Origin of the sequence: Rudanella lutea DSM 19387 (assembly GCF_000383955.1) — a bacterium.
Lineage (GTDB): Bacteria > Bacteroidota > Bacteroidia > Cytophagales > Spirosomataceae > Rudanella > Rudanella lutea.
In genome coordinates this window covers 239-191,465 of record NZ_KB913014.1, presented here as the reverse complement: position 1 = coordinate 191,465, position 191,227 = coordinate 239, and the positions used below count along the sequence as shown (strand labels likewise).

Annotated in this window: 151 protein-coding genes, 11 pseudogenes and 1 CRISPR repeat array; of the genes and pseudogenes, 82 read left to right on the top strand and 80 right to left on the bottom strand. The window is 49.9% G+C overall.

Annotation, left to right across the window (positions count from 1 at the left end; all coding sequences use genetic code 11):
* Positions 1–453: 453 nt before the first annotated feature.
* Positions 454–849, bottom strand: a complete 396-nt coding sequence (locus RUDLU_RS29085; protein ID WP_019991486.1) for a helix-turn-helix domain-containing protein — start codon at positions 847–849, stop codon at positions 454–456.
* 687 nt (positions 850–1,536) lie between these two features.
* On the opposite strand from RUDLU_RS29085, the gene RUDLU_RS29960 reads away from it, so the two are divergent.
* From RUDLU_RS29960 to RUDLU_RS28520, 3 genes and pseudogenes are all read left to right on the top strand, one after another.
* Entirely contained in the window at positions 1,537–1,689 is a 153-nt protein-coding gene (locus RUDLU_RS29960; protein WP_157580852.1) for a hypothetical protein, read from the top strand.
* A 462-nt stretch (positions 1,690–2,151) separates the two neighbouring features.
* Positions 2,152–2,352, top strand: coding sequence for an IS3 family transposase (locus RUDLU_RS30725; RefSeq protein ID WP_157580850.1), 201 nt, complete (start codon positions 2,152–2,154; stop codon positions 2,350–2,352).
* A pseudogene (locus RUDLU_RS28520) lies at positions 2,336–3,416 on the top strand (IS481 family transposase). Before RUDLU_RS30725 ends, RUDLU_RS28520 begins: the two are co-directional and overlap by 17 nt.
* A gap of 298 nt (positions 3,417–3,714) precedes the next feature.
* On the opposite strand, the gene RUDLU_RS29080 reads toward RUDLU_RS28520, so the two are convergent.
* Positions 3,715–4,689: a helix-turn-helix domain-containing protein gene (locus RUDLU_RS29080; protein WP_019991484.1), complete on the bottom strand. Its 975-nt coding sequence runs from the start codon at positions 4,687–4,689 to the stop codon at positions 3,715–3,717.
* Positions 4,690–4,841: 152 nt separating this feature from the next.
* Between RUDLU_RS29080 and RUDLU_RS0126525 the strand changes: the two genes are divergently transcribed.
* From RUDLU_RS0126525 to RUDLU_RS0126495, 7 genes are all read left to right on the top strand, one after another.
* Positions 4,842–5,723 carry a heme/hemin ABC transporter substrate-binding protein gene (locus tag RUDLU_RS0126525; RefSeq protein ID WP_019991483.1) on the top strand — a complete coding sequence of 294 codons (882 nt, stop codon included), beginning with the start codon at positions 4,842–4,844 and terminating at the stop codon, positions 5,721–5,723.
* A 12-nt stretch (positions 5,724–5,735) separates the two neighbouring features.
* Positions 5,736–6,836: a FecCD family ABC transporter permease gene (locus RUDLU_RS0126520; RefSeq protein ID WP_019991482.1), complete on the top strand. Its 1,101-nt coding sequence runs from the start codon at positions 5,736–5,738 to the stop codon at positions 6,834–6,836.
* Between the two features lie 3 nt (positions 6,837–6,839).
* The gene (locus RUDLU_RS30225; RefSeq protein ID WP_019991481.1) at positions 6,840–7,673 is read left to right on the top strand and encodes a heme ABC transporter ATP-binding protein; all 834 of its coding nucleotides are present in this window, start codon (positions 6,840–6,842) and stop codon (positions 7,671–7,673) included.
* Between the two features lie 12 nt (positions 7,674–7,685).
* Positions 7,686–8,711 (top strand): hemin-degrading factor, encoded by a 1,026-nt coding sequence (locus tag RUDLU_RS30220; protein WP_027303403.1) that lies wholly within the window; start codon positions 7,686–7,688, stop codon positions 8,709–8,711.
* Between the two features lie 2 nt (positions 8,712–8,713).
* Positions 8,714–10,813, top strand: coding sequence for a TonB-dependent receptor plug domain-containing protein (locus RUDLU_RS0126505; RefSeq protein WP_019991479.1), 2,100 nt, complete (start codon positions 8,714–8,716; stop codon positions 10,811–10,813).
* Positions 10,814–10,975: 162 nt separating this feature from the next.
* A complete protein-coding gene (locus RUDLU_RS0126500; RefSeq protein ID WP_157580848.1) occupies positions 10,976–11,200 on the top strand; it encodes a hypothetical protein in 225 nt (74 codons plus the stop codon).
* Positions 11,201–11,219: 19 nt separating this feature from the next.
* The gene (locus RUDLU_RS0126495; RefSeq protein ID WP_019991477.1) at positions 11,220–11,843 is read left to right on the top strand and encodes an HmuY family protein; all 624 of its coding nucleotides are present in this window, start codon (positions 11,220–11,222) and stop codon (positions 11,841–11,843) included.
* Between the two features lie 246 nt (positions 11,844–12,089).
* Here the strand turns inward: RUDLU_RS0126495 and RUDLU_RS0126490 are convergent, their stop codons facing one another.
* From RUDLU_RS0126490 to RUDLU_RS0126460, 7 genes and pseudogenes are all read right to left on the bottom strand, one after another.
* Positions 12,090–12,791: an ABC transporter ATP-binding protein gene (locus RUDLU_RS0126490; RefSeq protein WP_019991476.1), complete on the bottom strand. Its 702-nt coding sequence runs from the start codon at positions 12,789–12,791 to the stop codon at positions 12,090–12,092.
* Positions 12,792–12,806: 15 nt separating this feature from the next.
* Positions 12,807–14,159, bottom strand: coding sequence for a DUF3526 domain-containing protein (locus tag RUDLU_RS0126485; RefSeq protein WP_019991475.1), 1,353 nt, complete (start codon positions 14,157–14,159; stop codon positions 12,807–12,809).
* Position 14,160: 1 nt separating this feature from the next.
* Positions 14,161–15,609, bottom strand: a complete 1,449-nt coding sequence (locus RUDLU_RS0126480) for an ABC transporter permease (protein ID WP_019991474.1) — start codon at positions 15,607–15,609, stop codon at positions 14,161–14,163.
* A 3-nt stretch (positions 15,610–15,612) separates the two neighbouring features.
* A complete protein-coding gene (locus tag RUDLU_RS0126475; protein ID WP_019991473.1) occupies positions 15,613–18,081 on the bottom strand; it encodes a TonB-dependent receptor in 2,469 nt (822 codons plus the stop codon).
* A 26-nt stretch (positions 18,082–18,107) separates the two neighbouring features.
* Positions 18,108–18,560, bottom strand: coding sequence for a hypothetical protein (locus tag RUDLU_RS0126470; protein WP_083940695.1), 453 nt, complete (start codon positions 18,558–18,560; stop codon positions 18,108–18,110).
* Between the two features lie 143 nt (positions 18,561–18,703).
* A pseudogene (locus RUDLU_RS29500) lies at positions 18,704–19,218 on the bottom strand (CobW family GTP-binding protein); the annotation flags it as partial.
* Positions 19,194–19,571, bottom strand: a complete 378-nt coding sequence (locus RUDLU_RS0126460) for a MerC domain-containing protein (protein WP_019991470.1) — start codon at positions 19,569–19,571, stop codon at positions 19,194–19,196. The gene RUDLU_RS0126460 and the pseudogene RUDLU_RS29500, both read right to left, overlap by 25 nt.
* A gap of 314 nt (positions 19,572–19,885) precedes the next feature.
* On the opposite strand from RUDLU_RS0126460, the gene RUDLU_RS30215 reads away from it, so the two are divergent.
* Complete coding sequence (locus RUDLU_RS30215) at positions 19,886–20,044, top strand: hypothetical protein (RefSeq protein WP_019991469.1); 159 nt, start codon at positions 19,886–19,888, stop codon at positions 20,042–20,044.
* 294 nt (positions 20,045–20,338) lie between these two features.
* Here RUDLU_RS30215 and RUDLU_RS0126450 read toward each other — a convergent pair whose 3' ends face one another.
* The 19 genes and pseudogenes from RUDLU_RS0126450 to parS form a co-directional block, all read right to left on the bottom strand.
* Entirely contained in the window at positions 20,339–23,296 is a 2,958-nt protein-coding gene (locus tag RUDLU_RS0126450; RefSeq protein ID WP_019991468.1) for a choice-of-anchor Q domain-containing protein, read from the bottom strand.
* 238 nt (positions 23,297–23,534) lie between these two features.
* Positions 23,535–23,744, bottom strand: coding sequence for a hypothetical protein (locus RUDLU_RS29955; RefSeq protein ID WP_157580846.1), 210 nt, complete (start codon positions 23,742–23,744; stop codon positions 23,535–23,537).
* Between the two features lie 8 nt (positions 23,745–23,752).
* A pseudogene (locus RUDLU_RS29490) lies at positions 23,753–24,037 on the bottom strand (transposase); the annotation flags it as partial.
* Positions 24,038–24,254: 217 nt separating this feature from the next.
* Positions 24,255–25,784: a sulfatase family protein gene (locus tag RUDLU_RS0126440; RefSeq protein ID WP_019991466.1), complete on the bottom strand. Its 1,530-nt coding sequence runs from the start codon at positions 25,782–25,784 to the stop codon at positions 24,255–24,257.
* 90 nt (positions 25,785–25,874) lie between these two features.
* The gene (locus RUDLU_RS0126435; protein ID WP_019991465.1) at positions 25,875–28,487 is read right to left on the bottom strand and encodes an alkaline phosphatase D family protein; all 2,613 of its coding nucleotides are present in this window, start codon (positions 28,485–28,487) and stop codon (positions 25,875–25,877) included.
* A 22-nt stretch (positions 28,488–28,509) separates the two neighbouring features.
* Entirely contained in the window at positions 28,510–30,111 is a 1,602-nt protein-coding gene (locus RUDLU_RS0126430) for a sulfatase family protein (RefSeq protein ID WP_019991464.1), read from the bottom strand.
* Positions 30,112–30,462: 351 nt separating this feature from the next.
* Positions 30,463–31,902 (bottom strand): glycoside hydrolase family 27 protein, encoded by a 1,440-nt coding sequence (locus tag RUDLU_RS0126420; protein ID WP_019991462.1) that lies wholly within the window; start codon positions 31,900–31,902, stop codon positions 30,463–30,465.
* A 201-nt stretch (positions 31,903–32,103) separates the two neighbouring features.
* A pseudogene (locus tag RUDLU_RS28505) lies at positions 32,104–33,812 on the bottom strand (GMC oxidoreductase).
* A gap of 23 nt (positions 33,813–33,835) precedes the next feature.
* Positions 33,836–34,366 (bottom strand): gluconate 2-dehydrogenase subunit 3 family protein, encoded by a 531-nt coding sequence (locus RUDLU_RS0126410; protein WP_027303401.1) that lies wholly within the window; start codon positions 34,364–34,366, stop codon positions 33,836–33,838.
* Positions 34,367–34,373: 7 nt separating this feature from the next.
* The gene (locus RUDLU_RS0126405) at positions 34,374–35,384 is read right to left on the bottom strand and encodes a sugar phosphate isomerase/epimerase family protein (RefSeq protein ID WP_027303400.1); all 1,011 of its coding nucleotides are present in this window, start codon (positions 35,382–35,384) and stop codon (positions 34,374–34,376) included.
* 140 nt (positions 35,385–35,524) lie between these two features.
* On the bottom strand, positions 35,525–36,988 hold the full coding sequence (locus RUDLU_RS0126400) for an arylsulfatase (protein ID WP_019991458.1): 1,464 nt from the start codon (positions 36,986–36,988) through the stop codon (positions 35,525–35,527).
* A 5-nt stretch (positions 36,989–36,993) separates the two neighbouring features.
* Complete coding sequence (locus RUDLU_RS0126395; RefSeq protein ID WP_019991457.1) at positions 36,994–38,664, bottom strand: sulfatase family protein; 1,671 nt, start codon at positions 38,662–38,664, stop codon at positions 36,994–36,996.
* Entirely contained in the window at positions 38,661–39,635 is a 975-nt protein-coding gene (locus tag RUDLU_RS0126390) for a formylglycine-generating enzyme family protein (RefSeq protein WP_019991456.1), read from the bottom strand. The genes RUDLU_RS0126395 and RUDLU_RS0126390 overlap by 4 nt, the downstream gene beginning before the upstream one ends.
* Before the next feature lie 2 nt (positions 39,636–39,637).
* Complete coding sequence (locus RUDLU_RS0126385; protein ID WP_019991455.1) at positions 39,638–41,098, bottom strand: RagB/SusD family nutrient uptake outer membrane protein; 1,461 nt, start codon at positions 41,096–41,098, stop codon at positions 39,638–39,640.
* A gap of 11 nt (positions 41,099–41,109) precedes the next feature.
* Positions 41,110–44,580: a SusC/RagA family TonB-linked outer membrane protein gene (locus RUDLU_RS0126380; protein ID WP_157580842.1), complete on the bottom strand. Its 3,471-nt coding sequence runs from the start codon at positions 44,578–44,580 to the stop codon at positions 41,110–41,112.
* A 60-nt stretch (positions 44,581–44,640) separates the two neighbouring features.
* Positions 44,641–45,639, bottom strand: coding sequence for a FecR family protein (locus RUDLU_RS0126375; RefSeq protein ID WP_019991453.1), 999 nt, complete (start codon positions 45,637–45,639; stop codon positions 44,641–44,643).
* Positions 45,640–45,661: 22 nt separating this feature from the next.
* Complete coding sequence (locus tag RUDLU_RS0126370; RefSeq protein ID WP_019991452.1) at positions 45,662–46,318, bottom strand: RNA polymerase sigma-70 factor; 657 nt, start codon at positions 46,316–46,318, stop codon at positions 45,662–45,664.
* Between the two features lie 991 nt (positions 46,319–47,309).
* Positions 47,310–47,474, bottom strand: a complete 165-nt coding sequence (locus RUDLU_RS29485; protein WP_245581757.1) for an RES family NAD+ phosphorylase — start codon at positions 47,472–47,474, stop codon at positions 47,310–47,312.
* Entirely contained in the window at positions 47,474–47,887 is a 414-nt protein-coding gene (gene parS / locus RUDLU_RS0126365) for a type II RES/Xre toxin-antitoxin system antitoxin (protein WP_044131337.1), read from the bottom strand. Before parS ends, RUDLU_RS29485 begins: the two co-directional genes overlap by 1 nt.
* A gap of 348 nt (positions 47,888–48,235) precedes the next feature.
* Between parS and RUDLU_RS0126360 the strand changes: the two genes are divergently transcribed.
* From RUDLU_RS0126360 to RUDLU_RS0126325, 8 genes are all read left to right on the top strand, one after another.
* On the top strand, positions 48,236–48,835 hold the full coding sequence (locus tag RUDLU_RS0126360; protein ID WP_019991450.1) for an RNA polymerase sigma factor: 600 nt from the start codon (positions 48,236–48,238) through the stop codon (positions 48,833–48,835).
* A 42-nt stretch (positions 48,836–48,877) separates the two neighbouring features.
* Positions 48,878–50,011, top strand: coding sequence for a FecR family protein (locus RUDLU_RS0126355; protein ID WP_019991449.1), 1,134 nt, complete (start codon positions 48,878–48,880; stop codon positions 50,009–50,011).
* Positions 50,012–50,236: 225 nt separating this feature from the next.
* Entirely contained in the window at positions 50,237–53,599 is a 3,363-nt protein-coding gene (locus RUDLU_RS0126350; RefSeq protein WP_245581755.1) for a SusC/RagA family TonB-linked outer membrane protein, read from the top strand.
* Between the two features lie 16 nt (positions 53,600–53,615).
* Positions 53,616–55,115, top strand: a complete 1,500-nt coding sequence (locus RUDLU_RS0126345) for a RagB/SusD family nutrient uptake outer membrane protein (protein ID WP_019991447.1) — start codon at positions 53,616–53,618, stop codon at positions 55,113–55,115.
* 13 nt (positions 55,116–55,128) lie between these two features.
* On the top strand, positions 55,129–57,189 hold the full coding sequence (locus RUDLU_RS0126340) for a sulfatase-like hydrolase/transferase (RefSeq protein ID WP_169578096.1): 2,061 nt from the start codon (positions 55,129–55,131) through the stop codon (positions 57,187–57,189).
* A gap of 582 nt (positions 57,190–57,771) precedes the next feature.
* Complete coding sequence (locus RUDLU_RS28500) at positions 57,772–58,302, top strand: ParA family protein (RefSeq protein WP_019991445.1); 531 nt, start codon at positions 57,772–57,774, stop codon at positions 58,300–58,302.
* A 19-nt stretch (positions 58,303–58,321) separates the two neighbouring features.
* The gene (locus RUDLU_RS28495; protein WP_019991444.1) at positions 58,322–58,855 is read left to right on the top strand and encodes a ParB N-terminal domain-containing protein; all 534 of its coding nucleotides are present in this window, start codon (positions 58,322–58,324) and stop codon (positions 58,853–58,855) included.
* A 41-nt stretch (positions 58,856–58,896) separates the two neighbouring features.
* Positions 58,897–59,196 (top strand): hypothetical protein, encoded by a 300-nt coding sequence (locus tag RUDLU_RS0126325; RefSeq protein WP_019991443.1) that lies wholly within the window; start codon positions 58,897–58,899, stop codon positions 59,194–59,196.
* A gap of 1,046 nt (positions 59,197–60,242) precedes the next feature.
* Here RUDLU_RS0126325 and RUDLU_RS28485 read toward each other — a convergent pair.
* Positions 60,243–60,737, bottom strand: coding sequence for a tyrosine-type recombinase/integrase (locus tag RUDLU_RS28485; protein WP_019991441.1), 495 nt, complete (start codon positions 60,735–60,737; stop codon positions 60,243–60,245).
* A 244-nt stretch (positions 60,738–60,981) separates the two neighbouring features.
* Between RUDLU_RS28485 and RUDLU_RS0126305 the strand changes: the two genes are divergently transcribed.
* The 7 genes from RUDLU_RS0126305 to RUDLU_RS0126290 all read left to right on the top strand — a co-directional run bounded on the left by RUDLU_RS0126305 (position 60,982) and on the right by RUDLU_RS0126290 (position 65,603).
* On the top strand, positions 60,982–61,935 hold the full coding sequence (locus tag RUDLU_RS0126305; RefSeq protein WP_019991439.1) for a ParA family protein: 954 nt from the start codon (positions 60,982–60,984) through the stop codon (positions 61,933–61,935).
* A 5-nt stretch (positions 61,936–61,940) separates the two neighbouring features.
* Complete coding sequence (locus RUDLU_RS0126300) at positions 61,941–62,870, top strand: ParB N-terminal domain-containing protein (protein WP_019991438.1); 930 nt, start codon at positions 61,941–61,943, stop codon at positions 62,868–62,870.
* Between the two features lie 238 nt (positions 62,871–63,108).
* On the top strand, positions 63,109–63,243 hold the full coding sequence (locus tag RUDLU_RS30520) for a hypothetical protein (protein ID WP_019991437.1): 135 nt from the start codon (positions 63,109–63,111) through the stop codon (positions 63,241–63,243).
* 78 nt (positions 63,244–63,321) lie between these two features.
* A complete protein-coding gene (locus RUDLU_RS30390) occupies positions 63,322–63,561 on the top strand; it encodes a hypothetical protein (protein ID WP_245581760.1) in 240 nt (79 codons plus the stop codon).
* Positions 63,480–64,316, top strand: coding sequence for an HsdM family class I SAM-dependent methyltransferase (locus RUDLU_RS30385; protein ID WP_245581754.1), 837 nt, complete (start codon positions 63,480–63,482; stop codon positions 64,314–64,316). Before RUDLU_RS30390 ends, RUDLU_RS30385 begins: the two co-directional genes overlap by 82 nt.
* A gap of 75 nt (positions 64,317–64,391) precedes the next feature.
* A complete protein-coding gene (locus RUDLU_RS30380) occupies positions 64,392–64,532 on the top strand; it encodes a hypothetical protein (RefSeq protein ID WP_019991435.1) in 141 nt (46 codons plus the stop codon).
* Positions 64,533–64,559: 27 nt separating this feature from the next.
* Positions 64,560–65,603: a PDDEXK nuclease domain-containing protein gene (locus RUDLU_RS0126290; protein ID WP_019991434.1), complete on the top strand. Its 1,044-nt coding sequence runs from the start codon at positions 64,560–64,562 to the stop codon at positions 65,601–65,603.
* A gap of 144 nt (positions 65,604–65,747) precedes the next feature.
* Here the strand turns inward: RUDLU_RS0126290 and RUDLU_RS29950 are convergent, their stop codons facing one another.
* Positions 65,748–66,083: a ubiquitination-like system serine protease family protein gene (locus tag RUDLU_RS29950; RefSeq protein ID WP_157580838.1), complete on the bottom strand. Its 336-nt coding sequence runs from the start codon at positions 66,081–66,083 to the stop codon at positions 65,748–65,750.
* On the bottom strand, positions 66,083–67,057 hold the full coding sequence (locus RUDLU_RS28475) for a HesA/MoeB/ThiF family protein (protein ID WP_019991433.1): 975 nt from the start codon (positions 67,055–67,057) through the stop codon (positions 66,083–66,085). Before RUDLU_RS28475 ends, RUDLU_RS29950 begins: the two co-directional genes overlap by 1 nt.
* A gap of 10 nt (positions 67,058–67,067) precedes the next feature.
* Here RUDLU_RS28475 and RUDLU_RS29945 point away from each other — a divergent pair, with 10 nt between their 5' ends.
* Together RUDLU_RS29945 and RUDLU_RS0126275 are read left to right on the top strand one after the other, a co-directional pair.
* Positions 67,068–67,433 (top strand): hypothetical protein, encoded by a 366-nt coding sequence (locus tag RUDLU_RS29945; RefSeq protein WP_019991432.1) that lies wholly within the window; start codon positions 67,068–67,070, stop codon positions 67,431–67,433.
* Entirely contained in the window at positions 67,430–67,828 is a 399-nt protein-coding gene (locus tag RUDLU_RS0126275; RefSeq protein WP_019991431.1) for a hypothetical protein, read from the top strand. Before RUDLU_RS29945 ends, RUDLU_RS0126275 begins: the two co-directional genes overlap by 4 nt.
* Positions 67,829–68,448: 620 nt before the next feature.
* On the opposite strand, the gene RUDLU_RS0126265 is transcribed toward RUDLU_RS0126275, so the two are convergent.
* A complete protein-coding gene (locus RUDLU_RS0126265; RefSeq protein ID WP_019991429.1) occupies positions 68,449–68,691 on the bottom strand; it encodes a helix-turn-helix domain-containing protein in 243 nt (80 codons plus the stop codon).
* A 169-nt stretch (positions 68,692–68,860) separates the two neighbouring features.
* Here RUDLU_RS0126265 and RUDLU_RS0126260 point away from each other — a divergent pair, with 169 nt between their 5' ends.
* From RUDLU_RS0126260 to RUDLU_RS0126125, 24 genes are all read left to right on the top strand, one after another.
* Positions 68,861–69,673 carry a LytR/AlgR family response regulator transcription factor gene (locus tag RUDLU_RS0126260; RefSeq protein WP_019991428.1) on the top strand — a complete coding sequence of 271 codons (813 nt, stop codon included), beginning with the start codon at positions 68,861–68,863 and terminating at the stop codon, positions 69,671–69,673.
* A 20-nt stretch (positions 69,674–69,693) separates the two neighbouring features.
* Positions 69,694–70,851, top strand: coding sequence for a sensor histidine kinase (locus RUDLU_RS29075; protein ID WP_169578095.1), 1,158 nt, complete (start codon positions 69,694–69,696; stop codon positions 70,849–70,851).
* A gap of 202 nt (positions 70,852–71,053) precedes the next feature.
* Entirely contained in the window at positions 71,054–71,497 is a 444-nt protein-coding gene (locus RUDLU_RS0126250; RefSeq protein ID WP_211220249.1) for a hypothetical protein, read from the top strand.
* Positions 71,498–71,658: 161 nt separating this feature from the next.
* Positions 71,659–74,751 (top strand): lantibiotic dehydratase, encoded by a 3,093-nt coding sequence (locus RUDLU_RS28465; protein WP_211220248.1) that lies wholly within the window; start codon positions 71,659–71,661, stop codon positions 74,749–74,751.
* Positions 74,752–74,875: 124 nt separating this feature from the next.
* Positions 74,876–75,055 (top strand): hypothetical protein, encoded by a 180-nt coding sequence (locus RUDLU_RS0126235; protein ID WP_019991423.1) that lies wholly within the window; start codon positions 74,876–74,878, stop codon positions 75,053–75,055.
* 876 nt (positions 75,056–75,931) lie between these two features.
* Complete coding sequence (locus RUDLU_RS28460) at positions 75,932–76,111, top strand: hypothetical protein (RefSeq protein WP_019991421.1); 180 nt, start codon at positions 75,932–75,934, stop codon at positions 76,109–76,111.
* Complete coding sequence (locus RUDLU_RS29070) at positions 76,108–78,093, top strand: adenylate/guanylate cyclase domain-containing protein (RefSeq protein ID WP_019991420.1); 1,986 nt, start codon at positions 76,108–76,110, stop codon at positions 78,091–78,093. The genes RUDLU_RS28460 and RUDLU_RS29070 overlap by 4 nt, the downstream gene beginning before the upstream one ends.
* A gap of 27 nt (positions 78,094–78,120) precedes the next feature.
* Positions 78,121–78,375 carry a hypothetical protein gene (locus RUDLU_RS0126215; protein WP_019991419.1) on the top strand — a complete coding sequence of 85 codons (255 nt, stop codon included), beginning with the start codon at positions 78,121–78,123 and terminating at the stop codon, positions 78,373–78,375.
* A 201-nt stretch (positions 78,376–78,576) separates the two neighbouring features.
* Positions 78,577–78,927 carry an NHLP leader peptide family RiPP precursor gene (locus RUDLU_RS28450; RefSeq protein ID WP_169578094.1) on the top strand — a complete coding sequence of 117 codons (351 nt, stop codon included), beginning with the start codon at positions 78,577–78,579 and terminating at the stop codon, positions 78,925–78,927.
* Positions 78,928–78,960: 33 nt separating this feature from the next.
* Positions 78,961–79,314 (top strand): NHLP leader peptide family RiPP precursor, encoded by a 354-nt coding sequence (locus RUDLU_RS28445; protein WP_019991417.1) that lies wholly within the window; start codon positions 78,961–78,963, stop codon positions 79,312–79,314.
* Positions 79,315–79,323: 9 nt separating this feature from the next.
* On the top strand, positions 79,324–79,758 hold the full coding sequence (locus tag RUDLU_RS28440) for an NHLP leader peptide family RiPP precursor (RefSeq protein WP_342663166.1): 435 nt from the start codon (positions 79,324–79,326) through the stop codon (positions 79,756–79,758).
* A gap of 36 nt (positions 79,759–79,794) precedes the next feature.
* Positions 79,795–80,184: a hypothetical protein gene (locus RUDLU_RS28435; RefSeq protein ID WP_019991415.1), complete on the top strand. Its 390-nt coding sequence runs from the start codon at positions 79,795–79,797 to the stop codon at positions 80,182–80,184.
* A 556-nt stretch (positions 80,185–80,740) separates the two neighbouring features.
* Positions 80,741–81,955, top strand: coding sequence for a cupin domain-containing protein (locus RUDLU_RS0126185; RefSeq protein ID WP_019991413.1), 1,215 nt, complete (start codon positions 80,741–80,743; stop codon positions 81,953–81,955).
* A gap of 141 nt (positions 81,956–82,096) precedes the next feature.
* On the top strand, positions 82,097–82,750 hold the full coding sequence (locus RUDLU_RS0126180) for a helix-turn-helix transcriptional regulator (RefSeq protein WP_019991412.1): 654 nt from the start codon (positions 82,097–82,099) through the stop codon (positions 82,748–82,750).
* A 107-nt stretch (positions 82,751–82,857) separates the two neighbouring features.
* Positions 82,858–83,379 carry a cyclic nucleotide-binding domain-containing protein gene (locus tag RUDLU_RS0126175; protein ID WP_019991411.1) on the top strand — a complete coding sequence of 174 codons (522 nt, stop codon included), beginning with the start codon at positions 82,858–82,860 and terminating at the stop codon, positions 83,377–83,379.
* 102 nt (positions 83,380–83,481) lie between these two features.
* The gene (locus tag RUDLU_RS0126170; protein WP_083940690.1) at positions 83,482–85,059 is read left to right on the top strand and encodes a TolC family protein; all 1,578 of its coding nucleotides are present in this window, start codon (positions 83,482–83,484) and stop codon (positions 85,057–85,059) included.
* Positions 85,060–85,070: 11 nt separating this feature from the next.
* A complete protein-coding gene (locus tag RUDLU_RS0126165) occupies positions 85,071–86,333 on the top strand; it encodes an NHLP bacteriocin system secretion protein (RefSeq protein WP_019991409.1) in 1,263 nt (420 codons plus the stop codon).
* A gap of 15 nt (positions 86,334–86,348) precedes the next feature.
* Entirely contained in the window at positions 86,349–88,541 is a 2,193-nt protein-coding gene (locus RUDLU_RS0126160; RefSeq protein ID WP_019991408.1) for an NHLP family bacteriocin export ABC transporter peptidase/permease/ATPase subunit, read from the top strand.
* 11 nt (positions 88,542–88,552) lie between these two features.
* Positions 88,553–91,468 (top strand): NHLP bacteriocin export ABC transporter permease/ATPase subunit, encoded by a 2,916-nt coding sequence (locus RUDLU_RS0126155; RefSeq protein WP_019991407.1) that lies wholly within the window; start codon positions 88,553–88,555, stop codon positions 91,466–91,468.
* A gap of 3 nt (positions 91,469–91,471) precedes the next feature.
* Positions 91,472–92,620, top strand: a complete 1,149-nt coding sequence (locus RUDLU_RS28430; protein ID WP_019991406.1) for a DUF7005 family protein — start codon at positions 91,472–91,474, stop codon at positions 92,618–92,620.
* An 87-nt stretch (positions 92,621–92,707) separates the two neighbouring features.
* Entirely contained in the window at positions 92,708–92,962 is a 255-nt protein-coding gene (locus RUDLU_RS0126145) for a hypothetical protein (RefSeq protein WP_019991405.1), read from the top strand.
* Between the two features lie 71 nt (positions 92,963–93,033).
* Positions 93,034–93,429 (top strand): hypothetical protein, encoded by a 396-nt coding sequence (locus RUDLU_RS28425; RefSeq protein WP_019991404.1) that lies wholly within the window; start codon positions 93,034–93,036, stop codon positions 93,427–93,429.
* Positions 93,430–93,680: 251 nt separating this feature from the next.
* Positions 93,681–94,709, top strand: coding sequence for a putative Ig domain-containing protein (locus tag RUDLU_RS0126130; RefSeq protein WP_342663165.1), 1,029 nt, complete (start codon positions 93,681–93,683; stop codon positions 94,707–94,709).
* A 238-nt stretch (positions 94,710–94,947) separates the two neighbouring features.
* Positions 94,948–96,039 carry a flavin monoamine oxidase family protein gene (locus tag RUDLU_RS0126125; RefSeq protein ID WP_019991401.1) on the top strand — a complete coding sequence of 364 codons (1,092 nt, stop codon included), beginning with the start codon at positions 94,948–94,950 and terminating at the stop codon, positions 96,037–96,039.
* Here the strand turns inward: RUDLU_RS0126125 and RUDLU_RS28420 are convergent.
* The 4 genes from RUDLU_RS28420 to RUDLU_RS29940 form a co-directional block, all read right to left on the bottom strand.
* Complete coding sequence (locus tag RUDLU_RS28420) at positions 95,999–96,934, bottom strand: NAD-dependent epimerase/dehydratase family protein (protein WP_019991400.1); 936 nt, start codon at positions 96,932–96,934, stop codon at positions 95,999–96,001. The genes RUDLU_RS0126125 and RUDLU_RS28420 overlap by 41 nt on opposite strands.
* Before the next feature lie 141 nt (positions 96,935–97,075).
* Positions 97,076–97,303: a hypothetical protein gene (locus RUDLU_RS0126115; protein WP_019991399.1), complete on the bottom strand. Its 228-nt coding sequence runs from the start codon at positions 97,301–97,303 to the stop codon at positions 97,076–97,078.
* Positions 97,304–97,400: 97 nt separating this feature from the next.
* Positions 97,401–99,077 (bottom strand): hypothetical protein, encoded by a 1,677-nt coding sequence (locus RUDLU_RS0126110; protein ID WP_019991398.1) that lies wholly within the window; start codon positions 99,075–99,077, stop codon positions 97,401–97,403.
* Between the two features lie 490 nt (positions 99,078–99,567).
* A complete protein-coding gene (locus RUDLU_RS29940) occupies positions 99,568–99,744 on the bottom strand; it encodes a hypothetical protein (RefSeq protein WP_157580832.1) in 177 nt (58 codons plus the stop codon).
* A 179-nt stretch (positions 99,745–99,923) separates the two neighbouring features.
* Here RUDLU_RS29940 and RUDLU_RS0126100 point away from each other — a divergent pair, with 179 nt between their 5' ends.
* Positions 99,924–106,724 carry a BspA family leucine-rich repeat surface protein gene (locus RUDLU_RS0126100; RefSeq protein WP_083940688.1) on the top strand — a complete coding sequence of 2,267 codons (6,801 nt, stop codon included), beginning with the start codon at positions 99,924–99,926 and terminating at the stop codon, positions 106,722–106,724.
* Positions 106,725–107,808: 1,084 nt separating this feature from the next.
* Here RUDLU_RS0126100 and RUDLU_RS30720 read toward each other — a convergent pair.
* The 5 genes and pseudogenes from RUDLU_RS30720 to RUDLU_RS0126075 form a co-directional block, all read right to left on the bottom strand.
* A pseudogene (locus RUDLU_RS30720) lies at positions 107,809–108,411 on the bottom strand (YpsA SLOG family protein).
* Between the two features lie 257 nt (positions 108,412–108,668).
* Complete coding sequence (locus RUDLU_RS30210; RefSeq protein ID WP_211220247.1) at positions 108,669–108,881, bottom strand: transposase; 213 nt, start codon at positions 108,879–108,881, stop codon at positions 108,669–108,671.
* A protein-coding gene (locus RUDLU_RS29475) for an IS5 family transposase (protein WP_152127412.1) occupies positions 108,882–109,633 on the bottom strand; the annotation gives its coding sequence in 2 pieces (ribosomal slippage) (positions 108,882–109,297 and positions 109,297–109,633; 753 coding nt in all). It abuts the gene before it with no gap.
* Between the two features lie 103 nt (positions 109,634–109,736).
* On the bottom strand, positions 109,737–109,931 hold the full coding sequence (locus tag RUDLU_RS30715) for a transposase (RefSeq protein ID WP_157580858.1): 195 nt from the start codon (positions 109,929–109,931) through the stop codon (positions 109,737–109,739).
* A gap of 143 nt (positions 109,932–110,074) precedes the next feature.
* Positions 110,075–110,881 carry a hypothetical protein gene (locus RUDLU_RS0126075; protein ID WP_019991393.1) on the bottom strand — a complete coding sequence of 269 codons (807 nt, stop codon included), beginning with the start codon at positions 110,879–110,881 and terminating at the stop codon, positions 110,075–110,077.
* 522 nt (positions 110,882–111,403) lie between these two features.
* Between RUDLU_RS0126075 and RUDLU_RS30710 the strand changes: the two are divergent.
* The 4 genes and pseudogenes from RUDLU_RS30710 to RUDLU_RS0126055 form a co-directional block, all read left to right on the top strand.
* Positions 111,404–111,478 (top strand): annotated as a pseudogene (locus tag RUDLU_RS30710) (DUF4113 domain-containing protein); the annotation flags it as partial.
* A gap of 103 nt (positions 111,479–111,581) precedes the next feature.
* Positions 111,582–111,815, top strand: coding sequence for a hypothetical protein (locus tag RUDLU_RS0126070; protein ID WP_019991392.1), 234 nt, complete (start codon positions 111,582–111,584; stop codon positions 111,813–111,815).
* Between the two features lie 518 nt (positions 111,816–112,333).
* Positions 112,334–112,762, top strand: a complete 429-nt coding sequence (locus RUDLU_RS0126060) for a very short patch repair endonuclease (RefSeq protein ID WP_019991390.1) — start codon at positions 112,334–112,336, stop codon at positions 112,760–112,762.
* Positions 112,763–113,018: 256 nt separating this feature from the next.
* Positions 113,019–114,314 carry a DNA cytosine methyltransferase gene (locus RUDLU_RS0126055; RefSeq protein ID WP_019991389.1) on the top strand — a complete coding sequence of 432 codons (1,296 nt, stop codon included), beginning with the start codon at positions 113,019–113,021 and terminating at the stop codon, positions 114,312–114,314.
* A 265-nt stretch (positions 114,315–114,579) separates the two neighbouring features.
* Here RUDLU_RS0126055 and drmB read toward each other — a convergent pair whose 3' ends face one another.
* The 10 genes from drmB to RUDLU_RS29910 form a co-directional block, all read right to left on the bottom strand.
* Positions 114,580–116,490, bottom strand: coding sequence for a DUF1998 domain-containing protein (gene drmB / locus RUDLU_RS0126050; RefSeq protein WP_083940687.1), 1,911 nt, complete (start codon positions 116,488–116,490; stop codon positions 114,580–114,582).
* 5 nt (positions 116,491–116,495) lie between these two features.
* A complete protein-coding gene (locus RUDLU_RS28410) occupies positions 116,496–120,053 on the bottom strand; it encodes a helicase-related protein (RefSeq protein ID WP_019991386.1) in 3,558 nt (1,185 codons plus the stop codon).
* A gap of 5 nt (positions 120,054–120,058) precedes the next feature.
* The gene (locus RUDLU_RS0126035; RefSeq protein WP_019991385.1) at positions 120,059–121,780 is read right to left on the bottom strand and encodes a nuclease-related domain-containing DEAD/DEAH box helicase; all 1,722 of its coding nucleotides are present in this window, start codon (positions 121,778–121,780) and stop codon (positions 120,059–120,061) included.
* Complete coding sequence (locus RUDLU_RS0126030; protein WP_044131251.1) at positions 121,780–124,521, bottom strand: hypothetical protein; 2,742 nt, start codon at positions 124,519–124,521, stop codon at positions 121,780–121,782. The genes RUDLU_RS0126035 and RUDLU_RS0126030 overlap by 1 nt, the downstream gene beginning before the upstream one ends.
* A gap of 256 nt (positions 124,522–124,777) precedes the next feature.
* On the bottom strand, positions 124,778–125,422 hold the full coding sequence (locus tag RUDLU_RS0126025; RefSeq protein ID WP_169578089.1) for a hypothetical protein: 645 nt from the start codon (positions 125,420–125,422) through the stop codon (positions 124,778–124,780).
* On the bottom strand, positions 125,308–125,544 hold the full coding sequence (locus RUDLU_RS30705; RefSeq protein ID WP_019991382.1) for an integrase core domain-containing protein: 237 nt from the start codon (positions 125,542–125,544) through the stop codon (positions 125,308–125,310). The genes RUDLU_RS0126025 and RUDLU_RS30705 overlap by 115 nt, the downstream gene beginning before the upstream one ends.
* A 121-nt stretch (positions 125,545–125,665) precedes the next feature.
* Complete coding sequence (locus tag RUDLU_RS30745) at positions 125,666–125,974, bottom strand: IS3 family transposase (protein ID WP_483826377.1); 309 nt, start codon at positions 125,972–125,974, stop codon at positions 125,666–125,668.
* Entirely contained in the window at positions 125,865–126,182 is a 318-nt protein-coding gene (locus RUDLU_RS30740) for a hypothetical protein (RefSeq protein ID WP_245581752.1), read from the bottom strand. Before RUDLU_RS30740 ends, RUDLU_RS30745 begins: the two co-directional genes overlap by 110 nt.
* A gap of 4 nt (positions 126,183–126,186) precedes the next feature.
* The gene (locus RUDLU_RS0126010) at positions 126,187–126,465 is read right to left on the bottom strand and encodes a transposase (RefSeq protein ID WP_019991380.1); all 279 of its coding nucleotides are present in this window, start codon (positions 126,463–126,465) and stop codon (positions 126,187–126,189) included.
* Between the two features lie 41 nt (positions 126,466–126,506).
* On the bottom strand, positions 126,507–126,719 hold the full coding sequence (locus tag RUDLU_RS29910) for a hypothetical protein (RefSeq protein WP_157580824.1): 213 nt from the start codon (positions 126,717–126,719) through the stop codon (positions 126,507–126,509).
* A 254-nt stretch (positions 126,720–126,973) separates the two neighbouring features.
* On the opposite strand from RUDLU_RS29910, the gene RUDLU_RS0126000 reads away from it, so the two are divergent.
* The 5 genes from RUDLU_RS0126000 to RUDLU_RS0125975 all read left to right on the top strand — a co-directional run bounded on the left by RUDLU_RS0126000 (position 126,974) and on the right by RUDLU_RS0125975 (position 131,837).
* Positions 126,974–127,423, top strand: a complete 450-nt coding sequence (locus RUDLU_RS0126000; protein ID WP_019991378.1) for a LexA family protein — start codon at positions 126,974–126,976, stop codon at positions 127,421–127,423.
* Between the two features lies 1 nt (position 127,424).
* Positions 127,425–128,720: a Y-family DNA polymerase gene (locus RUDLU_RS0125995; RefSeq protein ID WP_027303396.1), complete on the top strand. Its 1,296-nt coding sequence runs from the start codon at positions 127,425–127,427 to the stop codon at positions 128,718–128,720.
* A gap of 459 nt (positions 128,721–129,179) precedes the next feature.
* A complete protein-coding gene (locus RUDLU_RS0125985) occupies positions 129,180–129,827 on the top strand; it encodes a vWA domain-containing protein (protein WP_019991375.1) in 648 nt (215 codons plus the stop codon).
* Between the two features lie 83 nt (positions 129,828–129,910).
* Positions 129,911–131,017 carry a hypothetical protein gene (locus RUDLU_RS29065; RefSeq protein ID WP_157580822.1) on the top strand — a complete coding sequence of 369 codons (1,107 nt, stop codon included), beginning with the start codon at positions 129,911–129,913 and terminating at the stop codon, positions 131,015–131,017.
* A gap of 73 nt (positions 131,018–131,090) precedes the next feature.
* Positions 131,091–131,837: a hypothetical protein gene (locus tag RUDLU_RS0125975; RefSeq protein WP_019991373.1), complete on the top strand. Its 747-nt coding sequence runs from the start codon at positions 131,091–131,093 to the stop codon at positions 131,835–131,837.
* Positions 131,838–132,000: 163 nt separating this feature from the next.
* Here the strand turns inward: RUDLU_RS0125975 and RUDLU_RS0125970 are convergent, their stop codons facing one another.
* Positions 132,001–132,972 (bottom strand): site-specific integrase, encoded by a 972-nt coding sequence (locus RUDLU_RS0125970; protein WP_019991372.1) that lies wholly within the window; start codon positions 132,970–132,972, stop codon positions 132,001–132,003.
* Positions 132,973–133,518: 546 nt separating this feature from the next.
* On the opposite strand from RUDLU_RS0125970, the gene RUDLU_RS0125965 reads away from it, so the two are divergent.
* Positions 133,519–133,872, top strand: a complete 354-nt coding sequence (locus RUDLU_RS0125965; RefSeq protein WP_342663164.1) for a helix-turn-helix domain-containing protein — start codon at positions 133,519–133,521, stop codon at positions 133,870–133,872.
* A 731-nt stretch (positions 133,873–134,603) separates the two neighbouring features.
* The gene (locus tag RUDLU_RS0125960; RefSeq protein WP_019991370.1) at positions 134,604–137,930 is read left to right on the top strand and encodes a helicase-related protein; all 3,327 of its coding nucleotides are present in this window, start codon (positions 134,604–134,606) and stop codon (positions 137,928–137,930) included.
* A 261-nt stretch (positions 137,931–138,191) separates the two neighbouring features.
* Here the strand turns inward: RUDLU_RS0125960 and RUDLU_RS0125955 are convergent, their stop codons facing one another.
* Positions 138,192–142,028, bottom strand: coding sequence for a hypothetical protein (locus RUDLU_RS0125955; RefSeq protein WP_019991369.1), 3,837 nt, complete (start codon positions 142,026–142,028; stop codon positions 138,192–138,194).
* Between the two features lie 419 nt (positions 142,029–142,447).
* On the opposite strand from RUDLU_RS0125955, the gene RUDLU_RS0125945 reads away from it, so the two are divergent.
* From RUDLU_RS0125945 to RUDLU_RS0125935, 3 genes are all read left to right on the top strand, one after another.
* Complete coding sequence (locus RUDLU_RS0125945; RefSeq protein WP_019991368.1) at positions 142,448–145,627, top strand: DUF1156 domain-containing protein; 3,180 nt, start codon at positions 142,448–142,450, stop codon at positions 145,625–145,627.
* A gap of 97 nt (positions 145,628–145,724) precedes the next feature.
* Positions 145,725–146,783 carry a PDDEXK nuclease domain-containing protein gene (locus tag RUDLU_RS0125940; RefSeq protein WP_019991367.1) on the top strand — a complete coding sequence of 353 codons (1,059 nt, stop codon included), beginning with the start codon at positions 145,725–145,727 and terminating at the stop codon, positions 146,781–146,783.
* Positions 146,784–146,799: 16 nt separating this feature from the next.
* A complete protein-coding gene (locus tag RUDLU_RS0125935) occupies positions 146,800–150,102 on the top strand; it encodes a DUF499 domain-containing protein (RefSeq protein ID WP_027303393.1) in 3,303 nt (1,100 codons plus the stop codon).
* Positions 150,103–150,127: 25 nt separating this feature from the next.
* On the opposite strand, the gene RUDLU_RS0125930 is transcribed toward RUDLU_RS0125935, so the two are convergent.
* Entirely contained in the window at positions 150,128–152,200 is a 2,073-nt protein-coding gene (locus tag RUDLU_RS0125930) for an ATP-binding protein (RefSeq protein ID WP_019991365.1), read from the bottom strand.
* A gap of 405 nt (positions 152,201–152,605) precedes the next feature.
* Here RUDLU_RS0125930 and RUDLU_RS29900 point away from each other — a divergent pair, with 405 nt between their 5' ends.
* Complete coding sequence (locus tag RUDLU_RS29900; protein ID WP_019991364.1) at positions 152,606–152,743, top strand: hypothetical protein; 138 nt, start codon at positions 152,606–152,608, stop codon at positions 152,741–152,743.
* 1,700 nt (positions 152,744–154,443) lie between these two features.
* Here RUDLU_RS29900 and RUDLU_RS0125915 read toward each other — a convergent pair.
* The 4 genes from RUDLU_RS0125915 to RUDLU_RS0125895 form a co-directional block, all read right to left on the bottom strand.
* Positions 154,444–155,193, bottom strand: coding sequence for a DUF2130 domain-containing protein (locus RUDLU_RS0125915; RefSeq protein WP_019991363.1), 750 nt, complete (start codon positions 155,191–155,193; stop codon positions 154,444–154,446).
* 431 nt (positions 155,194–155,624) lie between these two features.
* Positions 155,625–156,092, bottom strand: a complete 468-nt coding sequence (locus tag RUDLU_RS0125910) for an RES family NAD+ phosphorylase (RefSeq protein ID WP_019991362.1) — start codon at positions 156,090–156,092, stop codon at positions 155,625–155,627.
* 3 nt (positions 156,093–156,095) lie between these two features.
* Positions 156,096–156,524, bottom strand: a complete 429-nt coding sequence (locus RUDLU_RS0125905) for an antitoxin Xre/MbcA/ParS toxin-binding domain-containing protein (protein ID WP_019991361.1) — start codon at positions 156,522–156,524, stop codon at positions 156,096–156,098.
* Positions 156,525–156,837: 313 nt separating this feature from the next.
* The gene (locus RUDLU_RS0125895; protein WP_027303392.1) at positions 156,838–158,133 is read right to left on the bottom strand and encodes an ATP-binding protein; all 1,296 of its coding nucleotides are present in this window, start codon (positions 158,131–158,133) and stop codon (positions 156,838–156,840) included.
* Between the two features lie 279 nt (positions 158,134–158,412).
* Between RUDLU_RS0125895 and RUDLU_RS0125890 the strand changes: the two genes are divergently transcribed.
* Positions 158,413–159,309 carry a helix-turn-helix domain-containing protein gene (locus RUDLU_RS0125890; protein WP_019991358.1) on the top strand — a complete coding sequence of 299 codons (897 nt, stop codon included), beginning with the start codon at positions 158,413–158,415 and terminating at the stop codon, positions 159,307–159,309.
* Between the two features lie 112 nt (positions 159,310–159,421).
* On the opposite strand, the gene RUDLU_RS0125885 is transcribed toward RUDLU_RS0125890, so the two are convergent.
* Positions 159,422–161,611, bottom strand: a complete 2,190-nt coding sequence (locus RUDLU_RS0125885) for a molybdopterin cofactor-binding domain-containing protein (protein WP_019991357.1) — start codon at positions 161,609–161,611, stop codon at positions 159,422–159,424.
* Between the two features lie 107 nt (positions 161,612–161,718).
* Positions 161,719–162,174, bottom strand: a complete 456-nt coding sequence (locus tag RUDLU_RS0125880) for a (2Fe-2S)-binding protein (RefSeq protein WP_027303390.1) — start codon at positions 162,172–162,174, stop codon at positions 161,719–161,721.
* 472 nt (positions 162,175–162,646) lie between these two features.
* Between RUDLU_RS0125880 and RUDLU_RS30695 the strand changes: the two are divergent.
* From RUDLU_RS30695 to RUDLU_RS30685, 3 genes and pseudogenes are all read left to right on the top strand, one after another.
* A pseudogene (locus tag RUDLU_RS30695) lies at positions 162,647–162,739 on the top strand (hypothetical protein); the annotation flags it as partial.
* Positions 162,740–162,838: 99 nt separating this feature from the next.
* Positions 162,839–163,063, top strand: coding sequence for a hypothetical protein (locus RUDLU_RS30690; RefSeq protein WP_245581751.1), 225 nt, complete (start codon positions 162,839–162,841; stop codon positions 163,061–163,063).
* Positions 163,024–163,365, top strand: a pseudogene (locus RUDLU_RS30685) (IS1 family transposase). The gene RUDLU_RS30690 and the pseudogene RUDLU_RS30685 overlap by 40 nt, the downstream one beginning before the upstream one ends.
* Before the next feature lie 59 nt (positions 163,366–163,424).
* Here the strand turns inward: RUDLU_RS30685 and RUDLU_RS0125865 are convergent.
* From RUDLU_RS0125865 to RUDLU_RS0125850, 4 genes and pseudogenes are all read right to left on the bottom strand, one after another.
* Complete coding sequence (locus RUDLU_RS0125865) at positions 163,425–164,264, bottom strand: nucleotidyl transferase AbiEii/AbiGii toxin family protein (protein WP_019991354.1); 840 nt, start codon at positions 164,262–164,264, stop codon at positions 163,425–163,427.
* Entirely contained in the window at positions 164,257–165,081 is an 825-nt protein-coding gene (locus RUDLU_RS0125860; protein ID WP_245581750.1) for a type IV toxin-antitoxin system AbiEi family antitoxin, read from the bottom strand. The genes RUDLU_RS0125865 and RUDLU_RS0125860 overlap by 8 nt, the downstream gene beginning before the upstream one ends.
* Positions 165,082–165,507: 426 nt before the next feature.
* Positions 165,508–166,092, bottom strand: a pseudogene (locus RUDLU_RS0125855) (IS630 family transposase); the annotation flags it as partial.
* A complete protein-coding gene (locus tag RUDLU_RS0125850) occupies positions 166,047–166,505 on the bottom strand; it encodes a helix-turn-helix domain-containing protein (RefSeq protein ID WP_019991351.1) in 459 nt (152 codons plus the stop codon). The gene RUDLU_RS0125850 and the pseudogene RUDLU_RS0125855, both read right to left, overlap by 46 nt.
* A 110-nt stretch (positions 166,506–166,615) precedes the next feature.
* On the opposite strand from RUDLU_RS0125850, the gene RUDLU_RS29450 reads away from it, so the two are divergent.
* The 4 genes from RUDLU_RS29450 (at position 166,616) to RUDLU_RS0125830 (ending at position 169,320) form a co-directional block, all read left to right on the top strand.
* The gene (locus tag RUDLU_RS29450; RefSeq protein WP_083940681.1) at positions 166,616–166,945 is read left to right on the top strand and encodes a helix-turn-helix domain-containing protein; all 330 of its coding nucleotides are present in this window, start codon (positions 166,616–166,618) and stop codon (positions 166,943–166,945) included.
* 115 nt (positions 166,946–167,060) lie between these two features.
* Entirely contained in the window at positions 167,061–167,633 is a 573-nt protein-coding gene (locus RUDLU_RS30680) for a transposase (RefSeq protein WP_083940680.1), read from the top strand.
* 146 nt (positions 167,634–167,779) lie between these two features.
* Positions 167,780–168,694: a DUF1016 N-terminal domain-containing protein gene (locus RUDLU_RS29060; protein WP_019991348.1), complete on the top strand. Its 915-nt coding sequence runs from the start codon at positions 167,780–167,782 to the stop codon at positions 168,692–168,694.
* A gap of 380 nt (positions 168,695–169,074) precedes the next feature.
* Positions 169,075–169,320, top strand: a complete 246-nt coding sequence (locus RUDLU_RS0125830) for a hypothetical protein (protein WP_019991347.1) — start codon at positions 169,075–169,077, stop codon at positions 169,318–169,320.
* A gap of 243 nt (positions 169,321–169,563) precedes the next feature.
* On the opposite strand, the gene RUDLU_RS0125820 is transcribed toward RUDLU_RS0125830, so the two are convergent.
* Positions 169,564–170,451, bottom strand: coding sequence for a replication initiation protein (locus tag RUDLU_RS0125820; protein ID WP_019991346.1), 888 nt, complete (start codon positions 170,449–170,451; stop codon positions 169,564–169,566).
* A gap of 744 nt (positions 170,452–171,195) precedes the next feature.
* Between RUDLU_RS0125820 and RUDLU_RS29890 the strand changes: the two genes are divergently transcribed.
* Positions 171,196–171,339, top strand: a complete 144-nt coding sequence (locus tag RUDLU_RS29890; RefSeq protein WP_019991345.1) for a hypothetical protein — start codon at positions 171,196–171,198, stop codon at positions 171,337–171,339.
* A gap of 408 nt (positions 171,340–171,747) precedes the next feature.
* On the opposite strand, the gene RUDLU_RS0125810 is transcribed toward RUDLU_RS29890, so the two are convergent.
* Entirely contained in the window at positions 171,748–172,428 is a 681-nt protein-coding gene (locus tag RUDLU_RS0125810) for a hypothetical protein (protein ID WP_019991344.1), read from the bottom strand.
* A gap of 199 nt (positions 172,429–172,627) precedes the next feature.
* Here RUDLU_RS0125810 and RUDLU_RS29885 point away from each other — a divergent pair, with 199 nt between their 5' ends.
* Positions 172,628–172,918 carry a hypothetical protein gene (locus RUDLU_RS29885; RefSeq protein WP_157580814.1) on the top strand — a complete coding sequence of 97 codons (291 nt, stop codon included), beginning with the start codon at positions 172,628–172,630 and terminating at the stop codon, positions 172,916–172,918.
* A 17-nt stretch (positions 172,919–172,935) separates the two neighbouring features.
* Here the strand turns inward: RUDLU_RS29885 and RUDLU_RS0125800 are convergent, their stop codons facing one another.
* The 11 genes and pseudogenes from RUDLU_RS0125800 to RUDLU_RS30505 all read right to left on the bottom strand — a co-directional run bounded on the left by RUDLU_RS0125800 (position 172,936) and on the right by RUDLU_RS30505 (position 180,485).
* A complete protein-coding gene (locus RUDLU_RS0125800; RefSeq protein WP_019991342.1) occupies positions 172,936–173,343 on the bottom strand; it encodes a hypothetical protein in 408 nt (135 codons plus the stop codon).
* Complete coding sequence (locus RUDLU_RS0125795; protein ID WP_083940679.1) at positions 173,340–173,741, bottom strand: DoxX family protein; 402 nt, start codon at positions 173,739–173,741, stop codon at positions 173,340–173,342. Before RUDLU_RS0125795 ends, RUDLU_RS0125800 begins: the two co-directional genes overlap by 4 nt.
* 21 nt (positions 173,742–173,762) lie before the next feature.
* The gene (locus RUDLU_RS30675; RefSeq protein WP_425414148.1) at positions 173,763–174,107 is read right to left on the bottom strand and encodes a DUF4386 family protein; all 345 of its coding nucleotides are present in this window, start codon (positions 174,105–174,107) and stop codon (positions 173,763–173,765) included.
* A gap of 40 nt (positions 174,108–174,147) precedes the next feature.
* Complete coding sequence (locus RUDLU_RS29880) at positions 174,148–174,375, bottom strand: hypothetical protein (protein ID WP_157580812.1); 228 nt, start codon at positions 174,373–174,375, stop codon at positions 174,148–174,150.
* 13 nt (positions 174,376–174,388) lie between these two features.
* A complete protein-coding gene (locus RUDLU_RS0125785) occupies positions 174,389–176,725 on the bottom strand; it encodes a TonB-dependent receptor (RefSeq protein WP_019991340.1) in 2,337 nt (778 codons plus the stop codon).
* Between the two features lie 77 nt (positions 176,726–176,802).
* On the bottom strand, positions 176,803–177,528 hold the full coding sequence (locus RUDLU_RS0125780) for a LuxR C-terminal-related transcriptional regulator (protein ID WP_044131346.1): 726 nt from the start codon (positions 177,526–177,528) through the stop codon (positions 176,803–176,805).
* A 226-nt stretch (positions 177,529–177,754) separates the two neighbouring features.
* Positions 177,755–177,997: pseudogene (locus tag RUDLU_RS30670) on the bottom strand (DUF4138 domain-containing protein); the annotation flags it as partial.
* A gap of 286 nt (positions 177,998–178,283) precedes the next feature.
* Complete coding sequence (locus RUDLU_RS0125770; RefSeq protein ID WP_027303386.1) at positions 178,284–178,784, bottom strand: DUF4138 domain-containing protein; 501 nt, start codon at positions 178,782–178,784, stop codon at positions 178,284–178,286.
* A gap of 48 nt (positions 178,785–178,832) precedes the next feature.
* Positions 178,833–179,621 carry a conjugative transposon protein TraM gene (traM, locus tag RUDLU_RS0125765; RefSeq protein ID WP_019991337.1) on the bottom strand — a complete coding sequence of 263 codons (789 nt, stop codon included), beginning with the start codon at positions 179,619–179,621 and terminating at the stop codon, positions 178,833–178,835.
* Positions 179,622–179,699: 78 nt separating this feature from the next.
* A complete protein-coding gene (locus RUDLU_RS0125760; RefSeq protein ID WP_019991336.1) occupies positions 179,700–180,131 on the bottom strand; it encodes a hypothetical protein in 432 nt (143 codons plus the stop codon).
* A gap of 225 nt (positions 180,132–180,356) precedes the next feature.
* Positions 180,357–180,485 carry a TraJ family protein gene (locus tag RUDLU_RS30505; RefSeq protein ID WP_019991335.1) on the bottom strand — a complete coding sequence of 43 codons (129 nt, stop codon included), beginning with the start codon at positions 180,483–180,485 and terminating at the stop codon, positions 180,357–180,359.
* Between the two features lie 1,069 nt (positions 180,486–181,554).
* Between RUDLU_RS30505 and RUDLU_RS28375 the strand changes: the two genes are divergently transcribed.
* Positions 181,555–181,938, top strand: coding sequence for a helix-turn-helix domain-containing protein (locus tag RUDLU_RS28375; RefSeq protein WP_019991334.1), 384 nt, complete (start codon positions 181,555–181,557; stop codon positions 181,936–181,938).
* A gap of 295 nt (positions 181,939–182,233) precedes the next feature.
* Here RUDLU_RS28375 and RUDLU_RS30665 read toward each other — a convergent pair.
* Positions 182,234–183,467, bottom strand: a pseudogene (locus RUDLU_RS30665) (IS256 family transposase).
* A gap of 72 nt (positions 183,468–183,539) precedes the next feature.
* The gene (locus tag RUDLU_RS29050) at positions 183,540–184,157 is read right to left on the bottom strand and encodes a ParA family protein (protein ID WP_019991333.1); all 618 of its coding nucleotides are present in this window, start codon (positions 184,155–184,157) and stop codon (positions 183,540–183,542) included.
* Positions 184,158–185,511: 1,354 nt separating this feature from the next.
* Here RUDLU_RS29050 and RUDLU_RS0125735 point away from each other — a divergent pair.
* Positions 185,512–185,994, top strand: a complete 483-nt coding sequence (locus tag RUDLU_RS0125735; protein ID WP_019991332.1) for a hypothetical protein — start codon at positions 185,512–185,514, stop codon at positions 185,992–185,994.
* Positions 185,995–186,004: 10 nt separating this feature from the next.
* Positions 186,005–189,553, top strand: coding sequence for a relaxase/mobilization nuclease domain-containing protein (locus RUDLU_RS0125730; protein WP_083940675.1), 3,549 nt, complete (start codon positions 186,005–186,007; stop codon positions 189,551–189,553).
* Between the two features lie 139 nt (positions 189,554–189,692).
* Here the strand turns inward: RUDLU_RS0125730 and RUDLU_RS28360 are convergent, their stop codons facing one another.
* Positions 189,693–190,025 (bottom strand): helix-turn-helix transcriptional regulator, encoded by a 333-nt coding sequence (locus RUDLU_RS28360; RefSeq protein ID WP_019991330.1) that lies wholly within the window; start codon positions 190,023–190,025, stop codon positions 189,693–189,695.
* 68 nt (positions 190,026–190,093) lie between these two features.
* On the opposite strand from RUDLU_RS28360, the gene RUDLU_RS0125720 reads away from it, so the two are divergent.
* Entirely contained in the window at positions 190,094–190,549 is a 456-nt protein-coding gene (locus RUDLU_RS0125720) for a hypothetical protein (RefSeq protein WP_019991329.1), read from the top strand.
* A 342-nt stretch (positions 190,550–190,891) separates the two neighbouring features.
* Positions 190,892–191,225: direct repeats of the CRISPR family, unit length 30 nt; unit sequence CCGGTCCATCCCCACCCGCGTGGGGAAAAT.
* Between the last annotated feature and the right edge of the window lie 2 nt (positions 191,226–191,227).

Sequence of the window (191,227 nt, the reverse complement as noted above, 5' to 3'; positions counted from 1 at the left end):
TCGATGCTCCCCACCCGCGTGGGGATGAACCGTGACAAAGCTGTTCGGCTGTGCAGGTGACCGGATGCTCCCCACCCGCGTGGGGATGAACCGGTTGTACGCTTTTTCCGCCACATCTCGCAGTCATGCTCCCCACCCGCGTGGGGATGAACCGGCTGGAATTCGGACATTGCATCACGAATCCTAATGCTCCCCACCCGCGTGGGGATGAACCGTACTGGCACCTTCATTAAGCTAAAGGCCGGTGCGGTCAAGAATATAATTCATTTCGACCCCATAACTCGCTTGGCGGACTTACGCCCGATGAGGTCGGAGTGGGCAATGAAAGAAAAACAAATGACCGTCCGATCCTAAATCGTTGAGCGGTCCAGTTCTTGGGAGGGCCTCAAAGCGGCTTAGGCTCTAATCGCAACTGACCTTTTGAATTCGGAATAGCACAATAACAACAATAGGCTACTCCCCTTTCCGACTCAGTTTTTCAATCATCATTTTTTGAGCTTCAATGACAAGTTGCTGAGTCTCGATAGTCGTTAATCGACTTCGATCTAATTCTTGCCACACTCGTCGCTCCTCATCGAAATTTTGCTGATAGATCGCTAAGCTATTGGCGGTGGTTACAGTGTTATTCGACTGGCTGAACTTATACTTTTCGGTTTCTTCCAGCATAAGTTCCGCCGGATTGACCTCAAGAATGTCTGAGATCTGCTTAAGCGTATCCACTTTTAAACGGGTTTCCCCGGTTTCCAATTTATAGTAGGCATTCTGCGATATATCAAGTTTGGTAGCCATGTACTCTTGAGAGAGCCCTCTCCGCTCTCTAAACTGCCGAATCTTTTTTCCGTACTCCATTTTATTTTCCTTAAAGCTATAAATCTACCACTTTCTAACTCAAAATTTTCGTAAAACAGGTGTTTTTTTGCTGTATAGTATTGATCAGTCACGGTTTATTACAAACGCGATTGATGGAAAAAGTACGTGAACAGAATCAAAACGAACATTAGAAATAATGATTACAAGTAAATTTAAACTTGCCTGAAAAGAGAAGCCTATTTTCTTAGGCTGTTGTTGCAGCTACGCACAGATTCCATGTTAATTTGATTGCTTAACAGTTTGATCTAACGCAAAATGACAGTTGATACAGTGGCTAATCGGTTACAATCAAGAAGCCTTTACACCGAATCGATAGTACGGCTAAATGGAGAAGTTATTACAGGAGATGAACGACAATTCTATGTGAATAGAGCTGTTTTGACTATGGCCTTTGAGGTGATTCGGATTTATCAAACGGATCCTTCAAAAGACGAACTGTACAGCTGGGCTGTAACGTTCCTAGGTCTCTTCCTTGACGATGAAAGTAATAAAATAGTCAAGTATTTTAAACTCTACAATCAATTAGTCGACCTAGAATATAGTTGCGACGAGTATCCCTCTACTGAGAGTCGTCCACATGCCAACGACCTTGTATAATCAAATAGACTTGCTTCATTTGACTGGAGACAGTTTTTAATCGCATTTATGGCAAGCTAGAAGGTACTCATGAAAAAAAGGCATGTATTCAACGAGACATTTAGAGATATGGGCCACCTTGGCGTACAGGTCGAGTTATCCTATGCCAATGGCTCCGTACAAGAGGCTGCCCGCGAGTTAAGCATCGACTCAATCGCACCGGTGAACCGGTCCAATTACTAAATGGCGGCAAAACCACAAAAATACCGATTAGATAGTCCCACCAACCGCTGTACTGAGCGAAGAACAGAAGCTGATCAAACGACTCCAGAAAAGCTCAAAGAGGCTCAACTTGAACCCGATATACTATAAAAGGATTCGTCATACACACGTCATTTAATTATCGTCCAATTGGATTAGCCCCCCAATCCGCCTAAAAAAGTCTCCACTCAAATGTAGTAAGTCCAGACAGGAAGGTGGTGGGCTGGGCTTTGAGTGATACGTTGAAAGCAGTTGATACCAGCAATGCAGCTTTTCAAATGGCTCTGAAAAATAGGCCGCTAGATGGTGAACTACTTTTTCATTCTGATCTGGGTGTACAATATGCCTGCATTGAATTTCGGGATCAATTAAAGGAGTTACCCGTCTTGCAAAGTATGAGCCGACAAGGGAACTGCCGCTTCGGCGGTCCGATGGGACAATGCCGTGGCCGAAAGCTTTTTCAAAACACTGAAATGTGAGATGGTTAATCATGTTGATTTTGAAACACGTCACCAGGCGAAGTTGGCTCTATTTGAATATATTGAGGGTTGGTATAATCTGTATTCGTCAAGACTTAATCTGACAAATGGTGTACAATTTGTTTCACCTTTATTAGATCAAAAGTACGATGACTACACAGGATAAGATCATCAAAAACAAACTCGGTGTGCTCAAACGGGCGCAAACCCTGGGCAGCGTCTACCAGGCCTGCAAGGTGATGGGCTACAGCCGAGGCAGCTACTACCGTTTCAAAGACCTCTACGAAACTGGGGGCGAAGCGGCTCTGCAAGAACTCACCCGACCAAACCCATCGAAAAGAACCGGGTGGCCATCGAGATTGAGCAGGCAGTGGTGGCTCTCGCTATCGACCAACCCGCCTATGGAGAGGTTCGGGTTAGCAACGAACTACGCAAAAAAGGTCTCTTCATTTCACCCGGTGGTGTGCGTTCGGTCTGGCTGCGGCACGAACGCACCGGCGTCCCGGGTGGAAGTATTCGCCAAGCGACTCAAGGCCCTTGAGGCTAAAGTCGCTCAGAAAGGCCTTGTACTGACCGAATCTCAGTTAAAGGCCATGGAAAAAGACAAAGAGGAACAACTAGCCACCGGCAAGATAGAAACAATATTTCCAGGCTACTTAGGCTCGCGGACACCTACTTTGTCGGCACCATTAAAGGAGTAGACCGTATCTATCAGCAAACCTTTGTTGACACCTACTCCAAAGTACCCTTTGCCAAAGTGTATGATCGCAAGACCGCCCTAGTGGCGGCCGATCTGCTTAATGACTGAGAGGTACCGTTCTTCGATGCCCATGCGATTAAACTTCTACGGGTTTTAACAGACCGGGGTACTGGGTTCTGCGGCAAAGCGGAACACCACGAGTACCATCTTTAACTCTCTCTATTGAAGACATTGAGCACACCCGCACCAAAGTCCGCTCTCCCCAGCAAAACGGCATCTGTGAACGGTTTCACAAGACGAATCAAGACGAGTTTTATACCGTCGCGTTTCGCAAAAAAGTGTATTTTTCGCTCGAAGAGTTGCAGAGAGATTTGGATGCTTGCTTAGAAGATTACAATCGGGAGCGCACGCATCAGGGCAAGTATTGCTTCGGCAAAACGCCATATCAGACCTTCGTGGATTCGGTGAAGCTAGCTTGGGAGAAGGATCTATCGGACACCCGACTATTCACTCAACAAACTGTCCGATGATTAATGTTTGTCAGACCAAGTCTTGACTTATACAGTCTGGCTGAATATAGAAATAATCCGATGTACCGTTTTGAGGAACGTGATGGTAAAAAGTATTTGATTGTTGAAGAGCGTGTTGACAGTTAGGTAAAGTTCGCCAGGCTCTCCAGCTTTGTCGTGTGCGCCGTTATGAAATTGCCGGCCAGTTGTGTGAACGAATCGCTCACATGCACCCAGTCTGGCGATTATTCGAGCACAAAGTTTTGTTTCGATAGAGTCATTACAACGTTGAGAATTGATTGACCACACATCATTCACTCTATTGAGCACCAGAAATATCTACTTCACGAGGAGCTAATCCGAATTTCTTTCGAAAAGCCGTTGTAAAATGGGCCGGGTGTTGATACCCCACCGTATAGGCTACCTCACTAACGGAATACCGCCCTGTTTTCAGCAGGTCGTAGGCATGTTCCAGCCGGTAGTTCAGTACCCAGCCGTACACGGTTTCCTTGTACAGCGCCTTAAATTCTTTCTTGAGCTTAAACTCATTCATGCCTACCAGTCGGCTTAACTCGCTCAGCGTGGGCGGGTTGTCGAACCGCTCCTCTAACAACCGACGGGCCTCCTGTAGCCGGTCGGCATCCGGGTGACTTTCGGCCGGGGGCGAGGTAGCCAGAGAGGCCTTCAACTGTTCCTGTTGCAGGGCCAGCAACTCCATCACTTTGGCCTCCAGAAATAACCGCCGAACCGCCCCCGACAACCCACAGCCGGTAATCTGCTCCAGCACCGTTTGCATGGCCGCCGTGATGGGCCGACAGGACAGCGGTTCTGCTACATCCGTTTCTTCCGGTACGCCCAGTGACGGATACCCAACCAGCTGACCAAAAACATCCGGTTGCAGATAAACCGACAACACGCGTGAAGGCTGCGGTGGGCCAACCGTCATGCTGAATTCCGTCCCGGCATCGAACCATACCGTGTGTCTGTTTGCGGCTACGTTCAGTCGGGCGTCTGTCTTCGGTCCGTGCAGCGTCATCTCCCCGGCCTGCACAAAATGTAGTCCAACGGCAGGCTCATCTCCTCTACACAACAAACGCGTTGGTTGCCCAACCGTATAACTCCCCCATACCAGCAATACCCCCGGCCGTAGGGTAACGGCCTGAATCCCGGCCTCTCCCAGAGGCAACGCAACGGTTATCAGGGCGTTATCCGGCTCATAACAGCCATTGAAGGGAGTGGCGGGCAATTCGGTCAGGCGTCCATTCGTGTCCGGAATCTGTAGGGTAAGCTTCATGGTATAACGTTGTTGGTAGCCCCTATCAGGTAAATCATTTATCCCGATTGCGTAAGTGATTATCCTGATTGCGTAAGTCGACAGGGGCTTTTCCGCTTTTACTTTGCAACGTTATTTAAATTTAATCTAAATAACAATAAAAATTATTCATCATGACCCGAACACTTCGTTTCACATACTACCTGCTGATTGTTAGCGGATTGCTCAGTATGCCCATTATGGGCACGGCACAATCGGCACCGAAACCGCCCCGCATTGTATCCCTCAACGGCACTGTCACGGAAATTCTTTGTGCGCTCGGATTACAGGCGCAACTGGTCGGCACCGACGTAACGAGTACGTATCCGGCCGCGATAGAAAAGCTCCCGAAAGTAGGTCACAATCGCAACATCGGTGCCGAGGCCGTACTGGCGCTGCAACCCACCATTGTGGTGGGCACCAAAACCAACGGCGGGATGGACGTAAAGCCTGAAGTGATTCAACAGTTCGGGCAGGCAGGTGTGAAAACCCTCTTTTTTGACCAAACCCACTCCGCCGAAGGGGCTAAAAAGCTGATTCGGGAAGTAGCCGCAGCCTTTGGGCAATCGGCCAAAGCTCCGGCGCTCATCCGTAAAATTGACGCGGATCTGGCAAACCTCCGCAAGCCGTCGCGACCGCAGAAGGTCTTGTTCATCTACGCCCGAGGCACCGGAAATATGATGGTGGCCGGCCGAAATACACCAGTAGAGAAGATGATTCAACTGGCCGGGGGCGTCAATGCGGTAACGGACTTCGACAACTTCAAACCGCTGACGGCCGAAGCGCTCATTGCCGCCAATCCGGACGTACTGCTGCTGTTTACGAGCGGACTGGAAAGCATGGGCGGGATCAACGGTCTGCTGAAAGTGCCGGGCGTTGCCCAAACAACGGCCGGTCGCAACCGCCACGTCATCGAAATGGACGGACAACTGCTTACGGGCTTTAGCCCCCGGCTTGGGCTGGCGGTGCAGGAATTGAATCAGAAATTGTCTCCAGACCTAACCCTTAACAAGTAAGCTCCCCACCCCATGCTGACCAACGTAGAACCTATCCGAACAAAGTCCATTACGTCCACGCCTATCCGCAGCCGTTCGCGCGGCTGGTGGCTGAACGGTACGTTGAGTTTGCTGCTGGGGCTGGTGGTCGTCTGGTCAGTGGGGGTTGGGGCGGTATCGATACCGATTCCGAACGTGCTGGCTATTCTGCTGAAACAGATTGGCTGGACAGTTACGGCTGTTGAGCCGCAGCAGGAGGCCGTGCTGATGGTTATCCGGCTGCCACGGGTGTTGCTGGGGGTGCTGGTAGGAGCCGTGCTGGGCATATCGGGGGCGGCCATGCAGGGGCTTTTTCGCAATCCGCTGGCCGATCCGGGCCTGATTGGGATTTCGTCGGGGGCTTCGCTGTTTGCCGTCCTGACCATTGTCTTTCAGGTGAAACTGATGCCGATGCTCACCGGGCAGGCCGGTCTGTACATGCTGTCGATAGCCGCCTTCACGGGGGCCGTCGTAACCACGGGGCTGGTTTACCAACTGTCGCGGCAGGGCCGTACAGTGCAGGTAACTACCATGTTGCTGGCAGGTGTGGCGGTCAATGCCCTGTCTGGTGCGCTGACGGGCCTGCTGACCTACGTAGCCGACGACGCCCAGCTCCGTACCATTACGTTCTGGGGGCTGGGCAGTCTGGGTGGGGCCAACTGGGACATGCTTCAGGTGATTGCGCCCTTCGTGGCGTTGCCGCTGCTGCTCATGCCCCGGCTGGCAAAATCGCTGAACGCCTTTGCACTGGGCGAAAGTGGGGCCGAGCACCTGGGTATCAACGCCGGGCGGCTGAAACAGTCGGTGATTGTGCTGGCTACGCTGGGCGTGGGGGTGTCGGTGGCCGTAGCCGGGGCCATTGGCTTTGTGGGGCTGGTTATTCCGCACCTGATTCGGCTCGTGGCCGGGGCCGACCATCGGCTGGTGCTGCCCGGATCGGCCCTGCTGGGGGCTGTTGTCCTGACCGGAGCCGATTTACTGGCCCGAACGATGGTCGCCCCCGCCGAACTACCCATTGGCATCATTACGGCCCTGATTGGTACGCCTGTTTTTCTGTACATGCTCCTCAAGAAAAAACCAACCGTTACTGCCTGAATCATGCTGGAAGCCTATCACATAACCCATCAAATTGGCCGGAGGAAGCTGCTGGACGACGTGTCGCTGGTGGCTAAACCCGGCGAACTCGTCGCCATTGCCGGAGCCAACGGAGCCGGAAAGTCGACGTTGCTGAAAACCCTGAGCCGGGAGCTAAACCCTACCAAAGGATATGTATCGCTCGATAACCGCTCTGTGTTTCAGTTCAGTGCTGTCCACCTGGCGCGTCGGCGGGCGGTGCTGGCGCAGCAAAATCCACTGGCTTTTCATTTCAGTGTGTATGAACTGGTGATGATGGGCCGTTATCCGCATTTCGACGGGCGACCCGGTGCCGAAGACCTGGCCGTAGTGGACTACGCCATGGAACTAACCGGCATCACGCCCATGGCCGAGCGGGCCGTACCGACGCTGTCGGGCGGGGAGCAGCAGCGGGTACATCTGGCAAAAGTACTGGCCCAACTCATGACGGCCGACGAAATCGCTAATCCACACGGTTTTATCCAACAGCCGAAATACCTGCTTCTCGACGAACCTACCACCGGCCTTGACCTCTATTACCAGCACGCGCTGCTCGACATTGCCCACGAAATGACCCGGCGGGGGTATGGTGTCGTAGCCATCCTGCACGATCTCAATCTGGTGATGCAATATGCCGACCGGGTACTGCTGCTGAACGATGGTCAGTCGCTGGCATCGGGTAAGCCTTCGGCGGTTTTAACCTCAACGACGATTCGGGAAGCCTTTCAATTATCGGTTGATGTCATTGATCAGGCCCATATACCCTATCCCATCATCGTGCCTTCCCGACAACTACACACATTTTCGAAAACTGCTTAAACGATCTACCCAATGACAACTGAAACACTAGACCTTAAGACATTGTACGCGGCCTTCCGGGCCGAAAACCCCAAAGCCCGCATCCGCGATGCTGCGGCTCAACTGGGCGTTAGCGAAGCCGAACTGGTGGCAACTGGCCTGGGCGAAACGGCCATCCGGCTCGATGGCGACTTCCGCGAACTGCTGAAACAGGTGCCTTCGCTGGGCTACGTCATGGCCCTGACCCGTAACGACAGCGTTGTCCACGAACGCAAGGGCGACTACCAAAACGTGTCGTTTAACGGCCATGTCGGGCTGGTACTGGGCGAAGACATCGACCTCCGGCTGTTCATGATGCACTGGAAACATGGCTTTGCGGTTAGCGAAAACGGTCGCCGGAGCCTGCAATTCTTCACCGGCGACGGCGAGGCCGTTCATAAAATCTACCTGACCGACCAAAGCCACGAAGCCGCCTATGACACGCTGGTAGCAGAATTTCGGGCCGTCGATCAGTCCGCCCATTTGACCATCGACCCCAAACCCGAGCCTGCTACCGAAACCCCCGACAGCGATATTGCCGTAGCGGACTTTCAGCAGGCCTGGCGCGATTTGCAGGATACGCACGACTTTTTCGGGATGCTTCGTACCTACAAGGTTTCCCGGTTACAGGCCATGTATCTGGCCCCAGAAGGCTTTGCCGTTCAGACTAGCTTCGACAAGGTAAAGCTCGTGTTCAAGCGGGTGTCTGAAACGGGTTTGCCCATCATGATTTTCGTGGGGAACCGGGGCTGTATTCAGATTCATACGGGCGAGGTGCGGAAACTGGTGCCGATGGGCCCGTGGTTCAACGTACTGGACCCTGCCTTCAACCTGCACCTGCGCGAAGACCACGTGGCCTCGGCCTGGGTGGTGAAGAAGCCAACGGTGGACGGTATCGTGACAAGTCTTGAACTGTTTGATGCCGCCGGGAATCAAATTGCTCTGATTTTTGGAAAACGCAAACCGGGCATTCCGGAGCAACAAGACTGGCGCGACGTAGTGGCCGAACTTGCCGAATAACCATGCTGCTGTTCGTAACTGCCATAGCCCTGATCGGGCAAACTCCCGACTCAACCGGCCCGGCCGACAGCCTGAAAAGCCGCGCCCTCAGCGAGGTGGTCGTCACGGCAACCCGGACGGAGCGGCCCATGGGCGCACTGCCTATGCCCGTGACGGTGATTGGGCGGGAGCAAATCCGGCAGATGGGCTCCCTGCGGCTGAACGACGTATTGCAGGAACAAACCGGCCTCGCCATTGTCACCGACCACGGACAGGGGCTGCAGGTGCAGGGCTTCGGGCCGGACTATACGCTGATTCTGGTCGATGGGGAGCCGTTGGTGGGCCGCACCGCCGGAACGCTCGAACTGAACCGGCTGGCGGTGGGCAACATCAAGCAGATTGAAATTGTGAAGGGGCCATCGTCGAGCCTCTACGGGTCGGAAGCCCTGGCGGGCGTTGTCAACATCATTACCGAAAACCCCTCCCGGACACGGGCGTCGGCCTCGGCCCGATATGGTGCCAACCGGACCAGCGACCTGACCGGCGATGTGGGCCTGCGTTTCGGGAAAATTGGGCTGTATGCGTTTGGCAACCGCTATGAGTCAGCCGGGTATGACCTGACGCCCGAAACCACTGGCCGCACCGTTTCGCCGTTTCTGAATCATACCCTTAGCGGACGCCTGACGGCTGATTTTAGCGCCCGGCTGAAACTGAGTGTGTCGGGGCGGTATTTTTCTGAGCGGCAGGACAACCTGCTGGAGATAAGCCCCACACAGGCGGTTGCCGGGCTGGGTCGTGTGACCGACCGGAATATCAACCCGGTATTGACCCACCGGCTGTCAGATGCCTGGAAGGTAACGTATCGGTACTACAGCACGTTGTACCGTACCCAAACCAACCTTGCGTATACAGACAGCCGTCAGCCATACGACCAAAGCTATTTCCGGCAGACGTTCGACCGGCCCGAAGTGCAGGTGGATCATTATCTAAACCAAAAGCATATTCTGACGCTGGGCGGAGGCTTCATTGCCGAAAGTGTGGAGGCAACCCGGTACACGGACCGTCAACGGTTCACGAACAAATACGCCTTCTTTCAGTACGAATGGTTGCCGACGAACCGCTGGGACATTATTCTGGGTGGGCGCTACGATGCACATTCGCAGTATGCCACGCAGTTTAGCCCCAAAGCATCGGCCCGGTATGAACTGACCAAAACGGTTGCCTTGCGAGGTAGCGCGGGCGTTGGTTTCAAAGCGCCGGACTTTCGGCAGCTGTACCTGAACTTCGATAATGCGGTGGTGGGCTACAGCGTCTTTGGTACGCACGAACTGGCCGCCAGCCTCGAACGTCTGCAACGGCAGGGGCAGCTTGCCGAGGTGCTGGTCGATCCGGCCGTATTTGGCGACATTCGGGCCGAAAGCTCCGTAGCGATTAATCTGGGCGTAGCTGCGGATTTCAGCCGGCAGTATAACCTGCCCTTCACGGCTAGCCTGAACCTGTTTCGCAACGACATCCGTGACCTGATTGAAACACAGGCCGTAGCGATGAAAACCAACGGTCAGAGCGTATTCAGCTATAAAAACCTGAATCGGGTCTTTACGCAGGGGGCCGAACTGGATGGCAGTTATCGGCTGACCGTTGGCGCTGGCCGACTGACCATCAGCGGTGGTTACCAGTACCTGGTGGCGAAAGACAAGGCCGTGGTGGAGCAGTTGCGGCTGGGCAAGGTTTTTCGCCGTAACGGGGAAACGTTAGTGACCACCCGCGTCAGGGCCAATGAGTACGGTGGCTTGTATAACCGCTCCCGCCACATGGCTAACCTCAAGCTGTTTTACGAACTGCCCCGCCAAGGGATAGACGCCAGTTTGAGGGGTATTTATCGGGGCCGCTACGGCTTTGCCGACCGAAACGCCAACGTCATTCTGGATGCCGACAACGAGTATGTCAGCGGCTATATGCTCTGGAACGTAGCGGCCAGCAAAACCCTGAAAGCTTTTACGGTTCAGGCGGGCGTCGACAATCTGGCCGGACATACCGACCCGCAGTACATCCCGAATCTGCCCGGCCGGTTGTGGTACGCTTCAGTCCGCTGGACGTTGCTGCCTACTCCGAAAGGCTCCTGAAGCGGGCTATTTTATCAACTTTAAACAGTAAAACCTATGCGATGCGCTTGTTCATGCCACACCCTGGCTACATCGACTTTGGGGCGGGTTATGCTACATGGCAATCTGGTCGTAGCGAGCTATCCCTGCCTGCTTGTGCAGTTTAACAACATTACGCAAAGGATGACCTATGACGACTTCCTGTCGCTGGAATGGACGGTTCGGAGTATCAACGCCAGGGCTTATTTCGAGCAGTACCCGAACGAAGAACGCATTCATCTCTGTACCTCGTCGTCAGATCTGTTCTTTAGCTTCCTTCCCGACGAACTCGTTGCGCTCAAAGCCATGCTGGCTCAGGCTGTAGCGCGTTTGCACTGGTACGTAGCACTCAATAAATCATTGAACTAGTAATTTCAATTCTCAACCTATGCAATCTGTCAAAATCACCTTTTTCGCCACACTAACGCTGTTTTCTGTATTCGGTTGTAACGATACCGATTCTCCGGTCGTTGAACCGGTTACCTCCCAAACCATCAAAAATCTCGCTGCCGACCCGGCTCAGATTAACCCACAGACCGGACAGCCGGTTGGCGCCACGAACCGGTTTACCCTGTTTAGCCTGGAAGACGGGGCGCAGGTGGCCAATAGCGATTCGGCCACCAACAAGTGGGACATTGGCTTCCGGGCCACCACCATCATTGTCAACGGCGGCAGTATCCGTTCGGGCAGAGGTGGCGCCTTTATTCATACCGGTACGTTTGAAGAGTTGAAAGCCATTCCGGCGGGCACTACCTTCGCCACCGACGAGAGCCCCGCCCAACTGGCTATTCCGGCAAGTTCGGGCCGGGGGTGGTATAACTATGCTAACACCATCATCACGCCCATTCCGGGTAAGGTACTATTGATCCGTACGGGCGACGGCAAATACGCCAAGGTCGAAATACTGAGCTATTACAAGGATGCCCCGGCCACGCCAACCTCCACCAGCCAAGGCCGATATTATACCTTCCGGTATGTGTATCAGCCGGATGGTTCACAGACCCTAAACTAGTCTATGGAATGCCGTAGGATCATTAGGTGTAGACTTGTAAAGCTGTAATTAATGTGAGTTATGGAAAATGGCTGACGCGAGGGGCTGCACCGGCCAGCAACTATTGGTGCGACAACTATTTGCGACAAGTATTATCCATACCTCACATTATAATTACTGAAGAAATCAGGACGTGTTCGTGACGGGTGCCCTAACAAACCGCTGCTTTGCCATGGCTTGTTAGGGCTTCATTCGGGCTAAATTCCCCTACACCGTTTGCAGATAAATGGCTTCGAGCTCGTTGGCGGTCAGGTCGCGGGCGTCCAGCGATTCGACCAGGTGCCCCGCCCGCATGATGCCGATGCGCGTCCCGACCTCGCGGGCCCGGAAAATGTCGTGGGTCGCCATCAAAATAGCTGTACCGGCCCCCGCCAGGGCCGTCAGGATCTCCGAGAACTCGTTACTGGCTTTTGGGTCCAGGCCGCTCGTGGGCTCATCGAGCAGCAGGGCTTTGGCCTGTTTGGCGAGCGCAATGGCGATGCCTACCTTTTGCCGCATCCCCTTCGAATACGTACCCACCCGTTTGGTGTGGGCTTCGGTTTGGAGTCCGGCGCGGTTCAGAAGTCCGTGCAGTTCATCGGTAGCATGACGAAACCCGGCCAGTTGGGCAAAGAAATCGAGGTTTTCCAGACCCGTCAGGTTCGGGTAGAGCATGACCGTTTCAGGCAGGTAGGCCAGAAAACGCTTCGTTTCCTGCGCGTGCCCGGCCACGTCAAGGCCGTTGACCAGCGCCTGACCCGACGTGGGTTGCAGAAAACCCAGGAACAGGTTGATGGTGGTGGTTTTACCCGCCCCGTTCTGACCCAGCAAACAATAGATTTCGCCCGGCAGAACGCTCAGGTTCAGCGCATCAAGCGAAGGGGGCTGCCCCGGAACATAGCGTTTGGTTAAGTTGATGGCTTGGAGCATATGGCTTGAAGGCGTTTAAAGGTGATAGATTGTTTGGCGGAACCGGAGCAGGCCCAATCCCCCGAAGAGGGCGCTGAACAAAAGCAGAGGGGCCAGTACCAAAACCGGGCTGACCGCTTCCGCATCCACAAACGTATCGACCTGGAAGTGGGTCCACTTTTCGGTTGATGCGGGTACGTTCGTGAAGATTTTAGGATAGAAATAGAGCCGTAGCTTTTCGTGGAACCGCGTCATGTAATCCAGAAAGCGAAGCTGATTACCCAGCCCGGAACGGGCCAGTTCGCCCAGTTGAAGCTGCGTGTGTAGCGTCGGAACAAACAGGGCGATGGTTCGGCTGGCCTGTTCGCGCTCCCGGAGCTTTTGACTCAGTTCGCCCGCCTGACCGGCTGATTCGTCGTCGCCCAACTGCTGCATGGCGTAGTACCACCGCCAGTCGAAAGGCATGGCCGTAACGGGCACCTGCCTGAACTGCGGGTAGTGGGCGTAGAACTTCTCCACCGTCGCCGTTTTGTCCATATCCCACTTTTCGTGGTAGCCTTTCCGCTGCGCCAGCGTGGTCGCCTGCGCTTCGGGGACGGGGTAGCGGGCCGTCAGGTAGGTGTTGATGCCCGCAGGCAGCACCACCAGTAGCAACAGCCAGATGCCGAGCAGCAGCATGGCGTTGGTGCTGGAACGCCGTTGCAGCGAAGCCACCCAAAAGCAGACGCTGAACCAGAACAGCATATACCCCACCGACGTACCCAGAAAAAGCCAGAACGGCCCGTCAAGCGGAATCCCCAGCAAGACCACGGCCAGGCCACTAATGAGCAGGAGTACAGCCAGCAGCACCGCGAGCCGGATCAGGAAAAGCCGACCGACAAAGCCCAGCAGATGCCGACTTTGCACCGCCACGAGCGCCCAGGTGCCAGCCTCTTTTTCGCCCGAAATAAGGGCGTAGGTGAAGGCGATAATCAGAAGCGGAAACAGGTAAATGAGCACAAAACTGAAATCGACATTCCCCAGTAGCAGGTTGGCCGGATTGGTCAGGTCGGCGTCGTATTTCTGGCCTTCCAGCGCCCGGATCGTCACGCTCTGCACCGACGGGTTGACGTCGCGTTGCCCGATGGCAAGGGCCGTAAGGGGGCGGGCCTGATTGACCACCGAGAATTTGAGGTAGTACAGCAGCAAGCCCAGATCGTTGTGGTGCAGGGCCGCCTGCCGGGGAAAATCGGTTTGCTGAAACGCGACCACGTCGGCAACGGCCTGCCTTTGGCGTTGGGCAAACTGGTTGCCGACCAGCAGTGAGATCAGCCCAATGACCAGCAGAAAAAGAAGCCCGATACGGGTGCCGGCCGAACGGATAAAGTGAATGAAAAGGAGTCGGCTCATATCAGACGGCGGTTAAGGTTTTGGTTGATCGTCTCGTCAGCAACACCAGCAAACCCGCCCAGAAAACAAAGGCCAGCAGCGAGATCAGTTCGTGACCCAACACGCTCGCCAGCGGGGGCAACTGGTAGGTAAAATCGGGCACTTCCTGCCAGTGCTCGTGGTCAATCTGAAGCGGTTTTTCGGTAGGCCCCGGCTTTATGTTGCTGATGAAACGCATCTGTAAGTCATTCATCTTCTGCGCCATGCCGTAGCGATACGCTTCAGCCTGCCGCTGAAAATCGACGTACGTGGCAAAGTCGGTGCCGGCCAGCGCCATCGACAGGTTGCGAATAGCCAGATACGGATTCACAAACGATAGGGTTTTCGTGAATCGGTTTTGCTGTTCGTAAATCGCCAGCAATCGCCCAAAATGGTTGTTGTACAGGCGGGCGCTGATTTTCTCGCCTTCGGCCATCACAAACCCGCTATAATTGAAGGGCAGTTTCTGCACCGAATTCACGCCGTACGCTGTCAGCAGCGAATCTTTGAGGCCCTTGTAATGCGGGTCGTTGGGGTTATGGCTATCTCCTTCTTTGAGCACATCGGCCTGCACGTCGGCCAGAAACCGGGCTTTCGAGGGGGCGGGATACAAATACGACCCGAGGGCCTGCGCGGCTCTGGGCAGCACCAGCGTGAGCATCAGCCAAAGGCCAATAAGCGAAACCAGGGCGGTTTTGGCCGTTTTGCTCTGCGCCGACACCAGCACGGCAATGACGCAGAAGAAACTCAGATACAGAAAATAGGCCCCCATCAGCAGTAGTAGCCGCAGGGTCTGATCGGCGCTGATACCGTCTTCCTGCAAGCCCAGCCAGAGCAAGGCCGTCACGGCCATCACCGGGAGGTACAGCGTAAGCATCACCGCCATCAGGCCCAGGCTTTTGCCGACCAGCAATTGCTGCCAGCTTACCCCCTGACTCAGCAGGAGTTTCAACGTACCCGTTTCGCGGTCGGTAGCTACCGTGCCGAAACCCAGAAAAAACACCAGCAACGGCAGGAGCAGTTGCAGCACCATCGCCATGCTGATCTCCCCGAATCGTAAGAGCCCCGTCGAAAAGCCGGCTTCAGAAAAGTTGACGCTGTTTTGCTTGTGGGCTTCCAGGTAGATGGTGTTGCCCAGAAAGCTCTCCATGCCCACATCGAACACACTCAGCGGGGCTTTGGGCCGGAAGGCAAAGTGGCCGTAGTGCGCCATACGGTGCGGGTGCTTATCAGGGTTACTCAGCCAGTCTTGCCGGGCCTGTTGCTGGTACTTGCGGCCCGTTTCGTTCTGCTGCCGAAAGGTGACCCACCCCGTAAAGGCGGCATAGATCAGCAACAGGCCCATCCCGATAAAAAGCCCGATAACGGCCCGGTTTTTAAAGGCCGTTACCCAGACATGACGGGCAATCAATCGTTGAATTCGGAGCGCCATACGTTAAAATCGGTACGTCAGGGTTAGCATCGTACTGCGCGGAGCACCGGGAAACAGGCGGAGGTAGTTCTGAGCACCAACCCAATACGTCTGATTGGTCAGGTTGTTGATGTTGAGGGCCACCTGCACATTGCTTTTGGCGGGTGTGTAGTACACGGCCATGTCGAAGAGCGTGTAAGCAGGTACTTCAAACGCCCGCGAGAACCAGGGAATCTTGCTGCCGCTGTACTGCATACCCAGCCCAATACCCAGATCACTCAGGGCTGAGTTTGTGCCGAAATTGTAGCGTGTCCAGAGGTTACCGCTGTGGCGGGGCGTGTTCTGTTTGCGAGCCCCCACCAGGCTGGTTTCGTTATCGCTGACGATGACCGCGTCGATGTAGCTGTACGATGCGTTGATTTGCCAGTTGGGAAGCAGATAACCGGCAATATCCATCTCGAAGCCCCGGCTGCGTTCGGCACCGCGCGTCACGAGCGAGTCGGGGAAAGCGGGCAGGTTGGCGTTAAGCAGCAGATTGCGCTGATTGATCTCATACACAGCTGCGTTGAGGCTGATACGCCCGCCGAACAACTGCGCTTTGGCCCCAATCTCCTTCAGGTCGCTCCGCAGCGGCTCAAACAGGTTGGCCGATTTGGCCGTATTGAAAAAACTGCCCGTATTGGGCATCAGCGTCACGGTGTTCGACTGTCCCTGGAAACCCTCCAGGTACGTTGCGTACACGTTCAAATTGGGCCGCAGACTATACGTCAGCCCCAGACGAGGCAGCAGGGCGCTTTGGGTAAACGACGATTCGCCGGGCGACTGATAGTTGGTGATATCCCGAAACGACTCGTAGCGCAGTCCCAGCAGCAGCCGGAGTTTGTTCCAGCGAAGTTGCTCCTGTGCGTAAACGGCGTGGGTGGTGGTGAGTGCCGCCGGAAAAGGCGTCCGAACGTTGAGCACGTAGTCACTGCTATTACGGATGGTGTAGCTGGGGTTCGCTAGATTAAAGTAGGGTACGTTGGGCCGGGGCAACGTTACGCCCCCTGTCGTAATGGTCTGGTAATTAGCGGCATTGGCTAGCACAAACGAGCCCGCTACGGAACCGTCTTTGAGCAAAAAGCCCCGGGCCGCATTCTGCCCACCGCCCTTGAGCTTCTGCCAGTCGGAGAGGTCGTAGCCCACCAGCAAATCGTGCCTAGCCGGGCCAGTATCAAAATTAAAATTTAGGTAAGCATTCAGGTTGTCGATGTTCCAGAACTGCTTTCGTTGCACAAACTGCATGGCCGCCAGCGACGTAACCGGCTTGTTGGTCAAATCAACGGCAAAGGCATTGGTGGTCCGGTGTTCCTGCAAATCCTCCTGCCAGGTCTGCTTCATGTACGACACATTGACGCTGATGCGGTCGGTGAACTTATGGGCCAGATTGCCGGTAATGATCAGCTCGTTGGAGTTGAAAAAGTCGTTGGCCGCGCCCAGATTCAGGCTGATGGGCGTGCTGTTCAGGTTGGTTTGGCCCGCTACGGCCCCGAAAATAGGCTGCCCCCGGTCGAGGTTACCGGCCGACCGGCTCAGAATCAGCTCGGCATTGAGCGCCGTTTTTTGACTGGGAGTGTAGGAGAACGACGGCGAAAACAGTAACGCGTTGTTCCGAACCAGATCGCGGTAGCTGCGGGCTTCCTGATAAGCCCCATTCACGCGGTACAGCAGGGTTTTACTCGCGTTGAGCGGCCCCGTAAAATCGAGCGTCCCCCGCAGGGTGCTGAAACTGCCCGCGCTCAGGCTTACCTCTTTGCGGTTGACCGCCAGCGGCTTTTTGGTCACCAGATTGATGCTCCCCCCCGGATCGACCGACGAAAACGACGCACTGGCAGGCCCTTTGAGCACTTCCACCCGTTCGATATTAGTCGTCAGCGGTTGCAGGAAATAATACTGCCGGGTGCGCATGCCGTTGATAATCTGCCCTTCTTCGTTCTGGCTGATGCCCCGAATGGCGTACTGGTTATAAAAACTGGAGGGTGTTACACCACTCACAATTTTCACCGCATCGGCCAGTTGAAATGCCTGCCGGTCGGCCATAAGTTCTTTGGTTACGGTGCCAATCGACTGCGGAATATCCTTGTTGAGCGCAGCGATTTTGGTAGCCGAAAACGAATACTCACTGTTGTAATCCCGGGCAACGCGCCCGATTACCTCCACGGTCTGAAGCTCGGACACTTCGGGGACCAGTTCAATCGTAAAAAAACGCTCACGGGCCTTTACCGTCGTGGTTTTAAAGCCAATAAACGAGACCTGCAATGTACCGGTGGCGGGCGCATCGAGCGCAAATTTGCCGGTACTGTCGGTGGCAGTTCCTTTGTTGGTATTGAGGAGTTTAACGGTTGCTCCCACCACCGGGCTTCCGGTCTGAGCGTCAATTACATTGCCCGTAATGGTCTGCGCTTGACTGTAAAATGAGCTGATTACCAGAAGAATCGTAAATAGGTGTTTCATGTAGGTTGTATTCAGAATACGGAGTGCTAGTCGGCTTTAGTTAACGTATTCAGGCGGTTTTGAATCTGCCGGATGTTGTTGAGGGTTTCGCGTTGCAGGTCGCGCATCTGCTCGGCGGGCAGGTCTTTCAGGGTAGCATCGGCATGTTTATGAGAATGCCCGCCTTTCCCGTGTTCATGCGTATGGTTGTGTGGCATGCCCGGTACTTCGACCAGATTTTCCTCCCATTCCTCAAAAGCCGTTTTAAGGCTATCAAGCGCGACAATACGGGTTGCGGCTTCGGGCGACTTTTGCGTAAGCAGAGCCTTTTTAAGTGAATCAACTTGCTCTAGTTGCGGCTCTATTGCGGCCTGAATCTCGGTGGCCTGCTGATGATATTGAGCAGCCTCAACAAGCAGCGGATCTTTCTTGTCAGTTGATGAGCAGGCGGCAAGGCCACAACCCAATAAAAGCGCACAGTATTGACGAATGGTTAGCATGGCTGTCAGATGAGGTACATTTTGCAACTGTGTTGCAAAACTACAATAATTGCAACTGTGTTGCAAAATGTGCCTCAGGAAATCAGTACAGCTGCGTATCCTGCCTCGTTTACAGTGTATATCATTTGACGTGCCCATTGTTACACGTTGTCGGTTGAGCCAAAGTCGTTGGGAAAGTTGAACGCATCGACCACGGTAACGTGCGTATCGAGCGGGGCAAACCGCGATACATCGATTCCCTTTTCTTCATCAACCGCAACGGCGGACCGCGCACCGGCGGACCGTCAGGAGAACGTCTGAGCCACCGGCAGAAGCTCGGATATACCGGAGGATTTAAGGAGCAGGTAGTCGAACCGGATTTCGCGGGCCAGTTTTTCGACTTCCGGCATCAGGTCGTCGCGCATGGTATAGCAAATGAAGCCGTTACTCATTTCGGCCAGCTTCTCCTCCGAACTCGACAGGATTTTCTGCTGAATAACCAACTATGCTTCAACGTTGACTTCGCTCATATCGTTGACAATAACGGCTACTCCAAGGCCCTGCTTGTCGTGCTGCACGTGGTTGAGCAGGGTTGTCTTGCCGGCCCTATTAAGCCGCTCAGCACTGTCTCTGATGTGTTTTCATAAGCAGACGTTAGTGAGCGTGGTGCGTACGGCAGTGGCGGATATTAGCCAGATGGGTAACAACAAGCCCCAGCGAAGCGGCATAGGCTAGATATTCAGCGATCGGACTGATGTCTTCGAGCAGTAAACCAGCCGCGAACAGGGCCAGAAAGCTCCACAAGGCTACTCGAATTGGCCCTGAAGTATGCCGCGAAGCCGACCAAACTGCCACGATGTTGATACCGATGAATAGGTAGTCAAGGCTTAGAAAACCGATTCGGAGCGTATCGTGGTTAAGCAGTGTTGACGTCATCACCGCCATGGGTGTAATCAGGCAGTGGATAATGCAAAGTACCGAGCCCGTGATGCCCAGATAATCAGCGCGTTGTTTAAGTAAAATTGATTTCATTCGTCAACATTATTTTTTGAGCGAAAGACTATTTAATCTTTAAAAATGCAACAATGTTGCAAATAGAAGGTTTCTCAGCGGATTAACCAAGCATATTGCATTATTTATTGCAACTGAGTTGCAATACGATTTCTTGTAGAGTAGAGATGATTACGCGGGCGAGTATATGTTTAAGGTATTCTTTGAGAATCCTTCTATTTCGATTCATACGCGCTCCATGTTGGCCCTAAATCCGAGCAGTACACCGGGGCAGATGCAGACCAGGCAAATTGAATAGGGCAAAAACAACGTCGCGGTATCCTGCATGATCAGTGATGTGTTCCAGAGGGTTCCGGGCTACCACCATGATTGTCAACGGGGGCAGTATCCGTTCGGGCAGAGGGGACGCCTTTATTCATACCGGTACGTTTGAGGAGTTAAAGGCGGTTCCGGCAGGCACCACCTTCGCCACCGACGAGAGTCCCGCGCAGTAGGCTATTCAGGCCAGCTCGGGCCGGGGGTGGTGTAACTCGCCAACATGATTATCACGCCTATACCCGGTAAGGTACTCGTGATTCGGACCGGCGACGGTAAGTTTGCCAGGGTCGAAATTCTGAGCTATTACAAAAAGGCTCCAACAACGCCAACCTCCACCAGCGAAGGCTATTATCATACCTTCCGGTACGGGTATCAGCCGGATGGTTCACAAAATTTAAACCAGTTTACGGTTCATCTGAGGATAAACATGAGTCATCACGAATATAACCCATGTTTGCCTCCTCCCTTTCTTACGGCTGGAGTTGCAACCTTCCCCCCGCCGTGAACACCGCCCGGCCGGTTGACTCGTAAACAATCTTCCCTACCCCGAACACGTCTCCCACCTGTAGCGTGTGCCGTAGCCGGACGCGCTCACCAGCTACCGGGACCCGATTCACATTCCATACCGTGGCATCGCTCCACAGCCCGTTTTTCACGGTGAAGATGTCGGCCAGTTCAACGGCCCCGATATCGACCCGACCAAAGGCGATGCGGGGATTGCCAAATAAATCAATCGTGGGCAGAGACGTCTCGGAATAAGGCGGATTGGCTACCGTAACACTGCCTGGGTTCCCGGCGTTAATGGCAGCCGAGCTGGCCAACAGAGCCACCGACGTAGCGGATCGAAAGGGGGAACTGGTGGCAGTCAGATTCGTGAGGCCACTGACGGTAGTGGCGGCATCGACCAGACAGTAGCGGGCCACCGTAACACTATTGACAAAGTTGACAATGGCATTACTGGCTCCGTTGTTCCAAAAAATAGAGTTGGTTACCAACGGAAAGCTATTGGAGTTATAAATGGCCCCGCCCTGATTGGCCGTATTGCCCTGGAGGGAACAGTTGGTCAAGACAGGGCTCCCGCTATCGTTGGCGATGGCCCCACCGTAAGCGGTAGCGGTATTGTTCAGGAAAGCACAGTTTGCCAGTTGTGGATAGGCTTGCCCCGCTGACCGTCCATCATTATGCATACCTCCGCCCAGACTAACGGCCGAGTTGTTCTGAAAAATACAGTTCAGAAGTGACGGACTGGCGGTACCGCCCACCCCATCGTTGTACATCCCCCCGCCTATGCTGCCAGCCATATTGTGTTGAATAAGGCAGTTGGTTAGTTCAGGACTGGCGCTGCCTCCCTGCTGACCATCGTTGTACATGCCCCCACCGTATGACGCAGCCGTATTGCCCTGAATGAGACAGTTGCGGAAGGCTGGATTACAGGCCAGTCCGGCCCCACCCCGCCCATTGTTGAAAACTCCTCCCCCGTAATTATTCGTGGAACCTCCATTGGCGTTGCCGCCCGTAATGACAAAGCCATCCAGCAGGGTCGCACGATCCGGCGTTCCGGTAGTCAATCCCTGCGGATTGCTGACAACATGGTAGCTGTTGTCGTTAGTGTTACCCACTGTGCCAATATCCCCGCTCAGCGTACTGCTGGATGGGCTACCGGGACGGCCTTCTGCCGTGATGGGGTTAACTGGTGGGCGCTGGCTCAGCATGGTCTCGGTGCCGAAAAAGCCCCCGTAAATAGAAACGCCGTTCTTCATGGCAAAACTGATGCTACGACTGGCGGGGCCAGTTGTGGTTGTGGGTTTATAGGCCCCACTGGCAACCCATATTTCGGTCAGATTTATCGGGCAGGCATAATTCAGCGCCTGCTGCAAATCGGGATAGGCCGTCGCCCAGCTTTGCCCGTCGCCCGGTACCGCCGTCTGACTGATGGATACATACAGGCGGGCAGGGTAAACGACCTGAAACTCTACCGCGCCAATGTCGACCCGACTATCGACGATACGGGGGTTCCCTGCCAGATCAGTTGTAGGTACAGCCGTTTCTGAGTAGGGGGCCGTTAGTACTGTTTGACTCAGTGGACTACCCGCATTGAGTGCCTGTGAGCAGGAGGTTAATGTCGCCGTAGCCGTGCTGGTGAACGGCGATGTGGCCGTGCTTATGTTTGTGGAGCCACTGATAAACGAAGACGCATCGAAAAGACTATAATTGGCGATAACTATGCCCCCTTGATTAAGTACGGGATTATTCCAGACAATACAGTTCGTCAGATCAGCTCTACTGAGACCTACGTTGCTATAATTATATAGGGCCCCACTGGGGCTCGTAGCTGTGTTACCCTGCAACGAACAGTTTATCAACCGTAGCAGCGACTGACCCGAATTTCGGCCATCATTATACATGGCTCCGCCATCTGAAGCAGCCTTATTATTCATAAAAGAGCAGTTGGTCAGCTGTGGATTCGATATGCCGTAATTATTTCCATAGTTATACATGGCCCCACCGGAAACGGTTGCCTGATTTCGCTCAAAGGAACAATTAGTCAGTTGAGTTCCTGTGTAGCTACCCGAAAAGAACCCGGCATTGTACACCGCCCCGGCATAGTTAGCTGTATTGTCCTGAAAGGTGCAGTTGGTTAGTTGTGCGTTTGTATCGCCAGCCTGCCCAAGGTTAGCCATCGCGCCACCAGTATCGGTAGCCGTATTGTCTCTGAATGCACAGTTAATCAGTTGCGGGCCAGCGTCACCGTTGTTCAAGGCCAAGTTCATCATGCCCCCGCCCAAAGCCGCCTGATTGTCCTGAAACAAACAATTACGGAAAAGCGGGCTAAAGGGGACACCCGGTCCTGGCACATAATTGAACACACCTCCTCCGTAACCGTTGTTGTTTAATCCATTGGCATTGCCCCCGGTGATGACAAAGCCATCCAGCACCGCCGAGGTGGTCAGTAACGGTACATTCGTAATGACATGGTAACTGTTATCGCTGTTGTTACCTACCACCCCAATATCGCCACTCAACGTACTGCCGGTTGGGGTTCCGATGCTGGGCTGCGATGCCCCGCCGGGCCCCGTAACCGGGTTGTTGGCAGGGCGCTGGTTCAGGCTTGTTTCCGAACCGCTAAACCCACCATAAATGGCTACCCCATCTTTCATGGAGAAACTGGCGGTTCGGGCGGTACTGCTGGAAGGCTTGTACACCCCGACGGCTACCCATACCTGATCACCGGGCCCGCTGGCGTTGATGGCCCCCTGTAAATCCGTGGTGCTGGTGGCCCAACTGGTCGTAGCCGACGTAGCGGGGGTGGTGCCCGTCGTGGTAACGTAGCGAACTTTCTGAGCAAACGTGGTTGCGCTACATAACAGCAGCATTGCCAGACTCAAACCAATACGGGTGCTAAAGCAGAAAGTAGACGTGCGGGGCATAGGATTTTTGCGGTAAGGCTTTGTCTGGGTGGGTCCTGAATCCGAGCATAGAGCTGATACTCTGCGGCCCCATAGGCTAGCCCACCCTGTTTACTTGTTAGCAAGCTATCCCAAATCTTGGAATATTACTATGCTACAAACCTAAAGGGCGGCCCCGCAATAGGCTATGTAATAGCGACTATCAGTTGTACGGAGAATGAATGATTCGGCTGTATAGCGGGTAAATTAGACGCTTACATCAAAATTCGTAGGTATTGTCGCCCTGTTCTAGTAATTCCGCCTGAATCCGGCGTGCTCCATAGGGATGTATAAGCACGTTGAAGCCCCGCTCAACCAATGGCTTTTCTTCTTCTATATCGGAATAACTGGCTCCGCGTCGGTAGCGGTAAAAAGCCGAGCGACTTACGGCAAAAGGTTGGCAAAGCAGTACTACTGATAACTCTGACAAACTCTGCACTAAGTCGTAAGTGCGTCGTAAGTCGCTCGGCTGAAAATGCTCAATGGAGCCGTCCAGCGGCCTTTTTTTTTCTCACGCTCGGTTTTGAGGTGGTGAACGCGCTCCTTCAACTGCTGGTTTTCTACGGAAAACTCACTGTCTTGGGTGTTATCTTTTTGGTGATCCTGACTCCGACTTTTCCATCGGTAGATGATGCTCTCGGAGATACGCAAGGCGTTGGCAATGTAGCTGGCGGTTTGGCCGCTAGCCAGCATTTTTAGTACCTGGGCCTTGAATTCGGCATCATAGTTCCGACGGGGTTTTGGTTGTTATTGGGTCTGCATGGTCCTGCGAAATTAAGCAAGTTCAGTGTGCCGCTAAACCAGACCATCACACGCTTCCTTATCCTCATCTAAGAACCATGTATGCTTGTTGTAATCTCGAGTTATAGCGATCGTATAGGAAAACTGTTCCCCTTAATAAACCATTCACTGCGGACAGCACAGAACGCTTTTGTGTAGATTAGTACGTACCTCGGTAGCGGTGGTCAACTCGTTTTTGCAGGGTGGGGTGCAGCGGAATCTGAAGGCCATCTGTTTGCTCAAGCCACTCCCAAATCTGACGTTTCATGTCTTTGGCAATTTCCTGATGAGCCGGACTCCGAATGAGATTATTGACTTCGAATGGGTCGGCTTTTAGGTCATACAACTCATTAGCATCCCACACCCCATGGTTGAAGATATATTTATAGCGGTCTGTACGTAAACCAAACATAGTGGGAGTTGATGGAAAATTGGCCTCCCAGTAGTACTCATAAAAGGCTTGATTTTTCCAGGCAACGGATTGCCCCTGCAACAGGGGTAGGAAAGAATCTCCCTGCATCTGAGCGGGTTTGGGCAGCCCGGCCCATTCCAGCAGGGTGGGCGCTATATCAATGTTCTGCACTACCTGAGTCAGTTTTGTCCCAGCCTTCACCACGGCAGGGCAGCGTATCAACAGGGGCACTCGCATGGATTCTTCGTACATGTGCCGCTTGTCAATTAGTCCATGTTCGCCAAAACTAAAGCCATTGTCACCCATATAGACCACCATAGTGGTTTCGGTCAGGCCGTTTTCATCGAGCCATTGTAGTACCCGCCCAACACTGTCATCAACACTCAGCAGTGTTTCGCAGTAACGCCGGTAGAAATCGTTAAAGCCAATACTGCCGTGATACATGTAATCGACCCCGTGCCAGCTACCGCGCTGGGCTTTCACCCAATTAGGTGTATCGGCCAAATTGACCTTTAACTGGCCGATTTCAGGGTCAATAGATGGACGTGGCCCCCAAATTTTACTACTGTCAGTAGCAGTCAGGTAAAATGAACGGGGGTAGTTAATGGGTATATTTGCATATACGTCTTTGTGCCGCCTGGCCGGTTGAAAATCGGCATGAACAGCCTTATGGGATAAGTACAAGGCGAAGGGTTTGCTTTTGTCCAGCGAGCCCATCCATTTCAGCGCGTAGTCGGTCAGTAAATCGGAGGTGTAGCTACTGTCGCCGTGGGCAACTTGTTTACCATTGATGTTAAAGGTAGGGTTGTAGTACACGCCCTGTCCTTTAAAGCTAAGCCAGTAATCGAAGCCAGGTTGGGGGGAATCTCCTTCAGTACCCATGTGCCACTTGCCAAGAAAAGCTGTTTTATAACCTGCTTTTTGAAGGTATTCCGGATAAAATTTCAGTCCATTAGGTAAGGGAGCTATGTTATCGACCACTCTATGTTTGTGGGGATACTGCCCCGTGAGGATGCTGGCACGGCTGGGCGAACAGAGGGCTGTACAAACAAAAGCATTCTGCACATGAGCTCCCTCATTAGCCAGTCGGTCGAGGTTGGGCGTTTGTAAACCTGCTACCTTACCGGTGAACCCCATAAAATCGTGGCGATGATCGTCGGCCAGAATGTAAATAATGTTTTTGGGTTTCGGTGCCGAACGGGGAGGGTGTGGACGGAAGGCCTGCAACATAGCGGCCAGTGTGCCTAAACAAAGGGCTGTGACAAGGAGGTTTTTCATTTGTTTGGAATTAGGTATTGGGTAAACCGCGTATGGGTCTATTGAGGAAATACATTACAGCCCCAGCCGCAACTTTGACAAGGCTATGGCTTACACTGAAATCGGTAAGATCCCCGAGGCTGTCGGGCTGGCACGGATCCCTTTTTCGACTCGTTCAATTCCCCGGTCAGGCTCGGCAACACGAATGGTATAGGCCCCTTCCGCAAATACCTTCGGGCGGAAGGTATTTCCTTTGATTCGGATCGAATAGACATGCTCCCCGGTCTTTTCTTCCCAGATTGTCACAACTGGATTATCAAGCCCATTAACCTGAATCTCCGGTAGCCAGGCACTGGCTTTTCGGCCATAATTATCTAACTGGTTGATCACAAGAGGCCATCCATTATATTGGCCTTCAGGAGCCTGTATCGGATCCACATACCGGGGCCAGCATTCCGTTCTGATTGTTCGCTCCGATTTGTCGAGGATTACAAGGCCATAGCCTGTGGCCCGGTCGTAAAGTTGAGCAGGCTCCCGACCTGTCTTTTGTGGGTTTGCAACCGCCATCACCGTCATGCGATTTCCAAATCCATCCCGAAAGTTTCCGGTATAGGCCGGTTGCCCCGGCAAAGGAGTATGACCTTCGGTGGGTGGCCACCAACGACGGGGGAAGGTGTTGTTCAGTGCCGGTCCGGCAAAGGCAAATCCAGCATCTGCAAATTCTTCCACCCCGTATTGCACATAGCTGCCAATATGCTGATCTCCAGCTATATGAAAAGCAAACCCCTTCCGAATTAATTTAACGGCTTCATCCCGACCTCTCTGAGGCCATCCATTGGAGTCCATGTCTGCGGTGGGAGCGTCGCCGGTGACGTACTGCCCTGGTTCAGGTATTGGAAGACGTGGCACGATCTTGTCGATCAGACTTCCTTTTGGCAACGTGGCTACTGTACAGAAGTTCGTTTGAGACAGTACGACTTTTAACCGCACACCTTGTCGCCAGTCTTCAACCCACTCTTTCAAAAAATCCATTTGCCGCTGACCGAGCAGGTCTGCCTCCAGATTTCGATACGTTTTGATGTCGAATTCTGGATTCTGGATGAAGCCGTTTTGTACGTTGGCTTCGGGAGGAAGCACATTCTTAGGAGCTGGCTTGAACTTTCGGTCTTCTAAAATGGCAAAACTAATGCCCCCGTAAATCCAGTGGGTATAATACACACCTATCCCCTGACGAACTGGGGTGGGATCATAGGGGTCTGGTAAATGACTGGTTTGGGTGCGTTGCACCATATTTACCCATTCAGGGGGCATTTTATAGCCACCCTGGTCTTGGGCTGCATAGTCCCAACCTTTGTCTGTAGGGGCTTGCTTTCCGCCCTCACCCCAGATATTACCGTGATAAACATCGTGATCGTCAGGAATGATAGCACAGGGTATGTGCCGAAATATATCGCGGTAAGACCAGCCAAACATATACCACTTGCGCAGGTAGTCCAGTATGGCTTTCGGTAATGGGCTGGTTTGTATGCCAAATCCTCCCGTAGATTCGTAAAACTGATCCCCTAAAAACACGGCCAGATCTGCCTCCTGTTTCGCTACATGTTTTACGACTTCGCCATCCGGAAAGCCATGATCTGCGTTGCAACTGAACACGGCCACTCTCACCTTTTCTGCCTGTTTGGGTTCTGGAGTCAGCGTGCCGTGATACTCGTAGGCTTTGTTGCCCTTACGCAGGGGCAGCGTCAAGACCAGCCGGTACGGTACAGGTTTTCGAATAGCCCAACGATCCACCCGAAAGTGAGCAGTACGGCTTTGTGGGTCAATGGGTTGGGTTAACAGGGTTTTCCACGTCTTTCCCTGACGGACCTGTAGATTTAACTGTTGGCTGGCAATCGTCTCAACCGGGGCTAATTGAGCGGTAAGTTTCAGGGTTTTATTATGAAAGGTGTATTGGGCAAAGCAAATAGGGCCAAAGGTCTGGTCTGGGGAATGGGTCATTTTTGCACCAGACAGCGACCAATCAGAAAACGAATAAGTATTCGGCTCATTAGCGGTTTGTTGGGGCTGGGGCATATGAGACACTAGGGCGATATTCCCCACGAGTTGAGCGTTTGGGATGGCCAGGGTCTGAACTTCTCCAAGCAACTGATCCGTGTCGGATGCTCGGGCCGAAAGCGTAAGTGTATACTGCCCGGATGAGGGTTCAGCCAATAGCCGCAGCCGCAAAGGCTTTCGCATCGACACGGCAAGCTGGCTCCTGAGTTCACCGATGAAAAGAAAACCCTGATCCGACAGGCCTACATCGAGCCCTTTGCCAAAGACGGCAGCAGACCGGTAGTCTTTGAAGGGTCCCTTGGCTCCCAGCCGTAAACCAGCATAACCTTGCCCGGAGCCGGACTTTATCCGAGAGGGATCAACAATTACCTGTGTTTCAAAAGGCAGGAGTTGCTCGCCAAGCTGGCAAGTGAGCCAGTAGAGCGTACGGTTTATGTCCTGTGCGGTGCATTCTACTTTACCGTCACGCAAGCGCCAGTCTTGCAGGCGATTCCCCCAGAATTCGGGGCCAACCCAGTCCATATCCGGCCACCCTTGCCACTGACTATGCTGGGAAGGTATGGAGGGGTCGTTTGTTGAAATTCCCGGACGGAGTAAGTTATTGTCCAGTAGAGACTTTGGGGTCAATGCCCCCATGGCAATGGCTTTGAGCGTATGGCGACGATTCATTTTCAGAAAGGTAAGTGTCTGTTTAGTTTAGCTTGTCTGGAACCGGAAAGAGCTCAAAATCAGAATCATTGACCCATGAAGCTTTTACTTTCTCCCCGTTGAGGTATCTCTCATAAAATCCGTTTACTTCTCCACTATACGGATAGGAATCGAATACAGCTCCGTTACCAGCTTGCCGGGGGTCGCCCTGTGACCGAAGTTCCTGTTCCATCTGGGTTCGTAGCTTTTTCATCAGACGGCGGTAGTCCGTCTGGGAAGCCAGGTTTTTCACACAGTCCGGGTCGTTCTGTAAATTATACAGCTCATCTGTTGGTCTCTTGCCAAAGTTCATCTGCCAGTACTGGGTTTTCTCACCCCGGCGCCGTCCGTTCAAAATCAATGTCTTGGTTGCTCCGCCATCGGTGTTCAGATAACCGGTTTCCGGATTGCCCGCAGGCCAGCGGCTGGTCTCGTAATTTCTAACGTAAAGGAATCCACCCTTGACAATGCCGCGTATAGGATAGCCCCAGTCGTGGGGTCTGCCTACATCGTGGCGTTCTTTGCCAATCAACACGTGATCTCTTAGCGGATTCACCCCTTCATTTTTTGCAGAATTAAAAAGATCTGTCAACGTCTTGCCTTCAATCGGCTGCATTCCTGCCATTTGTTGGTTTAGGCCAGCCAATTCCAGAAAAGTGGGGGCCAGATCAATAAAGCTTACGAAATCCTTTATCCGTCGGCCTGGGTTTTGAATACCTCCCTTCCACATGATAGCCATAGGTACATGGTTAGAGGCCTCGTAGGCCTGCCCCTTCACGCGAGGGAAAGGCATTCCGTTGTCGGCGGTCACAACAACAATGGTATTTTCAAGTTCACCGCGTTCCTCCAGCAGTTTTAACATTTTCCCTAAATGCTGGTCGAAGTACTCAAGCTCAAAGGCATAATCGAGCATATCCGTACGGACGGTATCCGTATCGGGCCAGTAGGCCGGTATTTGCTTTATTTCGTTCGGTTGTTTTCCTGCCCGTAGCGAGGAGGCATATTCATAGTCTCGATGGGGCTCAATAGAACCGTACCAGAAGCAGAACGGTTGATTTACATCCTTCTTTTGATCGAGAAAATCGCGAAAGTTCCCGGTGTAATCTGCCTTTGAAATGCCAGTCGAGGGTGGAGTTAAGGTCCGCCCATTGTAGGCTTTACCCGTCAGTTCCCGCCTTTTGCCCCCTACCTTGCCAGGATTTCCAGGTCCCCAGCCTTTAACCGTATGGCCTACCCAATATTGGTGCTCGTCAAGTGCCTCCATAAACGTTTTGAACTTAGCTGGAAAATCAGGAGAGTGGTTTGCTGCTTCTTCAAGCTGCCAGGAGTGGCGACCGGTGAGCAGACACGAGCGGGAAGGTGCACATTTTGCATTGGGAGTGTAAGCGTTCATAAACAAAAGTCCTTCCCTGGCGATCCGGTCAAAAGCGGGTGTTTTTACCCAATCAGTACCGTAAGCTCCCATAAAGGGAAAGGAGGCATCATCGGCCATACAAATGAAAATATTGGGGCGCTTCTTCTGCCCTTGAGCAACGGATCGGTGAGCCATTCCTGAAAGCACAAACAGGATCAAAGGGAATAGGGCTGAATACAATAGGTGTTTCATAAATCAGATAAAGAGTGTTATCCTGGACTGTTCCTTTGCCAGCACTTTGTGCTTTGGGCGCTGAGCCTACCGTAATCCCATGTTCTTCAGTAGTCAGTTGACTTAAATCGTTCCCGACTGACTGGATTTGCTTTGTTTGCTTGACAAAGTGGAATGTCATAAGCCCACCAATCAATTAGTTTAAGGCAAAGCGAATCATTGACATTTACTGACTGTCAATGCATTTTCTCAGTCTCGCAGGCCTGAAATGAGTGATCTGCCGGTAAACCAGATTATGCCAGAAGTTGCTAATTACCTCGGCAATTACGTAGAGAAACGGAGTCCGTTCCTGGTCACTAAAAACACGTACAGCTAAGCACTTCGGGCACCTTCGTACCGACAAAAAACGACGCCATTAGCCGGGATACTTACTTCGATAGAGCCCTCCTGAATTGGAAGAGTTGCGTTATTCCAGATGTCGTGGAGTTTATAGGTGGTTTTGGCAGTACCCACATTGGGCAAGTGGGCCAACCCTAACTCTTTCACGGACAGCTTCACTAACTGGCCCTGATCACTTCGGTTAAAAATGCCGAACCACCCTGCACCGAACCTGCTTTTTTGATTAGTCAACCATACTTCTGTCTGGTTCTTATCATAAACCAATACGCCAGTGTTCCCATTTTGATTACAGGCCAGCATGTCAGCGTTGGTGATTAAGGCAAGGGAATAGTCATCGAGCGTTGGTAAATCACCTCCCATCATTAAGGGGGAAGCCGCTAACGCCCGAATAGTGATAAAGGTTTGCATCTCAGTCTTTGAAAGGAATGAGGTTCGCGCGTTACCAAACCCTGACATCCTAACCTCACGGCCACTACCTTCATATTCAGCCGGCTGCATGAGTTGAAGTTGGCCAAATGGAATCATGTCCAGATCAGGCCAAAAACCAGGTGTGCCTAATCCCTGAAAGAGTCGCCACCGGTTGAAAGCCGTTTTAAAATCTTCTACGCGATCCCATATATCGTAAGTAATTCGGACCATTTGGGCCTGTCGATAGTAAGGCAGGTCCCGCAGATTAGTCGTATTTCCCGGCGACAGACTGTAAAGCATCGGGCGGCCGCAATTGCGAATGGCTTCCCCAATCATCAAAATTTCATCCGGGAATGGTATTAAGTCATCCACCTTCACCAGATCGACACCCCATTGGGCCAGTTTCCTAAATACACTATTGTAATAGTCCTGAGCTCCGGGCTTACGAACATCTACTCCGTATGTATTTGGATACCATTTGCAAATGCTACTTTTGTCCACAATATCGGCGAGCCGGTAGCGCGAGCCGGCAATTGGTAAATTCTGGTCAACGGCAGCCCGCGGAATGCCTCGCATCAGATGAATCCCAAACTTTAAACCCTTGGCATGAACTTGATTAATGAGGGGTTTGAGTCCGTTAGGCCAATAGGTTTTGCCGGGTTCGAGCAACCCGTTTTTGTCCATTGCCAATACAGAAGCGTGCTTTTCTTTCGGATATAATGTTCCAGGAATAAGGGCATATTCGCCCGCCCAGCCCCCATCAATCACAAAGTATTCGTAACCATGCGGTTTTAGCAGTTTCTCAAAGGCTTCAAGATTCTCAAATGCGGCTTTTTCGTGAAGGTACACCCCATATGAATTATAACTGTTCCAACCCAGTGGCGGTGTTTGTGCCAGGAGAGATGCTGGTTTAGGGGCGGGCTTCTGGGCGAGTCGTTTTTCACCCGGGATTAGCGAAGCAAAGGCACCACTGACCGTACGTTGCAAAAAAGTGTGCCGGTTCATTCCGATTGATCTGGTTAACCTGTGAACTATAATGAGTAATTCAGGTCGGCATACTACAATGGGCCTGGGGTCTAAAAATTGCCCCAGGCATTCCATTGTTCCCTAACCAACCTATTGTTAATGAGCTTTATGTCGATGAGCAGACGCACATCCGTATCTTTAACTCGACTTTATCAAGGATTATCCTCCTCAGAAGGATGCCTACAGATTTTGCTTTTTAAGCTGATCCACGGCAAAATCAGCCGCTCTTGCCGTCAGGGCCATATAAGTAAGCGAAGGATTCACGCAAGAGGCCGATGTCATACAGGAACCATCGGTAACAAATACATTGGGAACGGCATGCATTTGATTATGGGCATTTAAAACCGAGGTTTTGGGATCTCGACCCATACGGGCGGTTCCCATCTCGTGTATCGCCATTCCTGGATACGACACGCCATCGTTGGCTTTTATGTTTTTCATCCCGGCGGCTTCAAGCATTTCCTGCGCATCGTTTAGCATATCGACCCGCATCTTTCGCTCATTTTCCTTAAACTCCGCATCAAACACCTGCAGTGGAAAACCCCACTTGTCTTTTTCGGTTTTGTGCAAATACACCCGATTCTCATAGTAAGGTAAGCACTCCCCAAATCCGTTAAGACTCATGGTCCACTCGCCGGGGCGGGTCAGCTGTTCTTTCATGGCGGCCCCAAACGCCAACTCGCCTGTCGAACGGCTCCACCCTTTACGGCTGCCCCCTCCCTGGTACCCAAAGCCGCGCAGGTAATCGCGTTTATCATTACCTATATTCCGGTAGCGGGGTATGTAGATCCCGTTTGCCCGCCGTCCGTAGTAGTATTTGTCAGCACCACCTTCCCAGGTTCCTGAGGCCCCAATTTTAAAGTGGTGGTCCATCAGATTATGCCCCAATTGCCCAGAGTCGTTGCCAAATCCGTTGGGGAAACGATTGGAAATTGAATTGAGCAGAATGGTTGTAGAGCCGAGGGTGCTTGCGCAAACAAAAACAATCTTAGCGTATATCTCTTTGGTTTCCAGGGTATTTTTATCAATAATCCGCACCCCTGAGGCTCTCTTCTTTTTTTCGTCGTACAGAATTTCCTGAACAAGGGAGTCCGTTTGAAGCGTCAAACGCTTGGTTTTCATGGCAGCGGGTAAGGTGGCCGACTGCGTACTGAAGTAAGCCCCATAGGGACAACCCAACGAACATTTATTCCGATACTGGCAGGCGGACCGCCCCAGACCCAGTTGAGCCTTTTCGGCGGCTGATAGATTAGCGTTTCGGCCGATGGTCATGACCCGCCCCCCAAAGTGTTTGGCAATGCTTTCTTTGACGTGCCGCTCCACACAAAACATTTCCATTGGCGGAAGAAATTCGCTGTCTGGCAGCTGGGGCAGGTTCAACTTTTCGCCTGATATTCCCACAAAACGTTCGACATAGCTGTACCAGGGAGCAATATCTTTATACCGGATTGGCCAGTCAATGGCTATACCTTCTTTGAGGTTGGCCTCAAAATCAAGATCGCTCCAGCGGTACGTTTGCCGCCCCCACATAATCGACTTGCCCCCCAGTATGTCAGGCCGAAACCAGTCGAACCGCTTTTCCTCTTTATAGAGGGCATCCGCATCATTCATCCAATATTTTTCGGTGCCTTCATTGTAGGGATGATCCCGGGAAAGCTTAGGATGGGTGTTTCGCTGCTGGACGGTCAATCGGCCATGGTACTGCATATCCCAGGGGTCTTTCATGGCATTTTCATACCCGGTAATGTGTTCAAGCATCCGCCCCCGCTCAATCATGACCACGCGTAACCCCTTTTCGGTTAGTTCTTTAGCAGCCCACCCGATATTCCAGACCCGACAACTATGGCATCGAAAGTTTGTGACTTAATCGCGTTAATGTTCAGATTCATGTGATTGTCTGTTTAGCAAACTCTTATAATGCCCAGGTTTTCTGATCGTTGGTCAATGGCATACAGCCAATGAGTTTTCCCGGAATGGGCTGATAGGCCAGCGCCTGAGTGGCCCCGATCTTTGAGCTGAAATAGCCGGTGACGGTTAATTCTCTCATGCTTTTGAAAAATGCCGGATTCGCTTTCGTCAACAACTTGACAGCCGAGATCCGGTCTGCCTCGCCCAGGTCGGCGAATGGTTTGCCGAAGGTTTTCTGGCAGAGTTGCCCAAAACCGGTTAATCCATTGTAAAACTTTTCCTGTTCTGGGGTTTCGTAGCAGTCGCGCACGACCCGTACGATAAACTGTTCAACCCTCGCTGCTTTGGCGCCGGGCGTTGCTGTCGTTGGAATAATTACATCGGCCAAATCGGCCAGCAAAGCCTCATGTTCGGCGCTAACTGCCAGCCTATTCGTTGCAGACAGAGCTTGTCCCTGAACAGCCTGTAATATTGGGGCCGCCAGCATCCCACCTACGATCAGGGAGGTTCGTTGAATGGCTTTTCTACGATTCATGGTTCGATCAGATTAATATTTTTTTAGCGTATTCGACACAGCGGGCCACTTCCTTTACCGCATTTGAGCCTTCTGGGATCTCGTATTCGAGTTCAACGGTGACGGGGAAATTGTACTTCCGCTTTTTGATTTGCAGCAGGATTTCCCGAATGGGTGTATCGCCACTCCCCCAAACCAGATTTTTTTGACCATTTGCCGGTGTCGTTCGGTCTTTCAGGTGCATACTGGTTATTCGCTCGTGCTTATCTTCCAGAAAGGACATCAGACTTTCCCTTGTATTGGCCCCACCAGCGGCCAGATAATGACCACAGTCGAAGTTGATTGAGTTATAGGGAGACTGGCTTAATGCATTGTCCCAGAGGGTATCCGTGGCCTGCAGGTGGTTGTGGTAGCCAATATAGACCTTATGTTTTTCGCCCAGTTTGCCTAAACGAAGGCTTTGGGCCGGATCTGTGGGCAGTTCAACCGTTACTGACTTCGCTCCTAATTCTTTGGCCGCACGAATTCCATATTCAACCTCTGCATCACTATTATTTACCCCAAATACAATAGGTTTGAAGGCATAAATAGAAATCCCGGCATCGGCAAACACCCTACGAACCTCCCGAAATTTTGTAACGTCCAATGTCAGGCGCCATTCGGCAACTTGCTTATTATAAGCGCTTAACTGAGTTTTCTGCTCTTCTGTGAGAGGAGGACGCCGACGCCCAGGCCCTAATGGTGTTGTGGGAAATGGGGGTTCGGGTTTGCCCAGAAACTCTTCAGCAGGATCGCCCATTAATTCAATGGCGCTGACGTTGGAATCGACGCAATATTGAATAAGCTGATGCAGATCACCGGGCATAGTCCGGTATGAATACGTGATGACGCCAATCTGCACTCCTCCAAATTTGGAGTTGGGCTTATCCTTGCCCCCGGCCGGAAATCCGTTAGCTACCCAACTTAACCCCAGGGACAAAGGAGCCAAAGCCAGAAACCGTCGTCGCGAAACTAGAGGAATTTGAACTGTCTTTTTCATTGAAAATAGTTGATACGCTGAATGAAACCTCATGGTCCAATGCACAGGCACATACGGGGCTTCTTTGTCCTGAAAAGTCACTTCGGCATGGTCAGGCTTTTGCTATTCCCGTCTCGGTTGAGCAAGTCGTTAGAGACGTTTCAACGTTCGAAAGACGAATAGTCGAAAAAGGGATGTTCGGCAGGGGTAACCGCTGATTTCAAGTCACGTTGAAGCTCTGCCAGTTTGGCCGGGTTCTGCGTAGCCAGATTGTTTTTTTCAGCTTCGTCGGTTTTGAGGTTATAAAGCTCAAGTACCTCTGGTTTTCCAGGAGCCTTCAGCCGAATGAGTTTCCAGTCTTCTTTTAGAATAGCCTGCTTGAAAATTCCTTCACCCAGTTGCCAGTATAGATATGGGTGCTTTGAGGCTGGTTGTTTGCCGAGCAGCAGGGGCAACATTGACAGACCATCTATGCCAGCGGGGCTAGTTACATTTATTAACCTGCAAAAGGTTGGTAACATATCCCAATTGGCCCACACGCTGTTATCTACCCGGTTGGCTGGAATCCTGCCTGGCCAGCGGGCAATCATCGGTACCCGAATCCCTCCTTCGTACAGATCCCGTTTAATGCCCCTCAATGGGCCATTCGAATCAAAAAATTCGGGGTCTGCCCCTGCTTCATTATGCGGACCATTGTCTGAGGTAAAGATTACCAGGGTATTCTGATCCAGGTTAAGTTTTTTCAGAAGAGCCAGTAACCGTCCAACATCGCTATCAAGCCTGTTGAGCATAGCAGCAAATGCCGCATGGGGAAGGGGCTGGCTTTTGTACAAATTGGGAGCTGGCTTTTGGAAATAGGGCGTCTCCGGCGCCAATCTGCTTTTCCCGTCAGCGGTTAAAAAGGGTTTAAGGTCTGAAGGGGGGGCGGTTAGCTCCGCGTGAACCAGCGTTACGGGTAGGTACAGAAAAAATGGACGCTTCTGATTCGCTTCAATGAAAGAAAGGGCGTTGTTTAGGATAACATCATGTGTATAAACCGTTGTATCCAGCGGCAAGCGGCTTAAATTTCCGCGCCGAACCTGCCAGAGGTGGTCGGTGTAATAGTTGTGAGCGTGACGATGGTCCAGGTAGCCCACAAACTCATCCCAGCCTTTTAGCTGGGGCGCTCCCGCTGTATTTTCTTTCCCCAGGCCCCACTTACCAAACATACCCGTTGTGTAGCCTGCTTGTTTCATGTACTGGGCAAGGGTTGAATCTTTCTCTCTGAGGTCAACTTCACCATTTCCGCGTATATAATTATGACCAGTGTGAAGGCCTGTCATCAGTGCGCAACGAGAAGGAGCGCATACGGTGCTACCCGCATAAAATCGGTTGAACCGGGTGCCTTCCTGAGCCATTTTATCCAGATTAGGGGTTGACACCCGACTTGATGGATTATAGCACGTCAAATTTCCGTAGCCAAGATCGTCCGCCAGGATATAGATAATATTGGGACGACTTTCCTTACTGTTCAACGGCTGGGCCTTTGCGTACGGTGCCAAGACCAATAAACCCACAAAAAACAATAATCTCTGCCCCCATTTTACTGGGTTAACCTGGTTTCTATCTGGTGACTTGAACTTCATTTTTCTCACATTTTGTAGGTTGTTATTTGACTGGCCCCGTACCCGATCCGCTGAGCTATCACCTCTACCGTCTGGCCCGGAGAGGTCTCTAACGGTACGGTATATACGTTCCAGTTTTTCCCCTTTCCTAATAGTCGGTAGCCAATAGAAGCGCCCTCTGTTGGGCATTCGATTTTCAGCTTGTTTGCGAGCCGGCTTACCACAGGGTCGGCGGTTACTGGTGGCGTGTTCTGTCCCTTCCACCAGGTTTGGATTAATTCCTTTTCAGGAGTAGCACCTAAATCGGGCACCGTTTTTTGCCATTTTTCAAATGCCTGCTTCAGCCTTTTGAACTGGGCGGAATAGTTGGGATCAGAAGCCAGATTCTTTAACTCAAAGGGGTCGGCTTTAAGATCATAAAATTCCTCCGTGGCTTTAGTCGGTTTGAACCACTGGCTTTGAACTGGGCTTAGTTTACCTTCTCCGTGTAGCCTAAGCATTTCGACCATCATAGGCTGTTGCTTTCGAAACGTAATGTTTTGATAGTGGGGCTTTTCTGGAAAGTAGTTTCGGACGTACTGGTACTGTCCGTCGTGGACGGTCCGAACACGCTCATAGGCTTCGTCCATTCGGTCCCGGGCGGCAAATACGTACCCACGAGGTTTGGAAGCGGTATGCTTACCAAAAAACGGCTGTCCATGCATGTATTCAGGGGGTTTAATCCCTGCCAATGATAGCACGGTTGGAGCAAGGTCAATCATGGACACCAGATCATTACGCGTGGTACCCGCCAAGCGTTTGTCGGGGAACCGAACAATAAGGGGGACATGCAGCCCTCTATGCAGGATTTCCCGTTTTACAAATGGAAGGCCATCACCATGATCCGACCAGAAAAAGATAATTGTTTTCTCCAGCAGCCCCTCCTCTTCCAGTTGAGCGATCATCTTACCCACCCAATCATCCATCTCCCGAATATTGCTGAAAAACCGGGCCATATCGTTTCGTACGGTTTTTGTATCCGGGTAATAAGGAGGCACTTTAATCCTGTCAGGATCAGCTCTCAAGGGCAGGTCTTTTCGTACCCATACCTGCGATTCATGCGTTATGACATTGTTAAAGACAGCAAAAAAAGGCTGGCCGTTGGCCCGTTTCTGGTAGGTGGCTTTGTTGCCCACTTCATCCCATACCGTCGGTGGAGCTTCAAACTGGTAATCCGTTTTTGCATTATTGGTACAATAGTATCCTGTTGCCCGTAAGAATTCCGGAAATGCCTTTACGTAGGAAGGCATAACAACCGAATACTCTTTGGGAAGTCCGGTCTGTTCAGGAAAGGTATTGCCTATTGTTCGCATGTTATGCCCACCTGTCGCCGTTTGATACATCCCTGTAATGATGGCATTACGGCTTGGGGCACATACCCCGGCAGTGGTATAGGCGTTGGTAAAGCGAACCCCCTCCCGGGCCAGTCGATCGATATTGGGCGTTGGTATCGTTGAGTCGCCATAGCAGCCCAAATGAGGAGACATATCCTCGCAGGAAAGCCAGATTATATTGGGTTGATCCGGCCCCAGGTTGCTCGTAATGGCAAAATGGGGTTGTGGTCGGTAGAAAACAGGGATCGATTCATTAGGTAATCCCCTAAAGGCAACCAGCCCCAGCCCCGTAAAGAGTGCCAGCAGAAAGCGGTGAAGCATCATGGTTTATTTGTTAATAGGTTCGGAATATCTTTCACACAACGGAATCCAACATGCATCAGACCTGTTTCGGGTGAGGTGAAGGAGCGGCCTGATACCCTGTAGCCATGACACCACCCCGGTTCACACAGAAAAGAGCCTCCCCGCTGCACCTTTTCAGTTGGGTGATTAGGGGCTTTCCCTACCACCACATCTGCGTAATTTTGTTTCCAGTCTGAGCACCACTGCCAGACATTCCCTGCCATATCCGTCAGGCCCAGCGGAGTTTTGCCGAAGTAGCCTACCGGCGAAGTGTATCGAAAGCCGTCGTCAGCCGAATTTTTATCAGGAAAAGATCCATTCCATGTATTGGCTAAGTACTTTCCTGAACCCGTCTGTAATGCATCTCCGAACGGATAACTGGATTGTGAGTTGGTCGCATTACGAGCGGCATGCTCCCATTCAAACTCGCTGGGCAGGCGTTTACCAGCCCAACGAGCATATGCCTGAGCATCATGCCAGGAAACCTGAGTGACAGGATGATTGTCTTCTGCCGCTGCGTGGTTGCGGCCCTGGGGATATGCCCAGTAAGCTCCCCTGATTAACAGCCAGGCTTTCGATTCTTCATCAAACACGCCCCCATCGCCAAATTTTTCGGCTTGGGTTTTGTAGCCTGTTGCGGTGATAAATTTCCGAAATTCGGCCACAGTTACTGGGTGTTCGTCCATTAAAAAGGGTTTCACCTGCACCCAGAAACGAGGCTTTTCCCACTCCATCCCATCGTCTGCCCCAATGAATGTTACGCCAGCGGGAACATACACCATACCTGATGGTACATGAGTCGGCTTCGGGAATTGGGATGGCTTATCCGGGCGCTCAGCAAAGACCGTCAGGGTTGGGGTGATACTCAGCCCCGAAGGTTCAGGCTTACAACCCATAGTTAGGCTAATAAGACTTAGGCAAAGAAACAGCTCAAAATAGCCTCGGCTCATCATTTTCAGTAACCCGGGTTCTGGGTTAAGCTAGCGTTTGCATCAAGCTCCCTCTGAGGAATTGGCATGACAACATTTCGCTCTGAAGGGTTGGCAGGTGCAGGTACGCCCGAACCCGCTCCTTTGGCTGCTGTCAGCCGAGTGACCAAACGTCCGGTACGTACCAGATCGAACCAGCGGTTAAATTCACCTGCCAGTTCAACCCTTCGTTCCTGATACACGGCTTCCCGAACGGCTGTCTGCGTAGTAGCCCGCGAATCGGGAAGACCTGCCCGGCGACGAACCTGATTCATGGCTGCCAGGGCCCGTGGATCAGCGGGTGAAGTTTCGTTCAGGGCTTCAGCGTACATCAGAAGAACCTCAGCGTAGCGTAGCAGAGGGAAATTGTTGTTGGCGTCATTTGTATAGGCACCCGCAATGGCGGCATCGTCGTTGTACTTACGAAGATGGTCAGGCGAAAAGGTTACGCGTGTTCCGTTGCTCCGAACATAGCTATTGAAGAAAGTGCCTGCCCGGCGTGTATCATTCGGCTCAAAGGCGTTAAGCAGGTCATTGGTCGGAAAAAATAACCCGAAGCCTACCCCCAATGAGCCGTTTCGGGGCAGACAGTAACGCAGCATTATGTTTCCCTGACTTAAGCCAGGACCGGCAAACTGAACTTCAAATAAGGATTCACGCCCATTTTTATTCTGTGGATTGAAGGCATCAGTAAAGTTAGGCCAGAGCGAGAAGGTATTGCTGGCCATAATTTCATTGCATAGCGTGACGGTTTGCGCCCAGTCTTTTTGCTGTAGATACACTTTGGCTAACAGCCCTTTAGCGGCCCAGGTGGTAGGGCGGCCTATATCTGCCCCGGTGTATCGAGCGGGAAGTACCGCTGCCGCTTCCGTCAGATCCTTTATAATCTGAGCATAAACCTGGGCTTGTGGGGTCCTCGCAATGTTTAGTTGTTCGGGTGGAGTGGATGCAGTCAGTGGCATGGGCACATCACCAAACAGCCGGGTAAGATTGAACAAAACAAGGGCACGCAGAAATTTGGCTTCCCCCCCTACTCGGTCGAGCAGTACTTTATTCGTGGAATTATTTCCAGGGTTTATAGCCGGAAGCTTATCCAGCACAATGTTGGCACGTGACAGGGCCAAATATTGGTTTGTCCAGACACCCAATAAGTGGATATTTGCCGAGGTCGCTCTCGATTGCCCCAGTTCGTGGTTGGCAACATTCGTTTCGGCCGGATTTGTGTAAAAATCATCTGAAGACAGATTGTTAACCACCAGAAGTATGGCACCAAAGCCCTGGGTTTGATTCAAAGGGCGGTAGGCCGCATTAATTCCCACAACCGCATCGGCGGGTGTTTTGTAGAAAGAGTCGGCGGTAAGGTTACTTTCTGGGATTTCAGTGAGGGGATCGCAGGCAAGGCAACTCAGGCTAAAGACAAGCGCTCCTATGTATTGCTTGGTTTTCATAGTCAATAGGTTTATAAGCCGATATTGAGACCAACAGTGTAGAGTTTAGCTAAAGGATACCCCCCAAAATCGATTCCGGCACTCGTAGCCGTCTGCCCAAAACGGCTTACTTCTGGATCAAAACCGGAATAGTTCGTGAATGTCAGCAGATTTTGCCCGGAGAGGTACAAGCGTACGTTTCGCAGCTTGATTCGCTGGAGAAAAGCACTGGGTAGATTGTAGGCCAGAGAGATATTGCGGACCCGCACAAAAGAACCGTCTTCAATCTGAAAGGTAGAGAGGATATCACCCGGGTAGATTGTATTCGCCCGACTGATTGTCTGACTCGGATTGGTGGGCGTCCATCTGTTCACTGCGTCAGCAAAATTGTTGGAGGCTCCAGAGAAGGTTGCGCCCCCCGAACCGGCTCCAAGAGCGTACAAGCGGAACCGGTTTACATTGAATATTTCAGTGCCAAAAACGCCGTTAAGGATAACGCTCAGTTCGAGCCCCTTATAGGAAATTGTATTGACTAAACCACCAAAGAGTTTGGGTTGTGCATTTCCAATCAGTGTTCGGTCGTTCGTGTCAATAATACCATCGCCATTGAGATCGCGATAACGCCGGTCGCCGGGGCGGGCTGTTTTTTGGGCCGAAGCGTCAATTTCAGACTGGTTCTGGAAAATACCATCATTGATCAACCCGAAGAACGAGCCAACCGGCTCACCAACCCGCACAATATTGTAATTAGATACATTGACCAGGGCTGTCCCTGTCAGAAACTGATTGATACTTCCCAGACTGACCACTTTGTTTCGGTTAGCCGTCAGGTTGAGTGAAGAGGTCCAGCGTACTTTCTTGTCCAGGTTAATGGTTGAGAGACTAAACTCCCAGCCAGTGTTGTTTACCTGCCCCACGTTCTTAAGCATGGTCTCGAAGCCCGAGGTTACTGGAAGGGTGATGTTGATGAGTAAGTCACGGGTTTGCTTCTGGTAATAATCTAATGTAATTGAAACCCGATTACTCCAGAGTCCAACATCAATACCTGCATCAAACTGTGCGGTTGTTTCCCATTTTAAATTTGGGTTGGAGATATTCGTTGGTGCAATCCCGGCTGCAATGCTTCCATTAAACACCGTTTGAATTCCTCCTAGTAAGGGAAGTGACTGATAGAGAGGAATGGCCTGATTGCCCGTAAAGCCATAGCTTGTGCGTAGCTTTAAATCACTGATAACCCTCGAGAAACGTTCCATGAAAGGCTCTTCAATGGCCCGCCAGGCAAAGGAACCAGAAGGAAACGTGCCATATTTATTTCCTTCTCCAAAGCGTGTTGAGCCATCCACACGCATCGTTCCTGTGAATAAATACCGTTCCTTATAAGCGTAATTCACTCTACCTATATACGACACTAGTTTTGAAGAGGTGATATTAGAGGCCGGTGCTAAAAAGGTACTTCCCAAGCCAATGTTATTAGCGCCGATCTGGTCAAAGGGGTAGTTTTGGCTCGAAGCCCTTACCCGGTCAGATTGGTTCGTCTGGATTGTATAACCAGCCAGCACATTAAAATCGTGCTGATTAAATTTCTTTTTGTAGGTCAAGGTATTCTCCAACAGCCCAGAATTGGCCTGTATTACCCCAATTGTCCCCTGTCCTTTGGTCGGCTGACCTAGAAAAATGTTACTCGGGATGTAGAGGCTCTCCTTATTATTGGAGTAATCCTGGCCCGCATTTATGCGCAACACCAAGCCTTTTGCCAAACTAAGATCGGCAAAAACAGAACCCAGGAAACGTGTTGTACCGCTCTTATTATCCACTAACCGGGCATAGGCTACGGGATTACCAATGGCAGGTTCAGAGTTGCTAAACTGGTAGGTTCCATCCGGGTTAAAAACCGGAGATAGGGGCGAATAACTTTGTGCCGCCCAGATGACACCTGGAGTGCCGGCACCTGCTGCGTCGGTTGGGACAATCTGACTATTGGTCCTGCTGAATAATAGATTGGTGCCAATTTTCAACCAGTCTGTAACCTGCACATCCAGATTAGTACGTACGCTAGCCCGATTAAAGCCAGAATTGATAATGATTCCCTGCTGGTTGAAATAGTTTCCGGCTACAGCATACTGAATCTTTTCGTTTCCTCCAGAAATGGTGAGCTGATGATTTTGAATAGGAGCTCTCCTGAAAATTTGGGCCTGCCAATCTGTTCCAGCAGTATTCAGGCTATCTAAGGCCCGTTGCGAAAACGCCGGAGCTAGAGACGCTTGTTGCCGAGCGTCGTTGACGAGTTCAGCATATTGCCGGGCATTTAGTAAAGGGACTTGTTTTACCAGTTCCTGTGTTCCAATGTACGTTTCATAGTCAATTTTCGAACGGCCGGCCTTACCTCGCTTGGTCGTAATCATCACAACGCCATTAGCACCCCGGGCTCCGTAAATAGCTGTGGCCGAAGCGTCCTTTAAAATTTCAATGCTTGCAATGTCATTTGGGTTAATACTGGCCAAAGGATTAACATCTGCTCCCAATGAAACCCCGGCATTTGGACTGCCTCCTACCGGGAACCCGTCAATCACATACAGTGGCTCATTCGTCCCGGTAATTGAGTTGCCTCCCCGTACCCGGATAGACAAACCACCCCCCGGCTGACCATTCGACTGGGTTACCTGCACACCCGCAGCCCGTCCCTGTAAACTTTGATCTAAGGAAGTATTGAGCGTTTTGTTGAGTTCAGTATTGTTGATGGAAGCCACCGACCCCGTCAGGTCGCTTTTCTTCACTGTACCATAGCCCACGACTACTACTTCGTCGAGAGATTTATTATCAACGATTAAGGATACGTTGATGGTGGTTTTGTCCTGGATCAGCTCTTCGTGCAGCTTATATCCCACAAAACTGAATACCAATATACTCCCTTTCCTTACGTCAGAAATCCTGTAGTTACCATTTGCGTCGGTAGTAGTTCCCTGCGTTGTCCCTTTGATAGAAATACTAACTCCCGGTAACCCATCTCCTTTTTCGTCAGTCACCCGACCTGATATTCCCTCATCAGGAAGGACTCTGCTGGTAACTGAAGTTATTCCAGATACGGGAACCATCACTGAATGTGCCCAGATCGGAGAAGCCATGTCGAACCCTGACTTTGATTCGACTTCACCTACTGTAGTACGATTTCTTGCCCGTCGCACCACATAGGCGTTTTTGCTAATCTGTTTGAAACGGAACCCTTTGGGCGTGAGCAGTACCTGTAGATTTCTTTCCAGTGTTGCCGAACGATCTAATAATTCAGATGACACACTTATTCCGGACATTGCCTCTTCCTCGAACAGGATATCAACTTTATACCAGCTTTGTAATTCGAGTAAGGTTGCTCGAAGCGTTAGAATACGAGGGGTAGCAGCGTTTACCTGTACGTTGACGTGTAAACGCGAGGGGGTTTCGGCATTTACTTTTGCGAACAGGCAGGCCGCTATAACAAAGAAGCAGACTTGTAGAAAAAATCGAGACATAGTGAATAAGGCCAACAGGTTTGAAATGTATTGGATTAGGCAAATGACATTCAATTAGTGTCATTCAGCTGCGTAAATGGCTGGTTTCAAGACTACTGAATTGCCTGATTTTTGGATTTGTACATTGTACAGTTCGCTCAGGGCTTTCAGTAATTCATCACCTGTATTTGCATGGAATTGCCCGGTAATCGTTTTAGTTGTCATCTCCGGCGACAGCTGCACCTTCAGGCCGAAGTTGTCTTCAAGAAGATTTACAACTTCAGGCAAGGGGGTTTTATTAAACTCGTAGAGATGCTCCTTCCAGTTGGTTACTGAGCTTCGATTAACAGCAATACTTCGTTGAGGAGGAGTATTAGCTGAAAGCCGAACTTGTTCCCCAGGGGTCATGGTTATCGATTGCCTGGTTTGTCTGTACGCGTAATTGAGCTGTACTTTTCCGCGGCTAAGGATTACTTGTGTACCCCGAGGGCGAGCGTTAACAACAAACTTTGTTCCTAACACGACAATCCGAACGTCCCTCTCCATATTTACCACAAAGCGAAGTTGATTTTCTGTATGTCTGACATCAAATTCTGCTTCGCCTTTGAGCATAACCTGTCGGTCAGTTTTTCCAAAACCGAAACGTGGATAGGTTAATTGAGTATTCGCGTTTAGGATCACCTGCGACCCATCAGGAAGCTCTAACGACTTTGTTTCCCCGTAGTTTGTCGATTCCGTTTTATAAAAAATCGTCTCTTGCAGGGTCCATAAACCGGTAAGACTTAAAATGACAGCAGTTAAACAAGCGGCTATGAACTTGACCGTGAGAAACCGGTTAGGCTGTTTTTTAGGTAATGACTGACTTACACAGCGATTGATTTGACTCTGAAATCGGGCGTATGCCTGCTCGGGATTGGTAATTAGTTGGGGATGAAGCTGCTCCCATTCTTGTAGGTACTCATAATATATTTCTTGATGACTTGCTTCAAACAGCCATTCCCGAAGAATTTGTCGTTGCATCGGTGTGGTTCGGCCCTCAAAATGGGTGAATAAGAAATCCTTATTTACAGGAGCTTTCATGTGTTCTTCGAGTAAGAATGGTTCAACCGATCGAGGATAGGAAAAAGAGAAGGCTCAACCAGCCTTGTTTAAGTGCTTTTCTAAGAGCTTGGAGAGCCTTAGTTACATGGCTCTCCACCGTTTTGGGCTGAATATTAAGTTCAGTGCAGATTTCTGCATGAGTCCGTCCTTCGAATCGACTAAGAATGAATACTCGTTGGGCTTGTTGCGGTAAATGTTTTACGGTTTCGTTGATTTTGCGGTTTAGTTCATCCATTTGAAGGATATGATCAGGATCTTCTGATTCTGAGTATATATCATTCATAGTCAGGTTGTTAACCTGTTCGAATTGACCTACTTCGTACCGTAAATGATTAAGTGCAAGGTTTCTGACCGCCCGGAATAAATACGCTCGAAAGGACGAAGAGATATTTTTGTAATGCTCCCTTTCGTAAAAGCGAAGAAAGACTTCACCAACGATGTCCTCGGCTATTTGTCGAGAATAAACAAAGCGTGCTGCATGGCTACATAACTCCCTATAATAAGCTCGAAATAAAAGCTCACATCCCCTGCTTGGCTCCTGCGCAAAAGCATTCCGTAGAAAAAGCTCTTTGTCTACCCACTCAGAGAATTCTTCAGTGCGGTTATCCTGGTCCACTTTTAATGAAAGTAGCTCAACTTGATTTAGAAAGGGTTTCATGATCTCAACCGCTTACATTTACGGTTAAGACCAGAAAAGTGCAAATACCCCTGAGTCAAATACTAAATTTTTTTTATCCCTGCAACATTGACTTACATTTTTGCGGATAGAATGGGCTTGTCAAAACATAGTTGTTTTACAGGTTGTGAATTCAGCACTCCGGAATAATAGCCATGAAATGACCCGCGCTTGTAAAACCAAGGCTTCGCTGTTTGCTTCTGTAACTGCTTCAAAGCCATACGTAAAGTTGCCTAACAGTTAACAACATGTTGAGTTTAGGCTACACCGTATACTAAATCCGCTTCGAGGAGAATCTGTTATTGACGAGTTGTACAGACAATCGTAAAGAATGAACTATTAGTAATGTAAATCATCCAAACGTGATTAGGCTGATCAACAGCCAACTCCCTGATGAAGTTAGGATATTTTAGGAAGCGATGAATGGAAAACGTGGTTAGCGCACTGCTCTTTTGGCTTCAGACTTACAGACCATTCTCGTGGACCTTATCATAGCTCATCTGAAGTTGGATAGCCAATTGGAAGGATGGGTGCTTTAGACTTGAGATATCTACAACTTTTAAAACCCACATTCGGTCTTCTCTTTTTTAATAGTATTCGATGAAGGTATTGGCTCTAACGGCAGCTCGTAACTCAGTAAGCATCAGCGTGAACCCATCAACGCTATAGTAATAATCATCTCCCATTCGCTATTCTCGACCGGCACAAGAAGAGTGAGAACTTATGACGTTTGTAAGATTGCGCTGGATATTTATCAGTGCACCGCTATTGATGGTTGTATCGACTGTCGTCGGCCGATACGTCTCAACGTTGTACAGCTACCCACTCAATTGGTTTCCTATCCCATATGTCACTATGCCTTCAACCAACCTCCCCACAGGGAAGAAAGCTCTCCGGGTTGATTAGGCTGGGTACCCTAAATGAATAACCTCAGGCTGTTGGTAGTCTGAGTACCCTCCAGATAAACCATGTATTACAGAAAGCACAGTTCTGGCGTAGTGGACGTATAAACCATCGGGCGACCTTTCGCATTCCAGCGCCCACCCCGCATACGAGCACCAATTCCGTCCAGAATCGTGTCCCGATGCGCATCGGTCTGAATCCGGTAAAGCAGGATTGGATCTTCAGCTGCAGCCATTAGCTAAACACGCCGTATTCAATACGTCCTAACATATCCTCCACCAGTTGGATCCCAGTGGTGCTGTCCAGTAGGTCGAGCGGAGAACGGTCGTCCAGCAGGCGCAGGGGTCGGCGCAACCAGCGGGTAAACTTACCTTGATCCTGAAACACGGTAGCACCGTATAGGGCTAAGCGGGTGAGCAACAGGAGTCGTTCGGAAGTAGCGGGGTCTAATCGCGGGAGTTTGGTTTGCCGGTGAAAGGTGGCCACCGACTGATTCAGCAGGCGGGCCATTTCTTTGTCGGTAACCTGCAGCAACCCGGCCACCCGGCCCGGCTCGGTTCCGACTAGGCCCTGTCGGGCCCGGTCGATCAGCTGAAGCGGACTGAGCTTCACCAGATTTAGGGTAGGTATCGCGGATTGGGTTGCCATAGGGGTAATTAGTGACTAAATCAGTCTCATTTGATGGCAATATAACACGCGTTTGATACATTTGGTGCCCTTGCTACTTAAAGCGATCGTGTGCTTAAGGGACTGCGTTCCAAAAAAAACTGAGATACGTTAAGCGTTAATCTTCGGCGTGGTTGTTTTTTCAAACGCCTGAAGCTGAGCATGTACATCGACCACCCCTGTAATGAGATAATAACTACTTTTCCAAGATGACAAATGGCTGGAACCCGAGAGAAGTAGGTAAAGCCTGATGGTTTCATTTTTAATTTGTAGAATGCAGACCACCATACTGAATTGGCTTATTTGTCACTTTCCATGTAATCTTCAACCGTGTCGATCCATCCAGACGATATTCAGGTTTGGCAGGCTTTCCAGCAGGGAGACGAAGAGGCCTACACAAGTTTGTACCGGACTCATATCAGGCCAATGTACCGCTATGGTATGAGCCTGACGCCCATTTCCGAAGCGTTTGTTCTGGACTGTATTCATGATGTATTTGCTGAAATCTGGATAAAGCGAAACCGCCTTGGGCAACCTGAAAACGTTCGCTTCTATTTACTGAAAGCCCTGAAAACACGCATGATTCACCTGATGCAGCGAAAAGAACGCCCTTATCAGCCGCTGTCTCAGGTAGAATTCGATGAACTCTGGGCGGAACCGTCTTCAGAGGAGCTTCTCTCCGAGCAGCAGGAGACGACAAACCGCCAGGAACTGGTCCAAAAGCTGATTAGCCAGCTACCACCCCGCCAGCAGGAGGCTGTTCGCCTACGGTTTGTCGAAGAAATGGATTACCACGAGATTGCCCAGGTCCTAGATATAAACCGGCAGTCGGCCCAGAATCTGGTCTTCCGGGCCGTCGAAAAGCTCCGAAAATGGCTACTGGCATTTATTTTACTTTTTCTAAATTTATTCGCATTTGTCCGAGTATGAAAACAGTCACTTTGTCATCTACTGACAAAAACAACTGTTTCTGTGCGCTCCACCTACCAACATTATTCTCCCACTGACTTTGTTTGTGATGACGCTTTTCTGAAGCATCAGTTGGAGCCAACTGCACAATCCACGCAAGGCTGGGAGGAATGGTTGCAGGCGCACCCGCACAAGAGAGAAGATTGGCAACAGGCGGTTCAGCTACTGGAAGCGGTGCGCCTGGGATTAACCTCCTATGCTCGTACCTACCTTTCAGAAGAAGCTGAAGCGTACTTACTCGCGCGCATCAGAGCAACAAACAGACAGGCCGGATATGTGGAAGAAGGCGTTACCCAGGTAGTTCCAATTTGGCAAAAGTCCTGGTTCCGAACTGCTGCCGCAGCCAGTGTCGCATTGGCACTCGGGGCAGGCCTCTGGCTAAACCGTTACCCTACAGATACCGGCTATTCGTACCGGGAGCAGGTTGCCCAGTTGCCCCAAGCGAAAACTGAACAGGTGAATCTATCGAATCAGATCAGAGAAATCACCCTGCCAGATGGCTCCCAGGTCTGGCTAAAGCCCCAAAGCCGAATAAGTTATGCACCCAATCTTGGCCAGGATGATCGCTCGATTTATTTGTCAGGCGAAGCCACCTTCGAGGTAACCAGAAATCCTAAAAAGCCCTTCTACGTGTTTGCGGGTAAGATTGTGACGAAGGTGTTGGGTACCCGTTTTGTGGTGAAAGCGTTAGAAAACGCGGATAACCTGGTCGTGCAGGTTCAGCATGGACAGGTTAGTGTTTACCGCCACACAAGCAAGGACGTTAGACTGCCCCGACAAGCTCTGGATGGTGTCTTGCTGCAGCCTAACCAGCAGGTGATTTTCTCTCGACGAAATGAGCAGTTCACCAAATCTATTGTTGAGCAGCCGGCTCTTTTACCGACCACGATCCCGGTCGAGAACAGCTTTGTCTTTGAAGAAACACCTGTAGTAGAGGTTTTGGAACGGCTTAAAGCGGCCTACGGCATCGACATCATCTATAATGCCGAGGTGCTGGAGGACTGCGAATTGACCGCTTCGCTCTCGGATGAAAGTTTATTCCAGAAGCTGGAGATTATTGCCCAATCTATCGGTGCTACGTACGAGATAGTTGAGGGTCAGGTCATTTTTACTGCAAAGGGCTGTAAAAATCTGTAAACCTAACCGTAAACCCAACCGGCCTATGACCAAGGTATAACCCCCTACCCCACTCCCAAAAAAGCCAGTGGTTCTTGCACAACCACTGGCTGACTCCCTGCCCATTGACAATGCATTGCGGCCCAGCCTTCCAGAGGCTGCATGGGGATGTATTGCCCGAACTCAAACAATCGAACAACTACCGTTAAAAGTATGAAAAAAAGTAACCCTTTACTGTTGAGGATTATGAAATTTTCGATGGTTCAACTGCTGGTTTCCTGCCTGTTTGTCGGCTTGTCCTGGGCAACCGACGTCAGTGCACAGGAACTGCTTGACCGTCGGTTGAGTATTGAGGTGTATAATGAGAAAGTTAAAACCGTTCTGACTTCCATAGAACGATCGACCCGTATCAAATTTTCCTACAGCCCTCAAATCATCCAGGCGAATCGCAAAGTCACGTATCAGGCGCAGAACGCAACCTTGGGTTATATCCTGAATAACCTTCTGCCACCGCTCCAGCTTACGTACACCATTATTGGGAACCAAATCATTCTGAAGCAGCTCTCGACGGCCTCTCCAACCAGCAGCGTACAGGTTTTTCCCGCTGAAAAGCTTACCAGCTTACAAACCGCGGACCAGCTGATCAATGGACGGGTAACGAGTGAAACCGGCGAAGGCCTGCCCGGCGTCAACGTCTTACTCAAAGGATCTACCCGAGGGACTTCAACGGATGCTGAGGGTAGATTTCGGCTGAATGTGCCGGAGTCAGGGGAGCGGATTCTGGTTTTTTCGATGGTAGGCTATACCACACAGGAGATAGCCCTTGGTAGCCGGACAACCCTTGAACTTCAGTTGGTCCCCGATGATAAACTCCTTAGTGAGGTAGTCGTAGTTGGTTATGGAGTGCAAAAGCGGGCTAACCTGACGGGGTCCGTTGCAACCATTGACCAGAAGTTTCTGGCTAACCGACCTATCACCAATTCATCCCAGGCATTACAAGGCCTTTCCGGGGTCTACGTCAACATGTCGAGGGGACGGCCGGGTAATGATGGGGCCACCATCAGTATTCGAGGGGTTGGTTCGTTTGGGACTAACACCAATCCACTGGTCCTGGTCGACGGGGTAGAATACAGCTTGCGGGATATTAACCCGGCCGATATTGAAAGTATAACTGTTCTGAAAGATGCTGCCTCCGCGGCTATTTATGGAAACCGGGCTGCCAATGGCGTGGTCCTGGTAAAAACGCGCGGAGGTGAAAAGGGTCGGTTCAAAGTAGATTACAATGGCTATGGAGGCTACCAGGAAGCCACTACATTCCCGGATGTGGTATCCAATGCGGTAGCGTATATGGAAGGTAAGAACCGGGCCCTGGCCAATCAGGGGAGCCCCGCCGAGTATCCGCAGGCCCTTATCGATGAGTATAAGACTGGTACTGACCCGTACATCTACCCAAACTCAAACTGGTTTGACATCATGTTCAGAAAAGCCCCCCAGCAGGAGCATAATCTCCGGTTTTCGGGTGGGAATGAGCGCACTTCGTTCGCCTTGTCCATGGGCTATCTGAATCAGCAGGGTGTGCTGATCGGTTCGGGAGCCAGGCGGTATTCGATCAATACCAACCTGGCGTCTGAGATCAACAAGCGGGTGCGCGTGGGCGGGAACATCATAGCGAACTTCTGGGATTACCGCGAAACGGCCTTTACCTCTGATGAAGGGAACGGTGAAGGTGGGTTGATGGGGCTCATTTACCGGGGTTTACCGATGCAGGTTGCCACGCTGGCCGATGGATCTTATGCAGACCAATGGGTGCGGGTACCGGGTCATAACTTCTACCGGAACCCGTATGCACTGGCGCTGGAAGGCTTCCGGAAAAATGGCAGTTTCAGTGCTCTGTTTAACCTGTTTGCCGAAGTGCAGCTGCCGGCCAATCTGAAATATAAGGTAACGGTTGCCCCCAACATCAGCTTTGCTACGCAAAAATTTAATAACCCATCTATTGATCTGAAGCAGCCCAAAACCGGAGCCATTGCCCCTATGGGAAATATCCCTCCCCGGGGCGTGCGTCAGGAGCTGAACAACGCTCTGAGTCTGACGAATTTTCATACGCTCACCTGGAATAAAGTGATGGGCCGAAGTGCGGTCGATGCTTTGGGCGGGTTTAGCCTGGAAATGTTCAGCAACAGTAATTTCAGCGCGGCCAATCAAGGTTATTTTGCCAATGAGATCTCCGAGCTGAATGCCGGCAGCGCCAATCCGGTGGTGCAGGGGACGTCCTCCCAATCAAGACTGATGTCTTTTTTTGGGCGCGTCAACTACGCCTTTAATGACCGGTACCTGTTTGAAGCCAACTTCCGCTACGATGGCTCTTCTCGTTTTGCCGCCGACAAGCGCTGGGGCTTTTTCCCGTCTATTTCTGCTGGATGGCGTTTATCCGAAGAAGCATTTCTAAAGGGTGTTCAGGCCTTATCAAACCTCAAACTACGGGCTTCGTGGGGCCAGTTGGGGAGCCAACCGCAGCAGCTATACGGCTTTGTCCCCACCGTCACCTCAGGTATCAACTACAACTTCAATAACAACGTTGTTACGGGCGGGGCGATTACGCAAATTGCAGAGCAAAACCTGACCTGGGAAACGACCGCGATGACCGACATCGGTCTGGAATTTGGGTTCTTTAATCAGCGACTGACGGGTGAAGTTGACTGGTTCAACAAAATAACCTCCGGTATTCTCCGGCAGGTGAATATTCCCCAGCAGGTAGGTAACCTGACGGGGCCGGTTCGGAACGTGGGCGAGGTGCAAAACAAAGGGATCGAGGTAGCCCTTACCTGGCGCGATAAAATTGGCAAAGTAGGGTATAATGTGGGAGGAAACCTGACTCAGGTGGCTAACACAGTGCTGAATACCAATGGACAGCAAATTTTCAATGGGAACCGGGTTATTTTCGAAGGGTATCCTATCGATTCATACTTCGGTCTGCGTGCGATGGGATATTTTCAGAATGCGGATGAAATCACCGGCGCTCCCCGGCAAAATACGGTTACTCTGCCCGGCGATATTCGGTACCGCGATCTGAATGGCGATAACAAGATCGATAATCAGGACCGGGAAATCATCGGCAACACCTTTCCAAAATACACGTATAGCTTTACCCTTGGGGCCGATTACAAAGGCCTGGATTTCTCCGCGTTTTTGCAGGGCGTTGAAGGGGTAACTAACTACGTCAATGCCAACCTGGGTTTTCCGTATCGAAACGGGGCTGGTGTTACCCATGACTGGCTGACCGACTCCTGGACGCCTGAAAATCCAAACGCAAAGTACCCCCGTCTGACCACGGCCAACGGGTATCCCCAGAATTTCCAGGTATCGGATTTCTGGTTGCGGGATGCCTCCTACCTGCGGCTTAAGAACATCCAGCTTGGCTATACATTGCCTACTTCACTGACCAAACGGCTGGGCGTAGGCCGGGTACGGGCCTTTGTAAACGGGCAGAATATCCTCACCTTCACTGACTTCTCGTTGGGTGACCCAGAGCGGAATGCGGCTAATGAAACAATCATCGCCTACCCTATTCCCAAAACCATCACCGGCGGCCTGAACCTCACCTTCTAACTCTTAGGCACTTACCATGAAAAAATATATAGTCGCCCTCTTAACGGTCGGTCTGACCGGATGTACGTCGTTTTTTGACATTCCGCCTACGGATCAGTTGACCCAAAACGAATTCTGGAAAACCCGCCAGCATGCCGAAGCGGCTCTGATCGGGGCATACAACCAGCTCGTAAATGGTAATATTTACGGGAACGTGTCTATGATTGGTATGGAAGCTGCAACCCCCAATGCCTATACGTATAACAATACGGGCGGGGGAGGTTTCATTGCGCAGGGAATCCACGATGCTGCTAACAACGGTATCATCAATAATAAATGGGGAGCCTGCTACACCGGGATCGGGCGGGCCAATACCTTACTGGATAACATTGGCCAGGTGACGGTGGATGAGGCTACTAAAAAGCGCTACATCGCTGAAGCCAAATTCCTGCGGGCACTTTACTATCACAATCTCTGGAGTTTCTACGGGGGCGTACCGCTGATTCTGGAAACCCCCAATCTGGAAAAGCAGGGTACACTGCCGCGCAATTCGGCGGATGAAGTTTACGCCCAGATCATCAAGGACTGTAACGAGGCTATCCCTGATCTGCCGCAGACAGCGGCTTCGCGGGGAAATGCTTCCAAGGGGGCTGCACTGGCGCTGAAGGCCCGGACGATGCTCTACAAAGGCGATTATCCGGGAGCGGCCGAAGCCGCAAAGCAGATTATCGATAGCAAAGTGTTTACCCTGTTTTCAGACTATCGGGAGCTTTTTCAGCTGGATAAAGAAGGAAATTCGGAAGTGATTTTCGATGTGCAGTTCAAACTGCCCGAGTTCACGCATAGTCTGGATATAACCTTCACTGATTTCAATTCCATCGCTCCCCTACCCGATCTGCTCAACGACTACTACATGGTGGATGGGTTACCAGCGGCCAAATCGCCCTTGTTCAATAACGCCAAACCGTACGACAATCGTGATCCGCGCCTTTATCAGACCAACATCCTGCCCGGTACTCAGTTCCGGGCGCGGCTCGTAACGCCTACCACTTTTGGCTTTACCGGTATTGGTCAGAAAAAATATACCGTCTATAAGGATAACGAAGCCGGCGTGACGGTGGCCGAGAATCAATCGCAGCTTAATTACATGGTTTTCCGGTATGCCGATGTATTGCTGATGTATGCCGAAGCCCAGAACGAGGTAGCAGGTCCCAGCCCTGAAATTTATTCGGCTCTGAATCTGATTCGTCAGCGGGCTGGCATGCCGGCTTTCCCCAAAGACCTGACTAAAGACCAGCTTCGGGAAGAAATCCGCCACGAGCGCCGGATCGAGTTAGCGGGAGAGGGACTTTACTACCACGACATCCGGCGCTGGCGTACGGCCGAGATCGTGATGAATACAGAGATTGTGAATTATACCGGTGGGAAGCTGGGGGTTCGGCGGTTCAATAAGGACCGGGATTACCTGTGGCCAATTCCAACTATCGTGCTGGAGCGGAATCCGAACTTAGTTCAGAATGCAGGGTATGGTAAATAAGCAGGCGAACGTCATGTCGATACGAACCCTTATTCTTGGTGTGATTTTGCTACTGGCTGCGTCAATAGCTGCCCGCTCGTCAACCCCACCCTCAAAACAAAAGCCCAATATCATTTTCATCCTGACGGATGATCTGGGGTACGGTGATTTGGGGGTGTTGTACCAAAATGGCCGGCAGAGTGCTGGAAAGCCTAACCTGCATACACCTCATCTGGACAACATGGCAAGGCAGGGGATGCTCCTGACCCGCCACTACGTACCGGCTCCGGTTTGTGCCCCTTCCCGGGCGTCGCTGATGCTGGGGGTCCACCAGGGCCATGCGAATATTCGAAATAATCAGTTTGACAAAGCTCTGGCAGATAACCACACCATTGCGTCGGTTTTGAAACAGGCTGGTTATGCCACGGCGCTGGTCGGGAAATGGGGGTTACAGGGATTGCAGGGGGATAGTCCCCAAACTTGGGAAGCCTATCCGACCAAACGGGGCTTTGATTATTTTCTGGGGTACGTACGGCATCGAGACGGGCACAACCATTACCCGGCACACCCGGCTCGTGAGCGGCCACCGGTAGAGCTTTATCAGGGAAACGAAGAAATTTCCCGGCAGCTTCAGGGTGTTTATACAGCAGATCTGTTTACGGCTACTGCCAAACGGTGGATAACTACCCAAAATCAAACCCGGAAAGGCGAACCTTTCTTCCTGTATCTGGCGTATGATACCCCGCATGCGAGTTTGCAGGTGCCTGCCAAAGCCTACCCTCAGGGGGGCGGCCTGAAGGGCGGAGTACAGTGGCTTGGTCAGGACGGCCGGTATATAAACACCGCTTCTGAAAATATAGATAGTTATATACACCCCGATTATGCATCGAAACCCTGGCCCGATGAGCAAAAACGGCATGCCACCATGGTGCGACGGATTGACGATGGTATTGGAGACCTGATGCAACTGTTGAAAGACCTGAAAATTGATCAGGAGACACTGGTGGTATTTACCTCCGACAATGGCCCCCACACGGAGTCGTATGGCTACGGCCCCTACCAGCCTACTTTTTTCGACAGCTACGGCTCCATGGACGGCATCAAGCGCGATGTCTGGGAAGGGGGTATTCGGGTACCGCTGATTGCCCGTTGGCCAGGTCACATTGGAGCCGGTCGCCGGGACGACACCCCGAGTGGTTTCCACGACTGGCTTCCGACGCTCGCAGACATGGCAGCTGTGCCCGCCCCAGCAAATACAGATGGTGTCTCGCTGCTGCCGCTCCTGTCTGGAAAAGGAAAGCAAACTCCGCCTACTGTCTACATCGAATACCAGGTCACCGGCAAAACTCCCGAGTTTGAGGAGTTTTTACCCGCGCACCGAGGTCAGGCACATGGGGAGATGCAGGTGATCTATGAGGATGGCTACAAAGGAATACGGATAAACCTGAAGTCGTCTCAGGATGATTTTCAGATCTACGATACCCGGGTTGATGCTCAGGAGCGCACCAATCTGGCTGGAAGTAGCCTTTATTTCCAGCGTTTACAGGAACGAATGAAGGATCGGGTGTTGCAACTCCGGAGGCCGGATACCAGCGCAGTACGTCCATATGACCGGGATTTTATGCCAGCTTTGCGCCAGGTGAGAGCAACAGAACGGGGAATCGCCTACCGGATGTACGAGATAACCTCCCCTTGGGCACCCCTGCCGACCAGCTTGCGGGAAGGGCCGATAAAATCTGGTGTAAGCGAAGGACTGAATGTCGATATACTAACCCCGGGTAAAGGTATGGTCATTGAGTTTCGAGGCTTGTTAGCTGTGCCGGAAGATGGTGAATATTCGTTTGCGCTACAGACCGTTCAGGGTGCGGTGATGCGGCTTCACGAGGCTACTATCCTCGATGCTGGTAGGCAAAACAGGGCTGGCCATTCCCATATTGCTACCGTTCGATTGGCAAAAGGGATGCACCCGGTTAGCCTGGTTTATACCAGCGGGCCGACAAAGGTACCCGCGCTGACCGTCCAATGGAGTGGACCTGGATTTACCGCAAAGCCGCTGGCCCTTTACCAGAACCCAACTGGTTCGGCGTCTAACTAAGGGCATTACAAACAAGTCTATTCATAATGAAGCCAGCTTTTACAAAGGAAGCTGGCTTCATTATGAATAGACTTGTCTGGATATAGGGTAGGAATTGGCCGATGATTTCCTGTTAGAAACTCAGTTAATGATAGCGTAAAGTGATTTCAGCAGAAGTACCTATCATCTTTTTTGAACCTCTGAGCAGGTAGGGCATACCGTCTCTGGGCTTGTGAAGTCTGGTGTTAGCTAGTGTTTGAAGCAAGATTTTAGGCTGACGATTGTTAAATGTAGAAGAGATATGCCCTTAGCATGGTACTACTCTTTGTACGGATAAATAATTGAAGTATTTGTAAGGATTTTATTACGGAATTTGAGGGATTTTGCTTCGTTTGCAATGAAATCTTTACAAACCCCGACACTATGCTGACGCTCGAAAGCGCAAAACTATTCCTAAAGAATAATCCTGCCTTGACAGTTTCGGTGCTGGAAAAAGAATCTGGTTTGCCCAAAGGAACCCTCGCCTAAGGGCTTTTGGGCACTCGCACTCTCAATGCAAATCATCTGGCTAAGCTTGAGCCTATTCTAAACAAATATGGCTACATGGAAGGGTTGTACACTAAGGCGAGAGTGATTGCAGTGATTAACCACAAAGGCGGAGTCGGCAAAACGACGACCACCTCCTCGCTAGGGGCTGCTTTAGCCAGCCGTGGTTTTCGCGTATTATTAGTTGATCTGGACCCACAGAGCAACCTAAGTCAGATTCTTGGGGTGGAGCAGCCTGAAAGTCAGGTGGCACACGCCTTATTGACGGATGCGCCCCTGCCGGTTATCAACGTTTCTGAAAATCTGAGTTTAGCACCGTCTGACCTTGAACTGGCCGACGCTGAAATGATTGATGGAATCATACTTACCAGAGTTGACCGTCGATTAGTTATACACAAAGAGATTATTCAGACTGTTCGTCAGGATCTCTCAGATTTTAGGGTACTCAATACAGAGATTCGACTCAATGCAGCTCTAAAAGAATCCCAATACGCTCAGAAAGATATATTTCAGTATAGCAATTCTTCCCCTGGGGCCCAAGACTACAAACAACTTGCGAGTGAATATGTCACTCATTTTGGCAATTAATCCTTTTCCATCGACAATCATGAAAAAAAGCCTAAGTCAATTTGGACAAAAACCACTAATTCGTAAGGAAGCCGGATCCCTGGTGCAACAAGAACAAATCAAATCTCAAATTACTATCTTCCCTGATTTTGAATCACTTATTCCCCCCCCCCCCCTCGGTCAGGATGAATACGAACAACTTGAAATTAATATTATCCGTGATGGCTGTCGGGAACCATTGCTGGTGTGGAACACCACAAAAGATGCCCTATATGGAAATTCTGACAACACCTTGATTTACGTCTTAATTGATGGGCACAATCGGTACGGAATATGTCAACGCAATGGAATTGATTTTAAGATTTCTCTTCGTGAATTTGACGATAAAGAAGCTGTTCTCAGTTTCATGATTGACAATCAACTGGGCCGTAGGAATCTTACAGCTGAACAGATGGCTTATTTGAGAGGTCAAAAATACCTGACCTTAAAGAAAAAGCCTGAAGGCCAAACCAGTCAGCTACTGATACACCTAAACGTCGTACCGAAGATGTTCTTGCCGATCAGTTTAATGTAAGTCCTAAAACGATCAGAATCGATGCACAATATGCAAAAGGCATGGATAAGCTATCCGATTCGTTGAAGAAAGATGTCTTGACTCGAAAGATTAAAGTTAAGAAAAGCGATATTGTAGCTCTTGGCGAACTGGATACACCTGCCCACCCAATTGGGTCACCTACCGAGATAAATATGGCGCTTGTAGGTTCTGTTGAAGAAACGGAGGATGTACTCGAGGTAAATAACCAGGTAAACCCATCGCCTAAGGTTTCAATTACAGAGAACATTGAAACCATTATTCAGCTATCACAACAACTAAAGGGTCCCTTACCATCCATCAAGGCAATTGTCTTGAGTTAGCTGCCCGCCTTCAGAACCTGCTTGATTTACTTGATTCCTCCGACTTTTCGAAGCATCAGGTTTAATGTGGTAAAATTTACCACATTAAACCTGATGCTTCGAAACATGAGTAAGCCCGAATTGTAAGGAAGGGGGAGCAAAAATTCTGGTGTATTTTCTTCCTGTTTAACTGCTTAAACTAGAGTGTGTTGACAGTTAGGTAAAGTTAGCCGAGCTTTCCATCTTTGTAGTCTACGCCGTTACGAAATCACCGACCAGCAGTGGGAACGAATCGCCCACCTACCTCCTAGCCGAGAAGGCCATTTTGCCGACTTCTGATCGTCTGACCTTCGACTGCTTTCGCTAAGACCTGACCGATCAACTCGAAGAGCTACGGTTTCCATTCCACTTGTTTGCCATAGGTCAGTTGAACGGAATTTATGTCAATATGGCCCGATTGGGAAGTAAAGATGGCTTACAACCCTTCCGCACTCCCAGAGACTATGCCGACTTTCTGGCTCGCATAAACAATTACGTGGATCTGACTGAATCTACCATTGGTGTTCTTAAGCGAGGTATTCCATCAGGACGGGTTCTTCTTAAGAAAGTTGTGAGTCGGGTTATCAGGCAGCTACAGTCGTTTTTGGTTGACGATTTGATCCAAAGTACCTTCTATGGCCCTACTGCGTCCATGCACGATGGCTTTATCCCTGATAGCTGACATTACCCGTCAGTATGAACAGGCTATCCGGCAGCAACTAATTCCCGCTTACGGACGGCTGTATACGTTTCTCGAAAAAGACTAGCTCCCCGATGCTGTGAGACTGTCGAGTTGAGTGCTTCAAAAGGCCCAGCTGACCCGTCGAAAGCTTATGGTGCGTCAATTAAACTACAATTGCTGGAAGGTATGGGAACTGCAACGAATTGCGGATGAACTATAAAATAAATATGCTAAGGTTTACGCATTACTTCCTGAAAACCCCGCGCCCTAAGCCGGACATCGGTAAATTCAAAACTTGAATAGGCTTTATTCTCTTTATAGCCAAGCGATACACTTAAATACTACTTCACATCGTATTCGGCATCTTCACGAAGTAGTCGCGCTCTGTCTGCTTTTTAATGTAAAACTGCGTCGTCTCGAACAGTTCGTGCCGAAGATGGTACTGCACCCACATCGGCTCTACTCCTTTGTCAATCATGATCTGCCCCGCCGTGTGGTGCAGGCTATGGGCCGACATCTTGGGTCGTTTCAAATCAAGGGCTCTCAGGTACTTGTCAACCCGGTAGCGGATCTGGGCTGTTTTCAGTTCGGGAAATAAGGCGGTCCGACTATCTGGGTAAGAGCGGGGAGAGGTCGGCGAAACTACCCCATCAGATTGTATGTACTGGCGAAGGGCTTTGGCGCAGGGGGCAAAGAGCTTAATGGCCTTTTTTGTGTTTTTCCCTTTGCCACGTATCTGGAGCTGCCCCTTGTCAAACTCCACATCGCCGACGGTCAGCCGCGTTACCTCGACGAAACGAAGTCCTTCCAATACCAGCAGAGCCACAATGGCTCTGTTCAAAGGGGCATCAATGCTGGCCAGCGTCGCGTTCGGCTTCGTACCCCAACGCCCTACACCAGATGTTGGGCTTCATCATTGGCGGATGCCCAGCACGACGGGCTGAAACTCAACCTCCGGCCCTACGTATGGCTGTATGTAATTCGGAATTGGCGCGCACAGAAGCAATTTGGTAAAAATTTTTACCAAATTGCTTCTGTTTTTGTTTTAATGGTATAAATTTATGGCAAAAAAAGCGCCTAAACTTATGCTGACACACGAGGAGGTGTATAAATTCCTGAAAAAGAAGCCTACGCTTTCTCATTCGGGCTTAAACAAAGAGGCTGGCCTGCCAACTGGTACACTGGCCAAAGCGATGAATGGGCAACGTACCCTGAGTGAAGCCCATTTGAAAGCTTTGGTGCCAGTGCTTCGCCAATATGGAATTGACGATTTTCTGAACCACCGGGCGATCGTATTGGCTGTCGTCAATCATAAAGGGGGAGTGGGTAAGACCACCACAACTATTAACTTGGGTAAAGGACTGGCGAATCGGGGACAGTCGGTGCTCCTCATCGACATGGATTCGCAGGGTAATCTGTCGCAGAGTTTAGGCGTACACAACCCCGAGCAGCAACTGCTTCAGGCCCTGACCCAGAATGTTCCTATTCCGGTTGTGCCGCTGAAAGAAAACTACCACTTGGTGCCGAGCGATCTGGAATTGGCCCGAGCCGAAGCGGATTTGACCAAAACGCCGAGCGGAGTGCTTCGCTTCCGTAATGCACTGACCCCGCTGCTGACGCAATACGACTACATCCTGATCGACTGCCCGCCTTCGCTTACCATCTTCACGTATTCGGCCCTGGTCGCTTCTACGGCGGCCCTGGTGGTGCTGGAGCCGGAAGCCTCGGCCGTCAAAGGAATGTATAACCTCCTTGAGTTGATCCATGACATCAAGGAATCGTTTAATGCGCGTTTAGGCGTCGAGGGCATTGTGATGGCGCGGGTAAACCCCCAATTGGTACTGCACCGGGAACTGATGGCGCAGGTACGGGCTGATCTGAAAGGCCAGCCGTTTTTCAAGACGGAAATCCGGCAGAACATCGCACTGGCCGAATCGCAGTACGTCGGTCAGGATATTTTTGAGTACAAACCTACCTCTACCGGAGCCACTGATTACCAAGCCCTGGCCGATGAAGTGGTGGCTAAACATCCAGCCTGATACAGATGAAGAAGTTTAAAACCGCTTCCGGCGAGCCGCCCGTGCTGCATCGCAATACGGCTAACCTCATGCAGAGTATGCTCGACGAGGTGAAGGCCAACATTACGATCCTTCCAGAACTTAAAGCTCTGATCCCTCCGTTGCAAGTGGGAGAGTATGAGCAGTTAAAAAGTAATATTCTGAAAGACGGGTGCCGCGAGCCGTTGCTGATCTGGCAGACGACACAGGGATTGGTCGATGGTTCAGCCGATGACACCCCGGTGAACGTACTGATCGACGGTCATAACCGACATGAAATTTGCTCCTCGAATGGAGTGGAATTCAAAATATCGCTTCGTGAGTTTCCGACGCTTCAGGCCGTGCGCGACTTCATGATCGACAACCAACTGGGACGGCGAAACCTGACACCAGAACAGATGTCGTACCTGCGTGGCCTGAAGTACCGAAACGAGCGTCAGACGGTAGGCCGTCCGGTTGCTGAAGAGGGGAGGAGTGGTACTGAGAAAGCAGAAAAGCAAGCGGCCGGCGCCCCGGCGGAACGTACCCGCGATAAATTGGCGAAAGAGTTCAATGTGTCGCCCCGCACCATCCTGCGCGATCGCGATTATTCTGAAGGACTTGACCGCCTGGAACCTTCCTTGAAAGAGGAGGTACTGAAGGGTACGCAGAAACTGCCCAAAGAGGTAGTCCGTGAAATTGGAAAAATGGTCTCGCCGGAAGCCCGGCCGTTATCGTTAGCAGATGTAAATGCTATTGCGCCAGTTGAAGCAGCAGAGCCGACAGCTATACCCGCAACCGTTTCAAAAGAGGTCAGGAACCTACTAAAAAAGATAGCTCAGATAGCTAAGACACTCGACCCGAACGCGACGGAGTTTGTCGCGGACTGCGATCAGTTGATTGCTCTGCTGAAGCAAGCCAAAAAGCAGGTGAAATAAGCCTTGCCGATAATGGTGTCAATCTGGCACCATTATCGAGCGACCGCAAAGACACCTCAAAATGGTGCCAGATTGACACCATTTATAACGTGCCTAACCAGAAAAAAATGGTGTCAATCTGGCACCATTAATTCAAGACGTTACCCCCTTTCTATGCTTACCGGCAATCAACGTACTCAAATCGACAAAATATGGAATGCTTTCTGGACGGGCGGTATCACCAACCCGCTGACTGTAATTGAGCAGATTACTTACCGCCCCGGCGGCCCGGATGCTGTTCATCAAACGGCTCGATGATATTCAATTGGCGAAAGAACAAAAGGCCACGTATACAGGCAAGCCGGTTGAATCGCCTATTTATCAGCCAGAATGAACAGCAATACCTGCGCTGGAGCCGGTTCCGGTACCTCGGCCCCGAAGAACTCTTTACGCTTTTTACCCGCCTGATGGTGTGTTTGCGCTTATGCGTAGCCTGGGAAATGTGGAGGGCACCGCGTACAACCGCTTTATGAAAGGAGCTACGTTTATGATTCCCTCGCCCCGCTTGCTGACACAGGTTGTCGATCTGCTCTCCGACGTGCGCATGGAAGACCGCGTACGAAGGGTGATGTGTATGAATACCTGCTCGCTAAAATCGCGACGGCTGGGCAAAATGGGCAGTTTCATACCCCTCGATACATCATCAAACTGATGGTTGACCTGATGCGCCATACACCCGATGACGTCGTTTGCGACCCTCCCTCAGGAAGCTGCGGCTTTCTCGTGGGCCCGGCTGAGTACCTCCATCAGCATCATGTCGGCGAGTTCTTTCAGCCTGAGTTTTGGAAACGGTTCAATGAATCGATGTTCCTAGGCATGGAGTTCGATGCGACGATGATTCGCATTGGGGTGATGAACCTGATGTTGCACGGGATTGAACGACTGAATCTGATTGACATGGATGCGTTGTCGGAAGCCAACGCGGGCTTTACTGATCGCGCTACGCTGGTGCTGGCTAACCCGCCGTTCAATGGGAGTTTGGATCACGAAGCTGTAGAAAAGCGAGTTTTACAGACCTTTAACACTAAGAAAACGGAACTCCTGTTTCTAATCCTAATGCTACGTGGTCTGAGGGCGGGTGGCCGGGCGGCTGTGATCGTACCCGATGGAGTATTGTTCGGATCCTCTAAAGCCCATCGGCAGATTCGGCAGGTACTTATTGACCGCCATCAGTTGCAGGGTGGCATGGAGATGCCGGGCGGGGTGTTCGAGCCCTACGCCGACGTGAGCACGGCCATTCTGATTTTCACCAAAACGAACGCGGGCGGTACGGGCGCTGTCTGGTTTTACGACATGCGGGACGATGGCTTCACGCTCGATGATAAAAGCCAGGCCACGGCCGCCAACGACATTCCCGACAGCGTGGCCCGCTGGCACGGCCGGGAAGACGACACATACCAGAACTGATCAGAGCTTTTCTGAGCCGGTGGCCGACATCCGGCCAACAATTACAACCTGAGCATCAAGCGTTACAAAGAAGTCATGCATGTCCAGCAGCACGATACGCCCACTGAGCTAATCGACAAGATTGAAGCCCTCGACCGCGAGCGGCAGGCCGATTTGCAGGCGCTGAAGGCATTACTCACGCAGACAACCGGGGCGAATCAGAAACTCGAATCGTAAAAAAACAAGAAATACTAACCCAACTATATGACTAATCACTCACCTATTTCGCCCGATTTACTTAATGACCTCCGTGCACTGATCGGGCAGTCGAGGCAGAAGGTGGCTCTGGTTATTAATGCGGAAATTACCCGGCTCTACTGGGCTATCGGCAAACGCATCAACATTGAAGTATTAGGGCAGGGGAGGGCTGAATACGGCAAGCAAACCATTCGGCAGTTGAGCGACCGCCTTACGGCTGAATACGGCAAAGGGTTTAGCCCCGCAAACCTTACCAATGCCATAGAGTTAGCCCGGCTTTATCCCGACGTATCAATTATTCAGACACTGTCTGAACAATTTACGTGGTCACATCTGGTTACGCTGCTTTACGTCAAAGACGACCTAAAGCGGGAGTTTTACACCCAAATGGCCCGACTGGAGCGGTGGAGTGTACGGATGCTGCGGCAAAAGATCGACGGAATGCTGTACGAGCGTACCGCTATTTCGCAACAGCCTGACGAAACCATCCGGCGTGAGCTGGCAGAGTTGCATGAAACGGACCGGCTAACGCCCGACATGGTGTTTCGTGACCCTTACGTACTTGATTTTCTAGGCTTAGAAAAGACGTACTCAGAGGAAGAACTGGAAGATGCCATTGTTTCTGAATTACAGAAGTTCATCATCGAACTCGGCTCCGACTTTGCGTTCATGGCCCGACAAAAACGGATTGTCATCGACGGCGACGACCACCGGATCGACCTGCTCTTCTACCACCGTCGGTTACGTCGACTGGTGGCTATAGACCTCAAGTTGGGACGGTTTAAAGCTGCCTACAAAGGGCAGATGGAACTGTATCTGGGCTGGCTTCGTAAGCATGAGATGCTGGAAGGAGAGAATAATCCAATCGGCTTGATACTCTGTGCCGAAAAATCGCACGAGCATATTGAACTGCTCGAACTCGACAAAGGCGATATCCGAGTGGCCGAATACCTGACGCATCAACTGCCACGCACCTTACTGGAGCAAAAGCTACATACAGCCATTGAGCAGGCTCGAAAGCGACTCGAAAAAGCGAAAGAAGATCAATAATTACCAGACAATCTGCTTAACGCGGAGCAGTGCGTTTAATAGAGGTTATTTTCTCCTGCCGATGGTTGGAGAAAATAACCTCTGGTTGTGATGAGGAAACTTAACATAGTCTAGCGAGCAAGTGATCGGGAAATGACCCAAAAGCTAACACCACGCAACCTTACCGTTACGAATCCAGAAATGGCTTTTACAACCAACTTTGCGCCATACAGAAGGTGCTAAGCTGATGTGATTAAAGCGGTGGTGTTCGTAAGTCCAGCGCGGTTTAGCTTCTTTCAGGGTATTGAGCTGAATTAGATTCCCACAGCCGCAAGGACACTGAAACGCGATCAGCCAGGGGGCTTCCGATGCACCAACTAAGTAGATACGACGTTCATGGATATGCTCTGGTAAATCGTCAACGCGCTGGGCAAGGTAGTGTGTATCAAAAAAAAGACGCAGAAGCCTAAGTTTTAGCTTCTGCATCCAGGTACGTGCCATCAGCATAAAATCGGTATGTTAAGGTCCACCATCTCCAAGAAAGGCTGTAACGTACCCCGGCCAATTCTACGCACTAAATAGTCATCTACCGGAAAGTAGGACTCCTCGGTGTTGGCCCAATAGCCTTCTGTCATCTCCAGTACTTGATGGGCGGGTTCCTTGCGGAAAGGGTGTAGGCGATTGAGCAATTCGCAAACGGCTGCCGCAGCGGTCAGCATATTGACGGAGATGACCGCTGAGCGATTGACAGGTACATCCCGGAAATAGTCGTGTTTCACCCTCTCGGAAAACGTCTCTGGATCCTTCCGGTATTCTGAAGCCGAACGTACATCTGTCTCATCGAACATGCCCCGCGTTATCAGCGACGATTTACCGGGTTGAAGGAAATGTACCGCCCCACTAATGTGCTCAATGCCACCTGTCCCGTCGGCCTGTAGCTTTACGCCCAAATCAAGGTAGGGGACCAGGTAAAATGTAGCCAGTCGGTTAAGCAGGAACCGGCCATCGACGCTGTCCATACAGCCGATTAGCACGTCGCAACCGGCAAGCTCAAGTAATACGTCCGTGTCGTCGTACAGATTGGCTTGTATGCGGGTGACGTCTGTTCCTAACTGCATAGAAACAACCCCATCACCAAGCACGTCCACTTTGGGACGGTGGTCTACTGCGTCCTGATAGGTCGAATGAAGAATCCGGTTAAGGTTTTTCTTTTCAATCATATCAGGATCGACCAGTACTAAGTGACCTACCTGCAACCGGGCTAGCTGTTCAATCACCGGGCTACCCGTGCCAGAGCAGCCGACTACGCCAACCTTCAGCCGCCGAAGAAGATCATAGGAGCGTTCACCAAAAGCCTGCGCCGTGCGTTGCCCGGCTTCTCGCGCAATGTTCGTCACCGGCTCGTCAGTCCATACTTGAATCTGATCGCCTGAGTTACGGAGTTGGATACCCGAACCAACTGAGGAAGAGAACAAGCAGCTGGAATTGAATATTGTCGCAAATGGCTGTCGGGACGCCCTGAGTCTTTGGGAGACCACTTGGCAGAAGATCGATCCAACTTCGACAACACCCGACGAGCCAGCCTATGTGTTGGTTGATGGCCATAACCGCTATCGGATTTGCAAAGCGCGAAACATTAGCTTTAATATCCAGCTGATGGATTTTGCGGATTTGAAGTCGGTGAAAGATTTCATGATCGATTTGCAGCTAGGGCGTCGTAATCTTACCCCGCAACAGATTCAGTATTTTCGGGGGCTTCGTTATCTGAATGAAAAAGCCGATAAAGGGAAGTACGACCGCATAGAAGAAAAGACGCCTGACTCAACAGGTAAGGCGGAAAAAGCCAGGTGACCATCACAGCTGAAAAGCTGGCACAAGAATACAACGTAGGCAAAAACACCATTATCCGCGATTCAGAATTTGCTGCGGGCGTCGAACGACTCGCACCTGACCTGAAGAAAATGGTACTTTCAGGGGCAGTAAAAGTAGATAAAGGTTCCCTTCAAAAAGTAGGGAAAATGCCATCTGTCTCCGTGATTAGCAGTGTTGATGAGCTGGAATCACTCGCTACAGGTACGCAGGAGAAAGTAGAGGCACAGGATTCAGAAAAAAAGTATAAAGCCAAAGCGAAGGCGCAGGCGGAGCTGACGGGTTTTATGGAGAATCTGTTATCAGGGAAGTCGCTTACACGGGCCCGTCTTGACCAGCTCATTCTCAAGGCGACCGCCTTAAAAGAATTACTCTAGTGACTGTTGAACCATTCAGATGGCTATAAAACGTTGTACTAGTTAGCCAAAAAAACATCCCTTCTGAGCATAATACCCATTTTGGGTATTATGCTCAGAAGGGATGTTTTTGTTAAGTGATAATGTTTAAAATAAATACCAGAAATTGGTGTTATATCTCAGTGAATCAGCGAGTTGAGGCATAATACTCATTTTGGGTATTATGCCTCAACAGACTGGATTCCGCCTGATCGTCTCCAACAGAACTATAAGCCGGTAAAAAGAAGAGATGCTGACCGGCTTGCTGCCACTCCGCTAGTTGATACTGCACCGGTCTGATGCGATGCACCGGGGCTTATCCAATGCCAGTACCGTCACCTGACTCAAGAACTTTACCCACTCATCGACCATTTCAATCAGCTGCTGGCTGGTCATACCCCTTTGAAACAACGGCTCATTACCGCATAGCCCGGCTCCGAGCCCTACCCCAACACGATGCCCGAGAATCAGGCTGACTCAGCCGATCTATTTGTTCACGGGGGCCTGCCAACTGTGAGGGCACACTGACTGAAGAACGAATCCAGCCTCGTCCCTGTGATATAGCTTCAGATACACTCCCTCAGATTTCCTTACAACACGCTCTATGAAACCTGCTGCTTTACCGCATGAACAATAAGATCCTGTAGCGTAAGACTAATGAGGTCTACGAGGCTAATGCCGTACAGAGTAGCCACCTGCTGCAAAACGGTTAGCGACAGTTCGGTGCGGCCGGTTTCTTTTTTGCTGTATGCGGCCTGGCTGACTCCTAACTGAAATGCAACGTACTCCTGAGGGTAGTTGTGGATTTCACGTAGTTTGCGGATTTTGAGCGCAATCGGATTCATATGCGTGCAATGGTTAGTTGGTAACTTTCGCAGTGGTTGATGAATCGAAGTAAATCCTGTTAGCAAAGACGATCAAGTTATTTCGGCGAACCATACATCTATTTCGGTAAATACATGTATACTTACGGTGTTTGCATTCACCGTTTACCGCCGAGGCACCCCTGTAGCTATGCAGCAAACAATCCGTTGTTTTATTGTAGACGATGAAGCGCCCGCTCACGTCCTGCTCGAAAAATATATCAAACGCGTTCCTTATCTGGAGTTGGTAGGGCAAGTCTACGATGCTGTTGAAGCTCTGTTTGCCATTGAGCAGGCTAAACCCGATCTGATTTTTTTGGACATTGAGATGCCTGAGATGACGGGTATCGAATTCCTGAAAGCCTTACCCGCTCACCGGCCCGACTTTTCACGGCCGGCGGTGGTGATGGTAACCGCCTACTCGGAGTATGCCGTGCAGGGGTTCGAACACGACGTCTTGGACTACCTGTTAAAGCCCGCACCTTTTGAACGGTTTATGCAGGCTATCAACAAATTCAAAGCCCGACAAGGCATAACAACTTCAAACGTGCTCTCCCCCGATAGCTCACCTGGTTTACCGGCCTCCGAGCCGGTGATAAAACCAATAGCCGAATCAGAGTCGACTGAGACAGCAGGGCAAAAAGGCAATTTTTTTCTGGTAAAAGAAGATAAGAAGCTGATCCGGGTGGCTCCTGCCGATATTCTCTTTGTGGAGAGCGACAGCGATTACCTCACCATCCATTTAGCCGATCGTACGATCTTAACCTATATGACGATGGGGAAGCTGGAGACGATGCTTCCGGCAGAGGAGTTTCTGCGGGTCAATCGTTCGTATATAATTCGGTTGGGGGCCATCAAGGAAATAGACGGAAATCTGATTACAACATTGAACGGGAAGCGGGTGCCAATTGGGGTTACCTACCGAGATCGGGTAATGGAGGTGTTGAAACGCATGATGCGGTAGGGGGTATGAGACAGCTCACAATGAAGAAGTGGTTTAGAGTTGGCTTGCATGTAGGGCTATGGATACTGTTCTACTTTGGTGTAGAACGATGGATGACTACAAAAATTCACAGAGATAATGCCCTGGTTATAAACGTTATTAGTGGCATAGACTTTATCTTAAATGTGTCTTTGTTCTATTTTTTTGGCTACTTTATTTTTCCTCGGTTCTTATACAAGAAGAAGATTATTGTTACGATCGTTTCTATTGTAGTGGTCTATTACCTAACTTATTTAATTAACTACTTTACTTTCAAAAGTTTATTGAGTGTTACGGATGGATATGTAGGGAAAGAGAAGACATACATAAGACGTGCCTGGGACATCTTCTTAAAAGATGAAGGTGGGTGGCTTGGTGCTTTTACAAGTTTGCGTTTGTTGGCCTGGAATTACTCTATAAGTCTTTTTGTACCAACAATTCTCTTATCGATCAAATCCATTAGGGATATCCTTAACTTTCAAAGAAAGAGTGCGAAACTAGAACATGATAAGCTCATTCTGGAACGCGATAAATTGACGCTGGAGCGCGATAAATTAGCCCTTGAGCAAGAGAATCTTCAGTTAGAAGTCAACTTTCTTAAATCGCAGATCAACCCTCACTTCTTGTTCAATACGTTGAACAGTGTCTATGTCGACATTATGGACACCAATGAACAGGCTGCCGAGCAGGTGTTGAAGCTCGCCAGCCTGATGCGATATGGTTTGTATGAGTCAAATCAGGGACAGTCTGACCTGGAAAAAGAGTTAGCGTACATTCAGAATTATCTGGATCTCGAACGTATTCGACATGGACATAAAGTAAGCATCGGGTTTGACCAAGCCGGTAACTTCTCGGGTTACCAGATTGCTCCGCTCCTGTTAATTTCGTTGGTTGAGAATGCGTTTAAACACGGTGTCCGCAAAAGTAAGCAAGCGGCTTTCATCCATATAAATGCTTCGATCCAGGATGGTTTATTCACGTTTATCGTCAAGAATAGCCTTGGAGTCTCCGAAACCGACAAAGCCGGGTCCGAGCCGGGGGGGGTTGGTCTGGTAAACACCCGGAAACGTCTTCAAATTCTATATCCTGACCAGCACGAATTAGCTGTTAATACCAGCCCTAATACCTATCAGGTGACGCTCCAGCTAAGACTGACATAATTTCGGCGAATTCATTCACCGTGTCTTTTTCTGTATTGGCCGGGAGAATAGACTCTGTTGGACGAAATACTTTTTTTCTCGTTCTGTGCTGCCCTACGTTTGTTTCAGCAATCGCAAAAAGGAATCTCTTAAACTCTATTCTACATGCAAACGCAACCTCAGCCCCAGCGTCTTATTCTTGTTAAAGAGCGCATCTACAACCTTGGCTCAGATACTGTTCAGGGTAAACAAAAATCTGGCTTGTCATGCATTATCACAATATTTACCGCTCAGTAATCGAATGATTCCCAGTCTTCTCCTTTCTCATTACGGAGCTGGCGAATGTCTGCTCACCAAGTTTGTGAATCGCACCGGCTTTCTGGATATTATCTGGGCCGGTGCGTTCACAAATGAGGCTATTGCGCATCTCCATAATGATGAAATAGGACTGACCTTAGCGTGCCTACCCCCACCAGACCAGTTGATTGACCATTCACTGCTTGCCGCACTACGCAAGCCCGAAAAACTACTGCTGACCGCCCAATACCCCTTTTACTTATACAGTCATTATGAGCTTTGCCCGACGGCTTTTTTGAATGAACCCTATTCGTTTAGTCAATTTCAATTGGCTCTCGAGTCGTGCCTGTCTGGACAGTTAAATGAATAAAACGTACTGTTTACCAATGTCATAGATCGTTTTTATACCGTTTATGAGATTCTTTGCACTTTTTTGGTAGAATAGCATGGGTATATGATACCTATTTGCAAAATTGAAGAGACCTCTCTTTATCATTTTGCACTATGTTCACTGTTTACCCTTTCCTTTTCGTGCGTCGCCCCGTATTCTCGATCAGTAAGCTAAACGAGATGCAGGACCGCCTACTTCATCATACCCTGGACGAACTCCTCCGTGAGTGGTACAGCGACCCCTCTGCTCAGGAAGCTATCTATCTGGCTTCTCCCTCCCTACACGAACGCTTTGCCCGCTGGCTATCAGGTGAGCAGCTCTCCGACGTTCATAAACTGCTGCAAACACTCTATAAGTACGCCATTCGTATGAGCACCCGGAGTACACCATACGGGCTTTTTGCTGGCTGTACGCTGGCAGGCTATGCGGATTACACACGCCTACGATGCAAAAACCCCCAACCGGTTCGACGGCATATTCGGCTTGATATAGAATGTATAATGACCATTCGGGACTGGCTGCTCAGACAACCGGTTATTCGTAATGGTGTCTTGTTCTACACCAACAATTCCCTGTATGCCGTTGGCGGGAATTTCCGGTACGTGGAGATGCAGCAAACCGCCAAAGGCCGCAATTATTTTATAACTGCACTGACGGGCGATCCGTTTCTGAAACGGTTGTTCGAGCGGGCCAGAACAGGTACAACAGTACCTCAGCTGGTTAGCTACCTCATGGAAATGAACGTTGACGAGGGAGAAGCGCATACTTTTGTCAATCAATTAATTGATGAACAACTGCTTAGTTGCGAACTAGACCCATTGCTGATCGGTGATTCGTACCTCGATGTACTGATTGATAGGGTGGGGGCTCTGCCAGACACCGCGTTAATAACTCAAAATCTGAGGCAATTAAAAGAGCTGGTTGCCACTACACCCAACGTGGTCAGTCTTGGAAATCAGATCGGTTCCTGGCTGGATGAACAACAGCTAAAGGCCCCCATAGACCGGCTTCAGGTCGATTCGTTCTATGAGGAGGTACTATCCGTTGGGCAGTCGGCCATGGAACACCTTCGACAACAGATCGAACAGGTGGCCGTACTAAATCAGCCCCATCATTGCCCGGACATGGACGATTTCAAACGTCGTTTCTATGATCGGTACGAAGAGGAAGAGATTCCGCTGGCATTGGCACTGGATAGTGAATTTGGCATTGGTTACGGGGTGCAGTCGGGCCTGGGCGTTGGCTACGCACCCATGATCGACGATCTGTCATTACCCAACATTGAAGGGATTCCACAAGCACCCACCTGGAACTGGTGGCAATCCTTTATACTGGACAAATACTCGGAGAGTCTCTACAGCCGTCGGGCCGAGATTGATCTAAGCCCGGCCGATCTGGATCGAATCACCAAACAACGACGAGAAGTGACAGTCTTACCCGAAAGCTTTTACGTGTTCGGAAACTGGCTCGCGAAATCGGGGGAGGCCATTGATCGGAATGAGTACCGTTTTGTGATGCAAGCCTGTAAAGGGCCATCAGCCGCGACGTTACTGAGCCGATTTTGTGCCGGCAGCTCCCCGTTGACCGAAGCAGTGCAGCACTGTGTGCGGGCCACTGAGCGCCACCATCCCGATGTTGTTTTTGCCGAAATCGTTCATTTCCCCGAGAGCCGGGCGGGCAATATTCTGACCCGTCCTACTCTTTATCAGTACGAAATTCCTTACCTGGCTCAATCGTCGGTCGATGCGGAACACCAGATACCACTGGATGATCTGATGGTTTCGGTACGCAATGGGCGAGTGGTACTACGCTCCCGCCGGCTGAACAAACGGGTTATACCACGCCTGACCAACGCGCATAACTACCATCAGGGACTACCCACGTACCGTTTCCTGTGTGATCTGCAACATCAGGATAGCTACCTGGATGTTAAATGGAACTGGGGCGTGCTGGCCGAGCAAGCGTATCTGCCCCGGGTACGGTATAAGAATATTATTCTGAGCCGGGCTACGTGGCAGTTGCAGGCTGATGATCTACCACTGGGAAATTTGTTCCAGTTAGCAATCCAGCTGAATGAAAAGGGGCTCCCCCAGGAGTTTGTTGTTGGTATGCATGACCACGAGCTTCTGGTGTGTTTGCATAACCCGGAATCGTTGAACCTGTTAGTCGCCGAATTACAAAAGCGAAATAGCGTTCGGATTTATGAGTACTTCGCTACGGCCGATAACTGTCCTGTATCGGTAGGTGGGCAACCCTTTACCAACGAGGTGATTATTCCGTTCAGCAACCCATCTGCTCCGAAATTATCGGGTCTGTTGCCAGGCCTGACCACTTTGCCTCAGCGTCGGTTTTCGGTAGGGAGTGAATGGCTGTACCTAAAAATCTATACCGGTGAAAAAACGTCGGACGATCTGCTTGCCAATGTCCTCTATCCGATTGTGGAGCAACTGCTGACCAAGGGCGTGATTGATCAGTTCTTTTTTGTACGCTACAAAGACGTCGATCCTCATCTGCGACTGCGATTCCACGGAAACCCCTACCTTGATTTTCACCACGTAGTTATGCGACAGGTTGAAGAGGCCCTGCACGACCGGGTGCAGGACGGTGTGGTTCACCGGGTGCAGATGGACACCTATGTCCGCGAGATTGAACGCTACGGCCACGAGCAAATCGAACTATGTGAGTTAATTTTTCACTGCGACAGTTTGACCACACTTGCTTTTCTGGCCCAGCACAAAGCGGTTTTCGACGAGAGCAGCCGCTTCGCCTTTGCTGTGGCAAAAATCAATTGGCTATTAACGGGTGCAGGATTGTCTATTGCCGAGCGAAGCCAGTTAATGAACCAGATGAAGGATGGATTCTTCCACGAATTTAACGGGGACGTGAACCTGCGCCGGCAGCAGAACGAAAAGTTCAGGCAATACCGGCCGGTAATCGACCATGCGCTTGGCATCGCGTACCAGGATATTCTGAAAGAAACGATGCCCGATTGTCTGAAGGTAGATTTAGTGAACAAACTCCGCGTGGCATTTCCGGGGGCCATTCAGCTCATGCCTATTCTGCAAAGCCTGATCCATATGCTTATAAACCGGCTTTTTCCGGCTAAGCAACGGGCCTATGAGTTAGTGCTGTATCACTGTCTGGCGAAGTATTATGATGCGCAGAAGGCCCGGCAACCGGCCGATCAGGCGTTTGCATCATCAGAAAGCACGCATTATAACCTAACGGAATAATCTATGCCCAAATGGATTACGATACAACCAATGGTTATTGAAAACGGAGGAGAATACGGTCAATTTTGATTCATCAAACAAGCACAAAAAAGACTTAATAATGGCCTTCTAAACGGATACGCTCATGAAAAAGCACATCAACACGGAGTTCTCCTTTGAGGTATGGATCAACAACGATGCGGACTCAATGGCCGACGAAATTGGCTCGTTCGACGACAACTGGATTGTATCGGCGGGCGACTTGTTCGACGGGATGGAGCCGCCAACGGATGAGTTACTTTATCAATACGACGAAGCAGCCTGATGCCGCTATAGCGTTATAACCTGACGGAATAAACTATAATCTGAGGTTTTTGATCGCTGATTACTGGGTACCCATTTTTGTACAGGCAAAACGAAATGAAGAAGAAGCAAAATAGATAGATCATTCATGCGAGTTCTACCATTAACCATAGTAGTAAGAGTCACTCGTGGAGCACCTTAGCTACGCGCGAAATCATAAAAATAATCCATACGAGTGGTAAAAGCAGGTATAGAAACTCCCCCGTGCCTAAAGCGGGGGAGTACTTCTACCCAGAATGGCAACTTGTTCTAACCAATAAATTACATGAAATAAGAGTGGTAAAGAAAGAGTTGCAAACCAGAAATGAGATTTTTTAAAGGCACGAAGTTATGGACGCAAACACGAATTACTCGAGTCTCACGCTGGATGAGTTAACCGGTGAGGAAGCCAGGATGAAGAAACAGGCCTCATTTCTCACGGTTATGGTTGGTGTGGCTTTCGGCAGTTTGCTATATACCTTCGCATTCTATTCGGTCGGCTTTCGGCATTCTGCGTTGTTGGCTCTGATTGCCCTGCTGGCAGCCGGGGCACATAAAAGGAGACAGGACCTGAAAGCCATTCAGACGGAAATTAGTAGCAGAAGCTCGGCATAGCAATATGTAGCATTGGCCCGTTTTGCCCAGTTTTGTGTATACACCAACCGTTGGTGTTACATCCTATAACCAATTGGAATAAACTATAACCGGGTGTTGTTGAAAACGAATCGATGCCAGTCTACCTTTGAAACAGTGAGTTGAGGACGTTTTCGCCGATTGGAAGTTTTGACCGTTTTTTTGTCAGTTCTGTCAGGAAGTAGCTGGGCAACTTTGTGCCAAACCAACATAAACGGACAAGGTCATGAACGCACAAAACACTCCGAAAGACAAGCAGTCGGTCATCGTTGACCAAACGAACGCGTCAACCGTTTCGAATACCCCCCCAGCCGAGCCAAACCTGGAGGACATGGAACTGAACGAAGAGCAGTTAGATATTATATCGGGTGGTGGTGATGGTACTAATCCGTTTGCTAAAGGATGATGAAGTCGTGGATGTGCATACTGCTGGGTCTCTTTCTAATCAATGCATTAGAGGTAGAGCTGTATGCACAAACCACTCCGACGAAGAGGACTACTATACCGACGAAGGAAACGACTCGTACTAAGAGCGGAGCAGATAGTCTTTTTAAAGTGGGTTCACACTACCAGGATACCCAAGCCTATCGGCAGTCTTTAGTTCTGTTCGAGGAGAGTCGAAAGCTTTATCAAAGCATCGGAGATGGTAAGAAAACAGGCGACTGTTATAATTACATGGCAATCAGTTGCTTCTATTTAGGAGATTTCTCAAAAGCAATATCCATGTTTGAAAAAGCATCGGAAACGTTCAAAAAGATAAGCTACAAAAAAGGGGTAGCCCAAACATTGAACAATATTGGCAATGTATGTAACAGTCAAGGTAATTACATCAAAGCGTTAGATCAATATCGGCAGGCGGCTACTCTTTTTGAAGAAATAGGAGACGCAGGAAATTTGGCAATAGCTACTCATAATGTAGGCTCTATTTACACGAGAGCAAAAGATTATAGTAGCGCCATGAGGTACTTTGATAAAGCCTACACTGTTTATAAAGCAAGCAATAATCAAGAAGCAGTCGCACAAGTTTTGACTGCGATAGGCAATGTTTATGTCAAGCAAGGTGAATATAATAAAGCATTCATTAGCTTGAATAAAGCGTTACAAGTCGCAAATAAAAAGCAGGATAAGCAGCTACAGGTAATGGCACTGTCCAGTTTGGGTGATCTATTTTATGAACAGTCAAACTTTACCGGAGCACTACCCTATTACACGCGCTGTTTGGCTTATTCTGATCAGATAGGTAGTTTACAGAATCAGGCTGAAGCACGGATCGCTATTGGCAACATTTTACGACAGTCAGGAAAGAATAATGATGCAGTTAAACGATGCCAATCGGGTTTAACGTTAGCCGAAAGAGTAGGTTCCGTATCCTTAAAAAAGCGAGGATGTGATTGCCTGTATCAATCGTACAAAGCGATAGGCAATACCCGGCAGTCTCTTCATTATTATGAGCAGGCCAACGCGTTTGAAGATAGTTTGAATTTAGCCGAAACATCCAATAAGGTGATGGGCATGGAGTTTCAGAAGCAACAGTTGGTCGACAGCATTGCCTACGTGAAGAAAGAACATTCGATTCAACTGAAGCACAAAGAGGAGGTACAGCGACGCGAGAAACAGCGTAACCTGATTATTCTCTCGCTGGGCTTTATACTCCTGATTGCAATCGGTCTGTGGAGCCAGCTGAACTTCGTCAGGAAGTCGCGGGCTGCGATAAAACATGAAAAAGACCGCTCGGAGGCCCTACTGCTGAATATTCTGCCCCAGGAGATAGCTGACGAGTTGAAAGAAAAGGGCAGTGTAAATGCCCGTGATTACAACTTAGTATCGATCTTGTTTACCGACTTCAAGTCATTCACGCAGACGGCTGAAAAGATGACCCCGCAGAGTTTGGTGGAGGAGATCAACATCTGTTTCCGTGCCTTCGACCTGATTACGGAGAAATATCAAGTTGAAAAAATAAAAACCATTGGCGATGCCTACATGGCCGCTGGCGGTATCCCTCACGCCGATGAAAGCTCATTAAAGAATACAGTGCTCGCAGGCCTGGAGATGCAGGCGTTTATGACGCAGCGGGCGGATGAAAACCGAAGCATAGGTCGTCCGGCTTTTGAAATGCGGTTAGGCATCCACGCCGGCCCAATTGTTGCCGGGATCGTCGGGGTGAAGAAATTCCAGTACGACGTATGGGGCGATACGGTCAATACGGCGAGCCGGATGGAAAGTAGTAGCCAGGTAGGAAAGGTTAATATCAGTGAGACATTATATCAACTCATAAAGGATGAACCGTGCTTCAGCTTCGAGTACCGAGGTAGCGTCAATGCAAAAGGCAAAGGCGATATAGCGATGTACTTCGTTGAGAAAAGCGCTGTAGCTCAGTTGGTCGCCTAATCGGTGAATACGTTCCCCAATCGTGCTATGAAAACAGAAGAAGATTACGCAAAAATGACGCCTGATGAGTTAGTGTCAGCGGAGAAAAAGTTGAAATCATGGAAGATGCCAACGGCTCTGTTCATAGGGGTATTAACTGGTATCGCCATTTGGTCGGCTACACACAACGGTTCTAGCCTCACTTACATGTTGGTGATTGCTGCCATCTTGGTAGAAAACGTATATTCTAAGAGGTTAAAGAGCATTCAGGCAGAAATCAGCCGACGGAACACGGTCAAATAACAGAAGTTTCGCACTAATCGACTCAGGATAACAAATAGTTGTTTAGTCGGTGCCTCTGCCGACTGTTTCCTGAACAGCGACTCCCTACAACCTACCCAGTTATCTGCAAAGCTTGCGCTATTTACCTGATAACTGAAGAGATATGGTTAGGCACTTTTGACAGTCAATTTGGCAAATTCGTCAGAAAGTATAAAGATAGCTTTGTATCATACAAATAAAGATATGGAACAGAGAAAACAAGAAATCATAGAGACGGTCATCTCAAAAGCCTGGGAGGATACGAACTTTAAAACAGAGCTACTAGCCGACCCAGTTAAGGCAATTGAAAAACTGACCGGCGTTAAAGTGGTTGTGCCGGAGGGCAAAAGCCTGGTGTTTCTCGATCAAACCGACAAGTCAACGATCTACGTAAACATTCCCGCCGAGCCCGAAATTGAAAACATGGAACTGACCGAAGACCAACTCGAAGCGGTTGCGGGCGGTGGGCAAAGAATTTGGGGCGATTTTATCCGAAACTTGTTCCCAAACCTCAACGATTGCATTACCCTATAATACATCTATAAATAAACCAAAACAAACAAAACAATGGAGTTTACACAAGAGCAAAAATTGTACGCCGAAGTTGTACAAAAAGCCTGGGAAGATGACCAATTTAAAAGTGACCTGGTGGCTAACCCTATAGCAGCCATTGAAAAGCTGACTGGCCAGAAGCTCAACATTCCCCAAGGGAAGACCTTGGTAGTTCGCGATCAGACCGACCGGAGTACCGTGTACATCAACCTTCCGGCTAAGCCCATTACAGAGGACGTCGAGTTGAACGAAGATCAGCTTGAAGTTGTGGCAGGAGGAGTAGATGGTGGAGTTTGGCCTATTCTTCTCCTTCCAATTTTACCCATTTTGCCTTTACCTACTTACCCTATTCCAACTGTGGAATGCTAATGAAAACCCATTAGTTATATCAACTATTTCGATCATACATTAGAACAACCAATCAAACAAATGGAAATTTCACAAGAACAAAAGCTATACGCACAAGTCGTAGCAAAAGCCTGGGAAGATGCTCAATTCAAAAGCGAGTTGATCAATAACCCGCTTGAAACCATCGAGAAGCTTACGGGTGAAAAAATTCTCATCGGACAAGGCCAAAAGTTTTTGGTTGTCGATCAAACTGATGAGTCTACAGTTTATTTCAACCTCCCAAAAAAGGTAGAGCTAGATTGTATGGAATTAAGCGATGAACAGTTAGAAATGGTTGCAGGTGGCGAGTCAATTCTTTTAGCTATTGCAATATGCACTTTTGTAGGCGGTGCTTTTGTAGGTGGTTATGCGATAGGAAAAGATATGGCAACAAGAGACAATACAGAATCAGCAACAGCTCAGTAAAAAGTAAACTAGTTTAAACACCTAAAAAATATAATAATGAATAGCTATTCTGAAAGTCAAGCTGCTGGTTTACAGGTTTTAAATAACTTGTATCAAAACTCATGGGATAGTCCTGAGTTTAAAGAAAGATTAATTAAAAATCCCCACAAGACACTTGAAGAGGTGGTTGGACATAGTCTTTCAGCTGATGTTCGCTTTGTAGTCGAAGATCAGTCAGACGCATCTACTATCTATTTAAACATTCCTTCAAAAAAGGACCTGGACACGTTAGAATTAACGGACGAACAGTTGGAAACAGTTTCTGGGGGAGAAGTAATCGGAACAGTAAGCGTCGCAACACTTTGTTGGTATGCCGGGGCTGCCATTGTCGCTGCCGGTGCAGGAGCTGTAGTAGGGTATTACGCTAACAGAACTGATAGTGAATAATTAAATCGGTGCAATTCAAATTGTCGTGGGACATAGTTGTTCGCTTTTTGGATAGATTAGCATACGACACATTAGCTTATCAAGTCAGTAAAATAGGAGAGTGGTTGGAGCCAGTTGTGCGATAAGATCAACAGTCTCTCTATAATTAACCTGCTGACTGCGAGTAGTATAATCTAAGAAATATTTATCCGATAATTTGAATTGCACCCTAATTTACTAGCCATGATATCCAAAGATCAAATGACTGTTTTGGTACCTCTTGTGACTATTTTGATCGGAATAGGCTTAGAGTATTTTGGTTACCAGCTGATACATTACTACAACCATAAAAAAATAGGATACGCATTCATTGTATTAGGGGTTCTTGTACTGTTTGTTAATGTAATCACCATGATTTCGAAGACAAAAAAGTAAATTACTAATGATCAAAATGATCTCCGTTGTTTTCTTGTGAGGTGTAAATGGAGGGGATGTTTAGCGTGTTCCCAGATTTATCTATTAGTTATACAATTTTAGTAATAATAATACTTTTTAGTTATCCTAAAGCTAGCTACAGATGGAAACCGATATTGAAACACGAGCCACAGTTAAACACTTCTCTGATTTGATTCAGCCAATAGGTCTACATGATTTTGAGGCCAATTACTGGGAAAAACAGGTTTTACATATCCAAAGAGATAACCCTGATTTCTTTTCATCATTATTTTCAATCGCAGATTTAGATAAGGTATTAGACTATAACCGTCCGAAAGGGGGGAACTTGCGAGTGGTTAAAAGCCAACAGCCTTTGAATCCCACCATTTATGAAAACAAGGATGGAAGTCTGAATTTGAATCAACTTTATACGGCTTATGCTGACGGTCATACGATTGTAATCAACGAGATTCAACATTATTGGGACCCTCTCAAAATGCTTGTCGAGAACGTTCGTCAATTTACAAGCCATAATGCGGTTGCGAACCTCTACTTAACGCCGGAAAACGAAAAAGCGCTGTCACCTCATTATGACTCACACGATGTTTTCGCCTTGCAGATTTCTGGAGAAAAGCACTGGATCTTGTACGACGACACCTATTTTAAAACTCCACTCTTACATAGCTTTCAACCCGTTTTTCAACGTGAGCAACTGGGTGGGGCCAGAGAGATTACGATGAAAGCGGGCGACCTACTGTACATGCCGCGTGGCGTACCACATGAGGCATATACCACCGATCAGTCGTCAATGCACATCACTATCGGGGTCCATTCTACGCAGTGGATTGATTTTATTTCCAAAGCATTGGTAAGCTTGAGTCAAAAGCATATAGAATTGCGTCAAGCACTTCCTATTGGTTATTTGAATGCACCCAATAGTGAACTACTCTCAGCTGACGCAGAACTCAATTTCATCACGATTCTTCAACAGGTATTCAAGAAAGAAAATATAAATGGTTGCCTAAGTATTTTAGGAGAAGAGTTTCGAACAAAAGAGCAGCCAAGACCCGACGGGCATTTTTCTAGCCTAAACAAGCTCAACCATATTAACCTGGACTCGCAGCTTTCCCGGAGGGAAGGATTGAGTGCCACCGTAAGCAATACTATTACCGGAGCCAGGATTTCGTTTCAGGGTAATGTTATTAAAGGCCCTTCTCAGATTGCAAATTCACTCGCATTTATTGCTCAGCAGGAGGGAACATTTTCGGTGAATGATATTCCATTCCTGAGCGCTGAAAACAAGCTAAAATTAGCTAAACGGTTGATTCGCGGTGGCTTGTTAAGGGTCGTTTGCTAGTTTATCGTTCTGATAGAGAATAGAATACACTGAGGCTATTGTTAAGACAACAACAGCCTCAGTCCGTATGGTTATCAATACATTTCGATCATATTTGAGAAAAACAATAAACATAGTTTTATTTTCAACCATACATTTCATATGCATACGATTTGTAATCAACCTATCAACTGGAATTCACCCAACGTCCTGGAACAGCTTGCTCAAAACATCAAAAGTCCGTTAGAGAGTATCATAAAAGCGGGAAGAGAAAGTGATACCTACGACAAAGACAAAATAGAGGAAATCATTTTCAGAAATAGTCGAGAAATAAGTGATATAGTAGAAGAAATCCTGGCTAAAGCCAAAGCCAAGTCCCTTAGTGTCACCTATCACCATCGCCCGGAGATTTTTGGCATTTACGAGTCGAATGAAAACGTGCGGAGTATGTGTGCTGGGGAAGTAAACCCGCAAAAGGTGGCGAAGGTGGATCAGGAGTGGCTGGTGGGACTTGAGAAAGAGGTATATAATAACATTAGTCAGGACTACCTGGACCTCGGCGAACTCTCGTACAAGATGGCAGTGAGCGAGCGGCAGTTGCACCGAAAGATTGTGAACCTGGTGTTTCTGACGCCTAACAAGTACATCCGAATATTGCGTCTGCACCGGGCAAAACAGCTGATCGACGGTTACGTGCAGCAGTCCGTTTCTCAGATTGCCTATGCCGTGGGCTACAGCGACGTCCATTATTTCTCGAGGTTGTTTGCCTGTCAATACAATGTAGCTCCGAAAGAGTTGCTGCATTCGCTGCGGTAACAAGCCTGTCCGATTTGACCCATATTTTGACAGTTTTGTCAGTCATGCGCCCGATATATTTGCCCATACTACTTTAAGATCTGACTATACTATAAACTAAATTAATCATGAAACGAGCACTTTTTTTCTTAGGCCAGCTGAACGACAGAGATGTAGAATGGATGCTTCAGAATGGCAGCAAACTGTCCATGGAGACGGGCGACCGTTTGATCAACAAAGGAGAAGCTATTGATAGTCTGTACATCGTACTATCGGGTCAGTTGGCGGTGTGCGCCACTACCAATTCCGACGAGTGCATTGCTACCCTGGGAGCGGGTGAGGTGGTTGGTGAGATGTCGTTTCTGGAGTCGCGGCCGCCGTCGGTGTCGGTGATCGTTACCAAACCCTCCGATATTTTCCAGATCTCCCGCGACAAGATCAGCGCCCGGATGCTGACAAACGCCGACTTCAAGGCCAACTTCTACTATGCCTTGGCCCTGTTTCTCTCCAATCGTCTGCGGAAAACGACCGATCAGCTTGGCTTTGGCAATCCCGAAGAAGAAGACATGGTTGAGATGGGCGTGCTCGATAGCGTAGCCCAGGCCGGATCACGGTTTACCAAAATCTTACACCGGTTTTCGGAGGTATAGTCAGGCACATTGGCTCCGGTGATTGGTCATCATGGGTCCGTAAATAAATGACAAATTAGGATATCGTATATAGGTATACGTTAGAAGATCAATTCATAGAAAATGAGACATTTTATCGTCATGCTATGGCTGCTCTGGTTGGGGCTAGACCACTACGCAAACGGGCAAACAGCCATCAAGGCAAACCTGCTCGACATTGCATCGAGTGCGCTGTCCAGGAACCCAACCATCGTTCGAAGTGAATACGCCGTGCGGAGTGCCGAGTCGAATTTACAGATTCAGCGGAGTGTTTTCGATCTGAATTCGTTTTCCGAGTTGTTGCTTCAAACCAATCAATACGTGCTGCCGGGTGCCGACCCCCGAGCCCCTCTGGTGGAAAGCAGCCTCCTGAAGTCGAACACACTGAACCTGTCGGCGGGGATTCGTCAACGGCTCCGCACGGGGCAGTTGACGGAGGTAAGCATGAACTATCGGTTCACGAACAACAATTATCCGCTTAACGCCTACAACCAGCAGATCAACCCGTTTTTGGGTAACAACGCAAGCACCCTCAACCTGTCTCTGACGCAGCCCCTGCTCCGGGGCCGGGGGCGCAGCGTTACCACCGCACTCGAACGGTCGTATACGTTGTACGTCGATAACGCCAAAAGCAACAATGAATTTGCCAACTCGTACGAACTGTGGCAGATCGCAACGGCCTACTGGGGCTACACGGCAGCGTATAAGAACCTGGATATTTACAAGCAAAGTGAGAACCGGCTCCGCAACGTGCTGTCGGTTACCGAAGAGCTGATTAAGGGTGATAAAAAGCCCGCAGGTGATCTGGTGCAGATTCGCGCCGACTTAGCCAGTCAGGAACGGCTCACGCTGATGGCCGAACAGGAGTTGTACGCAGCCAAAATCTACCTCGGCAAGGTAGTCGGGTTTAGTACGGAAGAAAGTCTGCTGCTGGATATTCCCCAGAACGATTTTCCAGGCATTGCGGGGTCGGCGTACCGGCCTGATCTGGAGAAGGCCGATTTTGTACGCGTAGCGAAGGAGCGACGGGCCGATCTGCGGGCGGCAAAACAGGGTAACGAAGCTCTGGAGCGGGAGTATCAGTTAGCCCAGAACAACGTGAAGCCGCAGTTGGACTTGACCGGCTTTTTTTCGTACGGGGGCATCAGTACCGGCAACGGAATGACCGACGCCCTGTCGTCATTCTCCAATTATCAGGGACGAACCGTGGGTACCGGGGCCAAACTGACCTTTACCTTTCCCGTCAACAACAACCTGGCGAAGGGTAATCGGATAAAGAGCTACGTGGCTATGAACGATCAGAACGTAGTGGTTAACAACCTGCTGCGCACCCTTGAGCTGGACATCAGCAATGACCTCAACTACCTGAACAATAGTGTTCTGGGCCTTCAAAAAGCCGAGGAGGTGCTGAACTACAACCAGGATGTGTACAACAATGAGCAAATTAAGTTTAAGTCGGGCCTCACGACCATGTTGAACCTGATTCTGTTTCAGGATCGCCTGACCTCGGCACAACTGAAGTACTTGCAGGCCTACCGGCAATTTGCCATTGCGATTATTAACCTCCGGCACGATACCGGCACGTTGATTCGCGCCAATGCAAACGGATTTACCATTGATCAGAACGTGTTTTACACAATTCCTGATCCAACCAACCACTAACCGAAACAGCCATGTCAGCAGGTTTTTTTAGAAAGTCAGCCTTAGAAAAGCTGTCAACACCCGAAAAATTAGATCAATTAATCAAGGTGACCGGCCCGAAAGCCTGGATTACCCTTTCGGTCGTATTTGTCGCCCTGGCTACGGGTATCGCGTGGTCTGTTTTTGGCCGGGTGAGTACCAAACTAAACGTTACGGGGGTCGTGCTGGGGGGTGAAGTCCACGAAGTGGTGGCCACCGCGCAGGGGCAACTGATGAAGTTGAACGTACGCATCGGCGACAAGGTGGCCAAAGGTGACGTTATCGCTACGATTCAGCAACCCGATCTTCAGCAGCAGATCGAGAACGCCCGGGCCGTTGTGGCCGAAAAAAAGAGCGAGCTGAACAAGGTCGTTTCGTACGGTAGCAAAGGAACCGCGCTGGAGGGCGAACTCATCAGTCAGAATCGGGTAAGTATCCAGGGTGAGATCGAGGCTGAGAAAAAGAAGCTGTCGTTTCTGTCCAACCAGTTGGAATCGGAGGTGAATTTGCTCGAAAAAGGGTTGATCGTAAAGGCGCAGGTAGCCAACACAAAGCAACAGATCGATGCCTCTCAAAATACCATTGAGCGACTGAAGGGACAATTGGCCGAGGTGTCGAGCCGGCAGCACGACGTGGGCTATGGCATGCAGCAAAAGGTCACGTTTCAGCAGCAGCAGATTGCCGAAGCCGAGCGCAGCTTGCAGTATCTGACCGAGCGCTACAACACCCAGTCGAACATTGTCAGCTCGTACAGTGGCGAAGTGGTGGAGGTACTGACCGATGCCGGGGTGATGGTCGGGCCGGGTACGCCCCTGTTCAAACTCAAAAACGGACAGGATGGCCAATTGGTCAGCCTGAAAGGGGTGTTGTACATTCCGTCGCAGGATGGCAAGAAGATCAAGCGAAATATGGAAGCCTTCGTGGTGCCCTCCACCGTGCAACCTCAGGAATACGGCTTCATAAAAGGCAAGGTTACCTACGTTTCTGATTTTCCGATCACGCAACAGGGCATGATGACCTCGGTCAAAAACGATCAGCTGGCCAAAGGTCTGCTGGCCCTGGGGCCACTGTTTGAAGTACACGTTGAGTTTGAGAAAGACGCCGACTCGCACAGTGGATTCCGGTGGACATCGGCCAAGGGGCCGGACGTTGCCATCAAAGAGGGCACAACGTGCATGGGGCAGATCACCGTTAAGCAGGAGAACCCCATTTCGATTGTTGTACCCGCGTTCAAGAAATTCTTCAACCTGTATTGATCCGGCGTTTTCCAGATGGCAACCACGACAACATTTCCCATTGGGAAACAGGCCGGCCCGGTCAAAGTCCCCACGGTCTTACAGATGGAGAGCGTCGAATGTGGCGCAGCTGCGCTCAGCATCATGCTGGGGCACTTTGGTAAATTTGTTCCGCTGGAAAAACTCCGGATTGCCTGCGGGGTATCGCGCGATGGGCTCAAGGCAACCAACATTATTAAAGCCGCCAAACAGTTCGGGCTAGAGTCGAAAGGATACGCCAAGTCGATGGAGAAGCTGATGCAGATCGAGACACCGGCCATTATCTTCTGGAACTTCAACCACTTTCTGGTGCTGGAGGGCTTTACCAAAAACAAGGTGTTTCTGAGCGACCCGGCCCAGGGCCGCTACAGCGTCACCTACGATGAGTTCGACGAGGCTTACACGGGGGTAGTGCTCACGTTTAAGCCAACCGAGCAGTTTGAAAAGGGTAACGAAAAACGGGGCTTGGCGTCGTCGCTGGCGTCGCGGATTTCCAACTCCAAGCTGAGTATCGTTTATATTCTGCTGGCCAGCCTGTTTCTGGTTGTGCCGGGTTTAGTGATTCCGTCATTCATCAAAATATTCATTGACAAGTACCTGGTGAATGGCCACGCCGACTTTGTGATGCCCCTGCTGCTGATTATGGGCGCCGTGTTGGTCATAAATGCCGCGTTGGTCTACATTCAGCAATATTACCTGCTGAAGCTCGAAACGAAGCTTGCCCTGGCTACCTCCAGTAAGTTTCTGTGGCACGTTTTTCATCTGCCCATTTCGTTTTTTACCCAACGATACAGCGGGGAGATTGGCAACCGGGTGTCGCTCAACGACAAAGTAGCCCGGTTATTGAGTGGCGATCTGGCCAACGCGGCCCTGAACGTTATCATCGTCCTGTTTTATGCCATGCTGATGTTCTCTTACGATGTGCCGCTCACGCTGATCGGCATTGGTATGGCCGCCTTGAACGTGATTGCCCTGAAGTTCGTGTCGCGGGCTCGGAAAGATGGCAGCCGGACGCTCAGTAACGAAACCGGGAAACTGCTGGGTACCACAACGTCGGGCATCAGCATGATCGAAACACTCAAAGCGTCGGGTCGCGAAAACGACTTCTTCACCAACTGGATCGGCTACTTAGCCAAAGTCACCAACGCCCAGCAGCAATTAGGGTGGCTTACCATCCGGCTGAACGTGTTGCCCCCCCTGATTACATCCCTGACCACTACCCTCATTCTGGGGCTGGGGGCGTTGCGGATCATGGATGGCGAAATGACCCTTGGCGCACTGGTATCGTTCACGTTTCTGATGGGCAACTTTATCGGGCCGGTCAACCAGTTGATTGCCGTGGGTACCATGCTCCACGAAACCGAAAGCGACATGAACCGCATCGACGACGTGATGAATTATGAGACCGACGAACAATTCAGAGGCAGCGCTGCCATAGCGACCCACCAGGCCGAGGCTGCCCAGAACAAGTTGGTCGGTTATTTCGAGATGCGGAACGTGACCTTTGGGTATAACACCACGGTAGCCCCGCTGATCGAGAATTTCAATCTGAAAGTAAAGCCCGGAAGCCGGGTGGCGCTGGTTGGGGGGTCGGGCAGTGGCAAATCGACCGTGGCCAAGATTGCCTCCGGCTTGTACCCCCTGTGGAGTGGTGAGGTTTTGTTTGACGGTAAGCCCAAGAGCGAATACCCCCGGCATGTGATTACCAATTCGCTGGCGGTGATTGATCAGGAAGTGCTGATTTTCAACGGGACAATCAAAGAAAATATCAGTTTCTGGGATTCGACTATCCCCGACAAACACATCATTCAGTCGGCCCGCGATGCGGCTATTCACGACATCATATCCGTGCGAAAAGACGGGTACGATAGCTCGGTGATGGAGGGGGGATCGAATTTCAGCGGTGGTCAGCGGCAACGTCTGGAGATAGCGCGGGCGTTGGCCACGAATCCGTCGATTCTGATCATGGACGAAGCCACGAGCGCGCTGGACCCCACGGCCGAGAAGATCGTGATGGACAACATTAAAAAGCGGGGTTGTACGTGCCTGATTGTAGCGCACCGGCTCAGTACAATCATTGATTGCGATGAGATCATTGTGATGGAATACGGCAAGGTAGTAGAGCGGGGTACGCATGCGGAATTGATGAAGAAAAACGGCGTCTACGCCCATTTGATCGAGACGAAATAAACGGTATTCTTATGTCAGCTATCAATCAAAAGATATACGTCTGTGCCGAAAGCCCGTATGTACTCCAAAGCCCGGAAACATTCTGGATGGTGCTTTCGGGCGAGGTCAATCTATTCTATACCAAAATTGATGAGGCCGGCAATTATCAGCACCGGCTCAAATACCTATACACTGCCCAAAAAGGCGAGGTACTGTTTAGCTTATTACCCCAGTCAACTACCGAAAACACCCGGCTCTTAGTATTCTCCAGCGAGGCCACCCTGTTGGCCATTGATAAGAATAAGCTGCTCGACGTGGATCATTTCTTTTTGAAGAATATGATCAATAAGTGGATTGCCAAAACCGCTGCCGCCCTCAACACGACGCAGGCACCCCGCGTTTACAAACCGCTCGACCAATTTGGTGAGGTAACACTGGATGCCAACACGGTGGCGTTCCCGTCGACGGGCATCCACTGGATTCATTTGCAGAAGGGAGCCGTGAGCCTGTATGCCGAAAGCACGGAGGTTAGCCATGAAGAGTATCAGGACTTTCTGGCTCCCGTGTCGAACAAGCTGTGGCTGAAAGCCAAAACGAAGGATACGGTGGTACGCGTGCTGAGTACGCGGGAAATCCTGTTGCAGGACGAGATCTATTTTCTGCTGGCCCTGAGTAAGTTAGAGCGTTATTTTTATAGCCAGATCAACGAGGCTATTACAACGCAGCAGGTCGAAGAGAGCGATCACCTGGCCGTAAAACAGGCCAACGATCGGGCCGCGCTGGAAATCACCCTGGGTAAAATCAGGTCGGTCGTGGCGGGGAATCCGGTCGAGGCCGGGGCTGCCACAGGCCAACGCGCGCGGGGACAAAATCTCCTGTTTCGGACCTGTCAGGCAATTGGCGATCAGATTGGCTTTACGCTCGAAGAACCCAAATACGTTGAGTCGCATCAGAACAACGTCACGAATCAACTCCACCTCATTGCCAAAAGCTCGAAGCTTCGTATCCGCAAAATTATTCTGCGCGATACCTGGTGGAAGGCGGAGAATGGCCCGTTGCTGGCCTTCACTAAAGAAGACAAAACGCCCGTGGCCCTCCTTCAGAAATCATCGAGTAGCTACGTCCTGAAGAACTTGTCGACCGGGGCCGAATCGGTGGTGAACCATGAAGTAGCCGCCACGCTGGAACCGATTGGCTACATGTTCTTTTCGGGCTTCGACCGCAAGATGAGCTCGGTGAAAAAGGTGCTCCGGTTTGCCATCAGAGGGGTCGAAAAAGACGCGAGGTGGCTCATTACGGCAGCTTTGGCCGGCAGTTTAATTGGTCTGTTGGTGCCGATTCTGTCGGGCATTATGTACGACGACGTGGTGCCTACGGCCGATCGGTCACTGCATCTGGAGGTGTTTGCGATCCTGATCATGATTGCCCTGGTTAAAGCGGGCATTCAGTTGGTGGAGGGTGCCCTGCGGCTTCGGCTCGAATCCAAATCGAGTATCAATTTGCAGGCGGGCATGATGGACCACATGCTGCGATTGCCGGTCACGTTCTACAGAAAATACTCCGCTGGTGACCTGACTAACCGGGTGCTGAGTATCAACTCGATCCGGCAGATTATCTCCAGCACCCTGATGACGGCCGTGTTAAGCGGAGCATTTTCGTCGGTAAACCTGTTCCTCCTCTTTTATTACGACAGTAAATTAGCGTGGGTAGGGGTGGGGCTGGGCGTGCTTGCTGCCGCGTTTATGACGGTCATCGGTTTGTTGAAGCTCAAGTATGACCGTGAGGTAGCTACCTATCAGGGTCAGATTCAGGGGTTTCTGTTCGAGTTTTTGTCGGGCATTACCAAGATCCGCATTACAGGGGGCGAACGGCGTGTGTTTGCTCTGTGGGCCGATAAGTTTTCGACTCTGAAAAAGCTGGGCTTTAACTCGGGCACGTATCAAAACTTTGTAGAGGCATTTAACGCATCGTACCCGCTATTCACAAACATCTTCTTTTTTGCGTTCCTGTACTACACCGTATCCACGGCCAACACGGCCGCCGGTCTGTTATCCGTCGGGGTGTTTATGGCGTTCATTACGTCCTTCAATCAGTTTCTGAACGATAGTCTGCGGTTGAGCATGGCCCTGATTACGTCGCTGAATGTAATCACCCTTTACGAACGGGTAAAGCCGATTCTGGAAGAGGAAACCGAATCAGCCGATCAGAGCGTTGATCCCGGCGAACTGGCCGGGGAGATCGAAATGAATTCCGTGTCGTTCCGCTACAAAGACGATCAGCCGTTGGTGTTGAACAACGTCACGTTTAAAATCAAGCCGGGCGAAATGGTTGCCTTTGTGGGGGCTTCGGGCTCGGGCAAATCAACCATCATGCGATTACTGCTGGGCTTTGAGCAGGCCGAAGCCGGTTCCATTTACTATGATGGCAACTCATTCGACCTGATGAACCGGGAGTTGGTACGTCGGCAGATTGGCGTTGTGTTGCAGAATGGTGCCTTAATGTCGGGTAGTATTTTTCAGAATATCATTGGCAACTCGGAGCTAACCTTAGACGATGCCTGGGAAGCGGCTCGCATGGCCGGTATGGAAGAGGACATCAAGCACATGCCGATGGAGATGCACACGGTGGTGAGTGAGGGGGCCGGTACGTTTTCGGGTGGGCAGCGGCAGCGACTGATGATTGCGCGGGCCATTGCCCACAAACCACGCCTTCTCTTTATGGACGAAGCCACGAGCGCGCTGGACAATCGAACCCAAAATACCGTGACGCAAAGTTTAGATAAGCTTCAGGCAACCCGGATTATCATTGCACATCGGCTCAGTACGATCAAGAATGCCGACCGCATTTACGTACTCGATAAGGGGACCATCGTTGAGTCAGGCACCTACGACGAACTCATGGAAAAGGATAGCCTGTTTGCACAGCTGGCCAAACGTCAAATCGCCTGAGTCATGGTAGCAACCGCATCAGAATCCGTTGTGAAGGGCTCCGGCAAAGGGGTGCCGGAAGAACTGAAGGATTATTTCATGAACAAGTTCAGATCGGCGGACAATTCCCTCGGAGTCGTTTCCGATAATGAACCATCCATCGCCTTTTGGAAGAGTCACGCATCCGATTGGGCCGGGGATAAGGCGTTTCCGTTTCTGCGAACGTGCTACCCGCAGCTGAACTTTCCGGTTGTGGAAGGCATCAACAAAACGCAGGCCTACATAGATGCCGTGCTGAAAGGCAAGCCGCCCGTAGTAGACGCCGACCTTTCGCCAGCTCTAAACCAGCCCGAAGCCCTGCGACTGACGCTCCACGAAAGCATTGCCGGTCCGGTACCGGTTCTGATTGTGCCCGACGCCGACGATTTTGTCAGGCTCGTTCGGTGCCTTATCCACAAAAATAACCCGGTGGCCGTTCCCCCGTCGATGGGGGCGCTGCTGGCCAACGGAGTTAATAATTGGGAACGGATTCGCGAATTGAAAACGCAATGGGAGTCGACCCATCCATTGGGAGGCTGGAACGAACAGTTTAGCCGCCATGTGCTGCCCAATCCCGGTTTGTTTAAGGATAAGTTGATCATCCTGAGCACCAAGCCCTACAGCAACGTGTCGGCTGAGCAGGTCGGCGTAGACCCAAGCGAATGGGCCTCGTATTCGCTGGCGATACGGCTTGCCCACGAATGTACGCACCTCTACACCCTCAATCGGTTTGGCTCGGCGTCCAACAATCTGCACGACGAACTCGTGGCCGACTACATGGGCATCTGCAACGCGGTAGGCCATTTCAGAAAGGAGTGGATGCTGGCGTTTCTGGGACTGGAAAACTACCCGGCTTACCGAAACGGGGCACGTTTGGAAAACTATGTGGGCAATACCCAACTATCGACGGAGAGCTTCTATCAGCTTACAAGCCTCATCAAACGCGCCATCGACACCATTGACCGCTTCGATGCCCGGGTAGGGGAGGTGCTTTCGGCCCACGATGGGGCTTGCCGAATGGATGCGTTGTGCCTGACGGATCTGGCTGTGCTGGCTTCGGTGGATGGACCGGAGCGACTGTTTCAAACCTATACGAACCGGATGATGAGTTTGCTTTATAACCAGATTGACTAAAGTACAACCCCTTGTTATAGCTTTCGGGAGGATGCCGTCCGACCTTTGAATCGTAATTAAACACAAACCAAATAGATCATAGTAATTATGGAAAAGCCAATTAACAACAAGATTGACACCCTGCGCAACGAAGCCGAAACCCAGGAGGAACTGATGAAATCGCTGGCTCAAATCGACGAAGAAGGACAATTGACCGACGATGTCCTGGATGCAGTTAGTGGCGGTGATCTGAGTAGAGGGGATCTGAAAGCAATCATCGGCATTGAGCCCATCGGCATTATGCCCATCGGTATGATGCCTGAGCCTGATGTTATGCCGCTTCCGGGTACGATCTCACTCTAACTAACGTCGAATCAGGCACCATACGAAACCGACTTCGCTGGTGCCTGACTCGCTCGACCCTCACTCAGATTATGGCCTCCCTTCTCTGCCCCAGCTCAATTGCAAAGCCCGGTGCTAAACTCTTCGGTGTTCAGAACGCAGCGGGTCATATAGAATATCTTGACGAGCCGATAATTGTCGACAAAACGTTTGTAGAAACTGCACGGCAGGGGCGTGTACCTGAGGAACGGTTTCGGTTCGCCAGCAACTGCATCAAAAACGGCTGCGGCCACTGGACCGGCGAAGGTACGGGCTGCGGGCTGGTGGTCAGGATTGTCGATGGCATGAACCGAAAAGCTGAAGCCTCCCTGGTAGTCTGCTCCATCCGCGAACGTTGCCGCTGGTTTCATCAGCAGGGGGCTACTGCCTGCGCCAGCTGCGACGAAATTGTCCGAAACGTGCGCACCCGGGAAGCCATGGCGGTGTAATCCCGAACAAAGCAAAAGACTGTAAAGCAGGGGTCAGATGGTGCGAACACTACTTTCACACCATCTGACCCCTGTACGAATTTAATGGGAGGGCAGCCAGCTTCCATTGCTCACGTTGTATTACTGGTTGGCCATTGATGTACCCCTTCTGAGCATAATACCCATTTTGGATATTACGCCTTAACAAACTGCACAAACTAATAATAAGTTGACATAACTGCCTGGTCAGATTTAGTTAACCGCAACATCTCATACGTGACGAAGGCCAAAGGGTTGCGCTATCTTTACGCGCCGGACTGGCGCTTGTAGGTAACCTAATCACCGGTACTCCTTCCCTGTCGGGTGTGAGCACCGTAATGGTAACCGCCACTGACCCCGGTGGACTAAGCAACAGTACGAGCTTCGTGCTCACCGTCAGCTCAACGGGTAGCCACACAGTGGTTCCCCCCCAACTCGGCTCCGGCGGTAGCGAACCCCGTTGGGCCCCAGTCGGCCACGGTGGGCGTGGGCTACAGCCTGAATGTGGGCAGCGTGTTTACCGACGCTCAAACCCCGACCGGTCTGGTGCTGCCGTTCAGGGCCTGCCCGCCGGACTGGCCCTGAACGGCAGCACCCTCACAGGTAGGCCCTCTACCTCGGAAATGAGCACAGTGACCTTGACTGCCACCGACCCCGGTGGACTGAGCAACAGCACGAGCTTCCAACTCACCGTCAGCCCGGCGGGTAGCACCACGTCTACACCACCCGTGAGCGGGCCATTGGCGGCCACCGTGGTGAGCTACAACTGCCAAACCGGAGCGATTGTCATCGGGTCAACGGGCGGCAACGGGTCGGCGGTGGAGTACTTCGCCATCGGCACCACCGGCTGGACCACCAACGCGAATGGCATGATCGAGGCCGGGTTGCGGGCTGATCCCAAGCCCGTCACCATCCGGGTGCGGCAGAACGGGGTAGAGGGCACGCCCTTCGTGTTTGACTTCGGGGCCTTCTGTAGCCGACCCGTGCGGGTGGCTGCGGAAACGGTGTCTGAACTAGAGGTAATAGTGCTGGGTAACCCGACTCCCGAAAGCTGGGTAGAGGTGCAGGTGGCCAACTCTGCCAGTGAGGCTCTGCACCTGCGGGTGATCTCGGCTCAGGGCCGTCTGCTGAACAGTCAGGAAGTGACTCCGACGAGTCAAGTTATTCGGCAGCGTGTTCAGTTGGGCGACAATGCGGGAACCTACCTCTTGCAGGTCGCAACGCCCACCCGCACCAAAACGGTGAAAGTGATTCGGCAGTAAGATTTCTCTGATCCCACTTCTTTCGATAACCCGTTGTCCAATGCCGTGTATTGGGCGACGGGTTTATTGATTAACCTGTGGGCTGTTTGTCTAAACTTCTCGTCCACACAAGGGAAATGACCTCTTTGGGTTTATTGCCTGCCATCGCCCGACGGGAAGTAGTTATCTTCGGTAGTTTATCCGTGCATACCGGCCCCATTCATGGCATCCGCGGGCCAATCTGCTTTGTTAAATTGGAATGCAGTCGACGCAGATTGGGTACTTTTGCCGGATGGAATCGACGAAACATGTCATTATTGTGGGCGGTGGTCTGAGCGGGATATGTCTGGCTTATTGGCTCAGAACGCAGCCTATATCCGTAACCCTGCTCGAAGCCTCAGCCCGGCTGGGAGGCCGGATTCACACGGTCGAAGGCCCGCGCTCGACACCCCTGGAGCTGGGGGCAACCTGGTTCTCCGACCGGCACCCTAGCCTGCTACAACTGATTGACGAACTGGAGTTGACCTCATTCCCGCAGGTTTCGGAAGGCGTCACCTTATTCCAGACCAAATCATTTGAGCCTCCGCAACGGTTCTTCGTACCGGCTTCAGAGTCACCCTCGTTTCGGCTGGCGGGCGGCACCCGTGCGCTCATTCAGGCCCTCGCGGAGCGGCTCGACCCGCAATCCATTCACCTGAACACATCGGTAACGGGCATTCGGGAAGACGGGCCAGCCGTGGTAGTTGAAACGGCCGATGGACGAACGTATAAGGCCGATCAGGCCGTAGTTTGTTTGCCCCCGCAGCTAATGGGGGCACAGATTGAGGTGACACCCGCGCTGCCGCCCGACACCCTGGCGCTGCTGCCAACGGTACAGACCTGGATGGCCGGGTCGATTAAGTTTGTGCTTGAGTATACCCGTCCGTTCTGGCGAACCGAAGGGTATTCGGGTATGCTCTACAGCCATGCGGGCATCGTGGTGGAGATGTACGACCATACCTCAGCCGATGGGCAACGATACGGCTTTACGGGGTTTCTGAACAGCGGGGCAGCCGCGTACAGCCCCGAATTGCGGCAGGAACTGGTGCTGCGGCAACTTGGCGACCTGTTCGGTCCGGAGGCTCTTCAACCCACCGCCTATTTCGACAAGGTATGGAACGATGAATTTGTGTTATCGGGCTCTCCCTACTTCAATCGGCCCCATCAGAACAATGGACATCCGCTACTTCAGCAGTCGTACCTGAACGGAAAGCTGTTTTTGGGCGGCACCGAAACGGCCACCGAGTCGCCCGGCTACATGGAAGGGGCGGTTATTTCATCCCGTCGGCTGGCGTCGGTGTTGTGTGCGTAAAGGGCGTAACTGGCACATAGTTGCGCCAGTTGTGCTTTTCTTTGAAGCCAAGGACTTCGCGGATTTTGCGGTTCGAAAACAGGGCTTCGTGTTCGCCCATGGCGCGGGTTAGGGGCACGTTGGGGAAGAACCGCTCGGCCAGTTCTTTGGTCGGGATCACGGCCCCGTTGTGGTCATTGCCGGCGTTGAAGACCTGAAAGCCGAGACCATCTTTTTGCAAACACAAATCGACGATCTGCCCCAGGTCGCGCGCGTCGATGTAGCAGAACGCATTCCGGCGTCGCACTTCGGGGTGCCGAAAATAGTGCGGAAACAACTCGGCGTATTCGTGCGGCTCAATCACGTTTCCGATGCGCAGGGCGTAAATGTCAATCCCCGACCGACGCGCAAATGCCCGGGCGGTTTGCTCGTTTACTACCTTCGACAGACCATAGCTATCCATCGGGTCGACGTCGTAATCTTCTTCCAGCGGCAACGATTTAGGATCGGTTTGCCCATCGGAAAAACAGATGCCATAGGTAGTTTCCGACGATGCAATGATTACTTTTTTGATGCCCAGCTTCACAGCCGCTTCGATCACGTTGTACGTACCGACGGTATTCACCCGAAACGTCTCATTGTCGGGTTTGATCAGGATGCGGGGCACGGCGGCAAAGTGAACAACGGCATCGAATTTGGGGACGCCGGTACCGGGTTCCAGCTCGTCGAGCCCGGCGTACGAAGTCATGGCGTTGAACATTTGGCCCGAATCGGTAATGTCGGCGTTCAGATTGTACACACCCGGATGATTCAGCGGGGTGAGGTCGACGTTCATCACGGTATGTCCCTGTTCGAGCAGGTACGGGATCACGTGCTTGCCGGCTTTTCCGGATCCGCCGGTAAAAAATAAGCGCATAGTCGGTATTGAAAATTAGGTATTCAGGAGGTTCGCGACAAGTTGCTCAAACTGGCTGAACGAGATCAATTCCGTCTGTTGCCAGCGTTCCAGTACAAGTAAATCACGATCAAACCCAGATGTTGGCATCAAAAGCGATGTTCATAACCGCTTCCTGGCTCGGCGCACCACGTTGATTTCAGCCTGAATGTCCTCATCGGTCAACGGGACTTCCTTAGGCGCATCTTTAACGTACTGTTTCACCTGTTTTTCCAGCGGCTCAACCTCCACAAAATCAAATAGTTTTAACATCCGCAAAAACTCAGACTTGCGACTGGGGTCTATTCGGAGTGTAATCCGATCGGTTGGTCTGTTGGTTAGCGTTGCCATACAAAACTAAGATAACGAAAACGGAGCTTTAAAGCTATTAACTCCTTAACGGGTTTGTGTCGGGAGTTGTTGAACTGATTGGCATAACCCCAACCCGTCAATTAACATCTACTTTAACATCCTTAAACATAAATGGGTTTTCGCTCGTGCGCAGGGGTTTGCCGCTTGCGGTAGTTACGTTCCGTAGAATCACCTCTTTGGTTTTCACGTACGGAAACTTCTCCTGATAGGTTTCGTCTTTCAGCTTGGGGTTGAAATTGGCAAAAATCGCTGGTCCGGCGTAATTGTCGGGATGGTTACCGTCCTCAATCCGCAGGTTTTCGATCCGAATCCGCTCGGGCATGTAGCAGGTGTAGCCAAAATCGTGGTCGCCCGCATACGAACCACCAATAAGCGACGCACTCACCGACCGGCCGCCCGAGGGCACAAACACACAGTTGCGAATCACAAACTCCCCTTGCCAAGTGCTGCCGTAATCGGAGCGCAGATTCACGAGGGTACCCCCGCGAATGGTGCTGTTCTCGACGGTCAGAGTGCCGCTGCCGATCGCGTTGATGCCCATGTGGCCCAGCGTTGAGTTGCGGATGGTGGCATTGGCTACGCCCATGTGCGCATCGAACCGCGAAAACACACAGCGGTCGTAGACCATATTCTTGCAGAAGTTGGAGCCCATGATGCCCCAGTATGCGCGGTCGTTGATGTCGTTGGTTTGGCTGCAATTGATAAACGACACGTTGAGGGCGCGATTGGCTGAGATGTCGTACGTACCCATCGACACGGGCTTACCGGCAGCGCCGATGGTATTATACACCTTGTGACCGGTCAGCACGGTGTTCCGAACGGTTACGTAGGCGCAATCGCCGATGTTCAGAAACCCGCCATACGGAGCTCCGTGCTCGCCCTCACCCGTAATGCGGTGCTGAAGCCCGTCGACCACCACGTTTGAGCGTTTGATGGTCAGGTTCCGGTTGTAGTAGGTGTATTTCGACTCGGCCTGGTTGGCAATCGTCGTGAAGCGCCCGCCAGTGATCGTGAGCAGCTTTTCGTCGATGGGCAGGGCGCTGATGTCGGTGATCTGGTCGAAATCCCAGATGATGGGCGCGTTCATATCCACCCGACCCGCTTTATCGACCATAAAAATGTCGGTTTGCGACGCGCCATTGTTCTGATTCAGCCCAAAGCGGATGTAGCGCTTCACGTGCGAGTCGGTCACGGTGATGAGGCAGGGGCCGGGTAGGGCGGCCTCAATGATGGCCTGATTCCGCTTGAGCGATGTGATACCCGTCAGCTTAAACGGCTGCAGCATGGAGCTAACCAGAAACACGGCGGCATTCCGGTTTTGCACCTCGGTATCGTCGATGATGAAGTTGGCCGTTCCGAAATCAGTATCGGTCCGGATCACGGCCGTCCGGTCTTTGGGGCCGATGTAGTACGTAGCCCCGGCATCGGCTTTGACCGGCAGGCCCTGCGCGTTAGCGTAGGCGTGGGCGCCGGCAATGGCGTCGATATCGTCCGTTTTACCATCGCCCCGCGCGCCAAAGTCGGCATACCGAACCCAGCCCCGTTTCTGTATCGCCCGGGCGTCTTTGGGAGCAACGTTTATCTGAAGCACACCGTTTTCGCCGACCTGCACGCGGGTTGGCCCATCGGAGGAGGTGATGGCGACTTTATCGGGCGGGGTCTGCGACTGCCCCAATACGGCGACCGACGAGGTTATCAGCGTGAAACAGGTAAGCAGGCAAGTAAACACGAAGTTGCGATTGGATAGAAACATGGACGAACTGATTGGCGGAGGTTGAAACGACAGGTACATGGTGGTGTATTACCCTGAACAAAGAAGCCACTCCCCCAATTCTATTGATCATCTCCTCCTTGCCCTATATAAGTTATTGATATACACAAATACTAACCCCATAGTATATTTTGGTCGCCAATTCACAAATAAATGGACATGTCACTTGCATTACACTAATAAAACTAGTTCATTTGGGTAGCCTTACTACTTAACCATCCACTCATGCACCTCTCATTCTTCGCTTCAACTGGGTCAATCTTCACCCGTTGAGACTGCTGGCAGCCACTTATCTATCCTGTCCGCCTGCCCAGGATTTTGCCCCACTTTTGGCTCCCCTGTACGTTTCTCGTTTTTTAACCTACCCTCTTCACGCCTTCCATGAAGACATTTCTACGATTTGTTTGCGTCCTTCTTCTCACTGGCCCCGTACTGGCCCAACACACCCGACTAACCCATCACAAGAGCCCCCTCACCCCCACCGATGGGGACGAGCTGAGCATCCAAGCGGGTGGATGAAGAACTGCCCATTGCCCTGCGCGTAGGGTAGGTACTGCGAGTGCAAACATCCACCCGTAGCCAGCGTATCGGTGTCGTAAAGCTGCCCTAATGGGGAAGGCATCGGAGCCAGCAAAAATCCATAATTCATTCCTTTTTGAAACCAACTCGTTTCGGGTGGTATCGAGTGCCGATGTGCCCATACCGCCAGAATGCAGTCTTATTTTTTACCCCCATGAAAATAGTCCACTCTATCCGAACAAATCTCAACCTCGTTTGAGCCCGTGTTGAGTCGTCTTGCAACTTTTTTCCATCAACTCCTTCCATCCTATGCGTTTATCCTCTACCTCTCTTTTCTGGCCTCTGACCACTCCTCCTTGCGGAATCTCCTCTTACAAACTGGCCTTTTCGGGTTTGTTGCTGCTACTCGCCCTCACGGTGCAGGGGCAGACGCCCTTCGTCACCCGCTGGAACCTGGCCACGGCAGGCTCAGGGGCAAACCAGTTGAGTTTTGGAGTAGTCACCTCCGGCACGGTGAGCTACACCTGGCAGGAAGTCTCTCCAGGAGCGTCGTCTGGCTCAGGCACCTTTACGGGGGCAACGGCCACGATTAGCGGCCTGCCTGCCGGGGCCACCATCGACCTGAGTATTGCGCCGACCAATTTCCAGAGCATCCGCATCAACGCTGGTACCGACCGAAGCCGGTTGATCGATGTGAGACAATGGGGCACGGTAGGCTGGACGTCGATGAACGGTGCTTTTTTAGGCTGTAATCAGTTAGCTGTTTCGGCAAGTGATGTGCCCAATTTGGCCGGTGTTACTACTATGAGTGGTATGTTCCTAAATTGTACTTCACTTAATGGTCCGGCCAACATCGGTTCGTGGAATACGGCCAACGTGACGAATATGAATCAGATGTTTTCGGGAGCCAGTGCGTTCAATCAAAACATCGGTTCGTGGAATACCGCCAATGTGACGAATATGTCTGGGATGTTTCGGTTTGCCCGTGCGTTCAATCAAGACATCGGTTCGTGGAATACGGACAAGGTTACGGATATGTTCCAGATGTTTTCTGGAGCCAGTGCGTTTAATCAGTCATTAGGGGCTTGGGGACCCCGCCTGAATTCCGCCGTCAATTTAGCCAATATGCTGGATAACTGCGGCATGAGCGTGGCCAACTACGATGCCACCCTGACGGGCTTCAACTCCGGTACGGTAACGGGCCGGAATTTGGGGGCCGCCGGTCAGCAGTACTGTGCGTCGGCGGCAGACCGGGCCAATCTGACGGGGGTCAAAAGCTGGACCATTTCCGGGGATGCGAGTCTTGTCCCCAGCCTGACCATCACCGCCAGCCCCTCGCTCACCCTCACCGCCGGGCAGACTCTCTCGCTCACAGCATCGGGTGGTACGTCGTACACCTGGACGGGCGGAAGTACAAGCAACCCCATCACGGCCTCACCCTTCACCACCACCACCTACTCAGTCACAGGTACGAACGCATCGGGTTGTACCAGCGAAACGAGCGTAACCGTCACGGTCACGGGCAGCCCCTTCATCACCCGCTGGAACCTGGCCACGGGGGGCTCAGGGCCAACCTCATTAACGTTTGGGGTAGCCACCTCCGGCATGGTCAACTACACCTGGCAGGAAGTCTCGCCAGGATCGGCGTCGGGTTCGGGTACGTTTACGGGCTCAACGGCCACCATTGTCGGCCTGCCCGCCGGGGCCACCATTGACCTGAGCATTGCCCCGGCTAATTTCCAACGCATCAGAATCAGCAATGGCACCGACCGAAGCCGGTTGATCGATGTAAGACAGTGGGGTACGGTAGGCTGGACGTCGATGAACGCTGCGTTTTACGGGTGTGATCAGCTGGCCGTTTCGGCCAGCGATGTGCCGAATTTGGCCGGTGTTAGTGATATGAGTTATATGTTCCGGGGTTGTAGTTCACTCAATGGCCCGGCCAATATCGGTTCGTGGAATACAGTCAATGTTACTATTATGTTCCAGATGTTTACGAATGCCAGTGCTTTCAATCAAAACATCGGCTCGTGGAATACGGTCAAGGTGACGGATATGAGTTTCATGTTTTCTGGAGCCAGTGCTTTCAATCAAAACATCGGCTCGTGGAATACCGCCAACGTTACTACTATAAATTCGATGTTTAATGGGGCCAGTGCTTTCAATCAAGACATCGGTTTGTGGAATACGGCCAACGTTACTACTATGAATGGGATGTTTTATAGAGCCAGTGCTTTCAATCAAAACATCGGCTCGTGGAATACGGTCAAGGTGACGGATATGAGTTTCATGTTTTATGGGGCCAGTGCTTTCAATCAAAACATCGGCTCGTGGAATACGGACAATCTTACGAATATGTATGCGATGTTTTACCAGGCAACGGCATTTAATCAAAACATCGGCTCGTGGAATACGGCTAATGTTACTGACATGAGTTTAATGTTTGTTGAAGCCAGAGCTTTCAATCAACCCATCGGTTCGTGGAATACGGCCAACGTGACGAATATGTATGCGATGTTTAATGGGGCCAGTGCTTTCAATCAACCCATCGGTTCGTGGAATATGGCTAAGGTTACGGATATGAGTCTGATGTTTTTGAGAGCCAGTGCTTTCAATCAATCGTTAGGAGCCTGGGGAACCCGTCTGAATCCCGCCGTCAATTTGGCCAATATGCTGGATAACTGCGGCATGAGCGTGGCCAATTACGATGCCACCCTAACGGGCTTCAACTCCGGTACGGTCACGGGCCGGAATCTGGGGGCCACTGGTCGGCAGTACTGTACATCAGCGGCAGACAGGGCCAATCTGACGGGGCCCAAAGGCTGGACCATCTCCGGGGATGCAAGTCTTGTCCCCAGCCTGAATATCACCGCCAGCCCTTCGCTCACCATCACCGCCGGGCAGACCCTCACCCTCACCGCATCGGGGGCAACCAGCTACACGTGGACGGGCGGCAGCACGGCTAACCCCTTCACGGCCACGCCCGCCAGCACGTCCACCTACTCCGTTACGGGTATGAATGCGTCGGGTTGCCGGAGCGAGACAAGCGTAACCGTCACGGTCAACGCCCCACCCGCGCCCACGTTGGCGGGCTTGGCACCCACGGCGGCCACCGTCTGCGTGGGCAGCACGGCTACCTTCACCGCCACGGTAGGCAACGTGAGTGGCACCTACAACTTTACCCTCACCAACGGCAGCAGCCCCATCAGTGGCACAACTTCAGGGACGAGCTTCAGCCGGACGTTCACGGCAGCAGGGTCGGGTGAACAAAATTTCACACTCATCATTGAGACCAATGGAACGACCGTTTCGGCCACGACTACCCTCAACGTGGAAGCTCCACCCACTATTTCCCTATCGGCAGGGCCTTCGGGCACGCTTACCTGCGCCCAGACCAGCCTGACCCTGACGGCTTCACCGGCTGGACAAGGCACCTACCGATTCAGCGGGCCGGGACTAGACCAAACTGGGACAAACAACACCGCCACCCTTACGGCTGGGGGGGGGTATACCGTCACCCTCACGAGTGCGAATGGTTGCACGGCTGCGGCAACTACAACGGTCGAAAGTGCCACCAATGCGGTCAATGCTACCCTGGTTGCTTCGGGCACCATCACCTGTACCACTCCCTCGGTGACCCTCACAGCCGCACCTGCCGGAGCGAGCTACCAATTCAGTGGGCCAGGCCTCAATCAAACCGGAGTGGCCAACACCGCAACTGTCTCAACGGCCGGTACGTACTCGGTGGTCGTCACCGGGGTAGGCGGCTGCTCGGCTCTGGCCACCGTCATCGTGACAGAAAACACGACCCCGCCTACGGCCAATATTGCCGCTTCAACTACCCTGATTACCTGTGCAAACCCTACGGCTACCTTAAACGCTTCAGGTGGAGGCACGTACCGCTGGAACAGTGGAGCCACGACAGCCCTAATCAGCGTGTCGGCTGCCGGTACCTACTCGGTCACGGTTACCACCACCAACGGTTGCACAGCCACCATGTCGGTCAGCGTGAGCGAAGACAAAGCCCCACCCACCGTCTCGCTTTCAGTATCCGGCTCGGTCACCTGCGCCAACCCCACCGTCACGCTCACGGCCTCACCCGCCGGACAGGGCACTTACCGCTTTGCCGGGCCGGGACTGAATCAGGCTGGAACAGCAAACACGGCCACCATCTCCGCCGGGGGTCTGTACTCGGTCACCGTCACCGGAACCAACGGCTGTACGGCAACTGCCACCACCACCGTCGAGAGCGCCACCAATGCCGTCAATGCCACCCTCGTGGCATCGGGCACCATCACCTGCAATAACCCCACCGTGACGCTTACGGCTTCACCAGCCGGGGCAGCTTATGCCTTCAGCGGACCGGGCTTGAGTCAGACCGGGGCGGCTAACACGGCTACTGTGTCGGCTGCGGGCACTTACTCGGTGGTGGTCACGGCGGCTGGTGGCTGTTCGGCTCTGGCTACGGTCACTGTCTCTGGAAACACCACGCCCCCCACAGCGGGTATCAGCCCTACTTCGGCTACACTTACCTGCACCAACCCAAGCGCGACGCTCACGGCAAGCGGTGGAGGTACCTACCGCTGGGAGGATGGCAGCACCAATGCTTCGCGTACGGTGAACACGGCGGGCCCCTTCTCGGTAACCGTCACGGCCGCCAACGGCTGTACGGCTTCGGCGTCCGTCTCTATCAGCGAAGACAAAGCCCCACCTACCGTCTCGCTTTCAGCTTCGGGCACGGTCACCTGCGCCAATCCGACCGTTACCCTGACGGCTTCGCCTGCCGGTCAAGGCACTTACCGGTTCGCTGGGAACGGGCTCAACCAGAACGGGTTGAATAACACGGCCACCGTTTCGGCCGGGGGGCTCTACTCGGTGACCCTCACGAGTGCCAACGGCTGCACGGCTTCGGCTACCACCAGCGTCGAGAGCGCCACCAATGCGGTCAATGCCACCCTCGTGGCTTCGGGCACCCTCACCTGTAGCAATCCGACCGTCACACTCACTGCAGCACCCGCAGGGGCTAGCTATGCCTTCAGCGGACCAGGGCTTAGCCAAACTGGCCAAACCAATACCGCCACCGTTTCCTTGCCCGGAACCTACTCGGTGATTATCACCGGGGCAGGCGGATGCTCTGCTCTGGCTACTGTCACTGTCACCGGCAGCACGACCGCGCCATCCGTGACCATTAACGCGGCTCCCGCACCCGCCGTTGCTCAGGGACAGAGCGTCACCCTAACCGCTACCGGGGGGGCCAACTACCAGTGGAACACCGGGGCCACCACCCCTGCCATCCAGCCCCCTACGTCGGCTACCGGCTCAACCGTTTATTCGGTTACCAGTACGGCATCCAACGGCTGCTCAGCTACCGCCCAGTTTACCCTTACCGTCCTCAATCCGCCCGTCTTCTGCGGGGCTGACCCCAGCTCCCTCGGCACGCCACTCACCCTGCTCGAGCCCGCCTACAACTGCAGTACCGGGCAGATTCAGTTCCGCGTCAGCGGGGGTAACGGCACGCCCATCACCTACGCGGCCATCGGCATTACCGCCCCCACCACCTCCTGCTCGGCTATGGTCGACACCCAGCTCGCCCAGGACATCCGTAACCAGAGCCCCAACGTAGAGCCCTTCACCATCCTGGCTACCCAGAATGGCATCACCGTCTCCCTACGCTGGGACGCCCGCGCCACCTGTGCCGGGGGGGGAGGCAACACCTCGCCCACCCTCGCGAATGCCGTCGGCCCACAATCGGCCACCCTCGGTGTGGGCTACAGCCTCAATGTGGGCTCGGTCTTCACCGACGCCCAGACGCCGGCGAGTCTGGTGCTTTCGGCCACTGGCCTGCCCGCCGGGCTGGCCCTCACCGGCAACACCCTCACCGGGACGCCCTCCCTGTCGGGCGTGAGTACCATCACCCTCACCGCCACCGACCCCGGCGGACTCACCAACAGCACCAGCTTCCTGCTCACCGTCAGCCCCCTGACGAGTCAAACCACCACCCCGCCACCCACGGGCAGCGCCCTGGCCGCTACCCTGGTGAGCTACAACTGCCCCGCCGGGGCCATCACCTTCGGCTTTACCGGGGGCAACGGGAGCCCCGTCGAGTACCTGGCCATCGGGGTGACGGGCTGGACCACCAACCCCAGTCATGTGGTCGAAGCGGGCCTGCGGCTGGATCCCAAGCCTATCACCATCCGGGTGCGTCAGAACGGGGTGGAGGGCACGCCGTTCGTGTTTGACTTTGGCGCTTTCTGCGCAGGCAACCCCCAACCGCCCACCAACACGGCCCCATCGGTCGCTAACGCGGTCGGGCCCCAGTCGGCCACGGTGGGCGTGGGCTATAGCCTGAATGTGGGCAGCGTGTTCACCGACGCCCAAACACCGACGGGTCTGGTGCTTTCAGCCTCGGGTTTGCCCGTTGGGCTTGCCCTGAACGGAGGCACCCTTTCGGGTACACCGTCGATGACGGGTGTGAGCACGGTCATCCTGACGGTCACCGATGCGGGCGGGCTAAGCAACAGCACGAGCTTTGTCTTGACGGTGAGTCCAGCGGGCAGCACCACGGCAACGCCACCCGTAAGTGGACCGCTGGCGGCTACCGTGGTGAGCTATAACTGCTCTACAGGAGCCATCACTTTTGGCCGCACGGGCGGCAACGGCTCGGCGGTGGAGTACTTCGCCATCGGCATCACGGGCTGGACCACGAGCGTGAACGGCATCATCGAGGCTGGTCTGCGGGCTGACCCCAAGCCGGTGACCATCCGGGTGCGTCAGAACGGGGTGGAGGGCACACCGTTTATGTTCGACTTTGGCGCTTTCTGTAGCCGACCGGCGCGGGTGGCCAGTGAATCCCTCTCTGAACTGGATGTGGTTCTGTTGGGCAACCCCTCTCCCGAAAGCTGGGTGGAGGTGCTGGTTGCCAACCCCGCCGGGGAGGCCCTGCACCTGCGGGTGATTTCGGCTCAGGGCCGGGCGGTGAGCCGTGTGTCGGTAGCGCCTACTACGCAGCCCATCCGGCAGCGGGTGCAGCTGGGCGACAATGCGGGCACCTACCTCTTGCAGGTAGCAACGCCCACCCGAACCAAAACGGTAAAGGTGGTGCGCCAGTAATTCAGTGGGGAGTCCCCTCCGTTTTAGGGTGCTCTCCATTTTATCGATCATTCGAAAATAAAGAAAGCCTGACCAAAGAGCCAAGTTGTAGTGTTTTATAACACAATTTGGCTCTTTAGTCAGGCTTTCTGGTATAAACTGAGCCAATTTTAAAGCCTCAAGTCAAAGCTGACAAAACCTTTTGTTGAAAGAAATGTATTCAACAAAAGGGGTAGGGGAGGTGCCATTTTTTTATTGACTAATCTATAGTCAGAGGCAAGCCAAACCGAGTGGCTATACTCTTTACTTCGTAAATCTAAATGATAGGTTCAGTATTACTGGTGTTGATCGAAATAGTAACCTGGTAAGTGAAGATAATTCCGCAAATGAGCCGCTAAAAGGGTTGAGCCGAAGGGAGCATATTGGGTCGTTTGGGACAAGAGGGGTACCACTGTGGTTTCTTGTCCGCCCCCATATCGCGAAAGAAGAAAGTTAAGCTTGAAACTTAGAGTGCGGATATGGCTCCGTTTACGTAATAAAGCCAAGACGTCTTTTTCTATATGTTTTTTCTGGGTATATGTTTGATTAACTAGGAGTAGTGCGTTGTTTTTAGAAGTGGATAAAAACTTCATGACAGAACTCTCCGGTTAAATCGCTTGCATCAAAATACATTACGTCCGGAAGATTAGTAAGTCCATCTGGGCAAAACTTGATTTGCTCTTCACTGGGATTAACATGAGCCGCAGTTCTGGCTTGAATCAACTGACGCGTGCCATACTCAGTGTATCTGACATTTGCTGCTAATACATACACTAGTCGCTTCGGTAAAATTCTCAAAGATTTTGATTTTGTGTGCCTGCAAAAGAGTAACTCAACGTTTTTTTCAGCGTAGCAGTGTCAGTGCTCACACTAACTTATTACAGCTCGCCCTTCTGTAGAAGTATAAGCCGATGTCGTAACAGCGGCAGTGCTTCCTGCAACTAGAAATCAACACTGATTACCCCGCTGTTCATTCAACCAAATTTGTAGCGGGGCACCTGCACTTCTGCACTCGGTCGGAGTACCAGCCCTGTCAGGTTGTTGATCAGCATTTGTAGCAGTTCTTTCAATTCACTGGTCGACGCGGCAGAATCAGCGTTTCGCCTACCTGTTTGAGTTCAGCCCATAAGTGCGGATCACCACGAAGCCCCCATCGTTCAGGCTCCTTTCGGAAGAGAACGGCCAGCCGTTGATTACTCGTCAGCGCATCGTATAGTATTTTGCGATATTGCTGAAGCTGCTCAGAACGTAAACCGCTACCTCTGTTACCTGTTACATTCAGCACCTTTATTTGATGCTCGATCAGCCAGTCGCGCAGCTCATCAGGCGTTGGGTTTACAATATGCGGTTTACCTGCCTTCTGACAGGCATCGACGGTCAGCTTCGTTCCTCCTGACAGCTTACCAAAAACGACGGTTCAGTCTGACTGCTGAACGTTACTTTTTGTTCGGGGTGGGTAGCTTGCAGATTCGTATTCGGTCAGGCCGTACCAGTCTCGTAAACCAATATTCGGGCCTTCTTCCGTCAAATAGCCTTTAGGAGCAATTCCGCCCGTTGGAATGCCGAGCGACTTGCTATTTCCAGACCGAGCTGATCTATACCGGTTTGACTGCCTGAAATGACGCGTTGAAGAATGAGAATCCTCAGAAGCTGTGTGAGTTAATTCCAAACCCTTTTAATGGTACACCTGATATGGGCGATCCAGATGAAAGTTTGAGCCGGTAAAGTGGTGCGTTCATAGGCCTTAGCTAACCGTCGGTTATTACTTAACCAAGAAATAGTTCGCTCCACTATTCATCGCCAATGATGAATAACCAGCTTGCAATAAGATAGTTGATCGTTGATAACGGACTTAGCAATGATCACACGCATAGCATACATCGTTCCAAATTGCTCGCGAAAATGAACGCAAAACCTACTGTCGGCCTACAGCAAGACCAAATCGTCCAGCAAGGGGATGAGATGCTCGGCTTGCTCCCAGAGTAATACCCCTGCCTTGCTATTGGTTACGTTAGCAGGGCGCACGTCTGTCCACAACAAGTGCCCCATCGTATCGACCATCAAAAACCGTTTGCGTCCTTTGATCAACTTGCCTCCATCAAATCCTACTTGTCGAGTAGTCCTAGAGTGTGTGGACAATCAGAGCAACAAAATCATACTTGAAGCCAGATGAACCATCGCCAAGAAGCTGCTGGCTGTTTTTTCGTAGCGAGTTGCTACCCGGCGATACTGTTTCAAGCGGTTAAAATAGCGTTCAATCTTGTTGCGATCAGCGTACAAATTCTCATCGATTACCCGCTGCTCCACCCGATTCACTTTGGAGGGAATGATCGCGTCACAACCGTTGTGGGCCAACCCTTCCAGCAACCAATCGGCATCATAAGCCTTATCGGCAATCACAGCAAAAGCCTCACAGTCAGCCAGTAAGGTGGCTGCGCAAGGCGCATCACCCGCATGGCCAGGACTTAACTCAATGCGGATAGGATTGCCTAAGGCATCCACCAGAGCATGAATTTTTGTGGTCAAGCCGCCCCGTGAGCGGCCTAATGCTTGTTGCTGGAGACTACTTTTTTTTGCCCAGCAGCCTGTTGATGAGCTCGCACCGTTGTCGAGTCAATCATTACCCAATCCAGGTCGGGCTCTTGCAGGGCATCAAAGACCTGTTTCCACACCCCAGCCTGAGCCCAGCGCCGAAATCGTCGGTAGTTGCTGTTCCAATTGCCGAAGCGTTCAGGCAAGTCGCGCCAAGGCGCACCCGAGCGGGCAATCCAGAGCACGGCGTTGATAAACAAGCGGTTATCGAGTGCTTTTCGGCCTGCTGAGCCTGCCTGTCCTGGTAGAAGAGGGGTGATTTTAGTCCATTCCTGCTCGGTGATCTCATAGCGTCTCATGCCACAAAGATCGTAGGATTGGGTAAGTTTATCCTAATTGTCCACACACTCTAGTACTATTCTTGACGCTTTGCGAATTAATTATAGCACCCCTAGGCAAGGGCTATTTGTCAACCTCAAGTCGATGGCTTAGTATCAACTCGTTGGCAATTATCACCCAGGTGTCACCTTTGCTCCACTTCCTAAAATACCAATAAACGGTCCGCCAGGGCGGAAAGCCTTCGGGTAAGTCGCGCCAGATAATCCCGTTTTTGGTCAAGTAAAAGATGGCTTCAACAATCCGTTTAAGCGGGCAAATACTTTTCGTTGGACGTTTTCAATACCTTGTCATTGAGTAGCTGTCAAGTCGGATGAATAAGGTTGCTGTACACAACTTAACCCCGATTGGCGGCTTTCTCGATTCCAATACAGACTAACTCAAACAGCTTTTTAAGTCGATTGTCAATACTTGCATGAATTGCCTTGTCCTTCCGCTATAATCAGGTTAGGCTTATCAAACAGTCGGAAACTACCATCCATATATTGAACCTTGATTTGAGTTATTCGTACACAATCAATAGTTTCATTGTACCATACATTCTCAAACTCCCAAGATGCTTCCTGCCATTCTTCTAATGGGCCCACCCCCTTGAGCGTGGCTGGCTGTGTACCTCGTAGACGGTCGCCGGTACGATCTCCTACCGCGTTGTATGCTACGACTGTAAACCAAATGTACTTGAGTTTCTTCTTTACCGGATTTAGAATTTTGAAGCTAACATTTACATTCCCTACTATGTCACCGGGCTCAGTAAAACCCCATTCAGACACCAATAACCCTTGTCTCTGGTATTTTTCAAGCTTCTTCAAAATGGCTCTTGCCGCTTTGACCCTTTCCTCGGCTATGAAATTTGCGGTGATTGCGGCTATATTTTTACGGATAGCTTCACCACTATCTCCTCGTTTCTTAAGATAGTCAAGACGATCTTCGAGTATGAAAACATCTGAAAGTGGCACATAGCCTGCTGTTGTGTCATCAAGCACATACAGGTACTCAAGCACATCTTTTTTGTAAGATATTACTGCGAGCTTACGCCCTTCATCCAGCAATTTAAGCTCATCAGAGGCAAGACTTGTCTTTGTATATAATGTTGCTGTCTGCAACGTCGTAGCAAGAAAAAAAGTTGAATCGGAGGGAGGAAGAGCTGTTTTCTCCTGAGCCCAAACAACTGTGTTTAGCAATGAGAAGAATAGTAATAAACTGAACTTCATAATTTATTGATTAATAACAAATCTTACAAGGCATGTACCCCGCGTTTCTGGCCTGAGGAATTGACATCTTATTGACTCCATGCGTACAACGAGCCAAACCCCTGCACATTCCGCTATGGTACGCGTAGGCGCTTCGACTTTCGCAGATGGAGACGTATGCAATTTGGGGAGCTATCTGCCTGCCTCTGTAGCGATGGCGGCCAGTGACAGTTTGGGCATCGGCAATGCCTGTCGCTATTAGCAACAGAACGAGCCACAAAAACCGTTTTCGGTTCGGATAAGGGTGCTTCATGGAAAGGTGTGGAGACTTACTGTTCACAAATCTCAACATTAATTTGAAAAATGACAACCCATCGAGAAATCGGAAATCGGTCGAAAAGGTGGACGCGACGCTGCTATCGGATAAAGCATCTTAAACCCAAAGTGATCAATGCCAAATTTTACATTCGCCTTGATTCAGAGTCGGATACTATTGTAGTTATAGGCACGGCCGCTCAGGGGTAAAATTGCGGGTGCTGGCTAGATCCGACCTGGAAGCATAAGCGGGAATGGATGTCGAACCGGTATACGACGCGTTGGGTGAGATATTACGGCTGACTTATTTTTTGATATTAATTACTACAAAAAAATTCAAACCATATAAAATTAGGTTTGGAGCATTTAGAATTATAAATTTACATAAATATAGAATCAATAGGCTATGGCTAGGAACAACGCAGGTGCAAGCATATTGCAAGATTCTGACAAACATTTAAAAACAAAACCTGTACGGAATATTGCCGTCGTACAACAGCCAGTCGCCATCTCTAAAGCGGAGCAGCAGCTAAACGTTTGGATTCCCAAAGACTTAATGAAACGTCTGAAGGTAAGAGGTATTGAGTCAGATAAGAGCCTTAAAGAAATGGTTACTGAGGCACTTGAACAGTTTCTATAAGATGGAGCCGATTATAAAAACTTACAGCGTCAGAGTAGTACGAGAACCCGGCGAGAACCCATTAACTGGCGAGGCTATGGAGTATGACGAGCAGTCGTTTGAAGTTGACGCTACCAGCGTTAAAGCGGCTTACTCTTTATCCCACTTGGTTTGTACTCTGCGATTTTCGGGCCAGCTACGACGCACGTTTATAAACGGACAGGAATACTTTGATGAACGCTATTAACCGCAACGGTACAAACACTAACTCAACTAACAGCAGAATGGCAGCGCGTTACACCCCAAAATTTCGGTTCGTTCTTGCTGATAAGCAAACGGGCAGGTTCCCCAAGATCGATACCGGATTGATTAGCGAGAAGCAGCTAACAGATTCATTAGAGTACACATACATTTTTGACGACCGCGACAACCCGGAGTTAAAAAAAGGGTATTACAACGCTGTTTATAAGGGAATCGCGGAGTTTGACACCCTTGTATTCTGAGTGTACGCAACTGACTGAGCGGAGCGATACGAGAGCATGGCAGATGTACAGACACCGGAACAGCGCAGCTTTAACATGAGCCGCGTAAAGAGTAAGGACACCAAGCCAGAGTTAATGGTAAGGAAGTTCCTACACGCGCACGGATTCCGTTATAGGTTGCACGACAAAAAATTACCCGGTAAACCTGATATAGTGCTGCCCAAGTATAAAACGGTCATTTTTGTACATGGCTGTTTTTATCATGGGCATGAAGGATGCAGGTATTTTGTAGTTCCCAAGACCCGTACAGAGTGGTGGCTTGATAAGATTAACTCAAACAAATCACGAGACAAACACAACTCTCAGTCAATCAGAGACTTGGGCTGGAATATAATATCCATCTATGAGTGCAGGCTTAAAGCAAAGACGAAAGATCAGACCCTTTTAGATTTATTAGAATTCCTTAACTCTTTGATAAACGTATAATAGTTACCTATTTTTAAGCTACAATCTGTCAGGCTTAATACATACAGACTTTTTTTAGCAACATCAAGCACGCAACCAAAAAAGGAGGAGTAAACTCATATGCCTCAAACTGGCAAACAATACTAGTTTATAGCAACTTAAGCACTCTGCTTTTACCCATTGACCTTTTAATTCCGGGTAGTATGCTACCTCTCTCCCCCAATACATTTACCTTTTACTATATTCGGTAAAAATTCGCTGGAACTAATTACATTACATGAATTACATCGATTTATTTGCTGGTGCCGGAGGCTTGTCAGAAGGGTTTATAAAAGCTGGTTTTAATCCTGTCGCACACGTAGAAATGGATAAAGCAGCATGCGATACGCTTCGTACACGAATGGCATTTCATTACCTCAAGAGAAAAGGAAAAATTGAACTGTATAATCAGTACCTGCAGCAGCAAATTTCAAGAAATCAGTTTTATAAAAATATTCCGGTACATCTACTGGAGTCTGTGATTCATGCTGAAATAGACGACAAAACTATAGAATCTGTTTTCAGCAAAATAGATCACCTTCGCAAGGGCTCTGAGATTAATCTGATAGTGGGGGGGCCTCCATGTCAGGCTTACTCTACTGTTGGCAGATCTAAAATCAACAGCCTGGAGAATCGACATGTGAGTGATGATGTTCGGTACAGTCTCTATAAACAGTATGGCAGATTTCTACAGCGGTATCAGCCAGCTTGTTTTGTATTTGAAAATGTGCTGGGTCTTTTATCTGCCGAAAATGGTACACTCATTACCAAGATAAGCAAGTTTTTCGAAAGCGAATGTGGCTATAAGACACAATGGCAGGTTCTGGAAGCGAATAAATACGGTGTCCTTCAGGTACGCAAACGGGTAATTTTGATTGGTCGCAGAGGTAATGACTCATTTGACTATCCGGAGCCAGATACTATTACACGGCAAAGAGACTGGACCGTAGGTGATGCTTTACTGGCTGATCTGGAACCATTGTCACCTGGAGAGGAAAAACATATTTCGAGCTACACAACCGAGAAAGCAAGCAGCTATCTATCAACATTTGGAATACGTTCTGACAGCAATTTTGTGACTCAGCATATAACACGGGCACACAATGAAAGAGATCTGGCTATTTATAAGCTGGCCATTGAGAAGTGGCAGTCTCGTCTGCGATTAAAATACACCGATGTCCCCGAAAAGCTCAGAACACATAAAAATCTCAACGCCTTTTTGGACAGATACAAGGTGGTTGACCCTCAAGGCCTTTGTCACACTGTAGTGGCTCACCTTTCCAAAGACGGACACTATTACATTTACCCAAACAAAGATCAAATACGATCAATCTCTGTTCGAGAAGCAGCCCGTATTCAATCTTTTCCTGATGACTTCTACTTTGAAGGTGGGCGAACGGCTGCTTACAGACAGATAGGAAACGCTGTACCTCCTTTGCTTGCCGAATGCATAGCAAATCGATTAAGAAAAACGTTTTTTCAGGAGCGCTGTGAGTTGCATTCAGCAAACGATACGGTGGTTACCCCAATCTAAGTCAATTCTATTTCAAGAATGTACAACTATTTCGGAAAACCTTCAAAGAATATCTAGTTGCCCGACGTTTGCAGCACAAGCTCATCATTCGCTCAAACGTCCAGTTTAGCCATATCATCAGGGCCCTGTGTTGCGATCTAGTGACTGTAACACAGGGCCCTGATGACAAAATATCCAATATTACCTGAATGATACAACAAGAAGGTAGAACAGCACTTCAGGCTGTATATTCCGACTCCTTAGAGATCCGTCGTAACATGGAATTTCATATAGCAAAGTAGCCAGTATTAGTTTGTCGGGCAGTATTAACTACAAATGCACGATCAAGGAGCATGTTGAACTCCTCACAGCTAGTTTCAGGAACAATTGAGCAGTTATGACAGGCTGCTCCATTAACGCGGTCGGGGCCCTGTCCTGTCTTTCCTCCGACATCTGAGCAAACGGGATCAGATGAACACCATTGTGCATCCTCTACAGCCTCTCTGATAAGCTTAGCCAAGTTTTTTTCCCGTCCCTGTCTGACCAGCCCCCCCATAGACCCTTCAGAATCCCCCGATGAAGTGTAAATTAGAATGCCATTCATACGTCTATTTGGTTCACTGCTGAAATATATTCTTTCCCTAAGAGATGAAGACCCATAACCACAGTTAAAACATAATCTGTTTATAAGCAAGTGGGCAAAGGTATGCATCATTATGAACGTAGGATTCAGGTTACGTTCATGATACTCTGACCATCGCTTACGGCGGGCATCATGATATCGAGCAATAATTTGTTGAGCTTGCGCTTGAACCTTAGGAGCTTGCAACCATTTGTCTATCTTCTCAGCATTGAACTTTAAAAACACCCCCTCACCATATACTACATGAGCGGGTAGCCATGTTACTTCATTAAGGCTTAGGTCTGTAATGATTTGGTGTTTACTACGATTGTCTTCTGGATTTACTCTTGTAAAACCGGTAAAAACACGAGTTTCGCGTAGTCGCTCAATTAGTACAACTTGCTCAAAGTATTCCGAAAGAAAAGCTGAGTCAACATAATCAGTGAAATCTTTAACCTGTGCTTTAAAATCGGCATTTTCAGATGGCCTACCAGCTAATATATAGTTATACTCCTCATTCCTTAAAGTCTCCTCATTGGTTTCCCCATGAGATTGATCGTCTTCTTTAAGAAAAGCAGTCACATCTTTCAGCAATTCTTCAAAAGAAATCTGCCCACTAATTACTTCCGGCTGAGAACCAAGGACAGCTTCCAAAACCACTCCTTGAACATCTTGTGCTCTCCGCTCTTCTAACTGAGTTTTTCCTATTCGTTCAATAATTACCCCAGAAATCGGATTAAGCTGTTCCCCAAAACCTGGTAAATACAATGCGGAGCGAATAACTGAATAGTGAATATTTGATCCCCCTCTAATGAGCACCCGAAGGTTGTTGTTGCAGTTTTGCGGATCCTCTATACCGGTTCGTCCAAGCCATGGTCTGTACCCGCAGCAGGTGTAAAATCGGGTATCATTATCCCCATTTTTATCACCCTGATCATCCCGAATATTTAATCGTGCCAAAGCCTTTTCACCCATAATACCAGCTAAACTCCGTTTAGCCCCGCAACTACAATGTATCCAGATACCACTCAGGTCACCTGATCCTGAACCTGCATAATAGCTTAAACTGTGATTATGGTCATCATTAGGAACAAAACCGTAGTGTACCCACTCTCTAAAAGGAACATCCTGAATATGACCATCAGAGCAAACAGCGACAAAACGAACGGGAAGCATATGCCCCTTGCAGTTTGTAGTGAGGCACTTTGGAGAGTCAGAATGTTCGAGAGGAATTTCACGCATTTTATGGCAATTAGTACAATAATGCCATTGTGGAAAGCGAACCGCCGGTATCGTTAGGTTTGTATTTACTCCTTGGCTTTTGGTATCAATGTATGGATATGGCTTTCTGAAACCAGAAACATTTAGCAAAGCCTTTAAACGGTCTTCCTTAATGGTGAGCCCGGACAATTGCACAGCATCCGTGCCAGCATGGTTTTGTCTGTCACTCAGTATCTTGTCCCATGCGTCAAGACCACATATCATTAAAGATTCATCGCCCGGGAAGTTAACCATTTGCCCTATTCCAAAGGGGCTTAAAAGCTGACCGGAACGTATAGGTCTTTTTTTCTCCATTAGGTTTAATTAGGGTTATATATTGAAACGTATACCTCCTCATCAACTCCTCTCATAGTTGTAGGCGTTAGCAAAGATTTATTAACGACCTCATCCGGAACATCTGTGCCCGGGGCATACATTAACGGTACGATTCTATGCTTTTTTATCTGCATATTGGCAGCATCACCATAACGCTGAAATCCGTTCTGCCATCGTGAAACTATTTTTTCGATCTGTAAAACCGTATTTTTGAGTTCTTCACTATCCAGTAGAGTTACCCGTTCACGTATAACTCCGGAAACCCATTCATAAAGAGATCTGTGATGTAGATTACCTTTCAGATCTAGGACCGGAGATTTCCTTAGATCGTCATTTGCAAAGTGACGCATAAGGCCAATTAACACCGCATGTAACGCCCGTTTACGTGCATCTATAGAGAACGGTGTAACTGACGTTGGTTCAACATGGGCGTATATACGACTGTGATATGCCTGAAACTGCTCATAAATAGATTTATCGCGAGGCTTGTTTGGGCTATACAACATCACCACAAGACCTGGCCCCTGTTTGGTACGCCCCACACGAGAACTCGCTTGAATATATTCGGCAGTTGTTTTCGGTTGCCCATGAATGTACATTAACCCAAGCCTAGGAACGTCTAAGCCAGTTGCAATCATATTGGTAGCAAGGCACACATCGATGGATTTGGAAGCCTCTCCTCCATATGATTTTTCAAGCTCCTTCAGTGCTTGAGGAATCTGACTACTGTTAATCCGGCTCGTCAACTCTTTCAGCTGAAGGTATCTTCGGCTATCAGATCGATCTATCAGATTACGATTTTGCAAAACAGTCAGATATTCAGATACGTCAGCGTAAATAAGTGATGACGCCATACCAAGCTCCCGAATACTGTTGAAGAAGCCAAGCAGCGTCCAGTAGTAATCTTTTTCATCCGGCCGGGCAGCAATCGACTTGACCTTTTGCAGAATAGGTGAGTAAGTCCGTACCACTGTTGTCTGACCTGACTGATATCCGGGGGCAAGTACACCAACGTAGCGTCGCCCAGGGTTGTCGGCATCAATCGGCATTTCCTTTGAAAACCAAGTATCACCAAAATCAAGTCCTTGAGAGGGAAAAATATGCAGCCGGTGAGATGCATACAGCGCTTTAACTTGCTCTGCTGCTCTGCTTATTGTAGCTGAAGATGCGACTATTTTAGGAGGTCTACCCTGATTTAAATCTTGTTGTAAAAAGAATGGTCCATGCGTTCTACCAAAGTTAGTGCAGAGTGTCTGAATCAGTGTTTCGTAGAGACCTACAACAGTACCGAGTGGACCGGAGATAAGGTGAAGTTCGTCCTGAACAATTAATTCAGGCGGAGTCACACGACTAATTATGTCCTCATGCTCCCTGAAGCCAAAAATCGAACCAGACTCTAGCTTCCAAGGAATCATAGCAAACTTATCGACTGTACCAAGCAAGAGTGTAGGTGAATACTCATAAATATCTTCATCTACGACATAAAGCGGCAATTCTTGTAAATGAAACTCACATTCTGAATTGTCACATCGGAAGAACACACGTGCCCCTTTTCCATCTGTCCTGTGAATCCCCCGAACTTTTACAGTGCTTGTTGGTTTGTCAATTCTGCCAATCTGTGCCCCGCAACAGGGACACTTCATAACAATAAAGTTATACTCAGCCTTGCTATTTTTCTCGGCTGTAAGGGCGCAGTACTGACTAACTGCCCTCTCCCGATCATTTGGTGTAGAATCCCCCCCTACCCATAAACCAATAGAGATCCGGTTTGAAGTCCGGTTTGGAGAGATAGTATCCGGGCCCAGAAACTTCTGATTTTTCTTTCGGATTAACTCACAAGCGCAAATAAGCGAAGCCGCCCGTTCATACTGTTGAGTAGTGAGTAGACGTAAGGTGTAACGCATTAAAATGGCAGTCCCTGATTGGGGAGCGAAATTGCGGGTTTCCGAACCACGTATCCGCCGGGCAAAAACTGTTAACGCAGTCAGGCCAAGATACGCTTCGGTTTTGCCTCCTCCTGTCGGGAACCAGATTAGATCAACCAAGCCTCTTTCCTCAGACGATTCGTTCCAGATACCTTCAAGGTTCATCAGAATAAAAGCCAATTGAAAAGGGCGCCAACGACCTTTTGGCCTTTCAGATGTTGAACTTTTATGAAAATCCAAAAGGCTTTCGTGCTGCGTGAGTCCACCGGGAAGAGGTGGCAGCTCAATGCTATTCTTATTCGTTACCCACTTTCGTTGCGGAGCTTTTGACCGCTGTTGTTGCCACAGCATTGCGTGGTTCATCCATCTAAAGCATCTGACAAGATTGTCTGTATCATTTGCATCAATCAACAACTCAACCCCTCGGCTAATCCGTCTGTGGGTCTCGCGGCATTTCGCAATGTTCTTTTTAGCCGCATTCTTATACATATCAGGCAACGAATCTGCCATACTATCCAAACCACCCGGCCCATCGATCCAAGCACCGTATTCGTCTCTTAACCGACATAAGTTTTCTTTTGCTTTACCCCAGTCGCCAAGATCCGAAAGGTCATACATAGCGAGTTCAACATGCTGGGTTGGATCAACAGGTGGAATCTCATAAACCGGAAGGAAGGAAGAACTAATACGTTCTACATTTCCATCCACGTCAGCTTTCCATTCAACAGAACAACCATGTCCAATGCCATATACCCGCTTCTTTCGGTACAATAGCCTTAACTCTTCTTCTTCTTCTGTATCAACCGTTGAAATTTTTTCACGATACGGCTGAATAACTCCTTTTTCAGTTACGACACTGAGCTCATTCTGATAAAGAATTTCACTGTTATCAAAGCTATCCCGATAGAGTTTGCAGTTCGTAAGTGTAAATGTCAGGGTTATCAAACCATCTCTGTCATCGTATTTTGTGCTCCGATTAAACACGCCTAACTTCAGCCATTCGCTAGTCGCACCCGGGATCGGTACAAATTCTTCTGCTACACTTCCCCGGTTGGAAAGCGCACTAACAGGATATTCTATTGAAAACTCAGGTATAGGCCGACGTACCCAGTATTTTCTTTTTACCAGTGAACCATGGCTAACTCGGCCAACAATCTCTCCTTCCTTTGTCAGCTTTTTCTCCTCAAACTGCCGGTTTGTAACTTGTTCGTACCATGCAGAACGAACAGTGATACGCACAACGGCCGAAGTATTCGATGTGCTGAAACTAGCAGTAAAACCCATCGCCGAAGGTTTGTACTGATATGCAAGGCCAACCGGTTCCTCAGTAGTATCAGTCTCTGCACCGCTTCCCGCATTACCGCTCGCAGACGGATCACCATTAAGCTCTACCGGAGAATCGCTTGCTGTGCTCTCAGAACTGTCACTACCACTATCAGCCTCAGTTTCAAAGCTTTTTCCCTGTGGATAAAGCATACCAGCCCCATAACGCACCCATGGGGCGCCATGCACTTTGTCAAGTAACACTTCTTCATTCGTGTCCGGATCTAAATATTGTGTATGTGGATCAGGACCGATGACTTCCCTTTGCAGTGCCTGTATGAGTTGGTCACGCATACTGATTAAGAATTAAGTAAGGAGCTATTTCCCGCAATCAATCGACTGAATACAGGTTTTTGCTCATTGTCTAGAATAATAAATAATTTAACCCGTGCCCTAGAAATACCCACGTACATCAGTCGACGAAATATCTCGTCCTCCAAATTATTGAACCCGGTAAGAATAATAACGGAGTTTTCAAGACCTTTATACGAGTGGATCGTCTGAAGAGCAAGGCCCTCCTTTTGTTTCCGATTCAGATACTCGGAGTCAAGAAAAGTTCTTTCCCAGCGATGTGCAGACAGGATAGTGATTTTTGTTAACGGAACTTTCTGCTGAACAAGTATTCTGATAACCTCTTCAACTTTATCCGTAATAGTTTCTTTGCTTACAAAATATATTCCAACCGGATCTCCATCGGGGAGCGAGGTATTTAGCTTTGCCCTTGCAACACCTGTAAGCAATGTGTTCTGATCGGCTATACGCCGAGTATTTCTGCAATTGATTCTTAATGGAGGATTTCTGGCAAATGTTGTCCGCCGTCCCAAATATTCCAATGCTTTTGCCGGTTCATTCAGGTATATAGCCTGTCCTGTAAAGTCCCCAAAACAGCACCATGCTCCATTTCTGAGCCCTCCCTTTAACATGGAATCAATAACATCAAGGTAGTTCTCTGTCAACAAATCCTGAGCCTCATCAATGATAATATAATCGAAAAGATTATTTTCAGAGATTGACTCTGAATGAATCAAAAACTCTAATGGTAAAACTTCTGAAAAAAAGTCATGAGTCTCCTTAACCTCCGCTCCAGTCTGCCTGAGCATAAAAGCATGAAGTGAACCTGCATAATATGACTTGTCCATCAGTGGAACCAGCGTCTTGGCATTATCAGCGATCTTTAAACCTAAGAGCCGATTATAGCATATCAAAGCTGTTTTTTTCCCTTCATTCACCTTCCTTCGGAATAACTCTTCGGCCAGCACCGTTTTACCTGTCCCGGCTGGACCTTCAATCAGACAGCGCTTGTTATAATCTGTAAAATCCAGTACATCAAACTGTTCCTGAGTAAACTCTTGGATAAGTGCTTCCTGATCAGTGATGCGGTTAATCTCCCGGTAGTTATAAGAAAAATCTCCCCGCAGCAGGCGCATAATATCCTGACATATACGGGCTGTTGGTCTGGATGCACTCTCTTCATACCAAAACTGGCCTCTATACTTTTCATGCCATCCACGCGCAAGTGCTTTTATAAAGTCAGATATTTGAATTTGCATGATCTGGTTCGTGCAGACTTGCCAAGGCTCGACCTCTGATCCATATTCGTTGAAATAGTCCAGAGAAGTAAACAACACCCCCCAGCCAAATGAAAGCCTGCTAATCTCTCTATGTAATTCCGGTTTACTCTCAGAAATGGACAGTAGCCAGTTTCGAAGCGAGTGCATTGTGTCGGCTACCTGGCGAAAAGGACCTTTGTATGAAACCGTTTTCTTTCCGTTTTTATCTTCAAATATCCACTTTCCCTGATCACGACTTACCTTTCCATGCTTAACTTCTAAGCAGAAAATTCCCTCACCTGGAGCAAGTACTAAGAAATCAACTTCACCGGATACGCTCTTTATATGCTTGGTTATGAACAGTGAGTGTAATACATAATAGGAGTCTGTTTGCTTATCAGCACGGAATTTATAGAATACAAGCTTTTCTCCGATCGAGGAATCAGCGTTCAGTTCTTCAGGGATCAGCATTAGTATAATAAAAATTGTTTAGTGAAACTGTATGGAACATTCATACCAATACTTTGCTCTTTATCGGTGACACGACCACATTGAACCTTAACTGTTACACCATCTATGTTCAGCTGCATGCAGTCGTCCAGCATCTGTCTGTCCCTTAACAGAAGCATTATCTTATCTTTAATTCGTTCTGCTACCTGATTTGTACTCTTTAGAATTAATCTTTTGGCAGATTTAACCCTAACTATTTTCTCTTCGGCCTCCTTTCTTGGTAATCCGGAAGCTTCAAATATTAATCTTAAGTTAGACGTATGGGGAGCTAGCACATCTCTTTCATAAAACCAACGAAGAAGATTTTGACGGTTTGGACTTCCTTCTGACAACCGAAGCAACTCTTTCTGTCTGGTAAGAAATTGCTCAAGCGTCAGAAAGCTCCATTCGTTAAGCGTGAGTAAAGTTTGAAGCCTCTCCCTCCATTGATCAAGATCTTTGTAAGCTTCGTTAAGTTTTTCTCGTGCTAATTTTCTTACAACTTCCCGGTCCATATCAAAACACACAACAACATCTCCTACCCTCAACTCAGAAAATGTAGCTTCAATAATTCGGCAGGTCTTACTGGCATGCCTGGCAACTGTATACAAATGGCTATTGTAGGGCACATACATGTAAAACCCATTATGAAAGTGCAGCACATTGACTGGGATTATGTACTGTTTTACATCTGTGCCGGAAGTAGCGATGTCGGCAAAGCGAAAGTTATTGATGTTTTTCTGGACATCTTCAAATACAGCAATTTCTTCGGCAGGGTCATTAACTGATTCTGATGACAAATTCTCAGAGCATCCTGTCTGAACAACTATATGAGACTCATCCGGCCGAGATTCTTTTTTTGGTATTTTCCAATCAGAAATACCAAAACTAATCCATTCAGGCAAATAGTTATCAAATCCTGCACGCTGTATTCTCTTCAGAAGGTAACCACTTGTTTTTTTTGCTTCCGTTGGCCATGCCAATACAGTGACTTCAGGAATAAAACGGTTCAGTACAGCATTGAAAAGATGCTTTCCATTCCATTCTTTGTAGGGATATCCTGTGAAAGCAAGTGAGTCGCAATCCACAGTATCAAGGTTAAAGATTTGGAATTGCTTTTTTGTATCAGGTGCAGTCTGCTGCTTTGGCTTGCCAGGAAAATCAATTAACTGATTGAAAGTATATCGGTTGTCCGGCAGTTTTTTCGAGTTAGTCTTATACGACTTAAGACTTTCCAGAGCGTGCGTTACAGCCAAAGAAACATTAAGTGGCAATTGGTTTTTAATCTTATTGAATTCTTCAATAAAAATGCCCGTTTGCTCCCGGACTGTATTTTTATGATACAGTCCGGGTGTATTTTTCAATAAATAAAGCGTTGGTCTCAGATTCTGATAATATGCTTTCTTAAAACTTTCAAATCCTTCAAGCCTTGCAAAGTCTGAGTTTGATTCAAAAGCTTGAAAAAGATTATCTCCCTCAAAATCGGTAAAGCACTGAATAATAATTTTTTGACTGGAAAAACGGATACACTGCTCCCAAAATAACTTATCAATATATTCATCTTCTTTAATAAGACTTAATTTTTTTATCCTTCTTCTGCTCCAGTAGAAGCGATATCCTTTTGCCAGGTTTTCAACTGTTTCATCTGGAGTCGAAGCCATCTCTTTCTGATCTGTCAGAATTATCACAGGAATACCCCTTTCGGCGAGTCCGTTGATTGTGTTAGAATAATCAGTTATGAGAGTAAGCCCATTTACAATAACTACTTTCAGGTTTTCTGGTATATCTGCCTTTGGTTCAGGCATATTGCTCATGAGTATGAGTAGTCGATTTCGATAGTAATCTTCAACACTATTAGCCAACTGATTGAACTTTGCCACAAATATTTCTGAAAAGTCTTTCTTTCTCAGATGTTGATACAGCTGCTCAACTAATGTTTGAACCGTGCTATCATTAGCATACAGCTCTAGAATCTCATTGAGATCTTCCTGTAATTCACTAATAAAATAGGTATCGTCAGTATCTGTTGATGTATTGAATGTAGACGAAATTTTCTTCAAATCCGGAGCTATAATTAGATTTGTACCAACTTGAAAAACCTTTTCCAAGGTTTGATTCAGGCAAATTTCGTTACTCAGAGTTTCTCGCGTTCTCATTACATGACCTCGGCCTGTAATGAGGTATACTTTGCTATTTAATGCTTTGGGATTGACTAATTCCTTACTGTTAAGATTGAAAAGGCTATTGAGATCATAATTATCCCAGAACGCTTTTCGGTTGGACTTAAAATTATCAATGGTGTTTAACATTCGCCTGTTATCCACTTTGACCATGTGCTGTAAGTTAGATTTGGGAACGTTAATGATACCATCTCTAAAGTGTAAACGGACAAATAAATTTTGCTGAGCGCAATCTTCCCCGATATACTTAGCAACCGATCCGAAAATCTCGACTTTATCTCCAACAGATAAAACTGGAGGCTCTAGATTGAAATAGTCCTCAAACAGGTAGTTTAATAAAACCGTACACCCAAAAAAAATCGTGAAGTTTTCAATGTCCGGAACAGAAATATAAAATGGTTTTCTGTTTGAAGGAGGTGCATTGACTATTCCTTTTGCATACTGAAGAGCCAAGCTTACTGAAAACTCCGTTATCGGGCTGGAAACCTTTCTTCCAATACTTAAATGATATTTCTTACGAAAAGCTTCAAGGTTAGTATTCAACACTTAATCAAAAAGTTAGAGTGGATAAGTTCAGTAGCCATTAACGCTCTACTTCAGTAGTGCTTACACTTTAATCTTTTCACATTAAACTAGAGATCATTTAACCAGTAGAGAAGATAAACGAGCAAGATCACACATTGACATCTATTGTTTAGTGAAGAAGAATAAGCCAAGTAACTATTTATGCACACAATTATATAATTCAAAAAGTAGAATTGAAAGAGCCCTGTAAATTAATTCAAACGGTCGGTTTTTATTAATCCATTGATAACGGTATTTTAATACACTTGCTGGCTTCAATGACAAAAGAGCCCTTCCACTCCCACAGGTTCCCTAAGCTATCGTACGGCTCAGTTTGTACTGTGTATTTATATCGTCCTGGCTTTAACTCAAATGTAGCAAACTCACTTGTGCCACAATCAGGCTCATTACCATCATTTTGGTACCTCGTTATTTTTTGCATCGGCTGTCCTTCTACATTCACACTAAAATTGCCATACTCCCTCACATTAGTCCAGAACATCACGTTTCCAACGGTGGGTTTAGAAACTAAGTTAGAGCTAAAAACCCATGCCGTTTCAAATGGCTTATTGACATATACGTCGTAAAAATTAAAGCAGTTGTAACCTGGTTCTTCACATTCAACAGGGTCGAAATACAAAGCGCTCCCTATACTTTGAAAGTGAAGTTTGAACTCAAAACTTGTGCCAGTAAATTCCACCTTGTTTGGCCTGTATTCTATACTGCTCCCCTTGAACCGGACCACTTTATTGGGAAAGGAAGTTGTTAGTTGATCTGATTTTCCACTTGGTTCATCACAGCCTGAGTGAAGACCTGTAATGGTGTCTTGTAGGTCAGCGCTTGGTGGAACCGTCGCTCGTTGTAAAACTGAAAATAACATGACAGACCTTGCTCTAACTGCCAGCCATCCTCATACACATACAGATAGATATGCTCGTACTTAACCGTTCGCCAAAGTCGCTCCACAAAGATATTATCCAAAGCCCTGCCTTTGCCATCCATCGAGATGCGAATAGAAAATTCTACCAGCACTGCCGTGAACTCCTAGGAGGTGAACTGACTCCCCTGATCGGTGTTGAATATCTCCGGGGCTGGGTATCGGCTTAGTGCCTGCCGTAGAACCTCACTGCATCACTCGGCATCCATCGTGTTGGTAACGGACCAGGCCAACACATAGCGACTGTATAAGTCGATGATCGCCATCAGGTACATATACCCGCCCTGCATCGGGATATAGGGGTGTCGGTGGCCCACACCTGATGCACCCGCACAATCGCCAGCCCGCGTAGCAAATACGGATATATACGGTGGTTGGGGCTGGTTTAGAAGTGTTTACTTTCGGATAGATCGCTTCCAGGCCCATCAACCGCATCAATCGCCGAACTCGCTTTCCATTCACTACATACCCGGCTGCCCGCAACGCCAGCGTCATTTTTCGATAGCCATACTGGGGCGTGCGCAAATACTGCTCGTCCATCAAGCGCATCAACACCAAATCCTGACTCGAAGCCGGGACGGATTTGTACGGGGCCGCCCGTGCGGTAGTAGGCAGAGCGATGCAAGCCTAACCATTGACACTGCAAGCGGATGCTGGCCAACTGATTAGGGTCAATCAAGGCACGTCGTTGCGAAAGGCTCATGGTGTCAACTTTTTTTAAAGAAAACCAGCTCCATCTGTAACCGCCCAATCTGTTCACAGAGTTGTGCTGTTTCCGCATCCGCTTCTTGTTTAAGGGGCTTGGCCGGGTTTCCAAAGACCGAAGCTGCCGACTCCAGAAACTGTTTCTTCCACTCCCTGATTTGGTTAGGATGAAGCTCGTATCGCTTGCTAATGGTGGTCAGCGTCTCTTTCTCTTTAAGGACCTCCAAGACCACTTTGAGCTTGAACTGCGGGGTAAATTTGCGCTTACTTCTAGGATTCATGGGGTAAATTTATCTTCCCCTTTCCAACTTAATGGCTGGGCCTAAAAAGGGGGCGCACTACAGGTCAGATGATTGTCCCGATTGGGGGCCGTATTAACGAGCGCACTGGTTGTGTCAAAACGAAGCACGGCACCGGAGGGCCAAACGAGCCGCTCACCGGCATAGATCAGGCTCCCGGCGGTGGCCCTATAGCCGATGGGCATGGTGATAGCGTGGCCGAGCACGACCACATCGCCCCAGTGGGGCAGCTGCACGCAGGAACAGACACCTGCATCATGCCTGTTCCTTGTACCCTAAGTCGTGAGGTTTTGGGCCAAAAGGCACAGGGAAATTAAGAATCAGAATGGCGGGGTAGAATAGTTCACAATAAGTCGCACTGGGGCGAGATGAACAACTAAACCAGTGACATTGGCTATAAATGAGATCGTATTTAACGCGTCTATTTGGTTTGTTTATAGCAAACTTATATTATAGCAGGTGGTTTATGTGTTAACTATATGATAGCGCTATGACAGCGACCATGTTAGGTGATTGTGACGAGTACTTTGTCAAGGCAGTAGTTGGTCCCCGGCTGCCCATTCCACTTTTTGAAACCCGTGTCCGGGCTGGCTTCCCTTCACCGGCTGAAAACTACATCGAGCGGGTCTGTGACCTGAATGATCTCTGTATCACGAATCCCGAAGCCACCTATTTCGTGCGGGTGATTGGAGATAGTATGACGGGCGATCACATTCAGGAGGGCGACGTGCTGGTTGTCGACGCATCGAGGAAAGTAGCCGATGGTAAAGTGGCTGTTGTCTGGTTCAACGGTGAGCATACCGTTAAACGGGTTCATCATGCACCTCCGCTTGTCGTGCTGGCCCCGTCGAATCCCAACTATCAGCCGATTTACGTGCAGCCTGACGACGATTTTCGGGTGTTTGGAGTAGTGACGTTTGTCATTCATAAAATGCGCTAGTATGCTTGCTCTCCTCGATGTGAATAACATGTATGTCAGCTGTGAACGCAGTTTTGATCCATCCTTGGAGGGCAGGCCCGTAGTGGTGCTTAGTAATAATGATGGGTGCGTGATTGCCCGGTCAAACGAGGCTAAGGCGCTGGGCATCAAGATGGGGACGCCCCTTTTTCAGATTGAAGAGTTACGCAGTCAGCATGCTATCCATGTCTGCAGTAGTAACTACACGCTCTACGGGGATATGTCGGCTCGTATTATGGCTACCCTGGCCCGGTTTGTGGAGGAGGTGGAGGTGTATTCCATTGATGAGGCCTTTCTTAACTTGTCGGGATGCGAATCGGCCTACCCGTCAGCCGGTTCGCCCGACCTGATTCAATTTGCCCAGAACCTGAGACAGACGGTTGCACAGTGGCAACGTATTCCGGTGAGCATTGGGCTGGCGCAGACTAAATCACTCTGCAAAGTGGCCAATCATTTTGCCAAGCGGGTAGGGGAGTATGAGGGGGTGCTACTGCTCGATGCCCCTGCCCTGATCGATGCACTATTGCACGAGTTTGAGGTGACCGAGTTGTGGGGAATAGGGGGGAGGTACGCCAGCCTGCTTCGGCGCAATGGCATCCGCACCGCGGCTCAATATCGGGATCTGCCCGACGACTGGATTCGTCAACAGCTGACAGTTAATGGCCTGCGGCTTGCTTACGAGTTACGGGGGATTGCCTGCAAGATGTTGGAGGTTCACCCACCTGCCCGGAAGGCGATTTGTGCAGCGCCTTCCTTTGGTCGGCTTGTACCCGACGAAGACACCATCACGCAGGCGTTGATCACCCATCTGGCCCGAGCAGCGCACAAACTACGTCGACAGCATAGTGCGGCCGGCACTATTACGGTGTTTCTGCATACGAATCGATTCCGGCGTTCGCCAAACGGTGAGCCTGCTAAGCAGTACTACGCTAGCCGCAGTGTACAGCTTCCACATCCAACGGCCAGCCACACAGAGCTGGCCCGGTACGCTCAGGCGGCTCTACATTCGATTTATCGCTTTGGGTATTCCTACCAGAAAGTAGGGGTTATTCTGTCTGATCTGGTTGCTGAAGAGCATCAACAGGCCTCTTTGTTTCAGGAGGGACCTGACAGGCGGTACACACAGCTACACCGGGTTGTCGACAAACTTAACTATCGGTATGGTCGTGACACGGTCCGTCTGGCGGCACAGGGTTTTGACCGGTCGTGGCATCACAGACAGGCATGGGTATCGCCCTGTTATACAACCCGGTGGAAGGAGATTCTTACGGCGCGGTAGATGCTCATCGAAACAAAATTTGATAGTTTTATCTGGATCTATCTTCAGGAGGTAGTGTATACGGCTTGTAGTAAAGGTACCATCAGCAATCAGGCCGTACTTTGGCAGATACTTTACAGAACCTTCTATGCTGAAAGAGGAGGACATTAGCTGTTGATTGCGTACAGAACCGAGGTCAGAAAGTCGTCGCTAATGAATAAAGGGGGGGGAGCTTTACTGATTTTGATGAGAAGTTCTTAGTGAATCGGTGTACTAGGGTAAAGCATATGTAGTCAGATGGGGGAGCTTTATGTTCATATCAGAGCGTTAGCTTAGTAGGTTTGCTTTGGTATTTTATAGTCTGTAAGACTCATATGGGATGGCGTGGCTGCAAGCTTGCAGTGATTTCGTGCCGCACGCTGGGAGCGGTAGGTTTGTATTGGGTTTCTGATAAACGAGCCCGTAGACACGTAATCCAGCATGAACACACCCCTTTGTACCCCGGTTTACAACCTGATTATTCTCGACGAAAGTGGTTCAATGGGCGCCCTGCACCCGACAACCCTCAGTGGCTTCAATGAGATTGTACAAACCATTCAGACCTCTAGCCGACAATTTCCGCAACAGCCCCAGTTCGTCAGCTTTGTTACGTTCAATGGCTCGGGCATTCGGACTATCCTCGATAAACAACCGGCTCATCAGCTCCGTTTGCTCACCGCTGACCAATACCAACCAAACGGCAGTACACCACTTTTTGACGCGATGGGCCGTAGTCTGATGCGCCTGGAGTTACAAATTGAGACCGAAAGCAACCCAACTGTACTGGTTAGTATTCTGACCGATGGAGAAGAAAATACCTCCCGCGAGTTCACGGCCGCAGCGGTGCGGGCTATGGTTCAGCGACTCACCCAAACCGGGTGGAGCTTTACGTACATGGGGGCTAACCATTCGGTGGAAGGGGCTGCTGCTGCTATTGCCATTACCAATACGGTTCGGTTTGTTCATACACCCGAAGGGATGGTACAACTGTTTGAAAAAGAGCGGAAAGGACGGATGGTATATTACGAGAAAAAGCGCCGGGGGATGTCGAGCCGCGATGCCGAGGCTGATTATTTCAGCCAGCCATAGGCCGGTTATTTTAACGTCACTATTGCTCGCGTATAGGTACTTTTCTTACTTTGTTCCCGTTTCCAGACCATTTCTAATTGACCTTGACAATTCACCTGCTACGTGACCCCGATTACGAGCCCGACGACTATTTCGCCCTCTGTAGTCTTTTGAAATCCCTTAACTTGCCTGGCTGGCGGTTTGTGGTTCCCGAGATGGAGTTTGACCCTGACGAGTTCGAAACGGTTTGGGGGGGCGGTCATCGTCGTCGGGATGCGTTGCGGTTTCAGTATCGCTCACCGGTGCAAAAAATCATGCTCCACGTGGGTCGGAATGCGCCCCTTTCCTGGCGTGAGTTGTTCGGAGTTTGTCAGTTTTATCGTTCAACCCGCCGGGTTGACCCTACTCATGAAGTGGTGCTGCTAACCAGCCGCCCAAATGCGCTCAACTGGTTTAGCGCTTTTGATGGACAAGGAAACATTTTCATCCATACGGCTGACTGGGAACGTTACGTCTCCGCCGAGGCTAAATATCCTATTGCTTACCAGGTTTTGTCGAACACCCTCCAACAACGCATGGGGTTGGCTAAGGATGTGACCCTGACTCACAAAGAGCCAATTGGCTGCATGAATGATTTTTGTGGGGAAAAGCAGCAGATTAGCCTCAAGCTCCGGACCGGTGATATCTGCACGGAGTGTCTCGAAGGATTAATGCAGGCAGAAGTACCACATGTTCTGGTGGAGTCGGCGCTGTCGGGTTTCGAACAATTACGGCGTCAGATGCTGTTTCGGCAAGGGTTTCGGCGGTCGGTGGGGCAGCTGGTTGTCGGCCGACACGGTCAGTTGCTATTCCCACAGCAGGGGAATCTGGAGGTACGAATGTCCACGTTGGCTCGAACGCTCTACCTGTTTTATCTGCGGCACCGGGAAGGAATTCCGTTTACACGGCTGGGTGATTACACGGCCGAACTTTACCGCTTGTATGGCCGAATCAGCGGGTCGGGGAGCCCCGACCAAATGCAAGCCTCGGTGCAGCGGTTAGTCAACCCACTGGAAAACAGCTTTAACGAGAATCTGTCGCGTACGAAAAAAGCGTTCAACGATACGCTGGGGGTTTCGATGGCTGCCCCGTATCAGATTGTGCGGGAACCGGACGACCGCTACCGCATTCATCTGGAAGGTTTTCCCCTGCATTGGGAGTTCGACGGGTAGCCGGGGCGGTTCGGTTTCCGGTAGTCTGTTCGCATTCCTTTCCCTTTATTTCATCCAACTCCCTTTTTTCCCTATGGCTGAACCTGTATCGGCAGCGGCATTGAATTGTCAGCTTATTGAGATCTGGAAACAGCAGTCGCACACGGCTCTGGTGCCCATGTTGTACCCCGACCCTCGGCCGGGCTCGTTGCTTTTCATCGGGATCAACCCGTCGCTGGGCGAACATGATGTGGTTCGGGTGCTTAAGGGCACCGAGTTTGAGGCCTCCGTACCAAGTCGGGCCGCCGTTAGACCCTACTTTACCTTTCGGCCGGAAACGATCGAAGAAGAGCTACCTGATTGGCAGCAAATCCAACTTTATCATCGGCAGCGATTGCGGTATTTCAAACGGCATCGCGAGTTAGCCCAGTTAGCGGGACTGGGCGACCACTGGGAGCAACTCGACTTGTTTCAGGTACGCGAATCGAGTCAGCTGAACCTGGTGGAATTAGTCAGGAATAACGCGCATGACCCGTTTTTCGACGAACAATTACGGATATTTTTTGATCTGCTGGAGTTGATGGCTCCCCGCATCATGGTGATCGTAAATCGTACCACGGGTGACCTGTTAAAGGAGCGTTGGCTGAAAAAACGACTGGATGAAACGGTGTTGACACCCACCGCTGAGCCAGACGTATTTACCCTATCGTTCCGTGGGCAACAAATTCCGGTGGTCTTCAGTGTACACCTGCAATACAAGCCGGCTGCAGAACGTGAGCAGATCAACAGCCGCCTGACGCAGATAGTCCGCTCTGCAATGGATTTTAGCTTCAACCTCTAAACGCCATTTCGCCTTTAACGCCAACCTTAGCCAACCGGAATGAACATTTTCTCGGTCGCTGGTTCTCGCCCACCGTGCTCATGTGATGCGCTTAACCCATTATCCAAACGAAAGTTGGTAACTCAAACCTTCATGTAGTACAGATTCAACATTACCCCAGTTGCTATAAGCCTAACTTCATAGCGGCATTGTGTTTCACGATCTGTTGTACACGGGTATAACGATCAATCATCGTCCTCGTACGATGCTTTGTTTGTTGCATAATTTGGGAATCATCAGCACCGTTGAGTTTGGCAATAGTCACAAACGAAGCCCTCAGCGAGTGTGCTGAATAGGCATCACCCAGATACATTTTTACCGCTCTCGCTACCTGCTTGTCCGACAACCGATCCGTCGTGACCTGCTCTCCCTTTCGTATCCGTACAAAAAGAGGCCCTGAGCTACGTTCTAATACGTTAATGTAGTCCTGTAGGGAACGTACAGGACAGGTGTCGGGATCCGGACTGTAAAAGATTGCTTTCTGTTCGGTTCGCCCATACTGATTGGTTTTACTGCCCTGAAAACTAAGGATCGCTCCGTGGCGTGTAAACTGAACTCCTTCGATATCCAGAGCAACCAGTTCTGAACGGCGAAAAGCCCCCGCGAACCCAACCAGTAGCAGCGCCCGATCCCGCATACCTGTCGGTGTTGGCGGAATAGGGCGTATCTGCTCTTTGTATTCCTGTATATCAAACGCGGGTGCCTGAGTNGGCTCAGTACCTATACTTCGCTTGATTCCTTCTAAAACCAGACGTACCGTTTCGTCGGCCGACGGGTCTGGATGCTTATGAAGGCGATGCCATTTTCGAATGGCCGCCAATCCACGGATGATTGTAGACCACTTATGTTCGGAAGCCTGATCGGATAGATACGTAGCTAAGGTTGCCGGGCTGATTGGAAGATCATCGATGCCTTGCTGGCGAAGCCACGCCTGTACCTTTTTGATGTCTGCGGAGTAAGCAATCCGCGTGTTAGTCGAGCCTTCAATACCTTTTTTAAAAAAAGCCGCCGTTTGCTGATTCAGTTGTCCTGCTGAACGAATGGTTACGGAATGGGCTTCACTAGTAACATTAGGAGTAATGGCTGACTTTCTCATAGACGCGTAGAAGATTACGGCGCAATGTATAGAATTTGTTGTTATGTCCGATAATGTTTAATTATCGGACATAACAGTAAAATCTATGCTGCCAGATACATATACAATAAAAGACTTGCTTGTTAATTTGCACGCTTATCGGAGTAAATATTGCGCGCATATTGCCAAGCTCCTTAATTATTTGAGATGAATATTGAAATTATAATAGGTTGTAAAGTCCAAAATTTTGGACATTGTCATTTCTGTTGCCTTGTGGACAAATAATACATTGATTGGATAAGTTGATCACTCCAGTTTGCATGCACCCTATGTTAAGAAATGTTGTTTCTTAAGCCGGCCGTTTTAAATTGAGTTAGCTGCCCCACGAGCAATGTGCTTATACATTGATATAAGTAGGTAAGTAATTAAGCAGAATTAAGTTAAACCTTTTATTTTTTCGGCATGGGCCGTAAACGTTGCGTTCAATTGACTGACGTTGAGCAACTCACCTTACGTGAGGGCATCAAGAACCATCCCAAACATTAGTTCCGACGTTGTTGCCAAGCATTGTTGTGGAGCCACAAAGGCATGGCCGCCAAAACTATTGCCGCTCAACTTGAAGTCTGTCAACAAACGGTCAGTAACTGGCTGACTGCGTTTGAGCAAAGCGGTCTGGCGGGCCTCATGCGCCAGAAAGGACAAGGCCGCCGACCCATTCTGTCGATAACTAATGCTGCCCACCAGCAAGCCTTGAAGAGTGCCGTAGCCACTCATTATCAAGACGCATGTCGCATTCAGGCCGACTTGCAAGTGGCCTTAGGCCAGCCAATGAGCCGAGATACGGTGAAGCGATTCTTAAAAAAAAACGATTACACCTACCACCGCCTACGCCGAAGCACCAAAGCCAATCAAGACCCATAGCATATGCTAATGAGTTACAACGCTGGCAGATACTGCTCACCTTGTGGGTGTAGCCTTCGGCCAGCAATACCACATTGATTTTACCGACTTGGGAACAAAGAATATAGTGCATTTTAATTCTGCTTGATTGCATAATATCTTTACTTGTAAATTAACGTGAATTATGAATAATGGCTGACGCTTGGGCCTTCGACAGGTTCAGGCGTCAGCAACTAATTGCGAGACAGATGCTTAGAATGCATATTATCCATTGTTCAAGTTAAATTAATCTACTACCTGTGTAGCTTACTTTTTGGGCAGTTCGTATATTTCCGTTTGCTCTGACTTTATGTCAGTTGGTACATTCAAATTTGCGTACAGCTATTGCTCAATCACCACTCGAAGACTTATGGGTTATATCGCGCTTTGTTGACAACGCGCGTCAGGCTTGGAGCATCCTACGTATCGACGGGCCGCATCACTTCAGAGAAAAGGTACTCATTAACTCTGTAACGGATTAATGAATCATTCCTACCAGGTAATTGATAGGATTCTGGACCACAACTTAATGCATACTCGCCGTTAGAGTTATTGGACGAATGACTAAAACACCTCCCCTTACTATTGGCCATATTGTTAAATATCTGCTCGCAGAAGAACCGGTTCGCATCACGCACTTACAGTCAGTCGCTGGGGGGCGGATGACGAAGGTTGGGTACGTTAGCTTGCATAGTAACCGCTCCGACTCGCGCATGCTGACCCCCGAGCAGCTTAGCCGATTAGAAATCGTATCGCAGGAAGGTACGTTCCCATTCGACGGGGACCAGGAGTGTTTCAAGCTCTTTGCCGAGGCCGAGCGCATTCGCTCGGCGTATCAGTTCGATCCCCTGTTTGCGGTTAACTGTAGTATCGTTGATCCTCTCCCTCATCAGGTCGAAGCGGTATATAGATACCTGTTGCCCCTGCCACAGATTCGGTTTTTGCTGGCCGATGATACAGGGGCGGGTAAGACGATCATGACCGGTCTGCTGCTGAAAGAGATGCTCATGCGCGGCCTCATCGAACGCATCCTGATCGTTACGCCAGGCGGCCTGACCAAACAATGGCAGGAAGACGAGTTGGGTATCAAATTCAACCTACCCTTCAAATTAGTCAACCGGGCTACGTTCGACGCTGACCCCAATATCTTCCGCAGTACCGACCGGCTCGTTACGTCCATCGATTTTCTACGTGGGGACGACGTACAGACGGTACTGGCTGATTCGCGCTGGGACCTGGTCGTGGTTGATGAAGCGCACAAGTTGAGCGCATTCGATTACGGCACCAAGAAGTACGTCTCGCAACGCTACAAGGCCGTTGAGATGCTGGCCAGTCGCTGTGACCACCTGCTATTGCTGACTGCTACGCCCCACCGGGGCCGAAAAGACACGTTCAAGAACCTGCTGCAACTCCTTGATGAGGATATCTTTTCGTCGGATACGCTGGTTACTGAGCGCATTGGGCAGTTTGAGGCCGGTGGGCTGAACAAATTCTTTATCCGAAGGCTCAAGGAAGATATGCGCGACTGGCAGGGAAACCCACTCTTTAAGCAGCGCTATACCAAAACCGTCGGTTATGAATTGTCGCCCGCCGAAAAGAACCTCTACGACCGGGTAACCAAATACCTGTCCGAGAAGAAGGAAGAAGCCAAAGAGGCTAAGAACATACACGTGACGCTGGCCCTCACCGTCATGCAGCGTCGGCTGGCTTCCTCCCTGTTTGCTATTCAGAAGACCCTCCACGGCCGTTACCGGGCCTTGAAAGGACTGCTTGATGAGTTGCAACACAACCCGGGGCTCTTGAACCAGCGCCTCAAGGCAGACCTGATGGAAGTGGACAGCCCCGATGACCTCGACGAGCTGACCGACGAAGAACGGCAGACGCTCGACAACATCCTGGCCGATCCGCGCAAGTTTCGCCTGTTTACGACGGCCGCCAGCTACCAGGAAGTAAAAGAAGAAATGCTAGAGGTGAAGAAGCTGGTGGATTTGGCCGACGAACTGGTGCAGGCCGGGCAGGAAGAGCGGAAATACGAGGAGCTAAACACACTGCTCAAACGGGAAAAAGTCTTCGATAAAGAAGAAAAGCTGGTTTTGTTCACCGAGCACAAGGACACGCTCGACTACTTAGAGCAGAAATTGCGTAATGCGGGCTACGGTGTGGCCACTATTCACGGAGGCAAGTCGGTGGACGAACGCCGGGCCGCGCAGTACGCCTTTGCTGGCGCCGATACCCAGATTCTAATCGCAACCGACGCGGCCGGTGAAGGCATCAACCTGCAATTTTGTCGGCTGCTTATCAACTGGGACATTCCTTGGAACCCCAACCGGCTGGAACAGCGCATGGGCCGGATTCATCGCTATGGACAGCAGCGTGATGTGTTGGTGTGTAATCTGGTGGCCCAGAATACACGCGAAGGGGCCGTGCTGCAACGGTTGTTGTCCAAACTCGACATTATTAGGGAACAGATGGGCGACGACAGGGTGTACGATGTGATCCAGGACGTACTGGCCGACGTACCCCTCGATGCCATCACTAACTCTGTGCTGCATGGGCAAGCTACGGCCTTTGATACCTGGCTGGCGCAGTCAGACACGAGCTTGCAACAGGCCGTAGCTACGGCCATTCAGGAACAGAAAGACCGGTTGGCCCACAGTACCGTGTCCTACGCTGACGCCCGGCGATTAAAAGAACACTCCGACGAGCAGCGGCTTCAGCCTATTTACATCAAGCTGTTCTTTGAGAAGGCCTTTGCCCGGCTGGGGGGGACAGTGCAGGAGATTGCTCCGCAGATTTTCAAGCTGACCCATCTGCCCACATCGGTGGTGCAGGTGTTGAAGAACAGCTATAACCTGTCGGCTGACGTGGTGCAGCTATCGGTTTGTTTCGACAAAGGGGTCTTCCTGGCTTACCAGCAACAATTACCAGCAATGGGAGCAGCAAATCCCGGTCGGGTGCATTACATCAACCCGGGCAATGCTGTCTTCGACGCGCTGGTGCAAGTGGTACGGCAGCAATTCCGGGAGGATATGCTGAAAGGAACGGTGCTCATCTCGCCCGACGATACAGACGAGCAACTGGTGTTCTTTGTTAAATCGCAGGTCGTTGACAACCGATCCGGGCCGCGTTCGGCAAGTCACGGCGATGAAGGATCTGTGGCCGACGAGCGGCTGGTGCTCATTGTACAGCAGGGAAACGACTTTTCGATTACGTCGCCTGCTAAACTACTCGATCTCCATCCTCCCCTGACGTTCGCGCAAACGCCCCAGCCGCCGACTGCCGTAGACCTGACTGCTGTGGAGGATTGGACCTGGACGCACGTCACCGAACCGCAATGGCAGCAGACCGAAGCCCGCGTAGCCGATGATGCCGCCGGACGCCGGGCGTACCTGGAGCAGGCGTTCGACAACCTGCTGATGGATTTACAGCAGGAGATCAATACGCTTCAGGATAAACTCTTCCATCCGAAAGCCGATGAGGCTCGTATTCAGGAGAAAATCAATCGGAAGGAGCAGCAGGTGCAGGAAGTGCGCGTGAAGCAACAGCAGCGGCTGGCTCGGCTCGATCAGCAACAGCAGCTATCGCCCCGCCCGCCCGACGTACTGGGTTGCGCCTACGTAGTACCCCTGTCTCAGGTTGAGTATGAGCGGCATTTTGGGATGAAGCGCGACGATACCGTTGAGGCAACTGCCATGCACGTGGCGATGGAATACGAGCAGGCCAATGGACGTACACCAACGGACGTATCGGCCCAAAACCGGGGGTATGACATCCAATCGGTTGATGCCCAGTCGTTCAAACGCTACATTGAGGTGAAAGGTCGGGCGCATAGCGGGCCGGTGATGCTTTCGGAGAACGAAAAGAACCGACTGGAACAGTTGGGCGATCAGGCCTGGCTGTACATCGTCACGCATTGTGCATCGGACGCCCCGCAACTGCATTGTTTTCGGAATCCCGCTCAGACACTACGTTTTGACAAACTATCAAAGGGGGTACAATACCTGCTGCCGGAGGCTGAATGGAGAAATTTGCAATCGTAGTTAGTCGGTTACTATTGCGAAAAAGGGCGGGGGTGCTCTTATAATCAGCAGGTTAACTGATTTTCTATCTACAGCTCACGTTAACTTAGACTGTCCGGCAAACTTGGACCATCTTACATCTAGCTTCAAAGCCAACACCAAACTGAAGGCCATCTACGCCGCCTAGCCGACCTCAAAGTCCTCGAAGTCGAACTCTGCGACGGGCGGCACTTTCATTTTTAAGTCGATAATAGAGCAATGCAGAAAGCCCGACAATGATGATCATTCAAACGGGAAACCCTCATCTGCCCAGTCTTTTTCTGACTGAATCCTACCTCTGTAATATACAGCTTGTTTCTTTGCCCAACTACTTACCCCGACCGATGTATGCTGCCCTAATTTCTCATAGAGTTCCAACCTCGATTGTAAATACGGCTCTGCCGAACCAATAATACTGTATGCGGACAGAAGTCTATCAATTTCTATTTGAAACCATTCTTTTGCTCCATATGAGTTTATCATCTGATACGTGAATGGATGCCATTCTGTCGCTGGGGCGTAAGTTTTGTCTGTGATTGGTAACATACCGACGAAACGCCTTACTGTTTCAGTCTGCTGGGTCTTACACCACTCCAATAGGATATCCAGATTGCCAGCTTCAAAGAGCGGCCCTTCTACTCCACCGTATATATGCGTTTGTGAGCCTAACAGCCTTTTAACTCTATAAAATTGAGTATCATCTGCTAATAGCTCACCGAACACAGGCCAGACTTCCGAAAAGTGCTTTTGAAACAATACACTTAGCAAGCGATATCCATCATACCCAATGTCGCTATTGTAGCTGTCTTCCTGATGCCGTAGGTAACGCACAAATTGGCTCAAACAGGTAAGGGCTGTTTCGGCAGATTCATCCCCATCTGCTACCCGTGCCAGTTCACTCATCCAGATGTGTACCTGATCGCTGTTTCCAATCGTTTCCAACAAGGTCTGATCAAACACCCACTGTTGGATACAGTCATCGAGTTTAGCCCGTCGGTTCTGTCGCTTAACGTCATCGTCGTTTGCATCTAGAATATAATTCTGGCTCAGAGCCAAGGCCATCCAAAGCCCTTCTGAGCCAAGTTTAGCGACCTTTTTGAGAAAATTTACGACGGTTGCAGTGTCATTTTTGCACAGCAACCTGCTATACATTAACGTACCCAGCCCTTCAACCGACCTTTGACCCGCCTGAATAATTGATAGGAGTGCATTGAGATACCGTGGTTGCGTGGTTGCGATTGGGACTAACTCGAATGCCACATTCAGCAAGCGTTCATCTTCTAAAAGGGTATCTAGAAAGGTCGTAGTAAACTCTTCACCCGCACTATTGATAAAGTTGCAAATAGGCTGCACCCAAACTTTTTCTTCTGATGAACTACGCAGATAGTTTAACCAATACGTGCTGAATTCCCATCGCTCTTGCTCAGTTAGTTGCGCAGCCAAAGCTTCCGTAAACATCGAAACGAAGTATGGGTGTTGCGCCGTCAGCAGATGTCTGGCAGTTTCCTCCCAAAGCTCTCGACGCTGAATAAGATCAGGTATCAGTTTTATTGATCGCTCCCGCAGACCATCGTCACCCAAACTACGGCGGTCAGACGGGTCTACATAACTATACAGATAAACGCGCAGTTTATCTTGTAAGCTGACCGGCTCCGTTTTCGCCACCATCTGAACTAAAACTTCTCTCTCCTCTGGGTTTAAATACCCCCTATCCAATGCCCATTTGGTACTTGACCGTAGTTCCTCTTTACCGTAGGTTTCAGTCAGCCGATTAAGGGCGGGGATCAATAGCCCAGCTTCTCCTTTTGAAGATAACCCTCTCAAAGAATGGATCAGGATACTAACGGCCTCGGCACTACTACTAGCTCCTGAAACGGCGACTTGTTCGAGCAGGGCAATGACTGCCTGCCAGTAAGTCTGAACTTCTGAGCGAGTTGGCTTAAACTCCTGCCAAATACTCAACTCTTCATCAGTATCGATTTGTCTGGTAATTCCCTCGGTAGCCAACGCCGCACGACAGGCATTTACTGCAAGTTTGGTGAGAGCAGGTTTAGACTGGTCGAAAGCCCATTGCAGGACGGATAAGCGTTCTGAAAAGGATGTTTCTGTACCCGACAAATATGTGAAAAATAATTGCAATAACGTATCTTTTAGGCTACTTGAGCAATTAGTTGGCTCAGTAGATGCCAACCTAAACAAAAGTCGAGTTGAATCTACGAAAGACGAGCGAAAGTGACAGAGATGCCGCAGGGTATATGTCAAATCCCATCGCGCAGCGTCCGCATTTTCCAACTGTTCATCAGGCACGTTCAGCAGTAAGCGACTCATACACTCTGCTACCGACCTAGGACTAATGACGGCAAAAAACCTAATGAGCAATGCACCATCAGGATGTAGCACGTTTTCAACCGAAAAGAAGCCGCCATCACCACATAATTGGCTTATTACCTGCTGAAGCGTGCTATTGTTTCCTAGAAACTTGAGACGTTGGAGCAGGTTAGAACGTAGTTTGGGGCGTTCTGCCAGAGCATTTAAAACCCCTACCATATCCTCCTTTCGAGCCGTCTCCCACCAATCAGAAGCCAGCCGTATAGCAAGTGGTTGTGGAAAGATTGATATATTCCGGCCTATGACTCTAACTATACCTTGTTTCTTGAAAACGTCAACAGTGTTAGCAAACTTCTTCCAACGCAGCATTTCTGAGCCTTCCAATGTGCATAACAACTCGCAATTAACAAGCCATTTGGCCTCATCGGCTCGTTCGCGTTCAAAACCGATTTCGGAGAATAGGGAGAGCGATTGCAAAATGGCCTGTTGTTCCTCTGTCATCTTCAACGATTCAAACAATCGCTCAACCAAATTACTGTTGGCAAGGCTCGTTACTGTATGTGCTTTGAGTTCCTGACCTCGTGCCAATACGACAGCCATCGCCGGTAAAGCATCTATCTGCTCAACAGTTCGCCGTATATCCAAAGCGTGGGCAAAAGGAAAACGGTGGCTCAATATCTCCTGACAAACCTCCCAATTCTCACTATCTGTCAGCGAAAGTTGCCTCACATGTTCATCTATGATGTTCTTTTCATCTATGGTTAGAGAAATGCTGATGAGCGATGATTGGCAACCTGTTCGAGTAATTAATCTGACGAGGTTTCGGTGAATGTTTATGGGTACGTTGTCGATTACGAAAACAAACCGTTCTTTAGTTGCTGTCAGATAGTCTACGCGATCAATAATATGGGGTACATTTTCTGCCCGACTATCATAATACAATACAGCCTGATTCACTGGCATTGTTTGTTGGTTCGCTGAAGCTGCTCTTATTGCTTCAAACACCATCCGTGACTTCCCGCCCCCTGACCTACCTGATAACCGAATGATCTGTCCAGGCCCCAAGGCCGTTTGTATTAATTGAAGTAGTTCGGAGTAAGTAGCCGTCTCAACAAACGGTACGAATGGCTGGACGTAGGACGTCCAATCCGAAAATGTTTGTAGCGGATAAAATCGCTCCTTACGCAGCGTCTCATGCTGTGCCAGTATGTTTCTTATGGCACTTTTCAGGCTCTTTGCTAATTCTTGCTTTATGCTGTTGAGATCACTATGAGGCCCCGCTTCAAATAAAATAGGATTGCGATCCTGCGCTATATCGAATGGAAAGGGCAGATCTTGGCTGGGCCTTCCGTAAGCCTCATTCATTACTTTGATGATACGCTGGTCGGGGACTCTTTGCCCTTGGCTCAAGAGCGCTTTGGCTTGTCCTAACTCAATAGCGACGTTGTTATTGATGCCCGCCTTCCTACGCGAATTAACCTGCTCTGTTTCATACGTATCGTACTGACTAACAAATGTGAGGTCTGCTATAAATATTTGGCAATCAGCGATTTTATTCTCAATCGAGCGGACAATATTGGAAGATCCGGCTTGGTTAGGGTTATCAGCTCGGTCAGCTTCGATAACCAAAAAATTTTCTTTTGAGTTATGATTGATCTGCTTGATCGCTTCTTTTATAGCCTCTTGGATCAGGTACTTATTGAATTTGGGATCAGTATCTGACTGCCACGAGAAGAAAATTTTGTACTGCATAATTTACTTAGTTCTTACTCTCAAAAATTTTACTGTAATCCTTCTTAGAAAACAATCAACCTGGATTTCCTCGTCAACGTACCTGCCGTCAGCAGGAGCGTGGCGTTGCCTGTCTTCCGCAAGTTTGCTATCGGGGTGTGCTGAGCCATTTCGGCCCGGCTGAGCAAGTTACCGAACACGTGGTAGGTTTTGGTCGCTTCGGGGTATAAAGAGGTGGAGGTTTTCATACGCGGGTCAACCACTGACTACGAACGCGCTAACCCTATCATGGTTAAAGATAACCATTTTTGTCAACGAATTACCCTCAAGTAAGGCGTTATTTTTTAGTATCTTGCACCATTTAGCGGGTATCAAAACCGGCGTACATCCCGTCGTTGACCGAAGCTCTATGGGCTTCTATCCAACCCAAAACACCATCCATGATTGCCAAAAAACTCATTGAAGTAGTAATGCCGATTCGGGAGGTATCTGCCGAATCGGTGCGCGATAAATCCATTCGGCACGGCCATATCAGTACGCTGCACCTCTGGTGGGCACGGCGGCCGCTGCCGGTTTGCCGGGCTGTAGTGTTTGCCTCACTCGTGCCTGACCCTGATGATCCGGCTTGCCCGCCTGTTTTCCAAGAGGCTGTCCGGCAACTGCTCGGGAGGCAAGACGACGGGCGTGACCCATACAAACCCTACGACGATATTCCGTACACGTCGGCCCACGACCCGATGGCCGACACGCTGCGCAACCGGCTGCTGATGTTCATCGGTAAATACTCGGATGCCTACACCGAGAATGCCATGTTGGGCAAACCCGATCCGGCAGCAGGTAAATTGTTGTCCGACTACTCACTGGTGAAATGGGAAACACGCCGAAACCCAACCCTGCTCAACAAAGCCCGCAAACTCATCTTCGTGGCCCATAACGCCCAACATGGAACGAATTCGGACTTTGCTAGGCTCTCGGATGAGTTTGACCGGCTGCTGGATGACGTGCGCGGGGCCGAAAAAGCCCTCTACCAAACACCCGACCGGCACGTTCCGGGCGAAGAGGTGGCTCAAAAGCAGGCCGCGCTGCAAACAGCCATCGATGCGTTTCTGGACCGGATGCCACGCGTTTTTGATCCGTTTGCGGGTGGTGGGGCCATCCCGCTCGAAGCGGCCCGGCTGGGGTGCCGCACTTTTGGTAATGACATCAACCCCGTAGCCCACGTCATTCAGCGGGGGTCTCTGGAGTTTCCGCAGCGCTTTGGTAAGCCCATTACCTACTCGAAAGCTGAGTTTTTGCGGCTTTATCCGACCGACAAATCGGGCATTAAAGCAGGCGATGCCATCACGACCGACACCACGCTGACCGTTGGCTCGTGGGCCGAGTTGCAAAGCCGGAAAGCGCAGTTGTTCGCCGACACCTGCACCCACGTGACAGTCACGAACCGGCTTAGCTTCGACGTGGACTACTACGCCCGCAAGCTGCTGGCCATGACTGAAGCCGAAGTAGGCCACTTGTACCCGAAGAACAGGGAGGGCAAACGGCCCATTGCCTACTATTGGGCCAGAACCGCTACCTGTGCTAACCCAAGCTGCCGGGCCGAGGTGCCGTTGCTGAAAGGCTTTTACCTCTGTGATAAGCCAGAGAAGAAGGTTCACCTAAAGCCGGACATAGAAGATGGCTACATTGATTTTGTAGTCAAAGAGGGCACCTCCCGGGATGAAGGGTTCGTACAGAGCCGGAAGAATCTGCGCTGTCCCGTTTGTGGAAACGCGACGGATAACGCCGAGTTGAAACGACAGTTCAATGCAGGTGATTCAAAAGAGCGGCTATTAGCCGTTGTTGACGAGCGGACGGTGAAGAAAAGCCGTATGCTGGGCGGAGCTGAAGTATTTACCGAGGTAACGGAGAAGTATTACCGCAAGCCTACAGAAGCCGAACTGAACGTGCTCAGCAACGTACCTGAACCGCAGTTGGGCGACCGACCAACGGAGCAGATGGCGGTTGGCAATACGAAGCAGTTTGACTTGTGCCCTTGGGGCTTTACCGAGTACGGTCAAATGTTCTCCAACCGGCAACTGACCACGCTGCTGTCAGTGGTTTCCAAGCTGAATGATTTGAAAGTCTCACTCCTCAATACGTTTGACAGTGAGTATGTTACCTCTTTGCAGACATACCTTGCTATTTGGGTAAATCGAATTGCCATTGCTAACACTACGTTCGGAGTGTGGCATACTAAAGGTGAGAAGTTAGAGCGTCCAATGGGACGTCAGGCAATCCCAATGGTGTTTGACTATCCAGAATCGATACCATTTTGTGAGAGTACAGGTAGCGCCTTAAACCAGCTTGAATGGCTGACACGGTTCATTGAGGATGAAGCAGTAAATTTCATCGCGGTAGAATGTCGCAATGCATCCAGTGGCGATGTAAGTCAATTCCCGGCTAAATACTTAGATGCGGTTATTACGGACCCACCTTATTATGACGCTATTGCCTACGCCGACCTGTCCGACTTCTTCTACGTTTGGCTTAAACGGACATTAGGGGATGTATTCCCGTTCAATTTCGCCTTCCCACAGACTCCAAAAACAGAAGAGTGTACCGCACTAAAGCACCATCATAGCGGCAGCGTAGCCCAGGCAAAACACCACTTTGAACAGAAGTTACGGCAAATCTTCTCGGCCATTGAGCAGCAAACACGGGGTGTAGTCAGCATTATGTTTGCCCACCAAAGCACCGAGGCTTGGACAACACTCTGCAACTCCATTCTTGGCTCCCAAATGAACATTACCGGTAGCTGGGCCATTGATAGCGAGCAAACGTCGGCTTTAAAGTCGGGTCTTTCGTATTTGGCCTCATCGGTAACGGTGTCGTGCCGACCGGTGGAGCGTACTGACGTGGGCGAGTACAATACCGTTCGTCGGGAGATTAGCAGTAAAGTGGCCGAGGAGGTCGAACTGCTATACCAGCTCGGCTTTCGGGGATCCGACCTCCTTACCGCTTGCTTTGGGCAGGCCGTGAGTGTATTCGGACACTATGAGGGCGTTCAGAAGCTATCTGGGGAAGGCATCACCGTGGCCGAACTGCTCACTTTGGCCCGCGAAAGTGCATTTAACAGCCTCGTACGTGGCTTCGAGGCTGACGACCTGACGCGCTTCTATTTGGCCTGGTTGCAACTCTACGGCTTCACCGAGTCGGACTTCGACGAGGTCAATAAACTAACCAAAGTCGGCTTGCAGGTCGATACCCGCGAGCTAATTAGCAATCACCTGCTCATTGGAGCGGGCAACAAGCAAACGCTGGCCACGTATCAGCAGCGCGTCGCGGCCGACGCCCGGCTGGGGTTACGCGATGACGGGGAGCAACCCGTCATCGATCGGGCGCATCGGGCCATGCACCTCTACGCTAAAGGCGACCGCGCTGCGCTGGTCACGTACCTGCAAAGTCACATCGCATCGGCCGACGATGCCGCCTGGCGCGTGTTGACCGTCCTGGAAGAACTGCTGAAAGGCACCGACGACCACAAACAGGCGTCGGGTCTGCTCAGCAACAAAGACAGCCTGCTCCGCGAAGCCCGGCACAAAGCTACCTCGGTAGGTGTGCAGGCCGAAATTGGGTTCTGATAATTGGCACCGGGCGTGCGTTCTCGTTACGAACTGGCTAATTGGGCAGTTGTCAACTGCCCAATTAGAAAAAGCCCGCTGCTGAATTGACAAACATATGCAAGACAACAAACTGCCCGATGATCTGAGCGTTTATAATCAGTTCATTGCCGAGCTAAAGCAAAATATTCTGACCCACCGTTACCGGGCGGCCAAAGCTGTCAACCGGGAATTGTTGTGGTTATACTGGCGGGTCGGAAATGCCCTTTCCCAGCGTGTAGAGGCCCAAAACTGGGGGGCTAAGGTATTGCAGAACATCTCTACCGATTTGCAACGAGCGTTTCCGGGTCTGCGAGGCTTCTCGGTACGAAACCTCAAAAATATGCGGCAGTTCGCCGAAGCCTACACCGATTTAGATCAATTGGTGAAAGCAGAGGACCTGTTTTTCAACGTTGGCTTCACCCACCACATTCTGCTGCTCAATCGCTGCAAGGACCTCACCGAGCGGTACTTCTACATGGAGGAGACCGTTCGGAACCAGTGGACGGTCGATACGCTGGAGTTTGCTATCGACGGCAAATTTTACCAGACACGCGGGCAGATGCCCAATACGTTTGCCACGTACCTGCCCGAAACCCTCAAAGCAACGGCCCTGCTGACGTTCCGCGACGAATATCTACTCGATTTCGTGAACGTTGACCCCAACGACGAGCGCGTATTGGAGCGGCACATCGTGCAGAACATTCAGCGTTTTCTGCTGGGATTGGGCAAAGGGTTCTCGTTTGTCGGCAGCCAGTACCGAACGCTGGTCGATGGCGATGAATACTTTGTCGATCTGCTGTTCTACAACCGAGTGCTGAAATGCCTGGTGGCCATCGACCTCAAAAAAGGTGAGTTCAAGCCGGAGTATGCCGGTAAGATGAATTTCTACCTCAACGCGCTGGACGAAAACGAGAAAATGCCCGATGAAAACCCCTCTATCGGTATTATTCTCTGCAAGTCTAAAAGCAAAACCAAGGTGGGCTTTGCTTTCAAGGGCGTTACCACGCCGATGGGCGTAGCGACGTACCGGCTGTCGGAAGAACTGCCCGGTGCCTACCGCGACGTGCTGCCTGACCCCGACACGCTAACCAACCTATTGAACGAACCATCTGCCAACGACGAAGGCGACGAATAGATCCAATCATTACGTTATGATACCATCCACTACCCAACGCGAACAACTCCGCAAAGCTCTAGACTTGGGCATTATGGCCCTGCGGCCACTTTTGGTCGCTAAGATGCATCAGAAAGTAGGCGACCACTGGCCCGATCTGTTTCGTGAGGGTCTCGGTCCCGAACAGAAGACCTTGTGGGACAACAACCGGCGCGACGGTAAACGCCCCGATCAACTCATCGACTGGGGGCAACTGCGCGGGTTTGCCCTGAAAAACAAAGATCTGTTTCCCGAGTTGGGCAAAAAGGCCAACAACCTGCCCGCTACGTTCTCGGAGATCACCGAGGTCAGAAACGTGCTGAGCCATGCCGGGGACTTGGACCCCGTGGAGGGCGATATGGTCATGAGTAAGCTCGTGCTGCTCATGCGCGACTTTGGCATGACCGAAGCTGCCGATCAGGTGAAGGCCCTTAAAGAAGCCGCCATACCCCTGCCTGCGCCCATCGAGGGCCCCTCAACCCAGCAACCGGCATCGGCTAGGGCCGTAGCTAAACCCCTGCCCTGGTTTACGGTCGTTCGTCCGCACGACGATATCCGACGCGGTCGACTCGATGAGTCGGTTTTTGCGGCTAACCTGTCCGACGTGCGCAACAATACCGGTCCCGACGTGTACCTGGACCCGGCCGTGTTTTTCCGCAAGACGCATTTCACGGCCGGTCTGCGGGCGATTGCCCGGCGTGTCGTGGCGGGTCTGAACGGTGATGGTGATGCCGACAATCGGGTATTGTCACTGCAAACCGGTTTCGGGGGCGGCAAAACCCACGCGCTGATTACCCTCAACCACATCGCCACGCAGGGCTTTCAGATCAACGACTTCCTGCCCACCAACACGCTGGAGGTCTTGCCCAACTTTAGAATGGCCAACGTGGCGGTATTCACCAATCAGACACTTGATGCCGCCCAGGGTCGTACCACGGAAGAGGGCCAAAAGATCCGTACTATCTGGGGTGAACTGGCCTACCAGTTGGGAGGCCTGGATGCTTACGAAATCGTCCGTCAGAACGACGAGCAGCGCACAGCCCCGGCCGGCCTGTTCCGCAAAATACTGGCTCAGACCAAACCCGCGCTAATCCTGATTGACGAACTGGCCGACTATTGCCTGAAAGCGTCGAGCCAGGTGGTGGGCGGCTCCACCTTAGCCGACCAGACTATTAGCTTCATGCAGGAGCTGACTGAAGCCGTGGGCGCGAGCGAGCAAACAGTGCTGGTGGTGACCCTACCAGCCAGCCGCACCGAAATGGGCGACTCCGACAAGGCGGCCAACGTGCTCTACGCCCTGCAACAGCGTGTGGCTCGGGTTGGTAAAGACACCGAACCGGTCGATAAGGAAGAAATCTTTGAGGTAATCCGCCGTCGGCTGTTCGATGACCTTGGCGACGAACGGATCATTAAAGCGGTGGTGGATGCCTATGCCGATCTCTATCGGGACCTAGGTACGGCCATACCGGTTCAGGCGACGCGTTCGGAATACAAGCAACGGCTGCTGAAATCGTACCCGTTTCATCCCGAACTGATCGACCTCTTTCGGCTACGATGGGCCAGTAATCACAACTTCCAGCGTACGCGGGGGGTTCTGCGGTTGCTGGCGTCTATAGTGTCAGACCTCTACAGTCGGCAGGGCAGCCTGACGGGTACCAACCTACTGATCCACCCCTCCGACGTTAACTTCGCCAACGTAGAGGCCGTTCGTAGCAAGTTGAAAGAACTGTTTGGTAACGGGTTCGACGCCGTCATGGACGCCGACGTGTCGGGTTCGGCATCCAACGCCTTCAAGATTGACGAGGACAACGCTGACTATCGCGCCCAGCGGCTCACCCAGGGTCTGACGGCTACAATTCTGATGGGTACGTTCGGGGCGGAGGGGGCCAACAAGGGCCTGAGCGTCGAAGAACTGAAGCTGGCGTTTCTGAAGCCAGACGGGTTCAACCATAACACCATCAACACGGCCCTCGACACGCTGGAAGAAAACGCGCACTACCTCTACTACACGACCAACCCGCGCCGGTACTGGTTCAACACCAAGCCGAACATCAACATCCTAATCAACCAAGCCAAACACCAAATCAACGAGGACGATGCCCAGGCTGATATCATTCGCCGGTTGAAGAGCAAGGCCCAGGGCGTAAGTGGCTTCAACTTACTGGTCAACCCCGACCCCGACAACGTACCCGAGCAAACTGCCCTGACGCTGGTGGTGCTGGGGCCGCAATTTGCGGTTGGGGCAGGAGCCGTAACGGGTGGCCCCATCGGCGGCAGCGTCAGGGCAGTGGTGGAGCGGCTGGCCACCAAACGCGGTTCGCAGGACCGCACCTACCGCAACACCCTGTTGTTTTTGGCCTGTTCGGAAGCCCTGCTCGGTAAGCTGCGTGGACTGGCCTGCGAGTATCTGGCCTGTAATCGAATCAAAGATGAGTACGGCAGTCAACTGGAAGCCCCTCAAGGGCGTGAGTTAAAGGAAAAGATAGACGAAGCCTCGAAACGCACCGAAATAGCTCTGGCGGAAGCTTACAGCATCGCCCTGAAGCATACAGCCAAAGAAGGTATCAAAGCCTTGCTGGTGGATGGCACAAAAGACAGCTTAGACACGCAGATTAACAGCAGCCTAATGCAGCGTCTGAAAGATGAAAGCTGGGTGCTCGACAGTATTGGCCCACTGGTGCTCCAGAACTACAACCTGATGCCGGTCGTAGGTAGGCCCGTGAAAGCTAAAGACGTTTACGAAGCCCTGCTCCGGTACGACGACAAGGTGATGATTACCCGACTCGACGTGGTGCAAACGGGCTTGCTGCGGTTCTGTCAGGACGGTAACCTCGCCATTGCTTCGGGTGATGGCAGCACTTGGGATAGGGTGTACTACAAAGAGTCGGTTCCGTTCTTCGATGTCAAGTCCGATTCGTATTGGCTGGTGGACAAAAGCACATACCAGGCGCCCGCTCCCGCTGCCCCCCCAACGGCCAACGAACCGGGTAGCCATCCAACATCCCCCTCACAACCCGGTTCGGGTGAGACGGCCGGCGGCTCAGCGCCGTCACAACCCGGAACGTCGGTGGCCACGCAATACCGCTCGTTGAAGGTCAGCGGCAAGCTCGACAAGCAAAACTGGACGCAGGCCTTCAACAGCTTTATCAACCCGTTCCGCAACCACAACATCGAGATTGAAGTGACTATAAAAGTCCACTCCACAGCCGCCGACCCTTTTTTTGAGAACGACCAACGCTACACCCTTATCAAAGAGTCATCGAAACAAATGCGGTTGGATTTTGAGGGGGAGGGTGAGTGATTTTTATAAAAACTTCATTCTGAGTTCAGAATGAAGTTTTTGTTTTTCGTAGGGTAGACGACACTCTTTCGTTAAGTATTTGAGGGTATTCCCTTTCAAACTTTTCCTTGACATCCTCATCTAACGTTTTCAAACCATTGGCGAGGTAGTTGAGCCTACGTTTATTAGTTTCAATTATTTCACTCCATGTCATCACGTACACCTCAATGTGTTTGCCGCTATTGACTTTCAAATCGTAAAGAAATGGCTGATTTGGGTGAGCAGCACGGGCAGAAGCCAATTTCGATTTTGCAAATTTGGTTACGTCCGTTGATACTAAAATGAGCTTGTAAACTACGTTTTCGCTGGGCAAAGCTGAATAGTCTTCGATAGTGAAGGCATACTTGTCAATCTGATTAAGTTCCTTCTGACTCAGTTTGCATTTTGGAGCTTTCAGCTCAACGACCATATACTCATGCTTGCCATTATCAAGGATCTTCTCGTTATAAAAGAAAAGATCGGTAATGTCGTTAAGCCCTGAGTGTTCATCAATACCGTCAATTATGTTGCCAGCTTCCTCGGAAGGTTCATAAGCAAGATGCTTATCTCGAATCTCATTTAAGATACCACCAATCTGTTTATCAGACCACAGCACAGGAGTTTCTGCGTAGTTCTCTCCGAAAAGCCATAGGTGTTGTTCGACTATCTTATGAAGTTGGCTTCGTTCACGTAGGACATTACCTACAGCTCCAAAAACTATATTATGCAGAAATTTGAGAAACTGATTTTTTGTGGCGACATTATTTGAAAATTGAATAACAGTCTCAAGATCAGTTTTTTGCAGGAGAGAATGAAACCTGTCAACTGTTTGGTTGTCGAGCTTCAGAATCTTTTCAAAGATATCTTGTATCTGCCCAGACCTGATCGCTCGATCCATTAATTCATAAAGTAAACCACGAATCTTGTTGTTACTTTCAAGTAATTTAAATTCGGTTTCTGCTGCAAAGGCAATCTGATTGAGCACAGTTTCATGCAGTTCGTTTAAGGCGGGATTATCTTTTAAAGGGTTTTCAGTATCCTTTTTAAAGTCCTTTTTGAACTGCTCAAATCGTTTATTCCGCTCGCGAAAGAAGTCATCGACTACCTCCTTCACTTTGTTTTTAAAGTTGGTAAACTGTTTATCTAATAAGTCATTGTATTCAATATTTCGGAATAAATCCACACGATTTAGGAAGGGTGATTCCACGTAAATGAACCATGTACCCATGTCAATCGTGTAAGAATTAGAGTTATACACAAATTCATGAGAGACTGACTGAATTCCTGCATTATCATGCTGTAGATAAATCTGTATTCTATTGATATCTGAGTTTACCTCGTAAAAAGTCACTTGTACGGGAAAAACTTCCCCCTTTGCGTCTTGATATTGTGTTTTTTTAATGAATGGGGTGCCTTTGACGAACTCTTCTCTATTGAGTTTTTCATCATTTACGTAAAAATTTACGTTATTATTAAAAATGAGGGACGGATACCGCTCAAACAAAGCGTAGCGAATAGCTGGTTGAAAAAAATCGCTACTGAGCATACGTTTTCGTTCGGTTTTACCATGACGACCGTGGTGAACATCATCAATTCGGACTTTATAATAGGTTGCTTCAGCTTGAGTCAGCACCTCTTCTTCAGAAACTATAGGAATTTTATCTAATTGGTTATCAGCGAGGTCTGAAGTATTTAAAACCATTAAAACTTTGGTGTGTCTTTGAAGTTTCGAATCGAAGCCAACAGTTTCAATAGCCATTCTCTCGCCAATCTGCAAAGCACCGAAGCGACCTACACCTTGTCCACCCGATTTTGACTGATTAGCTACTTCGCAAATTTTGGTATCAAATTCAGATACGGGCACACCTACTCCATCGTCTTTGATTTCTAGGTATTTAATCGGGGCATAATGCATTTCATCATTAGCAGGTCGACCAATGCTGATATAAATATTTTTACTATTCGCTTGAATTGAGTTATTTATGAGCTCACAGAAAGCACTGAATGTGTTTTTATACTTCGTCAGTACCTCATTAAGCATCCTTCCATTCGTAGTAAACTTGCGTACAGATGTAGCCATGTAGTAGGTCAGTGAGTGTAAGGAAAGCGTGGAACTGAATTGCAAAGATGCAAACAATATGAAACTAATGGTTACGCCAGGCTAAGGTGATCAAAGGGGCGAAAGCTTCATTCTCATCTTTCTGAACGTCGGTATGTCAATGGTGTTCCTTTTGCGCAGCTTCGATGAATTAATTGGGGTAACTACCTGATGCGTCAAATCCCATAGGCGATTAATTGGCGAATATCATTAGTTAACATAACAATGTCTATATTAGCTTCTGAGTTTTATTTCGTAGTCAATTGTCAAACCTCCATGGGCGTTAAACTGCTTATTTTAAGCCGATAACTATCAGTCGGAGCGGCAATTTTGGATATGACAATGATGAAAACAAGTCTCGCAGTACCCTCCGGGAATATACCCGTTTTGATTGATGCATCAATCAAAGCCCTGATTGAGCGTTTTGCGCGGGACCAGGATGTTATGGAGTTGTCGCGGGAGCTGTACGTGCGGACGCTGCGGCTGTTCATGAACTGGCTTTGGGCAAAAGGGTATGCGTTATAAAATCAGCCAGGCCAAGGTCTCAAGTCCACTCTGTACCCAGCCGACGAACTTGTAATTGACCAACTAGTGTGTTTCCATGTCCAGCACTCGAAAGCCGCCCGAGAAGTCTTGCACTAAGAACTCAACCGCGAGTTCAACGAGACGCTCCAGCGCTTTTCAAAAGTATGGCTGGCGCTGTCAGCGTACCCGACTGTTTCAACCACCTGACTACCTTTATAGACTCGAAGGCCTGGTCGATTTATAAATGTTGGAGGCTGAGAGGTACATCGACCTGTTTTATGTCGATGAATGGGGCTGTAGCCTGATTCCTGTGGTTCCCTTCGGGTGGCAGGCAGCCGGCTACGCCCTGAACGTCCTTGCCAGTCGAGTCGCCGATTGAATGTGCTAGCCTGGCTCACTCAAGCTGGCAATCTGGTGAGTTTCACGACGCCACTCAGCATTAATAGTCAGTTCGTGATTCGCTACGTGGATGAGTAGGTGAGCAGCTTGTGTCGATCCACAGTGTTGGTGCTGAACAATGAATCTATGCACCGTTCGAAAGCCTTCCAGGCCTGTTTTGAGTGCTGGCAGCAAGTGGGCTTGTATGTCTCTTCTCTGCATACAGGTCCCCTACTTGAACAAAGCTGAATGCTTGCGGCCGGTCTGTCTGTACGGTAAGACAAAGTATGACCGGGGCACCGGAGCGATGGCTGGATACGGCCCCAACATCCGTCATGAATTGCTGATTTATGCCGTCAAGCGTATTATGACTGACTTCGGTGGCAAATACAGGATCTGATTTACTCAATAGCATTCTATACTTAATTCTACCAGACTACTTAAAAAGTAAATATTTTAATTTTATAACCCGTTATATGACAGGCAACTGACTAATAATAACGCTTAAGTATAGTGGACAACTTTTACGTTTTTCTCTGTTTGAAGTGTAAAAACTGTCGACATTACCAAAAGGTAAGTATGGTGGAATTATATACTTATCCACAAGCTCGACTCCAATTTGCGATTTTAAGCAACCGAAAATATATTTATATATACTAAAATTTACTTTTTGTCAAGACTTTTGGCCATGTACGAGGAATAATAAGCAGGTAATGACGACACTTTTTACATCTAATGACGACACTTTTTACACGTTTTGCTGCATTTGCTCTGATTACACAGTATCACCCAAAAAACAACGATTTTAATCTATATGGGCAATCATTATTCAGTTTTCAATATGCTTTTTCAATAATTTTGACCCTTTACAGGCTTTTTTTTCTCTACGACGCTGAAATAGGGAGCTATTTATAAGCTAATGACGACAGTTTTTACGTCCTAATGACGACACTTTTTACATTCTATCCTGACACTTTTTACATTCTGAAAATCAGAATCTCTGTTACATTTTTTTGGATAATGCTCTGTTATTCAGTAAAGTAAAGCCAATAATATTGTCTACTTAGAATAAAAATAAGGATTACGAGTACCTATCCTGACAATCGAATGTGATTTGTCAGGATAAATTTAACTCTGACAAATGAATGTGATTTGTCAGGATAGGCCTTTTAAGGTTAACCCTGCTTATCAATTAAGAAACTACCGAGTATATAGGCCCTAAGAAGAAAAAGTCAATGGTTAGTAGCGATGTGGGCGACTTCATTCGTTTCAACACCATTCGCCCGCGTACCAAACCCATCATAGATGACCGACATGGGGTGTCAGACCAGGCCTAATCCAGCGTTCTGTTTCCAGGGGCTGGGTACGACGTGTAATCTATTTTGCTGGTATCGCTTGTTGGATACCGCAATCTGGAAATGGTGCTTACCAATCTGATCGAAGGGGAAAGAATCGGCCAGTAGTTTCTCGATGGCTACCTCCAGTACCTCGCCCTGCGCCTGCTGCGAGCCCTGTTCAATTCGGCGCTTCATCTCCGACAGTTGCAGGGTAAGCGAGTTAATCAGGGCCTGTTGCTCGTCGATTTTGAGGTGGTTTTCGGCCTCAAAACGCTGCCGGGCTTTTTCTTCGAGTTGCTTGCGTTCGGCCTGTAGTTTCTTTTCGACTTCGAGCTCCAGGGCGTCGCGCATCTCCTGCACATTGCGTTGCTCCCGACGTAGGGCGACTTCCTGCTGTTGAAGGTTCCGGATACGGGCCGTTTTTTCCTGGAGCTCCTCCTGCAGGGCGCTCAGCTCGGTGGCCTGTTCCTGTTGGAGCTGGGCTTTCAGTTCCTGCCGGAGGTTGTTGAGCCCGGCCTGAACCTGGGCCTGCACGGTCAGGGCCTGTTGGGCCGCCTGTTGGTTCAGTTTCTGCGCCTGCTCGGTCAGCTCCTGGGCCCGCTGTTCGAGCATCCGGCGCTGGTCGGCCAGTTTCTGGTTCTGCTCGTGGGTGAGCTGATGTTTAATCTGGTGAACGAGCGTTGATTCAAAGTCGATGGTTTCGGCACAGTGGGGGCAAATCAGGGTAGCGTTCATACGAAAAGGGGACTGGTTAAATGGTTGATACGCTATATGAGTCCAAATCTGTGCCAGCCTGAAACGGGCCATCTTTGCCGTTTTTAGGGGTCTTTATCTGTTAAAAATTGATTTTAGCTATCAAAAAGCGATATAAAAAGCAGTTACCTTCTGGTGGGCGTTTAACGATCAATTCTCAGGTCATAATTCCACCATCTTTCCCTTTGGTATTACCTTAACGCAATACACTATTCGCTGGAAATGAGTTGAAGGTAGATTTTTAACTCGTCAGCTTTGCGCCTGGTGATTTTGTGCCAACGGGCATAGTGGGCTTCATACGAAGCATAGAATGAATCTCTAAGGCAGCGTCGGCATATAGCTCACGAAATTCTGACTGCCGGTTTTCAGGCAATTTCTTATCGTCGCCGTTGAGGGAATTGTTGTTGCCCTGGCTACTTCGACCACAGGCGGGGGTCAATTACCAGGGGCTTTTCGTCAATTATTCGTATGGAGTTATAGCTACTATGGGCCGGATGCAGTAAGTAGTTGATGCCCGATGGCATCACCGAGGAGGGCACACCCAAGGCTAACACATCCGGCTTAGCAAGCCAATCGCCTAAAAGATGCTGACTTCGATTGTATGTATTCTCCTGCCAGTAAGGCGGTAGGTCAACGGCGTCAACTACCCGCTGGCTATCCTGGGGTAACTCCAAACTGAACAACCGGTAGGCGGGTAGCTCATCATAAGGTACTTGGGGCATGTGTACCAAGATCTCCACTAGCGCTAAAGCGGGATGCTCAGCGGTATAGAGGATGCCAACACCCGGTGGATTCCAACGGCCTCCATTGAGCCACGTACCGGTAACATCCAGGGGACGGTCGGCATACTTCTGGCGCACCACGCGATAAACAATAGCCATAGCTTATCCGAAGATGCCGTGGTCAATGCGGCCCAGCACCCGGTCGACTAACGTATAGCCCGTGACTGTATCCAGGGCCTGCAAGGGGGTTTGGTAGTCCAATTCCCGTAAGGGAGAGCGTAGCCAGTCAAGGACGGTTTTGCTTCGTTGCTCGAAGGTATCCAAAGCGTGCAAAAGCAGGTTCTCCAGTAGCAGCAGCCGCTCGGAGGCATCCTGACTGATGCGTTGATCCACTTTCAGTCGGTGCAGGTAAGAAGCCGATAAGCCCAGGGCCACTGCCAACTCCTTATCGGTTAAGCCGACCAAACCGGCCACGCGGTCGGCCTCGGCGCGTAGGACGCCTTGTCGACTGCGGGTGACTATCTCCTGCTCAGTCAAGAGCTTAGGTAACAGGGATGGGTTGGGGGCAATAAGCGGCAATGCGAGAGCCATGGCAGTGAAGTTTTAGACTAAGGTAACTACAAAAGTTCATTCCGTCAAGTTCCTTGTCCTGTTTTGTATAGTCTACGCGCTTACCATAACATGGTAGGCCGGTTAAGTAAGCTGCTCAATCCGGGTTTGCGCTTCCAGCGAATGACTGTTTAGGGCGGTCATCGTCAGGGCGACAAGGGAGGTGATCGTTTTCATGGTTCAGGTGTTTGCTATTTACAGCGCAAAGGTCGGCCTATTATAGATTACGGGGATCAATACCATTATTTTCAGATTGGCAGACTCGGTTCACCAACGTATGCCAAACGAGAAAATTTCACGGAGTTGGCGTCAACGGATCAATACCGGCTTTGTAGATTGGCATAAACCGTAGTTGCTTTTCGATTCCCTCCCGAAACCGGCCAAACACCATTGCCTCCGGGATGTGCGGATGCGTTGCCAGCAAATAATGCAGGCTTTTCAATCCGCCTTTTGCCCCTGCTTTAACCTCAATTGGAACAATTCGACCCTGTTGTGTCGTGACAAAATCAACTTCAGCATTGGTGCCGGGTTCAGTTCTGGCCCAGTAGCACACCTCCTGATTGGTCGCCAGCAGTTGTTGAGCCACAAATTGCTCGGCCAATCGGCCTTCGTAGCTTCCAGGCAGCGTTTTGTTGACGTAAGCATTGGTGTAGTCGAACCTTGACAGGCTCATCATCAGGCCAATATCCAGAAAAAACGTTTTAAACTGGCGACCCGAAGGAGTCAGCGGTAAACCGGCGATGCTCACATTGTTGATTCGATGGAGCAACCGGGCCAGGCACAATACAGTATGTCCCTGTTTAATGGTCGGGTTGCTGAACCGGTCCGACAGTTTACTGTACTGCGTCTGGCTACCAATCAGTTGAATGCTGTTTTGTAGTACATCGTTCAGACAGTCAGTATTAACCTGCGGTTGGTATTTTCGAAAATCCTGCCGGAACGCATAGAGTAGGTCTTGCTGCAACGCGATTACTGACGTAAAACTCTCTTTGTCAACGTACTGCTTCACACATTCAGGCATACCGCCCACAATGAAGTACTGTTGTAATTCGTCGTAGATCAGGTTTTCGACTACGGCCGATACGGGTTCGTCGCTTCGTATCACGTCGAGCAACATCGCTTTGTCCCGTGCCAGCAGAAACTCAGCAAACGTCAGCGGGTGAAGCGTGTCGAACTCTACCCGGCCAACCGGATAGGGAATGTTCCGAAACGTAAAATCGAGTAACGACCCAGCCGCAATCAGGTGTAATTGCGGCAGTTCTTCGTAGAAATACCGCAGACTCATAAGCGCGGCTGGACACGCCTGAATCTCGTCGAAAAACAATAGATGCCTACCTGCTTCCAGAGTTTGACCGGTCAGCAGCATTAACTCACGGAGAATACGTCGGGGGTCGAGGTTTTGGGCAAATACCCGACAAAATTCGGGGCTGCGCTCAAAATTGATTTCCAGCATCTGCCCGTTAAACTGGTCACGCCCCAACTCACGAATCAGCCAGGATTTTCCCACCTGTCTTGCTCCATTCAGGATGAGCGGCTTACGCTCAGGTTTATCTTTCCATTCTCGTAGCTGTTGTAGCTTGCTTCTGAACATATAGGCTAAATTTCTATTTTTTAGCGTTTCTTGAAAAGTAATACCATAAAATTAATATAGTACTTTAAAATAAATACTATAAATTAAACTTTGAGCATAGGGCCTATGCCTGCCATTCCTGATGAGCTAACGACCAAACGTTGTAAAGCTCTCCTTACTTTCTGCCTAACGGGTATACAGATTACGGGAGTCACTACCAAGATTACAGATGTTGGATGGTAGGTTAGCGCAGGGTGGCATATAACCCGTAAATTTGATTCAGACAACGTCGATACTGGTATGGATACGCTGCGCCGATTTGAGACTATCGCCGACTACAACAGCTTCAACAACAACGAAACCCGCCACCCGCTGGTGAGCGTCGTTGACCTGTCAAAGGCTGCCCCCCGACAGGGTTCCCGGATGTATTTTGGCTTTTATACGATCTTCTTCAAAGACGTCAAATGCGGAGATTTGGTGTACGGCCGCCATACATACGACTATCAGGAAGGGACGCTGGTGTTTCTGGGACCGGGACAGGTAGCTGGTGTCAACAGCAACGGCGAAACCTACCAACCCAAGGGATACGCACTTGTCTTTCACCCCGATCTGATCCACGGGACACAACTGGGTCGGCATATTGGGGAGTACACATTCTTTAGCTACCAATCCAATGAAGCCTTGCACCTCTCCGGACGCGAACGGGACATGGTGCTCGACTGTCTGTCCAAGATTGATTACGAACTGGAACATGCCATCGATAAGCACAGCAAACGGCTCATCGTCTCCAACATCGAACTGTTTCTGAATTACTGCACCCGGTTCTACGAACGGCAGTTCATTACCCGCAACCACGTCAACTCCGGCGTACTGGAGCGATTTGAGGGGTTACTGAATACATATTTTGAGAGCGATAAGCCGCAGACGGTGGGCCTTCCCTCGGTAGCCTACTGTGCCGATCAGCTCCATTTATCGGCAAATTATTTTGGGGATCTGGTCAAAAAGGAAACCGGTCAGACGGCCCAGGACTACATCCAGGCGAAACTGATTGACGTTGCCAAAGAGCGCATGTTTGACCAAAGTAAATCCGTGAGTCAAATTGCCCATGATCTGGGGTTCAAATATCCTCAGCATTTCATCCGCGTGTTCAAGCAACGGGTCGGGCAGTCGCCCAACGAGTACCGAAACCTGAACTAAAAAGTCGGCTTTGTCGGGCTTTTCTGGTACGAATGTGCGGTAATATATACTTCTAAAAAGCAACGGTCCAACCAGATAGAATTCTGGTTGGACCGTACACGGTGGCGTCCGCTTACCCTTGCGTTTGCTTGTCTAACTCTGGCCGGAAGGGCTGATTGTAGAATCGCTTGCCCCGGTTTTTGTACAATGCATTGGCTACAGCCCCAAACACCGGCGGGAAAGGCGGTTCGCCGAGGCCCGTAGGATCAATGTCGTTTTCTACGAAGGAAACCTCGATTCGTTTGGGGGCTTCGTTGTGCCGAATCATCCGGTAGTTATGGAAGTTGCTTTGCTGGGCCGCACCATTTTTATGCGTCAGCGAACCATACATCGCATTCCCGATGCCATCCACGACGGCGCCCTGCACCATATTTTTGGCCGCATCGGGATTCACGACAATGCCGCAGTCCACCGCACTGAAGACCCGTTCTACATACGGCTCGCTATCGCGGGTGACCATATCCACCACGTGGGCTGCATAGGAGTTATGGCAGAAATAAGCCGCTACACCCCGATTGTATTTCTCACTGCCCGGCTTACCCCAGTTTGATGTATCGCGAACCCGTTTCAACACGCCGGCATACCGGTCGGCATCATATTCGTTGTTTTTGCCTACCGGAGCTTCTTTTGCCCGTTTCAGCAGTTCCAGCCGGAACTCAATGGGGTCTTTATCCATGGCCTCGGCTACTTCGTCGAGAAACGATTGCTCAGCGGCTGCGTTGAAGTTGGAACGCGGAGCCCGGAAAGCCCCAATGGTGATGTTTGAGGGAATTTCCCAACCCTCGGCCAGGTAATTGTCCACGGCCCCGGCCGGGAAGCGGTTGGCGTGAATCGGGTTTTCGGGAATACCGCCCCCTTTCACATGAAAAGCGATCAGGTTCTTGTCTTTGTCCAGCGCGGCCCGGTAGGTCGCCGTGTACATGGGGCGATAAATGCCATAGGTCATGTCATCTTCGCGCGTGTACATCAATTTGATAGGCGCTTTGACGTGCCGGGAAATCAGAGCCGCTTCGTAGACATACTGGCCGTAGGCGCGTCGACCAAACCCGCCACCCATCCGGGTCATTTGAATTTCGATTTTCTCGGCAGGAAGCCCCAGCAGCTTTGCCAGCGTCGGTTCTATCCAGCCGGGTGCCTGTAAGGGACCGGCTACGAGGGCTTTCTCCTCCGTCACATGGGCGAAAAAGTTCATGGGCTCCATACAGTTGTGGGCCAGGAACGGAGCATTATAGGTGCGCTCAATAATCTGAGCTGCGTTCCTGAAGGCCGTTTCGGGATCACCGTCTTTGCGTAACTGTTGCGCCGGTTTCTGGGCATACTCCTGCATTTTCCGGAACTGTGCGTCTGTACTTTCCAGCGCACCCGGCACCGTAACCTCCCGTTTACCGCCCCGACCCATCACTGTATCTTTTGTGTCACCTGCCGGTGCCCATTCTACCTTTAGCTTTTTGCGGGCATTTATGACCTCCCAGGTGCTTTTGCCCACTACCACCAGCAGATCGTTGAACGTGCGCGTATCGAAACCTCCCTGCTCAAAACCGTCCTCGTACAATTTCAGACTGAACACGTCTTTGATACCGGGCATTTTCAGGGCCTGCGACGCATCGAAGGATTTCAACTTCATCCCGAAAGCGGGCGGATGCTGAATCATGGCGATGAGCATCCCATCCACCCGATAATCAAGGCCAAAAAGAGGTTGACCAGTGACTATTTTTTTCCCTTCGACATTCCGGGTCGATTTTCTGACGATCGTAAAATCGCTGGGCGCTTTTAACTTCACGCCTTTAGGCACGGGGAGAGCAGCGGCTTTTGAGGCCATTTCACCATACTTCGCCGATTTACCACTGGCGTGATAGAGGACACCCGCTTTGGTCGTGACTTCACCAACGGGCACATTCCAGGTTTGGGCGGCCGCTTCGCACAACATTTGGCGGACAGCGGCTCCCGCTTCACGCAGGGGTTTCCAGTACATGCGCACGGAATTGCTGCCGCCAGTAAACTGTGGTCCCAGCTTGGTATTGTCGTGTGGTCCCATCTCCACCACTACAGCCTTCCAGTCGGCGTCGAGTTCTTCGGCCACCATCATGGGTAAGGAAGTCAGTACGTTTTGCCCAAATTCCGGGTTCGGGCAAATCAGTTTGATCTGATTATCGGGCGTAATCTGGATATACCCATTCAGTTGCACCCATTGCCCAGGCGCGTTGAGGGCTTCCCGTTTGTCGGAGGCCGCTTTTGCGTTCGATAACCAGCTTACACTAAGCATCAGCCCCCCACCTGAAAGCAGGGAGGCCTTTAGGAACGATCGCCTGTCATATGTCTTTTTAGTAGTATTCACGGTCGAGGTTGTGTTTATGACAGCCCAGCAGGCGATTACATGCCGGCGGCTGATTTGATAGCTTCCTTAATGCGGAGGTACGTGCCGCAGCGACAAATATTTCCTGACATGGCGTTGTCAATATCTTCGTCGGTAGGCTTTGGATTACTTTTCAGCAGCGAAGCCGCACTCATAATCTGCCCGGCCTGGCAGTAACCACACTGGGCCACGTCGTGATCGATCCAAGCTTTTTGCACGGGGTGGTCGCCAGTAGCCGAAAGCCCTTCGATGGTCGTGATGCTTTGTTTTCCCACAACAGAAACCGGCAATTGGCAGGAACGAACCGCTGTGCCGTTCAGGTGTACGGTACAGGCACCACATTGCGCCATACCGCAGCCGTATTTGGTACCCGTAAGGTCGAGATAGTCGCGCAGGACCCAAAGGACGGGCGTTGCGGGGTCAACGTCCACCCGCCTGGTTTTACCGTTAACGTTTAGATTGAATATAGCCACAGCATTCGGGTTTGTTATTGTTCGATTCAGTAAGTGTTAAAGGGGGTATTCCAAGAGGAGAAAAGCCCTAACAAAAGTCTGAATTCTGTTTAATGAATGTGGTATACAGATTACGGTTGTTACAACCATTTTTACTGGTCTTGCTGATCTTGCCTAACCAGCTCATCTGGGTTAGGGAGAGTATCCTGCCAGTGAATACTGCAAATCGACTTTTTTGTAGCGTATTCTTTCAACACACCAATCAATTCAATCGGTTAAGCATGAGTCGGAAACTTGCCCTTTTGTTTGGTTATCGCCAAGGTTGTGACAACCTTGGCGATACAGATAAATTGGAGGGCTACCAGTACGGTGACTTTGTAAACCGATACCCATTTATATTGTTGCTGCACAACCGGCATCGGTTGTGTACTCAATTGTATGATAAGGCCTGGTAGAGAAAAACAAGAAAGCAGCGTGAGCGAACTTTGGCTTGATGATCGAACGGGGCCGCCCGAGCATCAAGACGAACTTCTACTGCCCACACTGCTATGCCACAAACATCGTCAGAAATGGGCATAAAACGAATCAAACCCAGAACTGCCTCTGCCGAAACTGCGGCAAACAGTTCCAGCCCGAATACCTTTATCGAGGGTGCCAATCAGAGGTTAAACAACTCATTGTGAAAATGTTAGTCAACGGGAATGGCATTCGGGATATTAGCAACATCCTCTCGGTAAGCCTGGGCTGTGTCTTGCGAACGCTGCTGGGCGTGGGCGAGTGCATCCAGATCAAACCGGCTCACCAACGGTATCATCGGGTGCAAATCGACGAGTTGTACAGCTTTGTGGGCCACAAGCAGAAAAAGTCTGGATTCTGTATGCGTACTGTGCTGACACGGATGAGATTTTAGCCATGACGGCGGGCAAACGCAGTGCTAAACAGGTCAAAGACCTCCTCAAGCGGCTGGAAGGCATCGAGGTAGACTGGTGGTGTACTGATGCGTGAAGTGCCTTCAAAGAGGTGTTGCCTTATTATCAACACTTGATTGGCAAGCGGTTCACGAAAGCTATCGAGGGCGTAAATACGTCATTACAAAATACGTGCAAGCGACTGCACCGACGAACGACGAGTTTTTCCAAGAAGGTCAAGAACCATTGGTTTGCCCTCAAAATGGTCGTTCACCAGCGCAATGGAAACTTATCATACAATTAAAAACACAACCCAACTCACCGTAAAGACGAATTTTGATGAAATGTCTTTTCTACACTATACTACTCCCCCATTCCCCTCTGCAACTGCCGCAGCACATTCAACGCGAAGCTGATTGACCAGCGGCTATTCTGTACCAACAGGTCGGCGACGGGACTTTGCTCACCTAAGTTTATTTGGTGGTTGATAATCTGGTCGATTCGTTGGCGCAGCTCATCGGAGAGGGCAACGATGGGGGCCATCTGACGACCCAACACCCGCGCGGCCGTTAGCGTGATGTCGAACTCGTTGTCGCTGAACAGGTCGATGTGGTTTTCGTAAATGTCATCTTCGGTAATGTCAAAATAGTGCCGCAGAATCGCGCCGATGTCGAGGATGTCTTTCGTGCGGTGTTCGGGGCGGTCGTCATAGGCAATTAATTTAAGTAGCACGATGCCGGCCAGCGTACAGACCTGAAACGGCTGATTGTCGATTTCGACAGACTCGGTGCCTGCTTCGTACACCTCCTGAAATCCATCCACGCGAATTGTCGTCAGGCCCTGCCCCGCTACACTGACTGACTGCTCCATCGACAAGGCTCCGAACGGAAGCAGGTCCACAGGCCGCCCGTCTTCAAAGACAAGCGTATACGCGTTGTCGCGCCGGGCAATAAACCGCCCCGTACCGATCAGCCGGTCGCGCAGGTGCTCGTATTGCTCTTCATTGGTCAGTAGCACAGCCAAGTCGAGGTCGCGGGTGATGCGGCCCGGCTCAATGTCGTGAAGGGCCGTTAGCCAGATGTCGCGGGCAATGGCGCCGATCAGGTAAAAGTCGATGCCCTGGGCGACGAGTTCTGTTTCCAGCACGGCAAACAGTTCGGCAAGGTTACCCTGCCGAAGCTGCTCGAAGGTAATTTTATGCATTAGCAATATAGTCTTGGTAGATGCGCCGGGCGATGTCGGTTGTGCGCGGGTCGTCAATGGCCAGCAAGTCGGCGTAAACTAATAAGGGCGGTACGGTAAAGCTATCGCTATGGTCAGGTTGCCAAAAGAGTCGATTTACCTCTACCGGGCCATCGGGGTCGGGCAGTAGCTTATACGTGTTGAGCAAACCCGCCTTATCCTGATCGGTATATAGCGTCAACGTAGCCGGGCGCAGGTCGTTCGTGAGGGCATCCGCAGCAGGCTCCCCACCCCAATACGTACCGGGTTGTAACGTCACCTGTCGCCAGTCGGCAGGGTAGAGGTTTTTAGGTAGCCGAAAGCGGCCCATAGCCAGGCTCGGTTTAAGGGCCGCTGTGTACCGGCCGATCCACTGTTCCTGTAGCTTATCGAGCTTAGTTAGTTTCTTTCGTTTAGCATCCACCGAGACGACGTAGCCCGACTTCTTGAGGTAGTCGATGGTTTGTTGTGCTGTGCCGACCGAAACGCCAGTTTGTTCCGCCAGTTCACGTACGCTTAGGTTTATAACGTCGGGCTGTATAAGTAGGGAGAACAGTACGCGCAGGCCACTTTTACCGAAGGGCTGTTTTGCTACGGCCGGGGTCCGAGCCAGCTTACGCCCCTGCACAATGAGCAGCACACTACCAACGTGTATGTAACAGTTACCAGCCCCGTCGAGGTAATTTTGTTGGGTTTGCCGCATTGTTTGTTTAAGTGAATCAGGTATCTGTTCCGCCAGCAACAACGTTTCGGATTTGGGCTTGCCCAACTGACTCAGTTCATCCAATTGATGTGCCATTGCTCGCCCCCTGACCTGAGTTGCCAGCCTGACGGCTTTGCTGCCTGTGTCGATGCATAGATAACCGTCGAAACCGGCGACGTGAGCATCTTGCCAGTGGACCTGCAAATTGGTGGTATCACCTAGCCCTTCAACGGCTTGTTCAATTATACGTCCCTGTTTGTTCAAAATTTTGTGATTTTCATTTTTATTGAACAATCAAATTTATTGAACATTTTTGGCGAGAGCAAGTACGTAGACTCCTTAGGTGCTAAAAGGACGATTTGAGAGTAAGCAGACGCCGTCAAATTAAAGTTAAGGTATCGCTGTCGCGATTTATCAGAAGGAGCATACTCTTGCCAGTTAAGTAATCAAGCAGAATTAAATTGAAGTATATGATTAGTCTGCAAATCGGTGAAATCAATGCGATATTCTTCTCCGAAAGCTTTAATAATAGCAAAGATGGCCGCTTCGGCGGTCCGATTTTTTCAGGCGACTCCAGGAAAGATAGTTCACCTTCTTTAACCACCGGTACTTCATCATCCGCCACAGGATTTCAATGGGGTTGAGATGAGGGCTGTAAGGGGGCAAAAAGAACAAGTATACATCGTGGTCCTCCCAGGCGGCCTGTTGGTCGTAGACGAGTTGGCAGCGATGAATAGGGCCGTTATCGAGGACAATGACGACTGGTTTGGGGTGATCTTGCTGGATAAAATGGGTCAGTGAGCCTACTACGAAAGCTCCCGTTAAGGGCTTTTCGCTGTGGTAAACCGTTAGGTGATTGTCTAAGCGCATCAGCCCCAACAGGTTAAGTCGTTTGGTGGTGGTGCGGGCAGGCAAAAGCACTGGGTTACCCTTTTTCTGCCAACCGTAGGGGACATAGGGCTGCTGAGTGAAGCCCGTTTCGTCGGCAAAGTAAAGGTCGATAAGACCACAGACCCACAAAGTTAGTAGAATCGTCCAGCGTTGAAGTCCATCAGCGTAGGCTACGGGGTCTTGCTGGGCTTTGGTGCTTCGGCGTAAGCGATGGTAGGTGTAATCGTTTTTTTTAAGAAGCGTTTGACCGTATCTCGGCTCATAGGTTGGCCCAAAGCAGTTTGCAGATGAGCCTGGATGCGGGCCGCATCCTGATAGTGAGCCGCTACGGCTTTGGTTAGGGCTTGTTGATGAGTGGGGTTGGCGATGGACAAAATAGGTCGGCGGCCCTGCCCTTTTTGTCGACGCAGGCCTACCAGCCCCTCTTGCTCAAAAGCAGTGAGCCAGTTGCTGACCGTCTGGGAGCAGACATTTAGGGCTTGAGCGATGGTTTTCACCGCCCAGCCTTTGTGGTTCCACAACAAAGCTTGGGCAGAGCGACGGAACTCGTGCTTGGGATGATTTTTGAGTGCTTCTTGCAGGGTAATCTGCTCGGAGTCAGTTAGTTCGATACGGCGTTTGCGTCCCATACCGCTAAGTTAAATAACGTAAGCTAAATTTGCTTGATTACTTAAGTAATGAGACAGAATTAGGTTAATGCAATCAGCTTTCGGTTCTTTGACCTAAAAACAAGTCAGCTTTGGGAAAACTACGCATAATCGAACTCCAACCAGCCCAACGACAAACCCTTCAACAAGCGTTTCGTACCGACCCCTCCCATGCCTTTCGGCAACGTTGCCAGATCGTCTTGTTCAAAAGTGAGGGGCGCACCTCAAAAGAAGTCGCCCAACTGGTTAAACAACACTACGTCTCGGTCAATGCTTGGTTGGACCGGTATCAACAAGAGGGACTCAACGGCCTGCGAACCAAACCCGGACGAGGGCGTAAAGCGCTGCTTACTAAAGAAACCGATGCCACTTTAGTACGACAAGTGGTTCAGAACGACCCGTTTGCGACTCAAGCAGGCTAAAGCCCAGATTGAGTCGCAAACGGGTCGTTCCATGAGCCTGAAAACCTTGCAACGCTTTTTAAAAAACTTGACGGCTGCTACCGACGCATCCGACTGAGACCCAAAGGCAAACCGGATGCTGAGCTCTACAAGGTTCGTTATGAAGCCCTTAGTTTGTTGGAAGCGCAAAGTCAGGCCGGTGTTATTGACCTCTTTTACGGCGATGAGTCCAGCGTCAGCGAAGAAGGCTATGTGCCCTATGGTTGGCAATTTAAAGACGAGTCGGTACATATTGAGGCCGCAAAAGGGCCAGCGGCTGAATTGCTTTGGGCTGATTTCGCGCCAGAATCAGTTGCACTACGCGACCAGCAGTGGCCCTATTCCGTCAGCTTTTGTGGTCAACCAGTTGGAAGAACTGTCTTGGCGGCTAGCCAAACCAACGGTCATCGTACTCGATAACGCCCGGATTCATACGGATGACAAGGTTCGCCAACGGCTTAAAGACTGGCGCCAACGGGGCTTGTCCCTCTTCAATCTGCCGCCCTACAGCCCCCAGTTGAACTTGGCTGAACGCCTTTGGAAAGAACTGAAAGCTCGTTGGTTACGGCCTGAAGATTACCAGACAAGTAACACGTTGTTTTATGCTGTCTGGTTGGCATTAGCTGCCGTGGGTCAAGAATTGTTCATCCGATTCAGTGAGTTTAAGTGAAACTAATTTTGTCTCAGTACTTATAAGAATAACCCTCCTACGCAAGATTAGAGCTTGCACAGGAGAAACAGACACTAGTATGCCGGCAGCTTGCTGGTTTGTATTTTTGATTTTGTGCTAGACGTCAAAACCACCCAAGACAGTTAATGGAGACCCCGCAATTATTACCCAATCCCGACTCCCTGGTTGAGCTGCACCAGTTTCTACGGCAACTTGTATCAGTCGATGAAATAACTCTCCGTGGGGAGCCCGACTTTGCCCGAGTGGAAGCTTACTGGCATATTGGCCGCATCATTGTTGAGACTGAGCAGCAGGGACAGGATCGTGCTGATTATGGTACTCAGTTGATCGAACAGTTATCCAATGAGCTCACTCAGCATTACGGTAAGGGATATAGGACTTCTAATTTGTGGTGGTTTCGACAATTTTATTTGAGTTTTCCGATTCTCCACGCAATGCGTGGAGAATCTAAAGAAATTCGGGATTACTTACGAACAGAGCTGACCTGGACGCACTACCGAATTTTGATAAGCATCGAAAACGAACAGGAACGCCATTTCTACCTCCACAACGCGGCCGACGAAAAGTGGTCCTACCGGACACTGAACCGGCTCATCAAATCGCGCTACTACTACCAGGTTGCCTTGGGAGAAGATAAGCTGCTGGCCAGAACCCCTACCCTCTCAAAAACTGTAAGTACCAAGGCAACTCACCGGAGTCGCGTGGCCCAGATCCGACGCACCCTTTTAGATCAACCGGGATGGGCCCTGGTAGAACGAACTGCATCCTGTTTACCGATGACGGTCAATAAACCTGATGTTCTTTTCTATCACTACAACCTGGGACGGTTCATCGGCCTCTGGGTGGCGGATCAGAACCCATCGATGACAGATTCAATTAGCCGCCAACTTACCGAATGGCGCCTTCACCGAGAATCGGATCCGATGAACTATCCTCTTGGACTACTTGTGAACTCGAAAAATGCGGTCAAACTTATTCTTGATGTAGCGACACCGCCCCTATCCAACCCAGAGCGTAACCAACTCCCTACCCAGTTGTAATGCCGATTACGCACATACCAAATCGGATTCCTCTTACTTATCTGAACGTCAGGTGTAAACTAATGAAAGTGGGAGGAAAAGGGGCGGCCCAGTGTTTCTTTACTTTCTGCTCCAAATCGGGTTAGTCGCATAGATAAGTCCTGATACTTAGCTGCCTCATTTTAAACACAAGACAACCAATGAATCACTGTACGTATTGGGAGGAAAAAGGAGCGAAGTGGGAGGAAAAGGGAGCGGCCAGAATTTTACATTCACACTTACTTTATGACTACGATTGTTTTGATTATTTGATAAAACTTACCTCCCCCCTATTTAATAGGATTGGCTTATTATTAACCATTAACTATTAGGGATACCTTAAGTACCTGAAAAATATATAGTTGCAGTCTGTAATTGGGAGGAAAAAGGAGTCAACTGGGAGAAAAAGGGAGTTAAGTGGGAGGAAAAGGGAGCAAAACTGGGAGGAAAAAGGAGCAAAGTGGGAGGAAAAAGGAGCAAAGTGGGAGGAAAGAGGAGCAAACGTATCTAACTGGGAGAAAAAAGGAGCAAGATGGGAGGAAAAGGGAGTCAAATTTGATGAAATAGAAAATGACGCCATGCAGACTAAACGTCGCAGTCAACATTAGACATACATACTACCACATTTACCAACTCATTACAGGAAAACGTCGAATAGATACTGATTAACCAGCTTACTATAAGAAAGTTACGATGATATATATTCTATCTTCCTGGAATAACTATTTATTCAGATACAGTAGAACGTAGTTGGTGAATTGTATTTATGACCTTTTAAAAATAACCTTTCAGTATAATGGGAAAAATTCGCGCAAATTCTTCTGATACAAATTTGTTTCCCAGCTGAAAAATCAAACCCCAAAGGATTTAGCCGTGTAGCCTCCTAAATTCTGGATCTTATTATCAGAACGCATGAGCTGAATGTCATATAGACGCTTTTGGATCTCGGCACCACTAAACCGATCAATGACCGCCTGAGCCTGCTCCTTGCGGAGTCGGAAATCATTTACCAAGCGACTAAACAAAGCCGTATTTTCATCCTTGTAATCAATCACCATCTGCTGCGGACCCACATTTATGATGAAACGTAATGATGAAACCCGGCGACCCGTCTTAACAGGCGTATACGTTATGCGCAGATCTGTTTTATCATTGATCTCATTTTGGGCAACAACCAGTATTCTCCGCTCAAAATCGGCCCAGTTTTTATACTGCTCAATCCCGGTCTTATCGTCATATAAATACAGTCGACGCTTCAGCTCAATTACATCGATCCTAAGCTCACCCAAATTTCGGTACTGAGCTAACATCTCATACACCCGTTTCGAATACTTGCTATCCAGACTTAACGCCATATGCAACTGGAAAGCTGTGAAATTCTGCTTTAGATCAAAGAAATACGGCCGAATCTTAGGATCAAGTCCTATTTCAATAATTCCTTGACCAACAACATACTCCGCCGATGAGATCATCGCAATCTGCAGCAAGTTTCCATTAGGACGATGTATCTGAAGCACACGCCCTACCAATTGCTCAGTGGCCCTCTTAAAATCGTCATAGGAGTTTCGGGTACCTGTTTTATCCATCAACTCCCGAACAGAGATATAGTAAATTGTATCAGCATTATCATCCTTACGCAACTGTGCCATCATCATGTAGATAATGTTCTTCTCAAGTGCATTCATTTCATATCTTGCACTTGTAATTGCGTTATCCTGAACAATCAACTTATCATCCATACACCTAAAGTTTCGTATCCTACCTGCAAGTTATTAACAAAATTGAAATAAAAAACGACGCCAAAATAACAATGTCGTAGTTTGCGAGGAATATGTCGTAGTTCAACGAGGAATATGTCGTAGTTTGCGAGGAATATGTCGTAGTTCAACGAGGAATATGTCGTAGTTTGCGAGGAATATGTCGTAATTAAAGATTATAAAATCTTGATTATCAAATCATTAGCGTCCTCTATAAATAGTAAATAAACCAAAAAATTCTCAAATTTTGTGAAGGGGGTTATTGAAAGGTAAAAAATAAGTAGAATTGAAAGTATAATAATCTACCCTTATAGAAGACTAACAAAGAAAAAACAAAAAACAAACAAAAAAATATTATAAATAGTATGAAGCAGGACCTAATTTCACGAGGATTTTGTCGTAGTTCACGAGGATTTTGTCGTAGTTAGTCGACTCAAAAATCATACCCTACAACTTAATCATCTATTAATCAGGTCTTTATAAGGAAATCTACCTTACAGCCATGCGCGCTATACCATCTAGTACATACGCAAGACGAAAGGGAGAGATAGGTTCACACTCCTCCCCCCTAAAGCAACGGTCGGCCACTCATATCGTTATTTCAAGTTGATTCTATCCAAAAAATTCAATTTTGAACATGAACTGACACAAGTGGTCAGTACCTCGCATCGGCCTCCCAGACACCCTCCAGTGACCAACCGGGAAAGGAGCCACTGCCACCAGAGAATGCTGGACGTAGTGCGGGCTGATGCGTTCCTTACCCAGCTCCTGCTCAAAGCTGAGGTTGAAACTCCGCAACATTGGATCGACGAACAGACCGACCTGCCCTGCAAAGCTCACTTAGATATTCGTCTGCCGGGTGAAGGCTAATTGTTGATGTGAAAACGACCTCAGCCCGCAATCAGCACAAGTTTGAAGCAAACTGCTACCGCTACGAATACGACCGGCGAGCCGCCTTTTATCTAGGCGCCTGCCAGCAAGCCGACCGCTTGATTCTGCTGGACATCCAGAAACAGAAGCCGCATAACCTATGCCTGGTGGAGATAGTAGCCGACAGTATTTATATGGACGGTGACCGACGCACATACCGCCGACTACTCCGCTCGTGGCAGGAGATGGGGTTCAGGCCGTCATCGAAGAGCAGTCAAAGAATCGGATCTCCCAACAGGGCGTATCTTTGTTCTAGGCCGGATTCCAGCTTTATTATCATTGATTACTCGACACCCCGTCAGCGGCCGCTGACGGGGTGTTCTAACTTAAGTGAGTTATATAGTTGTATTACCTATGCGTGATTTGCAGCATCTGATTCCCGTTTCGCTGGAATTGATACTCCACGTTCACAATCTCAACAGTGAAATTTAAGGCAAAACGCTTCATCACATGGACTAAAAGTTCGGATTGTTCAGCATTCAGGTTTAGTATTGGGAATATACGGACCTGTTTGCATAGCCTTAACATTTCAGTCAGTGTGGACAGGTGAAAGTCCAAACCTAACTGAGAATACAAAAGAAGAAAGTGTGAGCTTAAACCTAATTCGAACGACAAATCCTCAAAGGTTGTCCGGGCAGGCAGTTCATGGTCCAGGTAACGAAACTCCTGCTTTCCTTTCTCAAAGTCCTCTAAAAAGTGGCTCATCGCAGCTAATCGGATCGCTTCGAGTTCTTCAAGGGTTCTTATTTTCGTCCAGACAAACTTGTCAACATTATTTTTTATCTGCTCCATCACGATCCCCTTTGTCTGGTTGATTCGTTGTTCTAGCTCAGCGACGGTGAATCGATAGATGGGATCAATGGAAACTACGCTTTTTCGCAACTGCGTCATTTGGGCATTAAAACTGGCAGGGCCGTCCCCAAAACCGATAATTCGTTTGTTCAAATCCTCCTCAGTAAGCCTGAACATGGACCTGTATTCATTCAGGTTCCGGCCCCATGGAACAGTATTGCTTAATTCAAACGCCATAAATTTTTTGAGAGCTTTGCGCCGGTTAAATCAGCTGTTGAATACATCTCATACCTAAGAAACAATCTTCTATCACTACGTAATTAACTTGGGATGTAAGGCAGTTACGTACACCCAAGCGATAAAGAAAAGCTACAGCAGAATTCTAAACCACAAATACGCCGGACCGTTTCCGTTGAAAGTAGCCTGTTGATAGTCTATGGAATTCAGGGCTGCTTTTACGTTTCCAGGAAGAATCAACAGGAAAAAGAGAATCAGGAACCAAGCAGTTATTGTTCGGGTGCCGGGGATCAGTAATCCCAAAGCAGCGACAATTTCCAGGATTCCTGTGATCTTAATTATAGCTATTTTAAAAGGGATGAAGTCAGGAATCATCAGCGACATGCCTTTTGAAAAAGTGAAGTGGCCAACCGCCGTGAAAAGCAGCATTATAGCCATGGCAAATCGCCCGGCCAGAGAAATGTTCCAACAAGGTGGCTCTTTTGCATGAGTAGGTAAAAGTAGCGTTCAACGGGTAGCATATAGGGTTACAGCTTGTCGTTCCACCCAAATCAATGCACAAATCACCCCAATTTCACCTAAGAAATAGGCCACGCCAAGCCTTGTTAGTAAGTCATAATAGCTGATTATCAGCCCAAACGTGATCAGACAATATAACCCATTTGCCACTGCAATGCCATTCAGGTAGAGCTGCCACCGGCTACGTACCAGCCAATAGCATCCAGCCGAATAAAGGGCGAACGTGGATGCAGGCAGAGCCAATAGCCGCAGAATAGGCAGTGGCATCCCGATGTACGGCTCAAGGGACGGCAAACAGGCAAGCAACATCACCACCGTCAGGCATGCGCCGAGGCTGTCTATCAGGAACAGTCGTCTCGGACGCTCAAGCAATGCTTTCAGGAATCGTTCGGTCATGGATGGTGACGGTTAGGGTTTTGTGAAGCTACCAGCAAAAAGCATAGAATGAGCAATACGTTGTACTCGATACCACCCTGCTGGTGGCCCACTACAAACCAGCCGTTGGGCCAATGGACCAGCGCAATACCACCCAGCATGACCAGAATAAACCCGGCACTTAGCCCTCTGCGGAAGTAGCCTAAGGTCAGTAAAGCACCGCCGACCAGGTCGTTGAGTGTTATAGCCCAGGCAAGCGCCGGACCAATCAGCAATCCTTTGCTGTTGAGGAAACCCCCGAACGCCCCTACGGAACCTACATACAGACGGGCGGCTCCGTGAGCCATCATCATTAGCCCTAGCCCTACGCGCAGGATGGTAAGGTATTGAGTGGTAGAGAGAAAGGGAAAGTTAGGCATACAACGAAGGGTATATATAGGTTAGTAGAGCCTAATTGGCTGAATACGGGATAAGTTAAATCCTTTTCGGATAAGCCAGCCCGCCACCGACACTTGCTGGACAACTCGGAACAATTCGAGTAGCGACACAAGAAAGATTAACGTGGCGGCTGTGAGACCTGGTAGAGCGATGGGCTTGGGCACAAGACCGGAGACAAAGAATACGTAGCTGTAGAGGAACGTATTGATGCCGAGCATGAAGTTGGGGCCTAATACTAACGTCCAGTCGTGGAAGCCTTTTAGCGTTGCTCCTACAACCATAAAATGCGCCGTATCGGCTGAGGATGACGTAGTAAACGACCTGCTCAACGTAATCAGTGCCAACACGCTCACTAACCCAACCAGGATGAAAACTACCTCCAACGCTCTAAAAAACACGCATCCCGGTTCCAATGGCCGATATAACTAAAGCCAATTCAAAAACGGCTCCCAAAATGACTTGATTGACTTCCACAACCCCAACTGTCAGGTAATCGGGGTTGGCCAAAACGGGGGCGTAAAGCAATTTGCCGGCTATTGAGGTGACGGCCGCTGCCATAAAGCATATACCCGTAGCAACGGCGTTTATTCGGTTCGCTCCGATGAGGGTGTTCATTTGATTCGGACGGCTAAAATTCCACTTTGTAGCTCAGGTTGGGAATCATAAGTGTGGGTAATTCCTGTTCAACCACATTGGCAATTTGGTTGAACAGATGCCCCCTGAAGTCGGGTTGTTGCGTTAGATTCAGGACTTTCAGGGCCAGTTCGCTCGCCCGCTTTTTCTTATTGATGCGGTAGATTGCCGTGAAATGCACGTGGAGCATAGGGTCTGATTGCAACGAATACGCCCTGCTTTCGTCGTAGATAACAGCCTGGGCTTTCCTTGAAGCTACCTCATCAACGGGCGAATATCGGTTGCCGCCCTGATAGCTGAGCCGGGTATTCAGGCTAAACGTGTTTTGCTTGTTTTTACCCAGTGCCCACTCTTTCCCAACTAAAAAATTAACTACGTATCGGCGGTTGAAGCGGGTGTTTCGCCAAACGCCGTCACCGCCTTTGTATTCGGCATTGAACAACGAGCCGGACAGCAGATAGTAATAACCGTTTGAGACGTATTTCTCGAGCGTCAGATCGATCCCGTAATTACGACCTACGCCCGTATTCTGCAACTTCTTGCCAAAGAACAAATCACTTTGCAGGTTGATGAACGAAAACGAACTATCGCGTATGACCGGCACGGAGAACAGGCGTTGATAATACGGCTCAATCCTGAGGTGAATACGGTCTGATACGTTCCAATCGTAGCTCAACACGAGGTGGTGCGCCTTCGAGAAATCAAGGTTCCGGTTGACGGCTCTTTCACCCGTCGTTAGTGAGTTGTTGAAATAGTAATTCAGCTTCTCAAGGCGGCTGTGCAGCCCATACGCCAAACCAAGCGAATGGTTCTCGTTGAACTGCTGTCGAAAACCAAGCCGGGGTTCGATGGTGTACCGGTTGTTCAGCGTAAACAGTTGCGCGTTGAGGCCGACGTTCATCACCAGCCTATCGGTCAGGTACATTGACGAGCTACTGTAGGCCGATGCCAACAAGCTTTGTCCTCGTGCCTTCACGATTTCCTGAGGAATGCTCCCGAGACGAAGGACTTTGTTGAGCAAAAGATCATAGTGCATACTGTTGAGTATGATACCAGTCCGGTTGGTGTGGCGACTACTAAACTTTTTGTTTAGGAAAGACGATAGAATGACATTCCAGTTGGTATTGGCGATCTTGCTGTACGGATTCAATTCCAGTTCATTCGTCAGTTTTTGAGCCGTCCAGTCAACCTCGTTGGCGGTAGCGGCTACGGTTGTTTTCCAATAGACGTCATTGCTGAAAACATACGTATGTCCGATGCCCACCACGCCCGTTGACTGCCTGATGACGTTGTCTTCGTTATCGTCGGGGTATTTCCAGTCGCTCCGGTCTTTTTTGGGCTGAGCACTCGCTCCGTCCCGGAACCCCATGCCCCAGACCGAGAACGTACCGGCGGTGGTCGTCGGAAAATTTAGCTTAAACGACAGATCCTGATAGGCAATGCTCTGGGCATCTTCGGGCAGGAGCGGCTTCAGCAAGGCTAACGTAGCGTACCGATAATTGTAGAGGTATGACGCCCGTCCGCCTTTTTTGAAGGGGCCTTCGGAGGCACTCTCCAACCCCACCACACCCAACTGAATGGTGCTTTCACGCTTTTGGTTATTACCCGTTCGCATGGCTACATCGAACACACCCGACAACGCATTGCTGTACTCGGCAGGAAAAGCCCCCGTCAGAAAATCAGAGTTGGCCAGCATCTGACTGCTCAGAGCGGTCAGAATGCCCCCGCCGAGGTAGTTGAGGTCGCCGAAGTGGTTGGGGCTGGGAATCTCGACACCCTCCATTCTCCATTGCAGAAACTTGGGCGCATTGCCACGCACGATGATGCCATTGTCGCCCATGTTGCCCGCTACGCCGGCCAACGCCGACGCCAGCCGGGCCGGATCGTCGAAACCACCCGCATAGCGTTTGGCTTCTTCTACACTAAGCATCCGGGCACTAACCGTAGCCATTGTGTTGATAGGCTGCTCTTTGCTCACGCGGGGTCGGGCCGTGACCTCGTTGAGTTGAGTTACCGCTTCGTTGAGGTGGATCGTCAGGGCCGTTTGTTTACCTGACCCAACCAGCACCTCGTGCACCACAGCCGACTCGTAGCCGACAACCGTAACCCGTAGGTCGTAGCGCCCCACCGGTACGTTATTTACCGCGAAAGCCCCCGTTTCGTCAGTGGTTGCGCCAAGGAGCGGGGTCGTTTCCGTTACGACAATGGATGCAAAAGCAATGGGCTTGCTGGAAGCTCCGTCGATAACAGAACCACGAATAGTTTGGGTTGACTGGGCGAGAACGTTGGTTAAAAAGAATGTTAAGAGGAGTGTAAACGAAGTACGTATCATGCAAACTGATTAGATGATTTGACCCCACAAAGGTCTTTTCACCGCTATCCCAGCACAATACTGATTTATTAGTACGCTCAGTCCAATAGTCCGTGTTTTGACGCAAACACAACGGCTTCTATGGAGTTATTGGCCCCCAGTTTTTCTAAAAAACGGTACCGGTGCGTGTTGACGGTATGCACACTTATTGAAAGCTGGTCGGAGATTTCTTTGCTCAGATAGCCCTGCTTCACCAATTTGAGAATCTCGATCTCACGTTTTGTTAGCTCGACCTGCGGTGACTCCATTTCCAAAGGGACAAAATGGCCGGTTCTGAAGTTCAATATCTGGCATTTAACCGAACCATCCGACTCCTGATTGGGCGATAGATCAACCACGCTAAACATGAGCCATATCTGGCCTCTTGAGTCTAATTCCAGCACCTGAAATTGCTCAACGAGCCGGACATAGACGTTCTCGCTGTTCAGCATCCGATACTCGTAAATAGCTTTATGATTCAACTTTTCGTTGTTCGAGAACGTACTGAACATTTTTAAAACCGAAACTCCCCGCACTGCCAGTTGATGTTTCTCATCAGGGTGGATTTTGCTTTCAAAAAAGTGGTAGTTCAGCCCCTCATAATCTGCTGGTTCATAGCCCAACATTTTGCCGTAATTGGTAGAGAAGAAGGCAATTTGTTTTCGATGCTGGTCGAAAATCTGCACCCCGGAATTGCTCACATCGGCCAATGCCTGGAGTACGTTCGCGTGTTTAGCGATGCATGAATAGTCTAACTCATCTTCGTCAAAAACGAATTGATTCATGAAGTGAAAAACAATGTCCTGAATGCTGTTTTGCCCGTTCATTTATAGATTCGATGGAAGCGTCTATATGGTTATTGACTGCACAAGATTGGATGTCAACTCGTGAAAAGGAATCAAATAGGTACAAACGGCTTACTGAGAGGTTGGCATGCATTTTCGACAAAATATTTCCCATCAGCAAAAAAGCCGCTGGAATGATCAGCGGCTGTAACATCAAATAGATTCCCTACAATGACTTTGCTCTTATAATCACCCGGTTATTCATCGCATAAGCCAGTTGCCGCTCGCCGTTTTGTACCTGCAAGACCTTATCGGCAGGGATAATGAACCGCTGAAAGGCATAAACCTTCTCGACGTATGAATGGCCTTTCACGGTACGGATCGGGTCGTTGTGGATGTAGATCGGGCGTACCTTGATTTCCTGATGAGAGGCTTCATTGGCAACGGTTTTATCGATAATGAAAAAGCGGACGTAATCGAGGACCTAGTTGAGGTTCGAGCGGTTGCGGAACGCCAGGCGGTAATACAGTAGGAAAACACCTTTCAGCTTAACGGCCATTCTGCTCCGGTCGTGGCCGATGCCCCGGACTCGGCGGGTTTTGTGCAGTACGTGGTCGCTGACCCCCGCTAGATCTTGTTGAGAAGCCGCTACGTTGGCGAAATACACTGACCCGGTCTGGATGAAAGCGGCTTGTGAGGCTGGGCCAATCCAGGCCGGGTACCCGCTTTCAGGTTGACCTGATAGACCACTAAGTTCAGGGCCAGTGTAGCGGGGCTTTCGTTATAGCTGACCACGAAGCTGTAGAACTTGCCATCGGCCGTGATGACCGAGAAATGGTTTCGTTAAAGCCGATCTGATTGGCCTTTACTTTCAGCACGTTCTCGACATCGGCGATGATGTCGTGGCTCCCCAGATCGACGGAACGCACCGGGACCGGAAAAATAATACTGACCGTTTTGTTGTACGCCAGCTTGACCGGGTACGACCGGATAACCTGGGCGGTCGGTGTGGCCATCTCTGGCAGCATGGTCGTAGAGGTAGCTGCCGTGCTCACCGGAGCCGCCGGCACGGAGGGAGCTACATCGGACCCATGCGAAGCCGGTACGTTCACCGGACCTTTCGCCGACGTGGCCCGCGTGGTGGAGACTGAAGAGGTAACCCAGCGTTTATACGATGCAAGAATCGCCTTCTTCTGCGCGTAAACGCTCAACAGTGATGCGCTACCAATCAACAGGAAACACATAATGTTTTTCATAATTTCAGTTTTACTAAAAATTAGTAATGCAGTTTCATGATATTACTGCTATCGAAGCAATACGTAGTAGTTGCCTTTCAGGGCCGCCTTCTGCAATCGGCCTTTGCACTGGAATAGGTTCTGCACCCCGTGCACCCGGGCCTGAGCCGCCGAAGCAGCAGCCTGTCCAATATTGCTGCCGGTTGTTGGCGTACTGATGTTCACCCCGCCGATGGCCTGCACGGTGGCCAGCCGACCCTCCTGCACCGCGATCACGTTGGGTACGTAGATGCCAGGTAGCCCGTCCATATCATAGACCGAAAGCCGGATGGGGTAAATACGGTTGCGAATCTGCACCGACGTAATCTGAACGCCTACCTGCTCTGCCCCGAAATTGCCGACACTGTGTAGGAGCGTTCCACTCGGGATGACAACATCCTGAATTGTCATGTACTCCAGCAGCTGCAGTTGAATCCGCCCTCCGCTGACAACTGTCTGATTCTGGTTAGTAACGGCCCGGAACGTACCGTTGATAGCTTCGTCGCGGCTTTCGTTTTCCTGCCGGGACTCCTGCGAGAAAATTCCATAGAAACCATTTCGGGACCGGTCGATGCCGTCAAGCCCGCTGACCATATCCGTCCTGGCCAGTTTCTGGGGTCTCAGGTCCGCTTTTTGCCGGGCAATTGCTTTAGCCTCCTTGTCGCGTTTGTATTCTTCGAGTAAGGCTTTGAGTCGGTTGAGTTCTGTATTGCACGGCGGGTGATACCTGGGGTGTTTCGTCCTCCTTGTCATCATTGTGGGCCACGGCGCGGGGGCGGGCTGTCGGCCGCGACGGTACCGGTTCACCGGGCGTTTCATAGTAGTTGCTCAGCGTTTAAACCCCTCGTCGGTAGGTACGATCTTGCGGTACATGTACCGGTCGAGCGAACCCGGTACCTACGAGCCGGGAGCCGAGGCACCTCCCCCACCCTGAGACATCGCCATACCGGTCGGCGTTCCGACGGGCAGCGCCATCGAAGGTGCCATGGCCGGGCTACCCATTGCCGGAGCAACCACCGGCTGCATACCCGACTCGGTAGCCGTGAGCGACGTTTGAGCATCAGCACCTAGCAGGGCCATCGGTACGGATTCGTGGGTCTGCGCCATGACATCGAGTTTCGATTTTGATACTGAATCGACGAGGGCTGAGGGCACAGTCGTGTTGAGGTTGTTGCCTTCGAGCGATTCGGAGTCGCAGTTCATTACCTGGTGAACTACAAAGGCCGCGATAGACAGGAGCAGCAGGCCGAGGGCCAGCCGAAACCGCCCATCGGTGAGGAGTTCGCGGACGTCGCTCTTGTGAGATCCGGTTTGATTCAGCGTTGCCATACGTAGTCGTATTTGTCCAGTTTTGAGAGTACGTGTTTTTGAATAGATGCTGGTTGCCATACCAGACGCTTAGGGCCAGCAGGCTCAGCACACTGGTGAACAGGGCCATCAGTGCCGACCGACAAACGCTGAGGGAGCCGTATTCTTCAACTGAGCGATGTCTATTCGGAGCATGGTGATGTGTACCTGCTCGATGATGCCGCCGAAGATGTTGAACACCGGAATCTACAGGATGACGTGGATGACCCGCGCCAGCCAGGTCGCCAGCGACCCATAAAACCAGTCGAAGCAGGCCAGCCCGAACGTCAGCAGCCCCACGATAAAGAGAATGAGCAGAAAGAAGGTCTGAATCACCTTGAGACCCAGCTGACAAAACTTGGTTGGCCGTACTGAGCCCCGAACTGTAGGCTTCTGTCAATGTATTGCCAACCGACGACGTTGTTTGGGCCATTACCTGCCCCAAGGCGGTCAGCGTGTATAGGGTTAGAATATAAAGTTTCATTAACGAGTGATTGATTGACTGTTTATGATTTCGTCAACTACGACAAAATCCTCGTTAAGCCTTAATTAACTAACTACGACAAAATCCTCGTGAGCGCCTGTTTTATTCGTATTTAAGCAGCTAAGGCCTTTTTTTAAATTTTTAACTACGACAAAATCCTCGTGAAAGTGCATATTGGTAATAGCTTTATTGGCAGTTTGTACTGAATGTACGCGATTGTATTTCCTCCTACTCTGTTCCTAATTTATTGTATATTCTATCTTAATGTAGGCTCAATTCTAGTTTTTAGGGCAATATGAAATGCAGTTTTTAAAAATGAAAATCGAAACTCTCGTTTAATCATAGTTTAAAGGTAGCTCCGGCAAAATATCCATTGGTTATTTCTTGATATAGTAGTGAAATATTCTACAATTGTAGTCATTAGTTAAGAAATGAGTGTTAACCCATTCAGCAAGATTTTTTTATCTTTCATAGCGTCTGTCAGATTATTGTAATATCCTGACTCATTATCGATTGTTAATGGCAATTTTATTTAATCTAAAAATCTACTAAACATATCAAATTTTTGATGAGAATGTTTTTTAAGAATTGTATATTTCTAAGTTTAGCTAGTTGTCCAGTAACCATATTATTTGTATCTGATTACCGCATATAAGCCAGCATGCATAGCCTAACAAGGATTTTGTCGCAGTTAGAGCCATAAGGGCTCTACTCGGATTTTGTCGTAGTTTAGAAAGACTCTCTTGATACCCTTATTAAACCTCTTAACTATTTAACTATCAGAGATATAAATGTCTATAGGTAGCAGACTGCAAATTGGACTGGAAAAATAAAAATAATTGATTAATCTAAAATTTATATCAGAATCATAGATCGATTTTAGAAAACACTAAATTGCATTGACGATAATTTTGAAGACTAATGTTACATAAAATAGACGAGGGCGAAGTCGAGCGAATAAAAGATAAAATTGGACAACGCTTTGAAATGCTGCGACACGATCTGAAGCTTTCACAGGCTGAATTAGCGGAGGAAATGGGTACAACACAAAACCTGATCTTTCGGCTTGAGAACGGGCTTAAAGTATCACAGACTTCGCTGTTCTCTACCTTTCTCTACTTCTATAAGAATTACCAGATAAATCCCGAGTGGTTATTCTCGCCGGAAAATGAATATTTGCCCCGGTACCATGATGAAAAACTGTTAAACATTCAATATAACATAGCGAAAAGTAAAAAGAAACTTGACTTGATCAATGATTTGATTCGACAGTTTAAGGATAATGACCTCCTGCCAGATTTGTAAGTGTTTTTATTTTCGATTGATGGTCAACTTCATAAATCTTAATCAATTATTGCCGATACCTGGGAGAGTTACGTAGGTAATCCTATTAATCTAGTTAAGCAGATAAAACTTATCCTTACGTAAATTCACTACACATACAGTTGAATGTGCCCCCACACTTATCTATCTGTTTGGCCCTTCAGTGCATTGCCGCAAATAGAACAGCATAATGCTTGACGCCCAGCTTGCTAATTGCGATCACCATCCCTTCGGTCGAGGGAAACGGGAGTGATTTTTAAACTGTGTCAGGCGGGCTTTAGTCGAAGCGATGCGGTTTGATGCGTTCTTCAAAGATACTTGTCAGGTCGTTGATGACCTCCTTCCAGTTGTAGGTTTTTGTTTCCCACTTTGTTTCCAGATTCTGAATCACCAGATACACCAGCTTTTGCAAAGCTACGTCAGAAGCAAAAGCTCCCTTCGTCTTGGTCACCTTGCGGAGCTGGCGATGGTAAGCTTCCACCGTGTTGGTGGTATAGACCACCTTGCGAAGGCTGGCGGGGTAATCGTAAAACGAGGATAGCAACGACCAGTTGCTCACCCAGCCTGCCAGTGCTTGCGGGTACCTACTGCCCCACTGCTCTTGCATCCATTGTAGATTCTCCCAGCCCTGCTCGGCAGTAGGAGCCTGATAAACGGTTTTGATGGCCTTGACAAACTCTTTCAGATGCTTATCAGGAATAAAGCGGAACGAATTACGTAACTGATGCACAATGCATAACTGGACCGTTGTGCGGGGGAAAACCGTGTTGATAGCCGTATCAAAGCCTTTGAGCCCATCCACACAACTAATCAGAATGTCTTCTACCCCTCGTTGTTTTAAGTCCGTCAGCACTGTTAGCCAGAAGCGGGCCGATTCGCTCTCGGCTGTATAAATGCCCAGTACCTGTTTACGACCTGATAGCGTCAGCCCGATCACGCTGTACAACACACGCGTGACCACTTTACCCTCCTGACGAACCTTGTAATAGATGCCATCCATCGGACCGCCGAAGCGGCCACATCAATACATACAAACTCGCCAGGGGCCGGTTTTGCCAGTCCCGCATGGCGGGCAAAACCTTATCGGTAATGCTGGTTAGCTCACTATCAGAGAGTGAGTAACCATACATCTCCTGGAGATGCTGACTGATGTCGGCGTAGCTACAGCCGCGCCCATAGAGCGAAAGAATTTTAGCTTCCAACTGATCAGTGAGTACCACTTGGCGCTTGGGGACGAGTTGCGGTTGATAGCTGCCCGCTCGATCACGGGGCGTGGTCAGCTCCAGTAGCCCTGCGCTACTCTTAACTGTCTTGGTGGTTTTGCCGTTGCGTCGGTTGGCTTGGGGGCGTGACTCGGCTAAGTGGTTCTCCATTTCCCCGTCCAAAGCTGATTCTAAAAAGTGCTTGAGTAAGGGAGCGAACAGGCCGTCCTGGCCGGTAAGGGGCTTGCCATCATAAAGGCCCTTGATGGCCGCTTTTTTGAAGGCTTCGTAGTCGAAGGAGTCAGTCATGAGTAGGAAATTAGGAAATTGTTTTCTTCCCTTCTATTCAAACCCAATCTTGACACAGTTTAAAAAGCAGTCTCAGGGAAACAACGTTGAACTATCCCGCTTCATAAAAACCCGATCATACAGGATCGTCTTGAAACGGTACCCAAAGTTCATCTTGTCCAGATAGTCACTGATCGAATCCATGAACACCGGAGACTCCCCTTTCTTTACCCGGTTGTAAACCATTGCGAGAGGCAATCCCGGATTCACCCGACGGTGAAACGTCAGCGTTTCAACACCCGAGGCAAACACCTTCGCTTCCATCTCAAAGGGGACGATCAACAGGTCAAGTAGCTCACTTAACCCTTCTACACCCGACACGTTCAGCGTACCCGGAAGATCGACGAAAATGTAATCCGCCATGCCACTTTGCTTCAGCATACGCAACACACTCACCGCCTGCTTCACGTTCGACGCGGCTATCTCATAAGGCGATAAGCCCTGCGAACTAAACTCCTGAGCCAACACAGGCTCATTGCGCAATCGCTCCAGGTCGTTTAAACGTTGGCGGTGCAGCGAGTGCTGAGGATCATCACAGTCCAGTACTATTACCTTTTTCCCGCTCGCCCACAAGTGGGTGCCTACGAGCGCCGTTAACGTCGTCTTACCTACACCCCCTTTTTGGGAGCTAAAACACAGAATCTTTGTCATATCTCGTCAATCTATGAAAACTATTAACGAGTGCTAATTTATATCAAAAAAGACACGCCAGATACTCGCAAAAACTTAGTTTTTCTCAGACACTATGCTCAATTGAAAATAAATATCTTACAATCAATATGTTAGACCAAACAAATACTATCATAAATAAAACATTGTACATACAATTAAATAACAAATACATACAAGCAATATTGGATATAAGACAATACAATACATAGTATAAAACAACAATTCAAACAATTACAGATAGATAGATAACAACAATACAACATAACATACTAACAATGCAAATAGAATTATACAGATAAACAAATACTTTATTCTAACATCAAACAATCATACATTCAAACAACAAAATATAACAACTACAATAGCTAACACAATAACAACTACAATATAGAGATACTAACAAACCAATATACAAATAACACGATGCCACAATACCCTATTCGGGTATTCGGGTATTACCCGAATACCCGAATACCCGAATACCACAATACCCTATTTGGGTATTACCCTAATGACAAGATTGGAAAGTGACATGTGTAACCCGCTATACAACAGTAGATTAGGGGGTCAATTTTTGTAAACGACTTTAAAAAAGTTACATATTTTTTGCCCGTTTTACCTGCAATTCATACCCCGAAATTTCCATGACGCAACCATCATGCTCAAGTGAAATCCAAAAATTATGTACAACACTTTTTGTAAATCGACCCCCCATTTTTTCACCAAAAACCCATTCAAAACTTCACCTCGATCCCATACTTTTTATACTCCAAGCCACCCGTACAACGAGAGAAGTAGAGGCAAAATAAGCTGCCTTTACACCACCTACACAGACCCGCTTACCAGTAACGTTACCAGCCACTCCGATCAGCAAAGACTGTCCAGGGCCGACTATCAGCAGCCCCACCCCAGAAACAGCCAGTATCTTTCCCGAAACCCCAGAAAGACGCCCAAAACAGCTTACACTATAAATTACTGATTATCAGCACTATATATAAATACACGGCTGCACTCGTTAGGCATAAAATCAGCCAGGTCAGCCATAGTCCCATAATCTGCATTTCAAATCAGAACTTGCAAAAACAAATCAGTCTGCCTAACTTCACCCAGCCTAATGCCTTCCTTAACAGAAGGAGCAAGATGTAATTTTCTTAAGGAGATTTCTCCCTCCCGCCTATCGGCTCCGGTCAAAACTCCTTGCGAAAATTGATCTTGCTCTGCGAGGCCACACCCGCCCCGGCCCTCCGCTAACGCATCCGGGCCTGGTCGGGAAAGAAATGCCCTCCGCTAATGCATCCGGGCTGAAAACACAAAACCGTGAAAGCACAAGGAAATGGAAGAACACGAACTTGAATTAGGGGAGAAGCCCCGGCCGAGTTATCGCAAGAAAAGCGGGCCTAAGCCGAAACAAAGTGACGATAAATTATCGTACACTGTTGGGTTTTCGGTTTCAAAAAAAGAGCAGGAACAACTTCGAGCCGAACACGAAATCGCATCGGCCCAGTCCAAGATTACGTTCGCAAATTTTCTAAAAGAGAAAGTTATGCAGACAAAAAGTAGTCGGAAAACTCGCAAGCGCAACGAATCCCTCAATCAATCTGATCGCGAAAGCCTGACTGCAATACTCATTGATTTGGGGGTTATCAGAAAACACCTGAAAGCCTGTTCAGAAAATTTAGAAAAACTGAGCAAGCACCGAACAGAAATAAATAGCGATGCTTCGGAATCGACGCAAATCCTTCGGGATAAGCTCGAATATCAGTACGCAAAGCTTAATGCTCTAATCCCCAAAGTCGCAGCGTGGTACCAAGATTAACCTCAAAAAAATGATCGTAAAACTTACCACCAGCATGAGCGTAAAGGGGACCGCTCGTTACAACGATAAGAAGGTTCAAAATGGAGAAGCATCCGTACTTTTTACTAAAAACTTCCCTACTGAAAGATTGGGTGAACTTCCCAAAGCTCGCTCGATACTATTGGAGCGACGGGCCAGTTTCAATCCCCGCATCAGCAAACCGGGCGTTCACTTTGTATTAGCGTGTAGCCCACAGGAAACCGTCAGCGACGAGAAGCTATCCCAAATCGGACAGGAGTTCATGGACAAGATGGGATTCGGTGAACAACCTTACGTGATCTATCGCCATCACGATACCGCCCATCCCCATGCCCACATCGTATCAGTATTGGTTGATGAGAACGGCAATAAGGTATCAGAGGACTTTATCAAGCATCGGTGCAACACCGCACGGAAGGAGCTTGAGATAGCCCATGACCTCATCAAGGCCGAAGAGCAAAACCAAATCCTGACCATTTCCTCAACGCTGCCCGAACATGCCATCCACTACGGCCAGCAGGAAACCAAGAAGGCCATCGGTAACGTCGTTCAGACGGCCATGCGTGATTACAGCTTTTCCCGACTCGAAGAGTTCAGCGCCTTCCTTGGTGCCTATAACGTGCAAATGAACGTGCTGGGCCAAAAGCCTGGAAGTACATGGAAAGGGATCACCTTTCAGATCACCGACGAGGAGAAGACGCCCCTGAGCCCGTCAGTCAAAGCCAGCTCCTACCATTTTGCTCCTACCCTTGACCGACTCGAAAACCGGTTTCGCAGCGGGAACCAGAAGAAAGCCGTCAACCGGCCCGCATTGCTCAAACGCATCGAGCATAGCCTACGCGACTACCAGAACGTCTCCGAGGCTGACTTCAAAGCGGCCTTGCGCGAAGCCGGCATTCAGGTACTCGAACACAAGGATAGCTACGTTTACGTTGACCACCAGAAACGAGCCGTGTACAGCGAAAACGAGCTGGGCCCGATGTTCACCTACAGACATCTGCAACGGTACTTCGTGGAGGAAAGCGTAATCCGGGAAAGCCGTATCTATCCGCTGCAAGCGCCTACCAGCACACCGGTCACCAACACACCGGTTCCGGCCCCGACGCAGGCTGCCCAGCCTACGCCCCCGGTTGTTCCTCCCCTTGAGTCACCCGCCAGTAATGTACGTCAGCCTGCCCCGGCAAACCCACCCAACCCCACGACACCCGAGGAACGTCGACGCTTAGGTAAACTGGTTTCCGAAGCCTACCAGGACTATAAAAAGGAAAAGAACATCTTTTTTGAAAGCAGCCTGATTAACGCTTTCCCCTTTGAGCATCTCCGGGATCAACTGATCCGAAAAGGTCACTCGCCAGCCGTAGCCATCGCGGCCGTATCGGAATTTGAACGCTACAAGCGCGAACAGTTCCCCCAGATCATCAGCCGGGAAATAGGCTACTTTGAGCAACAGGCCGGGCAGTTTCTCAAACTGGCTATGGCTATGCCCATTCCCGCCGAGAGCCGGATCACCTTTCTGGAACGAATGGGGTTTGTCCTCACCGATAAAGGAGCCGAGGGGAAAGCCCTTTCGCACCCCTCCTCACCGGCACACCAAATGCCCATTGCCCCGGCTGACTACGGCAAACTTGTCGCCCGTAGCGGGGCTCCGGTTCCCATTCCGCAATCGTTCAGCCGGGAAGAGAAAGCTGCCCTTCTGGCCGCAGCCACCGGCAAAGCCATCGAAGGGGTTTCGCCCTATACCGTACGGGTAGGCATCCTCAAAAGCCTGCTGCCACCAGCCATCTTTGAAGCCCTAAGCAAAGACCTTAACCGGGCCTACCTTCAGCAGTTGCCAGACTTAAGCAAATCTACAGGTGGTATCGTCGAAGCCCTCTACACCCGTGGCATCGTCCTCAACACTGCACCGGGAAGCCCCCCCACAGCTGGCTTTTACAATACCCCTCCGAGTAGCTTCGTGGCCATAGGCGAAACCCTGCAACGTCAGTTGGAGCAAACCGCTCTGCCGGCCGATTATGCTGACCGCATCTACGCCCTCAACACGCCCGTAGGCCGGACAATGGTGCTCTACCAGCAAGCCCTTGACCAGGGCCGGGAAGACCGCCAACGGCAACTCGAAAAACAGCTTATTGAACGAGCCCCCGAATTGCAGGGACAAAACGGCCCCGCTTTGCTGCAAACCCTGCTGACAACAACTGTGGGCATCAAGCAGCCGCAACAACACCCCATAGAGAAGAAAGAAGAACGCAAGACGGCCCGCAGTAACTACCTGCAAAGTCTGCTCTGGAAAGACTACCCCGCAGCCCGCTTGCAGAAAGGTCACTTCTACGAAAGCAGTCTGCTTCGTCAACCCGCCGACTTCCCCACCTCGCGGCTTGTCTCCTACCTGAGTGCCCCCCCGCATTCGGTGGGCCGGGCCGAGGCCGAAGCCGTCGTAGCCACCTTCAAGGCCAACCGCCTGAAAGAGGCTTTCGTCATCGAGCAGAAAGACACTGAGCATTTTGCCAAGGGAGCCAAAAATAGGCTCAACCTCCTGGCCGATGCCCCCCTTAAACCCGCCGACCGGCTACAGTTACTCCGGGCAATGGGCTACCCTCTTGAGCCGACCGCCGAGGGAACCCTCCGGTTTACCTACCCGGCCGATTCGTTTATCCGTTACACGCCAAACCCCCACGAGCTGAAACGACTCCAGGCCGAACCCGCCATTGCCCTATCCATTAAACTACCGACCGGCACAAGCCAGTTACCACCGGCCGAACGGGCCCTGTACGAAAAAATTGCCAATGGCGAACCCATCCTGCCCGAAGGATCAGGAGCCACCGGGAAAGCGCGGGACACCGTACCTACCTTTTATTCGATGGACATCGAACGCGTCAGGGCCGTACTTGGCCCGGCCACCTTTGCCGCGCAGGCGCAGACACTCAACACCCTCACGGTTGAACACACCCTCCGCCAACACCCGGTTAAAGACGACCTGACCGCAACGATCAGAACCCTCTACCAACGCGGACTTGTGATCCAGCCAACCCCCACGGGTAACCGGATCGGACACTTTCTGTCCCCACCCGAAAGCTACGTCCCCCTTCCGGCTGCGCTACAACCCCTGCTGGCCAGCATCGCCCCGACGCCCCGCTACTACAACCAACAGATAGCCGCCCTGCAAACCGAGCGCGGACGGGCGATGGTCAATCTGGCCGTTGCCATCGACCGCAACCATCCGGCCCAGCTAACCAGCCAGATAAACTACATCACAGGTAAAGCCGAGGATTTACGACCCTACCGGAATAATACAACCGGACTGCTGAACGCCCTATCACAAACCGAGGGGCCACTACGGATTGAGCAGAGCCGAGCCGTGAGCGAAACACAGACCGATACCCAGGCGGCAAACAGTTCAATTGATAACCTGATAGAACAGGTAAGTGCAGATAACACGAATCACCTGAGCGAAGCCTTCGACGCTGCACTTACCCCCGAACCCCGGAAAAAACGGAATAAAGGGGTAGGGGGTGGCGTAGATCGCAGACCTAAGCAAAAACTGTAACTTCTAGCAAACACTTATTCTATAAAGTTGATAGTATAGTTTTATTAACGAATAGCCTTTAATCACGCCCTCGAATATATGGTTAGCCAAGGGTGGGCTAATCATATATTCGAGGGTGCGTGTGGTGTGTTTTTGGGTTTCACCCCAATGGATTCCTGATAAACGTATCTTCCAGATATCCTACAATCCTTTTTAGTTGGCTTATAGATTCAACTAACTCCGCTTCGGAAAGTGAATTAGGAGCGACGAGCATTTCTCCTCTACCTGTAATAAGCCAATCCACATTGAGTTGGGGGAATCGCTCTGAAATGCGGACCAACATTTTAATGCCAAGATCATTCCCTTTTATAAATCTAGCTATTGAGCTTACACTACTACCCGTTTCCTTTTCAAAACGACTCACACTCATTTGAAGATGCTCTATAAAATGGGCGAGTCGTTCGTTCGGATTTTTGCAGATTATCGTCTTCATTTATTTTGAATTCAACGATTATCGTCGTATATTTGACTATCGTACATTCTAAAAATGTTAGTAAACACATGAATTCTAAGAAAACCAAAAATAACAAGGCATTTGAGTCTTTGGCTGATTATTATCCTCAGGGTGACACGGACCCCAAAAGGGGTCTAAAAGGCGTTAAACATCTCTCAAAACAGTTAAATTCAGAAACCATAAAAGAGATTATCAGCGCCAGGTTGCTCTATTTCAGGACCATGCTGAACAAAAGCCAGTATGAGATTGCCCAAGAGATGAATACATCCCAAAACGTAATATTCAGAAGCGAAAACAAGCTAAGCATTAGTTTAACGATGTTACTGAATATACTTGTCTTTTACAGAGTAAAGTATAATCTAAACATATCGTGGCTGTTTGCTGAAAATCCTGACTTAATTACTGTGGAAAACTCAGATCCGGATCAGACAAATATAAATCAGGATAAACTGAAAACGATTACCGCTAAGTTCATCAGGGAGGCTGAGGAGCTTCTATCGTAAGGTATCATATCGGGAAACAAAAAGAGGGGGCTTGGGTCTCCCTCTTTTTGTTTCTGTCTGGTTCTATCTACTAAGTTAACTCACGATGTAGTCGGATCAGTTCGAAAGGATAGGGCCAGACAGTGAATTGATTCTTACGTACAAAGGAGACAGCCAGCAAGGAGAGTAAGGTGGCCATAGGGACGGGTAAGCTTTCCTGGTACGCATAGATCCGGTAGAAATGGTGCCCACGTTCTTCCCTACTGGTACTGGATGTCATACTACTGACAACATATTGGTAGGGACTTTCTGAATACCATGTGCCTCCGGCATATACACCAATGGCTTCACGTCTTCGCGCCGACGGTCCATCCCCACCCGCGTGGGGAAAATCCCCTTTACATCCTTACGGGCAGAGGTAAACCCGGTCCATCCCCACCCGCGTGGGGAAAATCGAACGAGCATTACCCCGTAAGGCGTCCTACCGGTCCATCCCCACCCGCGTGGGGAAAATTCTCGCACGTGGAGCTGGTCGTACTGGAGAAACGGTCCATCCCCACCCGCGTGGGGAAAATTTCGTGTTGGGCCACGGCCACGGCGTTCCGGCCGGTCCATCCCCACCCGCGTGGGGAAAATAACTAAAGTCAGGCGTGATTGACGACAGCTTCCGGTCCATCCCCACCCGCGTGGGGAAAATTT

Excerpts from the sequence above, each read along its gene's own strand:
- RUDLU_RS29085 (WP_019991486.1), bottom strand. The coding sequence starts at position 849 with ATGGAGTACGGAAAAAAGATTCGGCAGTTTAGAGAGCGGAGAGGGCTC.
- RUDLU_RS29960 (WP_157580852.1), top strand. The coding sequence starts at position 1,537 with ATGAAAAAAAGGCATGTATTCAACGAGACATTTAGAGATATGGGCCAC.
- RUDLU_RS29080 (WP_019991484.1), bottom strand. The coding sequence starts at position 4,689 with ATGAAGCTTACCCTACAGATTCCGGACACGAATGGACGCCTGACCGAA.
- RUDLU_RS0126525 (WP_019991483.1), top strand. The coding sequence starts at position 4,842 with ATGACCCGAACACTTCGTTTCACATACTACCTGCTGATTGTTAGCGGA.
- RUDLU_RS0126520 (WP_019991482.1), top strand. The coding sequence starts at position 5,736 with ATGCTGACCAACGTAGAACCTATCCGAACAAAGTCCATTACGTCCACG.
- RUDLU_RS30225 (WP_019991481.1), top strand. The coding sequence starts at position 6,840 with ATGCTGGAAGCCTATCACATAACCCATCAAATTGGCCGGAGGAAGCTG.
- RUDLU_RS30220 (WP_027303403.1), top strand. The coding sequence starts at position 7,686 with ATGACAACTGAAACACTAGACCTTAAGACATTGTACGCGGCCTTCCGG.
- RUDLU_RS0126505 (WP_019991479.1), top strand. The coding sequence starts at position 8,714 with ATGCTGCTGTTCGTAACTGCCATAGCCCTGATCGGGCAAACTCCCGAC.
- RUDLU_RS0126500 (WP_157580848.1), top strand. The coding sequence starts at position 10,976 with ATGACCTATGACGACTTCCTGTCGCTGGAATGGACGGTTCGGAGTATC.
- RUDLU_RS0126495 (WP_019991477.1), top strand. The coding sequence starts at position 11,220 with ATGCAATCTGTCAAAATCACCTTTTTCGCCACACTAACGCTGTTTTCT.
- RUDLU_RS0126490 (WP_019991476.1), bottom strand. The coding sequence starts at position 12,791 with ATGCTCCAAGCCATCAACTTAACCAAACGCTATGTTCCGGGGCAGCCC.
- RUDLU_RS0126485 (WP_019991475.1), bottom strand. The coding sequence starts at position 14,159 with ATGAGCCGACTCCTTTTCATTCACTTTATCCGTTCGGCCGGCACCCGT.
- RUDLU_RS0126480 (WP_019991474.1), bottom strand. The coding sequence starts at position 15,609 with ATGGCGCTCCGAATTCAACGATTGATTGCCCGTCATGTCTGGGTAACG.
- RUDLU_RS0126475 (WP_019991473.1), bottom strand. The coding sequence starts at position 18,081 with ATGAAACACCTATTTACGATTCTTCTGGTAATCAGCTCATTTTACAGT.
- RUDLU_RS0126470 (WP_083940695.1), bottom strand. The coding sequence starts at position 18,560 with ATGCTAACCATTCGTCAATACTGTGCGCTTTTATTGGGTTGTGGCCTT.
- RUDLU_RS0126460 (WP_019991470.1), bottom strand. The coding sequence starts at position 19,571 with ATGAAATCAATTTTACTTAAACAACGCGCTGATTATCTGGGCATCACG.
- RUDLU_RS30215 (WP_019991469.1), top strand. The coding sequence starts at position 19,886 with ATGTGTTCCAGAGGGTTCCGGGCTACCACCATGATTGTCAACGGGGGC.
- RUDLU_RS0126450 (WP_019991468.1), bottom strand. The coding sequence starts at position 23,296 with ATGCCCCGCACGTCTACTTTCTGCTTTAGCACCCGTATTGGTTTGAGT.
- RUDLU_RS0126440 (WP_019991466.1), bottom strand. The coding sequence starts at position 25,784 with ATGAAAAACCTCCTTGTCACAGCCCTTTGTTTAGGCACACTGGCCGCT.
- RUDLU_RS0126435 (WP_019991465.1), bottom strand. The coding sequence starts at position 28,487 with ATGAATCGTCGCCATACGCTCAAAGCCATTGCCATGGGGGCATTGACC.
- RUDLU_RS0126430 (WP_019991464.1), bottom strand. The coding sequence starts at position 30,111 with ATGAAACACCTATTGTATTCAGCCCTATTCCCTTTGATCCTGTTTGTG.
- RUDLU_RS0126420 (WP_019991462.1), bottom strand. The coding sequence starts at position 31,902 with ATGAACCGGCACACTTTTTTGCAACGTACGGTCAGTGGTGCCTTTGCT.
- RUDLU_RS0126410 (WP_027303401.1), bottom strand. The coding sequence starts at position 34,366 with ATGAATCGTAGAAAAGCCATTCAACGAACCTCCCTGATCGTAGGTGGG.
- RUDLU_RS0126405 (WP_027303400.1), bottom strand. The coding sequence starts at position 35,384 with ATGAAAAAGACAGTTCAAATTCCTCTAGTTTCGCGACGACGGTTTCTG.
- RUDLU_RS0126400 (WP_019991458.1), bottom strand. The coding sequence starts at position 36,988 with ATGAAGTTCAAGTCACCAGATAGAAACCAGGTTAACCCAGTAAAATGG.
- RUDLU_RS0126395 (WP_019991457.1), bottom strand. The coding sequence starts at position 38,664 with ATGATGCTTCACCGCTTTCTGCTGGCACTCTTTACGGGGCTGGGGCTG.
- RUDLU_RS0126390 (WP_019991456.1), bottom strand. The coding sequence starts at position 39,635 with ATGATGAGCCGAGGCTATTTTGAGCTGTTTCTTTGCCTAAGTCTTATT.
- RUDLU_RS0126385 (WP_019991455.1), bottom strand. The coding sequence starts at position 41,098 with ATGAAAACCAAGCAATACATAGGAGCGCTTGTCTTTAGCCTGAGTTGC.
- RUDLU_RS0126380 (WP_157580842.1), bottom strand. The coding sequence starts at position 44,580 with ATGTCTCGATTTTTTCTACAAGTCTGCTTCTTTGTTATAGCGGCCTGC.
- RUDLU_RS0126375 (WP_019991453.1), bottom strand. The coding sequence starts at position 45,639 with ATGAAAGCTCCTGTAAATAAGGATTTCTTATTCACCCATTTTGAGGGC.
- RUDLU_RS0126370 (WP_019991452.1), bottom strand. The coding sequence starts at position 46,318 with ATGAAACCCTTTCTAAATCAAGTTGAGCTACTTTCATTAAAAGTGGAC.
- RUDLU_RS29485 (WP_245581757.1), bottom strand. The coding sequence starts at position 47,474 with ATGGCTGCAGCTGAAGATCCAATCCTGCTTTACCGGATTCAGACCGAT.
- parS (WP_044131337.1), bottom strand. The coding sequence starts at position 47,887 with ATGGCAACCCAATCCGCGATACCTACCCTAAATCTGGTGAAGCTCAGT.
- RUDLU_RS0126350 (WP_245581755.1), top strand. The coding sequence starts at position 50,237 with ATGAAATTTTCGATGGTTCAACTGCTGGTTTCCTGCCTGTTTGTCGGC.
- RUDLU_RS0126345 (WP_019991447.1), top strand. The coding sequence starts at position 53,616 with ATGAAAAAATATATAGTCGCCCTCTTAACGGTCGGTCTGACCGGATGT.
- RUDLU_RS0126340 (WP_169578096.1), top strand. The coding sequence starts at position 55,129 with ATGTCGATACGAACCCTTATTCTTGGTGTGATTTTGCTACTGGCTGCG.
- RUDLU_RS28500 (WP_019991445.1), top strand. The coding sequence starts at position 57,772 with ATGGAAGGGTTGTACACTAAGGCGAGAGTGATTGCAGTGATTAACCAC.
- RUDLU_RS28495 (WP_019991444.1), top strand. The coding sequence starts at position 58,322 with ATGAAAAAAAGCCTAAGTCAATTTGGACAAAAACCACTAATTCGTAAG.
- RUDLU_RS0126325 (WP_019991443.1), top strand. The coding sequence starts at position 58,897 with ATGGATAAGCTATCCGATTCGTTGAAGAAAGATGTCTTGACTCGAAAG.
- RUDLU_RS0126305 (WP_019991439.1), top strand. The coding sequence starts at position 60,982 with ATGCTGACACACGAGGAGGTGTATAAATTCCTGAAAAAGAAGCCTACG.
- RUDLU_RS0126300 (WP_019991438.1), top strand. The coding sequence starts at position 61,941 with ATGAAGAAGTTTAAAACCGCTTCCGGCGAGCCGCCCGTGCTGCATCGC.
- RUDLU_RS30380 (WP_019991435.1), top strand. The coding sequence starts at position 64,392 with ATGCATGTCCAGCAGCACGATACGCCCACTGAGCTAATCGACAAGATT.
- RUDLU_RS0126290 (WP_019991434.1), top strand. The coding sequence starts at position 64,560 with ATGACTAATCACTCACCTATTTCGCCCGATTTACTTAATGACCTCCGT.
- RUDLU_RS29950 (WP_157580838.1), bottom strand. The coding sequence starts at position 66,083 with ATGGCACGTACCTGGATGCAGAAGCTAAAACTTAGGCTTCTGCGTCTT.
- RUDLU_RS0126265 (WP_019991429.1), bottom strand. The coding sequence starts at position 68,691 with ATGAATCCGATTGCGCTCAAAATCCGCAAACTACGTGAAATCCACAAC.
- RUDLU_RS0126260 (WP_019991428.1), top strand. The coding sequence starts at position 68,861 with ATGCAGCAAACAATCCGTTGTTTTATTGTAGACGATGAAGCGCCCGCT.
- RUDLU_RS29075 (WP_169578095.1), top strand. The coding sequence starts at position 69,694 with ATGAAGAAGTGGTTTAGAGTTGGCTTGCATGTAGGGCTATGGATACTG.
- RUDLU_RS0126235 (WP_019991423.1), top strand. The coding sequence starts at position 74,876 with ATGAAAAAGCACATCAACACGGAGTTCTCCTTTGAGGTATGGATCAAC.
- RUDLU_RS28460 (WP_019991421.1), top strand. The coding sequence starts at position 75,932 with ATGAACGCACAAAACACTCCGAAAGACAAGCAGTCGGTCATCGTTGAC.
- RUDLU_RS29070 (WP_019991420.1), top strand. The coding sequence starts at position 76,108 with ATGATGAAGTCGTGGATGTGCATACTGCTGGGTCTCTTTCTAATCAAT.
- RUDLU_RS0126215 (WP_019991419.1), top strand. The coding sequence starts at position 78,121 with ATGAAAACAGAAGAAGATTACGCAAAAATGACGCCTGATGAGTTAGTG.
- RUDLU_RS28445 (WP_019991417.1), top strand. The coding sequence starts at position 78,961 with ATGGAGTTTACACAAGAGCAAAAATTGTACGCCGAAGTTGTACAAAAA.
- RUDLU_RS28435 (WP_019991415.1), top strand. The coding sequence starts at position 79,795 with ATGAATAGCTATTCTGAAAGTCAAGCTGCTGGTTTACAGGTTTTAAAT.
- RUDLU_RS0126185 (WP_019991413.1), top strand. The coding sequence starts at position 80,741 with ATGGAAACCGATATTGAAACACGAGCCACAGTTAAACACTTCTCTGAT.
- RUDLU_RS0126180 (WP_019991412.1), top strand. The coding sequence starts at position 82,097 with ATGCATACGATTTGTAATCAACCTATCAACTGGAATTCACCCAACGTC.
- RUDLU_RS0126175 (WP_019991411.1), top strand. The coding sequence starts at position 82,858 with ATGAAACGAGCACTTTTTTTCTTAGGCCAGCTGAACGACAGAGATGTA.
- RUDLU_RS0126170 (WP_083940690.1), top strand. The coding sequence starts at position 83,482 with ATGAGACATTTTATCGTCATGCTATGGCTGCTCTGGTTGGGGCTAGAC.
- RUDLU_RS0126165 (WP_019991409.1), top strand. The coding sequence starts at position 85,071 with ATGTCAGCAGGTTTTTTTAGAAAGTCAGCCTTAGAAAAGCTGTCAACA.
- RUDLU_RS0126160 (WP_019991408.1), top strand. The coding sequence starts at position 86,349 with ATGGCAACCACGACAACATTTCCCATTGGGAAACAGGCCGGCCCGGTC.
- RUDLU_RS0126155 (WP_019991407.1), top strand. The coding sequence starts at position 88,553 with ATGTCAGCTATCAATCAAAAGATATACGTCTGTGCCGAAAGCCCGTAT.
- RUDLU_RS28430 (WP_019991406.1), top strand. The coding sequence starts at position 91,472 with ATGGTAGCAACCGCATCAGAATCCGTTGTGAAGGGCTCCGGCAAAGGG.
- RUDLU_RS0126145 (WP_019991405.1), top strand. The coding sequence starts at position 92,708 with ATGGAAAAGCCAATTAACAACAAGATTGACACCCTGCGCAACGAAGCC.
- RUDLU_RS28425 (WP_019991404.1), top strand. The coding sequence starts at position 93,034 with ATGGCCTCCCTTCTCTGCCCCAGCTCAATTGCAAAGCCCGGTGCTAAA.
- RUDLU_RS0126125 (WP_019991401.1), top strand. The coding sequence starts at position 94,948 with ATGCAGTCGACGCAGATTGGGTACTTTTGCCGGATGGAATCGACGAAA.
- RUDLU_RS28420 (WP_019991400.1), bottom strand. The coding sequence starts at position 96,934 with ATGCGCTTATTTTTTACCGGCGGATCCGGAAAAGCCGGCAAGCACGTG.
- RUDLU_RS0126115 (WP_019991399.1), bottom strand. The coding sequence starts at position 97,303 with ATGGCAACGCTAACCAACAGACCAACCGATCGGATTACACTCCGAATA.
- RUDLU_RS0126110 (WP_019991398.1), bottom strand. The coding sequence starts at position 99,077 with ATGTTTCTATCCAATCGCAACTTCGTGTTTACTTGCCTGCTTACCTGT.
- RUDLU_RS29940 (WP_157580832.1), bottom strand. The coding sequence starts at position 99,744 with ATGAATTATGGATTTTTGCTGGCTCCGATGCCTTCCCCATTAGGGCAG.
- RUDLU_RS0126100 (WP_083940688.1), top strand. The coding sequence starts at position 99,924 with ATGCGTTTATCCTCTACCTCTCTTTTCTGGCCTCTGACCACTCCTCCT.
- RUDLU_RS0126075 (WP_019991393.1), bottom strand. The coding sequence starts at position 110,881 with ATGAAGTTCAGTTTATTACTATTCTTCTCATTGCTAAACACAGTTGTT.
- RUDLU_RS0126070 (WP_019991392.1), top strand. The coding sequence starts at position 111,582 with ATGGCTAGGAACAACGCAGGTGCAAGCATATTGCAAGATTCTGACAAA.
- RUDLU_RS0126060 (WP_019991390.1), top strand. The coding sequence starts at position 112,334 with ATGGCAGATGTACAGACACCGGAACAGCGCAGCTTTAACATGAGCCGC.
- RUDLU_RS0126055 (WP_019991389.1), top strand. The coding sequence starts at position 113,019 with ATGAATTACATCGATTTATTTGCTGGTGCCGGAGGCTTGTCAGAAGGG.
- drmB (WP_083940687.1), bottom strand. The coding sequence starts at position 116,490 with ATGGAGAAAAAAAGACCTATACGTTCCGGTCAGCTTTTAAGCCCCTTT.
- RUDLU_RS28410 (WP_019991386.1), bottom strand. The coding sequence starts at position 120,053 with ATGCGTGACCAACTCATACAGGCACTGCAAAGGGAAGTCATCGGTCCT.
- RUDLU_RS0126035 (WP_019991385.1), bottom strand. The coding sequence starts at position 121,780 with ATGCTGATCCCTGAAGAACTGAACGCTGATTCCTCGATCGGAGAAAAG.
- RUDLU_RS0126025 (WP_169578089.1), bottom strand. The coding sequence starts at position 125,422 with ATGTTATTTTCAGTTTTACAACGAGCGACGGTTCCACCAAGCGCTGAC.
- RUDLU_RS30705 (WP_019991382.1), bottom strand. The coding sequence starts at position 125,544 with ATGGATGGCAAAGGCAGGGCTTTGGATAATATCTTTGTGGAGCGACTT.
- RUDLU_RS30745 (WP_483826377.1), bottom strand. The coding sequence starts at position 125,974 with ATGACGCTGGCGTTGCGGGCAGCCGGGTATGTAGTGAATGGAAAGCGA.
- RUDLU_RS30740 (WP_245581752.1), bottom strand. The coding sequence starts at position 126,182 with ATGAGCCTTTCGCAACGACGTGCCTTGATTGACCCTAATCAGTTGGCC.
- RUDLU_RS0126010 (WP_019991380.1), bottom strand. The coding sequence starts at position 126,465 with ATGAATCCTAGAAGTAAGCGCAAATTTACCCCGCAGTTCAAGCTCAAA.
- RUDLU_RS0126000 (WP_019991378.1), top strand. The coding sequence starts at position 126,974 with ATGACAGCGACCATGTTAGGTGATTGTGACGAGTACTTTGTCAAGGCA.
- RUDLU_RS0125995 (WP_027303396.1), top strand. The coding sequence starts at position 127,425 with ATGCTTGCTCTCCTCGATGTGAATAACATGTATGTCAGCTGTGAACGC.
- RUDLU_RS0125985 (WP_019991375.1), top strand. The coding sequence starts at position 129,180 with ATGAACACACCCCTTTGTACCCCGGTTTACAACCTGATTATTCTCGAC.
- RUDLU_RS0125975 (WP_019991373.1), top strand. The coding sequence starts at position 131,091 with ATGGCTGAACCTGTATCGGCAGCGGCATTGAATTGTCAGCTTATTGAG.
- RUDLU_RS0125960 (WP_019991370.1), top strand. The coding sequence starts at position 134,604 with ATGCTGACCCCCGAGCAGCTTAGCCGATTAGAAATCGTATCGCAGGAA.
- RUDLU_RS0125955 (WP_019991369.1), bottom strand. The coding sequence starts at position 142,028 with ATGCAGTACAAAATTTTCTTCTCGTGGCAGTCAGATACTGATCCCAAA.
- RUDLU_RS0125945 (WP_019991368.1), top strand. The coding sequence starts at position 142,448 with ATGATTGCCAAAAAACTCATTGAAGTAGTAATGCCGATTCGGGAGGTA.
- RUDLU_RS0125940 (WP_019991367.1), top strand. The coding sequence starts at position 145,725 with ATGCAAGACAACAAACTGCCCGATGATCTGAGCGTTTATAATCAGTTC.
- RUDLU_RS0125935 (WP_027303393.1), top strand. The coding sequence starts at position 146,800 with ATGATACCATCCACTACCCAACGCGAACAACTCCGCAAAGCTCTAGAC.
- RUDLU_RS0125930 (WP_019991365.1), bottom strand. The coding sequence starts at position 152,200 with ATGGCTACATCTGTACGCAAGTTTACTACGAATGGAAGGATGCTTAAT.
- RUDLU_RS0125915 (WP_019991363.1), bottom strand. The coding sequence starts at position 155,193 with ATGAACGCTACCCTGATTTGCCCCCACTGTGCCGAAACCATCGACTTT.
- RUDLU_RS0125910 (WP_019991362.1), bottom strand. The coding sequence starts at position 156,092 with ATGGCTATTGTTTATCGCGTGGTGCGCCAGAAGTATGCCGACCGTCCC.
- RUDLU_RS0125905 (WP_019991361.1), bottom strand. The coding sequence starts at position 156,524 with ATGGCTCTCGCATTGCCGCTTATTGCCCCCAACCCATCCCTGTTACCT.
- RUDLU_RS0125895 (WP_027303392.1), bottom strand. The coding sequence starts at position 158,133 with ATGTTCAGAAGCAAGCTACAACAGCTACGAGAATGGAAAGATAAACCT.
- RUDLU_RS0125890 (WP_019991358.1), top strand. The coding sequence starts at position 158,413 with ATGGATACGCTGCGCCGATTTGAGACTATCGCCGACTACAACAGCTTC.
- RUDLU_RS0125885 (WP_019991357.1), bottom strand. The coding sequence starts at position 161,611 with ATGCTTAGTGTAAGCTGGTTATCGAACGCAAAAGCGGCCTCCGACAAA.
- RUDLU_RS30690 (WP_245581751.1), top strand. The coding sequence starts at position 162,839 with ATGTTAGTCAACGGGAATGGCATTCGGGATATTAGCAACATCCTCTCG.
- RUDLU_RS0125865 (WP_019991354.1), bottom strand. The coding sequence starts at position 164,264 with ATGCATAAAATTACCTTCGAGCAGCTTCGGCAGGGTAACCTTGCCGAA.
- RUDLU_RS0125860 (WP_245581750.1), bottom strand. The coding sequence starts at position 165,081 with ATGGCACATCAATTGGATGAACTGAGTCAGTTGGGCAAGCCCAAATCC.
- RUDLU_RS0125850 (WP_019991351.1), bottom strand. The coding sequence starts at position 166,505 with ATGGGACGCAAACGCCGTATCGAACTAACTGACTCCGAGCAGATTACC.
- RUDLU_RS30680 (WP_083940680.1), top strand. The coding sequence starts at position 167,061 with ATGCTGAGCTCTACAAGGTTCGTTATGAAGCCCTTAGTTTGTTGGAAG.
- RUDLU_RS29060 (WP_019991348.1), top strand. The coding sequence starts at position 167,780 with ATGGAGACCCCGCAATTATTACCCAATCCCGACTCCCTGGTTGAGCTG.
- RUDLU_RS0125820 (WP_019991346.1), bottom strand. The coding sequence starts at position 170,451 with ATGGATGATAAGTTGATTGTTCAGGATAACGCAATTACAAGTGCAAGA.
- RUDLU_RS29890 (WP_019991345.1), top strand. The coding sequence starts at position 171,196 with ATGCTGGACGTAGTGCGGGCTGATGCGTTCCTTACCCAGCTCCTGCTC.
- RUDLU_RS0125810 (WP_019991344.1), bottom strand. The coding sequence starts at position 172,428 with ATGGCGTTTGAATTAAGCAATACTGTTCCATGGGGCCGGAACCTGAAT.
- RUDLU_RS29885 (WP_157580814.1), top strand. The coding sequence starts at position 172,628 with ATGGAATTCAGGGCTGCTTTTACGTTTCCAGGAAGAATCAACAGGAAA.
- RUDLU_RS0125800 (WP_019991342.1), bottom strand. The coding sequence starts at position 173,343 with ATGACCGAACGATTCCTGAAAGCATTGCTTGAGCGTCCGAGACGACTG.
- RUDLU_RS0125795 (WP_083940679.1), bottom strand. The coding sequence starts at position 173,741 with ATGCCTAACTTTCCCTTTCTCTCTACCACTCAATACCTTACCATCCTG.
- RUDLU_RS29880 (WP_157580812.1), bottom strand. The coding sequence starts at position 174,375 with ATGAACACCCTCATCGGAGCGAACCGAATAAACGCCGTTGCTACGGGT.
- RUDLU_RS0125785 (WP_019991340.1), bottom strand. The coding sequence starts at position 176,725 with ATGATACGTACTTCGTTTACACTCCTCTTAACATTCTTTTTAACCAAC.
- RUDLU_RS0125780 (WP_044131346.1), bottom strand. The coding sequence starts at position 177,528 with ATGAATCAATTCGTTTTTGACGAAGATGAGTTAGACTATTCATGCATC.
- RUDLU_RS0125770 (WP_027303386.1), bottom strand. The coding sequence starts at position 178,784 with ATGAAAAACATTATGTGTTTCCTGTTGATTGGTAGCGCATCACTGTTG.
- traM (WP_019991337.1), bottom strand. The coding sequence starts at position 179,621 with ATGAAACGCCCGGTGAACCGGTACCGTCGCGGCCGACAGCCCGCCCCC.
- RUDLU_RS0125760 (WP_019991336.1), bottom strand. The coding sequence starts at position 180,131 with ATGGCAACGCTGAATCAAACCGGATCTCACAAGAGCGACGTCCGCGAA.
- RUDLU_RS28375 (WP_019991334.1), top strand. The coding sequence starts at position 181,555 with ATGTTACATAAAATAGACGAGGGCGAAGTCGAGCGAATAAAAGATAAA.
- RUDLU_RS29050 (WP_019991333.1), bottom strand. The coding sequence starts at position 184,157 with ATGACAAAGATTCTGTGTTTTAGCTCCCAAAAAGGGGGTGTAGGTAAG.
- RUDLU_RS0125735 (WP_019991332.1), top strand. The coding sequence starts at position 185,512 with ATGGAAGAACACGAACTTGAATTAGGGGAGAAGCCCCGGCCGAGTTAT.
- RUDLU_RS0125730 (WP_083940675.1), top strand. The coding sequence starts at position 186,005 with ATGATCGTAAAACTTACCACCAGCATGAGCGTAAAGGGGACCGCTCGT.
- RUDLU_RS28360 (WP_019991330.1), bottom strand. The coding sequence starts at position 190,025 with ATGAAGACGATAATCTGCAAAAATCCGAACGAACGACTCGCCCATTTT.
- RUDLU_RS0125720 (WP_019991329.1), top strand. The coding sequence starts at position 190,094 with ATGAATTCTAAGAAAACCAAAAATAACAAGGCATTTGAGTCTTTGGCT.